Here is a 208,109-nt window from a genome sequence, read left to right as displayed (position 1 = left end):
CCAACAATGAATAGTTTGGAATCCAGACTACAAAAGTAATCTCATCCTCAAAGGAACCTCAAACGAGGTTCAAAAATAAGCTCTACTGGCTTAGTTCACTAGCACACTGTTGAGTTCTCAAGCAACAAATTAATTGTTGTTCTAAGTTTTGTTTAGCAATTCCTCTGAGCGAAGCGTCAAACTCTGAAGATTTAATCTTCGGAGTTGGCTACCCACTCGGAGGGCCGTCGCAGTACATTACCTGGTCCGTTTCGCGGTGTCAAACCCCGCTCGACCCTGGCCTGTAAGGAACTTCGGAGAGCTTAGCTCACCTGGTTCTCAGCAGTTCACCCGGGTCGTTGGGGCTTTGGTCTTTCTCCCCGCCGGCCCGGTCTCCCTGGCGACAAAGAGAAGATTACACGCCTGGAAACATGCCGAAACAGGGGGGTACCTTAACTGCGTTTTCGCAGCTCAAACCCCCTGTTTGCGCTACGGGCCGCCGATCGAGGGCAGGTAGCCCGGCACGCGACGCGCACCAGCGGCCTGTTCGAACCCGGCCGCGAGCGCCAGGACGTCGGCGTCCGCCCATCGCGTGCCGATGAACGACAGACCGATGGGCAGCGGACCGGACGCGCCGGCGGGCACCACGACGTTCGGATACCCGGCGACAGCGGCCGAGGAGGAGGAACCGACCTCGAAGGCGTCGCCCTCCCCGTACGTCGTCCGCCAGGCCGGGCCGTTCGCCGGACTGACGATCGCGTCGAGGTCCGACCCGGCCAGCACCTCGTCGATCGAACGCTTCGCGAGGTCCGTCGCGGTGGAGCGCTGACGCTGGTACTCCGGGTCCTCGGGCCCGGGCGCGACGACGGCCTGCTCGAAGAGTTCCTGGCCGAACCGGCTCAGCTCGATCGGGTCCTTCCGGTTGAACTCGATGAGCTCGTCCAGCGAACCCGGCGCCCCCGGCCGCTCGGCAAGGTAGGTGTCCAGGTCCCGGCGGAACTCGGTGATCAGCGCGGGCAGCGAGTTCTCACCGATCTCGTCCTGGTACGGCAGTTCGACGTCGACGACGGTGGCCCCCGCCTCCCGGAGTGTCCGTACCGACTCCTCCACCACCCGGTCGACCTCGGCGTTCGTTCCCGCCTGCCGCCAGACACCGATCCTGGCGCCCTTCAGCGCGTCCGCGTCGAGCAGCGCGGCGTAGTCGGCCGGCTGGTCCTGCGGGTAGGTGCCGGTGGCCGGGTCGGCGGGGTCGCGACCCTGCAGCGCGGACAGCGTGATGGCCGAATCGACGACGTGCCGGGACAACGGGCCCGCGGTGTCCTGCTCGGCCGAGATCGGGACGACCCCGGTCCTGCTCACCAGCCCGAGACTCGGCTTGAGGCCGACGACCCCGTTCGCGCCCGCCGGGCAGACGATCGACCCGTTCGTCTCGGTGCCGATCGCCACCTGGGCCAGCGAAGCCGCCACCGCGGCGCCCGAACCGGCCGAGGATCCGCAGGGGTTGCGGTCCAGTACGTGCGGATTGTTCGTCTGCAGGCCGGCGCCCGACCAGCCGGAGGTCGCCGAATCGGACCGGAAGTTCGCCCACTCACTCAGGTTCGCCTTGCCGAGGACCACCGCACCCGCGTCCCGCAGCCTGCGCACCAGCTCGGCGTCCGCCTCCGGCCTGCCGGTCAGCGCCCGGGAGCCCGCCGTCGTCGGCATGCGCTTCGTGTCGATGTTGTCCTTGAGCAGGACCGGGATCCCGTCCAGATCGCCGCGGGTGCGCCCGGTCAGCCGGCGCAGATCGCTACCGGCCGCCTCCGCCAGCGCCACCGGGTTCAGCGCGAGCACGCTGTGCAGCTTCGGATCGATCCGGCGGATGCGGTCCAGGTACGCGCTGGTGAGGCGGACCGAGGACAGCGCACGGTCGTCCATCCGCTCCTGCAACTGCGGGATCGTCGCCGCGTCCAGGTCCAGGCCGAGACCACGCTCGGCCGGGGACTCCGGCACCGCCGCGGTCGCGGGCGTGACCAGGGTGACCGTGGCCAGCATCGCGGCGACGGCGGCGGTCAGCCGCCTCGGACGTCGGATCCGAACCGGCATGACTTTCCGCCTCTCTGACTTCCTCCGCCGCGCCTAGAGCACCGGCAACAGCGTGCGCAGCTCGTACGGGGTCACCGCGCTGCGGTAGTTGTCCCACTCGACGCGCTTGTTGCGCAAGAAGAAGTCGTAGACGTGTTCGCCGAGCGCCTCGGGCAGGAGTTCGGACCTCTCCATCTCGGACAGCGCCTCGCCCAGGTTCTGCGGCAGGTTGGCGTAACCGGCGGCCCGCCGTTCGGAGTCCGACAGCGACCAGATGTTGTCCTCGGCGGGCGGCGGCAGTTCGTAGCCCTGCTCGATCCCCTTCAGCCCGGCGGCGAGAATCACCGAGTACGCCAGGTACGGATTGCAGGCGGAGTCCAGCGTCCGGATCTCCACTCGCCGCGAGGACGCCTTGCCCGGCGAGTACATCGGCACGCGGACCAGCGCGGACCGGTTCGAACGGCCCCAGGACACCGTTGTCGGCGCCTCGCCGCCGCTGATCAGGCGCTTGTACGAGTTCACCCACTGGTTCGTCACGGCGGAGATCTCCCGGGCGTGGTGCAGCAGGCCGGCGACGAACGCCTTGCCCGTCTCCGACAGCTCGTACGGGTCCTCGGGGTCGTAGAAGGCGTTCTGGTCGCCCTCGAACAGCGAGACGTGGGTGTGCATGCCCGAGCCCGGCTGCGCGGTGAACGGCTTGGGCATGAACGTCGCCCGGACGCCGTCGGTGAGCGCGACCTCCTTGACCACGTAGCGGAAGGTCATCACGTTGTCGGCCATCGTCAGCGCGTCGGCGTAGCGCAGGTCGATCTCCTGCTGCCCCGGCGCGCCCTCGTGGTGGCTGAACTCCACCGAGATGCCCATCGCCTCGAGCGTCTCGATGGCGTGCCTGCGGAAGTGCGTGGCGGTGGCGTGGCTAGCCTGGTCGAAGTAGCCGCCGTTATCGGCGGGTTCCGGCTCGGTGCCGTCGTGGGTCATGTTCGCGAGCAGGAAGAACTCGATCTCCGGGTGGACGTAGCAGGTGAACCCCGCCTCGCCGGCCTTCGAGAGCTGACGGCGCAGCACGTGCCGGGGGTCCGCCCAGGACGGGGAGCCGTCGGGCATCGCGATGTCGCAGAACATCCGCGCCGAGTAGTGCCCGCCCTCCGGCGTCTCCCAGGGCAGTACCTGGAAGGTCGCCGGGTCGGGCTTGGCGACCATGTCCGACTCGTAGACGCGGGCGAACCCCTCGATGGCGGACCCGTCGAACCCGATTCCCTCGCTGAACGCGCCCTCCAGTTCGGCCGGGGCGACGGCGACGGACTTCAGGAAACCGAGCACGTCGGTGAACCAGAGCCGCACGAACCGGATGTCACGTTCTTCCAGCGTGCGCAGCACGAACTCCTGCTGGCGATCCATGGGCGCACCCTACGCAGAACTTGTTAACGGCATGTTTCACGAGCGACCGGGTACCCGGAAGTGCGACCCGCCGGACGTACGGAAGTGCCGTTCGTTCTGCCCCGGCGGAAACTCGACGGGTCCGCCACACGTTCTCGTGTGCAGAAGACCGACGTGAGGAGACCGAGATGGCCATGCTGCGGAAACTGGCCGCGCTGGCGGGGGCCGCCGAGGCCGCCCGCCGCTACGCGCGCAAGAACCCGGAGAAGACGGCGCAGTACGCCGACAAGGCGGCCCGCTTCGTGGACAAGCAGACGAAGGGCAAGTACCACCAGCAGATCGACTCGGTGGCCCGCAAGGTGCGCGACGCGGGCGGGCCGCCGGGACGTTCCGACGGCAGGCCCGGCGGCTACTGACCGAGGTTCGCCGGCGACTACCGGACGGAGACGTCCGCTCTGCCGTCGGTGAGCCGGACGGACCCGGTGGTACGCACGGCGTCGCGCATCCGGCGGTCGTGCGTCACCAGCAGCAGGGTGCCCGGGTACGAGGCGAGCGCCGATTCGAGCTGCTCGATGGCGGGCAGGTCGAGGTGGTTGGTCGGTTCGTCGAGCACGAGCAGGTTCACCTCGCGGGCCTGCAGCAGCGCGAGTGCCGCGCGGGTGCGCTCTCCCGGTGACAGCGTCGCCGCGGGGCGGGTGACGTGCTCGGCGCGCAGGCCGAACTTGGCCAGCAGGGTGCGAACCTCGGCGTCCGCCCAGTCCGGTATCTCCCGGCCGAACGCCTCCAGCAGCGGTTCCCCGCCGAAGAAGGCGGCGCGGGCCTGGTCCACCTCGCCCACCCGGACACCGGGGCCGAGGTAGGCCTCGCCCGCGTCCGGCGTGATCCGTCCGAGCAGAACGGCCAGCAGCGTCGACTTGCCCGCCCCGTTGGCGCCGGTGATCGCGATCCGGTCGGCCCAGCCGACCTCCAAGTCCACCGGGCCGAGCGCGAAGCCACCACGGCGCACCACCACGCCGCGCAGCGCGGCGACCACCGCACCCGCCCGCGGGGCCGTGGCGATCTCCATCCGCAGGTCCCATTCCTTGCGCGGTTCCTCGACGGTGTCCAGCCGCTCGATCATCCGTTCCGTCTGCCGAGCCTTCGACGCCTGCTTCTCGCTGGCCTCGGACCGGAACTTGCGGCCGAGCTTGTCGTTGTCGCCCGCCTTGCGCCGGGCGTTGCGCACGCCCTTGTCCATCCAGCCGCGCTGCATCCGCGCCCTGGCCTCCAGCGAAGCCCTCGTCGAGGCGTACTCCTCGTAGTTCTCCCACGCGCGGCGCCTACCCACCTCGCGTTCGTCCAGGTACGCCTCATAGCCGCCGCCGTAGTACCGCACCCGCTGCTGTGGGAGGTCGAGTTCGAGCACCCCGGTGACGGTCCGGGTGAGGAACTCCCGGTCGTGGCTGACCACCACGACACCGGCCCGGAGTTCGCCGACGAAACGCTCCAGCCGATCCAGGCCATCCAGGTCGAGATCGTTGGTGGGCTCGTCGAGCAGGAAGACGTCGTACCGGCTGAGCAACAGGGAGGCCAGCCCGGCCCGCGCGGCCTGCCCACCGGAGAGCGAGGTCATCTCCTGCGCGAGGTCGACGTCCAGGCCGAGGTCCGCGACGGCGGCCGAGGCGCGCTCGTCGAGGTCGGCGCCGCCGAGTGCCAGCCAGCGGTCCAGCGCACCGGCGTAGGCGTCGTCGGCACCGGCACCGCCCGCCGCGAGTTCCGTCGCGGCCGCGTCCATCTCCTGCTGGGCGGCGGCGACCCCGGTGCGACGGGCCAGGAAACCACCGACCGATTCGCCCGGCCTGCGTTCCGGTTCCTGCGGCAGGTAGCCGACGACGGCACCGGGCGGGTTCAGCCGGACGGCACCATCCTCGGCCGGGATCAGCCCGCCGAGGGTGCGCAGGAGCGTGGACTTTCCCGCGCCGTTGACGCCGACGAGACCGACCACGTCGCCGGGGGCGACCACAAGGTCCAGGTCGGAGAACAGGACTCGGTCACCATGGCCCGCGGCCAGGCCCTTGGCCACCAGGCTCGTACTCATCCGGCTCGCATTCATCAGGACTGCAGATCGTAGGCGCGCCCGTCAGCCGGCCCGCGACTCGGCGCCTCCGGCTCGCCGAACCGGGGTGGGGCGCCGGATCCGCACCGACATCAGGGCCGCCACGAAGCACAGTCCGCCCGCCGCGAACCAGGCGAGGGTGTACGTGCCGAGCTCGTCCCGGACCAGGCCCGCCGCGAACGCCGCGAAGGCGGCGCCCACCTGGTGCGCGGCGAACACCCAGCCGAACACGATGGGACCGCTGAGGCCGAATCGGTCCCGGCACAGCGCCACCGTCGGCGGGACGGTCGCCACCCAGTCCAGTCCGTAGAAGACGATGAACGCCCACATCGGCGGTTCGGTGGTGGGCGCGAACAGTTGCGGCAGCAGCAGCAACGAGGCCCCGCGCAGCAGGTAGTAGCCGCCGAGCAGCCAGCGCGGGTCGACGCGGTCGGTGAGCCAGCCGGAGGCGATGGTGCCCGCGACGTCGAAGAGGCCGACCAGCGCGAGCAGTCCGGCCGCCGTGGTGCTCGGCATGCCGTGGTCGTGGGCGGCGGGCACGAAGTGGGTGCCGATGAGCCCGTTCGTCGACGCGCCGCAGATCGCGAAACCGCCCGCCAGCAACCAGAACGTGCGGGTCCGGGCCGCCTCGCGCAACGCCCCGACGGCCCGCCGGGCGGCACCGGTGTTGCCCGTGGCGGGTACCGGTTCGGTACCGGGCGGGGCGCCGTAGGCGGTGGTGCCGACGTCGGCGGGATCGTCGCGCAGGAACGCCAGCACGATCGGCACGACGACGACCGCCGCGCCGGCGACGACGAGCGAGGCCGTCCGCCAGCCCTGGTGCTCGGCGAGCATCGCGACCACCGGCAGGAACACGAGCTGACCCGCCGCGCCCGCCGCCGTGAGCACCCCGCTGACCAGGCCACGGTGCCGGACGAACCACCGGCTGGTGACGGTCGCGACGAAGGCCAGCGCCATCGAGCCGGTGCCGGTCCCCACCAGCACGCCCCACAGCAGCAGCAACTGCCAGCTCGCGTTCATGAACACCGTCAGCCCGCTGCCCGCCGCGACGAGCAGCAGTGCGCCGCAGACCACGCGGCGCATGCCGAGCCGTTCCATCAGCGCGGCGGCGAACGGCGAGATCAGGCCGTAGAGCACGAGGTTGACGGACACGGCGGCCGAGATGGTGCCGCGGGACCAGCCGAACTCCTGGTGCAGCGGATCGATGAGCACGCCGGGGGCCGCGCGGAATCCGGCCGCTCCGACCAGCGCGACGAAGGCGGCGAAGGCGACCGGCCAGGCCCAGTGCGGCCGCCACCGGCCTGCCCGGGCCGGGTGCGGGGTGTCGAGTCGGGTCACGGCCGTCAGCTTTCCGGGCGCTCCACTCGGGAACCAGTGGCAAGAATGCCAATATGTGCAAGAATCCGGCCATGCCTGTCGCGCGCTCACCCGGTTCCCGGCCGCACCGTGTCGCCGTGCTGGCCATCGACGAGACCGTCGGCTACGACCTGAACATCGCCTCGCAGATCCTCGGCACGGCGACGGACCGGGACGGCAGGAAGCTCTACGACGTGCGGGTGTGCGGCGTCGACGATCGGCCGGTGCGCTTCTCCGCCGGCTACACGGCAACGCTGGACCACGGGCCCGAGGCGCTCGCCGAGGCGGACACGGTGATCATCCCGGGAACCCGCGTCGAGGGGCCCCGGCTACGCGGCGAACTGCCGGACGACATCGCCTCGGCGCTCGCCCTGGTCCCCCGGCAGGCCAGGATGATGTCGATCTGCACCGGTGCCTTCGTGCTCGCCGCGACCGGCCTGCTCGACGGCCGCCGGGCCACCACGCACTGGGCCTACGCCGCGGAGTTCCGCGCGCTGTACCCGCGGGTCCTGCTCGACGAGAACGTGCTCTACGTCGACGAGGGCGATGTGCTCACCTCCGCCGGACTCGCCGCCGGGGTCGACCTGTGCCTGCACGTCATCCGGTCCGACCACGGCAGCGAGGCGGCCAACCGCGCCGCCCGGTACTGCGTCGTCCCACCGTGGCGCGACGGCGGCCAGTCGCAGTTCATCGACGTGCCACTGCCCGCGGACGGGGACGGCAGCACCGCCACCACCCGCGCCTGGGCGCTGGAACGGCTGGGCGAACCGCTCGACCTGGCCACGCTCGCCGCCCACGCGCGGATGAGCGTGCGCACGTTCTCCAGGCGTTTCCGCGCGGAGACGGGCCTGCCGCCGCGCACCTGGCTCACCCAGCAGCGCGTCCAGCACGCTCGCGGGCTGCTGGAGACCACCGACCTGCCGGTGGAACGGATCGCCGCGGACTCGGGCCTGGGTACCGCCGCATCACTGCGCCAGCACCTCAACTCGGCGATCGGCGTGGCTCCGCTCGCCTACCGCCGGACCTTCTCCACCCGGGCCGTGGCGGGCACCGCCGGAGTCGGGACGCGCCACCGTCCCGCTACCGTGGGCGCATGCCCGCCCGCCGCCGACTGACGCCGGTCCTGCTGCTCGTGATCAGCCTGCTCGGCGCGTGCGGGATGCCCGACACGAGCGGCCCGCTGCCGGATTCGCGGACGTTGCTCGACGCCTCCGCCGAAGGCCTGCGGGACCTGCGCGACGTCCGGTTCGACTACGGACTGACCGGGGAGATCCCGGGCGTGCTGCTGCGTTCCGCGCACGGCAGGGCCAGTGCGAACGGCGCGGCCGAGGGCGAGGCGGAGATCGAGACACCGGACGGGCGGGTGGCGCGCGGTTTCGTCGTCGAGTCCGGGACGCTGACGCTGCGCGATCCCGCCGGGCCGAGCACCCGCGAACCCGTTCCCGCACCGGCCCCGGCGACCCTGCTCGACGCCGATCGCGGCCTGCGCTCCCTGTTGACGGCCGCGCGATCGACCCGGACGGAGAACCGCGAGGAGGTCGACGGGGTGTCCGCCTACCGCGTCGGCGGGACGGTCGGCCGCGAGGTGCTCGCCCGGCTGCTGCCCGGTGTGTGGGCGGACGCCGACCTCAAGTTCTGGATCGCCGAGGACGACGGCCGGGAACTGCGCAGGCTCTGGCTGCAGTTGCCCGCCCGGCAGGACAACCGGGGCGTCGTCGCGATCGAACTGGCGCTGGCCGACCACAACGCACAGGACGCCCCGGCGGCCCGGTACTGATCCGCACGCGGACGAACGCGCGGCGCAGACGGCACGCACGGATAGGCGCCGGCGAACGAGACGGACGCGCCTAGCCGGAGCAGCGGGTTCCCTCGGCGGGCAGCGTGCCGTCGAGCAGGTAGGCGATGCCCGCGTCGTCCACGCAGGGGTTGCCCTGCAGGAAGATCGTGTGCTGGGTGCCCTCGTAGGTGAGCAGCGAGCCCTTCATCGCCTTCGCCAGGTTGACGCCCGCCTGATACGGCGTCGCCGGGTCGTTCGTGGTGGACACGACCAGCGCGGGCGGTACGCCCTGCACGCTCGGCAGGTGCGGCTCGGAGGTGTTCGGCACCGGCCAGAACGCGCAGGAGTCGAGCGCGTCACCGTCCGGGCGGCCGTCGTCGAGGAACGGGGCGACCTCGGCGTAGCGGCGCTGCGCCTCGCGGATCTTGGCCTTGTCGGTGACCCGGGGATCGTCGACGCAGCGGATCGCGGCGAAGGCGTCCTGCGTGGTCGCGTAGCCGCCGTCCGCGCCGCGCTCGTTGTAGGTGTCGGCGAGCAGCATCAGCGTGTCGCCCTTGCCGGTCTTGAGTTCGTTCAAACCGGTGTTCAGCGGTTCCCACAGTTGCTGGGAGTACAACGCCTGCACGGCGGCGATGGTGGCGTCCTCGAAGGAGAGCGACCGCCCGTCGCCCACCCGGGCGGGGTTGTCGATCAACGGCTGGGCGAGCCGCTGGAACGCCTGAGTGGCCCCGGCCGCGTCGCCGCCGAGCGCGCAGTCCTGCTGTTCCGCGCACCAGGACGCGAATTCTCCGAAGGCGACGCCGAAGCCCTCGCCCTGCCCGACCAGCGACTCCACCGAGTCCTGCTCGGGGTCGAGCGCGCCGTCGAGCACCAGGGAGCGGACGTTGCCGGGAAACGCCTCGGCGTAGGCGTAGCCGATCCGGGTTCCGTAGGAGTAGCCGAGGTAGGACAGCTTCTCGTCGCCGAGCGCGGAGCGGAGCACGTCCATGTCCTTGACGACGTCGCGGGTGCCGAGGTTGGCGAGCATCTTCGCGCCGTACTCGGTGCGCTCGGCGCACTTCTCGCCGAACTCACGTTCGCTGGCCTCCTGCCTGGCCACGCCCTCGGGGGTGCCGTCGACCTCGGAGTCGTCGGCCCGGTCGGCGTCGCGTTCGGCCGGGGTCAGGCAGGTGACGGCGGGCTGGCTGGCCCCGACCCCGCGCGGGTCGAAGCCGACGACGTCGAAACGCTGCCCGATCGGGTTGTTCCGTACCTGGATGCCGGTGCTGGCGGCGGAGACCATGCCGGACGCGCCCGGTCCGCCGGGGTTGGTCACCAGCGAACCGATCCTTTCGTCGGGATCTCGCGCCTTGTGCCGCAGCACCCCGAGGTTGATCGTCTCGGCGTCCGGCCGGGCGTAGTCCAGCGGAACCCGCAACCGTGCGCACTCGGCGCCCTGGACGTCGAACGACTGGCGCATCTCGTCGCTGGTGCCGAACGGACCGCAGTCGCCCCAGGTCAGGCTCTGCCCGTAGAAGGTGTCCAAACCCCCGGGCACCTGGCCGACCGGGCCCTTCGACTCGGTCACCGGCCCGGCGGGCGAGGCGGTGTCCTCGGTGGTGGTGCAGGCCGTCAGTCCGGCGGCGAGCAGGCTCACGGCGAGGAGACAGGCGGCACGGTAGCTGTAGCGTTCCAGGACAGGCACCCCGCGATCGTGCCATCCGGGTACGGAACTCGGACGGGCCGCCTTCGCGTTGGGTGGCAGTAGGGCCTGCGCCGGGCGAGCAGCCGGCGCCGAACGTGAGACGAAGGAGTTCGCGGGTGGCAGCGTTGATGAACCGGGTCGGCAAGCGGTTGCGCAGGATCATCCAGCGCCCCGGGACCGTGGATCTCAGCAGGTACGAAGCGCTGTTGCCGGCGATCGAGAAGCGCGAGCCCGAGCTGAAGGAGCTCTCCGACGCCGAGCTGACCGAGGCCGCCGGGAAGCTGCGCCTCGGCAGGCCCGCGCCGTGGCCCGCGTCCGAGACCACGCCGGACACGGAGGAGGAGACGCAGGCTCCCGCTCCGGCGGCGATCAGCAACGAGCAGCTCGTCGAACTCTGCGCGCTCGGCCGGGAGGCCGCCCGCCGCGCACTCGACGAGCGCGCCTTCGACGTGCAGCTCGTCGGCACCATGGGGCTGCTCACCGGCCACGTCGTGCAGATGGCCACCGGTGAGGGCAAGACGCTGGCCGGGGCGCTGGCCGCCGCCGGGTACGCGTTGCAGGGCAGGCGTGTGCACGTCATCTCCGTCAACGACTACCTGGCCCGCCGCGACGCCGAATGGATGCGGCCGGTGTACGAGCTGCTGGGCGTGCGGGTCGGCTGGGTCGAGCCCGCGCTGGATCCCGGCGAGCGGCAGCGGGCCTACGGGGCCGAGGTCTGTTACGGCGCGGTCAGCGAGATCGGTTTCGACGTGCTGCGCGACCGGCTGATCACCTCCCCGGACGCGCTGGCGCAGCCGGAACCCGAGGTGGCGATCGTCGACGAGGCCGACTCCGTGCTCGTCGACGAGGCGCGGGTACCGCTGGTGATGGCCGGTTCGGTGGACGCGGGCGTGGCCGACGAGGAGGCCGCCGACATCGTCCGCAGGCTGCGGCTGGGTCTGCACTACGAGACCGACTCCGACGGCCGCAACGCCTGGCTGACCCCGGCCGGGGCGTCGGTGGTGGAGAAGTCGCTCGGCGGGGTCGATCTGTACGACTCGGAGTCCAACCGGCTCGCCTCGGTCAACATCGCCCTGCACGCTCACGCCCTGCTCACCCGCGACGTCGACTACCTGGTGCGGGACGGGAAGGTGCAGCTCATCAACGCCTCCCGTGGCCGGGTGGCGGAACTCCAGCGCTGGCCGGACGGGCTGCAGGCGGCCGTCGAGGCGAAGGAGAAGCTGCCGCCGTCGGACCGCGGCGAGATCCTGGACTCGATCACCGTGCAGGCGCTGATCGCCCGCTACCCGAGGGTGGCGGGGATGACCGGCACGGCCTCGGCGGTGGCCGAGCAGCTCCGCGAGTTCTACGAGCTCGAGGTGGCCGTCATCCCGCCGAACACGGAGAACATCCGGACCGACGCGAAGGACCGCATCTTCGCCTCCCCCTCGCACAAGCTGCGCGCGATCGTCGAGGACATCCGCACGGTGCACGGCACCGGGCGGCCGATCCTGGTCGGCACCCAGGACGTCGCCGAGTCGGAGGAGCTGGCCGACAAGCTGGCGAAGGCGAACCTGCCGTGCGTCGTGCTCAACGCGCGCAACGACGCCGAGGAAGCGGAGATCATCGCCGATGCGGGCAAGTTCGAGGCGGTCACCGTGTCCACCCAGATGGCGGGCCGGGGTACCGACATCCGGCTGGGCGGTTCGGACGGCGCGGACCGGGAGCGGGTGGCCGAGCTGGGCGGCCTGCACGTCATCGGCACCGCGCGCTACCCGAGCAGCAGGCTGGACGACCAGCTCCGTGGCCGGGCCGGGCGGCAGGGCGACCCCGGTGGCTCGGTGTACTTCGCCAGCCTGAACGACGAGCTGGTGCTCGGGTGCGCACCGGACGTCCCGGAGGGCATCTCCGCCGAGGACGAGACCGGCGAGATCATCGACGAGGCCGCGCACCGCCACATCCGGCACGCCCAGCGCGTTGCCGAGGGCGTGGACCTGGAGATCCACCGCAACACCTGGCGCTACACCCGGCTGATCGAGCACCAGCGGACCAGCCTGCTCGCCCACCGGGACGAGTTGTTGCGCACCGATCTGGCGGCCGAGATCCTGAAGAAGGCCGAGTCGGAGCGGTACGAGGAGCTGAGCGAGAAGCTCGGTGCGCAGCGGCTGGCCGAGGTGTGCCGGGAGGTCATGCTCTTCCACCTCGACCAGCTCTGGTCGGACCACCTGGCGTTCCTGAACGAGGTGCGGGAGACGATCCACCTCCGCGCGCTGGCGCGGGAGACTCCGCTGGACGAGTTCCACCGGACGGCGATCCCGGAGTTCCGCAAGATCTCCGGCGAGGTCGAGGCGCGGTCGGCGAAGACGCTGGTGGACGCCGAGACCGGCGAGGACGGGATCGACCTGCACGGCTCGGGTGTGCGGCGGCCGACGTCGACGTGGACGTACCTGGTGCACGACAACCCGTTCGACTCCGACGCCGAGCAGGCGCTGAAGAAGGTGCGCGGGATGCTGCGCAAGAAGAAGGACTGACCCCACCCCGAGCGCAATACGTCGACATATTGCGATCCATCGTGCGCAAGGCATCGCAATACGTCGACATATTGCGGTGGCCGCGGGCGCAATACGTCGACATATTGCGGTGGCCGTGACCGTCACCACACGGTGTTGCGCGCTCGGCGCGGCAGCGAAAGCCCGGGGTGCGCAACAATGGCGTCATGCCGCAACTGCGCATCGCCCTGGCCCAGATCAACCCCACGGTCGGGGATCTGGCCGGCAACGCCGAACTGGCCGTGACCTGGACGCGAAAGGCCGCCGAGGCCGGCGCCCACGTGCTCGTCTTCCCGGAGATGTCGCTGACCGGATACCCGGTGGAGGACCTCGCGCTGCGCGGCACCTTCGCGGCGGCGTCCCGCGACTCCGTCGACGAGCTGGCGGCCGCGCTGGCCGAGGCGGGCTGTGGGGAAGTGCTGACCTACGTCGGTTACCTCGACACCGACGACGCCGGGCCGCGCAACGCCGCCGCCGCGCTGTACCGCGGTGAGGTGGTGGCCCGCCAGTACAAGCACCACCTGCCCAACTACGGCGTCTTCGACGAGCGCCGCAACTTCGTCCCGGGCACCACGCTGGACGTGCTGCGCCTGCACGGCCTGGACATCGGCATGGTGATCTGCGAGGACCTGTGGCAGGACGGCGGGCCGGTGGCCGCGCTCGGCGCGGCGGGGGTCGACCTGGTCGTCTCGCCGAACGCCTCGCCGTTCGAGCGGTCGAAGGACGATGTCCGGCTGCCGCTGGTGGCGCGCCGGGCGGCCGAGGCGGGCGCGCCGATCGCCTACACGAACCAGGTGGGCGGCCAGGACGATCTGGTCTTCGACGGCGACTCGATCGTCGTCGACGCCTCCGGCGAACTGCTCGCCAGGGCGCCGCAGTTCGTCGAGCACCTGTTGCTGACCGATCTGGACCTGAACGCGGGCGGGCACGTCGGGCAGGGCGAGCTGGCCGGGCTGCGGGTGCGCCGCCGGGTGCTGTCGGCGGAGCCGCTGCCCGCGTACCGGCCCACGGCGCGGCCGACGATCGGTGAACCGCTCTCGGACGAGGCGGAGGTGTGGTCGGCACTGGTCACCGGGCTGCGCGACTACGTGCGCAAGAACGGGTTCACCTCGGTCACCTTCGGCTTCTCCGGCGGGATCGACTCGGCGGTGGTCGCCGCGCTCGCGGCGGACGCGCTGGGTGGCGGCGCGGTGCACGGTGTCGCGATGCCGTCGAAGTACTCCTCGGACCACTCGCGCACCGACGCCGCCGATCTCGCCGACCGCATCGGAGCGCACTTCCGCGAGGAGCCGGTGGCCGACATGGTCGCCGCCTACGTCGGCCAGCTCGGCCTCACCGGCCTGGCGGAGGAGAACATCCAGGCACGGACGCGCGGCATGCTGCTGATGGCACTGTCCAACGCGGAGGGTCACCTGGTGCTGGCGACGGGCAACAAGACCGAGCTGGCCGTCGGCTACTCGACGATCTACGGCGACGCGGTCGGCGGGTTCGCCCCGATCAAGGACGTCTTCAAGACGCACGTCTGGGAGCTGGCGCGCTGGCGCAACGCCGAGGCCGAGAAGAACGGGCAGACGCCGCCGATCCCGGAGAACTCCATCTCCAAGCCCCCGTCGGCCGAGTTGCGCCCCGACCAGCTCGACTCGGACTCGCTGCCCGACTACGCGCTCCTGGACGACATCCTGGACGACTACGTCGAGGGCGATCGCGGTTTCTCCGACCTGCTCGCCGCGGGCTTCGAGGCGGAGACCGTCGACCGGGTGGTCCGGATGGTGGACAGGGCGGAGTACAAGCGCCGTCAGTACCCGCCGGGCACGAAGATCACCTTCAAGGCGTTCGGCCGGGACCGCCGGCTGCCGATGACCAACGCCTGGCGCGAGGGCCGCTGAGCCGCCGGCCGCCGCGCATCCGAAGTTCTTTCGCGTGGTAACCCACGATCACGCAGCGAAGTTACGCCTACAGGCTGATGTCCAGATCGTCCCGCACGCGGGAAAATGATCACGGTGAGCGGCGGACGAGGGGTGCGCCGCTCACCGCCGGGCTGACTGGGGCCCGTCCCCCTCTCCACCGAACAGAGAGGGCCCGCCCGCGGCGGAACTGTCGGCGGCACGGCGGAGAATGCGGGCGTGACCGAGGATTCCGCGAACAACTCCCGCCCGGACGAGCACGCTCCGGCAGACCTCCTGCCGGAAGGACTCGTCCTGTTCGGCACCGCCTTCGGACGGTGCGGTCTCGCGTGGAGCGCCGCGGGTGTCACGGCGCTGGCGTGGCCGGAACGCGAGGAGCGGGTGGTCGCGGCGCGATTGCGCGCACTGCGCCCCGGCGCCGTCGCCGCCTCGCCACCGCCGCGGATCCGCGCCGTCACCGAAGCGGTGGCGGCCCTGCTGGGTGAGGGCACGGCCGAGCTGGCAGGGGCTCCGCTCGACCTGGACGGTGTTCCGGCGTTCCACCGGCGGGTGTACGAGGTCGCGCTCACCATTCCGCCGGGCCGCACGCTGGCGTACGGCGAGATCGCCACCCGGCTGGGCTCGCCGGGCGCCGCCCGCGCGGTCGGGCAGGCACTCGGCCGCAATCCGTTCCCGATCATCGTTCCGTGCCACCGGATCCTGACCGCGGACGGCAGGATCGGCGGATTCTCGGCACCGGGCGGGACACTGAGCAAGCACCGGCTGCTCGACATCGAACGGTCTCGCTCCGGCGCGGCCCCGGCGCTGTTCGAGCTGTGACGCCGCGCGGTGCCGGCGCGTCCGGCCGCTCCGGCACCGTGGTGTGAAGCTGGTCGCACGGCCTTGGGTGCCGCCACTCGCGGTGTCAGGCTTCTTCCACCCAGTTCCACGACCCGGGGACCCGCCAGGCGGGCCTCGAGGGAAGGACGGTCGACAACGGTGTCTGCCCCCAGCGAACCCACTCCAGGCGAGTCCGGTACCCACCCGTCCGGCCCGGAACTCGCGGCCCCCTACGGCAACGGCCCCGCGCCGGACGCGAAACCGGGCCGCAGGGTCCGCATCCACCATCTGCGCGAACTGAAGGAGCGCGGCGAGGCATGGCCGATGCTCACCGCGTACGACATGTACACCGCCGCCATCTTCGACGAGGCCGGTATCCCGGTGCTGCTGGTCGGCGATTCGGCCGCCAACAACGTCTTCGGCTACGACACCTCGATCCCGGTGACGGTGGACGAACTGCTGCCCCTCGTCCGCGGGGTGACCCGCTCGGTCACCAGGGCGCTGGTGGTGGCGGATCTGCCGTTCGGCTCGTACCAGCTCTCGGTGGAGCAGGCACTGGGTACCGCCGTCCGGTTCATGAAGGAGGGCCGCGCGCACGCGGTGAAGCTGGAGGGCGGACGGCGGTTCGCCCCGCACATCGAGGCGATCACCGCGGCGGGCATCCCGGTGATGGCGCACATCGGGTTCACCCCGCAGAGCGAGCACAATCTCGGCGGGTACCGGGTGCAGGGCCGGGGCGCGGGCGGTGACGAGCTGGTGGCCGACGCGCACGCGGTGCAGCAGGCCGGTGCGTTCGCCGTGGTGATGGAGATGGTGCCCGGCGAGGTCGCCAAGCGGGTCACGCACGAGCTGCACATCCCGACGGTCGGGATCGGAGCCGGGCCGGACTGCGACGCCCAGGTCCTCGTCTGGCAGGACATGGCGGGCCTGCGAACCGGCAAAGCCCCCCGATTCGTCAAGCGATACGCCAATGTCGCCGACGTTCTTACGGGAGCGGCCCACGCATTCGCCGATGATGTCCGGAACGGCGAGTTTCCCGCCGCACAACACACTTTTCAGTGAACGACCGTCCGCGCGGGACGATCTACGGAAACGGGTAACCGACTAACGTTCCATTTTCGTTGCCAGTTTTCGGGTTTCATACTTTCGGTCCTTCCTGCCCCGTTGTGACAACTGGTGTGCTCCACGTACCTGACCTACAGGTCTCGAAGGGAGACTTCAATGAAGGCAACCAGGCGCACTGTGGGCCGCAAGGCCGCTCTGGCGATCACCGCCGTCGCCGCGGCGGGATCGATCGCGGCCGTGATGGCCCCCGGCGCTTCCGCCGACGTCAACCCGCTCATCGTCGGCGGTACCCCGACCACGATCGAGGAGCACCCGGCGACGGTGATCTTCAACGTGGGCGGCAGCCAGCACTGTGCGGGCACCCTGGTGGCAGCCAACAAGGTGGTCACCGCGGCGCACTGTACGGACGGCGTGACTGCAGGCGAGATGGAGATCATCTCCGGTCAGACCAACTTCAGCGACACCACCGGCGAGAAGGCCGGCGTCAGCGACTTCTGGCAGCACCCCGAGTTCGACATGAACAGCATGGTGCACGACGTTTCCGTGCTGACGCTGGACAAGGAGCTCGCCGCGACGCCGGCGGCGCTGGTCGAGGCGGCTGACGACCCGGCCTACGCCGACGGCACCGACGTCACCATCGTCGGCTGGGGCTCGACCTCCTCCGGCGGTCCCGTCTCCGACGAGCTGCTGAAGGTCAACGTCCCGGTCGCCAACGTCGACGAGTGCGCCTCCGCGTACGACGGCGCGGGCATGCCGTTCGACAAGGCGTCGATGTTCTGCGCCGGCATCCCCGAGGGTGGCAAGGACGCCTGCCAGGGCGACTCCGGTGGCCCGGCCTACGTCGACGGCCGCCTGGCGGGCGTCGTCTCCTGGGGCAAGGGCTGCGCCGAGGCCGGCTTCCCCGGCGTCTACACCAACGTGGGCAACGACTTCGCCGCGATCAGCGAGCAGGTCGGCAAGTAACACCGCACCACAGCGAAGGGCGGGGTAGGACTGGGGCAGTCCTACCCCGCCCTTCGTCGTGCGCGGCCCTCCCGGCAGAGTGCTGTGCATGGACGAGCTGTACCCGCCGATCCAGGCCACCGCCTCCGGCAGGCTGGACGTCGGCGACGGGAACTCCGTGTTCTGGGAGGAATCCGGGAATCCCGGAGGAAAACCCGTGGTCGTCGTACACGGCGGGCCCGGCAGCGGGCTGGCCCCGATGTCACGCAGGCACTTCGATCCGGCGCGGTACCGGATCGTCCAGTTCGACCAGCGCGGTTGCGGCCGCAGCACCCCGCGGATCGGCACGCCGGAGTCGGACCTTTCGGTGAACACCACCTGGCACCTGGTCGCCGACATGGAACGGCTGCGCGAGCATCTGGGGATCGACCGCTGGCAACTGCTCGGTGGTTCCTGGGGCGCGACGCTCGCACTGGCCTACGCGCAGGCCCATCCCGGGCGGGTCACCGAGATCGTGCTGCGCGGTGTGTTCACCGCCCGGCGCGCGGAACTGCACTGGATCTACGAGGGCGGTGCCGCGCACCTGTACCCCGAGGAATGGCAGGACTACCTGGCGCCGGTGCCGGCGGACGAACGCGGCGACCTGCTCGGGGCGTACCAGAAGCTGTTGCGGCACAACGATCCCGCCGTCCGGGAACGCGCGGCGATCGCGTGGAGTGCCTGGGAGGGCGCGATCGTGTCGGTGGTACCGCAGGACGCCTTCCGCGCCGGATACGCCAGCGCCGCGTACGCGATCCCGTTCGCGGGCATCGCCCTGCACTACTTCGCGCACGACTGCTGGCTCGACGAGGGGCAGCTCATCCGCGACGCGGGCAGGCTCGGCGGAATCCCGGGCGTGATCGTGCAGGGCCGTTTCGACGCCGTCTGCCCACCGGTCACCGCCTACGAGCTGCACCTCGCCTGGCCGGGCTCACGGCTGGAACTACTCGACGGCGCGGGCCACGCCGTCGATGATCCCGGTGTGCTGCACGAGATCCGGACGGCGACCGACACGTTCGCCCGTTGAGCGGGTCACCCGAGCACGGCGTCCAGCGCCGCCGTCAGCTCCCGGTGCGCCTCGACCAGTGAGGGGCCGTACCAGGTCAGGTACCGGCCGGAGACCAGGACGTACCGCGCGCCGGGAAAGTGGCCGGGGCCGTCGTCGGCGGTGAACTCGTACGGCTCGTCCGGCAGCACCAGCAGGTCCGCCTCGCCACTGTCGAAGGCCGCGCGCAGTTCGTCCAGACTCGGGCGCGGATAGCGGTCGGCGTGCTCGGAGTACACAGTGGACACTCCCAGCCGGTGCAGCACGTCGCCGCCGAAGGTCTCCCGGCCGAGCACCACCCACGGCTTGCGCCAGACCGGGACCACGGCGCGTGCCCGCGGCGCCGCGGTCTCCCGCCAGACATCCTCCGCCTCCACCAGCCAGCCGGGTTCCGGTACCTCGAACGCCTGCGTGAACAGTCTGCGCAGCGAACCCAGCGCGGCCGGGACCGTCGCCGGAGCCGCCATCACCCACACCGGGAAACCGCTGGCGCGCAGGCGTTCCACGTCCTCCGGCCGGTTCTCCTCCGAGTTCGCGAGCACCAGGTCGGGGCGCAGGTCGAGCACCTCGTCGACCCTGGGGTACTTCGACCCGCCGACCCGCGGCCGGTCCAGTCCCGGCGGATGCGTGCAGTAGTCGGTGATCCCGGCGAGCCTGCCGGGCACGGTCACCTCGACGGCCTCGGTCAGCGAGGGGACCAGCGACACCACCCGCGCCGGGGACCCGTGCAGTGGCACGTCCTCGCCGAGGTCGTCGGTCATTCGCATCGTGCACAGCCTCCAGCCGGTGTCATGCTCGTTCGAACGTGACCTTGCGGGCCGCTACGTCCACAGCCGTCAGGCGCACGGTCACCCGCTCCCCCTCGGGCAGGTTGCCACCCGCGGTCCGCGCGATCACAGCAGGCTCGTCCAGCAGCACCTCGGCGCGGTTCTCCTCGGAGCGCAGCACCACCGCCCCGAACTCCTCGCCGATCCGTTCGGCCAGCATCCACGCCTCCACCTGGTCCACGTACGCCCGCTCGACCTTGGCCGCCAGCGCGTCCGAGGCACTCATCAGCTCGGGCAGGGTCGGCAGGGCCTTGCGGACCCAGTCCGGCACCGGGCGTCCCGCCGTCACCGCCAGGCAGACCTCGGTGCCGAAACGGTCCACCAGCCTGCGGATCGGCGCGGTGACGTGCGCGTACGGGCCGCCGATGCCCGCGTGCGAACGGAGTTCGGGCGGGCCTCCGTCGAAGGCGGTGTACCCGGCGCCGCGCAGCAACCGGGTCGTGTCCGAGTAGAGCGCGAGCGCCTCGGGGCGGGACGGGTCGAGACCGGCCAGCAGCCGGGACAGCGTCGTGCCCGGCGGCCAGTCGATGCCCAGCGCCCGCGCCGACCTGCGCAGCCATTCCACCGCATCGGCATCGGCCTCGGGCAGCGTGCGCAGTACGCCGACACCGGCTTCGAGCATGATCGCGGCCGCGGACATCCCGGTGAGCAGCGAGATCTCGGCGTTCCAGGCGTCGATGTCGTTGCGTGGCCGCCGGGTCAGTGCCCAGCCGCCGTCCGGGGTCGCGCTGACCTCCTGTTCCGGCAGCGCGAGTTCGACGGCGCCGCGGGCGATGGCCAGTTCCCGGCGTGCGCGGCCCAGTTCCGGCAGCGCGGCCACCGAGGGATGCGGGGTACCCGCGTCGAACGCCGCCTGCACCGTGTCGTAGTCGAACTGCTCGCGGGAACGCACCAGCGCCCGCCGGACCCGGACCGCGGCGGGCTCGCCGCCGGCGGCGGTGTCGATCGTCCACAGCACCGCGGGACGGACCTGCCCGGGCAGCAGACTGGCCGCGCCCTCGGACAATTCGGGCGGATGCAGGGCGACGTTCCCGTCCGGCAGGTACAGCGTCTGCCCCCGTCCGCGGGCCACCCGGTCGAGCACGCCGCCAGGGGCGACAAAGGCCGCGACGTCGGCGATGGCGTAGTGCACCCGGAACCCGTGGCCGGTGCGCTCCACCAGCAGCGCCTGGTCGAGGTCCTTCGCGCCCGGCGGATCGATGGTGACCAGCGGCAGTCCGGTGGCGTCCTCCCGTCCGCCGAACTCGGCCGGGTCACCTGCCACGGCCCCGGCCTCGGCGAGCGCGTCCGGGCCGAAGCCGCCGGGCAGGTCGAACTCCGCTCGCAGCGGGCCGAAGTCACCGCTCGGCCCCTTCGCCCGGATCACGACAGCAGACACCTGCCAACCCTAACCCGGTTCCACAGCCGGGATCGCTCGTTCGGGCGCGGGCCGGCCGGGTGTAGCTTGTCCCGTCTCGACATTGATGAAAATCGATCCCGTTTTCATCCAGTGCGCGCACCAGTGGAACGACGATCTTGGAGACCCCGTGAAGGTAGCGTTCGTCGGCAAGGGCGGTAGCGGAAAGACCACCCTCGCCTCGCTGTTCACCGGATACCTCGCCGCCGCCGAGCACCCGGTGCTCGCCATCGACGCCGACATCAACCAGCATCTGGCGGTGGCACTCGGCGCGTCCGAGGAACAGGCCGCCGCACTGCCGACGCTGGGCGAGCACCTCACCCTGATCAAGGACCACCTGCGCGGCGACAATCCGCGTATCGCCGGCGCCGAGGCGATGATCAAGACCACGCCGCCCGGTGGCGGTTCCCGCCTGCTGACACCGTTCGAGGACAACCCGATCGCCCGTGCCTGCGTGCGAGAGGTGGGCGGGGTACGGCTGGCCGTCACCGGGCGGTTCGCCGAGGACGATCTCGGTGTCGCCTGCTACCACTCGAAGGTCGGCGCCGCCGAGCTGCTGCTCAACCATCTCGTCGACGACGCGGGCGAGTACGTGGTGATGGACATGACCGCCGGTGCGGACGCCTTCGCCTCCGGGCTGTTCACCCGCTTCGACGTGACCTTCCTGGTGTGCGAGCCGACCGTGCGCAGCGTCGGGGTCTACCGTCAGTACACCGGCTACGCCCGCGACTTCGGCATCCGGCTCGCGGTCGTCGGCAACAAGGTGACCGACGCCGAGGACCTCGCCTTCCTGCGCGAGGAGGTCGGCGAGGACCTGCACGGCTGGATCGAGACCTCCGCGCACGTCCGGGCCGCCGAACGCGGGCGGGCGCGGCCGATCACCGACCTCGAACCGCACAACCTGGAGACCCTGCGCACCATGCAGTCCACTGTGGACGCGAGCGTGCGCGACTGGGATCGCTACCAGCGTCAGGCGGTCGAATTCCACCTTCGCAACGCCGCCGCCTGGGGCAGCGCGCGAGCGGGCACGGACCTGGCGGCGCAGGTGGACCCGGACTTCGTACTCGGGCCGCCGCTGCTGGCGGGCCAGGACTGACCCGCACGGTTGGCCGCCTGCCCGGCCGTCGCGTTCACAGCGCGTTCCGCATGGCGCGGGTGGCCGAGGTGAGCGCCGTGGTGGCGGTCGGCCAGTCGACGTCCTCGGCCCAGGTGCTCATGATGGCGACCGCGTAGGTATGCGTGGTGGTGACCAGCCCGGTGGTGTTGAGGACCCGGCGGCCGTCGGCGCTGCCCCATCCCTGCTTCACCGCCCAGGTCGAGTCCGGCAGGCCGCTCGGGATGCCGAAGTACTGGTCGAAACCGTCCGCCGCCCTGTTGCCCGCGTCCGCGAGCGCCTCGGTCACGAACTCGCGCTCCTCGGCGGGCAGCGCGCCGGTGATGTGGCGGTAGACGGCGGTGATGTCGCCGGGGGACATCCGGGTGGCGCCCCATTCGCCGTCGTCACCGGGCGGGTGGGTGTGCTCGAGGCCGAGCGCGGCCGCCTGCCGATCGATGATCGCGCTGCCACCGTTGCGCTGCCACAGTCGACTGGCGATCGTGTCGTCGCTCGCGGACAGCATCCGGCGAACGGAATCCTCGTCGGAACCGGACGGCACACCGGAACGGTCCAGCAGATCCAGCACGATCAGCAACTTCACCACCGATGCCGCGGGCTGTTCCTTTTCGTCCTTCCAGGAAACCGTCCGGGTGCAGTCATCCAGATCGACGATCTGGATACCGAGCACCGGTTCGTGCCCACTGCGCAGCAGCGACTGCCGCGCCTCGTCGATGGCGGCGGACCGGTCCGCCGAGGCCGGAACGGGAGCGGATACGCATTCGGCGGCCCAGTCGTCCTCGCCAACGGAATCGATCGCGAAGAACACGGTGGTGACGAGCAGAATGGATGCGGTCACCAGAACTGCCACGAACCCGACCGGGGACAACCGATTCTTCGCCGACGTCAGCATGTCTCACTCCAGGTCGCACGGAAATGCCGACCGGCGAGCGCGCTGTTCGATTTCTTTTTGTTCCTGCCCGGCACCGGTTTCGGACCACGTTATCGCCGGCGACGACGTGCGCCATCACCCGGAAAGTCCGCGAAAACGGCCGTAAGAACGACAACCGATCCGATTCGTCGGACGGCGATCAGCCGTTCGGCCGATGTGCGGGCGCCGGACCACCCCGGCCCCGCCACACCGACCTCCCCCGGACGAGCCCGGCCCCCTTGCACCCCAGCCCCGCGACCACGCCACGGCAGGTCCCGCGACCGCAATACGTCGACGTATTGCGGTCGCACGGGCCGCAATACGTCGACATATTGCGGACATGGACGGTGAAGGCGGCGTTCGCACGGCGGGCCGGCGGTGACGGCGGTGGGAACGCCTCGGCTCTGGTCACCGTTGCGCGCCAGTCCCCGCCCGGACGCCCGGGCGGCCTGGCCGGGGTGTCAGTCCTGGTCCCGGTTCCACTTCGCGTCGGCGGCATCGGCCTGGCGGGTGCGTTCCCTGGCTATGTCCAGCGCACGGCGCGCGGTGGCCTCGTCCGGGTAGGGGCCGAGCAGATCGACCGAACGGGCCCGCTCGTGGTGTTCCACCTCGTTCGTACGGGTGTTGTAGTACCAGCCCTCGTCCGGGTGGGGATCGTTCTGCTGAGCTGCCATCCCCCGAGCCTCGCACCTCGCCGCGCTCCTGTCACGACGAGCGTGCCGCTACTGCCGGTACCGGTACGGGACGTCCGTCGGCTCGCCGGTCGGACCGAACACGCCGTTGTCGGACAGTTCCAGCTCGTCCTCGGTGACCGGGACCCGGATGCCGCGCGGTGGGGTGTCCTCGTCCGCGGACGCGGCCCGCTCCGCGAGCGGCGAGCCGGGTGGCGTGGCGGGCGGACGCACCCCGGCGCGGCCGTCGGCGGGACCGGTGGCCGCACGCTCGGCGGGAGGTTCCGCGGGTCGCCCGGCCGGCCGCCCGGCGGAACGATGGGCAGGCGGCTCGGCGGGACGTCCGGCCGGACGCTCGACGGGCGGGAACACGGTGCGCTCCACCGGCGGAAAAGACGGCGGTGGCGAGACCTTCTCCGGCATCCCGGCCGGAGCGGACGGAGCGGACGGAGCGGACGGAGCCGACTGGGCGGCCGGTGCGGACGGAGCCGCCGGCTCCGCGGCGCGGCGCGGTGCCTCCCTCGCCGTGTCCGCGGCGGGTGGCCGCGCACCGGGGGTGGTGTTCCAGACCGGTTGCGGGCCGATGTTCATCGGGGCGGCCGGGCGGGTGCGCTGCGGTCCTGCCGGAGCGGACCGTGCCGGCTGCGCTCCCCCGGGCTGTACGGGCGGAACGGCCTCCGGCTCGGCGGCCGGGTCGATCCGCCGTGGCCGCGCGGTGTCCTCGGCGGACGGCCTGCGCACGATCGGATCCAGGCAGGGCACCAGAACGCGCGTCTCGTCCGGGCTCTCGACCTTGCGGCCACTGCGCTCGCGATAGACCATCTCGCCGTCGCTGTCGATCTCCACCAGGTACCCGGCCTCGGCGAGCTGTTCCTCGTCCAGATCGACCAGGAACTCGTACCGGGACGGCACGACCCGGTAGATCGGCCAGTTCAGCCGGCTGTGCGACTCGTGGAACTGACCGAGCAGGCTGACGAGCTGCTGCTGCCATGGCAGCGACATCGCCTCCGCGATCGACCGGGGAACCACCACGTAGCCCGGATCGACGCCAGGGTGGCCGCGGTCGAGGTACTCGGCCAGCGGGGTGCTGGACGCGGGACGGTAGGCCTGTCGCGGCACCGAGGGCGCACCGAACATGGTGCGCGGGTCGGCGTCGAGTCCGGGCACCTCCTGGTTGCCGTTCTTGGCCCGCCTGCCGAATTTCTTGGCCACTGCACACACTCCTAAACGCCGGGTCGAACGGCCTGCGCGACGAGTTCGCCCTCGTCCCACGAGACTTTCCTGGTATGCACGGGGACGCCGGACTGCTGCGCCTCCACCATCTGGCCGTCACCCAGGTACATGGCGACGTGGTGGATGGTCGTCGGGTTGGCCGGGTCGGTCGCCCAGAACAACAGGTCCCCCGGCTGCGCTTCCTCGACGGGCAGCATGGCGCCCGCCTTGTACTGGTCCCGCGACACCCGCGGGAGGTTGATGCCCGCCGACTCGTACGCCCGCAACATCAGCCCCGAGCAGTCGTAGGAGTTCGGGCCGGTCGCTCCCCAGATGTAGGGCTTCCCCTGTTCCCGCAGGGCGAACTGGATCGAGGCGGCGGCCGCCTCGTTCGGCGGGAGTGCCGGGCCGACGCCCTCGCCGCAGCCGGAGGCGTTCTGCACCTGGCCGAGGTTCTCCACCAGGTGCACCGCCATCGGCTCCCACTTGTGGTACCGATCGGGGAAGCCGGACCGCTCGACGGCCTGCGCGGCCTCACCTGGCCTGCGCTCCTCCCACTTGGGCACGGCCTCCAGCACGTCGTAGAACTTGTTCACCTGATACGGCGGGTCGGTCACCTGTGCCACCGTGCCCCACCCCATCGACGGGCGCATCTGGAAGATCCCGAGCGAGTCCCGGTCGCCGTAGGTCAGGTTGCGCAGCTTGGACTCCGTCATCCCCGCCTGGATCGCCACCTGCCACGCTCGCGGCGACATGTTGCGCTGCTTGCCGATCGCGATGATCAGGGCGACGATCCCCTGCTGCTCCTCGTCGAGTTCCTGCGCGTCGGCGACCCCTGCGCCCGGGCTGCCCGGCTGGGTCGGCCCGACCGCGGCCTCGCAGCTCAGGTTCTGCACCCCGCCCTGGGCCAGCCGTTCCTGCTCGTTGCCGACGACCGCGACGACGGTCCCGGTGGCGAGCACGACCGCGAACACCGCGGCGAGGATGAGGCCGACCACCATCCCGGTGCGCACGGCGTCAGTCCGCCTGCTCGTACTGCGCGACCCGCCAGCCTGCGTTCGTGGTGATGACGGTGATGCTCAGCCGGGGTCCGTCGGTGGGAATCAGGACCTCCACCGAACTCGTGTACGAGGTCGCCGCCGTGGGCTCGCCGGTCAGCTTGGTCGCGGGCACGTTCGCCGGATCCACCGAGGACATCACCGGCAGGTACTCCTCGGTGGTGAACGGCTTCATCCCGGCCAGCCATTGCTCCACGGTGACCCCGGCCGGATGGTTGACCCAGGCGGTGGCCCACTTCTTGGCCACGTCGAGCGCCTGGGGGTTCGGCGCGGCGGGCGTCGGCGACTCACGGGGGCTGGTGAGCCGGGTCGGCATCGGCGTGGACGGCGGCGCCTGGCTGCTCTGCCGCTGGCTCTCCTCGCGGTCCTGCCCGACGGCGGCGATGCCCTGCGGCTCCCGGTCCGGGAACAGCTTCGGCACCGCGATGCCGAGTCCGGTGACGAGCACCGCGACCACGATCACCGTGCCGACGAGGTGCTTGGGCGAGCGGACCGGCCAGCCCCACAGTCTGCGATACACCGCGGCACGGCCGCGATTCGTCCGGATCGGCACGGTCTCAGCCCCTCATCACGGTGTCGGTGTCGCGATCGCGCAGATCCTCGCGGACCTCAAGACCGCGGGACGGGCGGTAGACGACGTGCACGGGCTTGCCCGCGACGACCTCGGAATCGGCCCTGCGCGGCGCGCGAACCTGCTGCGGCACCGCGGGGGGCGCCTGGTAGCCGTTCGCGGGCAGGGGCTGCGCCGAGATCCCGGAGTGCATCCGCGAGGGCACCACCACCGGCTCCGGTTCGTCACTCCAGCGGCGATCGGCCACCGGCGCCGTGTCCACCGGCCTGCTGCGCGGCACGGCGGGCAGCCCGTCGGCGCGCACCACGGTCGCCCCACCGGGCAACGCCTGGTCACCGGGCGAGCCGCCGGCCGGGTTGCGGGCGCCGAACGCCATCGCGCCCGCCGCCGCGCCGCCGCCTGCGGGCAGGCCGGGACGTTCGATGGGCCAGGCGTTCGCCGGGCGGACCGTCCTGGCCGTGCCGTCCATCCGCTGTGCGTTGGCGAAGATCGTGTGACTCGCCTCGGGGCGGATCCGCCGTCCACCGGTCGCCGCGCCGACCGCGCCGCGGGTGGCGGGTCCGCCCTCGGCGTCGTCCCCGTCGCGCACGCCCTTCCAGAACTCGTCCTGTGGACTGGGTTCGTCGGAACGCTTGCGCAGCTTGGACAGCAGTCCGCCGCGGGGCGTGGGCACGGCCGAGCCGACCATGCTCACCGACATCTCGACCATCTGCCAGAGCCTGCGCATCGGCTTGCCGACCAGGAACAGCAGGATCGTGACCAGGCCCGCCATCACCATCTGCGTCAGCATCGACAGGGCGCCGCTCGCGTCGAAGATGGCCTGCAGCAGCAGCGCGTGCACCCCGGCCAGCACCGACAGGATGATCAGGTTGAAACCGACCGCGCCGGCCACCTTCGCCACCCTGCGCAGGATGTCGTGGTGCAGCAGGGCGACCAGGCCGATCAGCGGGGCGGTGAGGGTGAACAGCCGGACCAGCACCTGTGCCAGCAGCACCGAGGCCTTCGCGAAGAGCTGGAACAGCGAGTAGACCAGGCTCTGCGCGAACGAGAGGAAGCCGGCGCCGACCCGGCTGCCGTCCTCCCCGGTGAAGTAGCCGGTGGCCGGGCCGAGCTGGGTGGAGATGTTCTTGAACTCGGCCTTCTTCGCGTCCACCACGGCGGCGTTGGCATCGTCGCCGTTGCGGAGCTGGCCCCAGGTGAACGCCTGCGCGTCGAGCAGCGGCCTGCCGAACTGCTGCGCCTGCGGGGCGTCCGGGGAGCCGAACTCGCCGCGCAGCCAGTTGTTGTAGACCACCTGGTTGTGCAGGTTCGTCGGCAGCACGTGCCGGACGACCCGGTCCTCCGTCTCGTCGACGAAACCGGCCTGGATGTTCGTCGTGGTCTGCACGATGACGCGGTCGATGTCGTCGTAGTAGCGCAGCATCGCGAAGGACGAGGCCGCCAGCCACACCCCACCGAGCGCGTACAGCGCCCGTTTGCTCACCGCGGACAGGTCGCCCCGCCAGATGTTGCGGAACAGCAGCAACGCCAGCAGCAACGCGGCCAGCCCGAAGAGCTGCCCGTAGATGTTGTTGTAGACCTTCTCCGCGCCGTCCTTGACCGCGTCGTACAGCGGGCTGAGCAGCCCGCCCTCCAGCACGGTGTAGTGCAGCGAGTTGGTGGCGCCGACGATCGTCTTGCCGACGTTGAAGAGCTGGTTGCCGCCCCAGGTGTCGATGGTGGAGTTCGGATCGGTGATACCCGACATCGGACCGCAGTCGGTCTCGAAGACGTTCCACACCATGCCCGCGTAGCTGTAGTCGACGTAGGCGCTGCCCGCCTCGCCGTGACCGTCGGCCGGGTCGAGCGCGCCGACCATGCCGGAACCGGGACGCTCGGGGTTCGGCGCCTCGCCGCAGGCCGCCGCCGACGCCGGGGGTGCCAGGATCACCGCCTGCATGCCGAGCACCGCGATCGCCATCAGCATCGCGCCGAAACGCTTGCGCCGCAACGTCTTCGGGCCGCCCCGCCAGCGGCGGCGCACGGCACGGCAGACGAGGACGGCGACGAGCACCACGAGCAGGGCGGCGACGGTCATGCCGCGTCCCGCCCCGGTCCACCCTTGCCGCCGGTGCCCGCCGAGGCGTGCCGGTCCTCGTCCCGCGGGTCGCCGGTACCGCTGCCCGCGCCGTTCTCCCGGCCCGCGGCCGACTCGTCCGCGAGTTCGGCCGCCGGGTCCTCGCGCAGGCCGACCTCCAGTTCGGCTTCGAGTTCGTAGTCCTCGAGCTGCTCCTCCGGCGGGGCGGCCACGTAGGGCAGGGCCTCTTCCTCGACCGGCGCACGGCTCGCCGACCCGGTGCGCGCGTCGGGCGAGCCCGGTGTGGTGTCCATGGCGTTGCGCAGGTGTTCGAGGTGCGGCCCGGAGAAGTCGACGCGGATGCGCTCCACGCCACCCGCGCCGTCACCGAAGATGAACTGGCGCGGCTCGCGGTCGCGCTCCAGCCCGCCGCGAGCGGCACCCGGCCTGCGGCCCAGCGCCGCGACGACCTGCTCGTAGCCGACGCCGACGGGCACCTTCAGCAGGCGCAGCGCGTCCGCCTGGGCCTCCTCGTCGTCGAGGCGGCCGATGAAGACCGAGTCGAGCAGTGAGACGAAACCCTGGATCTTCAGGAAGTCCGCCGGGATCTGCGAGGACAGCAGCACGCGCACGTTCCACTTACGGGAGTCACGCGCGAACCGGTTCATCAGCACGCGCCCGGTCGGCACCTCGGAGAGGAAGAACGCCTCGTCGATCCAGACGCCCTTGCGCAGTTCCTTCGGCCGCTCGTACACCGAACGCTGGGTCAGCCAGGCGGCGAGGTTGAGCATCTCCACGCCGAGCGCCTCGGCGTCGGTCCAGTGCTCGCGGCCGACGCCGTCCTTCGGCAGGGTCAGGCCGGCCATGGTCAGCACGGTCATCCGGTCGTCGCGGGTCTCCGCGTACGGGTCCTCGTTCGCCTCCGGGATGAGCAGCGACATCCGTTCGCGCATCTCGTCCAGGAAGTCGGCGACGACGACGGCATGCTCGTGGTGCTCGCTGGAGTCGCGGCGCAGGGCGTCGATGACCTGGCCGGGATCGGCGTCGAACCGCCCGCCGACAGCGCGGACCGCCCGCAGCAGCACGATCCGCGTCTGCGCCATGCGGGCCACCTCGTAGGGCAGCACGCCGGTCAGCACGTCCAGCACCAGACGGCGGCGGGTGGCTCCGGCCAGCGCGCGTTCCCGCCGCCAGGAGCGTTCCGGATCGTCCTCGTCCATGAAGTGCTCGAGCAGCGGCTCGGCGACCACGCGGTACGGGTTGAGGATGCCCGGTTCGGCGTTGAGCAGGTTGATCGGCCGCGCGTACGGCCGCACCTCGGGCAGGTCGCAGAGGCGGGACAGCGGGCCGGAGGGGTCGAGGATCGTCCAGTGCGCCCCGGCGCGCAGCGTCTTGTAGACGATGCCGCCACCGAGGAAGGACTTGCCGCCGCCCAGCCCGGCGACCATCGCCGTCAGGCCGGAGCCGTCGCGGATCTCCTGCGCCATCCACGGGTCCCAGGCGACCGGGCGGCGGGTGGCCGTGCACGTCTCGCCGAGCAGGATCCCGCGCCGGTCGCCGACCTCGGCGGTGGCGGTGGGCACGGACGCGGCCGCCCAGACCACCGATCCGCGGCGCATGTAGGCGCCAGAGGCCAGCGGCTCACCGGGGATGAACTCCCTGGCCATCGCGTACTGCGCTTCGGGATGCTCGATGGCGATCTTCGGCTTGTACAGCTCCAGCAACTGCTGCGCCAGGCGCAGCGCGTCCCGCTCGGTGGGGCCGGAGACGGCGAGGCGCCACCAGGACCGGACACGGGTGGCCAGCGCGGTGAAGCCCGAGGTCATCTCGTCGTCGATCTCCAGCACGCGGGACGCCTGCCGGGCCAGCGACTGGGGAGGTTCGAGTTCGTGCTCGTCGGTGTAGTGCTTGACCTGCGAGCGGACCTTGTTCATCTGCCGCTGCAGCTCCCCGGCGACCTCCTCGGGGCGCCGGACGTAGATGCGGGCGGACCATTCCACCGAGGCGGGCAGCCGGTCGGCGTGCTGCACCCACGGATCGTCGATCTCCGGGATCTGCAGGCCGTGCATCTGGCCAACGGTGAGCACGGCCAGGTGCCGGGACACACCGGCGTTGGAGCCGGTACGGCCGCGCACGGTGACCGTCGGCGCGTAGGGGTCGGCGTGGAAGTCGGCGGCGTCGGTGAAGCTGGCCAGGTCCTCCGGTTCCCAGGCGGCGCCGGGCACGGCGGGCATGCTGCGCGGCGCGGGCAGGCCCAGCGAGCACGAGCGATGCATCAGCCAGGACATCTCCTCCGCCTCGGCGGGGCGTCCCTCCAGCCCGGCGGACCCGAGCACCTGGTCCAGGTGCTCGACCTCGGAGTCAAGCGCGCTCAGTTCGGCGTCGACGGCCTCCGGCAGGATCTTGCGCAGCAGTGGGGCGGCACGTTCGACGGCCCGGTCCATCATTCGCCGCGTCTGCACCTGGACGCCGATGTAGACCTCCTTCTCCGCCATCGACCGGCCCATGAGCTGCTGCTGCTCGCCGATCAGGTAGTCGTCGAAGGAAAGGGCGCCCGGAGTGTCGGCGGGGCGGCCCACGGCGTTGTAGACGTGCGCCTCGGCCCACATCCGGATCGGGTAGGGGCGGGTGGTGACACGCAGGTGCATCCAGCGGCCCTGCAGTTCGGCGTACTGACCGGCGATGGCGGCGATCAGGTCCCGGCGCTGCGAGTCCGAACGGAACGACCAGCGCTGCGGGGCGAGCCGGTACCAGGCGTAGACCTCCTGCCCGGTACGCAGCAGGTGACCGTCGATGCTCCGTGCCGCGATCGACGGCGTGTACACGGGCACCGACTGCTCGCCCGGCAGCCTGCGGCTGCCGGACTGGCCCTGTTCGCGCTTCTGTCGGCTTTCACCGCGACCCAACAACGACTACCTCCCGGCCGGGGCCGCAGTACGGCCACGGCGCTTTCGTGCGGTGTACTGCTCTGTCCGGAGGGACTGCTCTGTCCGGGGCGGCCGGGTCCGCTGTTGCCGCGCCTGGCCCTCCCGGGCCGGGCGGGTCTTGGGGCGGGGCCGGTCGCGGCGCACCCGCACCTTGCCGGCGCCCGCGGCGCCACCGGTCCCGGTGGCGCGTTCACGAGGCGTTCTCAGCTCCTGCACCCACATTCCGAAGACCGCGCCGAGCGGCCGCTCGTGGCTGATCTTCGCGGTGATCAGCCTGGTGACCAGGATCGTGATGATGAACGCCCACGCGGTCGAGAAGAACCCGAAACTCAGCCCGAGCTGCCGCTCGACGCCGAGCACCACCAGGAAGACGGGAATGCCCACGGCCCACGCCACGTAACGGGCGCGCCAGGGGAACGTGGCCTTCGGTGGGCCGAGCCATACGGCGTCGACCCGGTAGACCTCGTCATCGGTTCTGATTCGCAAGCCGAGTCACCCAGCTCAGCCGGTGAACAGGCCGGCGATCCATTCGCCGACGTTCACACCCAGACCGCTGACGGCCAGGCCGATGATCGCCAGCGCGATCACCACACCCGCGAGGCGCCGCATGACACCGGCGTTGTCGCCCTTTCCGCCACCCAGCCAGAGCAGCAGCAGGGCTACGGCGAGCAGTACCAGCGGGACGATGTTGTCCAGCAGCCAGGTACGGACCCCGCCCGTGCCGAGCTGTCCGTCCTGCGCCAGTACCGCCAGGGTCATCGTGGTCATCGCTACTCCAGGGTGCGCGGAGCGTTGGGATGCGGGGCCGTCTGCAGCCCGCCCCGCGGTGGTTCCAGGGACATCATGGCTTACTTCATGTAATCGTCAAAGTGCACTCTGCTAATGAGACCTGCCTGTTCGAGGCCATACTGCGGCCATCTTCACCGATTCAACGCGTCATCCATCATGAAGGCACAAGGCTCCAGTAATAACCCCGGACACCCGGATTTCGTAGCGTGGGAAGCACCTCACCCGCTGGCGACCGTGGTTCTCACTCTCGGTGCAGGCTCCTCGGCCCAATCCGGGCGCGAACAGTGAATCATGCCCCGAACGGCCGCAGGAAAGAAGGCCACCGGTCACCGCTTTCCACACCTGCGGTCCACCTCGGCGAGAGCGTGAATTCCGCTCGCGGTCACTCGCCGCCACCTGAAGCGGTGTCGCACTCGCACTCAGTGTGACGATTTACCCGATCCGGCGATTTTGCCTCCGGTACGGGGCCCGGGCGGTCAGCGGTCGGCGAAGACGCCCGCCGGGAAGGCCCCGGCGGCGACCGCGGTCCGGCTCAGCTCGCGGCCGAGCTCGTGCAGGCGTGCGCAGCGCTGTTCGCCGAGCAGCAGCCACGGCGCCAGCGCCGAGCGTCCGGTGTCCAACTCGATCTCCTCGCGCTGCGCGGTGCCGTGCGCGGTGAGGCCGCCGTCGGCGTCCAGCACGTCCTCGTCCCGGAGCTTCGCGACCGCCGCGTCCCACTCCTCGTCCGACCAGCCGCGCGTCTTCTTGGCCGCCTCCGGCAGGAAACCTCGTCCGGTGGCGGTGTGTGTCACCAGCGCTTCCAGGCCGGAGAGGCCACTGCGGACGAGGGCGGCGATGTGCCCGTCGCCGCGGTACTCGCGCAGCAGCGAGATCGCGTGCCACAGCACCAGGATCGGTTCGGCGGGCCAGTCGAGTTCGGCGTGGCCCGCGTAGAGCGGCCTGCCGTCGCCGGTGCAGGCCGCGGTGGCGGCCCTGGCGAGTTCGGCCGCCTCGGCGACCGTGGCGGAGTCGGCGAGCTCGTCACCGAGCAGCCTGCGCAGCGCGGCCTCGGCGGCCTCGAAGCGGGCGGCGACCAGCGTCGCCGGATCGGCCAGCGTCCAGGCTCTGGGGATGTGCCGGGCGACGAGCTCGGGGTTGAAGTTGTAGAAGGTGGCTGCCACGACGCCCGGCCCGACCGGGCCCATCGGCGCGGAGCGTCCGGCGAAGTAGGACATCCGGCCCGGCCGCAGGCCCGCCGCGGTGAGCCGTTCCTCCGTCTCGGGGGCGAAGTAGATCAGCGAGTGCAGCGGGTCGAGCACGCGATGGCAGCGGTGGGCGACCTTGACCGCGTCGTCATGATCCATGACACCGGACCCTACCCGAGGGTAGGAACCGGTGCGGGCGGACGAGCCGGCATGTAAGCCGGATCCTGTCCCCACGCCGCCTCGACGACGCGATGGGCGGCCATCCATCTCGGCCTGCCGTCGCCGGCAGGCTCCAGCGGCCTACCCGCAGGCTCGGACGGGCCGTCCTCGAACGCCTGCGCAGGAGCGTGCGCTCCCTCTTGGCCTTGCTCCGGGTGGGGTTTACCAAGCCATCCCGGTCACCCGGGATGCTGGTGGTCTCTTACACCACCGTTTCACCCTTACCTGGCGCGAACGCCAGGCGGTCTGTTCTCTGTGGCACTGTCCCGCGGGTCGCCCCGGGTTGCCGTTAGCAACCACCCTGCCCTGTGGAGTCCGGACTTTCCTCGACGCCACCAGGTGACGCCGCGACCGCCCTGCCGACTCGTCCGCCCCGCCAGCCTAACCGCGCCCCACCCGTGCGCCCACGCCGGACGCACACAGCCGGCCCGACCCGGTCCTGGCGTACCGGCCCCGGTCTCGCCGGTGGGGTCCGCGAAGGCGGCTACGGTGGGCGCCGTGTTCTCCGGGGCGGTGGCCGCCTGCCTGAGCGCCGGGCTGCTGCTGGTCGTGCTCGGCTTCGCCGTCGTACGCCCACGCGGGTTGCCGGAGGCGCTGGTCGCGGTGCCCGCGGCGGCGGTGACGCTGGCGCTGGGCCTGGTCGCTCCCGCCGCGGCCTGGGCGCAGGTGCTGGACCTGTTGCCCACGCTGGGCTTCCTCGCCGCCATCCTGTTGCTGGCGTACCTGTCCGGTGTCGAGGGCGTCTTCGACTGGCTGGGCGCCCGTCTCGCCACGGCCTGCCGCGGACGTCCGCGCAGGCTGCTGACGCTCACCTTCGCCGCGGCGGCCGGGACCACGGCCGTGCTCAGCCTCGACGCCACGGTGGTGCTGCTGACGCCGGTGGTGTTCGCGACGACGGCGGGCTTGCGCCTGCGGGCCCGTCCGCACGTGTACGCCTGCACGCACCTGGCCAACTCCGCGTCGACGCTGCTGCCCGTGTCGAACCTGACGAACCTGCTGGCGTTCTCGGCCTCGGGGCTGACCTTCGCCGGATTCACCGCGCTGATGGTGCTGCCGTGGCTGGTGACCGTGGCGATCGAACTGGCCGTGTTCCTCCGTTTCTTCGCCGCAGATCTGGCCGGGGTGTCCGACACGGGACCCGCGGCCGCGCCGGCCGCGCCGATGTTCGCGCTGACCGTGCTGGCGCTGACGCTGGCGGGGTTCGCCGTCTCCCCGCTGACCGGGCTCGCGCCGGGCTGGGTGGCGGCCGCCGCTGCCACACTGCTGGCGGTCCGCGCCCTGCTGCGCCGCACGGTGCGGCCGGTGCGGCTGGTCCTGGAGACGGGCTCGCTGCTGTGCCTGTTCGTGCTGGCGCTCGCGGTGGTGGTGGAGGCGGTGTCCGAACATCTGCTGGGCGGGGTGCTGCGCGCCGTGCTGCCCTCCGCATCGGGTCTGCCGCACCTGCTGCTCGCGGCCGCGGTGGCCGCGGTGCTGGCGAACCTGATCAACAATCTGCCCGCGACGCTGGTGCTGCTGGCGGTACTGGGTCCGGCGCCGCCGGTCGGCGTGCTGCTGGCCGTGCTGCTGGGGGTGAACATCGGCCCGAACCTGACCTACGTCGGTTCGCTGGCCACCCTGCTGTGGCGGCGGGTGCTCGTCGGGGCTGGGGTGACGCCGGCGTTGCGCGAGTTCCTCCGGCTGGGGTTGTGCACGGTGCCGCTGTGCCTGGCCGGCTCGGTCACCGCGCTGTGGCTCGGCCTGTCGGTGGCCGGGCTGGCCTGACTCCGCCGCTGCCGCCACAATCGGCTGCCATGAGCCGGGTGCTGGTGTGGCTGGTGGAGGGTACGTGGACGGCGTGCGTGGACGCGGCCCGCGGGCTGACGCCAGACGCGGAGTTCGTTCTGCTGCATGCCGTCGACCCCGAGGTGACGGAGGCCGTGCACGGCGCCTACGAGGGCCTGCTCTCGCGGCACGGGCACGATCCGGCGGAACTCGTCGAGGCGGCCTCCGGGCCCGCGGAACGCGAGCTGCTCGAGGCGGCGGTGGCCCGGCTGGGCCGTCCGGCCCGCACGGCGGCTCTGCGCGGACGGGTGGAGCACGCCGTGGTGGCCGCGTGCGCTCCCGGCGACGTTCTGGTGTGCGCCCGCGACGGCGAGCCCGGCCACTGCGGACCGGCGAGCCTCGGGCACCACACGCGCTACGTGGTGGATCACGCGCCGTGCGCGGTGTTCCTCGTCAGGTGAGCGAGTGGCCCGCTCGTTCACTCCAGGTGGGAGATGTCGTTGACCAGGCGGACGGAGGCGTTGCCGTCCGGGTAGAACTCCACAATGGACAGTGAGGCGAGGTCGAGGTGGAGCCGGTACAGCAGGGCGGGGCCCGCGTCGAGTCCCATGCGCAGCAAGGACTTGATCGGCGTGACATGGCTGACCACGATGACCGTGCCGCCGCCGTGCTCGGCGATGATCTCGTCGCGTGCCTGCCGTACCCGGTCGTGCACCTGGTCGAAGCTCTCGCCGCCGGGCGCGGGCACCGAGGCGTCGCGCAGCCAGGTGCCGTGGGGCGAGGGGTCGCGTTCGGCGGCCTCGGCGAAGGTCAGCCCCTCCCACTCGCCGAAGTCGGTCTCGATCAGCCCTTGGCGGGTCTCGACCCTGCCGCCGATCGCGTCGGCGACGGCCTGCGCGGTCTGCCGGGTACGGCGTAGCGGCGAGGCGATCACCGGCACCGGCTCGCCCTCGGTGACGACGCCCGGCATCGCGGCCAGTCGCTTCGCCGCGGCGGCCGCCTGCGCGGTGCCGCGCTCGGTGAGCGTGACGTCGCCGCGGCCGGAGTAGCGTCGGTCGATCGACATCTCGGTCTGCCCGTGCCGGAGCAGCAGCAGTTTCGTCGGCGTGCCGGTGGCGCCGGTCCAGCCCGAGGGCGAACTCCGGTCGGTCGCCCGCGCCGGCACGACCGTGTCCCGCTCCTTCGGCGGCAGTCCGGCAGCCTCGTCCATCGCCTCGTTGGCGAGCCCGTCGGCGTGCGAGTTCCGGGCTCTGGGGATCCACTCGTAGCGCACCCGGGAGAAGCGGGAGGCCACTTCTCTCGCCTCGGCCGCCAACACCTGGAGCCCGGCGTGCTTGATCTTCCAGCGTCCGGACATCTGCTCCACCACGAGCTTCGAGTCCAGCCGTGCGTCCACTGTGGACGCTCCGAGTTCGGCGGCGGCGGTCAGCCCGGCGATCAGGCCCCGGTACTCGGCGACGTTGTTGGTGGCGACGCCCAGCCCATCCTTGCGTTCGGCGAGGACGACCCCGTCCGGGCTCTTGACGACCGCGCCGTACCCGGCGGGGCCGGGGTTGCCGCGGGAACCACCGTCGGCCTCGACGACGACGTGCGAGGTCACAGACCGGACTCCGCCGTGCGGACCAGGATCGCCCCGCAGTTGTCGCAGGTGAGCACCTCGTTGACGGGCGCGGCCTTGATCTCGGCGACGGTGTTGCGGTCCATCTCCAGCCGGCACGCGCCGCAGCGCCGGGACTGCAGCAGCGCGGCGCCGATGTTCTTCTGCGCCCGCACCCGCTCGTACAGCTTCACCAGGTCCTCGGGGAACTGCGGCAGCAGCGCGGCCCGGTCGCCCTCGCGACGCGCCTGGGTGGTGTCGAGATCGGCAAGCGCCTCGTCCCGGCGGCTCGCGGCCTCGGCGAGGACCTGCTCGGCTTTGTCCACCTCGGCGCCGGTGCGCTGGGCGTCGAGCTCCAGTGCCTCACGCTGCTCCATCAGTTCCAGCAGGTCGTCCTCGAGCGCGCTCTGCCTGCGGCCGATGGTGGCCAGTTCGTGTTCGAGTTCGGTGAGTTGCTTGGCGGCGACCGAACCCGACTCCATCAGCTTGCGGTCCTTGTCCGCGCGGGCCCGCACCGACTCGATCTCGCGCTCCTGCCTGGCCACCTCGCGGTCCAGGTCCGAGTGCTGCATCTGGACGCTGACCAGTGCGTCCTTGCGCTCGCGCAGCGTCTTCTCCGCGGCGTCGATCTCGGCCAGCTCCGGCAGGGTCCGGCGCTTGTGGTCGACCCTGCTCAGCTCCGCGTCGACCTCGGCGAGTTCGAGAAGCCGGCGCTGTACGACCGATTCTGCCTTCACTGTGCGCTCTCCTTCTGTGCCCGGATGTTCCACGGATCGGTACACCGCGTGGAGACCAGCACGTCGACCGTACCGGGAAACGCGGACCGGACGACGTCCGCCGCCTGCGCGCACCACGGCCACTCGCTGGCCCAGTGCGTGAGCCCGACGAGCGCGGGCACGGTCCCCGGCGATTCCAGGTGCTCCCCCGCCGGGTGGTGCCGCAGGTCGGCGGTGACGTAGGCGTCGACACCGGCAGCGGTGGCGGTGTCGAGCAGGCTGTCGCCCGCGCCGCCGGAGACCGCGACCGTCCTGATCGGACGGTCCGGGTCGCCCGCGCCGAGGACGCCGGGCTCGGTGCGCGGCAGCGCCTCGGCGACCCGGCGGACGAAGTCGCGCAGCGGCTCGGCCGAGGGCAGCTCACCGATCCGGCCGAGGCCGGTGGCGGCGCTCCCGGTGTCCCCGGCGTGCGGGGCCAGCGGCCGCAGGACGCGCAGCCCGATCGCGCCGGCGAGTGCGTCGGAGACGCCGGGGTCGGCGGAGTCGGCGTTGGTGTGCGCGCAGTAGAGGGCGACGCCCGCGCGGATCAGGCGGTGCACGAGGGCGCCCTTCGCGGTGTCGGCTGGCACGCCGTGCACGCCGCGCAGCAGCAGCGGATGGTGGGCGACGATCAGCCCGGCACCGCCCTCGATCGCCTCGGTGATCGTCTCCTCGACCGGATCGACGCAGAACAGGACCCGGTCGACGGGCTCGGTGCGGTCGCCGCAGACAAGTCCCACCGCGTCCCAGGATTCGGCGAGCCGTGGCGGGTAGGCGGTCTCCAGCGCGTCGACGACGGCGGACAGTGGCGCGGGCATGCCGGGGATCCTCCCATGCGGCCACCGCCGGTCCGCCGTACGTCCCGCGGTCCGCCCCCGGCGGCCGGGACGCGGCGCTGCGGCCCCCTGCCAGGCGAAGAGTCCGGCCGGGGTAGCGAGTCGCCGCGCCGGAAGTCCTTGCCGCAGAAGCGATTGGGCGATGTCGCGCGGTGATGTACCCGTCTCCTCCGGCGTATCCGAGCACTCCCGGTGCCGCCACGGCCGTCCGCCCGGGCACACTGGCCGGGTGACCGCTTCCGTACCGCCGCACGTCTGTTTCGTCTGCACCGGCAACATCTGCCGGTCACCGATGGCGGCGCGTGTGTTCGCCGAGCACGTCCGCCGGGCCGGGCTCGCCGGCTCCGTCCGGATCACCAGCGCGGGCATGGGGCACTGGCACGTCGGCGATCCGGCCGACCCGAGGGCGGTGGCATCGCTGACCGCGCACGGGTATCCGGTCGAGCACGTGGCCGCACAGGTGGGCGACGATCACCTCGGTGCCGATCTGCTCCTCGCCGCCGACCGCGGGCACCTGCGCGACCTGCGGCGGATGGCCGCCGATCCCGCCCGGGTGCGGCTGCTGCGCGACTTCGACCCCTCGGCCCCCGACGGCGCCGAGATTCCGGACCCCTACTACGGCGACGGCGACGGGTTCGCCGAGGTGCTCGGCATGATCGAACGGTCCGTGCCCGGCCTGCTCGACTGGGTCCGCGAACCGCGCTGACCCCGGGCCCACCGCGATCGCGCACCGTCCTCGAACCGATCCGAAGGGAGGCGTCTCACGTGTGGTTCATCCGTACCCGGCCGGACCGGGGGCCGCGTCCGGAGCGAGTCCGGTGAACGGGCAGGCGGCCGTCGAACGGCACACCGGCGAACGGGTCACCGCCGTGTCCCCGCTGGGCGGCACGGCCGTGGCGTTCACCCTCGGCGACGGCAGGGAGGTGGTGGCCAAGCGGGGAGCCGGTCCCGGTGCCGCCCCGGCGGAGGCGACCGGACTGCGCTGGCTGGGCGCCCCCGGTGACGTGGCCGTTCCCCTGGTGCACGGGTATGACGAGGACTGGCTGGTCACCGATCTGGTGCGCCCAGGGTCGCCCGGAATCCCCGCCGCGGAGGCGTTCGGCCGCGGACTCGCTGCCCTGCACCTGCGGGGCGCACCGGCGTTCGGCTGCCCGCCGCCGGGCGGGCCCGCCGGGGCGTGGATCGGCCTGGCCCCGATGCGCAACGAGCCGCACGGCGACTGGCCCTCGTTCTACGCCGCCCGGCGGGTGCGCCCGTACGTGCGCACGGCCGTCGGCATGGGCCTGTTCGACGGTGGGCAGGCCGCCGAGTTCGACCGGCTGTGCGAACGGCTGCCGGACGCGGCCGGCGCGGACGAGCCGCCCGCCCGGCTGCACGGCGACGCCTGGAACGGCAACGTGCTGTGGGGTGCGGGCGAGCGCGTCTGGCTGATCGACCCGGCCGCGCACGGCGGGCACCGGGAGGCGGACCTGGCGATGCTGCGGCTGTTCGGCCTGCCGCTGCTGGACGTGGTGCTCGACGCCTACGCGGGCGCGGCCGCCGACGCCGGTTCACCGCTGGCGGACGGCTGGCGGGAGCGCGCCGGCCTGCATCAGCTCTACCCGCTGCTGGTGCACACCGTGCTATTCGGCGGGAGCTACCCGGAGCGGGCGCTGGCCGCCGCACGCGGGGCCGTGCGCTGAGCACACCCGGGCACCGCTTACCGTTGAGGGGTGCGGTGGAGGTTCCTGCTGAGGCCAGGCTGGCTGGCGTTGACGCTGGTGGTGTTCACGTTCGCCATCGCGTGCTTCACGCTGCTCGCCCCCTGGCAGTTCAGCCGGGACGAGGAGCGGCAGACGCAGAACGCCGCGCTGCAGGCCTCGTTCACCGGTGAGCCGCGGCCGCTGGCCGAGGTGCTCGCGCCCGCGGTGGCCCCGGACGAGCGCACCCAGTGGCAGCGGGTCGCCATCACCGGGACGTATCTGCCGGAGGCCGAGGTGATCGCCCGGCTGCGGACCGTGCAGGGCGAGGCGGCGTTCGAGATCCTCACCCCGATGCGCACCACCGACGGCCAGACCGTGCTGATCGATCGCGGTTTCGTGCAGCCGGACGACCGGTCCCGGGTCCCCGCGTACGCCCCGGCGCCGTCCGGTCCGACGCAGGTCGTGGCCCGCGTGCGGGTGGACGAGAAGGACTCGAGGGGCCGGGATGCCTTCGCCGACGGGTCGACCGACGGCAGGCTGCACTCGTACTCGGTGGATTCCCAGGTGGTGGCCCGCTCGACCGGCAACGACCTGCGTCCCGGCTACTTCCAGCTCGACGAGGGTCAGCCCGGCGTTCTGGCGGCGCTGCCGCTGCCGAAGCTGGAGGCGGGACCGTTCTTCTCCTACGCCCTGCAGTGGATGGCGTTCGGCGCGATGAGCGTCCTGGCGTGGCTGTACTTCACCGTGCGGGAGCTCAAGCCCGGCGGAACGCTGGCCACCGAGACGCCGAAGCCGGGCCGTCGCAAGTCCGTGGCGGAGATGGTGGCCGAGGACGAGCGCGCCGACGCGCGGGCGGCCGAACCCACCCACCCGGTCGCCTGACCGTTTCCGGGGACCTCAGCGGCCGCGGCGGCCCGCGAGCACGGCCAGCACCGCCGCGGTGACGCCGGCCAGCCAGCCGACCACGCGGGAGAGTTCCACGGCACGGGTGACGTGACCGGCGTCGGGGTTGCGGCCGTCGCCGAGCACCGGGATCTCCTCGACGCCGTGCGGGTAGACGGTCCGCCCGCCGAGCCGGATCTCCAGCGCACCCGCGAACGCCGCCTCGACGCGACCGGCGTTGGGGCTGGGGTGCACGGCGGTGTCCCGGCGCCAGGTACGCCAGGCCGCGCCCGCGTCCCCGCCGACGACGGGCGCGCCGGCCACGGTCAGCGCCGCCGCGACGCGGGTGGGCAGCAGGTGCACGGCTTCGTCCAGGCGCAGCGCGACCCAGCCGAACCGGCGGTGCCCGGCGGACTGCTTGGCGAGCATGCCGCGCAGCAGCGACAGCGCCCGCGAGCCGAACAGCCCCGGCACGCCCGCTACCGCGCCCCAGACGAGTGGGGAGACGACGACGTCGGAGGTGTTCTCGGCGAGCGTCTCGACCGAGGCGCGGGAGATGGCGATCGCGGTGAGGTCGCCGGTGCAGCGCGGGTCCAGCGTGCCGAGTGCCCGCCGGGCCGAGTCGAGGTCGCCGGTCTCCAGGTTCCTGGCCAGGCCGGTGCCCTCGACGGCGAGGCCCGCCCCGCCGAGTACGGCCCAGGTGGCGAACGCGGTGGTGGCGGCCTGTAGCACGGGACCGCGCCTGCCGAACCGTTCGGCCGCGACGCCGAGCAGCACGACCCCGCCCGCGAGCGCCGCGGTGTGCACGGCCCCGGCCAGTGGATGCGGGGAGTAGACGCGGTTCTCTAGCACCCGTGCGGCCTGGACGAACCGGTACACCGGCCGTCCCCGCTTCGGGTGACCGAGGGCGCCGTCCGCGGCAACCCCCAACAACAGTCCGATCGCGCGCCCCGCGCCCACCCCTGGCTCCCCTGCGCCTGTGCGGCCGGCCCGCGCCCGCCTGGTAGGGCGACGGTATCGAACGCCGTCAGTTCCCGCCGGGCGCCCCCGGGGCGGAGTCGAGCAGGACGTTCATCTCGGTGCCTGCCTGCACGACGATGTCGCGCATGGCCCGTTCGGCGCGTGGCGCGTCCCCGGCGTGCACGGCCTCGGCCACCTCCAGGTGCAGCGCGACGGCCTCGGGTTCCGGTTCGGGGGGCATCAGGCCGTGACCGGTGCGTCCGGCGAGCACCTCGCGGACGACCTCGGAGAGCTGGCCGAACATCGGGTTCCCGGACGCGGTGAGCAGCAGGTGGTGGAAGGCGACGTCGTGGCGGAGAAAGGTGTCCAGGTCGCGGGCCTTCGCGGTGGTGGCCAGCAGGGTACCGAGTTCGCGCAGCCGGGTGCGCTGGGCGGCGGTGGCGCGGTGGGCGGCGAGCCCGGCGGCGGTGGGCTCGACCGCGCGGCGCAGTTCGGTGAGCACGCGCAGCGCCTCGGTGCGGGTGCGGCCGTCGAGCTGCCAGCGGATCAGCCGGGGGTCGTAGTGGTTCCAGTGGCCGGGGGCGCGCACGGTGACGCCGACCCGGCGCCTGCTCTCGGTCAGGCCCATCGTCTCCAGCGCCCGGACCACCTCACGGGCAACGGTGCGGGACGCGCCGAAGCGTTCCTGCAGTTCCTCGAGGCGCAGCACCGAGCCCGGCGGCAGCGTGCCCTCGACGATGGACGTGCCCAGGCGGGCGAGCATCCGCGCGTGTACGCCCTCGGCCACGGCGACCCCCTTCGTACCGTCGGCGCCGGGAGCGCCACGGACCACTACCGTCGAATAAATACTACGTATCCCTTGTTTACGTAGTATCTTTTAGGTTAACTCTCGGGCCAGACGTTCACACCGGCGTCGCGGTCAGCGCGGAGGTAGGCATGCCAGTCATCGTCGTCATGGGGGTGTCGGGGTCGGGCAAGACCACGGTCGGCACCGCGCTGGCGGAGGCGCTCGGCGTCGAGTACGCCGAGTCGGATTCCTTTCACCCCAAGGAGAACATCGACAAGATGACGGCGGGCACGCCGTTGACCGACGAGGACCGGCTGCCCTGGCTGCGGTCGATCGCCGAATGGATCGGCGAGCGGCCGGGCGGCGTCGTCTCCTCCTCGGCGCTGAAACGCGGGTACCGCGACATCCTGCGCTCCGGCGGTGACGTCCTGTTCCTGCACCTGCACGGCGACCGGTCACTACTGGCGAGCCGGATGGGCTCCCGTTCCGGGCACTTCATGCCCGTCTCCCTGCTCGACTCGCAGCTCGCCGACCTCGAACCGCTGGACGACGACGAGCAGGGACTCACCGTCGACATCGCGGACCCGCCGGACGTGCTCGTCGGCCAGGCACTGGCGGCACTCGGCGTCCCGGCGCGGGCCCCGGAGGACCGGTCATGACGACGACGCTCGCCGCCACCTGGAGCGGCACCGACACCCGGCTGATCGGCGCGACCCTGCTGGCGATCGCGTTGATCGTCGTGCTGATCACCAAGTTCAAGCTGCACCCGTTCCTGGCCCTGATCCTCAGCTCCGGCGTGCTCGGCCTGGTCGCGGGCATGCCGGTGGACACGCTGATCGAGACCTTCACCAAGGGGGTCGGCTCGACGGTCGCCTCGGTCGGCGTGCTCATCGCGCTCGGCGCGATGCTGGGCAAGCTGCTCGCCGATTCCGGTGGCGCGGAACAGATCGTGGACACCATCCTGTCCCGCTCGGGACGCCGCACGCTGCCCTGGGCGATGGCGCTGGTGGCCGCGCTGATCGGTCTGCCGATGTTCTTCGAGATCGGCCTGGTCATGCTGATCCCGGTGGTGCTGCTGGTCTCCCGGCGCAGCGGTCAGCCGCTGATGATGCTGGGGATTCCGGCGCTGGCAGGCCTTTCCGTGCTGCACGGCCTCGTCCCGCCGCATCCCGGCCCGCTCGCCGCGGCCGGGGCGCTGAACGCCAACGTCGGCATCACGCTGGCGCTCGGGGTACTGGTGGCGATCCCGACGGTGATCATCGCCGGGCCGCTGTTCGCCAGGGTGGCGACCCGGCTGGTCCCGGACGCCGTCCCGCCCGCGCACCTGGTCCCCGAGTCCGCCGGGACCGGCGACGCCGAGGACTCCGGCGCGGCGGACGCGCGCAGGCCCAGTTTCCTCGCGACGATCTCCACCGTGCTGCTGCCCGTGGTGCTGATGATGGGCAAGGCGCTGGCCGACATCCTGCTGGCGGAGGACGACGCCACCCGGCGCGTGCTCGACTTCCTCGGTGCTCCGCTGGTCGCCCTGCTCGCCGCGGTACTGCTCGGCATGTTCACCCTCGGCCGGGCCGCCGGGTTCACCCGCGACAAGCTCTCCGGCACCCTCTCGGAGTCGCTGCCGCCGATCGCCGGGATCCTGCTGATCGTCGGCGCGGGTGGCGGCTTCAAGGAGACGCTGGTGGAGGCCGGGGTCGGTGACGTGATCACCCGCCTGGCGACGGGGGCGAACTTCTCGCCACTGCTGCTGGGCTGGCTGGTCGCGGTGGCGATCCGGCTGGCCACCGGCTCGGCGACGGTCGCCACCGTCTCCGCGGCCGGGATCGTGGCCCCGCTCGCCGCCACGCTCGACCCGACGCAGGGTGCGCTGCTGGTGCTGGCCATCGGTGCGGGGTCGCTGTTCTTCTCGCACGTCAACGATGCCGGTTTCTGGCTGGTGAAGGAGTACTTCGGGCTGACCGTCGGGCAGACGATCAAGAGCTGGTCGCTGATGGAGACGGTGATCTCGGTGGTGGCGATCGCGTTGATCCTGCCGCTCGGCGCGCTGCTGTCCTGACCGTGCCCCATCGGGCAGCCGGAGCCTGTCGCTCGCGCGGCTGCGGCGTCGTGTCGTCCCGCCCGGTCCGGTCGTTTCGGGTCCGCGGAGTCACCGGTTCGGGCGCTTCAGCTCCGGGATTCGTTGACATCCGGCCGATCCGGCAGGAGGTTTCCGTCAGTGGGAGATCGCGGTCCCCTGCCGCGGCCGTCAGCGGTCGCGCCGCGATCCCCGTCAGAGGGAGAACCGTCGATGCCTCCTGCCCGCGTTTCCCCGACCATGCCGAGATTCCGCGGATCCGCCCGTCGGACGGCCGCCGTGCTCGCGAGCGCCGCGCTCGGCCTCGGCGTGTGCACGGCATCCGGTTCCGCCGCCGCGCCCGCCGGCCGATCCGGTCCCGCTCCGCTGGTGTGGTCGGCCACCGCCGCGGGCGCGCCGCCGGGAGGCAACACCGTCACCGATGCCGGGGGCACCCGGTTGGCCGGCGGGCCACCCTCGGCGAGCGCCCGCACCGGTGAGCGGACCGGAATCCAGGACCTGCCCGCCGAGACGCTGGCCGCCCCGGTCGGCAGTGTCGGCGCCGAACTCGACGCCGACATCCCGGCCGGTGCACGGGCGGCCGCCGACGTACGGACCCTCCGGGCGGACGGAACCTGGTCGGAGTGGACGGAGATCCCGCCGGACGCCCCGGCGACGCTGCCCGAGCCCTCGGCCACCGTGCAGGCACGGCTGGTGCTGATCGCCCCCGAAGGAGCCGAGAGCCCACGGGTGCGCGGGGCGCGGTTCGCCGCGGGCCCGGCCGTGGCCGCCACCGCGGCACGGGAGAGCAGGGCCGCCACCTACCGGCTGTTCGCCACCAGGGAGGGTCTGGTCGGCGGTACCACCGCGAACGGCCACGTGATCGTGCCGCGCGACCACTTCGTCGCGCTTCCGTCCCGGAAAGGCTTGGCGGGCAAGGGAACCGGCAACTACACGGTGCGGGTGTGCACCGAGAACCTCGCCCGCTGCGAGTGGGCACCGGTGTGGGACGTCGGCCCGTGGAACACCAAGGACGACCACTGGAACCAACCCCGGCAGACCTGGCAGGACCTGCCGCTGGGCCTGCCACAGGCACAGGCCGCCTACTCCGACGGTCACAACGGCGGCAAGGACGGTTTCGGCCGCAGGGTCGCGAATCCGGCCGGGATCGACCTCGCCGACGGCACCTTCTGGGACGGCCTGAAGCTCACCGGCAACGCCTGGGTCCAGGTGACCTACGAGTGGACCGGTGGCGGCCCGGTCGGCACGGTGACCACCTCCGGTATTCCGCTGAAGGTCCGCACCGGTCCGTCCACCGCCACCGCCGAGGCGGGGTTCGCCGCGAGCACCGCGCAGGTGCGGCTCGGCTGCCGGGCCACCGGGCAGTCGGTGTCCGGCACCGAGGGCACCACCGACGCCTGGTACCTGCTGGAGTCCGGCAAGTACGTGTCCGGCGCCTATCTGCGCGTCGCCGCGGCCCCGCCCGCCTGCTGAGCGTGGCACCGGATCACGGCTCGGCGCGGGCCCAGGCGTCGAGCATGACGCGCGCGATCGAGGAGTTGCCGGGCAGCACCAGTCCGGCCGCACCACCGGCGATGGGGGTCGGCACGGCGCCGGGCTCACGGAGCCTGCTGTTCGCGAAGGCTGCGCGGACCTCCGCGCGGGACACCCAGAACGCCTCCTCGATCTCGTCGTCGGCGGGCGTGAGCGGGGCGCAGCGGTCGGCGCGGGCGGTGAAGCCGAGCATGATCGAGCGCGGGAACGGCCACGGCTGGCTGCCCAGGTAGCGGATGTCGCGCACCTCGGCGCCGACCTCCTCGCGGATCTCCCGCTCGACGCAGCCCTCCAGCGATTCGCCGGCCTCGACGAAACCGGCCAGCACCGAGTACCGGCCGACGGGCCAGATCGGTTGCCGCGCAAGGAGAACGTGCTCGCCGTTCACCCCGGCCTCGTCGTGCACCAGGCAGATCACGGCCGGGTCGGTGCGCGGGTACTCCTCGCGTCCGCACTGCTCGCAGTGCGAGGCCCAGCCGAACTGGCGGCGCGCCGTGTGCCCGCCGCAGACCGCGCAGAACCTCGCGCGGCGGTGCCAGTTCGCCAGTGCCTGCGCGGTGGTGAACAGTCCGGCGGAGGTGTCGTCGAGCAGGTCGCCGAAGCCGCGCAGGTCGACCCACAGCTCACCGCCGACCTCCGGTACCTCCTCCAGCACGCCCCAGCTACCGGCGATCCGGGCGGCGCCGCGTTCGACGTCCTCGGCGGGATCGCCCGGCATCGTCCAGTAGTCGGTGTCGCTCCACTGCCCGAGGAACATCGCCTCGTCCGGGATCGTGTCGCCGTAGTCGAGCGCCTTGCGGGTGGCCAGCGCCGACCCGCCGGGCCGGAGACCGGAGGTGCCCGCTGCACGCACGGGCGTCCGCCCGGAGCGGTCCAGTTCGACCACGCGGGCGTCCGGCCAGCGGCGTGCCAGCCGGTCCGGTTCGGTTCGCAGCGTCTCCTCACGGTCCACAGTGGACCGTGAAAGGGTCGGCAGCGCGTCGAGCTGGAACGGTGCGGTCACGACGCCGTGTCGTAGCCGGGCACGGTGACGCCGCCGAGCGCGGTGAGGTGCTTGCCGAGCAGCGCGGCGTCTCCCACCACGACGCCGGTGAAGGCGGCCGGAGCGAAGAACTCCAGTGCCACCTCGGCGACCTGCTCGGTGGTCACCGCGGCGAGCCGCGCCGGATGACCGAGCAGCCAGTCCATGCCCAGTCCGACCGAGGTCAGCGCGGAGAGCTGCCCGGCGAGTCCGCTCTGCGAGGACATCGCGATCTGCAGGGTCCCGATCGCGTACTGGCGGACGCTCTCCACATCGGCGTCCGAGGGCGGGACCACGCCGAACTTCGCCAGCTCGTAGCGGATCTCCAGCAGTGCCGCGGCGGTGACGTCGCTGGCGGTGTCGGCCTCGACCTGCACGGTCGCGGAGTCGCCGGTGAACTCGAACCCGGAGTGCGCGCCGTAGGTGTATCCCTTGTCCTCCCGGATGTTCTCCACCAGCCGCGAGGAGAAGTAGCCGCCGAAGGCCAGGTTGGCGAGCTGCAGCGCGGCGTACCGGGGGTCGGTGCGCGGCAGCGAGCGGGCCGACAGCCGGATCTGCGACTGCACCGCACCGGCCCTGGGCACCAGCAGCACGTCCCCGCCCGCCAGTTCCGGCAGCGCGGGCAGCACCGAGGCGGCCCCGTCGGCGGACCAGCCGCCGAGCGCGGATTCCAGCGTGGCCGGGATGGTCTCCGGGTCGAGGTCGCCGACGATGACCAGCGTCGCCCCGCGCGGCAGTACCGCGGCGGCGTGCAGCGCGCGCACCTGCTCCGCGGTCACCTGCGCGACGTCCTCGGCTTTCGGTACCTCGCGGGTGTACTGGTGGGTGCCGTAACGCCTGGTCTGCAGGGCTTCCCTGGCGATGATCCGGGGCTGCGTGCGGGCCACGGCCAGCCGCTCCACCAGACGCTCGGACTCACGGGCGACCTCGGCGTCGGCGTAGGCCGCGGAGGTGAGCACGTCGGCGAGCACGTCGAGCAGGGTGGGCAGGCCGGAGGCGAGCGCACCGCCGACGATCGTCAGCCGCTCGGGGTCGACCCCGGAACCCAGCTCGGCGCCGATCAGCGCCAGCTCGGTGTCGATCGCGACCCGGTCGCGGCGGGCGGTTCCGGTGAGCACGGTCTCGGCGAGCACCTCGGCGATCGCCGGGTGCGCGGGATCGGCCCCCGCGAACGGGATCGCCAGCCGGAACTCCACCAGCGGCACGTTGTCCTTGCGCACGGCCACGACGCGCAGCCCGTTGCCGAGCATGGTGTCGGAGTGCGCCAGATTGGCCGCGCCCCGCTGGTCACCCAGCGGCGGCAGCGGGCGCGGGCCCGCGGGGGTGCGGCCGATCTCCTCGGCGGTGCGGTGGGCGGCGGGGGTCGACGTCACTGGGAACCTTCCTGGCTGGGCTGGATCACCAGCACGGCGCGTGAATCCGGACGGAGCGCCTTCGCGGCGGCGGCGACATCGGTGGCTGCGACCCCGGCGATGCGGTCGGCCAGGCCGTAGACGAGGGAGGCGTCGCCGTAGAGCAGTTCGAAGGAGCCGAGGGCGAGGGTGCGCGAGACCAGGCGGTCGTGCTCGGAGTGCAGCCCGGAGGTCCACCGTGCGGTGACCTTGGCCAGTTCCTGTTCCCCCGGCGGGTTGGCGGCCAGCTCGTCGAGTTCGGCGTCGACGGCGGCGAGGATCCGCTCCGGCGTGACCTCCGGCGAGTGGATCGCGGTGATCACGAAGGTGTCCGGGTCGCGGGCCTCGAAGGGACCGAAAAGCCCGGCGCCGGCGTTGATGTCGTTGACGATCGGCTCCCGGTGCACGAGGCGCTGCTGCAGGCGCGCCCCGTCGCCGTCGGTGAGCAGCGCGGCCAGCACCAGGTGGGCCAGGTAGCCGTCCAGCTCGTTGATCGGGTCCGGCATCCGGTAGCCGATGGCCAGTGCGGGCAGCGGCGCGTGCGGGTCGGTCTCGGTGCCGCGCACCTCCCCGGACGGCGGCGGCTCGGCGAACGAGGGACGCTGCGGTTTCGGCCGCGCGGGCACGTCGCCGAAGTGCTTCTCGATCAGCTCGCGGGCCTGCTCGACGGTGAAGTCACCGGCGATGGTGAGCACCGCGTTGGCCGGGGCGTAGTAGGTGTCGAAGAAGGCCGCGCAGTCCTCGAGGGACGCCTGTTCCAGGTCGGTGAAGTCACCGTAACCGTTGTGCGCGTTGGGGAACGTGGAGTACAGCACCGGCGGGAGGAGGATCCACGGGAACCCGCCGTACGGCCGGTTCAGCACGTTGAGGCGAATCTCCTCCTTCACCACGTCGATCTGGTTGGCCAGGTTCTCCTCGGTGAGCTTCGGCGCCCGCATCCGGTCGGCCTCGAGGAACAGCGCCCGCTCCAGCGCGGCGGAGGGCAGCACCTCGAAGTAGTCGGTGTAGTCCGGGTGGGTGGAGCCGTTGAAGGTGCCGCCCGCTCCCTGCACATGGCGGAAGTGCGCGAGCTTCTCCAGACTCTCGCTGCCCTGGAACATCAGATGCTCGAACAGGTGCGCGAATCCGGTGCGCCCTTCCGGCTCGGAGCGGAACCCGACGTCGTAGTGCACGCTGACGCCCACGACCGGTGCGCTCGCGTCGGGTGCCAGCACCACGCGCAAACCGTTGTCGAGGGTGTAACGGTGCAATTCCGGAACGGCCATGCGCCCACCCTACGGGTTCCGGCGACTTCGCCGCGCCCAGGCGGGGACCCTCCCCGGCGAACCTCTGCCCGGCCTACCCGCGGATGCCACCCGGCCGGGCGCCGTGGCCCAGCCACCACCGCAATACGTCGCCATATTGCGCGCACCGGGACCGCAATTCGTCGACATATTGCGGGCCGCGACTGTCGTCCGGCGCGCCCTCCGACGCGCGCGAACGTCCGTGGTTCTCCGCTTTGGAAAGGTGCGCTGCGAGACTGGACGCCGCTGAGGGTGGGTCGACGAGGGAGGGATGTCATGCGTCAACTGGCCAGTTTTCTGCAGGAGCTGACGAACCTCGCCGCTGTCGGGTTTCCGATAGCGGCACTGGTGGTGTGGGGGCTTGCCGTTCGCCGGCGGAAGCGGATGCCGGAACGGCTGGCGTGGCGTCGTTCGCTGCTCGACATCGGAGTCGTGCTGGCGGTGTTGCCGGTGCTGATGGTGACGATGTGGCCGAGTTCCCGCTCGGGCGGCGCTTCGATCGACCTGATACCCGGCGCCGACCTCGGCCCGGTCCTCGCCGGAGAAACGAGCATGTGGCCGCTGCTGGGCAACTTCCTGATCCTGATACCGCTGGGCGCGCTGATACCGCTGCGTTCGGCACCGCTACGCCGACCACGGCTGCTGTTCGGTGCCGCCGCCGCGATCGCCCTGCTCACGGAGGCCACGCAGGCGGTGTTCGCACTGACCGTGACCCTGGACTCGGCGGCGGCCAAAACGGCAGGCATGTTGCTGGGGGCGGGCATGACCTACTACTGGTGGGGCACCCGGAATCGGGACACGACCGCCACCAGCCGCGCAGCGGCGACGGAGCCGACCACCGCCTGACGCCCATGAACGGCAGCGGCTGAACGGTCGCAAGCAGGGGCCACCAGGCGTGCCGCTCCGATGCGGGCCCGCGGGGCCGGAGCGTTCGTCCGGCCGGTCCCACACCACCGTTCCCGAAGCCAGGATTCGCCGCGTCCGCCCGCGGGCCACATCAGACAGCTCGGCCCGCAGCACCGAACTTCTCACCATCGTCGACAGGGGCCGCGAGGTACCAGGTGTGCTCACTGTCAGGTTGGTCGAACCAGACGGTGTGCGTGCCGGGTGTGACGGTGAGTCCGAAGGAGTCCCAGCCGGGCCGGCCGAGGTCGGTCCAGGTGTCGTAGGCGTTCTCGATGAGCCGCCAGAGGCGGCGGGGCCCGCCTTCAGCGACCTCGTGCTGTCCGTTCTGGGCGGCGAGGGTGATCTCGGCCCAAGAGCCGTCCGGGGTGGCGATCCACGACGCGGTCGGCACGGTGTCGCTGTGGGCGGGGATCTTGCCGCCTTCGGGGAGTGTGTAGCCGTAGGCGATCTCGGGGCCGAGGTCGAAGGAGGCGAGGAACCAGACCAGCAGCGATGCCCAGGGGGTGTTCGGGTCCAGGCTGGTGGTGCGGTACTCGGCCCGGTCGTGGTCGCGCTCGACGCGGAACCCGGCAGGGTTGTTGCCCGCGGTGTGGCGCAGGTCCATGAACGCGGCGTAGGTCGCGTCGAAGCGGCCTTCCGCGCGATCGTCGTCGCGGCGGGTGAGGCGGACGAGGCTGCCGGCGCCGGGCGCGGGTTTGAGGTCGCTCAGGATCACGCCGCCGGGCCGGACCTGCTCGACCCAGGCCCATGGGATAGCGGGGACGGCGCAGGTAGCGATGATCGCGTGGAACGGCGCGTGCTCGGGCAGGCCGGCCGCGCCGTCGCCGGCGACGAGCGTCGGGTGGTAGCCGAGTCCGGCCAGCCGTTGGCGGGCCAGCTCGACGAGGTCGGCTTCGACGTCGACCGAGTAGACCTGCCCGTCGCCGAGCCGGTGCGCCAGGAGGCCGGCGTTGTAGCCGGTGCCGGTGCCGACTTCCAGCACCCGCGCCCCGTCGATGAGGTGCAGAGCTTCGATCATGCGGGTCATCAACCCTGGCTGGGTCGACGAGGACAGCACCGTCGTCCCGCCGGTCGCGGCCGGAGCCAGCGCGGTGATCAGCGCGGTGTTCGCGTAGACGGAGGCGAGGTCGTCGACGCTGACGCACCGCGCCCAGCTGCCATCCGCGGTCTGCTGGTGGTAGGTGGGGACGAAGGCGTGTCGGGGAACCGCTCGGACCGCCTCGGCCAGGCGCGGTTCGGTGAGCTTGCCCGCCGCGGCCAACTCGTCGGCGAGCCGCCCGGCGTGCGGCTCCCAGTCGCCCCTGATGGTGTTGGGCTTGGTCACGAGCGTCCCCTTGAGTGGGTGAGCAGGTCGGCCAGGGCCGCGGTGATCGGTGCCCCGGTCTGAGCTTCCAACCAGCCGTACTGGCCGGACGAGTTGCTTTCGAGGAACCAGTAACGGTCCTGCTCGATCGCGAAATCCACCGCGGCATAGGCCAAACCCAGGGTATCCATGTAGCGGCGCAGTCCCTTCTCAACATCCGACGGCGTGTCGACAAGCTGGTAGCGCAGCGCGGTGAAATCGGCCCGCCAGTCCACATGTGCTGCCGGGGAGTCCGCGGTGATCGTGATGGTGAACATGCGCTCGCCGAGCACGATCACCCGTGCTTCGTGGGTTTTGTCCACCCAGCGTTGCAGCTGGGTGGCGGTCGAGGCGACCCCGTCCAACTCGCCGAGGTCGGTCTCGGCGAGGCGGCGGGTGTAGGCGATCTTGAGCCGGCCGCCTTCGGTGATGGTGTTCGGCCCGAACGACTTGCAGATCGTGTCGCCGACGCCGTGTTCGCGGGCAAACCGGGACGCGGTCGCCGGCGAGTTGGTGACCAGAGTCGGTGCGACGTTCAATCCGCAGGCCGCGGCGGTGGCGAGCTGGAGGGGTTTGAACATCGCATCCGCGGCCCGGTTGGGATGGTTGACCCAGCCCACCGGCAGCGCGGCGAGAACACCGCCGAAGCCGAGCCGAGCCTCGCGGTGGGCGTAGGCGCGCTCGACCTCAGTCAGCGTCGCCGGGAACGCGAAGGCCGACGGGTCGCGATACCAAATCGAGGCGATGTCGGTCAGCTCGACGGCGCGGCGCTCGGTGAACAACACGCCGTGCCACTGGCCGTCGCCCTGGATGCGGGCGTCCAGCGACAGGTGCTGGGGAAACCAGGCGGTGTCGGCCCTGAACACCTCCACTCCGTGCCGGTCGAGTTCACGGACGACGGCGTCGACCGGAGCGTCGGCCTCCTGGGCGAAGATCACCACCGTTCCCGGCGTGCTGGTCATGATTCTTCCCAGCCCCAGTTCTCCTCCGGGCCCTCGTCACCGTCGGTGGAGGACTTGGTCTTCCAGTCCTTGCCCATCGTCTCGATCAGCGGCCGGCCGTGCTCATCGACGGCGACCTGCTTCTCGGGGCAATACTGGAACTCCCGCCGCACCGGCGTGTCGACCGGCGTGGCACCGCGCAACCCGAACGGACGGTTCGTGTCCGGCCCAGGCCGGTCAGCCGTGGTCGGCTGATGCACCAGGTAACGCAGGCTCGCCGAGGACAGCGGACTCGCGCCCGGCAGTGGCTCGGCGGCGTCGAGGATGGTGGTCATCTTCGGGCTCCTTCCCGCCGGACGGTGGCCGGCGTTTCGCGGGGTGGTTCCGGCCGGCAGGACCGCCGTGTTCGGGAAGGCCGCGATGCGGCGTTCCTGCCGGCCGGCCGAGCGGCGGGAGGTCGAGGCCTGCTCCCGCCGAACCGGATGCCTTCGACGCTAGGAACAAGCCGACCAACCGAGAAGCCTCGCGTGCCGGGTGTGCACGAGGTGTGCCAATCATGCAAATCTTCTTGCATCCGTGATGGAGCGACTACGGTAGGTGCGACAACACGTGCACGAGGTTCGGAGGTGCGCTGTGCCGGACTGGTGGTCACCCGCACTGTGGGACGCCGCCCGCCGAGGCGATCACGCCACCGTGCTGCGCCTGGCCCGTGAGGAACAGGGCTGGTCCCAGGGCCAACTCGGAGACCGGTTCGGCTGCTCAGCCTCCACGATCTCCCGGTTCGAGAACAGCCGCCGTGGGCTGCGCGACGTCGCGGTGCTGCGCCGCTTCGCGGCCATCCTTGAGCTGCCCGCCGAAGCGTTCGGCCTCACCGGTGCCCAGCAACAACGGCCTGCCTCCCCCGCCTGGACCGCACCGGCTTCTAAGGTGAGCATCGACCTGAGTCAGGAAGGGGATGATCCGGTGCGACGACGCGCGTTCCTGCTCGCCGCGGGCGGCATTGTCGCTGCCGGCACCGCGGTCGCCTCCCCGAACGCACTCGCCGCCGACCGCTTGGAAGTCGATCCGGCCGCGTTCCTCGCCCAGCGTCTTGACGGCGTCCTGCTAGGCACCACCGCCGGATCGGCGCGCCCCGCGCCAATCAGCACGCTCCAGTCGGTGCTGACCACCGCGCGGGCCGACTTCCGCGCGTGCCGGTATGTCGATCTGGCCGCGCGGCTGCCGGAACTGATCACCACCGCCGAAGCTACCCACCAACAGACCGGTGATCCCGCCGCGGCGGGCATGGTGGCGCAGGCATACAACCTCGCCACCCGCGCTCTGGTCAAGCTGGAGGCCAGTGGCCTGGAATGGGTCTCCGCCGACCGGGCTCTGCGCGCCGTTACCGGCGCCGACGATCCCCTCGCTCTCGCGGAGGCGCAGCGGCTGCTCGGCTCCGCCTGCCGCCGGGCGGGACAGCACGATCGCGCCCAAACCCTGACCCTGACCGCGGCCGACCAGCTTGACCTCGGCGGGAATACCCCCGATCCCCGGCACCTGGCCCTGCATGGGGTGCTGATGTGTTCGGCCGGATATGCCGCCGCCCGCGCCGGCGACCACGACCGCGCCACCGACCTCCTCGACGACGCCAACGCCACCGCAGGCCGGCTCGCCGATCATCCGGCCCAGCAGCAGGCGCTCACCGCGAACGTGGTCAGCCACCGGGTGTCCTCCGACTACGTGCTCGGCAACGCCGGCGCCGGCCTGTATCACGCCCAAGCCGCGCAACTCGGCCAGTTCCCCGACACCGAACGCCGCGCCCGGTTCCTCGTCGACGTCGCCCTGTGCTTCTCCCAATGGAACAAACCCGGCCGGGCGTACCGGACGCTGCTGACCGCCGAACGCACCGCGCCCGGCGAAGTCCGCACCCGCGCCACCGTCCGCCGCCTCGTCACCGACCTGCTCCACCACCCCCAGCAGGCCAGCCTCCCCGGCCTGCGCCAGCTCGCCGCCCGGACCCACGCCCTGGTGTGAACCAAACCCGTCCAGCTCTGCCGCCGTTCGGTGATGATCATCCGGCAGGATCGGGCCCATGGACGACAACTACCGCCTGATCAAGCTGATCTCCCTGCTCGGATGGAAACACCTGAGCGAGCGCAAGCACGGCCCGCGGTATTCCGCCGACGCCGACGGGGCTGTGTTCGCGCGACCGGTGTGATGTTTCCGGCGGGACAGCTGTACCCGCCACTCGACCGAACGAGGGCCCCGTCAAGTCGTTGCCGGTCGGGTTCGGGGGTTGACACGGCAGCACGATGACTTCCGCCGTGCCGGGTGAAGGCGACCCCCACCCGGCACAGCGGGTGACCTAATCGAACTCGCCTGCCTTCACGCCGCGCACGAAGGCGCGCCACTCGGCATCGGTGAAGAAATGCGCGGCACGGGACCGGTCCTTGGTGTCCCGCAGATACCGGCCACCCTCCGGGGCGTCCGCCACCTCCACACACTGACCGTTGCCGCCACTGAAACTGGACTTGCGCCATACCAAATCGGACAGCTCGGGCTGCATCGCCAGAACTCCTTCCGTCGCTCTCGCAGGGGCTAGTCCAGGCTAGCCAGCAGAGCGACGGACTTCCGCTGCGACAGCGCGAGATTCTGCAGGCGCTCGTGTACGTCGGTGTAGTGCGCGATGTCGGCCGGGCGTTCCTGCCAGACACTGCCGTTCGCGTTCTCCAGGTAGACACAGTCCAGATCGGCGAAGCCCTCCGGGAAGCCCAGCAGGGTGAACGGCGTCTTCATCCCAGGATGAGCGCCCGCCTCGAACGGCAGCACGCGCACCGTGATGTTCGGCCGCTTCGCGAGCTGGACCAGACGTTCGCACTGGGCGCGCATCACCTCGGGACCACCGACCGGACGACGGAGTACCGCCTCGTTGAGCACAACGGAGAGCTGCGGAGGATTCGACCGGTCGAGCTGCGCCTGCCGGGCCTGCCGCAACTCGACCGCGCTGCGCAGTTCCTCGGCACTGACGCCGGGAAAGGTCGCCCGGGTAATCGCCTCGGCGTACTCGGGTGTCTGCAACAGACCGTCGACGAGTTCCGAGGTGTAGGTCCAGATGGTGCGCGCGTCGGATTCCAGGTCGACGTAGGTGCCGAACCAGTCCGGCATGGTGTCGGAGAAGGTCAGCCACCAGCCGCTGTCGTCGCTCTCGGCGGCGAAACGCAGCAGGGTGTCCATGTCGGGAGCGCCGACGTCGCAGGCTTGCAGGATCAGCTTCGCCGTGCGAGGCAGGATGGTCTGCCTGCCGTTCTCGATCTTGCTGATCGTGCCCTGCTGGAAACCGGCGAGCCGCGCCACCTCGCGCACGGTGAGCCCGGCCGCGTCGCGGTGACGTTTCAGTTCCTTGCCCAGCTTGCGGCGGCGGAGCGTCTGCCCGACCGGTTCGAAGACGGGTTCGTTCGCGGGGGTGTTCTCGGTTCGCACCCGGCCAGCATCCCGCATCCGATCGTGGTCTCGCATGAATGTCACTCTAACGGAACTGGCGTCAGGAATGTTTCCTCGATACGTTTCGTTAGTCGGCGGCGCGCCCGTCGATGCTCGTCCCGCGTCGCTCTCGCAGGGGCAACGCGGGACGAGCCCAACTCTCACGGGGAGGGAAACCCATGCGGAACAAGCGAATCCTCCGCGGCATCCACGCGGGGATCGGCGTGCCGTGCCGGGATGGCGATGGTCATCGCACCGAACTGGTGGTGACGCTGGACCGGGAACGCGTCGTACTCGGCAGGCCGTCCGGCGAGGTCGTGGTGCTGACCCCGTTGCAGGCGGGCAGGCTGCGCGCCGCGATCCGCGACCTCGTCGTCGGCCCCGGCGTCGTCGGCCCCGGCGTCGTCGGCCCCGAGCGGGCGGAGGGACACCGGTGATCACCAACCACGGCATCGCCACCGACGCATGGGCGGCGATCGACGGCGACTGCCCGATCAGCGGCGAACTGGTGGGCGAGGAGGGACAACTCGAACTCGGCGTGCGCACGGCGTCGCTGCACCTGGTGTGCAGCGAGTCCGGCCTGCGCAACCTGGTCGCCGTCGCCACCGAGGTGCTGGACGAGATGGACCACGCCCGGACGTGACCATCGCGCACCGTGACCGCAATACGTCGACATATTGCGGTCGCCGTCGCCGCAATACGTCGACATATTGCGGTGGTGGGCGAGTGGTGGGAGGGGTCAGCTCTCGGCGATGCGGGTGAGCTGGTGGTGCATGTTCTCCTTGCGCATCCGCTGGTCCAGGTAGACGAGCGCGGTGACAAGAGCGGCGAACGGCTGGGTGATCGCACCGGCCACGGTTCCGCCGACGGTGGACAGCACGGCACCGCCGAACCCGTTGCCCGCCAGCAGGTCGAACGGCCACTGGATCACCATGCCCGCGACGGTGGCCAGCACCAGTGCCACGGCGAGAACGGCGAACACCCGCCACCACATGCCGGCGACCAGCAGCCGGGAGCGGGTGACGGCCGCGCCGATCGTGCCGCGCTCCAGCACCAGCGCCGGGGTCGCCAGCGCGAGCAGCACCCCGATCCAGATACCGGGCACCAGGAACAGGATCACGCCGACGCCGACCAGCACGGTGTAGACGACCGTCAGCCCGAACAGCGGCAGCAGCCGGGCCCGCGTCTCCGACCAGACCTCGTCGAGCTTCACCGGCTTGCCGAGGACGGCCTTGCCGACGACCACGGTCAGGAAGCCGGACAGCAGCGTCTGCGAGGGAATGGTGACGATCATGGTCAGCGACAGCAGCCGCACCGAGGCCCCGAGCTGCGCCAGCGCCTCGTCCGGCGTGGGCTGCGCGCTCAGCGGCGGCAGGGTGCGCGCGTCCTCGAAGACGGTGCCGAGCAGCAACAGTCCGAGGAGCTGAGTCAGCGCGACGATCACGAAGGACACGCCGAACACCAGGCCGGGATGCCTGCGCATGGTGCCGATCGCGCCTTCGAGGATCTCGCCGATGGCGAGGGGACGCAGCGGGATCACACCGGGTCCGCCGGAGCCGGTCATGTCGTAAGCCCTGCCTCTCGTCGTCACCGGACGCATCGCCGGTGCTGGATCCACCCGGACGTCGAATCCGTCAGCGACCACTCTATGCAGGCACTCTAGGCACCGGCCCCGGTGCCCGGGTGCGCACCTGTCGCCGGGATCACCACGGGACGATCCGCGCACAGTTCACCATCGCCGCACCGGCCGCTGGTTATGCTGGACGTGCCCGTGACGCCGGGAGGCCTGCCCGCAGCGTCCCCGGCCAGCAGTGACGACCCCGGGACAGGACTGATGACGCAACCGCCGCAGGATCCGTGGCAGCACGGCCACCGGCAGGCGCCCGGCCCCGGCGGCCCGTACCAGCGGCAGCACCCGCCCCAGCCCCACCCGCACCAGCCCCACCCGCACCAGTTCCCGCCGCCCCAGGCGTACCCCCCACAGGCCCAGTGGGCTCCGCCGAAGAAGAGCAACGGTCCGCTGATCGCGGCCTGCGTGAGCGCGGTCGCCCTGCTGGTCGTCGGGGTGATCGTGGTGGTGTCGCTGACCGGCGGCGAATCCGAGGTCGCCGACGCCGGGTACCGGGCAGGACCGGGGGCCACCGCCGCACCCGGTACCTCGGAGACCACCTCCGAGCGTCCGCCGCCGGGTTCGCGCACCCCCAGCAGCACCCCGTCCCGGGAGCGCTCCAGCACCGCGAACGCACCCCGATCGCAACAGAAGGTACTCAAGCTCGCCGACCACCCGATCCTCGCCGACGCCGAGGCCGGGCTGCAGAACCTCGCCTGCTCGCTGCCCGCGTGGCGCAGCGACCAGGGCTCCGCCGAGGCGTTCTTCACCGCGGCGGGCACCTGCCTGGACGCCGCCTGGGGCCCGTTCCTGGAGGCCTACGACCTGCCGTTCAGCCCGCCCGCACTGCACTTCCCGACCGGGTCGAACTTCCAGACCGACTGCGGCACCATCGAGGTCGGCATCGCCACCGCCGCCTACTACTGCGAGAACAACCTGTACGTGCCGTTCGCCGGCCTGCAGACCGAGCAGTACGGCAACAATCCCGGCGTCTATCTCTCGCTGTTCGCCCACGAGTACGGCCACCACGTGCAGGAGGTCGCCGGGCTGATGGACGCCGCCTGGGAGGCGATCTACCAGGTCGGCCAGGACACCGAGGCCGGGATGGAAATGGCCCGCCGCAAGGAACTGCAGGCCCAGTGCTTCTCCGGCATGTTCCTCGGCGCGCACGTGGACCGGGGCGGAACGATCGACCGGGACATGTACAACAAGGCGTGGGACGACCAGGAGACCAGGGGAGACAACACCTCCGGCAGCCGCGACCACGGTACGAACGCGCACTACGCGCAGTGGTGGCGAGCGGGCGCCAAGGACAACCGGATCGTCGACTGCAACACCTTCGCCGCACCGGCCGCCGAAGTCGCCTGACCCGGTCCTCGACCCTCAGGCACGCAGGCGGCGCCCGCGCACCATCAGGAAGGCGTACGCCCCGCCCGCCGCGCAGCTCACGGCCACCAGGAACATGCCGACGGGCCTGCGCGCGTCCTGATTCCCCCGTTCGGTGTCGGACAGCCGCACGTCCAGCTCACCCTCGCCGGGGGCGGAAGGCACGACCACGTCCACCTGCTCGCCCTGCGTGTGCCCGCAGGCGCTGAGCTCGGCCATCCGTTCGGAACCGTCGACCGTCACCCGGACGGTCTCCCTGACCCCGGCGTCGGTGCAGGACACGGGTGCGTCCACGGTCGCCCTGGCGACCTGCTCGTCCTGCGCCGCGCTCGCCGTGAACAGGCCCGGCCCGACCAGCCAGACCAGCAGCACCACCAGGACGCCGGTGGCGGCCGGAATCCCGAGCGCACCCCAGCCGAGCGTCAGTGGACGCCCGCGTCCTTCCGAATTCCGCCGCACAGAAGCGATCGTCGCAGATCGGAGCGCCGATGCCCACCGAGGACCGGCAGCCGTGACCGGTTACTTGCCGACCTTGTCCACCGGCGTGACCTTCTTGACGTAGAGCAGCCGGTCGCCGGGCTCGATCGCGTCGGCCTGCGGAGCGTCGATGCGGTACAGCGTTCCGTCGCGGACCAGGCCGAGCACGGTGTCGGCGAGGTGCCGGGGCGAGCCGCCCTCCTCGGACGGTTCGACCGGACGCTCGGCGATCGCCAGGCCGGACTCGGGGGTGAGCAGGTCCTCCACCATGTCCACGACCGCGGGTGCGGAGGTCGCCATGCCGAGCAGCCTGCCCGCCGTCTCGCTGGAGATGACCACCTGGTTCGCCCCGGACTGCTTGAGCAGGTGCACGTTCTCCGCCTCCCGCACGGACGCCACGAGGTGTGCCTTCGGGGCCAGCTCGCGCGCGGTGAGGGTGACCAGGACGGCCGAGTCGTCGCGGTTCGGCGCGACCACCACCGCCCGCGCCCGCTGCACCCCGGCCACCCGCAGCACCTCGGCGCGGGTCGCCGAGCCGTGCACGGTGACCAGCCCCAGCGCGCCCGCCGCGTCCAGCGCCGCCTGGTCGGTGTCGACCACGACGATGTGATTGGGCTGCACGGCGTCGTCGCCGAGCAGGGTCTTCACCGCCGCCCTGCCCTTCGTGCCGAAACCGACGACCACCACGTGGTCACGCACCTTGTGCCTCCATTTCTGGATCCGGAACGCCTGCCGGGAGCGCTCGGTGAGCACTTCCAGCGTGGTACCGACCAGCACGATCAGGAACAGCACCCGCAGCGGGGTGATGACGACGACGTTGACGAAGCGGGCCGAGTCCGTCATCGGGGCGATGTCGCCGTAGCCGGTGGTCGAGAGCGAGACCGTGGCGTAGTAGACGGCGTCGAGGAAACTGAGGCCGTCACCGTTGACGTCGCGGTAGCCGTCCCGGTCGAAGTAGACGATCAGCACGGTCGCGAACAGGGCCAGCAGCGCACCGATGACCCGTCGCCCGATGGCCTGCATCGGGCTGAGCGAGGTCTCCGGCATCTTGATGACGCCGGCGAGCGTGTAGTCGGGCTGATCGGCCATGCGATCGTTCAGCACCGCCCGCTTGAGACCCCTCACCATCGCCGGGTGCCGGTCTCCGCCGGGGCCGTCCGGCACCGGCCGTGCTCCACTTCGCTCACGGTCGCGGATGGTAGCCGACCCGGGCCGCCACCGTGCGTTCGTGCGCCCTCCGGCGGCGATCCGCCCGCGCGGCAGTGCGACCAAGACCACCGCCGCCGGGGGCGTCCGGTGTGCGAAGGTGCGGTGATGGCCCAGACATCCGACGTACGTTCCCGTCGCCGCGCGCACCTGCTGGCCGGGCTGCTCGCCGGGGCGGGCATCCTGCACTTCGCCAGCCCCCGCTCGTTCGACCACATGGTGCCCAAGCAGCTCCCCGGCAGCAGGCGGCAGTGGACGCAGGCCTCCGGCGCCGCCGAGGCGGGGATCGCCGCCGCCATCGCGATCCCGCGCACGCGGCGACTGGGCGGGCTGGCCGCCGCGCTGCTGTTCGTGGCCGTCGTCCCCGGCAACGTGAAGATGGCCCTCGACTACGACCGCAAGGGCAAGCCCGTGCCGCACCGGGTGATCGCCTGGGCGCGGGTGCCCTTGCAGTGGCCGCTGATCGCCTGGGCGCTGCGGGTGCGCGACTCGGCCTGAGCCGGAACCGCCGGGGACAACGGCCGGAACACCGCCAGGCGCTCAGCCCTCGGGCACCGAGCGGAGCAGATCACGCAGGCCGTCGGCGTCGAGCAGGTCCACCGGCCGTTCGGTGTGATCGGCGCGGACGTAGTGGAACGCCGCCCGCACCTTCTCCAGCGGCGTCCCGGACAGCGCCGCCCAGGCCAGCCGGTAGGCGGCGAGCTGCACGGCCAGCGCCGGGGCGCGATCGGCGTCCGGAATGGCACCGGTCTTCCAGTCGACGACGGTCCAGCCGCCGTCGGAGTCGGCGAACACCGCGTCCATCCGGCCGCGCACGGTGACACCGTCGACGTCGGTGGAGAACGGCACCTCCACCTCGCGCGGGGTGCGCCGCGCCCAGTCGCTGCGCTCGAACGCGCGCTGGAGCGCTTCCAGCTCGACGTCCGGGGCGGCGCCGGGATCGGCGGCGCCGGGCAGGTCGTCGAGGTCGAAGAGCCGTTCGCCACCGAACCGCCGTTCCAGCCAGCCGTGGAAGGCGGTGCCGCGGCGGGCGAAGGTGTTCGGCGGCGCGGGCAGCGGGCGCCGCAGCCTGCGGGCGAGGCTCGCCGGGTCGGCGGCGAGCTCGACGAGCTGGCTCACCGAGAGATGCCCGGGCAGCGTGACCTCCTGCACCTGGGCGGCGGCGCGGGCCCGCTCCGCGAGCAGCACGTCGGTGTCGGCGATCCAGCCGTCCGGATCGGCCTCGCCGTCCTCCTCGCTCGACTCCCCCTGTTCGTCCACTGTGGACGGTGACGCGATCTCGGCGCGGACCAGTTCGGCTCCTTCCAGCACGCCGGAACGCCTGCGCCCCAGCGGATCCACCGGCCACCGGGCGGTACGGGAGTCGGCGACGAGCGGATTCTCGGCGTCCTCCTCGGGTTCCGGTTCCCAGTGCGCGACCACGCCCCCGTTGCCGGACTCGGCGATCGCCTCGCTGACCTCGACGAGGAACGGTGACGGCCCCTTCGGCTTGGCGCTGCTCTCGTTCCACCAGTGTCCTGAGGTCAGCAGGGTGCGCTCGGCGCGGGTCAGCGCGACGTAGCAGAGCCTGCGTTCCTCGTCGGCCTGCCGTTCGGCGAACGCCTTCTCGTGGGCGGACAGCGCGTCGGTGACCTCTTTGCGGTCCTCGCCGCCGGTCAGTTCGAGCGGGGGCAGGTCCTCCGCGTCCCCGCGCAGTTCCGCGGGCAGCGCGGTGACCGTCTTGAGCCACGAGGACGAACGGCGCTTGCCCGGGAAGACGTCGTTGACCAGGTGCGGCACGGCGACGACCTGCCACTCCAGGCCCTTCGCCGAGTGCACGGTCAGCACCTGCACCCGGTCCGGCACCACCTCGACCTCGCCGGGCGGCAGGCCGTCCTCGGCGTGGGTGGCGGTGGTCAGGTAGTCCAGGAAGGAGGCGAGCGTGGCCGTCGGGGCACTCTCGGCGTACTCGGTGACCACGTCGGCGAAGGCGTCCAGATGCGCCCGGCCCGCGGGCTGGGGCCGGGCCAGCGTCTCCACGTCGAGCAGCAGGGTGCGCTCCACGTCGGCGACGAGTTCCGGCAGCGACTGGTCGAGCCGCCTGCGCAGCGCCAGCAGTTCGGTGCCGAGCGTGCGGACGCGCTGGTACCCGGCGGCGGAGTAGTGGGCCGGATCGCCCGGGTCGTCGAGCGCGTCGACCAGGCCGGTCTGCTCGGCACGTTCGGCAAACAGCACCGATTCGTCCATTGTGGACTCCGTACCGGGCGGCGGTCCGGCGAGCACGGCCGCGCGGCGCCACAACGCGGCCAGGTCGGCCGCGGTGATGCGCCACCGTGCGCCGGTGAGCAGCCGGGCGGCCGCGGTGCCCGCGAGCGGATCGGCCAGCACGCGCAGGGTGCTCACCAGATCGGCGACCTCGGGCTCGTCGAGCAGCCCACCGAGGCCCACCACCTCGACGGGCAGGCCGCGCTCCCGCAGCTCCGCCGCGATCGGCGCCATGTCGGCGCGCCTGCGCACCAGCACCGCCGCCGTCGGCGGGACGCCGGTCGCGTCCACCTCGGCCAGCCACACCCCGGCGAGGGCGTCGGCGACCCAGTCCCGTTCGGCGCGGATGTCGGCCAGCAGCGCACAGCGGATGTCGCCCTCACCCGCGCCCTCGCGGGCGCGCAGGCGTTCGACGCCGAGTCCTGCCTCGCGCAGCGGTTCGGACATCGCGTTGGCCAGTGACAGCACCTCGGGCGGGTTGCGGAAACTGGTGAGCAGCCCGAAACGCCGGGCCGGGTCGCGGCGTTCGCCGGCCACGCGCGGGAAGTCGGTGGTGAACCGCGGCAGGTTGGCCGCGCTCGCCCCGCGCCAGCCGTAGATCGCCTGTGCCGGGTCGCCCACCGCGGTGACCGGCATCGACCGCCGCTCGACACCACCGAACAGGCCGCGCAGCAGGACGCGCTGCGCGTGCCCGGTGTCCTGGTACTCGTCGAGCAGTACCGCGCCGAAACGTTCCCGTTCGCCGTCGACGACCTCGGGGTGCCCCTCGGCGAGCCGGGCTGCCAGCGACATCTGGTCGGCGAAGTCGAGCGCACCCTCGCCGCGTTTACGGTCGGCGTAGGCGGCCACCAGTGGCAGCATCGCGAGCCGGAACCGTTGTGCGGCAACGACATCGGTGATAGCGGCCGGCACGGCGGTCCGCTGCCCCTTGGCCCGGGGCGCCGATTCGAGCACCCCGCACAGCCACTCCGTGTAGGAGTGCAGCCGGGCCGGGTCCAGCAGATGCTCGCCGAGTTCGCCGGCCAGTGCGAGCAGGTGGGCGGTGATCGTCGCCGGGACGAGATTGGTGTCCAGGTCGTCGTCCCATGTGGACACCACCCGGTGACCGAGCTGCCAGGCGGCGGTCTCCGACAGCAGCCGCGCGCCGGGCTGTACCGGCAGCCGCAGGCCGTGTTCGGCGAGCAACCTGCCCGCATAGGCGTGGTAGGTGAGCACCGTGGGCTCCCCGGCCAGCACGGCGGCGCGCCGGGTGCCGCCCGGGTCGATCCGGTCGAGCAGACCGGACCCGGCGAGCCTGCGCAGCCGCGCCCGCACCCGCTCGCCGAGCTGGCGGGACGCCTTGCGGGTGAAGGTCAGGCCCAATACCCGTTCGGGGGTGACGATGCCGTTGGCCACCAGCCAGACGACGCGCGCGGCCATCGTCTCGGTCTTGCCCGCCCCGGCACCGGCGACGACCAGCGTCGGCTCCACCGGCGCGGCGATCACCTCGGCCTGTTCCGGCGTCGGCGAGTGCAGGCCGAGGGCGTGCGCGATCTCGGCCGGGCCGACCATCGCCCGCCCGCAGTCCGCCGGGTCGCCCGCGCTCACGGTCCGGTCACCTGCCTGCCCTCCGGGCGCAGCGGGCACGATCCGCGTGCCGGGCAGCGGTCGCAGTCGGGTGTCTCGCTGGCCTGGTAGCCCGGCCCGGCGGTGGCGCCCGCCGCCTCGCGCACCAGTTCCAGCCAGCGGGGCCCGCTCTCCTCGTCGAGCGCGGGCTGGGTGCGCTGGGTGGCGCCGTCCTTGTTGTGCGACTTGGCGACGTAGACCAGTTTCGCCCCGCCGGGCGTGGCGCCCTCCGCGCCGAAGGCACCGAACGCGAGCGCGAGCTGGTAGGCGGCGAGCTGCGGGTGGACCTCGGCGTCCCCGGCACTGACCGGGGTCTTGCTGGTCTTGATGTCGATGATCACCAGGCGGCCCTGGCCGTCCTTCTCCAGCCGGTCGACCCGGCCGCGCAGACGGACGGTCGGCCTGCCCTCCTCGGCGGGCAACTCGATCTCCAGCCCCTCCTCGACGCCGAGCTGGGTCAGCTCCGCCCGACTGGCCCGCAGCCAGTCCAGGAAGTTCTGCAGCATCTGCTCGACCCGGGTGCGTTCCCTGCGGGAGAACCAGGGCGCCCCGGCGTCCACCTTCGTCCACGCGCTGTCCAGTGCCTCGCGCAGTTCAGCGGCGTCGGCCCCGGTCGCGGCGGCCTGCGCGAGCGCGTGCACCAGCGTCCCGGTGACCGCGGCGAGCTGGGCCGGATCGCTGCCCCCGTGGCGTTCGATCAGCCAGCGCAGCGGGCAACGGGTCAGAGTATCCACAGTGGACGGTGAAACGCTGACGGTGTCGCCCTCGCCGAACAGCGGCTCGGTACTGCTCGCCTCGGCCAGGCCGTACCAGGTGTCGGGGTGCGCGCCCGGCACGCCGGCCGTGGCGAGCCGGGCGAGCTGCCGGGCGGCGAGCCGCCGCCTGCCGGGTTCCGCCGCCGGGTCGCACACCACCGTCCGCATCTCGCCGACCAGTTCGGCCAGGACCAGCGACCGGCCCTCGCCGCGTACCCGCACCTCGGTGAGCGCGGCGTCCTCCCCGTCGTCGACCTCCTCGACGAAACGGGAGGGCTGCTCGTCCTCGCCGCGCACGGTGCTCACCAGCAGCAGCCGCCGGGCCCGGCCCGCGGCAAGGTAGAACAGCCGCCGCTCCTCGGCCAGCACCGGCGCCGTGGCTGAGATCCCAGCACCGTCCACACCGGACAGCAGGTCGACCAGCTTCTCCACGCCCAGCAGTGATCCGCGCAGCCGCAGGTCCGGCCAGCTCCCCTCCTGCGCGCCGGCGACGGCCACCACCGTCCACTCCCGGCCGACCGAGCCGTGCGCGGTGGCCAGCGTGACGCCCTCGCCGCGCATGGCCACCGGGGCGAGGGTGCTGCCGGCGAAATGCTGGGAAGCCAGGTAACCGGCGAACCCGCCGACACTGGCGCCGGGCAACATGTCGACGTACTGGCCGGCCGCGTGGAACAGGCCGACCACGGCGTCCAGGTCGCGATCGGCCTGCGCGGCAAGGGAACCGCCCCGCGAGGCGCGCCGCAGCAGCAGCCGCTCCAGCCCGCTCGCCTGCCACAACTCCCACAGCACCTGCTCCACGCCCGCGCCGCGACCCACGGCGGCGCGAGCTGCCGCCAGCAGACCGCCGACCCGGCGTACCGGCTGTGCCTCGGCGTCGGCCAGCCCGGCCAGCACGTCGTTGCCGTTCAGCGCCTCCACCAGCAGGTGATCGCTGGAGCGTTCCCCGCCCGCGGCGAGTTCCAGCCTGCGCAACCCGCGGCGGAGCCTGCGCAGGGCCAGCGGATCCGCCCCGCCCAGCGGGGAGGCGAGCAGCGCCTCGGCGACGTCGGCGTCGAGCAGGTGCGGCTCGGCCGCCACCCGCAGGGCCGTGAGCAGCGGCCGCACCCCGGGCTGGCGGGCCAGCGGCAGCTCGTCGGTGGCGGCGGCGATCGGCACCCCGGCGGCCCGGAGCGCGCGCTGCAGCACCGGGAACGACCGGGTCGGCGAGCGGACCAGCACCGCCATCTCCGACCACGGCACCTCGTCGACCAGGTGCGCGCGGCGGAGCTGGTCGGCCAGCCAGCTCGCCTCGGCGGCGGGCGTCGGCCAGGAGCGCACCCGGACCGCTCCCTGGTCACCGTCCGGCCCCGGATCGGCCGGCCGGAGAACGCGATGGCGTACCGAGCCGGACAGGTGCGCGGCCACCCGCGTCACCGCCTCGTGCACCGCGGGGGCGAGCCGGTGGCCACGGGTCAGCATCACCGTCCGGTCGCCGTCCGGGTCGCAGTCGGCGAGCAGCGAGGGATCGGCGCCACGGAAGGAGAACACCGCCTGGTCCGGGTCTCCGGCGAGGACGAACTCCTCGGCCGCCGTGCCCAGTCGCCGCAGCAGCGCGAACTGCAGTGGGTCGAGGTGTTGCGCGTCGTCGACGAACAGGTGCCGGACGCGGGTGTGCTCCCGGGCGAGCAGGTCCGGGTCGGAGTCGAGCGCGAGCAGCGCCGCGGCGACGAGTTCGGCCGCGTCGAGCGCCGGGGCGCCAGGCATCGCCATCGCGTTGCCGCCCGCGCCCTGCAGCACGGTCACCTCCTCGTACTGCTTCCAGAAGGTGCCCGCCGCGACCCACTCCACGCGTGAGCGCCGCCGGCCCAGCTCGATCAGGTCCTCCGGCCCCAGCCCGCGTTCGGCGGCGCGCAGCAGCAGGTCGCGCAACTCCTCGGCGAACCCGGACACCGACAGCGCCGGGCGCAGCCGTTCCGGCCAGTCCGCCGCCCCGTCCGCCAGGTCACCCGCCAGCAGTTCGCGCACCAGCACGTCCTGCTCGGCCCCGGCCAGCAGCCGCGGTGGCGGCGCGCCGTTGGCTGCGGCCTGCAACCGGAGCACGGCGAAGGCGTACGAGTGGACGGTGCGCACCACCGGCTCGCGGATGGTGTGCCCGCGGTGACCTGGTTCGGCGGTGAGCCTGCGGGTGACGTCGGCGCGCAGCGCGTCGGCCGCGCGGCGGGAACCGGTGAGCACCAGCAGCCGTTCCGGGTCGGCCCGGTCGTGCCCGATCCGGCGAGCCGCCGCCTCGGCAAGCAGGGTGGTCTTGCCGGTGCCCGGCCCGCCGAGCACGCGGAGGAAACCGCCGTGCCCGTCCAGCACCCGGCGCGCGTCCTCGCCCCACTCGCCGGGTACGACCGGCCCGGCGGTGTGGCGCACGAGACGCGCGGCAAGCTGCCCCGTCGTCCTGCGCCCGCTCATGACAGCGATGGAATCATGCGTCACCGACACGGTGCCGGGCAGGCACGCGCGCCCGTCCGGGGGAGCGGATCATCCCGGCAGGTCGTTGGCCGTGGGATGCAGCGGCTGGTACAGCCCGATGGTGCCCGCGCCCGGTACCCGCAGAGCCGTCATCCGGCCGAAACCCTGGTCGGTCACCGGCTCGACGAACTCGACGCCCTTGGCCGAGAGTTCGTCGACGGTCGCGGCGAGGTCGTCGCACATCAGGTACAGCTCGTGCCCGCCGCTGATCGGCACGTCCGGGAGCTGCGGGTTGCGGCTCGGATGCACACCGAGTTCGGCGGGCGGCAGCTTGAAGATCAGCCAGCCGTCGTGAGCGTCCACATGAGACAGACCGAGGACGTCGCGGAAGAACGCGCGGGTCCGCTCCGGCTGCTCCGCGTAGAGGATCGCGTGCGTTCCGGTGATCATGCGGCACCTCCCTTTCCTTGCGCTCACAGTAACCCGGCCGGTACGGCACACTGAGACGGTGGACGAGGAACTGCACGAGCGGGTACGCGAAGTGGTGGCCGCGGTCCCCCCGGGGAAGGTCGCCACCTACGGCGACATCGCCGCGCTGGCGGGCGCGCCCTCGCCGCGGATGATCGGCCGGATCCTCAACGAGGACGGTGCCGACATCCCGTGGCACCGGGTCCTGCGGGCGAACGGCACCCCGGCCCCGCACATCGCCCGCGAGCAGCTCGCCCGGCTACGCGCCGAGGGGGTGCTCGCCGAGGGCGAGCGCGTCCGGCTGCGCGAGCACCGCTGGCGGCCGTGACTGACCGGGGCTCGCTCAGGACGTGCCCAGTTCGGTGACCAGCAGTTTCACCAGTGCACCGAGTCGTTGCCGGTCGGGCAGCAGCGTCGGCACGCCCAGTTCGGCCAGCGGCGCCGCGGTGACCGGGCCGACGCAGGCGCAGGCGACGTCCGAGCACAGCGCCCGCAGCAGCGCGTCCAGCCGCCCGCCCTCGCGAGCGAGGCTGAGCAGGTTGGCGCAGGCGGGCGCGCTGGTGAACGCCAGCGCCCGCACCCGGCCGTCCAGCGTGGCCTCGATCAGCCGGTGGGCGGGCGCGAGGTCGTCCGGCCACTGCCAGCGGTAGGGCAGCACCTCGATCAGCTCCGCCCCGGCGGCACGCAGCGGCGTGGTGTGTTCGGGCAGCGGGCCGCCGTGGAGCTGCACCGCCACCCGCCGTCCGGCGAGTTCGTACTCGGCGAGCTGGGCGAAGAGTTCCGCGTTCGACTCCCCCGGCGCCGACCACCGCTCGGTCAGGCCACGACCGCGCACGGCACCGACCGCCTTGGGGCCGCGGGTCAGGATCCGGGCGCGGCCGAGCGTGTCCAGCAGGTCGCCCTCCAAACCCCACCCCTGCGCCGCGTCCAGCCAGCCGCGGAACCCGGCGCCGGTGGTGACCGCCAGGTCGTCGACGCCATCGGCCAGCACCCGTTCGGTGGCGGCGCGGAGTTCGGCGTCGCCGGGCAGCGGGACGATCCGGATGGTCGGGGCGTGGTGGACGGTCGCACCGTGCCGTTCCAGCGCCGCGATGAACTCCTCCGCACGCCGCTGGGCGGTGACGCCGATGCCGACACCGTCGAGTGCGCCCATGCCGCCCTCCCCTCCCGTGATCGCCTCGGGTGAACCCCCGCGTCGGTGAACATACGTCGTGCCGGGCGTCAGCCGTAGCGCGCGGCCAGCCGCCTGCCCTCGTCGGCGACCTGCTCGCGCAGCTCGGCCGGGGCGAGCACCTCCAGTTCCGCGCCGAAGCGCAGCAGGTCGCCGATCGCGCCGGAGTGCGCCTCCACCGGCAGCTCGACGCGCAGCCACCCGTCGGAGTCCGGCACGCTACCGGCGGCCGCGTCGAGCGCCCGCTCCCCGGCAACACCGAGCCGCAGCGGCAGCACCGCCCTGGCGTGCGGTGACATCCGGACGATCGCGGTGCGGGTGTACATGCGCTCGGCGAACCGTTCGGCCCACGCGTTCCAGAAGGCGGCCAGGTCGAAGCCGGACGGACGCTCGAACCGCTCGCCGGTGCGTTCGTGCCGGACGATCCGCGACACCCGGTAGGTGCGCACGGCGTCCTCGCAACGGGCGGCGAGATACCAGGTGCCCGCCTTCAGCACCAGGCCCAGCGGATCGAGCTCCCGGTGTACCTCGTCCCCGCCCCAGCGGACGTAGTCCACCGCCACCACCCGGTTCGCCCAGACGGCCTCGGCCAGCTCGGCCAGGTGCGGCAGGCTCTCCACGTCGCGATGCCAGCCGGGTACGTCGAGCAGGAACCGTTCGGCGACCTGGCCTGCCCGGTCCCGCAGCTCCCCCGGCAGCGCCGCGTACAGCTTGAGCTGCGCGGCCGCCAGCACCGTGCCCAACCCCAGTTCCGCGGCCGCCACCGGCAGCCCGGCCAGCGGCAGCGAGCGCGCCTCCTGCTCGGTCAGCCCGGTCAGCCTGGTGCGGTAGCCGTCGACGAGCCGGTAGCCCCCGGTGCGCCCGCGCTCGGCGTAGACCGGCACGCCCGCGGCGGAGAGGGCGTCGATGTCGCGGTAGACCGTGCGGACCGAGATCTCCAGCTCCGCCGCCAGCTCGTCCGCCGTCATCCGGCCGCGGTTCTGCAGCAGCAACAGCACCGTCAGCAGCCTGCTCGCACGCATTCGCCGAGTATCGCCGAAAAACCTGACACTCGCTGTCAGGTAGCCGCGAGAGGCTGACCGGGCGACCGAGCGAACGCGGACGGCGGCACGGAGACGAGGAGTGAGCGGATGAGCGGGAACACCTTCACGATGCGGAGCTGGGAAGAAGAGGTCGTCGACGGCCCCGATGGCGGACCACGGATCGCCCACGTGCACGCCACGCTTGCCTACTCCGGCGTGATCGAGGGAACCTCGCGGTGCGACTACCTGCTCTATTACGGCGGTGACGGGCACGACGGCGGCGGCACCACCTCACCCGGGCTGGAGCGGATCGAGGGCACGGTCGACGGCAGGCGGGGCTCCTTCGTGATCCGGCACGAGGTCGGGTTCGACCTGGCCGGCGTCGCCGGTACCTGGACCGTGGTCGCCGGTTCCGGTACCGGCCGGCTGGCCGGGCTCTCCGGCAGCGGGACGCTGGGCGGTGCGTTCGGCGAGGAGTCCGTCGGCTACACCTTCGACCACCGGTTCGGCTCGTGAGGGCACGACGAGCGACGGCGGAGAGGGAGGCACCGTGCTGACGGTCGATCGCGCGCAGGTACTCGCCCACCGGATCGCCGCGCAGGGACTGCACCGGACCGAGACCGATCCGCACCGGCTGGCCGTGCTCGACCTCGGCGTCCAGGACAACCAGCGGGACTCGGCCGCGCTGGCGCTCGCGGCCCGGTGCTCGGGCGAGGTGACCGGGGCCGCGCTCGACGCCGATCCACGGTTCACCCTGTCCTGGACCCATCGCGGCGCGCCGCACGTCCACCGCACCGCGGACATGCCCGGACTGCCCGCCGCCCTGCTGCCGCTGTCCGAGGCCGACGCGCAGGCCCGGATGGGCTGGCAGCGCGGACGGGTCGCCGAGGCGGGGATGCCCGCGGCGCGGGCCCTGCTGGAGGCGGCGCGGGCGTTGCGCACGGTGGTCACCGCACCGATGACGAAGGGCGCCGTCAGCACCGAGATGACCCGGTCGGTACCGGCCGGACTCGCGGCCTGGTGCCGCCCCTGCGGGGCGATCCACGTGCACGAGCAGCTCATGCGGCTGGCGGGGATCCACGCCGGGGTCCGGCTCGAACCCGGCGTCACCCCGGCGGTCCTGGCACCGCTGGCCGGCCGGGGCCGGGTGCGCTCCACCCCGGCCCCGGCGGCGGCCACCGCCGTGGTGCGGGCCTACCTGGCGCTGCACGGCCCGGCGGCACGCGGCGACGCGGCCGGCTTCGTCGGAACAGCGGCGGGTGCGGCGGCACCGATGTGGCCGGAGGGGCTGGTCGAGGTGCGGGCCGCCGGGCGGCGGACGTTCATCGCGCCGGAACACCTCGCGGCGCTGGAGAACCCGCCGGAACCCGGCCTGGTGCGGCTGCTCCCGCCGCTCGACCCGTTCCTGCAGGCCCGCGACCGGGAGACGCTGCTCCCGGAGAAGGCGCACCGGGCGGAGGTGTGGCGCATCCTCGGCAATCCCGGTGCCCTGCTCGTCGACGGGGAGATCGCCGGAACCTGGCGGGCCAAGGCGTCGGGTACCCGGCTGGACATCACGATCAGTCCACTGTGGACGCTGGCGCGCACCGTCCGGTCCCGCGTCGAGGAGGAGGCCGGGCGGGTGTCCGCAGCCCGGGGCTACGCCCGGCACACGGTCACCGGCTGACCCCGGCGGACGGCGACGCGGTCGCGAACGGAACAGCGGCGTCATCACCAGGGGTGGCGGCCCTGCCGGTCCGGCCCGGTCGCGACGCTCAGGCGAGGCCGCGCGGGCCCTCCAGGCTGTCGTCCAGGTCGGTGGGGGCGCGCCGTTCCCTGGCCCGCACGGCGGCGATCACCTCGTCGTCCCAGCGATGGGTCCGGATCAGCCGGTACCGCTCGCCCGCGACCCACAGGTACGCCTCGCCCTCGGTGCGCGCACCGATCAGCTCCGCCTGCCGCAGCATCCGCACCACCGGCTCGTACTCGTCGGAGTACCAGCGCGCCGCGATGGTCGCCCGGTCGGAGAACACGCCCTCGTCCTGCATCAGCCGGAAACCCCAGGCCTCGACGTGCTCGCCCAGCGCCGCGTACGACTCGGCGTCGCTCAGCACGATCGACGCCCGCGCCTGTCCGGTCAGCGGCACGCGGTCGAGGAACAGCCTGCGGTAGTCCTTGACGATCAGGTCGCCGCGGTAGCGGATCCCGCCCGGGTCGAGCTTGGTCCGCACCTCGGTGACGTAGGCGTCTATTGTGGACAGTCCCTGGGCGTGTGCCACGGAGACGCGGTGGTGGCCGTCGGCGATGAAGTGCAGGCCACCGATCCGGTAGACCTCGATCGGCGGGATGTTCTCGCCCCGGCGCGAGGCCAGCGCCAGTCGTTCCCAGCGCTCGCGCACCCGGCCCGAGGTCGGACGGAACCGGCGGTCGAAATCCCGGCCCCGGTCCACACTGCCCACAATGGAATCGAGCTTGATCACTCGCAGCCCGATTCGCCGTTCCCCCTGCCTCCCAAGGGCTTCCACGACCTCGTCGTAGGGCAGCATGATGTTGACGTCGTCGGGTTCGCCGCGCAGCCAGTTCGCCAGCCTGGACAGCACCTGACGCCGGCGGGCACGCAGGAAGTCGTGCTCGGCGTCCGCTCGGGGGAAACCGGTCTCACGTGCCATCGTGCGCCTCCGCCGGGGTGTGCTCGCCCAGTTCCATGATCTGCCGCCCGACCACGTTGCGCACCCGGGTCCGCCCCAGCCGGAGTTCGGGCAACTGCTCGCCGTAGGGGTGGATGTGCCCGTGCAGCAACCATTCCGGACGCAGCCGCCGCACCGTCGCGTGCAGGCAGTCGAAACCCTGGTGCGGTGGATCGTCCCGGTCGCCGACACCGCGCGGCGGCGAGTGCGTGAGCAGAACGTCCACTCCCCTGCCGTCCCGCCGGTGCCTGCGCAGCACCGAACGGGCCAGCCTGCGTGCCCGGCGCGCCTGCTGCGCCTGCGTCCACTGGTTCGGCCCCTCGTTGTAGCGGATCGACCCGCCGAGTCCCGCGATCCGCAGACCGGCGACGTCCACCACCCGGCCGTCGGCGTTGATCCCGCCGTCCGGTCCCGGCCAGCGGGCCGGGAAACCACCGCGCATGAACAGCCCGCCGTGCCGGGTGAAACCGGTCAGGTCGGCGTCGTGGTTGCCCGGCACGAACACCAGCGGCCGGTCCAGCGTCCCGGCGATGAACGCCAGGTAGTCGAAGGGCAGGTCACCGGCGGCGAGCACGAGGTCGACCTCGTGGCAGCGGACGGCGTCGGTCCACAGCCGCTCGTCCACCTCGTCGGCGACCACCAGAGCCCGGGGCATCGGCCCAGGGTACGTCGAAGGTCCCGCCCCCGGCCGGTCAACGGAGGGCGGGACGCGGGGTCAGTTCCCGGCGGCGAAGCCGGGGTTCCCGGCGATCAGCGCGGTGACGGTGACGATCCAGACCAGTGCGATCGCGAGGCCCCAGAACTTGAGGTTGGTCAGCAGACGCGGCATGGCGGGTACTCCTGTCGGTATCGAACGCGGAAGACGTGGTCAGAGCCAGTGGTTCTTCCGGAATATTCGGTACAGCAGCAGGCAGATGCCGAGGATCACCGTGACCACGGCCGGGTAGCCGAACCGCCAGTGCAGCTCCGGCATGTAGTCGAAGTTCATGCCGTAGATCCCGGCCAGCGCGGTCGGCACGGCGATGATCGCCGCCCAGGCGGTGATCTTGCGCATGTCGGTGTTCTGCTGCAGCGTGATCTTCGCCAGCGTCGCGTCCACCAGGGTGGTCAGCAGTTCGTCGAAGTTCACCACCCGCTCGGACACCGTGGTGAGGTGGTCGTCGACGTCGCGGAAGTAGGAGCGCACCTCGTCCGGGACCAGCCGGGTGTAGCCCTCGGCCAGCCGCTTCAACGGCGTCGCCAGCGGCATCACCGCACGGCGCAGCTCCAGCACCTCGCGCTTCATGAAGTAGATCTGCTCGGCGCTGACCCGCGAGTGCGGGGCGAACACCTCGGTCTCCATCTCGTCGATGTCGCCCTCGATGGAGTCGGTGACGTCGAGGTAGTGGTCGACCACGTGGTCGGTGATCGCGTGCAGCACGGCCGCGGGCCCGTTCCTCAGCCGTTCCGGATCCTCGTCCAGCTCGCGGCGCAGCCGGGCCAGACCGGAGTGGTTGCCGTGCCGGACGGTGACGATGAAGTCGGTGCCCAGGAAGGACATCAGCTCACCGGTCTCGACGATCTCGTTCGCCGTGGTCGGTGATTCGTGCTCCACGTACCGCACGGTCTTGAGCACCATGAACAGCGTGTCGTCGTAGCGCTCCAGCTTCGGCCGCTGGTGCGCGTGCACCGCGTCCTCCACGGCCAGCTCGTGCAGGCCGAAGGTGTCCGAGACGCCCTGGATCTGCTCGGAGTCCGGCTCGTGCAGGCCGATCCAGACGAAGCCCTCGCCACGGCGGCGCACCTCGTCGATCGCCTCCGCGTGCGTCCACCGGCCGGACAGGCGTTCACCCTGGACGTACACGGCGCAGTCGACGACGTAGGCGGGAGGGGACACGGGAGCGCGCACCGCGAGGGTCTGCCTGGCGGCACGGTTGCCGCCTGCGCGGCCGCGGAAGCCGCCGAGCGAGGGGATTGCGGGCATCGGGTTCTCCTGGCGTACGTCACGGACGATGACGACGGGCCGGGCGGTGCGGGCACCGCGCGGCGCTGCACCAGCGTTCCCGGTACGGGACGCGCGGGGCTACCAGGAAGAGGCGGTGCCTGCCGACGCGGTGGGAACGCTGGCCCACGTACTGAGCGGACTGTCTCCGTTACTCATGGACGTTCCTCACCTCCTTCGGCCGTTCGATCCGCCTGGCCGGCCGGGCGGATCCGCCTGGCCGGGGGGAGTGTCGATGCTCGCGTTGACGCGCCGACGCCCGGCCGCGATGGTACTCCTCGACACCACAGACGTCCGTCGCAGGTTCGCCCTGCGTCACGCGAGGAGGGCCGATCGTGCAGTTCGGGCGGTACTACGAGGAGTTCGAGGTCGGCGCGGTCTACAAGCACTGGCCGGGCAAGACGGTCACCGAGTACGACGACCACCTGTTCTGCCTGCTGACGATGAACCACCACCCGCTGCACCTGGACGCGCACTACGCGGGCGAGACCACGGACTTCGGCAAGAACGTCGTCGTCGGCAACTACGTCTACTCGCTGCTGCTGGGCATGTCCGTCCCGGACGTCTCCGGCAAGGCGATCGCGAACCTGGAGGTCGAGTCCCTGCGGCACGTCAAGCCGACGTTCCACGGCGACACGATCTACGGCGAGACCGAGGTGCTGGACAAGACGCCGTCGAAGTCGAAGGACGACCGGGGCGTGGTGTACGTCGAGACGCGCGGCTACAAACAGGACGGGCTGATCGTGTGCACCTTCCGCAGGAAGGTGATGGTGCCGAAGCGTTCGTACGGCGACGTCCGCGGCGGGGAGCAGCCCGGCCGTCCGGAACCGCACGAGTGAACAGTGGCGGAGGCCTCCCCGCCGGGCCGCCCACCCGGTGGCACGCTGGGGCACGGTGCCGCCGGCGGGGAACTCCCCGACGAGTTCCCCTTGCCGGACCGAACGGGTGATCGGAGTACAGGTGACGCTTTCGCTGGACGAGGTCAAGAGCCGACTGGCGGTGTTCGCCGAGCGGGAGGCCCACGGTGTATCGCCGCTGTACGAGCACCTGGCCACCGAGGCGGCCCAGGACGACGAGGTCGCCGGACTGCTCGTGGCGGCCGCTCCGGACGATGCCCGCCCCACGCTGCTGCTCGCCGCGGCGCACCGGCTCATCGCCGCCGACCCGATCCACCCGCTGTCGCGCTACTACCCCTCGCTCGGCGGCTTCGACGGCGCCGACGGTGACACCTGGCCGCTGTTCCGCGAGTTCCTGCTCGACCGCGCCGACCGCGCCAGGGAACTGATCGCGAGCCGGTACACGCAGACGAACGAGGTGCGCCGCGCCGCGCTGCTCTACCCCGGCGTCTCACTGGCCGCCAAGGAGGCGAAGGGCAAGATCGCGCTGCTCGAAGTCGGCTGCAGCGCAGGCCTGCTGCTCGGCATCGACCGCTTCTCCTACCGCTACCAGTGCGACGGCGGGGAGCAGCTCAGCGCCGGACCGGCGAAGGCGGCCGTCGGCCTGCACTGCCCGATGGGCCTCGAACCCGGTGCGGTGGCACCGAAACTGCCGAAGAAGCTGAACGTCGGCGCCAAGATCGGCCTCGACCGCAACCCGATCGACGCCGGCGACGAGGAAGAGCTGGCCTGGCTGGAGGCGTGCGTGTGGGCGGACCAGCCGGACCGGATCCGGCTGCTCCGCGCGGCGGCGGCCGACCAGCGCAAGGCCCCGCCCGAACTGGTCACCGGCGACGCCGTGGACGATCTCGCCTCGACCGCCGCCCGCCTGCCCGGCGACCTGCCGCTGGTGGTGATGACCAGCCACACGCTCGCCTACCTCTCCGACGACCGGCGGGCCGAGTTCGTCGACCGGCTGACGGCGCTCTCCGCCGACCGTCCACTGTGGTGGGTGACCATCGGCTCCTACGCCGCCGGGCTGCGCTACGTGCTGCCCGACCGCACGGACCTGGCCACCCCGGACGGCGAGCAGATCGGGCTGCTCGGCGTGATCCGCTTCGACGGCGGCACCCACCGGGCGACCCCGCTCGCCCGTACCGCCCCGCACGGACAGCGGATGACCTGGCTGGCCTGACCGGCCAGGTCGACAGGCCACGGCGACCACGGCGGGTGTCAGCCTCGCGGGAGCACGTCCCACCCGGCCAGGGTCTCGGTCAGCAGCGGCACCAGTTCGCCCGCCTCGTCGAGTGCGGCGAAACCGGCGGCGTCCACCCAGCGGGCGTCCGCCGCGTCGTCGCCGGGCGTGAGCGTGCCTCCGGTGAGTGCACAGGCGTAGTCGAATATCTCGTACTTCCCGCGCAGCACCGTGCCGACGAACGCACCGGCGCGCACGGTCAGCCCGGTCTCCTCGGCCACCTCCCGGACGACGGCCGCGGCGTCGCTCTCACCGTCCTCCACCCGTCCGCCGGGCACCGACCACAGACCGGCGGACGGGGCGTGCCCGCGCCGGATCAGCAGCAGCCTGCCCCCGGTGTCGTGCACGAGGCCGCCGACACAGCGGACGGTGCTCACACCGAGACGGGCAGCGTCGACGGGCCGCGCAGGTTCATCCGCCCGTTCCACACCACTTCACCGTCGAGCGCCATGCCCGGGAACCGGTGCACCAGCCTGCCGAACGCGACCCTGCCCTCCAGCCGGGCGAGCGCGGCCCCGAGGCAGTGGTGCGGCCCGCCGCCGAAGGACAGGTGCTGACGTGCGTTCGGCCGTTCCAGCCGCAACTCGCCCGCGTCCTCGCCCCAGAACTCCGGATCGCGGTTGGCACTGGCCAGACCCGCCATCACGTAGGCGCCGCGCGGGATCGTGGTGCCCGCGACCTCGTACGGCTCCAGCGTGACGCGCCGGGTGTGCTGTACCGGGCTGTCGAAGCGCAGCAGTTCCTCGACGGCGTTGCCGGTCAGATCCGGCTGCTCCCGCAGCAGCGCGTGCTGCTCCGGGTTGCGCATCAGGGCGAGCGAGCCGTTGGCGATCAGGTTCACCGTCGTCTCGTGCCCGGCGACGTAGAGCAGGACGACCTGGGAGACCAGTTCGGTGTCGGTGAGCGTGTCGCCGTCCTCCTCGGCGGCGATCAGGCCGGTGAGCAAATCGTCGCCGGGATTGCCGCGTTTCCAGGCGACGATGTCCTCGATGAACCCGGCCAGCTCCACGTCCGCCTCGACGACCTGCTTGAGCAGCACCGGGTCGTCGATCGGTTCGAGGGCCTTGACCACCAGGCCGGCCAGCTCGCGGACGTAGGCGTGGTCGTGCGGCGGCATGCCGAGCATCCGGGAGATCACCGTGAACGGCAGCGGCAGCGCCAGCGCCTCCACCAGGTCCACGCTGCCCGCCTCGGCCATCGCGTCCAGTGCCTCGTCGACCAGCTCGTCGACCTGTGGCTCCAGCGCCTCGATCGAGCGGGGGGTGAAGGCCTTCGACACCAGCTTGCGCAGCCGGGTGTGGTCCGGCGGGTCCTTGTCCAGCATCGACTGGCCGCCGTTGCGCCGATCGTCCATGCCCGCCTCGGTGGCCATCCGCCGCATGTCGCCGCCGTCGATGTTGCGCGCCTCCACGGACTGCTGCGACCGCAGGAAGGCGAACACGTCCTCGCGCCGGCTCAGCATCCAGAAGCCAAGTGGATGCTCGTAGACAGGGGCTCTGACCTGCAGTTCCCGGTAGACCGGGTAGGGGTTCTCGGCGAACTCGGGGGCGAAGGGATCGAACACGAACGTCTCGTCCGCTGCCGTGCCGGTCATGGCCACCTCCTGCTGCGTCGGGCACCTCGCGCGTCCGGTGCCACCCACGTCTGGCACCCAACTGTGCACCAAAAACACCGAACTCGCAGTCACCGACAGTGACCACTGTCTGCTGTTCGTGCTGATTACTGCCCCAAGCGCGGGACTTTCCTCCCGTAACGCTGCGCGATGCGGTACAACTTTATTGGCTATCCTTGCCGTAGCGACCGACTGCGGCCGACCAGAGGACGGGATTGATCGTTGTGAACGCCAAGAAGCTCCTCACGTTTGCGGGGATCGCGTTGGTGCTTTTCTTCGTGATCTCGCAGCCGCAGAATTCCGCGGGCATGGTCGGGACCATCGTGGACTTCCTGCGCGACGCCGCCGAGTCCGTGATCACGTTCGTCAGCGGCGTGTTCAACTAGCCGGGGCTACGCTTCGTTCATGTTCGCGCCTCGGGATCCCGACGAATACCTGCTGGATACCGAGCGGCGGGTCATCCGCGTCCGGCGGCACTGGGCCTCACTGCTGTGGGACAGCTTCGAGGCCGTCGCGCTGATCGTCGTCTGCGTACTGGTGTCCTACCTGCTGCCGCCGTCGATGTACGTGGTGCAGAACATCCTCTGGTACGTCGCCCTGCTGGTGGTGCTGCGCTTCTCCTACCACGTCATGGAGTGGTGGGTGGAACGCCTGGTGGTCACCGACAAGCGGTTCATCATGACCACCGGCGTGTGGACGACCAAGGTGCTGATGATGCCGATCAGCAAGGTCACCGACCTCACCTACCAGCGCACCTTCTGGGGCCGGATGCTCGGCTACGGCACGATGGTCGTCGAGTCCGCGGGCCAGATCCAGGCGCTGAACAACATCGACTACCTGCCTCGGCCGGAGGACTTCTACGACACGATCTCCGAACTGGTGTTCGGCGACAAGCAGAAGCAGGCCGAGCGTTTCTCGATGATCAAGGCGCAACGCGCCGCCCGCGGCAAGCGGATGGTCGGCTGAGCTCACACTCGCCACCCCGCGAGCACACCCCGGCATCCGGCCCGATGGACAATGACCGGCGTGCGCATCGACCTGCATACCCATTCGGCCGTCTCGGACGGCACGGACAGCCCAGCCGAGCTGGTCGCGACGGCCGCGCGGGCGGGTCTGGACGTCGTCGCCCTCACCGACCACGACACCACCGCGGGCTGGGACGAGGCCGCCGCCGCTCTGCCGCCGGGACTGACGCTGGTCTCCGGCGCGGAACTGTCCTGCGTGTCCTCCACGGGAACCGGTTTCGGCATCAGCGTGCACCTGCTGGCGTACCTGTTCGACCCGGAGTCACCCGCGATCGTCGCCGAGCAGACCCGCCTGCGGGCCGAGCGGCGCGCCAGACTGCACGCCATGGCCGGGCGGATGGCCGCCGACGGGCTCCCGGTCGACGCCGACGAACTGCTCGCCTCGCTGCCCGCCGACTCTCCCGCGGGACGGCCGCACCTGGCCCAGGCGCTGATGCGGGCCGGGCTGGTGAACAGCGTCGACGAGGCGTTCGCGCGCTTCCTCGGCAACGGCAGCGGCTACTACGTCGGCCGCGCCGACACGCCCGTGGAGACCGCGATCGAGATGATCGCCGAGGCCGGTGGCGTCACCGTGCTGGCGCATCCGTTCGCCAGGTCGCGGGGGCGCACCGTCACCCCGGAGGTGATCGGCTCGCTCGCCGGGCACGGCCTCGGCGGGCTGGAGGTGGACCATCCCGACCACGACGCGACGACCAGGGAGACGGTGGCCGGGCTGGCGCGGGAACTCGGCCTGCTGCGTACCGGGTCCAGCGACTACCACGGCACCAACAAGACGATCGGCATCGGAGCGGAGACCACGGACCCGGAACAGTTCGAGGCGCTCGTGGCCCGCGCCCGCGGCACCGCGCTCGTGCGGGGCTGAGCGATGGCCCAGTACTTCGACGTCACGCTGTTCATGGAGGCCACGATCACGCTCATCGTGATCATGGATCCGCCCGGCACCGTGCCGGTGTTCCTGAGTCTCACCGGTCGCAAGGCACCCGCCGCGAGGGCACGGGCCGCGCGGCAGGCGGTGCTGGTGTCGCTGCTGGTGATCTCGCTGTTCGCGATCGCGGGCCAGGCGATCCTGTCGTATCTGGGCATCGGCATCCCGGCGTTGCAGGGTGCGGGCGGGCTGCTGCTCCTGCTGATCGCGCTCGACCTGCTGACCGGGAAGGGCACGTCCAGCCCGGAGGCCGCCGAGGACGTCAACGTCGCGCTGGTACCGCTCGGCACCCCGCTGCTCGCCGGTCCCGGTGCCATCGCGGCGACCATCGTGTTCGTCCGGGGCGCGGAGGGGCACGTCGGCGCGTACGTGGCGCTGGGCGCGTCGATCGTCACCGTGCACCTGGTGCTGTGGGCCTGCATGCGGTTCTCCGGGCTGCTGATCAAGGTGATCCGGGAAAGCGGGATCACCCTGCTTGCGAAGGTCGCGGGTCTGCTGCTGGCGGCGATCGCGGTGCAGCTCGTCGCCGACTCGGTGAAGGGTTTCATCGGTGGGGCGTGACGCTGTGTGTCCGACTGGCACCCGTCGGGTGAGCGGGGGCGGCTGCGTAGTCTCCGTGGTGTGGGTGTGAACGCATGTCGCAGCTAGGTTTCGATTTCGGCGTCGAGCCGCGGAGGCTGACGAAGGTGACGCCGGCGCGGCTGGCCACCTTCGCGGACTGTCCGCGCCGCTACCGGATGGCCTATGTGGACCGGCCGACTCCGCAGCGCACCGGTGCCTGGGCGCACAGCACGCTCGGTGCCGTCGTGCACAACGCGCTGCGTGCACTGTTCGAACTGCCCGCCGAGCGCCGTACCTCGGAACGGGGCGCCGCGCTGGTCACCGAGCAGTGGAACGACGCCGGTTTCCTGGACGGGCTGCAGGCGATCCGGTACCGCGCGCTGGCCCGCGAATGGGTGGCGAACTACGTCGACCGTGCCGATGTGTCCGCGCGGGCGGTGGGCCTGGAACGCTGGGTGTCCGCCAGCGTCAGCGGCAGTACCGGTGGGCGGGAGAACCCGACGATGATCGTCGAGGGGCGAGCCGACCGGATCGACGAGCGCGACGGCGAACTGGTGATCGTCGACTACAAGACCGGGCGCAGGACGCCGGACGCGGACGAGGCCCGGGATGCGCGCGCGCTCGCCATGTACGCCGTCGCGGCGGAACGCACCTTGCGCGCGCCGTGCCGCCGGGTCGAGTTGCACCATGTGCCCAGCGGGACGGTGGCCGTCGCCGAGCACACGACGGAGAGCCTGCGCGACCATCTGTCCAGGGCGGAGACGATCGCCGAGTGTGCCCGCGAGGCGACCGAGACGGTCGAGTCCGGCGGTGACGCGGACGAGGCGTTCCCCGCGCGGCCCGCGGCGCGGTGCGCGTCCTGCGACTTCCGGCCTAGCTGTGTGGACGGCCAGGCGGCGTCGGCCTCGTTGCGTTCGTGGGATCTGCTCACCCCGCTCGGCGAAGACGGTGCGGGGTGAGGGCAGGCGACGACGGGCCACTAGGGTCTGGGCCGCGAATCCGGGCCGGCGCGGCCGAGGGCGAGCGCAGGCCCCGACACCATGGAGAGCGAGTGCACGGACCGAGGATGATGGAGCGCGAACCGGTACGAGGGCAGGACCGCCCGGCCGAGGAGTACGCCACGGTCGCGTCCCGCCCGCCTGCCCGCTGGTGGCGAGGGCTGACCGGCACTCTCGCCGCCGGCCTGGCGGTGCTCGCGCTGATCGTCGTCGGGGTGCAGATTTTCGCGTTCGCCAACGATGCTCCCGGCGCGGAGGTGCTGTTCATCGGTGGCCACGTGGTCGCCGGTGTGGCGGCGCTCGTCGCGCAGCGTCTGGCGGACCGCAGGCGCGGCCTGGTGGCCGGTCTGGCGGGAACGTTCGTCGGACTGCTCACCGCCGCCGTGCTCTGGTTCTTCTGGTTCGCCTGACGCGGTGGACCCGGCCGGGTCAGCCGCGGGATTCCGCCGCCACCACCACTTCGATGTCGCCCGGCAGGTCGTTGTCACCGAGGCCGCGTGCCACCTGCAGGAGCAGTTGCAGCAGCGCTTCTTGCCGCATGTCGGCCGGCATCTCCCGCAGCGGCCCGTCGAGGATCAGCATCACCAGGCCGTGGATCGCCGACCAGACGGTCACGTCGGCGAAAGCGCGGTTGCGCGCGGGGATGTAGCCCGCCTCGGCGAGCTCGTCGAGCTGTGCGGTCAGCCTGGTGAACGGGTCCGGCTGGTCTTTCGGCCGGTCGCCGGGCGTGAAACCGCCGCGGGCGCACGCGGTTCGGAAGAGGCCGGGCTTGGCGAGCGCGAAGTCGACGTAGCCGCAGCCGAGCGCGGCCAGGTTGCCGAGTGCGCGTTCCACCCGGTCGCCGCTCTCCCCGCGCGCTCGCAGCCGGTCGGTCATGCTCGCGCCGAGCTGCACCATCGCCCGGTCCTTGACGGCCTCCAGTAGCTGATCGAGTCCGGCGAAATGCCGGTACGCCGCGGTCGGGGTGACGCCGACGTCGCGGGCCGCCGCACGCACGCTGACGGCCTGGGGGCCGCCCGTGACGGCCTGCTCCTCGGCGGCGTCCAGCAGCGCGTTGCGCAGGTCGCCGTGGTGATAGGAGCCGCGTGGCGACGCTGAGGAAGTCATGGGGCAGATGTTGACACCCGCAAACATCGGTGACAAGTTAACGCCCGACAAGTTAACGCCTGCCCACATTTCCTTGGAGGGGAGCATGTTCGGTCGCATCGGTCTCTTCGCCGTACGGCACGCCCGGGTGGTTCTGGCCGGGACCCTGCTCGCGCTGATCGTCGCGGGGGTGCTCGGTGTCAGCGTGTTCGGGCAGCTCCGGCCGGAGGGGTTCACCGATCCCGCAGCGGAATCCAGCCGTGCCACGGAACTCCTCGACGCGGAGTTCGGCGGGCAGAGCGACCTGGTCGTGCTGGTCGACGCGGGTGGCGGAACGGTCGACGATCTCGCCGTCAGTGCCGCGGGCGCCCGGCTCGGCGAGGAGCTGGCCACCGACCCGGCGTTGTCCAGGGTCACGTCGTACTTCGCGACCGCGGCTCCACCGCTGCGCTCGGACGACGGGCGGTACGCGCTCATCGTCGCGCACGTGAAGGGTGACGAGTCGGCGCAGGGGCAGGCGGTGGAGGCACTCGCCGAACGGCATACGGGCGACCGCGGGCCGATCCGGGTGACGCTCGGCGGGACGGCGGCGGTCGTCCCCGACGTGGGTTCGCAGATCGCGGAGGACCTGGTCGTCGCCGAGGCGATCGCCGTACCGATCACGGCGATCCTGCTGGTGGTCGCGTTCGGCAGCCTCGTCGCCGCACTGATGCCGCTGGCGATCGGTGCGATCGCGATCCTCGGCACGTTTGCGGAACTGTCCGTTCTCGGGTCGGTCACCGACGTGTCGGTGTACGCGATAAACCTGACGACCGCGCTCGGGCTGGCGCTGGCGATCGACTACGCGCTGCTGATGGTGAGCCGGTTCCGGGAGGAACTGTCGCGGGACCCGGACACCGGCGCGGCCGTGGTGCGCACGGTGGAGACGGCGGGGCGGACCATCGTGTTCAGCGCGGCGACGGTCGCGGTTGCGCTCGCCGTGCTGTTGTTGTTCCCGCTGTACTTCCTGCGTTCGTTCGCCTACGCCGGAATCGGCGTGATCGCGATCGCCATGGTCAGCGCGTTACTGGTGCTGCCCGCGCTGCTGACGGTGCTGGGGCCGCGTATCAACGCGGGCCGGATGCCGTGGGCGACGAGCGATCCGGCGACGGTCTCGGCGTTCTGGGGCAGGCTCGCGCGGGTCACCATGCGGAGGCCGCTGCGCATGGCGGCACCGGTGATCGCGTTGCTGGTACTGGCCGCGACGCCGCTGCTGAACGTGGAGTTCGGCAGTCCGGACGATCGCGTGCTGCCCGGCACAGCCGGCACCCGTGTGGTCGGTGAAGCGCTGCGCGGTCACTTTCCCGCGAACACCACGAATGCGATCCAGGTGGTGAACACGGGCGATGCCGCACCGGACGAGGTGGCGGACTACGCCAGGAGGCTGTCGGCGCTGCCCGGGGTGGCCGGTGTCAGTTCGAGCGCGGGCGGATTCGCGGCCGGCCGGTCGGCCGGTACCACCCCGGCGGACGCCGCGCTCGCCCGTCCGGGCGCCCAGCAGTTCACCGTGGTCACCGCCGCGGAGGCGCGATCCGGCGAGGCGCAGGACGTGGTGCCGGCGGTCCGTGACACCGCCGCGCCGGCGGGCACGACGTCGATGGTCGGTGGCCCGGCCGCGGAACTGGTGGACAGCAAGGAAACCGTCGGCAGCAGGCTGCCGCTGGCGATCGCGTTGATCATGCTGACGACATTCGCGCTCCTGTTCCTGTTCACCGGAAGCGTGCTGCAACCCCTGCGAGCCTTGGTGTTCAACGTTCTCGGCCTGTCGGCCACACTCGGCATGATGGTGCCGATGTTCCAGCAGGGATGGCTTTCCGAGATTCTCGGTTTCACACCGCTGCCACTCGACATGAACATGCTGGTGCTGCTGTTCTGTATCGCGTTCGGGTTATCGATGGACTACGAGGTCTTCGTCATCAGCCGGATCAAGGAATACCACGAACTCGGGGCGCCGCTGGACAGTTCGGTTACGGACGGTCTTTCGCACACCGGTCGCATCGTGAGCACGGCGGCCGCACTGCTGGCCGTCAGCTTCTTCGCGTTCGCTACAAGTGGGGTCAGCATGGTCCAGCTCTTCGGTATCGGCACCGGGTTGGCGATCCTCATCGACGCGACGTTGATCCGCGGGATCCTCGTACCCGCCGGCATGCGGCTGATGGGGAGGTTCGCCTGGTGGGCTCCCGGTCCGCTGCGCAGGCTGCACGATCGGATCGGTGTGCGCGAAGCGTCGCCGCCACGGACGCGGGACGACCGCGTTTCGGTGTGATCGCGTCACCGCACCGGCCATCGCGGCCGGCGTTCGTGGGCTTGTTCCGTGCGGGCGGCGGCGAAATGTACGCGTGGCTGGCGATGCGCCTCGAGGTCACGCCTCGCCTTGACGCGACTCCGCACCATTGACCGAGAACCACATCGAGGCTGGGCCCTTTCCTGCCACACAAAGAAACATGGCTTGAGCGAGGCCCCGCGAACACCCTCGGGCCGACCGCCTCGATTGCTTGAGCAGCCGCTCCTCTGGCGGCGGGACTCGGTCGCGGTCGGCGACGATCATCTGTCCGTGTACGCCCCTGGTCCCGTTGCGGCGTACCGGGCGGTGGTGGTGCGGACGGCCTCGTCGACCACCTGAGCGACACGTTCGGTGCTCACCTCCCAGCCCGGCACGAGGAGGGTCGGCCAGAAGACGTAGTTGGAGATCATGCCCAGGAACTGGGTGGCGGCGAGGTCCACGTCTTCGACCCGCACTGTTCCCGCCTCGTGCTCCGCCAGGAGGTAGCCGCGTACGGACTCGAAGTACGGCATCTTCCCGTGCGAGAACTGCGCATGGGCCAACTCTGGGAACCTCGGCAGTTCGGCGATGACGATCCGGAACAGGTCGGTCATCTGGGGCCGGCTCAACAGCTCGCCGTAACGGCGACCGATCGCGCTGAGCCCGTCGACGACGTTGCCTGCCGGCGGAGGATCCTCCTCGTCACCGGTTGACCAGGACTCGGTGACGATCGCGTCGAACAGGGCAGCCTTGCTCGGGAACTGCTTGAACAAGGTGGCCCGCGAGACGCCCGAGTTCTCCGCGATCCGCGCCAGCGACGTCCCGTCGTAACCCAACTCGAGGAAAAGTGCGGTCGCGGCCGTCACGATCATCGCGCGCTTCTCCTGGGCGACGCGCTGGTGGTACGTCGGTACGACCTTGCTCATGGACCCAGCATACGAGGTGAGTGGCTTGACTCACCACTGTCGTCGACCTAGCATGCGAGGTGAGCCACTCGGCTCACCACTGGCCGGCCGCTCACTGCCGACGAATCCGGTCGGTCACCCCTCGTACCGAAGGACCATCCGATGAACCGCTTCGACAACCAGACCGTGCTCGTGACCGGTGGGACCGGCGGCCAGGGCTCGAGCCACGTGCGCGCCTTTCACGCGGAGGGAGCGAACGTGGTGATCGGCGGAATCGACGCCGAACGCGGCGCCGCTCTCGCCGACGAGCTCGGGCCCCGTGCTCACTTCACCCGCCTCGACGTCACCGACGAGAGCTCATGGTCCGCCGCTGTGCTGGCCGCCGAGAGCGCCTTCGGCGCCCTGCACGTGCTCGTCAACAACGCGGGCGTCCAGAACCCGCCGGCAACAATCGAAAACACGGACCAGGCCACGTGGTCACGCATCCTCGACGTCAACCTCACGGGGACCTTCCTCGGCATCAAGGTCGCCGCCCCGGCTCTGCGCCGCGCGGCAGGGGGAGCCATCGTCAACATCGCCTCGACAATGGCCCTGGGCGGCACGGCTCACTACGCGCCTTACGTCGCCGGCAAGTGGGCCGTGCGAGGCCTTACCCGAACGGCAGCGCTCGAACTCGGCCGCGACCACATCCGGGTGAACACCATCCACCCCGGCGTGATCGCGACCCCCTTCATCCACGAACCAGCGGCCGGCGCCACCGCGGCAATCGCCGACTTCTACTCACCCGAGCCGTTCGCCATCCCCCGGCTCGGGGAGCCTGCCGACGTCACCCGGCTACTTCTGTTTCTCACCTCATCAGACGCGTCGTTCATCACGGGTTCGGAGTACGTCATCGACGGTGGACTCCTCCTCGGCCCCGCCCTTCAGGCCGAGACCGCATGAGCACTCCGGACACGACCGGATCAAACGACTCCGCACGGGACGCGTCTTTGTCCCACCTGCCCGATCACAACCGCCGAGCCATCGAGATCACACCCGCCGCGGGCACCGGAGAACGAATCATCGACATCACGACACTGGGGCGCCGCACCGGCCGACGACGCCGCATCGAAATCTTCTTCTACCGAGCCGCGGGCGCAACGTACCTGTGTAGCGGCGCCGGCGGGTCCGCGACCGACTGGCATGCGAACCTTCTCGCCAATCCCGACTTCACCTTCCACCTCAAGAACGGGATTCGTGCCGATCTGCCCGCACGGGCCACACCGGTCACCGACCCTGCCGAACGTCAGGCCGTGCTGGCGGAGATCGTCGCGGATCTCAATCAGCCCCACGACCCCGGCACCATCCGGCCGACACGGCTCGAAGACTGGGCCGGCAGCCGGCTGATGCGCATCAACTTCCGTCGCCGGCCGTAATCGCGGGACCCTCGACAGGCCCGGCGCGACGGAGCAGAGGTGGTCGCGATGGACGGCTCGAGCACCTCCGAGGCTCGGCGCTGGGGTTCCGCAACTTCACCGACTACGTCGCCGGATCGGGATGAGGCGGTAACTGCCGCTGGTGACCATCAAGGGCGAAGGCCCCGTGCAGCGACGGTTACCCACGGCGCGCCGAAGGCGTGATCGAAATCCGAGACGCCACCCCGAGACGCCCCGGACCCGATACGCCCAACCCCACGAAACCCAGCCCCCAGCCAGACCCCGCCGGAACGCGACTACGACGTCAGCCAGGAACCCCACGCCGGCAGCAACTCGCCGAGCAGCACATCCGGCGTCTCGATGTTGGGCGAGTGCCCGGCCCCGGGAATGAGCACGAACGGAGCGCCGAGCCGATCCGCCATGTCGCGCTGTTCGGCAACACTCCACGCATCGTCGTTCTCCCCGGTGACGACCAGCGAGGGCGTTCCCTCCCGTTCGAGCAGGGTGCGCAGTTCCGCCACGCGATCGGGCTCGGTCTGCAACCCGCGCGCCATGCCGAGCAGCGCGGACGGATGGGAACCGACGAACCGCGCGCGCAGGAACGCTTTCAGCTCGTCGGGCGCGGCCGTCCACGCGGGATTGCCGACGTTGAGCTGTTCCCGCAGTGTGTAGGTCTGTTCGAGGCCGTGCGCCCGCAACACCGGCTCGGCGAAGTCCAGCACCAGCAACCGGTTCCGGTCGGTCAGCCGGTGCGGCCCGCTGTCGAGCAGCGTCAACCCCGCCACCGGGGCACCCGCCAGCACGGCCGCCCGCGAGACCAGCCCACCGTAGGAGTGGCCGAGCAGCAGCACCGGACGTTCCTCGGCCGCGAGTGTGCGGACGAGGTCCGCGACGACCTTGCCGAGCGCCTCGGGCAGGTACTGCGCCTCGTCCTTCGGGCCGGGCGACTCGTACTGCCCTGGCTGATCGATGGCGACGACGGCGAGACCGGCGTCCGCGATGCCGTCGAGCAGCGGCGCGAAATCCTCTTTCGAACCCGTGTAGCCGGGGACGAGCAGCACCGTGCCGGCCGTCGGAGCACCCACCGGCGGGTCGGCACGCAGCGCGGCGATCCGCCCGTACGGTCCCTCCAGGTCGACGCGACGGGCACCGTGCGCGCTCACCTGCGAGGACCGCCCGGTCACCGGAGCGCCGCCACGGTCTCGCCGCGCTGTTCCAGCAGCACCGAACCGAGTGTGCCGAGCCGGACCTCGCCGGGGTAACCGCGGCGGTCGACGCCGATGGTGCGGACGGTGCGGCCGTCGGCTTCCTCCACGACGGCGAGCCCGCCGTCGATCGGCAGCACGAACTGGTTGCCGAAAAGGGTTCCCGTGCCGGTGGCTCCGTCCAGCGTCCAGCGCGGCGCGAGGTTCTCCTTCGCCAGGGCGACGGTGCGCGAGCCGGTGAACCAGTAGATGCCCGCCGCGCCCTTCGCGGTGGGCACGACGCCCCCGGGCGGGTCCTGTGCCAGCTCGCCGGGCGCCAGGTCCAAGGGGTACGCCGCGGTCTGGTTGCCGTCCTTGCCGTAGACGACGAGCAGCTTCTGCTCGGGCAGCGCGACGGCGGTGACCTCGCCGGACATGGCGATCACCTTCGCCGACCGCCCGGCGAGCACGGAACTGTAGAGCGGTTTCGGCTCGTCGCTCTCGCCGCCGCTGGACTTGTAGACGGTCAGCCGGTCCGCCTGGTCTCCCGGGCAGCGTTCGATCACGCCGACCTTGCCGCCCGTGGCGGCGACCGATCCGTAGGTGCAGCCCGTCCTCGGTTGCTTGTCCGGGTTGACCAGCGCCGAGACCCGGCCGTACTCCATGCTTTTCACCAGGTCGTCACGCCAGGTGTTGAGCAGCGTGGTGCCGGTCGCGGTGAGATGCGAGCCGTCGTTCACCAGCCGGGTGCCGAGCTCCGCGTCCCCGTTGCGCTGCGCGGTCCTTGCCCCGGTGCGCGGGTCGAGCGCGGTCACCTCGCTGCATCCGCTGTCCTTGCGGTACACGGCGACGGCCCTGTTCCACGCCCCGCCGATCGTGCACAGGTCGAGGTCCCTGCCATAACGCCAGCGGACCTCTCCGGTCATCGGATCGCGCCCGGCCACCTCGCCGTCCGCTCCGGTGACGACGGCGTCGGCCTCGCCGACCGGGGTCGGCGTGGCCGGGCTCGGCGCCTGCCACATCTCCGTGAGCGTGCCGGGAACCTGCGGCTGCGCCGGTGGCACGGCGGCGGGCGGGGCGGCTCGCTGTGAGGTGGTGGCCCGGACGTCGCTGAACGTCCACACCAGCAAGCCCGCCACCAGGCAGGCCACGGCGATGACCGCCGCGGCCACCCGGTCGCGGCGGCGGTTCCACGGCGAAGGGCGGGAACGCGCGGGACGCCGGGCTCCGTCGCCGGTGCCCGGCGGCCCGGGGTCCACAGCATCGGGCTCCGCGGCACCGGGCTCGGCGGCGTCCGACGGTTCGGCACCGGGCGATGCCGAGCCGGACGGCGCCAGTACGTCCTCGGTGCCCAGTCCGGCACCCTCCCGCGCGTCGACCACGCGGTCAGTCTGCCGAAGCCGGCGTTTCACTGTTGTTGGGTGTCGCCGTGGCGGCACCCGCACCGGCACCGGAGCGACGACGGCGGCGGCGACGCGCGGGACGCTCACCGTTCTCGCCGGTGCCGTTCTCGCGCTCCTTGGCGGCGGGGGCCTCGCCGTTGGGCTTGGTTCCGCCACCGCCGCGGGAACGGCGCCTGCCGCGGGAACGGCCGCCCTCACCCTCGGCGGCGCTCTCACCCTCACCGGACGTACCGACGGCGGACGTACCGGCCGCGGCGTCGTCCGCTTCGATCCGGGCGGCGTTGTCGGCTCCGCCCCTGGTGCGCTTGCGCGGGGTGCGAGCGCGCCTGCGCTGCGGCTCCTCCGCCTCGACGGGACGGCCACGGCCCCGGCGCTGCTTGCCGCCCAGATCTTCCTCGTTCTCCGCGGACAGCCCGGCGCGGGTGCGCTTGGACAGCGGGAGCCTGCCGGACGCGCCCTCCGGGATACCGAGGTCGCTGAACAGGTGCTTCGACGTCGAGTAGGTCTCGACCGGGTCGGGCCGGTCGAGACCGAGCGTGTCGGAGATCAGCTTCCACCGGGGCATGTCGTCCCAGTCGACGAGGGTGATCGCCACGCCCGTCTTGCCCGCACGACCGGTGCGGCCGATGCGGTGGACGTAGGTCTTCTCGTCGTCCGGGGTCTGGTAGTTGAACACGTGCGTGACGTCGTCGACGTCGATGCCGCGGGCGGCGACGTCGGTGGCCACCAGCACGTCCACCTTGCCGGAGCGGAACGCGCGCAGCGCCTGCTCACGCGCGCCCTGGCCCAGGTCGCCGTGCACGGCGGCGGCGGCGAAACCGCGCTCGGCGAGCTCGTCGGCGACCTTCTGGGCGGTGCGCTTCGTGCGGGTGAAGATCATCGTCAGGCCGCGGTCGGTGGCCTGCAGCGCCTTCGCGATCAGTTCGGGCTTGTCCATCGAGTGCGCCCGGTAGACGAACTGGGTGGTGCGCTCGTGGATCGCTCCGGCGTCGTTCTCCTCGGCCCGGATGTGCGTGGGCTGGGTGAGGAAGGTCCGGGCCAGGGTGATGATCGGGCCGGGCATCGTCGCGGAGAAAAGCATCGTCTGGCGCTTGTCCGGGACCATGCGCAGGACGCGCTCGATGTCCGGGAGGAAGCCGAGGTCGAGCATCTCGTCGGCCTCGTCCAGCACCAGGCTCTGTACCTTGCCCAGCACCAGGTGCTGCTGCTCGGCCAGATCCAGCAGCCGCCCCGGCGTGCCGATGACCAGGTCGACGCCCTTGCGCAGCGCGTCGATCTGCGGCTCGTACGGCCGTCCGCCGTAGATGGCGAGCGTGCGCACGCCGAGGTGCTTGCCCGCGTCGGTGAGGTCGTGGGCGACCTGCAGGCACAGCTCGCGGGTGGGCACGACGACGAGCGCCTGCGGGGTGCCGTCGCCGGGAATGGTCAGCCGCTGCAGCATCGGCACGCCGAAGCCGAGCGTCTTGCCCATGCCGGTACGGGCCTGGCCGATCAGGTCGTCGCCCGCCATGGCCAGCGGCAGCGTCAGCGACTGGATGGCGAAGGTGCGCTCGATGCCCGCCTCGTTGAGCGCGCGGACGATCTCCGGCCGGACGCCGAACTCGGCGAAGGTCGGGGCCTCCGGCGGCACGGGCGCGTCGGCCAGCAGCGGGTGGGAGGTGTCCGTCGCGGGCACGCCGGATTCGACGTGCTCGAGGACTACCGGGTCGAGGGTGGCCGGGTTGTCCGGGTCGGTGCCGGCGGCCGGGTCGGGAACGATGTCGGACTGGTTCGCGGTCAGGGTGATCGCCTCTCTCATACCAGCGCGCACGGCCTGGTACTTCTCGACACTCGACCACGTGGGAATTCGATCGCATTTCGCGACAAGCGCGGCGATCGTTCGCGGGAATGCCGCTCGAGGCGTGCACGCACACTGTCTCCGCGCCGCCGGGCGGCATCCCTGCGCCGTGCCGGAACGGTTCTCCGGCGGGTCCGGCACCGGGTGCTAATCCGGTGCTCATGAACGGCGGGCACGCAGCCGCGACGCGGCAGATCCTGTCAATACCAGTAGCAGTGTAGCGCGACCTCACCGTTACGGGTGGTTCCGGGCGCGCGAGCCGGGTGTGAATCCTCGCACCGCGAATGCGGCTACGGTGGCCTGGTGACTGAGCGCGGTGTGGATGAGCCCGGCAGCGGGCACGGTTCCGGGTCCGCTGCGACCCGGATGAACGACGGCGTGGTGGACCTGCTGGGGGTTCTCGCGTACGGCGAGCTCTCGGCGTTCGACCGGCTGGCCGAGGATTCCCGGACCGCCCCGACGCTGGGCGGGCGTGCCGCGCTGGCGTCGATGGCGGCGGCGGAGATCGGCCACTACGACCTGATCGAGCGGCATCTCGCGGCGGGCGGCGTTGCGGTGTCCGAGGCGATGGCACCGTTCGTCGCCTCGATCGACGCCTTCCACGCGGGCACCCGGCCGAAATCCTGGCTGGAGTCGCTGGTCAAGGCGCACGTGGGCGACGGCCTCGCTGCCGACCTCTATCGCGAGCTCGCCGAATGGCTCGAACCCGAACCGCGGGAACTGGTGCTGGCCGTACTCGCCGACACCGGGCATTCGGCCTTCGCCGAGCGCGAGGTCGCCGCGGCCATCGAGGCGGACGGCAAGCAGCGCGACCGGCTGGCGCTGTGGGGCCGCAGGCTGCTCGGCGAGGCGTTGACGCAGGGGCAGTACGTGGTGGCCGAGCGGGATGGGCTGGCCGAGCTGATCGTGGCGGGATCGGGCGATCTGTCCGGCATCGCGGGCCTGTTCCGGCGGCTGCAGCAGGGTCACGCCAAGCGGATGCAGGCCCTCGGTCTCGGCTAGCCTTGAGCGGTGACCCATCCGGTGCCCGCGGGCGCCGGGCGGGCGAGTCGGAACGAGTCGAGTACGAGCACCAGCGGAGGTCGCACGTGGAGGTCAAGATCGGCATCGAGGACACCCCTCGAGAGCTCGTGGTGACGAGCGACCAGTCGGCCGAGGAGGTCGAGAAGCTCGTCTCCGAGGCGCTGAACTCCGACGACGGCCTGCTTCGCCTGTCCGACGACAAGGGCCGCAAGTTCCTGGTCCCGTCGGACCGCATCGCCTACGTGGAGATCGCGCCCGCGGACGTGCGGAAGGTCGGCTTCGGCGTCGGCAACTGACGCGGACGGCGACTGACGCGCGAGAGACGACGACCGGCGGGGCCCGCGCGAGCGGCCCCGCCGGTGCCGCGTTCCCGGCACGGGCGGGGACGCGGGTGGGCTGGGGGGACGGCAGCCTGGCAGCGAGATGAGGTGAGCGGCGTCGCGGTCGGTCAGGAACGCCCCGTGCTGACGGGGGACGTGACGACGAAGCCGACACGGCTCTCCGGCGTGGATGTCGCCAGGGGCGTCGCCGTGCTCGGCATGTACGCCTCGCATCTCGGCCCCAACCCGCTCGAAGGCTGGCTGGGCACCGCGTTCCTCCCGTTCGAGGGTCGCTCGGCGGCCCTGTTCGCGGTGCTGGCGGGGGTGTCGATCGCGCTGATGTCCGGTGGGCGGGAACCGCGCTCCGGTATCGACCGGACCCGGGTCTCGATGCGACTGGCGTTGCGCGCGCCGTTCCTGCTGGCGTTCGGCCTGGCGTTGACCTGGCTCGACACCAGTTATCTGGTGATCCTCGCCTACTACGGCGCGTGTTTCGTGTTGGTGATCCCGTTCCTGCGGCTGGGTGTGCGCGGGCTGGCCGGGCTGGCCGTGGGCACCGCGATCGCGTTCCCGCTGACGTCGTTCTGGATCCGGGCCGAGATCGCGCCGCGGGACCTGCTGCTGCTCTGGCCGGACATCCGGCCGGAGATGTTCGCCGACGGCACCGGCCTCGACGGGTTCCTGCTCGCCCTGCTGGTCACCGGGACCTTCCCGGCCCTGAACCTGATGACCTACATCTTCGCCGGCATGGCGATCGGCAGGCTTGACCTCACGTCCTCGCCGGTCTGCAGGCGGTTGCTCGCCGGGGGCGCGGCACTCGCGGCGCTGGCGTACACGGCGTCCTGGGCGGCCACCGACCTGCTCGGCGGACGGGAGGCGATCGAGGCGACCCTTGCCGGGCAGGCCGCGGCGGCGGGCATGTCACCGGCCGAGTACTTCACCACGCACGCGATGAGCATCCACGGCACACCGCCGACCACGACCCTGGCTTACGAACTGGTGGCGACGCCGCACTCGTACACGCCGTTCGACTTCCTCGGCTGCATCGGGGTGGCGGCGGCCGTGATCGGCGGCTGTCAGTTGCTCGCCGCCAGGCTGCCGAGGGCGACCCGGCCCCTGGCCGACCTCGGTTCGGTCATCCTCAGCGCCTACGTGCTGCACTTCGTCGCGATCTGGATCATCTGGCGCGACGATCCGTCGTTCGGCGTCGGCAACTTCCTCTGGTTCGCCGTGGCCGCGCTGGTCGCCGCGGTGCTGTGGAAGCGCTGGGCGAGCCGTGGTCCGTTCGAGGGGTTCCTGCACGTCGTCTCGACGTGGCCGACGCGGGCGCTGCTCGGATCGCGCCGCTGACGCCGGTCAGCGACGGTCAGTGCCGGTTCAGGCCTCGGCTTCGGCCAGCGTGGTCGGCACGTGGAACGGCGGCGTGCTGGTACCCATGATCCGGTAGCGGTCCCACGGGTCCGGGTCGGAGATCTCGCCGGTGGCCGAGCCCTCGGGCAGGCGGATCTCGGCCGGCTTCTTGCGGCCCTGGGCGATCTCGGCGAGCCGCTCGTTGACGGCGATGCGGCCGTACCAGTGGTAGTAACCGTCGATCGGCTGGAAGTGCCCGCGCAGGGTCACCTCGACCGGGATCTCGGTGTCCTCGACGATCAGCGTCGCCGGGCCGGTGTAGCCGTCCTCGTCGTGGTCGTGCTCGCTCATGCGTCCGTCCTTCGATGTTCGGCGGTCGTGCCCGGTCACGAGCCGGTGTTCGGCGTGCCGGCCCGCTCCTGCGGGATGCGGATGACCTTGTTGGCTTCGAGCGGGATGTTCGGGTCGATGGTGACGCCCTGCTGGCGGGTGAGTCCGTCGATCGCGGCCCAGATGATCTGCGTCAGGTATTCGACGACGCTGTCGCGACCCATCGACTGGCGCTCCAACCACCATTCGCCGGTGTTGTGCACCATGCCGACGATGCCGTGCGCCCACGGTTCGGCGGCACCGGAGTCCATGCCGAACATCCGCATGTAGTCGCCGAGCAGCGCGGTGAGCGTGGTGGCGATGAGTTCCTTGTCCTCGGCGACGACGTCGGAGTCGACGGGCTTGCCGGAGAAGGAGCGGCGGGCGAGCAACCGGTACAGGTTCGGGTGGTCCTCGATCACGCTGAAGAAGGCGTCGAGCGCCATCCGGATGCGCGGGACCGGTGCGAGTTCGGCGTTGATGGCCGGGATCAGCCGTTCCAGCAGGATGTCCGTGCCGCGCTGGCCCAGCGCGAGAAACAGGTCGGCCTTGTCCTCGAAGTGGCGGTACAGCACCGGCTTGGTCACCCCGGCCTCGGCGGCCACGTCGTCCATGCCGAGGTCGGGCCCGTGCGCGTCCAGCGCACGCAGCGCGGCCTCGACGAACTCGGCTCTGCGCGCGATCCGATGCTTGCGCCAGCGGTCGCGCCGGGCGTCGCCGGAGCTCTGTTCCACCGTCGCCCCCTGCTGCTCGGAGTGCTTGCCGGACTGCTTGCTGTTGCGCTTGACACGGTCGATCACGGGCCTCATGCTACCAGAAGTAACTGTTACCAGAAGTTACATGATGGGTATCACGGGGATCAGGAAGGCGGTTCCGGCAATGACGCGGACCCTCGGCACGCCCGCCGATCGTGAGAAGACCGCCCAGCGGCTGCTCAAGTCGTCGGCGAACAAGTTCTACGATCCCGACGTCGACATCGACTGGGACGCGCCACTGGTCGACGGGAAGCGCTTCATCCCGGAGATCCGCTCCTCCCTCTACGGCACCGAGCTGTGGGACGGACTCAGCCCCGAACAGCGCATCGAACTCGGCAAGCACGAGATCGCCAGCGTCGCCAGCAATGGGCTCTGGTTCGAGGTGCTGCTGATGCAGATGCTGCTCAAGGAGGTCTACCGGATCGATCCGACGACCGCCCACGCGCAGTACGCGCTCACCGAGGTCGCCGACGAGTGCAGGCACTCCACGATGTTCGCCCGCATGTGCTCGCGTCTCGAGGTTCCCGCCTACGGTCCGGTCAAGTCCCGCAGGCAGCTCGGCAAGATCCTGCCGACGATCGGCTACGGCCCCGCGCTCTACGGTTCGATCCTCGTCGCCGAGGAGGTACTCGACCGGCTGCAGCGCGAGCAGATGAACGACCCGGAGATCCAGCCGCTGGTGCGCATGGTCAACCGGATCCACGTGCTGGAGGAGGCCCGCCACGTCACCTTCGCGCGGGAGAGCGTCACCGAGGGCATGAAGCGGCTGAGCAGGCCGGAGCTGGCGTACCAGCAGTTCCTGATCGCGCTCGTGTCGTTCCACGTGGTCCGCAGCCTGATCAACCCGGCCGTCTACAAGGCGGTCGGCATCCGGCCACGGGACGGCTACCGGGCCGCGCTCGCCAACCCGCACTGGCAGGAGACGGTGCGGTACGCGGGCGAGCGCATCATGGCGTTCCTGGACGAGGCCGGCCTGATCGGCGCTCCGGGAATGTACTGGTGGCGCAAGTCCGGCCTGCTTCCGGCGAAGTGAGGCCGCGCGCATGACGGCCACCAGTCGCCCGGCGGTGGCGCGCGCGAGGGGGGTGCGCCACCGTCCGGTGGCCCCGTGGGATCCCTCGGCCGCACACCGCTTCCACACCACCGACGGAACCCCGCTGCACGTCCGGATCAACGGACCGGCCGACGCGGACACCACGCTGGTCCTCACGCACGGCTGGACCCAGGACCACACCGAATGGGACCCGGTCGTCGATGCGCTGCCCAGTTCGCTGCGGGTGATCAGCTACGACCACCGGGGGCACGGCGGCAGCGGGCCCGCCACCGAGGGCACGGCGACCGTCGCCCAGCTCGCCGACGACCTCGCCGAGCTGATCGGCGCCCGCGCCCCGCACGGCGACCTGGTGCTGGCAGGCCATTCGATGGGCGGCATGACGCTGATGGCCCTCGCCGAACGGCATCCCGAACTGGTCGCCGACCGGGTGGCGGGAGTGGCGTTCGTGGCCACCTCCTGCGACAACATGGACAAACTGAGCCTCGGCCTGCCACCGTCGACCGCCCGCTTCGTGTCCACAGTGGACAGGGCGCTCGGCCGGGGGCTGGCCGGGCTCGGCCGGGACACGATCCCGCTGCGGCCGGGAATCGCGCGTCCGTTCGTGAAGTGGCTGGCCTTCGGGCGCAGGCCTGCCCGCGCCGACGTGCGGGCGATGACCGGACAGTTCCTGCGCGCGCACCCGACCAGCGTCGCCGGATTCCGCGACTCGATGAGCGCCCACGACCGCCGCGTCGCGCTGGCCCGGTTGCGCCGGATCCCGGTGGTGGTGCTGGTCGGCGAGCGGGACCGGATCACCCCGGTCCAGCACGCCCGCGTCATCGCCACGGAGCTGCCGGACGCCGAGTTCGTGCTACTGCCCGACGCCGGACACGAACTCACCTACGAGCGGACCTCCACCGTCGTCACGCGGCTGTGCAGGCTCGCCGGGGAGCCCGTCCCGCCGCGCTGAGCGGGCAGGCCGGATTTTCGGCGAAACCACCGGTCCCGCCGTCCGGTAAGCGATACCGTGCAGACCCGTCGCCGGGTGAACGGCGCCGCTTCCCAGGAGAGAGCCATGTTCCAGCTCAGTGCGACAACGGTGCTCGCGGACGCGGCGAGGGCGTCCGGAGTCCTCGTCGGCCGTCTGGCCGTCCTCGCCGCCATCGTCGCGGGGATCGTCTTCCTCGTCCGCCGGATGTCCCGGCGCAAACGGGCGAGGCTGGCCGAGCAGTCCGGACCCCAGCAGGCCTACCAGCAGGGCCAGTACCCGCCCGGTCAGTACTCCCCCGGCCAATACCAGCAGGGCCAATACCGGCAGGGCCAGCACCAGCAGGGCCAGCACCAGCGGGACCAGCACCAGCAGGGCCAGCACCAGCAGGGCCAGCACCAGCGGGACCAGCACCAGCAGGGCCAGCACCAGCAGGGCCAGCACCAGCAGGGCCAGCACCAGCGGGACCAGCACCAGCAGGGCCAGTACCAGCAGGGTCAGTACCCGCCGCCGCCCGGGTACTGAGCCCTGCGCTCCTGCCGTCCCGTCGCGCTGAGCGGGCCGGCACCTGATCAGTGCTGCTGGAGCGGGAACCCGGCGCCGATGCCGCGCCAGGCCAGCGTCGAGGTCAGCGCCACGGCCTCCTCGCGGCTCATCGAACTGTGGTGTGCCAGCCAGAACCGGGCACTGACCTGACTCAGCCCGACCAGGCCGACGGCGAGCAGGCGCGCCTTGTCCTCGGCCAGCCCGGCGTCCGCGGTGATCGTCTCGGTGATCGCGTCGACACTGGCGGAAGTGGCCCGGTCGACGGCGTCCTGGACGGCGGGCTCGCCGCGAAGATCCGACTCGAACACCATCCGGAACGCCCCGGCGTCGCTGCTGACGAAGTCGAAGAACGCGCCGACGGCGGCCTGCACGCGCAGTTTGTTGTCGGTGGTCGAGGCGAGCGCCTCCTGGACCCGGCCGACCAGATGGTCGACGTGGCTTTCCAGCAGGGCGATGTAGAGATCCAGTTTGCCGGGGAAGTGCTGGTACAGAACGGGTTTGCTGACCCCGGCCTGCTCGGCGATCTCGTCCATGGCGGCCGCGTGGTAGCCGTTCGCCGCGAACACCTTCTGCGCCGCCGCCAGCAACTGGGCGCGGCGTTCGTTACGTGGCAAGCGCACCCCCCGGCCGACCTGCGCGGGCTGCCCACCGCCGTCGCCGCGGGAGTCGAGTCGCGCCGCTTCTGTCATGCTGCCTCCACTGTCGATCTACGCCCGATCAGGTAACGAACTCCGGGCGCCCGCACGGTGGGGTTACCACCGGACGAGACTGCCGAGACATTACTCGCCGGTAGACGGGTTACGCCAAAAGCGCGTGTCATCAGGCATGCTGAGCTGGTGACTGATTCACGTTCGGCCGTACCGGAAGCGTCCGGCCACCGGTCCCCGCTGACCCACGTCCCGATGAGCGCGACCCCGTTGCCCGCGCTGGACATGACCATCCCCCCGTTCGATGGGGAACGGGCGGAAGTGGAGGGACTGTCGCTGCACATCCGCCGGACCCCGGGCGCGGACGGCGCGCAGGCCGTCTACGTGCACGGTCTCGGCGGCTCCTCGACGAACTGGACCGACCTCGCCGCGCAGCTCGCCCCCTTCGCCTCCGGCGTCGCGCCCGACCTGCCCGGTTTCGGCTTCTCCGAGCCTGCCAGCGACTTCGCGTTCAGCCTCGACGCGCATGCGGAGGTATTGGCCACCTTCGTCGAGGGCCTCGGCGCCGGCCCGGTCCATCTGCTCGGGAACTCGATGGGTGGCGCGATCTCCCTGCTGCTCGCCGCCCGCAGGCCCGAGCTGGTGCGCACGCTGACACTGATCTCGCCCGCCATGCCGGACCTGCGGCCGGACCCGCGCAGGCTGTCCGACCCGCTGATGGCGCTGGCCTACCTGCCGGTGGTCGGCAGGGGCGTCCGGCGCAGGCTCGCCGCGCAGGGCCCGCGCGAGCGCGCCCGGCAGGTGATCGACCTGTGTTATGCCGACCCCGAGGCGTTCCCGGAGCACCGGCTCGACGAACTCGCCGCCGAACACGCCGAACGCGCGGCGTTCCGCTGGGCGGCGCCGGCGCTGTCCCGCAGCACGTTCGGCATCCTGCGGACGTGGCTGGTGCGCGGCGAGCGTTCGCTGTGGGCAGCCGCGCCGAAGGTGCGCGCGCCCACGCTGGTCGTCTGGGGAACGCAGGACCGGATCATCACCGTCCGGCGCGCGATGCGGACCGCGCGGTTGCTGCCGAGGGGCAGGCTGCTGGTGTTGCCACGGACCGGGCACACCGCCCAGATGGAACGTCCGGTCACCGTGGCGAAGGCGGTCCTGGGCATGTGGGAGGCCGTCGAGCGGGACCGCTGGTGACCCGTCAGGGTGGTCTTCGGCAACTCCACCTGGGCGAGTGAACCCGGTCAGGTGGCGCCGGTCGACCAGGGACGCCGGGCCCGGATGTGGCACCCTGGTCCTGTGGACCGCGTGACGCACGGAGCACGTGGCAACACGACGCGAGACTCTGACTCGCCGTTGCCACGCAGGTCGGCGCAATCGCAGCCGGCCGAGTCCGGCGTACCCGGATCCCCTGGCCGAACATCCCGCGTACCGCGTGGTTCCGTCCGCCGCGCGGGTGAACCGAGACCGTCCGACGAGCGTTACTCCCCCGGACGCAGGCGCACCGGCGGCGAGCCGTTGCGAGCGTCCTGGCGTCCCGAGGCCGCCGGGTCCCCGCCGCCGCCGCTCCCCCCGGACGACGAGGACGAGGACGAGACGCCGGCGAACCCGTCGAAGGCCTCCCGGCTGATCAGCAAGTACGGCTGGCGGGTGTACGCCCTTCCGGTGCTGATGGTGCTGACCGTGCTGGTCGTCGTCGACAACGGCATGGGTTCCGGCGCGCAGCCCGAGGAGAAGACCACCGGGACCTCCGAGGAGGCTCCCGCCGCGATCGCCACCGAGAACCCGGCCGCTCCGGTCGCGGTGAACATCCCCACCGCCGAGCTGCCCGAGGGCGGCGAATACACCCAGGCGGGCGCCGGGAGCTGGCACGTCGTCGACGGGGGCGGCGAGCAGGCGGGCACGGTGGGCGAGGTGCTGACGTACACCGTCGAGGTCGAGGACGGCCTGGACGCCGCGAGCTACACCGGCGACGACTCGTTCGCCACCGCCGTCGAGGGCACCCTGTCCGACCCGCGGAGCTGGACCGGCTCCGGCGAGGTGTCGCTGCGGCGCGTCGGCGCGGGCGAGGAACCCGACTTCAAGGTCAGCCTCACCTCCCCGGACACCACGCACCGGCCGGACATGTGCGGGTTCTCGATCCCCTACGAGTCGTCCTGCTACAAGCGCAATCCGGACAAGCGGGTCGTCATCAACCTGGCCCGCTGGGTGCGCGGGGCGAAGGCGTTCTCCTCGGACATGACGAGCTACCGGCAGTACGCGATCAACCACGAGGTGGGCCACGCCCTCGGCAACCAGCACAAGGGTTGCGACGCGCCGGACGGACTGGCGCCGGTGATGATGCAGCAGACGTTCGGGGTGTCCAACGACTACGTCGCGCAACTCAACCAGGTCGACGAGTACAACAAGGACGCGGTCCCGACCGACGGCGTCATCTGCAAACCGAACGCCTGGCCCAACCCGTCGAGCTAGAACGGCCGGCGCCGGAGTTCGGGTTCCACCATGTGGGCACGGGCGCGCGAGCCGCCCGCTCGGAAGAGACTGGGGCCCGGCCGCGTTGTACCCGGACGAGACGATGTCACGGTCGTGAGATGCATGGTCGCGAGATGGAGGACCTCTGATGTCAGACACGCGGGAGACGGCTCTGCCGCCGCTGGTGGAACCGGCCGCCGAACTCACCAAGGACGAGGTCGCCCGCTACAGCAGGCACCTGATCATCCCGGATGTCGGGATGATCGGGCAGAAGCGACTGAAGAACGCCAAGGTCCTGGTCATCGGCGCGGGCGGGCTGGGCAGCCCGGCGCTGCTCTACCTGGCCGCCGCCGGCGTGGGCACGCTCGGCATCGTGGACTTCGACGAGGTCGACGAGTCGAACCTGCACCGCCAGGTCATTCACGGCCAATCGGACGTCGGCAAGCTCAAGGCGGCCTCCGCGCAGGAGTCGATCGCCGAGGTGAACCCCTTCGTCAAGGTGCACCTGCACACCGAGCGGCTGGAGAGCTCGAACGCGCTGGGCATCTTCGAGGGCTACGACCTGATCCTGGACGGTACGGACAACTTCGCCACCCGCTACCTCGTCAACGACGCGGCGGTGCTGCTGGGCAAGCCGTACGTGTGGGGTTCGATCTTCCGCTTCGAGGGGCAGGCCAGCGTCTTCTGGGAGGACGCGCCGAACGGCAAGGGCCTGAACTACCGCGACCTCTACCCCGAGCCGCCACCGCCCGGGATGGTGCCCTCGTGCGCCGAGGGTGGCGTGCTGGGCGTGTTGTGCGCGTCCATCGGCTCGATCATGGTGAACGAGGCGATCAAGCTGATCACCGGTATCGGTGAGCCGCTGCTCGGCAGGCTGATCAGCTACGACGCGCTGGAGATGCGCTACCGCGAGGTGAAGGTCCGCAAGGACCCGGAGACGCCGAAGATCACCGAGCTGATCGACTACGAGGCGTTCTGCGGCGTGGTGTCCGACGAGGCGCAGCAGGCGGCCTCGGGGCACACGATCACCGCCGCCGAGTTGAAGGCCAAGTTCGACAACGGCGACAACTTCGAGCTGATCGACGTCCGCGAGCCGCACGAGTACGAGATCGTCAACATCAAGGGCGCCAAGCTGATCCCGAAGGACCGCATCCTCTCCGGTGAGGCGCTGGCCGAGCTGCCGCAGGACAAGCCGATCGTGCTGCACTGCAAGTCCGGTGCCCGTTCCGCGGACGCGCTCGCCGCCCTGCACAAGGCCGGCTTCGCCGACGCGACCCATCTCGGCGGTGGCGTGCTCGCCTGGGCGAACCAGGTCGACACGAGCCTGCCGACGTACTGAGCCAGACGTTCCACCGCCGGTGCGGCGTCCGTCCGGGTGACGGGCGCCGCACTGCTTGCCCGCCAAAAGCAGCAATGACACTGCCGTGACCGGCCGGGCGGACCCCGGACACGGACCGTGGCGCGATACGGTCACGCGCGTGACCGCAGACCGGCAGCCGCCCCCAGCGCACGTGTGCGCCGCGTTCGGTGCCCGGGCCGCCGACGCCGAGCCCCTGCCCGACGGATCGGGCTGGCTCGCCGGCGGCACCGTGCTCCGCCCGGTCACCGACCGCACGTACACCATGTGGCTCTCCCGCACCCTCCAGCACATCGACGTCCCGGATCTGCGCATCGGCAAGCCGCTGCGCTCCACCGACGGCCGGTACGTGCTGGCGGGCTGGTCGGCGTACCGGCACGTCAGCGGCCGGCCGGAGTACCGGGTGGACTCCGTGATGCTGGCCGCGATCAAGCTGCATCAGGCCACCGTGGACCTCCCGCGCCCGGACTTCCTGGGCGCCCGCACCGACATCTACGCCCGCGCCGACCGGATGGCCTGGGAGGAACAGGACGCCGATCTGACCGAGGCCGGTGGTGGCCGGCTGTTCGAGGTGCTGGCAGGCGCCCGCCGGGAGCTGACGCTGCCCGACCAGCTCGTGCACGGCGACCTGCTCGGCCGGGTGCTCTTCGACGGCGATGCCGCACCGGGGATCGTCGACTTCAGCCCGTACTTCCGGCCCGCCGAATGGGGCGCGGCGATCGTCGCCGTGGACGCTGTCGCCTGGGGCGATGCCGATCCGGAACTGCTGCGGCGCTGGGCGCACCTGCCGGAGTGGCCGCAGTTGCTCTTGCGCGCGCTGTTGTTCCGGATCGCCGTGCACGCACAGCACCCGCAGTCGACGGACGCCGCGTTCGAGGGCCTTCGCCTGGCCGCCCGCGAGGTCTCCGAACTCCTCTGAGCTGGCCGTCGACCATGGCGTCCGGCCGGAAGCCGGTCAACGAGGCTCCTGTGCTCGGCCGCCTGCGCCGGGCCGGTCATCGGCGCGCGCCACGACGGGTGCTCGAATTCGACATCCGGCCCGAGCGCGCCCCGAAGTTGGCCGGGCCGGGTCCAGCGCGAAGCTGACCGAACAGAATGGGCCGGGGACGACCAGATATGCGCCTGGGCATGCCGAGGTAGTCAACAGGAACTCCGCGAGCCGGCAGCGACAGCGGGTGCCGCGGGCATCGGCACACCCTGCGGGCCGTACCTCTCCCGACGCGAGCTGCCGGGCGTGCTCCTGGCCGCGTGGGGAAGGCACCGTGGAGCCCACCCTCGACGGTCCGCGGACGACGCCGGGCGGGCCCGCGTCCGTTCAGGCGATCATCGACACAGACTCTAGAAATGGTGGCGTGACCGTGCCGGCCTCGCCCGCATCGGCGGTCGTCCTGTTGGCCATTCGCGCCCGGGCTACCACGTGTGCACCGAGGTGCGTCGAGTTTCCGGGCCAATGAGCGCACCCAGGAGGTCGAGCTTTGTCGGTAACGTGGACAATGTCCGATTCAAGAGAACACGCCGGCGCGCCCGAGGACGTACGCGATCACGTGGGACCCCTGGGTCCGGAATTGATCTTCGTGAAAGCACACAGCCAACTATTTCACGCCCAGTTGAGCAGAGCCCATCGCGTGAGCAAATGATCAACGCGGAAAGATTTCCCTGTACCAGTCCCCGGAAACGCCTACTCTACGATGCCAGATCTGGCAAATCGCGCAAATCGGACCGTCCGGCCCGAGGGCTTCCAGCGCGGTGAAATTCAGACGACTTAACGATGAATGGCCAGGACCTGAGCAATTGCCAGAGGGCGACAATGCGGACTACAGTCAGGTAATCATCACACCGACATCACGACACAGTCGTTGATCATTAACGATCCGGGATGCCGATGACACGGTTTTTTCGAGTGATGAGCTGGGGTGAGAGGCATTCCCAATCGACAGAAGTGTCGATCCATCGAGCGCGCGCCTACTGTCACTCGGCTGACAAACTCAACGGCACGATACGTTCAACTATCCTCTTGAGCGGCGGTACTTCCTGTGAGTGATAACGGAAACCCGTTTCAATCGGGACTCCATGCGGACCATGACCACGACCACGAGAATCAACTGCGCAATACCGTGAACATGGCATTGGACAAACATGCCGAGCACGAGGTCTGGTCGGTCACACCGGAGGATTTCTGGTGCTTTCTTCATCCACCTGGGTACCTCAATCGCAACCAGGGATGGAAGCTGCACGTCTCAGCGACCCCGGTATCGGCACCTGACGTGCTTGAACGAGCGGCCAGGGTGCTGATTCGCCACCGATGCGCGTTCAAGTACGCCAAGGGAATCAAACAGATCGAAGATCTGGTCTCCTCACGGGCTGATCGCGGCTCCGGCGGCAAGTTCATCACCGCGTACCCGAACCACGATGATCATTTCCGGGAAGTAATCGACGACCTGCATGAGGCAACGTGCGGATTGGCTGGCCCCGGCATCCTTTCGGACAAGCCATACCGTGCCGGCAGTTTGGTACATTACCGTTACGGCGGTTTTTCATCCATCGAGGTACTCAACACCGAAGGCAGCTACCAGCGAATGTTGGTCGCACCCGACGGCACGTTCATCACGGACGAACGAAACGCGTGGTTCAGCCCTCCGACATGGGCGCCGTCACCGCTAAAGGATACACCGAAAAGGAAAGACGAATCCACACAGAGTAAGCAAGTCAAACTTGCCGATCGCTTCGTGGTACGAGAGGCAATTCGTCACTCCTACCGGGGTGGCGTCTATCGTGCGCTGGACACCGAGACCGGCGAGAATGTAATCATCAAGCAAGCTCGCCCGCATACGGGTGCCGACATCACCGGAAACGACTCGCGAGAGTGGATGCGGCACGAGGCAAAAATGCTCGATGAGCTGTACCCCCTCGGCTTCACGCCGCGCAAGGTCATGCTGTTCGACTACCAGGGCGACCAATTCCTGGCCGAAGAGGAGTTCACCGGGAACACGCTGCGACACTGGTGTGAGGCGAGGCTCAAGGAGACCGGAGGCGAGATCTCCGCGGCGGCGGCAGAACCCATGGCACGATCTCTGATCGATCTTCTCGCCGCCACCCACGAGCAGGGGTTCGTGCTTCGCGATTTCAATCCCGGCAACATCGTCGTCCCAGAGGACGACCAACCGCGACTGATCGATCTCGAGTTTCTGGCGCGAGCCGGCGATCAGGTACGCAACGTCGCCACGATCGGCTACGTGGCACCGGAACAGATGACAAAGGAACGGCACAGCCCGGCACCCGATCAGGCCGTGGATCTGTACAGCCTGGGCGCGACCCTGCTGTACCTGACCACGCGAATCGATCCGGTTCTGGCTGAAGAAGACTCACCGGGGCGCACTTATAGCGAGCGGCTGGCCCACATCGTTCGCGCCACGTCGAGCACGAACGAAGCGGTCCGCCATTTCGCACCCATGATCATCGGACTCACCGCACACGAACCCGATGAGCGATGGACGCTGCGACAGGCTAGGGAATACCTGGACGCTCCCCGGGGCCGGTGGACCACTGAGGAGCCTCAACCTGTGGCTGCCGGGCTGGGAGTCGCAGAGCAGGACCGCATGCTGCACGACGGCCTGGCCCATGTGGTCGAGATGATGAAGCCGGACGAGCCGCATCTTTGGCCTCCGATCGTCGCCGAGGGCATGGTCTCCGACCCGTGCAATGTGCAGGGTGGCGCGGGAGGTGTACTCGCGGTACTCAATCAGGCGACCCAGGTGTTGGACGATGCGCCACTACGGCGTGCGCTGGGTACGGCAACCACGTGGCTCGATCGCACGCTGCCCCGCGAGCCGCGCGTCCTGCCCGGGCTCTACTTTGGACGTTCCGGTGCGGCCTGGGCTCTGTACGACGCGGCGAAAGCCATTGACGACGAGGAGATCGCCGAACGCGCACTGGCGTTCGCCAAGAGAATTCCGAACCGTTGGTTCAACCCGGACATCACGCATGGGATGTCCGGTGCGGGTACCACCATGTTGCACCTCTGGAAAGCAACCGGCGATCCCGAGTTCGCCGAACGCGTACACGCGTGTGCCCGCGCGGTGATCAAGGCCGCGGATCAGCAGCAGAACGAGTTGTCCTGGCCTGTTCCTGCCGAGTTCAACTCCATGATGGCCGGTGTCAGTCACCACGGCTTCGCACACGGTGTAGCCGGCATCAGCAATTTTCTCCTCACCGCAGGGCAGGCGCTCGACTGTCCCGAATACATCGACCTCGCAATAGCCGGAGGGAGATCGCTGAGTAAGTCGGTGATGTGGCAGAAGGAGGCTGCGCTCTGGCCGACCGGAGAGAAGGGCGAGGACGACGAAGTCGGGTTGACCTGGTGGTGCAGCGGATCGGCCGGAGTCGGCACCTTCCTGATCCGGCTCTGGCAAGCCACCGGTGACCACACGTACCGTGAACTGGCCGAAGCGAGCGCCGTCGCGGTTCACAACGAACGTTGGCTGCTGTCGCCGACCGCGTGCCACGGTGTCACGGGCGGCGCGGAATTTCTTCTCGATCTCGCCGCAATCCTCGATGAACCGGGGTACCGCGACTGGGCCGAACAGCTTGCCGCCAGCATCTACGCCAGGAGCATGATTCGAGACGGTCGGTTACTTGCTCCCAACGACACCTTGAACGACGTCAGCCTCGGTTACAACACCGGCCTCGCCGGAGTGCTCAGTTTCCTGCTCCGGCTACGCCATGGCGGAACCCGCCTCTGGATGGCTGAGGACTTGACCTTGCCCGCGTCGGACAGCAGCGGCGACAGGTAGATCGTGGACCTCCATCGCGGTCACGTGCCCGAGCGAATCAACTTCTCGTTCGCGCCGGACGGCTCGGCGGCGGCGTGCCTGTGCATGCCTGGTCCTCACCGAGTCGAGGTCGAATCGTTCTCGTTCGCCGGGCCGGACCGGACGTGCATCCGGATCCCGGTCGACACGACCGATGGTTCGCCCAGTTTCGTCGTTCCGACAGCCACGGGAGGAGTGCTGCTGGCCAAGGCGACCCCGGACGAGAGCATCGAAATGGTGCTGTTGGGACCGGGCGGCAGCGGTGAACGGCCGTTGGGCAGGATCGGCTGTCGCAGCCTGCGGGTGTGGCCTTCGCCGGATCCGGACACGCTGGCGGTGATCACGTCCCGTCATCAGGATGACGATGGCGCGCTCTGGCACGTGACCACCTCAGGCGTGCGCCACGTGGCAGATCTGCCGGGCCTGGTCTTGGTCGGGGGCGGCTGGCTCGACGGTGTGGGCGGTCGGTTCGGCGTGAATCTGCGCGACAAGCACGGGTACGTCACCCCTGCTGTCGCCGACCTGTCCGGACAGGTCGTGCCCCTTCTCGCTCCCTTCCCGCGAGCGAACCGACTGCTACAACTGGGGCATCCACGGACGATCCTCGTCGCGAGCGACGAAACGGGCGAGTTCCGCCTGGGACTGGGCACGACGGGGACAGGCGAGCTGACCTTCCCTCCAGGCCTCAACAGGATCGACGGGACTGTCCTACCACTGGCGGCGGATTCCAGGAGCGATCACATCGCCGTGCACGTGTCGCATGGAGTGCGCTCGAAGGTCCTGCTCTACAACGCGACCGATGACTGTTGCACCGAACTGGAACTACCTCTCGGCACGCTCGCCGGGCCGGCGCAATTCGGCCTGAACGGTGGGTCCGCGGTACTACGACTCGCGCTCTGCACGCCGGCGCGACCGGCACACCTGATGACGCTGACACTCGACAGTTCCCGACCGGCCGCCAGCCCCTCGCGTGCATCCAGTGCGGGACCACGGGTGCGTGCCGAGACTTTCCGTGGTCCCTCCGGAAACATCGAGGCGCTCGTGTACGGCGGTGCCAGCTTGAATGACGCCACTCGGGTCCTGATCGCGTTGCACGGCGGTCCGGAGGATGCGTGGCGCCCACAGTTCGACCCGCTCCTTTCACGCTTGGCCGACGCGGGGCTGACGGTTGTTGCGCCGAACCAGCGCGGCAGCACCGGCTACGGCGCCAAACACCGTGACGCGATCCACGGCGCCTGGGGTGGTCCCGATCTAGCTGACGTGCAACACCTTGGCCGGACGATCGCCACAACCGCACCGGCCGCGGAGATGCTGCTCTACGGAATCAGCTATGGGGCGTATCTGGCTCTACTTGCCGTCGGCACTGACCCCGATCAATGGAAGCGCTGCGTGGCGGTCGCTCCGTTCCTTTCCGGCAGACATCTGTATCTGGACGCGTCACCATCGGTGCGCCAGTTACTCGACCGTCTGGGTGGTTGCACCGAGTTGGACGACGAGATCGGGCCACGCGACGTGCTCCGGTTCGCGCCGCGAATCGCTGCCAACCTGCTGCTGATCCACGGTGACCAGGACGAGACGGTCCCGGTCGAGCAGTCGCGGGCACTGCGTGACGAGTTGATCCGCACAGGACGGCGGACAGGGTCAGGCTTCACTTACCTGGAGATACCCGGCGCGGGCCACAACCCGAAGCACGATGAGCATGGCGGATCCGTAAACCAACTGATCACCGACTTTCTCGCGTGTGGCGTGTCGCCCGCTCGCCCACTCGTACCACTCGCGACCAAAGCCTGAAGACTCGAATCGTACGAGAGGAGGTGAATACTCGATGGAGATCGATATCAGCGCGTTGCAGGAGCTTCCCCCGCAGGAGGAGCCGAAGCTGGGTGGGATACGTCCCGCGGATTGCTGCCCCGTAGCACCCGTTCCGACAACACTGATGACTTGCTTCGGTTGCACCTTCAGCCACAACTGATGGAAAGCAAAGACAGCTACCAGCGCGGAGGAGGTGAAGATCTATGGAGTTCGACATTTCCGCCTTGCAGGAATTACCGGCAACAGAGTTTCTTGGCGCGGCAAGCCCCGCGGGGTGTTGCGCCGCGATGTCGGTAGTCACATGCCCGAAATGCACATTTCTGTGCTCCGCCGGGTGTCCTCCGTAAACCGACAACCTGACAATGTGCTCACCGAAGAATTCAACGAGGTACCCACCGATTGAGAGAAGGTGTTCGATATGAGTGTCGACGTGGAGGCCTTGCAATTACTACCCGCGTCTGAGTCGGCCACACCAAGAGCGGCCGGGTGTTGCCTGGTCGGCACTTGCGACATTCTCACGACTTACCAGGTCTTCACCTGCAAGACCTGCACCAATACCGGTGCGTGAGTAAGACGGCGCACAGGTCGGTCATTTGTCGGATCGATACGTATCACCACCTTTCGCGAATCATCCCCTATTTGCGCCGACCTGTGCGCCTTCGCGTCCGATTCAACGAAACCGAATCGCAGTATTTCAGTTATTGACAATCAATAGCCGGACCGGCCGGACACCTTGAGTGACCATGTCCGATGAAGGCAACTTTTCCGGTAGCAATACGACCGACCGTGATTTTCTCATTTCGAGAAAGACCTCGCGACCAGTGATCCGCGACGCGACTGTGGGGCCATTCGCATGACAATTCCGAGTGACGACATCACGCCACCCAAATTCGACCGTGGGGCACTGCGCACACTGCTCGGTTACGCCCGGCCGCATCGGACGGTGCTGCTGGTGAGCCTCGTACTGACCCTGCTCGCCAGCGGCGCCGGCCTCGCGCAGCCGCTGGTCGCGGAGTCCGTGCTGGGCACGCTCGGCACGGACCAGAACCTGACCGGCCCGTTGCTGCTGCTGTCCGCACTACTGCTCGGTGCCGCCCTGCTGACCGGTATCAACTCCTGGCTTCAGCAAAGAACTTCCGAGCGTGTCGTGCGGCAGGTACGCAGGCGGTTGTCGTTCGCGCTCATCCGGCTACGGGTATCGGAGTTCGACCACCGCTCGCCCGGTGACCTCATCGCACGGGTCACCTCGGACAGCACCGTCCTGCAGAGCGCCGCCACCGAGGGCGTGATCATGCTCGTCAACGGCTCGCTGACCCTGGCGGGATCGTTCGTGCTGATGTCGACGCTCCACTTCGGACTGTTCGCGGCGACCGCCGTGGTGATGATCGCGGTGGCCGTCGTGATGCGCGTCGTGCTGCCGCGGATCCGGCTGGCGTCGACCCGCGCCCAGGTCGCGGTCGGTGAGATCGGCTCGGTGCTGGAACGCACCCTCGGAGCGATCCGCACGGTGAAGGCGAACGGTGCCGAAGCACGGGAGACCGAAGCCGCCGACACCGCCGTGGAGAACGCCTACCAGGCCGGCCTGACGGGAGCCCGTTACGGTGCCGCGGTCAGTGTCGTGTCCGGGCTCAGCGTCCAGCTCACCTTCCTCGTCGTGCTCGGATTCGGCGGCTTCCTGGTCGCCAGCGGCGCGCTGTCCATCGCCTCGTTGATCGCGTTCCTGCTCTACGTCTTCTACCTGTCCAGCCCGATCTCCTCACTCACCACGGGACTGACGCTGCTACAGCAGGGACTCGGCGCCTCCGTGCGCGTCAACGAGGTGGACGAGATGCCGCGTGAGGAGGACGTGGACCTCCCGGTCGCCGCGCCCCCGGTCGCCGCACCGCGCATCGAACTGCGCGAGGTCCGATTCACCTACCCCGGCCGTGCTCCCGCCCTGGGCGGGGTGTCCTTCGAGGTGCCCGCGGGCAGGCAGACCGCGGTGGTGGGTCTGTCCGGGGCGGGGAAGAGCACACTGTTCGCGCTGCTGCAACGGTTCTACGAACCGGAGTCCGGGACGATCCTCGTCGACGGCACCGACATCGCCACCTACAGCAGGGCGGAGGTCCGGCGGCGCATCGCCTACGTCGAGCAGGACGCTCCCGCGCTGGACGGCACCATCGGCGACAATCTCCGTTACGCCGAACCGGCCGCGGCGCCCGACGACATCGAGCAGGTTCTGCGCACGACAAGGCTGGACGGGCTGGTCGGCAGGTTGGAACTCGGGCTGGACACCCAGGTCGGCCCACGCGGGGTCACCCTCTCCGGCGGGGAGCGGCAACGGCTCGCCATCGCCCGGGCCCTGCTGCGCAAGCCCACAGTGCTGTTGCTCGACGAGGCGACCGCGCAACTCGACGCACGCAACGAGCAGGCCCTGCGCGAGGCGATCGACCGGGCGTCCGAGCACTGCACGGTCCTGGTGATCGCGCACCGGTTGTCCACCGTCACCGAGGCCGAGCAGATCGTGCTGCTGGAGAACGGCCGCGTTCGCGCGGCGGGTACGCACGCCACGCTGGTGGAGACCGACGACCTGTACCGCGAACTGGCCATCACCCAGCTCTTGGCGCAGGAGGAACCGGCCGGGGACGTGCCGGCCGCTGTTTCCTGATGCTCCGTCGCCGGGACGCTGGCCCGGCGAAAAACCTTGGCCCGACGCGGGATTCGCCATAGTCTTGCCGGATGGCCGCTTCCGGCAGACCCGACCGTCCCGCCCAGTCACCCGGCTTCGGGATCACCTTCCGTGGTTACGACCAGTCCCAGGTCGACGCGCAGCACCGCCGGCTCACCGCCGAGATCGCCGCTCTCACCCGGAACCGCGACGAGTCCGCCTCCTCGGTCGCGGAACTGTCTAAGGCACTGGGTTACACGCAGCGGGAACTGTCCGACGCCAAGGCCGCGCTCACCCGGATGGCGGCCGGGCCGGCGAGCAGTGCCGGGATGACCGAACGCGTCCGCACCATGATGCAGCTCGCCGAGGAGGAGATCGCGGAGCTGCGGGAGAAGACGGTCGCGGACGCGGAAGCCACCAGGGCGGCCGCGGAACAGTACGCCGTGGACGTCCGTGCGGACGCGGACGAGCACGCCGCCGAACGCGCCGCCGAACACGAGCGGCTCGGCGCGGAACTCCGCGCGGAGTACGACGAACTGCGCGCGACGCTGTCCGGTGAGCACGCCGAGCTGATGGCGACGGCGCGAGCCGAGATCGAACGGCTCGACCGCGAGGCGAGCGAACGCAGGGCCGCGCTCGACGCCGACGCCGAGCGCGTCATCACCGAGCGGGAGGCCGCGGCACAGGAACTGGCCGCCGGCCTGGTCGCCGACGCACGTCGCGGGCTCGCCGATGCAGAACAGGCGCGCACGCTCGCGGCCCGGCACCGGGGCATCGTCGCCGAGCAACTGGAGGCGGCCGGCGCCGCCGTGCAGGAGGCGGTCGCACGACTCGGGGCGTCCGCGGACGACGTGCGGATCCCGGGCCAGAGCGAGGCGGCCACGGCGGACGGCGACCGCGAGGCCGCGGCGCCACCCGGCCCCGGCGGGAGCGCCCGAGCACACCCTGCACCGCAGGCGGGCACGGCAGCGCGACCGAACTGACCAAACTGACCACGGTCCCCGGATCCGGCAACTCGTCGACGGATCGAACCGGCACAGCCCCACACGGCGCCGCCCCACGGCCCGACACGAGGTGCCAGAGCGCACGACACGAGGTGCCAGAGCGCACGACACGAGGTGCCAGAGCGCGCGACACGGGGTGCCCAGCCGCACGACACGAGGTGCCAGAGCGCGCGACACGGGGTGCCGGAGCGCGCGACACGGGAGTCGGGGTGGGGGTGGACACGGTGAAGGCCACCTCCCCCGCCCCGGGGAGGTGGCCTTCACACGCCTGTGACTACCTCAGCCGTTGTAGGTGAGGTTCCGGCCGGAGGCCGGGTCGAACAACGAGATCTTGTCCGCGTCGAACCAGATGTCGACCTGTCCTCCCTCGCGCGCCTGCGAGGCGGCGGAGAGCCGGGTGACGATCTGCGAACCCGCGGCGGGCATGTCCGCCGAACCGCTGTCCGCGGCGAGCTCGTCGAGTTCCGAGGAGGTTACCTGCTCGCCTTCGATGGAGAAGTGGGCGTACTTCTCCGACCCCATCGACTCGAGGACGTCGACGTGCGCGGCGAAGGTGGTGCCACCACGCTTCTGGCCCTCGTCGAGCAGCGCGGCGTCCTCGAAGTGCTCCGGCCGCACCCCCGCGATGACCTCGCGGGAGGCGCCCAAGGCCTCGACCAGCCTGCGGACCCGGTCGGACAGCGTGACCGCGCCGAACGGACTCTTGAGCTGCCCCTCTTCCAGCGTGGCGGGCACGAAGTTCATCGACGGCGAGCCGATGAACCCCGCCACGAACAGGTTCGCCGGGTTCTCGTAGAGGAACTGCGGCGAACCGATCTGCTGGACGTACCCCGCCCGCAGCACGACGACCCGGTCGCCGAGCGTCATCGCCTCGGTCTGGTCGTGCGTGACGTACAGGGTGGTGGTGCCGAGCTGCTTCTGCAGTTTCGACACCGAGGTACGCATCTGCCCACGCAGCTTGGCGTCCAGATTGGACAGTGGCTCGTCCATCAGGAACGCCTTGGGGCTGCGCACGATCGCCCGGCCCATCGCCACCCGCTGCCGCTGGCCACCGGAGAGGTTGGCCGGCTTGCGGTCGAGATGCTGGGTCAGGTCGAGGATCTTCGCCGCTTCATCCACTTTGGACTTCACGGTCGCGTCGGCGACCTTGGCCAGCCGCAACGGGAACGCCATGTTCTCGCGGACGCTCATGTGCGGGTACAGCGCGTAGGACTGGAACACCATTGCGATGTCCCGGTCCTTCGGTGCCTTCTCGTTGACCCGCTTGCCGTCGATGCGCAGCTCGCCGGAGGAGATGTCCTCCAGGCCCGCCACCATGTTCAGCGTCGTGGACTTTCCGCACCCCGAAGGGCCCACCAGGATGATGAACTCGCCGTCGGCGATCTCGATGTTCACTTCGGACACCGCGAGCGCACCATCGGGGTACTGCTTGCTCACCTTGTCGAGAACGATCTCAGCCATTGCCTTACCCCTTAACCGCACCGGACGTCAGCCCGGCGACGATGCGACGCTGGAAGAACAACACGAACAGAATGATCGGGATGGTGATCACCACGGCCGCCGCGGAGATCGTCCCGGTCGGGTCCTCGAACTGCGAGGCGCCGGTGAAGAACGACAGCGCCGCCGGCACCGTGCGCGAGGCATCGGTGGACGTCAGCGAGATCGCGAACAGGAAGTCGTTCCAGCAGAAGATGAACACCAGGATCGCGGTGGTGAACACACCGGGGGCGGCCAGCGGGGCGATGACCCGCCGGAACGCCTGTGCCGGGGTGGCACCGTCCATCTTCGCCGCCTTCTCCAGTTCCCACGGGATCTCCCGGAAGAACGCGGACAGCGTGTAGATCGCCAGCGGCAGTGCGAACGTGATGTACGGCAGGATCAGACCCGGCCACGTATCGAACAGTCCGAGCTCACGCTCGATGTTGAACAGCGGCGAGATCAGCGACACCTGCGGGAACATCGCGATCAGCAACGACACCCCGACCAGCAACTGCTTGCCGGGGAAGTCGAGCCTGGCGATCGCGTAGGCCGCCATCGTCCCGAGCACCACGGCGATCACCGTCGCGATGACCGCGATGCCGATCGAGTTGACCAGTGCCCGGATGAACTCCGTGGTCGCGAAGATGTCGACGTAGTTCTGCAGGGTCCACTCGGACGGGATGAAATTGCCGTCCGAGAGGGTGTCCTTCGTCTTGAACGACAGCGACACCGTCCACAGCACCGGGACCAGGGCATAGATCACCACGACGACGTCGATGAACGCCCACTTGGCTTTGCGGCCGGTCGTGACCGCACCTCCCATGGCCATCAGCGTTTCCCTCCCGGATCGCTACCGGGCGCGGCGGTACCGAAGATCTTGATGAAGATGAACGCGATGATCGCCACCGTGATGAAGATCAGCACGGACATCGTCGATCCGATACCGAGGTTGAGGCCCTTGATCAGGTTGTTGTATGTCTGCATCGACACCGACGACGTGTCCTGCGCGCCACTGGTGAGCACGAAGATGTTGTCGAAGACGCGGAAGGCGTCGAGCGTGCGGAACAGCAGCGCCACCAGGATGGCCGGCTTCATCACCGGGATCATCACCTTGGTGAACCGCTGCCAGCCGTTCGCCCCGTCCATCGACGCCGCCTTGAGCAGGTCGTCGGGAACGAGCGCGAGACCGGCCATCAGCAGCAGCGCCATGAACGGGGTCGTCTTCCACACCTCGGCGAGGATGATGATCGCCATGGAAGAGGCGTACTCCGTCAGCGGCGCTCCGCCGGGGGCGACCAGGTTGGCCAGATAACCCGTGTCCGGCGTCCAGGCGTAGTACCAGGAGAACGCCGCCACCACCGTGACGATGCCGTACGGGATCAGCGACACCGTGCGGACGAGACCACGTCCGACGAGGGTGCGGTGCATGATCAGCGCCAGCCCCATACCGAGCACCAGCTCGATCGCGACCGACACCACCGTCAGCAGCACCGTGGTACCGAACGCCGTCCACCAGTAGGAATCCGAGAGCACGGCCACGTAGTTGGCCAGCCCGACGAACTCCTGCTCCGCGGGGAACCGGAGGTCGTAGCGCTGCAACGACAGCCACACCGAGTAGATGATCGGCCAGCCGGTGACCGCGATCATCACCAGCGCGGCGGGCGCGCACAGCAGCAATCCCAGGCGCCGTTCCGCCCTCTTGCCCTCGCTGAGCACCGGCTTGTGCTTGGCTGGGCCGGCTTTGCGCGTCGCGGACGCGACTTGCTCGGTCGTCTCGGTCACGGGATCACCCCCTTCGAGTCAAGCGCATCGGTGAGCTTCTGCCGCAGTTCCTCGGCCGTGGTCTGCGGATCGATCTGCCCCGGCGGGGAGAGCACCTTCGACATGACGGTCGACAGGTTCTGGTACGCCGGGGTCAGCGGCCGCACGGCCGCGTCCTTCAGCGCCTCCAGGATCGTCTCCTTCATCGGATACTCGGTCGCCATGCTCGGGTTGTTCTCCGGATCCGCGGGCTTGGCCGGATCCAGCGGCACCTCGTCGGTGTAGACCGACTCGATCGTCGGCGGGACACCGTCGTTGAGCGCGGAGAACTTCTGGCTGTCCGGGCTGCGCAGGCACAGCGCGGCCTCGAAAGCCTGCGGCTTCTTCGTCGAGGCCGAGCTGACCGACAGGTCGTAGCCACCGATCGTGCTCTTGCTCGGCACGCCGGGCTCCACCGAGGGGTAGCGCGCCCACTTGAAGTGCGGCAGTCGCTCGGGGTCCTCCTCGGCCATCGACGGGTACACGAACGGCCAGATCAGTTCGTACGCGGCCTCACCGCGCTGGAACGACTGCCGGACGTCGTCCTCCTTCTGGTTCGTCAGCGACGGGTTGGTGATGCCGCTGGCCGAGACCTCCTTGAGGATCTCCAGCGCCTTGACCGCGCCCTCGTCCATGACGACGGACTTGCCGTCCTCGGAGAGGATCCGGCCACCCGCCGATTCGACGATCGAGTTGTAGACCGCCACCAGGCCCTCGAACTGCGCACCGGTGTAGAGCACCTGGTACGGCTTGCCCTCGGCCTTGAGGCGCTTGGCCTCCTCGATCATCTCGGTCCAGGTCGCGGCCGGCTTCGGCGTGACCCGGTCGTCGTACCAGAGCAACTGGATGTTGGTGTTCTTGGTGGCGCCGTACAACTTTCCGTTCCACTGCGCGGTTTCCAGCGGCCCCGGGAGCACGCCCTGTTCGGCCTGCGCCTTGTTCTCGCCGGTCCATTCCTCGATCCACCCGGCTTCGGCGAACTCGGGAACCCACGTGACGTCCAGCCCCAGAATGTCCAGCCCGGCGTCGCCCGCGGCCAGGCGCCGCACCATCTGCTCCCGCTGGCCGTCCGCATCACGCGGCAGCTTGTTGTAGACGATCTCGTACCGTCCACCAGCCTTGGCGTTGCAGTTGTCGACGACCTTCTGGAAATTGTCCTCCGGCGCGTAGTAAATATTGATCTTGTCGCCGGAGTCCGTTCCACACGCGGTGATCAGGGTGGCGGCGAGCATCGATACGCCGACCGCGGCGGTGGCTCGACCGGGCGAGCGACCTCGCCGGATCGCACCGTTCGCCTTACCCATCGGTCCTCCTTCCAAGCGCGCACGCGAAGGCGCACGTGCCCGGACGGACACGGGACACGGCGGAAGAACCGTGTCAGCACCCCGACGTGCAAAGCGGTGTTCGGCGTGACATGTCGCACGCCGATGGATCAGGTGCCGAGCAACCTATTCCCGGCGATCACTCCGCGCAAGCACGAGCGGTAACGATTCAGCCCAGCGCCGCAAGCGGGTCGCGCAAATGGCGCAGTCCCGCGGGCGATCAGATGTCGGAGCGTGTCGATCCCATGGCCAGCCTTGCCAGCAGGTCGCGTCCGCGCTCGGCGTTGCGGGGTTGGCAGAGCACGTCGTACCGGCCGGCGACGAGCTGACTGGCGGAGGAGAAGTCGCGGCGGCCCTTGGTGGAGGCGTAACTGATGGCGGCGAAGATGACACCGAAGGCGATACCGGCGATCAGGCCGACGAGGATCGGGGCGTAGTTCATTCCCTGCCCGCCGAACATCCCCAGCAGCAGGCCGACGAACAGGCCGAACCAGGCGCCGGAGACCGCGCCGGTGCCGAGCACCCGCCCCCAGGACAACCTGCCGATGACCCGCTCGACGAGCATCAGGTCCACGCCGACGATGGTCACGTCGGCGACGGCGAACTCGTTGTCGGCCAGATGGTCGACCGCGCGCTGGGCGCCCTCGTAGGTGTCGTACGAGCCGATCGGCCAGCCGGAGGGCGGCGTCGGCAGGCGCGGCTGCCCCGGCGCCGGACGTCCTCCGGAGGAAAAAGCACTCGTCACGATCATCACCCATGCCTTGCTGGTGCGGACAATCCCATCCTGCCAACATCGATGTAATCATGCGAGGCCGTGCGCACGCCGGACGGCCGTTCCAGCCCGGACGGACCGCGGCCGGTGCGCGGCCGCGGTCCGCTCGGTGCCGTCCTGCTCGGCCGTCCTACTTTGGCCGTCCTACTTGGCGGTGATGTCCACCGTGACGGCGGCGGTGTCGTCCATGACGCCCTCGTTGCCCGCGGCGACCGCCTCGACGCGGTCCTCGGCCACTCCGCCCGAGGTCAGTTCCTTGGACACCGCGTCGGCACGCTGCTGGGAGAGTGCCTTCGCCTGCTCGGCGTCCTGGTAGCCGGCGGTCGCACGGACCTCGAGCTTGGCGTCGGGCACTTCGGCCGCCGCCTCGGCCACGCTCTTCAACGTGGAACGGCTCTCCTCGGTGAGCTCGGGGCTCTCCGCCGCGAAGGTGATCGGCGCGGCCGAGAGCACCTCGTCGAGCTTGGCCTGCAGGCCGGAGACGCTGCCCGCATCGGCGTTCGCCGCGGACTCGCCCGCGCCCGCGGAGGCCGAACTGCTGGGCGCCGAGGACGAGGCGGGTGCGCCGGACGGGTCGCCCCCGGAGTCACCGGTGCCGCCGCTGTCCCCCTCGGAACCGCAGGCGGTGAGCGCGAGGGCCATCGCGGCGATGGCGGCGGTGGCGAAGCCGTGCAGGGTCGTACGTCGAAGCATTGAATTCTCCTGTACCGAAATAGTGCTCGTGAAGGGCACTCCGAATCCCGCCGGACGGAACTCGGACCCTCTTCTTCCGCGGAATGGCCTCGACGGCGGAGTCCGATGTGGACACCGACGGCGGCCTTCACATTCGAGGTGCTGTCACGCCCGTTGTCGCACCTCGTGGCGCTGCCCGACTTCGTCGCGCAGCGGTCGGAAACTAACCCGCATTCGCGTACACGGAAACTCGACGCATTCGCCCTGGCCGCGAAGAATGCGGAAAAGATCACCACAGGTCACCACTGGCGGAGAAACCCGCGCGGCCGATCTCGGCGAGGCCGCACGGTGGTGTGAGCGGGCGATACCCACGGCAGCGTCCACCGCGCCCGGGTGACCCGGATCGGGTGGGATCGAGATATTCCGGAGGCGTGCCGGAACCGCCCGGCTCCGCCGCCACCCGGCTCGGCTGCCGCACCGGCCACGGCCCGCGTCACGCGCGCGAGCGGTACGCCCGGAGCGAGGCCCCACCGATCGGCCGGCAACGGCGGCTCCCGCGTCAGCCGCGCGAGCGGTACTCCCGGAGCAGACCACGGCTGATGATCGTCTTCTGGATCTCGCTCGTACCCTCACCGATCAACAGGAACGGCGCCTCGCGCATCAGCCGCTCGATCTCGTACTCCTTGGAGTAGCCGTAGCCACCGTGGATGCGGAAGGCGTCCTGGGTGACCTCGGCGCAGTACTCGCTGGCGATCAGCTTCGCCATGCCCGCCTCGACGTCGTTGCGCGCGCCCTGGTCCTTCAACCGGGCGGCGTTGACCATCATCAGGTGCGCGGCCTCGACCTTGGTCGCCATCTCGGCGAGCTTGAACGCGATCGCCTGGTGCTCGGCGATCGCCTTGCCGAAGCTGGTGCGCTGCTGGGCGTACTCGACGGCCAGCTCGAACGCGCGGATCGCGATGCCGCAGGCGCGGGCGGCGACGTTGACCCGGCCGACCTCGATGCCGTCCATCATGTGCGAGAAGCCCTTGCCCGCCTCGCCACCGAGCACCTTGTCCGCACCGATCGGGAATCCGTCGAACACGGCCTCGGTGGTGTCGACGCCCTTGTAGCCCATCTTGTCGATCTTGCCGGGAATGGTGAGCCCCGGGGTCACCTCGCCGAAACCCTCCGGCTTCTCCACCAGGAACGCGGTCAGGTTCCGGTGGGCCTTCTCCTCGCCCTCGTCGGTCTTGACGAGCAGTGCGATCAGGTTCGAACTGCCGCCGTTGGTCAGCCACATCTTGGCGCCGTCGACAACGTAGCCGTCGCCGTCCCCGGTCCGCACGGCCTTGGTCTTGATCGCCGCCACATCGGAGCCCAGGTCCGGTTCGGACATGGAGAAGGAACCGCGTACCTCTCCGGTCGCCATCTTCGGCAGGAAGTGCTTCTTCTGCTCCTCGGTCCCGTGCCGGGCGATCATGTGCGCGACGATGAAGTGGGTGTTGATCACGCCGGAGACGCTCATCCAGCCGCGGGCGATCTCCTCGACCACGAGCGCGTACGTCAGCAGCGATTCGCCGAGCCCGCCGTACTCCTCGGGGATGGTGATGCCGAACAGCCCCATCTCCTTCATCCCCTCGACGATGTCGGTGGGATAGGTGTCCGAGTGCTCCAGCTCCTGGGCCTTCGGGATGACCTCTTTGTCCACGAACGAACGCACCGTGGCGAGGATCTCCGACTGGACGTCGGTGAGTCCGGCGGTCTGGGCGAGGCGAGCCATGCGTGCTCCGTTTCGTGGCGCTGGAGTTGCCTGACGTGCGCCGGTCCACTGCACCGGCGCAGGACTATCCGGGAGTATGACCCGGATTCCGCCCTCGTGCCTGTGACACCGTTCACTCCCGGTTCTGCCCGCGGAGCGGGCACGGACAGCGTTCGGCGCCTGATCCGGCCCACTGGGATGCTGCCGTCATGACCGAACCGTCCGTCCCCGCGTCCTTCGCCCGCCCGTTCGCGCTGCGCGAGGGCGCCGCCGGACGGGCCTGGCTGGACTCGGTGCCCGGACTCGCTCGCCACTACCTGACGCGGTGGGAGCTCGAACTCGACGGCGAGCCGATGCACGGCTTCGCAGGCCTCGTCTTCCCCGTCACCGGCCAGGACGGCACGCCCGCCGTGCTCAAGCTCTCCTGGCCCGACGAGGAGACCCACGACGAGCCGGTCGCGCTCGCGGCGTGGGACGGCGACGGGGCGGTGGCGCTGCTGCGCTGCGCGCCCGAGGACGGGGTGCTGCTGCTGGAGCGGCTGGACTCCGGCCGGATGCTGGAGCACGAACCGATCGGCCCGGCGGTGGACGTCATCGCCGGGCTGTTGCGCAGGCACGCGATCCCGGCGCCGCCGTTGCGGCGGACGCTGGCCGGCGAGGCCACGCGCTGGGCGGCGACGCTGGTGGGCGAGTGGGAGCGGCTCGGCAGGCCGTTGGACCGCGCACTGGTCGACGCCGCGGTGGAGATCTGCTTGCGGCGCGGGCCGGAATCGGCGTCCCTGCTGGTGAACGAGGACCTGCACTTCTCCAACGTGCTGGCGGGCGAGCGGGAACCGTGGCTGGTGATCGACCCGAAACCGCTCGCCGGGGACCTGGAGTTCGCGGTGATCCCGTTGCTCTGGAACCGGATGCCGGAGTCCACACTGGACGAACGCTTCGCCGCGGTGACCGCGGGCGCGGGACTCGACCCGGCGCTGGCCCTGGAATGGACGCTGGTGCGGGCCGTCGTCAACCTGCTGTGGGCCGTCGAGGACGAGCAGGCGGGCGCGGTGGACACCGGATCGGCCGCCGACCCCGCCCTGGCCGGCTGTCCGCGGATCGCCGAATGGGCACACCGGCGGATCCTGCCCGCGGCCGCCAACCGGCGACGGGACACCGCTCGGGGATAACCTTGCCCCCATGGCCGCCGTCAACAGGGTTTTCGCCGCTCAACTGGCAGGCCTGCCGGTGTTCGGGCCGGATGGGGAGTCCATCGGCAAGGCCCGTGACCTGGTGGCCGGGCTCCGGCTGGACCACCTGCCGCCCCGGGTGCTCGGGCTGGTCGTCGAGCTGGCGACGCGCAGGCGGGTGTTCGTGCCGATGCTGCGGGTGACCTCGATCGATCCCAACGCCGTCACGCTCGCCACCGGGTCGGTGAACATGCGGCAGTTCCACCAGCGCCCCAACGAGGTGCTGGTGCTCGGCCAGCTCGCCGACGCCCACGCCACCCTGTCCGGCACCGACACCCGGATCGCCGTCTCGGACGCGGCGATGGAGCCGACCCGCACCCGCGACTGGGTGCTGGCGAAGCTGGCGATCCGCGAGCGCACCGGCAGGCTCGGCATCGGCAGGCGCCGCTCCACCCTGCGGGTGGTGCCCTGGTCGGACGTCTCCGGACTGGGCCTTGCCGACCTCAGCGCCCAGCCGCAGGGGGCAGGGCAACTGCTGATCCTGTTCGACACGATGCGCGCCGTGGACGTCGCCGCAACCCTGCGTGACCTGCCGTTGAAGCGCAGGCACGAGGTGGCCGACGCGATGGACGACGAACGTCTCGCCGACGTGATCGAGGAACTGCCCGAGGACGACCAGAAGGACCTGCTCGCGTACCTGCCGGACGAGCGCGCCGCCGACATCCTGGAGGCGATGAACCCGGACGACGCCGCCGACCTGCTCGGTGAGCTGAACCCCGCGGAGCAGAGCCGGCTGCTGGAGCTGATGGAACCGGAGGAGTCGGAGCCGGTGCGGCGGCTGCTGGCGTACTCCTCGGACACCGCAGGCGGGCTGATGACGCCGGAGCCGGTGGTGCTGCCGCCGGACGCGACCGTCGCGGAGGCGCTGGCCCGGATCCGCAACGCCGAACTGCCCGCGGCACTGGCCACCATGGTGTTCGTCTGCCGCCCGCCCACCGAGACGCCCACCGGCCGCTACGTCGGCTGCGTGCACTTCCAGCGGCTGCTGCGCGAACCGCCCGCCGAACTGGTGGCCAGCGCCGTGGACTCCGACCTGGCGGCGTTGCGCCCGACCGCGCAACTCGCCGAGGTCACCCGTTACTTCGCCGCGTACAACCTGGCCTGCGGGCCGGTCGTGGACGCCGAGGACCACCTGCTCGGCGCCGTGACCGTCGACGACGTCCTCGACCACCTGCTGCCCGAGGACTGGCGGGAGACCGGACTGCACGACCTGCCCGGCGACACCGCCGAGGGCCCCGTGGAGGTGGACCGTGCCTGAACCCAGCTCACGGCGCAGGCTGGACCAGCCGCGCACCCAGCGCAGACTGACGCTCAACATCGAACCGGACACCTTCGGCAAGCTCACCGAGCGGGTCGCCCGGTTCCTGGGCACCGGTACCTACCTGTTCTGGCAGACGCTCATCGTCATCATCTGGATCGTGCTGAACCTCACGGCGGTGACGCTGCGCTGGGACCCGTACCCGTTCATCCTGCTCAACCTGGCGTTCTCCACCCAGGCGGCGTACGCGGCACCGCTGATCCTGCTTGCCCAGAACCGGCAGGACGACCGCGACCGGGTGTCGCTGGACGAGGATCGCGCGCGGGCCACCCAGACGAAGGCCGACACCGAGTACCTGGCCAGGGAGCTGGCGGCCCTGCGGCTGGCCATCGGCGAGGTGGCGACGCGGGACTACCTGCGCAGTGAGCTCGACAAGCTGCGTGAGGACCTGAACACCAAGCCGCGCAAGGGAAAGGGCAAACGCGGTGAACCACGTCGGCCCGAGCAGGAGGCGGTGGAGGAACCGGACGACACCCGCGTGCACCGGACGCCCTCCCACGGCGGGCATCCCGGCTGACGGCGGCGGAACGCACGCGCCCCGAGTGCCCGGCGCCGGGTTCGAGCCGCTCGGACCCACGGCGAGGGGCGCACTGCTACCGATACGTAACATGGACGGTGAGGATCGCCCGCCGGCAGCCGAGCCCGGCAGGCTTCCCCGACAGCGCACACCGAACAGCGCTTACCGACAGCGCTACCGACGGCCCCCACAGAAAGCCGGAGCAGTGACGAGCACGCAGCAGCTTCCCAGCGTCGACGACGTCCGTACCGCGCTCGCCGACGTACACGACCCGGAGATCAAGAAGCCGATCACCGATCTCGGGATGGTCAAGGACGTCACCGTCGCCGAGGACGGCGTGGTGACCGTCGAGATCTACCTCACGGTGGCCGGTTGCCCGCTCAAGGCGACCATCACCAAGGAGACCACCGAGGCGGTCGAGAAGGTGGCCGGTGTCCGCGGGGTCAAGGTCGAACTCGACGTGATGAGCGACGAGCAGCGCACCGAACTGCGCAAGTCGCTGCGCGGCGACGCGAGCGAACCGGTGATCCCCTTCGCCCAGCCGGGCTCCATGACCAGGGTGTACTGCGTCGCGTCCGGCAAGGGCGGTGTCGGCAAGTCCAGCGTGACGGTGAACCTGGCCGCCGCGATGGCCGAGCGCGGCCTGTCCGTCGGCGTCGTCGACGCCGACATCTACGGCCACTCGATCCCGCGCATGCTGGGTGCCAGGGAGAAGCCGACCAAGGTCGAGACCATGATCATGCCGCCGCAGGCGCACGGCGTGAAGGTCATCTCGATCGGCATGTTCACCCCGGGCAACGCCCCGGTGATGTGGCGCGGGCCGATGCTGCACCGTGCCCTGCAGCAGTTCCTCGCCGACGTGTTCTGGGGCGATCTCGACATCCTGCTGCTGGACCTGCCGCCGGGCACCGGTGACATCGCGATCTCGGTGGCGCAGCTCATCCCGAACGCGGAGATCCTGGTCGTCACCACACCACAACAGGCCGCCGCCGAGGTGGCCGAGCGGGCGGGCGCGATCGCCCTGCAGACCCGGCAGCGGGTCGCCGGCGTCATCGAGAACATGTCGTACCTCGAGACCCCGGACGGTGCGCGAATGGAGGTCTTCGGCTCCGGCGGCGGGCAGCAGGTCGCCGACTCGCTGACCAAGTCCGTCGGCGCGCCCGTGCCGCTGATCGGTCAGGTCCCGCTGGATCCGAAGCTGCGCGAGCAGGGCGACGAGGGGACACCGATCGTGCTGTCCGATCCGGACGCGCCCGCGTCGAAGGTGCTGCGCGAGGCGGCCTCGACGCTGTCGGTCCGCGCCCGCGGACTGGCGGGCAAGATGCTGAACATGACCCCCGCCGGACGCTGACGAACCGCCGTCCTCACCGGCGTCCGGTGAGGACGGCGCTACCCGCGCCGAGTGGTGCCGCGGTGCTCTTCGTGCCCGTACCGCTTCGCGTTGGTGTACTGGAGCAGCGCTCCTCGCAGGATCGCCAGCGTGCTCCGCTCGCGAGCCGGATCGATGCCGGCCAGCCGGTTGTGGTGCATGTGCAGCAGGGACAACAGGGCGGTGCGAGGTGGGACACCGGGCCGGCCGCCGAGGTCCCGCAGACGGGCGCCGTAGCCCGCGACGGCCGTGGAGCGGCGTTTCCAGACGTCGAGCAGCTCCGCGCCCGCGGGCACGGCCAAACGCCACGCCGAGCCGCCGTCGCGCGGATCGAGAAGCGCGAGCACCGTCGAGCGGGATTCCGGCAGGTCCTGATGCCACCGCCCGCGGGGCAGGACATCCAGCAGCGAAGACGCCCAGCCGGGCTCGCCCGCCCCGGACGCGAAGAAGGCAGCGCAGAGGTCGAGACAGTTCGCCGCCGTCAGCAGTCGAAGGTCCACGTCCAGGCGCCCCTCCCGGCGAAGGGCGAGTTGCGCGATCACCGCCTCGCTGTCGGCGGCGAACGCCACTTCGGCGGCACCGATCGCCTCGGGCCCGCCGTACCGTTCCAGTTCCGGCTCGTAGGTGTCCAGCAGGAGCCTGCCGAGCAGGCCATCGGCGCGCAGCCGCACGGCCATCTCGTGCAGGGCTCGCAGCGTCGTGACCGCCGCGGCGGGCGAGGACGGGCGCAACCTCAGCCGCAGGTGTGGCTCGGGGTCTCGGTAGCGGAGGAAGAACCAGCGGTCGACGGTGCCGGTCAGGGTTTCCGCGAAGTTCGCGAGATGGACGCCCAGCAGCTCGTCGTGCTCGGGTTCGGCGGCATACAGCTTCGCGGAGATCCAGTCGCCACCGGGAAGATGCAGGCTCGGTTCGGGACGGATCCGGCCGGTCACCGAAGCCCTGTCGCGAACCCCGGTTCCGGCCGCCCCGTCCTCCGCGAGGGCTCCGTTTCGCAGCAGCGGCATCACGAGTTCGCTGTGGTGGTCGCCCGCCGGGCCGGGCAACCAGCCGATCCCGGCGTCCGGATGGGCGAAGGACTCGAGCAGCGTCGCGGGCGCCTGCTTCGGGCAGTCCGTGTGCAACAGCCTGAGGTGGAGCACGCGATCGAGGTCGAGCGGCAGGGGCTGCCGTCCGGCCAGCAGTACGTGCCGCGGCACGGCCCAGCGGGTGCGCCACTGATCGAAAAGCTCGCGCCAGCGGGAGAAGTCCGGTTCGGCATCGGGCAGCCACCCGGGCATTCGCCAGCGGGCCGGGCACAACACCGTGCGCCGGTACCGCACCCCTGGCAGGTACGGCAGCCGGTCCAGCGCACCCCACCTCCACCGGGACCACCCTCGGTGGCAGCCGTGCGCACCGACGTCGTGCAGGAACCGGACCTCGGCGGGCGCCCATTTCGGGTTGAGCATGTGGAAACCGAAGGGAACGATCTCCCGGTCGAGTGAGACGGACATCAGGTAGAGCCGACGACGGTCCGCACCGACCACGACATCGCCCATCGTGACCACGTCCGGGCCTTCCCCGAGAACATCGACGGCGAGCCGTCGCGGTAGCCAGTGCGGCACCCTGGTCAGGTTCGCGGTCTCCGGATGGAACGGTGCGACGGCCAGTTGCAGGGGCAACGCGGTGCCCGTGGTCGCCGCGTGTGTGCGGGCCGTCTCGGCGAGCACGGCCTGCTCGTCCGGGCCGAACATGTGGGCCAGTCGGGCGGAGGCCGCCCCGGCCACCGGCGAGTCAAGCCCACTGAGCACCAGGTCGAACTCGCCGCGATCCACCGCGGCCGCGGAATCGGCCAGCAGGTGCGCGCCCAGTTCCAGACTGGGCGGGAGTGGCAGGTCGTTACCCGCGAGCCGGGCCACATCCCGCTCGCCGAGCCGGATCTCCCGGTCACCGCGCAGTGCCGCCTCCTGGACCAGCTCGCCCAGAACGTGTTCACGGTCCACATCGCCCACCGGCTCCGGTTCGTCCGGCCTGGTGCTGAGCGGATAACCGGCGGGCGGTCCGAGGCCGATCGTCGGATCGAGCAGTTCACCGAGCGGTACCAGCCGGTCGACGCCGTACCGTTCGAGGAAGTCCTGGTGGTAGTCGTGCAGCCGGGCCGGGTGCCGGTGGCCCGGTGCCAGGCGCCACAGGACCTCGGCGGCGCGGGCGGCCTCGTCGGTCACCTCCCGAGGAAGCCGTATCTCGGCGTCCAGGCGCAGGTCCAGGTGCACCGGCCGGTCGCATGGGTACAGTCCGCGCATCCGCGAGGCCAGGTCGATCACGTCCGCCTGGTCCGCCGAGGCTCCTTCGGCACGTCGCAGCGACGCGTCGACGCCGCTCAGCTCGGTCCGCACCCGGTCCGGCCCCGTCCCGAGCCGGGCCAGCACGTGCTCCAGTGGACGTTCGGCATCCGGTGGGGGCGACAGGTCGGTCAGCAGGAAGCGATGCTCGACCAGGTGGGCGAGCATCCCCTCGACGGCCTCGGCGGGCGCCGCCGGGAAGGTCGAGCGCAAGTGCTTCTCGAGGTCGGCTCCCCGCACCGGCCGCCGCGCGAAACGCACCAGCTCCCGGACCGGGGCGGTCAGCCGAACCGACACCTGCGGGGTGGAGAAGCCGCTGTGGCTCAGCACCAGGCGTCCGCCGCCGTACCGGCATCGATCGTTCAGCACGACCCGCAGAACCCGCAGCAACTCGATCTGCCGGGCGTGTTCCGCAACGATCCGGGAGAGCCAGCGCATGTCCGGCCGGGGATACCGATGGTGCTCGCCGCCGAGACGTGCAGTCGCCCGTCGGCCGGGGGCGTCGTCGATCGGTACGAAGGCCGCGCCCGCGAGCGTCCCGGCCGGGGTCGCCCTCGCCGACAGCCGCAGCCGGTAGCGCGTCAGGGCCAGTGCCAGGCGGCGCAGCCTGGGGAGACCGAGCGAGTCGCCGGAGAGGATCCGCTCCCACTGCCGGGAAAGGGCCGGGCTGGACAGCGTCACGGCGTCCCACAGGGTCCGGTCCTTGGCGAGCACCTCCAGGTACGACACGGTTCGGCCGGTTTCGTCCGGCCGGCCGGGGAGCACCGTCAGCGACGGCTCCGGTGGACGATCCGGTGCCGGGCGGAGCGGGAGAACGGGGGCGCGCAACACGACGAATCCGGCACCGCGCAGTTCACCCATCACCCCCACCACTTCCCGGCTCGGGACGTTCCCCTCCGGCACGGAGATCCGTGCCGGAGGGGAACGGCAAGGCGTTGCCGCAAACGACCTCAGCCGCAGATGGGGTCATCGGGGTTGCCGGAGCTGTCGCGCGAGTCCATCGCGGACCTGGCCGCGGTCACCGGCCGGGTCCGCAGGTCGAGATCGAACTCGTTCATCGCGTTCACATCGACGTTGTCCATGGCCTGCCACTTCCTCTACCTATCGGATTTCCTGAAAGCGCGTTCTTCACTCGATCCCGTTTCAGTCGGCCGGACCGCCCACCTCCTTTCCTGCTCGGTTGCCGGAGCCGGCAGGGCGCACGAGTTCGTCGGCCCGCCAGCCCGCGATTCGCGTTCGCGCGAACGTGTCGGCCTCGTCGTGCGTCAATCCCCGATCCCGTTCCAGCGACCGGACGAGCTCGGAGAACGGTCTGCCGTCCAGCAGGGCCCACAGTTCCGCTTCCGATTCCGATATCACTTTCCCGCGTGTCGTCCCGGACAGCGCGATGGTGTCGTGCCAGCGTCCGAGCATGGCTTCCGGCCTGCGCGCCGGCCCACGATTGTCCGGGGCGGGCAACACCGGCAGCGTGTCGACCGCTTGGTACCAGCCCCGCAACACGGCGTGCATGCTGATGTGCGTCGCGGCCCGCAGCCGCAGTTCCACCAGTCGGCGTACCTCGTCCTCGTTCAGTTCGGCGGAGGCCAAGCCGAACAACTGGGAGCCGTGCTCGTCGAGCAGTTCGGCGAAACAGTCGTGTCGCGCCAGGCGGCGGAAGAGGAACTTGGTACTGACGTACAGATCGTCGACACCACAGAGCGCTATCTCGCCCGCGCAGCGCATCGCGTCCCCGGAAGCGCCGAGCGCGGTGGCGAGGTCACCACTGTCGAGGGTGCCCGAGACATCGTCCAGATAGGACTGCAGGCGGGCCGCCCAGACCACCATGAGCACGCGACGCAGTGCGTTCCGGTCCAGTGAAGCGAGCGCTCGCGCGCCGCGCTCGTCGCTGTGCAGCACCGAGCCGATCACCAGCCTGACCGGGAGCGCCCAGCGGTTGAGTTCGTCGATACCGAACCGCTGGCGATCGATCGGGCTGGTGTCCAGGTCGGCGACCTCGGCGGCCACCGCCTCGACACCGAAGGTCGTCAGCGGCGTCGCGTCGATCTTGAACTTCCCCCACGGCCGGGAACCACCGGCGAACGCATCGGCGTCCCGCTGGTCGTGGAAGAGAAGGTAGAGGTCGAGGTCGGAGGTGGCGTGACCGAGCCCGGCTCCCCGGCTGCCGGACAGCACCGCGGCACCGATCTTGTCCGGTTCGGTCCGCTCGGCGAGGAAACGCCGTACCTCCGCCAGGTGCGCGGGGCCGAACCCCTGGTCGGGAAAGCGCCACCGGCTGCCCGTGCGCATCGTGGTCATGCCGGTTCGCTCCGGCCGGCCCCACTCGGCACCGGTGTGGCCATCATGGCGAGCACGACGTCGACAGTGGCCGACACCGACTCGTCCTTCGTCCCTCCGCGAACCGTCACCTCGGTCCACCCAGCTCCGCCGGCCAGAACTCGCAACTCGTCCTGGAGACGTTCCTGGAACGACACGAAGCTCGACTCGCCACCTGCCCCGGTCAGTCCGAAATGCTCGGTGAAGGTGAGATCCCGTGCGGCCGTCTTGCGCTGGAGAGCGGTCCGCGGGTCACCGGTGAGCAACACCCCCATCGACGGCGCGGCCCAGGTTCGGAGGCAGCTCCACAGGAACGATCGGAACTCCCGGACCGGCTCGGCGTCGGAGTTCCGGGGTAGCGATCGATCGGCGAGCACGATCGACTTCACTACGGCTTTGATTCCATGGCTGTCCTGGATGACGGTGCACCCCTCGGCCAACGCGGGACGGACAACCAGTTCGTGCATCAGCAACTGTGCCGCGAGCATGGACAGGCCCGCCGCCAGCAGGCTTTCCGGGCGATTCGACGCGATGTCGAGGCGGCCCAGATCTCGTTCGGTGACGAGAGGTTCACCCGCGTCCGAGACCAGGTTCTTGCCGCGCGAGGCCAATGTGTCCAGCACGGCAATGCCCTCGCTGTCCCGCGCTCCTGCGTAGAGAGCTCCCACCGTTGAGGTCAGCAAGGGCCGCAACAGGCTCGCCCGCAGGTCGGATCCGGGACGTAGGTATTCGTTCCAGGACGGCGTGACCACGGTGTGGCCGGTGGCCCGCAGTTCCGCGGCCACCGCGGCGGCCACAGTCGTCTTGCCTATTCCGTCAATTCCCGTAAAAGCCAAATAGTTCGCCGAAGAGTCTTTTTGCAAGTAATAGACACCTCATCCGCAAATCAGCGAGGCCGCCCCAGACCATCCGTTGCCGACGGACGCTACATGACCACTTCGTTGACAGCAAGGATTCGCGAACTCGCATCATCCGTTGATCGGGTCGCCTTCTCGGCCGACAAAAACGATCAAAATCCGCGGCCAACGTACTAGGCCGTTTAGGCCATAACTCCTACGGAAGTAGGATAACCAGAACTAATCCGTGGATAATTCCATATCACGGCGTCCCACTGCCGCTCTTCCCGCCGATTACGGCCGAACATGGGCGGCGAACCACGGAACAGCATCGTGCGCGACCACCATTCAGACGCCACCGAATGTATTCGCCGTCAAAAATACGAAAAAAATCTCGTCGACGACGAGCACCCCCTTGCTGGGTGAACCCATCGCACAATTACACAAAGCGAGAGTGTCGATCACATGGCGTGAAGTACGCCGTCTGTTTCGACACTCGGCCCGAACGGCCCCGCGGAAGAGACAGACGCGAACCGGTTCGGCCAGCTCATGGTGCTGTACACCGCCCCCGTCGTCCCGGACGTGATCCTAGGTGGCGTCCGGGTCCACGGGGGCCTTCTCCCCGGGCTTGAGCGATTCGGCCTCGGGCTTCGTCTGCGGTGCCGAGGCGTTCGGGTAGCCGTTCTGCTTGGCGCCCCCGTTACCGCCGTTACCGCCGTTGCCCTGGAACGACTTGAGGCCGGTGGGATCCTCGTCGCCGTCGAAGATGTGCTGGGTGACCGCGCGCTTCGGGTCGAAGTTGCGCAGCCCGCGCAGGTCCTCCAGCGGCTTGCGGAACTCCTCGAAGTCGGAGCCCACCTCGTCCTTGAGCTGCTGGCGCGCGCCGGTGGCGAACTCCCGCACCTTGCGCATGCTCTTGCCCATCCAGGCGGCCGCCTCGGGCAGCCGCTCGGGGCCGAGGATGAACAGGCCCGCGACGATCAGGACGAGGATCTCTCCCCATCCAACGCTCTCGAACACCTGGGAACCTCCGCCTTCCTTCTCGTTCCGCATCGACCTCGGTCCGGCGGCCGACGACGAACGAGCCCGGCCGTCGGCCGGGTACCTGCCGCCCCAGCCTACCGCCCGGGCGGGTCCCGGCGTCAGTCCGAACCGAGGGTGACGTCCACGGTGAGCTGTCGTCCCTGGCGGACGAGCTGTACCGGCACGACCTCACCGATCTCGTGCTCACGCACGGCGACGGTCAGCTCGGCGGCGTTACGGACGGTGCGGTCGCCGAGCTTGGTGATCACGTCGCCCTCCGCCACGCCCGCGCCGGCCGCGGGACCGCCGGGGTTGACGTTCTGCACCTGCGCGCCCTCGGAGGTGTTGGCGGCCACGGAGTTCGCGTTGACGCCGAGGTCCGCGTGCTTGACCTGGCCGTCACGGATGAGCGACTCGCTGATCCGTACCGCCTGGTCGATGGGGATGGAGAAGCCGAGACCGATACTGCCGCCCTCGCCCTCCCCCGCGCTGACGGTGCGGATCAGCGCGTTGATCCCGACCAGCGCGCCCCGCGAGTCGACCAGCGCGCCACCGGAGTTGCCGGGGTTGATCGCGGCGTCGGTCTGGATGGCGTCGAAGGTGACCGGTGGCTCGCCGTTCTCGCCGGGTGCGGTGACCGGGCGGTTCAGTGCGCTGACGATGCCCTCGGTGACGGTGTTCTCCAGGCCGAACGGCGAACCGACGGCGACCACCGTGTCTCCGGGGGAGAGCTCCGCGGACTTGCCCACCTCGATGACGACCGGGTTGGCGATCGGCACCTTGATGACGGCGAGGTCGGTCTTGGGGTCGACCCCGACGATCTGCGCCTCGGCGCGGGTGCCGTCGGTGAAGACGGTGGTGATCTTCGCCTGCTTGTCCTTCACCGCCGTCGCGACCACGTGGTTGTTGGTGAGCACGTACCCCGCCGGGTCGATGACGACGCCGGAGCCGACCCCACCGGACTGGCCGGACTTGACCTCGATGGAGACGACCGAGGGCGACACCCGGTTGGCGATGTCCGAGATCGAGCCCGCGGGACGTTCCTTGCCGGCCGTGGCCTCGGCGATGTTCAGCTCCCCGGTCAGCTCCTCACCGCGGTCGGCGAGCCACCAGCCGGCGACGCCGCCGCCCGCGCCGACGACGAGCGCGATCACCGCGAGCAGACCCAGCGCGAGTGGTTTGACCCGCCTGCCGAACAGCAGCTCCGGCAGGCTCAGCAACGCCCCGGCCGGCCGTTCCTTCTCGTCCTCGGGGGTCTCCTCGGTGGCGACGGCCGGTCCGGCCAGTACCGCTCCCGCCGCCGGGTCGCGCCAGGGGTCGGCCCGCTCGGACCACAGCGGGGCGTCGGCACCGTCCCGGCCGCGGGCCCTGCCGTCATCGTCGTGCGGGCGTTGGAGCACCACGTCCTCCGCGCCGGGCGGGCGGCTGAACGCCTCGGTGAGTGATTCGGGGGGCGGTGGGGCGAGCGGCAGCGCACCGGTTCCGTTCCCCCGGCCGTTCGCCGCGCCGTTCGCGTTGCCGCGCCTGCCACCGGTCGAGTCGGGGGCGTGCAGCACGTCGAACGCACCGTGGACGCCCTGCGGCCTGCCGAAGGTGGCGGCCTGTCCAGGATCCACCGGGGGGCGGCGCACCGGGCGGGGCGCGAGACGTTCCGGGTCGGGACGTTCCGGGTCGGGTTCGGGCGGCCTGGTCATCGGCACGGTCCTGCCGCACGAGCCGCGGCACGCCGCCGGGAGCGATTCATCGCCACGCTCGTCAACGCTCCTTGCTCTCCGGGTCCGGTGTCCGGCCCACTCGCCCTCGTCGCCACTGCGGCGCCGCCGGTGACCATACGCCAAGCCGTTACTGCGGAAAGTGTGCCGTGGAGCCGGTGAAGTCGGCGTCGGGTCGCGGCCGGGACGCCGTGCGGCGACGCGGATGCGAGCGGATCAGCGGGCCTGCCATGGCGCGGCCGTGGCTGTGCTGAGCGGGGAGCTGCCCGTGGCCGGAACCTGCTTCGACGGCGGAGCCGTCGACGAGGGTGGAGCGGGCGGGGCGGTGGTACCGAACTGCGCGCGCAGCACCCCTGCCGTGGGGGCGCCGGGCACCGGGGCCCGCTCGCCCTCCTCGTCGGGGGCGACGACGACGAGCGCGAGTGCACTCAGCACCAGGCCGGACACGACGACACCCGCACCCTGTGCGGCGCGGCGCCTGCCGCCGAGCACCTTCTCGGAGTTGCCCAGCGGCGCGGACGTACCCAGGGGTGCACCCGACCCCAGTGGGGCGCCGCCGAGGCCGCCGAGTGCGGCGAACCGGTCCGGGCGCTGGATGGCGACGAGCTGACCGTCCTCGGTGATCGCCAGGTTGTCCGGCGCGGTGGGAAGTTCGGTGTCCTGTGGGATGGAGCGCAGGCTGGCGAGGAAACCATCGGACATCGATGGCGCTCCCGCGTCCTGTACCGCGGACCGGACCTGGCGCTGGGCGGCGATGTCGGCGGCGCAGCCCGGGCAGCGCGCGGCGTGCGCGGCGGCCCGCTCACGTGCTCCGAGCGTCAGCTCGCCGTCCACGAACGCCACCACCGCGTCGGGCAGCAGGTGGGATTCGGGCAGGCTCCAGCCCCGGGCTTCGGTCATACCGCCATCTCCGCGATCTCGGTGCGCTGCGCGCGCCGGCGCTCCATCGAGGCGCGCAGCGCCTGACGGCCGCGGTGGATCCGGCTGCGGACGGTGCCCAGCTTCACGTCGAGCGTCGCGCCGATCTCCTCGTAGGAGAGGCCTTCGACGTCGCAGAGCACGACGGCGGCGCGGAACTCGGGCGGCAACTCGTCGAGCGCGGCCTGCAGATCGGGGTCGAGGTGCGTGTCGGACCACACCTGTTCGGGGCTCGGGTCGTCACCGACGATGCGGTCGGTGTCCTCCGGCAGCCCCTCCATGCGCACCCGGGAACGGCGGCGCGCCATGTCCAGGAACAGGTTGGTGGTGATGCGGTGCAGCCAGCCCTCGAAGGTGCCGGGCTTGTAGGACGCCAGCGAGCGGAACACCCTGATGAAGGTCTCCTGCGTCAGGTCCTCCGCGTCGTGGGTGTTGCCGGACAGGCGGTACGCGAGCCGGTAGACGCGGTCGGCATGCTCGCGCACGACCTCGTCCCACGACGGGGGCGTCCAGGCGGCGTCGCCCTGGTCGCCTGCCGTGCTCACCACGGCGGGCTGGGCGGCCGTCGGCCGCTGCGCGATCATCTGGCTGTTCTGCATCGGCAGTGAAGGCACCTCCATCAGGCTGATCTCCCTACTTTCCCCCCAACGCGCGAAGCGCACCGGGTGTTCCCGCGTCGCCTGGTTCTCCAGGACGCTTCCCAGTCTCGCGTCCTTGCTTATGGTTCTGGTGAGACCGGGCTGAGAGGAGCCTGAGACTTCGGCTCGAACGGCTGAGCACTTCGCCGCGTCGGGAGAGCCTGCACGGATATATCGACACTGAGCGCTAACCTCCTCCGGTGACCCCCGAGATCCGCCTGCCCGCGTCGGCCGACGCGAACGCCTATGTCGAGGGCTATCTGGCCGACGACGAGACAGTGGCCGGTGCGCGCGGACGTGCGGACGACCTCGGCTGTGTGCCGGTGAGCGCCGCGACGGGCGCCGCGCTCAGCTTTCTGACGGCGACGCTGCGGGCGCGTGCCGTGGTCGAGATCGGCACGGGCGTCGGAGTCAGCGGGCTGTACCTGCTGCGCGGCATGGTCCCGGACGGCGTGCTGACCTCGATCGACATCGAGCCGGAGTACCACCGGGCCGCGCGTCAGACGTTCGCCCAGACCGGGATCCCCTCCGGCCGGGCGCGGCTGATCATGGGGCGCGCGCTCGACGTGCTGCCCCGGCTCACCTCGGGCAACTACGACCTGGTCTTCATCGACGCCGCGCACGTGGAGTATCCGCACTACTACGAGCACGGCGTGCAGTTGCTGCGACCGGGCGGCGTCATCGTCTTTCACAACGTGCTGGCGGGCGGCCGGGTGGGCGATCCGGCGAGGCGGGACCCGGAGACGCTGGCGTTGCGGGAGGTCACCAGGGCCGTCCGGGACGACGAGCGGCTCGCCCCGGCGCTGCTGCCGGTCGGTTCGGGTCTGCTGGTGGCGGCCTGCTCCGGGGACGCCACGGCCTGACTGCGCGCCACGAGCACGGCCAGCGCGGCCAGCGCGAGCCAGCCGGAGGTGGCGCCGACCAGCGCCGTCCAGCCGCCGTGGGTGTAGACGATGCCGCCCGTCGTCCCGCCGATACTGCTGCCCAGGTAGTAGGCGAGGGTGTACAGCCCCGAGGCCTGCCCCCTGGCGTGCGCGGGTGCCTCGGCGGCCACCCAGCCGTTGGCCACGGCGTGCGCGGCGAAGAACCCGCCGGTGAGCACGACGAATCCGGTGGCGACGAGGGGCAGCGAGTCGGGCAGGGTCAGCAGCGCGCCCGCCGCGGTGAGGCCGAGCGCGCCGAGGCTGGTCCGCACCCGGCCGAAGCGTCCGACGAGACGTCCGGCGGCCAGCGAGGACACCGAACCCATCGCATAGGCGAGGAACACCAGTGAGGCGATCGCGGGTGACAGGTCGAGCGGTTCGCCGGTGAGCCGGAACCCGGCGACGTTGTATAGGCCGACGAACGCGCCCATCGCCAGCAGCGCCACGGCGTACTGGGCGAGCAGCACCCGGCTGCGCAAGGCGACGCCGAGTCCATTGAGGACGGTACGGGTGGGCACCGGGCGGCGGGAGCGTCGCGGCGGTCCGGCGGGAAGCGCGCGCACGGCGACGGCCGCGCACACCAGCGACACCCCGCCGACGACGGCGAGTGCGCCGTGCCAGCCGATGGCGTCCGCGGCGAAACCGGCGGCCAGCCTGCCCGTCATGCCGCCGACGGTGTTGCCCGCGATCATCGCGCCGACGGCCGCCGCGACCCCGGTGGCGCCGAGCCGTTCGACCAGGTAGGCGGAGGCGACCCCGGGGAAGCCGGCGATGGCGACGCCCTGCAGCGCCCGGAGCACCAGCAGCACCTCGTAGGAGGGCGCGAACGGCAGCAGCAGGCCGAGCAGCACGGACGCGAGCAGCGAGGTGATGATCACCGCGCGCCTGCCGACGATCTCGGACAGTGCGGCGATCGGCACCACCGCGATCGCCAGCGCCGCCGTCGCGACGCTGACCGCCAGCGAGGCACCGCCGGGGTCGAGGCCGAAGTCGGCGGCGAGTTGCGGCAGCACCGGCTGTGGCGCGTAGAGCAACGCGAAGGAGGAGATGCCCGCCGCGGCGACGGCGATGGTCACCCGCCTGGTGTCCGGAGATCGTCTCTGCACACGGGCGACGCTAGGCCGGGAGGAATTGATACGTCTAATACGTAGATCGGCAATAATCCATACGATGACGGATGAGACAGACGCTCTGTCCTCGGATCACCAGCTTGCCGCCGACATCGCCCCCGACCTGGCACTCCTGGTCGCCCTCGGGCGGATGGGCAACGTCACACGCGCGGCCGAACTGCTCGGCGTCCCGCAACCGACGGTGAGCAGGCGCCTGGCCGCGCTGGCCGAGCGGGTCGGCGCGCCGCTGACACTGCCCGCCGGTCGCGGAATCCAGCTCACCAGCGTGGCGAAGCTGCTGGTGGCCGGGGCCGAGCGGGCGCTCGCCGAACTCGCCGCCGGGGCGCGCCAGGCCAGGGAGGAGCTGGAACCGGGTCGCGGCCACGTCGTCCTCGGCTTCCTGCACCTGCTCGGCCGTTCGCTGGTGCCCGAGCTGCTGCGCGAGTTCCGCAGGAACCACCCGCACGTACGGTTCCGGCTCGTCCAGGGGTCCCGGGACGACGTGCTCGCGCACCTGCGCGCGGGCGAGGTGGATCTCGCGTTCGTCGCGCCGCTGCCCACCGGCGACGACACACTCGCCGGGCACGTTATGTCCGAGCAGGAGCTGTTGCTGTCGGTGCCGGAGTCGCACCGGCTCGCCGGACGCAGGCAGGTGCGCGTCGCCGAACTCGCCGAGGAGGACTTCGTGATGCTGGAACGGGGCTACGGCGTCCGGCAGATCACCGACGAACTCTGCGCGGCGGCGGGTTTCCGGCCGCGGATCACGTTCGAGGGCCAGGAGTCGGACACCGTGCGCGGGCTCGTCGCGGCGGGCCTGGGCGTCGCGCTGCTGCCGCAGTTTGAACCCGCGCTGCCGGCGGGCGTGGTCGAACTGCCGCTGCGGCCCAGGGCGACCCGGTCGATCGGCCTGGTCTGGCGGGACGGCCTCTACCTCACCCCGGCCGTACGCACCTTCCGCGAGTTCGTCCTGACCCGCTGACCCGCCTGCCGACCCCCGAACCCCCCAAGAAACGCAATACGTCGACGTATTGCGATCCATCGTGCACAAGGTATCGCAATATGTCGACGTATTGCGAGGGCCGGTCAGGCGTAGGAGGCCGCGAACTCGACAAGGGTGCGCGCGGCGAACCCGGTGCCGCCGGGCACCACCTCGGCGTAGTTGCGCTCCGACCGGCCGGGGCCCGCGATGTCCAGGTGTGCCCACGGCAGGCCCCCGGTGAACTCCCGCAGGAACAGCGCCGCGACGATGCCGCCCGGCCCCTGCGGCGCCTGGCGCAGGTCGGCGATCTCACCGCGGACGTCCCCGGCGAGGTCCTCCAGCAACGGCATCCGCCACCAGGCCTCGCCCGCCCGCTCGCCGGCCGCCGCGACACGCTCGGCGAGCGCGTCCTCGGTGGCGAACAGACCGCCGGTGCGCACGCCAAGGCTGAGCTTCATCGCACCGGTCAGCGTGGCGACGTCCACCACGACGTCCGGGGAGAACTTACGGATGCCGTAGGCGAGCGCGTCGGCGAGCACCATGCGCCCCTCGGCGTCGGTGTTGCCGACCTCGGTCGTGGTGCCGCCGTAGTGCCGGACGACGTCACCGGGACGGTACGAGGAGCCGGACACGTGGTTCTCCGCTGAGGGCACGAGCGCCGTCACCCGTACCGGCAGCCGCAGGTTGGCGATCGCCCTGGCCGCCGCGATCACCGCGCCGCCGCCCGCCATGTCGGTGCGCATCAGGTGCATCCCGTCGGCGGGCTTGATGGAAATACCGCCGGTGTCGAAGGTGATGCCCTTGCCGACCAGGAGAATGTGCGTGGTGGCCCCTCGGGGCCGGTAGCTCAGCTCGATCAGCCGGGGCGGCGAGGCTGAGCCACCGCCGACGGCGAGGACTCCGCCGAAGCCCTGCTCGGCGAGCCAGCGCTCGTCCCGCACGGTGACGCTCAACCCGGACGCGGCGGCCGCGACGCGCTCCGCGGTACCGGCGAGCCAGACGGGATCCTTGACGTTCGACGGGGTGTTGGCGAGGTCGCGGGCCAGTGCGGAGGCGGCGGCCAGTTCCAGCGCGCGGCCGACAGCCGCGGTCACCGGCGCCACCGCTGTCTCCTGGCCGACGACGAGGCGCAGGGTACGGACGCGCGGCTTCGGATCGTCGGCGGTGAGGGTGAAGGTGTAGCCGCCCAGGGCCGCGCCGAGGGCGAACTCGGCCGCCTCGGCCGGACCCGCGCCGTCCGGCAGTTCGGCCTGCGCGGTGCGCGAAGGCCGGGCGTCCGCCTCGGTCTCGGTCACGACGTGGGCGTCGGCTGCGCGGATCAGTGCGGCACCCGCGGTGCGGTAGTCCTTCGCGGTGCCGCCGCCCACGCCTACCAGCCACAGCGCCCTGGACGCCGGATCGCCGACCGTCCGCACCTCACCCGGTTTGCCGGTCGCCCGCTGCCCGGTGAACAGTGCTGCGTCGGCGGTCTCCCAGCCGGTGTCCCCGTCGGGTGCGGGCACCAGCACGGCGAGCGGGGAACGGCGTCGCGCTGCGGCCACCACCTCGACGTCGATCAGCGGGGTGGGTACGGGCGGCAGCACCTTGCGCGCCATGGACGGCCTCCAGGCAGGTCCGGGAGTGAGCCGCCGCGAGGAGGCTCACATGGGTAGGACGAACATGTGTGTACGACGAAGAGGCCCCGGTCCGTCGACGCGGGACCGGGGCGCGAGAAGAAGAGCCGGATACGGCTACGACGCCGGGGAGAGCCCGGATCAGCCGGTGACCTCCTGCAGGGCGACACCGAGATCTTTTGCTTCCTCGGCCGACAGCTCGACGACGAGTCGCCCACCACCCTCGAGCGGTACGCGCATCACGAGGCCCCGTCCCTCCTTCGTCACTTCGAGGGGACCATCTCCGGTCCGGGGCTTCATGGCCGCCATAGCGTGCTCCCTCCGTATCACCGACGCGCCCGGGTCGCGCTCACCAAAGCCAACCGGGTATGGACCATTGTCCCTCATCAGCGCGCGGGCGTGTCGCCGGACCGATCTTAACGCCTGGGCATCGGTGCTGGTATGCCGCTTCCCGGACTGTCAGACTGCTGCCGACGAGGACCGACTCGGAGGAGATTCGTGACCACGGAAGAAGTTCTGCAGATCGCCGACGCCGACGGCGTGCGCACCCTGACGCTCAACCGCCCGGCCGCCTACAACTCGTTCACGCGACTGCTCAAGGAGCGGCTCCTCGACGCGCTCACCGACGCGGCCACCGACACCGCCGTGCGTGCGGTGGTGCTCACCGGGGCGGGCAAGGCGTTCTGCGCCGGACAGGACCTCAAGGAGCACATCGGGCTCCTGCAGGCCAAGGACCCGTCCCCGCTGCGGACGGTCACCGAGCACTACAACCCGATCGTGCGGGCCGTGGTGGAGCTGCCGAAGCCGGTGATCGCGGCGGTCAACGGCTCGGCCGCGGGCGCCGGAGCGGCCCTGGCCTACGCCAGTGACCTGCGGATCGCCGCCGACTCGGCGAGTTTCCTGATGGCGTTCGCGAACGTCGGGCTCGGCCCGGACACCGGCGCCTCGTGGACCCTGCAGCGACTGATCGGCTACGGCAGGGCGGCCGAGCTGATGCTGCTGGCCCGCTCGGTCGACGCCGAGGAGGCGCTGCGCATCGGACTGGTCGGCGAGGTCGTGCCCGCCGCCGAGCTGGCGGCGAGGGCCCAGGCCGTGGCGGCGAAGCTGGCCGCCGGGCCGACCGCGGCGTACGCCCGGATCAAGGACGCGCTCACCACGGCCTCGGAGAGCACGCTCGGTCAGGCGCTCGACAAGGAGAACGAGGTGCAGACCACGCTGGGCGTGACGGCCGACCACCGGGAGGCCGTCGAGGCGTTCGTCGCCAAGCGCAAGCCGGAGTTCACCGGCAAGTGACCCTTCCGGCGGGAACCCGATCGCCGGGTTCCCGCCGGAACACGCGCGGTCGGCCTCGCCGGGCCACCGGTGGCGTCCACTGTGGACCGCTCGGGTCGCCAGGTGTCCCGCTCGCCCGCCGGACGGGTCCGGCGCGCCGGTCGGCATGCCTTCCGCCACAAGGTTTCCGCTGACACCGGCGCTTCTGGGATGCCCCTGCGGCGCGTGTGGGAACCGGGCGGCTCAGACGGCGGCACGGAAACAGCCGGCCAGGTGGTCGTCGACCATGCCGGTGGCCTGCATGAGTGCGTAGCAGGTGGTGGGGCCGACGAAGGCGAAGCCACGCTTCTTCAGGTCCTTGGCCATCGCCGTCGACTCCGGGGTCACCGCGGGGACGTCGGACAGCTCCACCGGTCGCTTCCGGCCGGTGTGGTCCGGGGCGAAGGACCAGAGCAGTTCGTCCAGCGGACGGTCGAGCCGGGCGATCGCACGGGCGTTGCCGATCGTGGCCACGATCTTCGCCCGGTTGCGGACGATGCCGGCGTCGGCGAGCAGCCGGGCGACGTCCTCGTCGCCGAAGGCGGCGACCTGCTCCGGGTCGAAACCCTCGAACGCCGTCCGGAAGCCCTCCCGTTTGCGCAGGATGATGATCCAGGACAGGCCGGACTGGAACGACTCCAGGCTGATCCGCTCGAACAGCGCGGTCTGGCCGTGCAGCGGGAAACCCCATTCGGTGTCGTGGTACTCGGCGTAGTCCGGCGCGGTGTTGCCCCAGGGGCAGCGGGGGACGGCGTCGGTGCCGAGCAGTCCGGTCACTCGGCACCCACGACGTAGGACTCGGCGTAGCGAGCGAACCTGTCCAGCGAGTGGCGCAGGCCGAGGGTGAACACCGGGCGGACGAGAGGCCAGCCGAGCCTGCCGACGATGCCCAGCGGAAGCTGGAGCTGCTCCGACCAGACGAACACCGACCGCTGCGGCCCCTTCTCCTGAACGTGGAACGCCCCCGTCCCACGGACGATCTTGCCCAGGTGCCGCACGGTGCAGCGCAGCGGCGGTTCCCAGCTGACGATCTCCATGGTGTCGGTGAATCCGATGCCGCCGATGCCGGTGAACGCGGAGAGGGTGGAGCCGACGCTGCGGCCGTTGCCCTCGGCCACGCGCACCTCCGTGCCCAGCATCCACTCGCCCTGCCGTTCCCAGTCGGTGAGCGCGAGCCAGGTGGTGCCCGCGGGGGCGGCGACCGCGACCGAGAGGGTCACGTCGGCGGTCACTGCGCGGACTCCCGCTCATCGCGCCGATGCTGGCCGTGGCCCTGCCTGCGGCTGTGCTGGCCGGGCTGGGTGTCCTGGCTGTCCTGGTCGGGCTGGCTGTGCTGGCCGGGGGCCTGGGTTTCCTGGCTCTGGGTGTCCTGGTCGGGCTGGTTGTGCTGGCTGGGGGCCTGGCTCTGGCCGGGCGGGCTGTGCTGGCCGGGGGCCTGGATCTGTGCCGGCCGGCGGTCTGCGGATTCGAGTTCGGCGACGCGGGCGCGCAGGGTGTCCACCTCGGTACCGAGTTTGCGCAGCACCCAGTCGACCTCGGTCATCTTGTATCCACGCAGCACCGTCTGGAAACGGACGCCGGTGACATCCTCGCCGGTGACATCGTCCGCGGGCAGCCGCGTCGGGGAGCTGCCGGGTGCCAGTGGGGCGAGTTCCTCGCCGCGGCCGAACACCAGGGCCGCGAGCAGGAACACCACGGCCGCCACGAGGAGCATGACGACGAGATAGATCAGCGCGGTGGTCACGCGACGATCGTGACACAGGGGACCGTCTGACGTCGCGCCAGTACAGGTACTCGGACGGCAGGCTGGGGCCCGGTGAGGCAGGTACGGATCGGGGCCGACGCAGGCGTCGTCGTGGTGTCCCCGGGTTTCAGGCACGCCTTCGGCGCGCCGTGAGAAACCGCCGCTCCCCGGGTCGTTCGCCGTCGACGGTCACCAGCGGCAGTTCCCCACGGACCGGTCAGCACGGTCCAGTTGCGTGTCGGGTCACCTGGCCACTGCGGTGGGGCGCTGCGTGTCGCGGGCCTCCCGTACCCCCGTCGGTCCGGCTCGGCACCGGCCGCCCCGGTGATCGGCGAGCGTGGGGCGTCCGGTCCCTTGCCGCAGGATGGCGCCTTCGTGTGCGCTGGCGGTTCGGTAGGCACCGGTTCGGTAGGCACTGGTTCGGTAGGCACTGGTTCGGTAGGCACCTCTGACAACCAGCTCCGGTCACCACCTCCGGCAACCGTTACTCCGGTATCCAATGCCCCGGCAGGCACGGCTCTGGTACCACTAGTCCGGTGCCCAGCTCCGGCAACCGTTACCTCGGTAGCCACCTCTGGCGTCCAGCTCAGGCGACAACACAGAACGGCACAGCCGGTCAGCGCACGGTCAGCCGTGTAAGCAATCGAGACGAGTCTTCACCTGGGCCATCGGGCCGAATGCAGCGCTTTCCCACTGGTCCGGCCTGTCGGTGGGAACTCGTCGGCGTGCGCCGGGCGTGGGCCGCGGTTGTCGGCTGGGCAGGTCAGAAAGGGGCCGGCGGGGATGTTCGTGGGTGGAGGGGTTCGGGTCGGCTGGTGTGGACGTTGCCGGTGGGGGTGGTGATGTGCAGGGCGCCGGTGTTGTCGGTGGCGAAGTGCCAGCCGGGGAGGTCTTTGAGGCGGTGGTGTCGTCGGCACAGCCCGGTCAGATTGTCGGCGCTGGTTTTGCCCCCTCGTGCCCAGTCCTGGGTGTGGTCGATGTCGGATACGTGTGAGGGTCGGTGGCAGCCGGGCATCCGGCATTCCCGGTCACGCACCTTCGTCAACTCGGCCAACGCCGCGGGTGGCCGGTAGCGGGCCCGCCCAACGTCACGCACCGTCCCGGTGACCGGGTCGGTGACGACCTTGCGTAGCACCGAGTCCGGGCGGGTGGCGAGGTGGCGGGCCAGCCAGGCCGGTACCGGCCCGTGACCGGACAGCTCGGCGGGATGGTCGTCGGCCCCGGCCAGGGTGGTCGCGGCGACGTGCACGAAAACTTCTGTACGTGTCTCGGCGGTGCGGTGGCCGAGGCAGAGTTCGGCGAACACGTCGGCACGGAGTTGTTCCAGGGTGCGGGTTTCGCCACCACCGCGCAGGGTCTTCGCGATCCGATCCACGCGTGCGTAGATCGCCGTGGCGGTCTCGGTGGGCAGATCGGCGATCAGGGTGCTCATGGCGTCGTCCTGGTGCACCAACTGCACGCTGCGTTCCAGACGTCGTTTCCGGGCCCGCTCAGCATGCCCGTCCGGATCGACGGCCACGACTTGCCGCACGGCGGCGCGGCGAATGCTGGACGGATTCCGCCCGTCGAGCCGACCCACCATCGCCGCGTCCACGGCAGTGGCGTGCTCGTCCGATAGCGGGTTGGTGGCATCGACGATCTTGGATGCCTTGTAGCTGTCGACGACGCCGGTGTCCAGAGCGGCCAACGTTTCCGGTAGTCGAGAAGTCAACGCCTGGGCGTGCGCCACCATCCGCTGTGCACGGTGCTCGGTGGTGGCCAGGGTCAACGCGACCTCCGCCGCCACCCCACGCGGCTCCTCCGACAACGCCGCGAACCGAGCCACCGCCCGCACCTGCACAGCTTCCGCACGCGATCGGGCGACCTCGGCATCGCGCATCACCCGAAGAAGCCCCCGCGCCGACAACGAAGACAGTCGAACACCAGCCAGACCCCCGTGATCAACCCGCACCGTTTCCCGCGAATCCAAATCAAGAATCGCAGCCAACCGAACCTCAACAGATCCCCCATCGATCATGAACCCATTCTACCGACACCCCCGAACAATTCCAATCACACCATCGAGCACCCCTAACAACGAACGGTCCATTCATGCGTAGACCCGTCGACCGAAACGAGGAGAACCAGAGAAACGCTTCCGGTATTGACGTCGTATCCACGAGGAGTCGACGGATCGAGCCACTACGCGCGCGACGCAATATCGACACGTCGACGAATCCCCCAGCGCCAGGCCTTCGCCGACCTCACAACACCCGAACGCGACCAGCGCCGCTGTGCAGTCAGAAACCCGGACGGCCAATGCCGCCCAAGCCGCCCACGCCACCAATGCACTCACCGAAGGACAACCGAACGCAACAGCAGGGGAACAAGCCCGAACGCCGCGCACTAAACAAACGCGACAACCAACCCGCACCGAGAAAAAACCGACACCGAGAAACCCGTCCCGTGGGGAACTGTCGCTGGCGACCAACAACGGCAAACGCCCCGAGAAGCGACAGTTTCACACGGCCCGCCGAAGGCGTGCCGCAAACCCGAGAAACCCACCCGGAACCGTACAGCCCCAAGAACCGAACCCGCCACCCCAAAAGCGACCAGAGCAGCCAAAAGCAAGCCCCAGACCAAACCAATCCCCCAGCCCCCAGCCAAACGCCAGCGAATCAGAACCGCCCCGGGAAACGGAACGAAGACGAGTTCACCCCCGCGCCGCGGACACTTCCCGCATCGGCGGCCGGTCCGCGACGAGCACCTCCGTGGCATCGGGCACCCATTCACCACCCACCTGAACGAACTGCGTCAACGCCTCGACGTTCTGGTCGATCCCGCACCGACCCAGCGTCGTACCGAGGATCTGCCGCGACATGACACCGAGTTGCAGCAGCGAGCGGTTCCGGTGCTTGCGCACGCCGAGGTTGACCTGTGCCAGCGTATCGACGCCGTGGCGCGCTTCGACGTCGAGCAGCAAACCGATCTCGACGCCATACCCGGCAGCGAACGGCAGCGCTTCGAGCGTCTCCCGGGTGGCGGCGTACTCGCCCCCCAACGGCTGCACCAAACCCGACAGCGCGGGACGTAAGGCGGCGAGCAGTGGACGCGCCAGCAGCTCGGTGACCCGCCCGCCCCCGGTGCCGTTCTCGGCGGACTCCAGCCGCAGCGGCCGCCGGTAGAAACCCTTGACCAGCCGCACCCCCTCCTCGGCAAGCAACGGCCCGAGCAGCGCGGGAACGAAGTCCGGATCGGGGTCGACGAGGTCGGAGTCCAGGAACACCACCAGGTCGCCGGAAGTCGCGGCCAGCGAACGCCACAACACCTCACCCTTGCCCGGCCTCGGCTCCCAGTCCGGCAGCACCTCCGCACGGCCGACGACCCGCGCCCCCGCGGCGGCGGCGACCGCGGCCGTGCGATCGGACGAACCGGAGTCCATCACCACGATCTCGTCCACAATGGACCCGAGCAGTGGCCGGACCGAGGCGACCACCCGGGCGACGGTGGCCTCCTCGTCCAGCGCGGGCAGCACGACCGACACGGTGCGTGACCCCTTGAGCCGCAGCAGTTCCCCGGCGGTCCACGGCGCGGCCTGCCAGGTCCGCCGCGCGAACCAGGCACTCGTCTCGGCAAGCATGCGCCCGATCGTGCCATGCTTGAGGTTCACACCCCGTTGGAGGAGACGTGTTACACCTGCTGATCCGCTGGTTGCTGGCGCCCCTGGTGCGGCTGATCTGGCGGCCGGAGGTGCGGGACGCGGACAAGGTCCCCCTCACCGGGCCGGTGATTCTCGCCGCCAACCACAACGCCGCGCTCGACACGGCGATCATCCCGATCGTCACTCCGCGTCCGGTCAAGTTCCTCGGCAAGGCCGAGTACTTCACCGGCAAGGGCGTCCGGGGCCGCGTCATGGCGAACTTCCTGACCGCACTCGGCTACGTCCCGGTGGAGCGCGGCAACGCGATGGCCGGGCTCGCCGCCCTGGAGTCCGCCCGGCGCGTGCTCGACGACGGTGGCGCCTTCGGCATCTACCCCGAGGGCACCCGTTCACTCGACGGCAACCTGCACCGCGGCCACACCGGCGTCGCCGCGCTGGCCCTGGCCACCGGGGCCACGGTGGTTCCGGTGGCACTGAGCGGAACGGAGAAGCTCCAGCCGAAAGGCAGGCGCGTCCCGAGGGTCACGCCGATCAGCGTCCGGTTCGGCGACCCGCTGGAGTTCTCCCGCTACGACGGCATGGACAACTCGCCCGCGATCCGGCGTTCGGTCACCGACGAGATCATGTACGCGATCCTCGAACTGTCCGAGCAGCAGTACGTCGACCGGTACCACAAGCGCCCCGACGACTCCGCCTGACGCGAGCGGCTGCCGGGTCAGGGCCGGATCAGGGCGTCAGGTCCACTTGTCGACGGACGACGGTTTCCAGGTGGCGAAGGCGTCGACCAGGGCAGCCGGTTCGGTGTCGACGAACAGCAGGTCGCGATGCTCCGCCCGGAGGAAGCCCTCGGACACCATGTGCTCGACGAACGAGCGCAGCGGGGCGTAGTAGCCGCCGACGTCCACCAGCCCGATCGGCTTCGCGTGGATGCCGAGCTGCGCCCAGGTCCACACCTCGAACAGTTCCTCCAGCGTGCCGGCGCCACCGGGCAGGGCGATGAACCCGTCGCACAGCTCGGCCATCTTCGCCTTGCGCTCGTGCATGTCGGCGACGACGTGCAGCTCGGTCAGCGCGTCGTGGCCGACCTCCACCGTCATCAGCTTTTCCGGGATCACGCCGATCACCTCGCCGCCCGCGGCGAGCGCGGCGTCGGCGAGGATGCCCATGGTGCCGACCTTGGCGCCGCCGTAGACGAGGCCGATGCCGCGACCGGCCAGCAGCTCGCCGAGGGCCGCGGCGGCCTCGGCGTACCGCGTGCCGTTGCCGGTCGCGGAACCACAGAAGACGCAGATCCGCATGACTAGTGGGTCTCCTCCCACGCCTGGTACGCCTTGAGGACGACATTGACGGCATCGTCGATGTCGTCGGTGAGGTGCAGCAGCTGCAGGTCCTGCTCGCCGATCTTGCCCTCGGCGTAGAGCGAGTCCTTGATCCACTCGTACAGCCCGCCCCAGTACTTCGTGCCGAACAGCACCACCGGGAACTTGGTCACCTTCTTGGTCTGAACCAGCGTGAGCGCCTCGAACAGCTCGTCGAGCGTGCCGAACCCGCCGGGCAGGCAGATGAACGCCTGCGAGTACTTGACGAACATCGTCTTGCGGGCGAAGAAGTAGCGGAAGTTCACGCCGAGGTCGACCCACGGGTTGAAGCCCTGCTCGAACGGCAGCTCGATACCCAGGCCGATGGACATGCCGCCGGCGTCGCGGGCGCCGCGGTTGACCGCCTCCATCGCGCCGGGGCCGCCGCCGGTGATCGTCGCGAACCCGGCACCGGCCAGCGCCGCACCGATGTCCCGGCCGAGCTGGTATTCGGGGTGGTCGCGTTTGGTGCGGGCCGAGCCGAACACGGTGACCGCGCGGGGTACCTCGGCGAGCGCGCCGAAGCCCTCGACGAACTCGGCCTGGATCCGCAGGACACGCCAGGGGTCGGTGTGCACCCAGTCGCTCGGCCCCCGCGAGTCGAGCAGCCGCTGGTCGGTGGTGGAGGCGTCCGCGTCACCGCTGCCCCGGAGCACCACGGGGCCGCGGTGTCGTTCCGGTGGGTGCTCGGAGAAGCCGTTCGTCTGTTCCGTCACCCCCGCGATCCTAGTGACCGCACCCGCCGCCCGCGTGGACCGCGTCGTTCTTCTCGGTGACGAACCGGTTGCCAGGCGCCACCGGCCGGGCGAACACGGTGTCAGCGCAGGAAAGTCCGCAGCGTCTCGGCGACCGCCCGGATCTCGTCGGCGCGGACGTGTTCCTGCCGGGTGTGCGCCAGTGTCGGGTCGCCGGGGCCGAGGTTGACGGCGGGCATGCCCAGGGCGGCGAACCGGGACACATCGGTCCAGCCGAGTTTCGCGGCGGCCTTACCGCCCGCCGCGGCCACCAGTTCCGCCGCCGCCGGGGCGCCCAGGCCGGGCAGCGCACCGGGTGAGGAGTCCACAACGGACAGTTCGTAGCCGTCGAACACCTCGCGCAGGTGCGCCTCCGCATCGGCGGCCGAGCGGTCCGGGGCGAAACGGTGGTTCACCGACAGCACCGCCTCGTCCGGTACGACGTTGCCCGCGACCCCGCCGCCGATGCCCACCGCCTGAAGCCCTTCGCGGTAGGTCAGCCCGTCGATGTCCACCACCCGCGCCTGGTAGGAAGCCAGGCGTGCCAAGGGTTCGCCGAGAGCGTGGATCGCGTTGACACCCATCCACCCGCGGGCCGTGTGCGCGCGGGTGCCGGTGCAGCGCAGCTCGACGCGCATCGTGCCCTGACAGCCGGCCTCGATGGCGGCGTTGGACGGTTCGCCGACGATCGCCAGCTCCCCGCGCAGCCACTCGGGCAGGGTGCGCTCGATCCGGCCCAGCCCGTTGCGTGCCGCCTCCACCTCCTCGCAGTCGTAGAAGACGAAGGTGACGTCGTGCCGCGGTCGCGGCAGTGTCGCCGCCAGGTGCAGGAAGACGGCGACGCCGCCCTTCATGTCCACCGTGCCGAGCCCGTGCAGCACCTCGCCGTCGGCGGAGTCCGCGGAACCGGTGCGGCGCAGCGGAAGGTTCTCGTTCACCGGCACGGTGTCCAGATGCCCGGCGAGCACGGCGCGGGAGTCCCGGCCGAGGTTCGTCCGCGCCAGCACGGCGTCCCCGTCGCGGATCACCTCCAGGTGCGGGGCCTGCGCCCACAGCGCGGCCTGCACCGCGTCCGCGATGGCCGCCTCGTCGCCGGAGACGCTCTCGATGTCGACGAGCGCGGCGGTCAGTTCGGCGGGGTCGGCGGTCAGGTCGAGCGGGGCGGGAGACGAGGTCATGGCACGTCACGGTACCGACGACGGTGCCCGCGCCGGTCGCGGCGGCACCATCTCCCCGACCGCCCCGGCGCGGGTAGCGTGGTGACCGTGCGACGGAACCCGGCAGCCATCGGCGGCACCCTCCTTCTCCTCTCCCTCACGTTCCTCTCGCTGACCGGGTGCGGCTCGGAGGCCGGCCCGAAGACGGCACAGCCGATGCAGGACCCGGGGCCGGCGTCGATGGCCGAACGGATCGACCTGCAGATGAACGATCCGTGTTTCCTGCGTCCCGAGGAGCAGCACGCGCCGGGATGCGCGAAGTACGTCACCCAGCTCGGCAGCGTCCCCGGTGGCGCGCAGAAGTACGCCGGGACCACGCAACCGGAACTGGTCGAGGCCGGACGGCGCCTCGACGCCGCGATCGCCGCCTACCGGAACCGGGGCTGCGCCGAAACGGACGCGCCGGACTGCGGCAGCGCACTGACCGACGTCGCCGCGACGCTGACCGAGGTGGACGCGAAGCTGGTGAGCGTCCTGCCCGCGGGCGGCTGACCTGCGGGGCACGCGCTACCGTGTGGTCGTGAGCGAGCAGAACCGGAACACCGCGAGTCCCGCACCCGAGACCACCGGCGCCCAGGGCGTCGGGCTGGCGACCATCACCGGCAACGGCACCGTGCTGGACACCTGGTACCCCCAGCCGAAACTGACCGAGGGCGGAACGCCCGGCAGCGGCGGGGTGGAACGGCTGTCCGAGGCGCAGGCCGTGGAGGCGCTGGGCGAGTCGGTGGCCGCCCTGCTCGGCCCGGACACCGACCGCGGCGTCGAGGTGGCCGCGGTACGCACCACGATCGGTGCGCTCTCCGACGCACCCGTCGACGCGCACGACATCTACCTCCGCCTGCACCTGCTCTCGCACCGCCTCGTCCAGCCGCACGGGCAGAGCCTGGACGGCATGTTCGGCCTGCTGGCGAACGTCGTCTGGACCAATCACGGCCCGTGCCCCGTCGAGGGATTCGAGGCCACCCGGATGCGCCTGCGCTCCCGCGGCAACGTGACCGTCTACGGCATCGACAAGTTCCCGCGCATGGTCGACTACGTGTCCCCCTCGGGTGTCCGGATCGCCGACGCCGACCGGGCCCGGCTCGGCGCGCACCTGGCCTCGGGCACGACGGTGATGCACGAGGGCTTCGTCAACTTCAACGCGGGCACGCTCGGCGCGTCGATGATCGAGGGCCGGATCTCGGCCGGTGTCGTCGTCGGTGACGGCAGCGACGTGGGCGGTGGCGCGTCGATCATGGGCACGCTTTCCGGCGGTGGCAAGCAGGTCATCTCCATCGGCGAGCGCTGCCTGGTCGGCGCCAACGGCGGCGTCGGCATCTCCCTCGGCGACGATTCGGTGGTGGAGGCCGGTCTGTACCTCACCGCGGGCACCAAGGTCTCGGTGGACGGGCGCACCGTCAAGGCCGCCGAACTGTCCGGCATCTCGGGAGTGGTGTTCCGGCGCAACTCGGCCTCCGGTGCGGTCGAGGCGGTGGCCCGCGACGGTGCCGGTGTGGAACTGAACGCCGCGCTGCACGCCAACGACTGAGCCGTACGACTCCGCCGGTCACACTCCGGCGTCGCGATTCCCGCCGGTTCGACGAATCGCCGGGTGGCGGATCTCACCTATCATTGATCGATGAGCACCGCTTCGTCGCCGCCCGTGCCCCCGGTGCGTCCCGCCCCCGCGGCACGGCGGGTCACCCCCGTGCCCGAGGACCTCGGCCTGCCCGCCACACCGCCGGTGGCGGCGCCCGAGGATCCGCCCACCACGCACGTCCGGGCCAGGATCGACGCGCTGCTGCGCACGATCCTGGCGCACGAACCGGGTACCAGAGCGGGCACCGATCCGGAGGAACTGCACCAGTTCCGGGTGGCGACCCGGCGGCTGCGCAGCGTGCTCAAGCAGAGCGGCGCGCAGCTCGGTCCCACCGCCGTGACCGTCCGTTCCGAACTCTCCTGGCTGGGGGGTGCCCTCGGCGAGGTCCGCGATCACGACGTGCTGATCGAAGCGCTCCGGGCGACGGTGGCGGACTTCGAGGACGAGGACCAGCAGGCGGCCAGGGCGCTGGTGGCCGTGTTCATCGCCGAGCGGGGCAAGGCGAAACGGCGGCTGAACCGTTCGCTGACCGGGCGGCGCTACGACTCGCTGCTCCAGTCGATCGCGCAACTCGCCCGCACCCCCGACATCGAACCGGACGCGGGCACGGTGGCGGGTCGCGAGGAGCGGGCACCGCTCGTCGACTCGGTACGAAAGCCGTACCGCAAGCTCGGCAAGGCCGTCGCGAAGCTCGGGCCGAACCCGTCCGACGAGCAGTTGCACAAGGTGCGCATCCGCGGCAAGCGGCTTCGCTACGCCGCCGAACTCGCCCGCTCGGCGGCCCGGAAGAAGGACGCGAAGCGGCTGAAGGCGGTCGTCCGCTCGGCGAAGAGCCTGCAGAGCGTGCTCGGTGATCACCAGGACGCGGTGGTGGCCGCCGACCGGATGCGGGAGCTGTCCCGGACACAGGGCGACGCCGCGATCGGCTTCATCGCGGGACGGATCGCCGAACGGGAGCAGGTCCGCAGGAACCGCGCGCGTGCGGCCTGGCCCTCGGCGGCGAAGCGCGTCGACGGTGCGGTGAAGAAGCTGCTCTGAGAAGACCGGGCGCCTCAGACCGCGAGGCGTTCGGCCGCGGCGGCGACGCGCTCGTCGGTGGCGGTGAGCGCCACCCGCACGTGCCGGGATCCGGACGGGCCGTAGAAGGTGCCGGGCGCGACCAGGATGCCGCGGTCGGCGAACCAGCGCACCGTGGCGAGCGCGTCGGAGTCCCCGGTGACCCAGAGGTACAGCCCGGCCTCGGAGTGGTCGATTCGGAAGCCGTTGTCCTGCAACGCTTTCCGCAGTATCGCGCGGCGGGCGGCGTAACGCTCCCGCTGTGCGTCGAGCGCCTCGTCGTCGGTGAGCGCGGCGACCATCGCCTCCTGCACCGGCCGGGGGACGATCATCCCGGCGTGCTTGCGCACGGCCAGCAGTCCGGCGACCAGCGCCGGGTCACCCGCGACGAACCCGGCCCGGTAGCTGGCCAGGTTCGCCGACTTCGACAGGGAATGCACGGCGAGGACACCGTCGAGCCGTCCACCGTGGACGGACGGGTGCAGCACCGACACCGGCGGCTCGCCCTCCCAGCCGAGCGCCAGGTAGCACTCGTCGGAGACGACGACCGTGCCGCGTTCGCGGGCCCACTCGACGACCTTGCGCAGGTGTTCCACGCCCAGCACCTGCCCCGTCGGATTCGACGGCGAGTTCAGCCAGATCATCGACGGCCGGGCCGGGCCGAGCGCCGTCAGCCCGTCCACCCGGACGGCGGTGGCCCCGGCGAGCAGCGCACCCACCTCGTAGGTCGGGTAGGACACCTCTGGGATCGCGACCACGTCGCCCGGACCGGCGCCGAGCAGCCGGGGCAGCCAGGCGACCAGTTCCTTGGAGCCGATGGTGGGCAGCACGGCGTCCGGGTCGAGCCCGTCGACGCCGTGCCTGCGCCCGAGCGCCTCGACGACGGCGGCCCGCAGTGCGGGCGTGCCGTGCGTGGTCGGGTACCCGGGGATCTCGGCCACCGAGGCCAGTGCGTCCCGGATACTCGCCGGAACCGGGTCGACGGGCGTGCCGACGGAGAGGTCGACGATCCCGCCCGCGTGTTCACGAGCCCGGGCGGCGTGCTCGGCGAGCGAGTCCCAGGGAAAGTCGGGAAGGACGGCCGGGTTCATTCGGCCTGCGGCGGCAGGTCCTTGATCCACTGCGGGTCGTGCGCCGTGGTGCCGACCTTCGAGGCGCCGCCGGGCGAGCCGAGCTCGTCGAAGAAGTCCACATTGGCCTTCGTGTAGGCGTTCCACTGGTCGGGAACGTCGTCCTCGTAGTAGATGGCCTCGACCGGGCAGACCGGCTCGCAGGCGCCGCAGTCGACGCACTCGTCGGGATGGATGTAGAGCATCCGCTCGCCGACGTAGATGCAGTCGACGGGACACTCGTCGATGCAGGCCTTGTCGAGCACGTCGACACAAGGCTCGGCGATCACATAGGTCACTGCGCACTCCAGCTGTTCATCTGTCGAGCTAGTTCATGCCTGGCGCGGACGCCTCGCCGACGATCGCGCTGAGGGCGACATTACGCGCCGACAACGGGCTCCGGGAGGTGAGGCCCCCCTTATCAGGGGGCGCTTAATACCTCGACCGGCGCTGGAGGTATACGGCGTTTATCGGCCTTGTGCGCGGCCGGATCCGATCATCGTCCGCGCCGGTTCCTGGCCGGCGCGGTCCGGCTGTCGCCGGTCACCACGAACTTCGGCTGCTCCTTCTTCTCCCCGTCCTGATCTGCGTCTTTCGCTGTCAGGGCACGGTTGAAGCCGTCCGAGATCTCGCTGACCAGGTCGTCGTTGTGCCGGTCGTCCTTGCGCGCGACGCTCACTGTTCCTCCTGGCGGTATCGGATTGCACCTGGCACGCACAATGTAACCGTGAATGCCACCGAACGGCTCGAGCACGCCTGCGCGGACGTCTGGCCCGCCGTGACCGAGAACACTATCGGGGAATGGCGGTTGCGCGCGGCGGGCGGATTCACCGGGCGCGCCAACAGCGCCCTCGCCGCCGGCGATCCGGGCAGGCCGATCGGGCAGGCGCTGACCGAGGTGCGCCGGTTCGCCGCGGAGCACGGCATCCCGCCGAAGCTGCAGGTCGTGCTGGACTCCCCCGTCGAGGCCGGGCTGCGCGCGTGGGGCTGGGTGCCCGACACCGGCCACCCGCACGGTCACGACGTCGCCGTGCTGACCGGTCCGGTCGGCGGACGGGCCGGCGGGCAGGACGTCGGGGCGGACGTACGGGTGCCGGACGAGCCCACTGCCGGCTGGTGGACGCTCAGCGTGGGCAGTGCCACGCCGGACGCGGCGCAGCGGCACGTACTCACCCACGGCGGCCGGATCGGCTACGGCGTCGCGGAACGCGCGGGAAACGCGGCGGGTGCGGTTCGCGGCGCGCTGGCCGGCGACCTGCTGCACGTGTCCCGGCTGGCCGTGGCGCCCGCCCACCGCCGGCAAGGGCTCGCCGCCGCGCTGATGGCCGGTCTCGGCACCTGGGCGGCCCGGCACGGCGCCACCCGCTGCGTCCTCCAGGTCGCCAGGGGAAACCACCCGGCGCTCGCCCTCTACCAGCGGCTCGGCTTCGCCGAGCATCACGGCTACCGCTACTGGGTTCCCGGGCCCGCAGCGTGCTCCGGTTCCCGGCAGCCTGCGGGTTCCCGCGCGCCGGGTGCGCTTCGCGGCGCCGCGGGTACGTGCAAGGATCCGTTCCCGTGAAGGTTGTCGTACTGGTCGGCGGTGTGGGCGGAGCCCGCTTCCTGCTCGGCGTGAAGGCCGCACTCGGACTGCCCGCGATCGGCGCCGCGCCGCCCGGCGCCGCGCACGAGGTGACCGCGCTGGTCAACACCGGGGACGACGTCTGGATGCACGGGTTGCGCATCTGCCCGGACCTGGACACCTGCATGTACACCCTCGGCGGCGGTATCGACACCGATCGCGGCTGGGGCCATGCCGGTGAGACGTGGACGGTGAAGGACGAGCTGGCGGCCTACGGTGCCGAGCCGAGCTGGTTCGGACTCGGCGACAAGGACATCGCCACGCATCTGATCCGGACCAGGATGCTGCGCGCCGGTTACCCGCTCTCCGACGTCACGGCCGCCCTGTGCGACCGCTGGCAACCGGGCGTGCGGCTGCTGCCGATGTCCGACGACCGGGTCGAATCGCACGTCGTCGTCGACGATCCGGAGACCTCCGGGGAGGACACCGAGCCCGGCAGCCGCGACCGCAAGGCGTTGCACTTCCAGGAATGGTGGGTGCGGTACCGGGCGGAACCGCGTGCGCACGCGATCGTGCCGGTGGGCGCGGAAGAGGCGACGCCCGGCCCCGGCGTGGTCGAGGCCATCGCCGAAGCGGACGCCGTGCTGATCGCCCCGTCCAACCCGGTGGTGTCGGTGGGCACGATCCTGTCTGTGCCGGGAGTGCGCGAAGCCTTGCGCAAGACCGATGCCGGGGTGGTCGGCGTCTCCCCGATCATCGGCGGGAAACCGGTGCGCGGCATGGCCGACGCCTGCCTGCGGGCGATCGGGGTGCAGACCACGGCGGAGGGTGTCGGCAGGCACTACGGCTCCCGGCAGACCTCCGAGGACGGCCTGCTCGACGGCTGGCTGGTGCAGACCGGCGAGTCCGCCGAGGTGCCGGGCGTCGCCGTACGGGCGGTGCCGCTACTGATGTCCGATGTGGACGCCACGGCGAAGATGGCACACGCGGCCCTCGAACTGTCCGGAGTGGACTTTGACTGACCACGCCGCTCCCTCACTGGAGATCCTGCCCGTCGAGGGCCTGCCCGAGTTCCGCCCCGGCGACGACCTGACCGGCGCCATCGCCGGCGCCGCCCGCTGGCTGCGCTCCGGCGACGTGCTGGTGGTGACCAGCAAGATCGTGTCCAAGTCGGAGGGAAGACTGATCCGCGTCCCCCGCGACCCGCTGGAGCGGGACGCGATCCGGCGGCGACACGTCGACGAGGAGGCCGTCCGGGTGATCGCCCGTATCGGGCGGACCGTCATCACGCAGAACCGGATCGGTGTCGTACAGGCGGCTTCTGGCGTGGACGCGTCCAATGTGGCCGGTGACGAGATCGCCCTGCTGCCCGCAGACCCGGACGCCTCCGCACTCGCACTGCGCAACGGCCTTCGCGAGCGGCTCGGCGTCGAGGTGGCGGTGATCGTCACCGACACGATGGGCAGGGCGTGGCGCATCGGGCAGACCGACACGGCAATCGGCTCGTCCGGCATTCGCGTGCTGCACGCCTACGAGGGCACCGTCGACGGCCAGGGCAACGAGCTGGTGGTCACCGAGATCGCGGTGGCCGACGAGCTGGCCGCCGCCGCGGATCTGGTAAAGGGCAAGCTCGGCGCGACTCCGGTCGCGGTCGTCCGTGGAATGTCCATAGTGGACGACGGTTCCACGGCGGCGGACCTGGTGCGTCCCGTCGAGGAGGACCTGTTCCGGCTCGGTACCAACGAGTCCCTGGCGCAGGGCCGCCGTGAGGCGGTGCCCGCGCGTCGTTCGGTACGCCGGTTCTCCGACGAGACCGTCGATCCCGAGGTACTGCGGACGGCGATCGGTGCCGCGCTGACCGCACCCGCTCCGCACCACACCCGGCCGGTGCGCTTCGTCCGGCTGCGCTCGGCGGGGTCGCGGCAGCAGTTGCTGCGGGCGATGCGCGAGGCGTGGCGGGCGGACCTGGCAGGCGACGGGTTCACCGAGGAGCAGATCGCGCGCCGTCTCGGCCGGGGCGACATCCTGTTCGACGCCCCGGAGGTCGTGCTGCCGTTCCTGGTACCGGACGGAGCGCACACCTATCCCGACGAGCGACGTAACGCCTGCGAGCGCACGATGTTCACCGTCGCGGGGGGCGCGGCGGTGCAGGGACTGCTCGTGGCGCTGGCCGCCGAGGGTCTCGGTTCCTGCTGGATCGGCTCGACGATCTTCGCCGCGGACGTCGTCCGGGACGTACTCGGCCTCGACGCGCACTGGGAACCCCTCGGCGCCGTGGCGATCGGCCACCCCGCCGAGGGCCCCGCACCCCGGCCACCGCGCGCCTCGGACGAAGGGCTGCTGGAACTGTGACGACGGCCGGATCGGACCTGTACGCCGACACCGTGTCCACTGTGGATCGCTGGCGACCGCGGGACGCCGCGCAGGAATCCTTGCGACAGGGCTTTCTGGGCTTCCTGGCCGCCCGTACGGACGCCTGCGCCCGCGCCTGCGAACCCGGCCACATCACCGCGTCCGCGGTCCTGCTCGACGCGAGCGCGGAGAACGTGCTGCTGACCCTGCACCCCCGCGTCGGGCGCTGGCTGCAACTCGGTGGCCACTGCGAGCCCGAGGACACGACTCTGGCCGGCGCCGCCCTGCGCGAGGCACGGGAAGAGTCCGGAATGGACGGTCTGACGATCGCCCCGGAGCCGGTGCACCTGGACGTCCACCCGATCACCTGCTCGCTCGGCCTGCCCACCCGTCACTTCGACGTCCGGTTCGCCGTGCGCGCGCCCGAGGGCGCGACCCCCTCCCGCAGCGAGGAGTCCGAGGATCTGCGCTGGTGGCCGGTGCACGCCCTGCCACCCGGCAGTGAGGACCTTGCCGGACCGCTCGCCGCCGCACTGGAGCGGGCCTGACCGGCGGACGATTGACTTTGTATTGACCTTCGTGTCAGCGTTGAGGTACAAACGTTGACACGAAGGGGGCCGGGCATGCCGAAGCGGGGAGATCCGACGCACGTCGACGGGAGCGACCGTGCCCGAGCCCGGAGATGGCTGACACGGCACCGGGCGGGCACCGTCGAGCCGTCCGACCTGCTCGCCGCCCGGCTCGCCATCCGCGCCCGCGGTAGCGAGACGGAGATGTTCTGCATCCTCGCGTTCGGCGGCCTGGTCTTCGTCTGGGCGATCCTGCGCGAGGTCTTCGACCTCGGCCTGCTCGTCGGACCGGAGCGGGCACCGGTCGACGGCCCGCTGGTGGTCGGTGCCCTCTACCTCGGCATGGCCGTCACCGCCTGGATCGCCGGCAGGCGGATGCGGGCCGAGGAACGCCGGCTCGCCACCGCACTGCCCCGGCGCAGCGCGCACAGTTCGCCGCCGTCCTGGCGCCACGTGGTCGGCACCCCGTTCCTGTACGCGACGGCCCTGACCTACGGCGGTGGCACCGCGATCGGCGCGGTCGTCGCGAGCACGGGAAGCGACCCGGCGGTCAGCGTCGTCGGCGGCCTCTTCGCCGCGGGCACGTTCGCCCTCGGCATCGTCGTGACCGTGGCCGCGGTGGACTCGGTGCGCAGGCCAGGCCTCGCCGAGGACGACTCCTCCCTGGTCGTCGACGATCAGCTCCGCACCGAGGACGCACACCGGGTCGCACCGATGCCGCTGGCGCTCGCGGCGATCATGCTCGTACAGGAGGGCCTGCCCGCCGCGGCCGGATGGACGTTCACCGTCTACCTGGTGCTCGGCGCCGCGCTGTGGACGTCGGTCCACCTGCGCGACCGCCGTCGTCCGCTGGCCGTCGGCCGTGCGATGGTGACGCCGTGATCGTGAGCGTCGACGGCGAATCCCGCGTGCCCCCGTACGAGCAGGTGCGCTCCCAGCTCGCCCGGCAGATCAACGAGCGCACGCTTCCCGTCGGGGCGAAGCTGCCGACCGTGCGGAAACTGGCCGCCGATCTGGGCATCGCACCGAACACGATCGCCCGCGCCTACCGTGAGCTGGAGGAGGCCGGGCTGATCGAGACCCGCGGCAGGGCGGGCAGCTTCGTCGGAGCCTCGGGGGACGCGAGCAGGCAGCGGGCCCAGCAGGCGGCGGCCGACTACGCGAGCGCGGTCCGCGGGCTGGGGCTCAGCGCGTCGGAGGCGCTGGACATCGTCACGGCCGCCGTCCAGCGCGGGTAGCCGGCAGCCGACGGACAGGTCACGATCCGGGTCCGGACCTCGTGCCCGCTCCGTGCACTCCCGGCAGGCCGTACTCTGGCGGTAGGACGACAGGGAGGGGATGACAATGTTCGGCTTCCTCGAGATCGTGCTCCTGGTACTCGGAATCCTGGCACTGGTGACCATCGTGGTGATGGTGGCGCGGTACAGCGGACACAAGCCGATGGACTACCCGGCGAACCAGGACCTGCCGAAACCGCCCCCCGCGCGCGGCGGCTGGTAACCGGAACAGCACGACACGGCATGCCGTACCGCCCGACACGGCATACCCCACCGCACGACACGGGGTGCGGGTCAGAGGGTTCGGTAGTCGCGGATGGGGTGCCGGGGGCCGAAACGGGGGCGGGAGAAACCGGACGCCTCGAGGTAACGGACGGCGCGCTGCCGGTGCGGGGCGTAGGGAGCCAGCACCTCGGCGAGCCCGGCGTCGTCGAGCGGGTGACCGAGCAGCGCGTGACCGACGACGGCCGGGATGTGGAAGTCACCGAAGCTCACCGCGTCCGGGTCGCCCCACGCCCGCTGCGCGATCTCCGCGGCCGTCCACACACCGATGCCGGGAACGTGCCGTAGCAGCCGCCGCCCTTCCGCACCCCGCAGTTCCACCGCCCGTTCGAGCCGGGGCGCCACCCGGGCGGCGGCGATCAGCGTGCGCCTGCGTGTCAGGTCGACGCCGGCCGCGTGCCAATCCCAGTCCACAATGGACCGAATGGCGAGCGGGGTGGGCGGCACCCGCATCCCCTCCGGTGCCGGTCCGGGCGCGGGCTCACCGAACCGCCGGCACAGCTCCCGCCAGGAGCGGTGCGCCTCGTAGCCGGTGACCTTCTGTTCCAGCACCGAGGGCACCAGCACGTCCCACACCCGCCCGGTCGCGCCGATCCGCAGACCGGGCCTGCCGTGCCGCGCCCGCGCCACGGCCTCGTGGTGGGCGACGAAGCCCGTGTCGTCGTCGTGCGCGCCGAGCAGCGCGGGCACCCCGCTGCGCAGGAGGTCCGCGCCGGGGCCCCAGGCGCGGGCGTCGACATCGCCGTCGGCGAGCGCGCACAGCATCAGCGTCGCGTTGCCGGCGGGAGTGTTGGCCGTCAGCCAGGTACGGCCCGCCTCGTCACGACGCAGGCACGGATCGCCCCTGCCGCGCCGCAGCGGCGCGAGCACCGCCGCGAGATCCAGGGTGAACCCGGGGGTCCAGCGCAGGGACTCAGGCATCACTCGAGAATCGCACGGCGCCGTCCGCCAGCGCGACGCCTGGCCAGACCCGCGCACCGTCCAGCAGCTCGCAGCCGGCGCCGATGGCCGCGCCGTCACCGACCACGACGCCCCGCAGCACCGTGCCCGCGCCCACCCTGGCACCGGCGCCCAGCACGCAACGCTCCACGACGGCGCCCGCCCCGACCACGGCCCCCTCGAACAGTACCGACTCGGACACCGTGGCCCTGGCACCGACCTCCGCGCCCGCGGCGACCGTGGCCCCGCCGTCGACCCGGGCGTCCGGGGCGAGCACGGCACCGTCGAGCACGAGCGCGTCACCGACCGGGCCCGGCAGCGCGGACGTCGGCGCGACACCGCGTACCAGATCGGCCGAACCGCGGACGAACGCCTCCGGGGTGCCCACGTCGAGCCAGTACGAGGCGTCGACGAACCCGTGCAGGTGCGCCCCGGACGCCAGCAGCCCGGGGAAGGTCTCCCGCTCCACCGACACCGGCCGTCCCGCCGGGATCGACTCCAGCACCTCCCGGCGGAAGACGTAGCAACCGGCGTTGATCTGGTCGGTGGGCGGATCGGGGGTCTTCTCCAGGAAGGCGGTGACCCGCCCGCCGGAGTCGGTGGGCACCGAACCGAACCGGCTGGGATCGGCGACGCGCTGCAGGTGCAGCGTGACGTCCGCGGCGGCGGCGCGGTGGGCGCCGACGAGCGAACCCAGATCGGCGCCGGAGAGGATGTCGCCGTTGAACACCACGGCGTCCCGCGCGCGCAGCCGGTGCGCGACGTTGCGGATCGCGCCGCCGGTGTCCAGCGGCTCCGACTCCACGACGTACTCCAGTTCCAGCCCGAGCGCGGACCCGTCGCCGAAGTGCTCCTCGAACACCTCCGCCCGGTACGAGGTACCCAGCACGACGTGGGTGATCCCGGCGGCGCGAATGCGGGAGAGCAGATGCGACAGGAACGGCACGCCCGCGGTGGGGAGCATCGGCTTGGGCGCGGACAGGGTCAGCGGGCGCAGCCGGGTCCCCCTGCCGCCGACGAGCACCACCGCGTCCACACCGAGCTCGGACGTCATCTCCGTACAACCTCCCCATTAGCACGCACCGCCGGGCGACAAACCGCGGGAAACAATGACGGTTGCCACCCGGAGGGCCTACCCTAGACACGACTGAAGTGGTCGCTCCTCGAGAGGGCCCCGGCTGACATTACGGGAGGGCGAGGGCATGGACCCCCGCGATCGGGCGGACGCTCTGCTGTCACGGGCTCGTGCCCGCGGCGGATTCGTTGTCACGCCGGACAACATGACCTCACCGTTCGACGCGTCGAACACCCAGCAGATCCCGCGGTCGGTGATGAACGACCTCGACGACGGCGAGACCACCGCGGTCGTCTCCTCCGCCGTCGTCGCCTCCGCGGTGCTGGAGTCCGACGGGCACCACCTCGCCGAGGCGGAATCGACATCGCGGCTGGACACGCCCGCGCAGGGCATCCGGCGCCCGGCCCCCGGCCCCCGCATGCCGGATCCGCGCGACACGCCCGCCGAGGTGAACGAGATCGAGGAGCTGGACGGGCTCATCCCGACGACCACCCAGCGCAGCCGCTCCACGCTCTCCCAGCGCCTCGACGGCATCTGAAGGTCCCGGCCGGACCCACCGAGACCCGAACCGGGCGGCTCAGCCGCTCGCCGGGCCGGGCGGCTCAGCCGCCGCGGGTCTCCAGCTTCAGCCGTACGGCCAGGCCGAGCCTGATCGCGGCCAGAACCGGCTTCCAGGCGAGACCGCGGTGCCGGTCGGCCAGGTAGCGGTAGGCGCTCTCGTGGTGCGCGGCCAGCATCTTCGCCGGGGCCCGCGAGGTGGCGTGCCCGCCGAGATGCATCACCGACGCCGACGGGGCGTAGACGTTCTGCCAGCCCGCCCTGGTGATCCGGTCGCCGAGATCGACGTCCTCGAAGTACATGAAGTAGCGGGGATCGAAACCGCCGGTCGAGTCCCAGGCCTGGCGGCGGAAGAGCTGCACCGAACCGGACAGCCAGCCGGACACCCGTTCGGCCGGTTCGCCCTTCTCCTGCCGGTACGCCCGCGTCCACGGATTCCCGGGCCACACCTTGCCGAACACGGCGTGCCCGATGCCGCGCCCCAGCGAGGGCAGCAGCCGTGCCGAGGGGTAGACAGTCCCGTCGAGTTCGCGGATCAGCGGGCCGAACGCCCCGCCGCGCGGATACCGGGCGGCCACCGCCAGCAGCTCGTCAAGGCAGCCCGCGTCCCACTCCAGGTCGGCGTTGGCGACCACCACCCAGCCGACGTCCTCGCCGAGTTCGGCGACCCCGCGGTTGGCGGCCGCGCCGTAACCGACGTTCTCCCCCATCGGCACCAGCGTCACCCCGGGCCGTTCGGCGGCGCGCTCCGGGGCGCCGTCGCCGGAGACGTTGTCGGCGAGCACCACCCGGACCTCGCGCGTGGTGGCCTTCTCCAGGGTGTCGAGACAGCGTTCCAGCGTCTCACCGGGGAAGTAGGTCACGATCACGACGGCGATCCCGTCGCCGTAGGTCTTCGGCTCCGTCACGCGGACATTGTGCCCCGGCTACCCGCCGCACACACCGACAGGTACCGGCGGGGGAGAATCTCAGCCGCTCGTGCCGGAGCGCCGGTCGCGGTGCGCGATCCAGGCCCGCTCGTACGCCTCGCGGTGGCGTTCGGCGCTGGTGGCCCAGGAGAACTCCTTCGCCCGCCGCTGGGCCGCCTCGGCCAGCGAGGCGCGCCGGGACGGATCGTCGAGCAGGTCGCCGAGCGCGGCCGCCACGTCCCCCGCTCCGACGCCGCAGTAGGCAACCGCGTCGCCACCGACCTCGGGCAGCGCCAGCCTGCGGGTGGTGAGCACGGCGGCACCGCAGGCCATCGCCTCCAGCACCGGCAGCCCGAAGCCCTCGCCGAGACTCGGGTAGGCGACCAGTTCGGCCCCGCCGAGGAAACCGGCGAGGCTGTCGAAGGGCACGTAGCCGGCGCGGATGACGCGCAGCCGGTGCGGAACGGCGTCGAGCGCCTTCTCCACCTGGTGGTCCCAGCCGGGCTGCCCGGCGAGCACCAGCGCGGGCGGATCGGGCCGGTGCGCGACGGCGCGGGCGAAGCCACGGATCAATGCGGGCACGTTCTTGCGCGGCTCCAGCGCGCCGAGGAACGCGACGTACCCGGTGCTGCCGAGCCCGACGTCGGCGCGCGCGGTGGCGACCTCGGCGGGCGTCGGCGGATGGAAGCGGTCGACGTCCACGCCGTGCTGGATGACCGCGAGGTCCTCGACGCGGGCGCTGGTGACGGTGGCCAGTTCCTCGGCGGTGGCCACACTGGGCACCACGCAGAGCGAGGCGCGGCGCAGCGCGGCGAGCGTCCACGCGCGGAAGAAACGCGCCTTGACCGAGGAATGCAGCATCGCGTCGGTGAAGAAGGTCGCGTCGTGCAAGGTCACCACGGACGCGGTCTGGTTCGCCAGCGGAAGCGTGTAGTGCGGCGAGTGCACCACGTCGATGCCGAGCCTGCGCACCAGCATCGGCAGCGTGGTCTGCTCCCAGGTCAGCCGCGCGGTCCTGGTCGCGGTGGAGGCCGCGGTGGGGACGACGCGGGCACGCGGGGCGAGGCGGCCGTAGAGGGTGCCGTCGCGCGGCTGGCAGACCACGGTGAGCCGGGCCCCGTCGGTGTCCAGCGCGGCGGCCAGCGAGTCGACGTACCGGCCGACGCCGCCGCGATCGGCGGGCACGGCTGTCGCATCGATCAGCACGCGGAGTTCGGCGGGCACCCGTGCAGCGTACGACCCGGGCCGCCGGGACCGGTCGGAAACCAACAAACTCACACCCGCCGAAGGCCCAGGTGCACCGACCACACCCGTTCGGCGGCGGCCCGCCAGGTGAACGCCTCCGCCCGCTGCCTGCCCAGCGTGCTCATCCGAGCGGCCAGTCCCGGATCGGTGAGCACCGCGCGCAGGGCGGCGGCCAGTGCGGGGGCCTGCCCTCTCGGCACCACCCGGCCCGCGCCACCCGCCACCTCGACCAGCGCGGGCGCGTCCGAGTGGACCACCGGCACGCCGAGGGCCATGCCCTCCAGCAGCGGCAGGCCGAAGCCCTCGGCGAGGCTGGGCACCGCGAGCACGCTCGCCCCGCGCAGCACGGCGGCGAGCCCGGCGTCGGGCACCCGGCCGAGCACGCGCACCCGGCCGGGGTCGACGCCGTGCTCGCGGGCCAGCGCCGCCGGGTCGAGCCCGCCCCAGCCCGGTTGCCCGGCCAGCAGCAGCGGCACGTCCGGCACCTCCCGCATCGCCGCGATCAGCACGTCCAGCCCCTTGCGGGGTTCCAGCGTGCCGAGCGCGAGCACGTACCGGGAGGGCAGGTCCGGTGGCCGCGCGGCCGGATCGTCCGGCAGGTCCGTGACGCCGTGCCCGGCGACGTGCATCGGGGCCACCGTCCGCACCCTGGCCGCCAGGTCCGCGGCGACCGCCTCGGTGGGCACGAGCAGCGCGCCCGCACGCTCGGCGGCGCGGGCGATCATCGCCCGGTGCCACCGCACCCCGCGGGGGGTGAGGGTGCCGGGATGGGTCCACGGGACGGTGTCGTGCACGGTCACGGCGAGGCCGCGCCCCCTCGGCGCCCGGGGCGGGGCGAGCGGGGTGGGCGCGTGCACGGCGTCGCCGCCCGGCCACAGCGGCACGCCCGCCTGCCAGGCCGCGACCAGCGCCCTGGGCGGCAGCGGCAGCGCGCGGGGCCCGGTCACCCCCTCGACGCGGGCGGCCTCGACATCGGCACGGCGGGCCACGGCGCTGGCCACCCGCCAGCCCTCCGGCACGGTCGCCGCGAGGGCGCGCAGCAGTTCGGCCGTGTAGCGCCCGGTGCCACCGGGCACCGGCGCGAGGAGCTGCTCGGCGATCACCACGAGTTCGGGCACGGGCACTATTCTGCTCGGCGTGCCGCCGTCCCCCGTCAACGCCACCGTGAGTACCACCGTCGTGGTCGTCACCTGGCGTGGCGCGGCGCACGTCGGACGCTGCCTGGACGCGCTGGCCGCACAGGACCGTCCACATCGGACGCTGGTGGTGGACAACGCCTCCGACGACGGCACCGCGGCGATCCTGGCGGCCCACCCCTGCGCGCCCGAGGTGCTGCGGTTACCCCGCAACACCGGCTACGCGGGCGGAACGGCCGCCGCACTGTCCTTTGTGGACACACCGCTGCTGGCCTGGCTGAACGACGATGCCGCCCCCGATCCGGGCTGGCTGGCCGCGCTGGAGGACGCGCTCGCCGCCGCCCCCCGCGCCGCGGCGGCGGGCTCCCGGCTGGAGCGTCCGGACGGCGGCGTCCAGTCGCTCGGCGTGCGGCTGACCGCGGACGGCCACGGCGCCGACGTCATCGAGGAGGGCACCGAGCCGTTCGGCTTCTGCGGGGGTGCCGCCCTGCTGCGCACCGGGGTGCTGCGCCGCGTCGGCGGCGTACCCGCCACCTTCTTCTGCTATTACGAGGACACCGACACGGCCTGGCGGCTGCGGCTGGCCGGCTGGGACATCGTGCGGGTACCGGAGGCCAGGGTCACCCACCTGCACGGCGCAAGCACCCGCCCCGGCTCGGCACCGTTTCACCTGTGGAACGAGCGCAACCGGCTGCTCACGCTGCTGCGCTGCGCCCCGGCGGCAGTGGCCTGCCGCGAACTGGCCGGGTTCGCGGCGCTGACGGTGCTGCTGCCGCTGCGGCGGGACCGGCCGGACGCGCCGAACTTCCGCCCCGGACTGCGCACGCGGGCGCTGGCGGGCGTGCTCGTCCGGCTGCCCGCCGCGCTGGCCGCACGCCGCGCGGTGGGAACCAGGGCGAGCGCGGGCCGAGGCGCGGTCTGGCGGCGCTGGGCAGGCGGATAGGCTCGTCGGCACTACCGGAAGGAGACCGGCGTTGGCCGAGGGGGCAGAGGTCCGAGCGCAGGCGGCGCACACCGGACCGGAGCGGGCGCGGGTACAGCAGGGCGAGCTGACGCCGTCCGGACTGCTGCCACTGGTCTCGGTGATCGTGGTGAACTTCCGCGGCGCGGAGGACACCATCCGGTGCCTGAACGCGGTGGCGGCCGGGGTGGACTACCCGCGTCTCGAGGTCATCTGCGTGGACAACACCGCGGGCGGTGACGACGCGGCCCGGATCCGGGCGGCCGTTCCCGGCGCGACGGTGCTGGAGCCGGGCCGGAACCTGGGTTTCGCGGGCGGCTGCAACCTCGGTGCCGAGCGGGCGACCGGGACCGTGCTGGCCTTCCTGAACAACGACGCCACTCCGGACGCGGACTGGGTGCGCGCGGCGGTGTCGGTGCTGCGCGAGGAGCCGGGCATCGCGGCGGTCGCCAGCAAGGTCGTCGACGCCGAGGGCACCGGGGTCGACTTCGTCGACGGCGGGCTGACCTGGTTCGGCATGGGCTACAAGCGGCACGCGGGCGGGAAGCTGGCCGAGGTGCCCGCCGCCGAGCACGCGATCGCGAAGGACGTGCTGTTCGCGACCGGCTCGGCGATGTTCGTCCGGGCGGGCGTGTTCGCCGAGCTCGGCGGCTTCGACGAGCGCTTCTTCATGTTCTACGAGGACGTGGACCTGGGCTGGCGGCTGAACCTGCGCGGCTGGCGGGTGCGGTACGTGCCGGAGTCGCTGGCCTACCACCGCCACCACGGCACCATGTCGGCCATCGACGCGCCGGAGACCGGCCGGGAGACGTTCCTGCTGGAACGCAACGCACTGGCCGCGCTCTACAAGAACCTCTCCGACGAGACGCTGGCGAAGGCGCTGCCCGCGGCGCTGGCGCTCACCGTGCGCAGGGCCACCGCCCGAGGTGAACTCGATCCGACCCAGCTCGACCTGGCCCACGGCGTCGGACCGGTGGTCACCTCCGCGGTTCCGGTGCCGCGCACGACACTGGCCGGGATGCTGGCGGTGGACCAGTTCGTCGAACTGCTGCCCTCGCTGGCGGAGTCGCGCGCCGTCGAGCAGGCCGCCCGGGTACGCACCGACGCGGACCTGATCCCCCTGCTGCGCAAGGCGCTCGAACCCGCCTACCCGCTGCCCCGGTACCTGGACGCGCACGAGATCCTGGTCGAGGCGTTCGGCATCGAGAACGCGTTCGGGCACCGCCGCAAGGTGCTGGTCATCACCGGCGACGCGATCACCGAGCGGATGGCGGGCCCGGCGATCCGGGCGTGGAACATCGCCTCGGTGCTGTCGGTGGAACACGACGTCCGGCTGGTCACGGTGAACCCGCTCGCGGCGCCGCCGCCCGCGCCGTTCCAGATCTCCGCCGCCCGCAAGCGCGACCTGCGCGAGCCGGTGGAGTGGGCCGACCTGATCATCCTGCAGGGTCACGTGCTGGAGATGGCGCCGGCGCTGAAAGACCAGCACAGCAACAAGATCGTCGTCTGCGATCTGTACGACCCGATGCACCTGGAGCTGCTGGAGCAGGGCAAGGAGGCGGCCGACGACCGGCGGGCGGCCGACCTGCTCGGCGTCACCCACGTGCTCGACGAGCAACTGCTGCGCGGCGACTTCTTCCTCTGCGCGTCCGAGCGGCAGCGGCTGTTCTGGCTCGGCCACCTCGCCGCGCTGGGCAGGCTCTCGCCCCGGCTCTACGACGCCGACCCGACCACGCAGTCGCTGCTGTCGGTGGTGCCGTTCGGACTCCCGCCCGAGCCGCCGGTCCGCTCCGGTCCCGGCCTGCGGTCCACAGTGGACGGCATCGAGGACGGTGACCGCGTCGTGCTGTGGGCGGGCGGCATCTACAGCTGGTTCGATCCGCTGACGCTGGTGCGCGCGATCGACGGCCTGCGGGAGCGCCGCTCCGACGTACGGCTGGTGTTCCTCGGGATGCGGCACCCGAACCCCGAGGTCGCCGAGATGGACATCGGCACCAGGACCGTGCAGCTCGCCGACCGGCTCGGCCTCACCGGCAAGCACGTGTTCTTCAACGAGCACTGGGTTCCCTACGGCGAGCGGCAGAACTGGCTGCTCGACGCCGACTGCGGGGTCACCACGCACTTCGAGCACGTGGAGACGACGTTCGCCTTCCGCACCCGGGTGCTGGACTACCTGTGGTCGGGACTGCCGATCGTCACCACCGACGGGGACGCCTTCGCCGACCTGGTGCGCGCCGAACGACTCGGTGTCGTGGTGCCCGCCGAGGACCCGGTCGCTCTCGCCGAGGCGCTGGAGCGCTGCCTGTACGACGCCGAGTTCGTGGCGGGCTGCCGGGACCGCATCGCGGTGGTCGCCGAGCGGTTCGCCTGGCCGACCGCGCTGCGGCCGCTGGTGGAGTTCTGCCGCAACCCGCGTCCGGCCGCCGACCGGCTGGCCGGGGGCACCGAGCTGGCACCGGCGGAACCCCTGCGCGGCAAGGAACTTGTCCGGCGGGATCTGGCGCTGGTCCGCGAGTACCTGAGCGACGGCGGCCCGGTGGAGCTGGCCCGCAGGGTCGGCGGACGGCTGCGCAAGGTGGCGCGGTCCCGGGGCTCCGATGGCTGAGCGGCCGTTGCGGGTGCTGCTGGACGGCACTCCCTTGCTGGGTGATCGGACCGGGATCGGCCGCTACACCGCCCTGCTGTGCGAGGAACTCGCCGCAAGGTCCGATGTGGACACACGCGCGGTGGCGTTCACGCTGCGCGGCTGGCGCAAGCTGCGCGGCGTCCTGCCGCACGGCGCGCGGGCGCGGGGGATGCCCGTCCCGGCGCGGCTACTGCGCAGGGCGTGGCTGCACGGCAACTTCCCGCCCGTCGAGCTGTTCGCCGGAACCACCGATGTCGTACACGCCACCAACTTCGTGCTTCCCGGCATCAGCAGGGCCGCCGGGGTGCTCACCATTCACGACCTGGCGTTCCTCGACGCACCCGGCGAACTCCCGCCCAGCGACGCCGAGCTGCCGGAATTGGTGCGCAGGGGGGCCCGCCGAGCCGACGTCATCTGCACGCCCACCGACGCGGTCGCCGACGCGGTCGCCGAGCGGCTGGACGTGGACCGCGGCAAGATCGTCACCACCCCGCTCGGCGTGGACCCGACCTGGTTCGCCGCCCGTCCGCCCGGCGACGCGCTGCGCGCCCGGCTGGGGTTGCCGAAGGAGTACCTGCTGTTCGTCGGCGCGCCGGGGCCACGCAAGGGGCTGGACTGGCTGGCCCGTGCGCACGCGGCCGCGCCGGAACTGCCGCCACTGGTCTACAGCGGGCCGGGCCGGTTCGCGCTGACCGAACGTTCGCAGCACACCGGCTACCTCACCGACGTTGACCTCTGCAACGTCGTCGCCGGGGCGGCCGCGCTGGTGCTGCCCTCCCGCGACGAGGGTTTCGGTTTGCCGGTGCTGGAGGCGATGGCCTGCGACGTGCCGGTGGTCTGCACCGACATCCCGGCCCTGCGCGAGGTGGCGGGCGGGCTGGCCTCGCTGGTCGGCTACGAGGACACCGAGGCACTGGTGGAGGCGCTGCGCCGGGCGGTCGCCGATCCGCACGTCGCCTCGACCTCGGCCAGCCGCCGGGCCCACGCGGCCACCTACACCTGGCACCGGTGCGCCGACGCGACCGTCGAGGCGTACCTGCGGGCCGCGGGCCGCTGAGCCCCGGCTCGCACGCACCCGCACGGTCCGGCCCAGTCTGGTCGAACGGTCCTGGCCAGGCGCTCTTGGTCAGCCGGTCCTGGTCAAGCCGTCCTGGCGAAGTACTCGCCGAGCGCCTTCTGCCACGGCGGCAGCGGGGTGAGACCCGCGGCGCGCCAGGAAGCGTCGGAGAGCACCGAGTACGCCGGGCGCGGGGCCGGGCGGGGGAACTCCCCGGTGGTGCACGGCCGCACCCGTTCCGGGTCGGCGCCGAGCCCGGCGAAGACCGCCCGCGCGAAACCGAACCAGGTGGTGTCCCCGGCCCCGGCGCAGTGCAGTACCCGTTCGGCGGGCGGATCGTCCCCGGTGACCCGGCGGGCGAGTTCGAGCAGCCCGGCGGCCAGATCACCCGTCCACGTGGGACAGCCGCGCTGATCGTCCACAACGGACACCGTGTCGCGCTCGGATTCCAGTCGTGCCATGGTCTTCACGAAGTTGCCGCCGTGTTCGCCGTACACCCAGGAGGTGCGCACGATCCACGCGCGGGCACCCGATCCGAGCACGGCGTCCTCACCGGCGGCCTTGGTGCGCCCGTAGGCGGTCCGCGGGGCGAGCGGGTCGCCGGGCTCGTAGGGCCGGTCCGCGTCGCCGGCGAACACGTAGTCGGTGGAGACGTGCACGAGCGGCACCCGGCGCGAGGAGCAGGCGGCGGCGAGCACCCGGGGCCCGTCCGCGTTGATCGCGAAGGCGCGTTCCTCGTCGGTCTCGGCGGCGTCCACGGCCGTGTAGGCGGCGGCGTTGACCACGACCGGCCGGGCACCGGCGGCCTCCGCCCGTGCCCGCAGCTCGGTGACGGCCTCGATCACCGCGCCCGGCCGGGTGATGTCCAGGTCCGCGGAGCCGGGGGCGTGCACCTGGACCCCGGGTCCGGCGAGTGCCGCCAGGTCGCCGCCGAGCTGACCGGTCCCGCCGGGGACGAGCAGTGCGATCGCGGGTTCGGCCACGGCGATCACTTCCCCGCCAGCGCGGCGCGGGACTTCAGCGGCTCCCACCACGCGCGGTTGCCCGCGTACCACTCGACGGTCTCCGCCAGCCCCTCGTCGAACGGCTTCTCCGGCCGGTAGCCGAGTTCGGAGGCGATCTTGGTGATGTCGACGGAGTAGCGCCGGTCGTGCCCCTTGCGATCGGTGACCCGCTCGACCCGGTCCCAGTCCGCGCCGAGCGCGTCCAGCAGCCGTCCGGTCAGGTCCAGGTTGGTCAGCTCGGTGCCGCCGCCGATGTTGTAGATCTCGCCGGGGCGGCCACCGTCCGCGACGAGCTGGATCCCCCGGCAGTGGTCGTCGACGTGCAGCCAGTCGCGCACGTTGCGCCCGTCGCCGTAGAGCGGCACCGTCCCGCTGTCGAGCAGGTTGGTGACGAACAGCGGGATGACCTTCTCCGGGAACTGGTACGGGCCGTAGTTGTTCGAGCACCGCGTGACGCACACCGGCAGCCCGTGCGTACGGAAGTAGGAACGCGCCAGCAGATCCGAGGACGCCTTGGAGGCCGAGTACGGCGAATTCGGCTCCAATACGTGCTCCTCGGACCACGAACCGCTCTCGATCGAGCCGTAGACCTCGTCGGTGGACACGTGCACGAACCGTCCGACGCCCGCGTCGTGCGCGGCCTGCAGCAGGGTCTGGGTACCGACGACGTTGGTCAGCACGAAGTCGGCGCCGCCGCTGATCGAACGGTCCACATGGGTCTCGGCGGCGAAGTGCACGACCAGGTCGGTGCCGACCATGAGCTGCCGCACCAGGTCGGTGTCGCAGATGTCGCCGCGGACGAACCTCAGCCGCGGGTCCCCTTCCACCCGCGCCAGGTTCGCCTCGCTGGCCGCGTAGGTGAGCTTGTCGAGAACCACCAGTTCCGCGTCGGCTACCGATGGGTAGGCCCCGGCCAGTGCCTGCCGCACGTAATGCGATCCGATGAACCCGGCACCACCGGTGACCAATACCCGCATCGTTTCCCCTATCGGTGTTCCTCGCGTGGACCTGCGCAGTCTGCCACGCGCGAGCGTCCCGGCAAGAACACAACGGCCCGGCAACGTTTCCGGAACCAACCGGCAGCTGACATGGAGCCCAGTAATGTGAACAGCACACACTCAGTGTTTTTTTCGGATCGGGGATTCCGGCCAGTGCCAGCGGGGGCGTCGCTGGAGTGCACGGCCGGTCGGGAGGAGTTCGCGTGACCGACTGGTCACCGGTACCGGTCGACGGAAAGGCGCCGCGCCGCTTCCGGCCGCCACGGCTCGCCCGCCCCGTCGTCCTGCTGCGCCGAGCAGGCAAGGTGGTGTTGTCACTCGTCTCGGTCATCGTGGTCACGCTGACGTGGTACGGGTGGCAGTTCATCGGGGGGATCAACGAGGGCGTCGCCACCACCGATGTCTTCGCCCAGGGACTGCCCGCCAAACCACTCGACGGGGCGATCGACATCCTGCTCGTCGGACAGGACAGCCGCACCGACGCGCAGGGCAACCCGCTGCCGCGCGAGGTCCTCGACATGCTCTCGGCCGGCGAGGCGGACGGGGAGCGCCAGACCGACACGATGATCCTCGTGCACATCCCGCAGAACGGTAAGCAGGCCGTCGCCATCTCCTTCCCGCGTGACTCCTGGGTGGAGTTCGCCGGCGACTACGGCGGCAAGCACAAACTCAACGGCGCCTTCGTCTACGCCTACAACGACATGTCAAAAACCTTGCAGGAGCAGGGAAACACCGACATGGCCGATGTGGACGAGCAGTCGAAGATCGCCGGCCGCAAGGAACTGATCGCCACCGTCGAGAAGTTCATCGGCAAGCCGGGAATGATCGACCGCTACGCCGAGGTGAACCTGTCGAGCTTCTACGAGGTCACCAAGTCCATCGGCGGCATCGAGATCTGCCTGAACAACGCGGTGCGGGAGAAGCGGTCCGGGGTCGACCTGCCCGCCGGGAACCAGACCGTGGAAGGCGTGCAGGCACTGGGTTTCGTCCGGCAGCGCTACGACCTGCCGAACGGTGACCTCGACCGGATCGCGCGGCAGCAGGCGTTCCTCTCCGGTCTCGCCCGCAAGGTCCTCTCGCCGGACGTGCTGACGAGCCCGTCGAACATCAGCGACCTGATCGGCGCCGTGAAGAAGTCCGTGGTGCTGTCGAAGGACTGGGACCTGATCGAGTTCGTCGACCAGATGCGCGGGCTCACCGGCGGCAACATCCAGTTCCGCACCATCCCGACGCTGGGCAACGCCTCCATCGGCGGGGCCGACGTGATGGAGGTGGACCCCGAGGCGGTGCAGGGTTTCGTCGACGAACTCACCGCCGACGCCGACGCGCAGAAACCGCCGCCCGCGCCGGCGACCACCACCTCCGGCCCGCCCGCCATCCCCGGTGCCGACCAGGTGACCGTCGACGTCTTCGACGGTTCGGGCACGGACTCGACCGGTACCAGTACGCAGAACACGTTGACGGACAAGGGTTTCCGGCCGGGCGAACAGGTCACATTGGACGCCAGGGACAGCACCGTCGTGCGCTACGCCCCCGGCGGGGAAGCCGCTCTGGAACTGCTCCAGCAGGCGCTCGGCCGCACGTTCACGGCGGAACCGGACAGCGACGTCGAACCCGGCAGGCTCCGGGTGCTGCTCGGCCAGGACCTCGCGGACCCCGCGGCCGGCTCCTCCCCCGGTGGCGGCCCCGCCGAACCGGGGTCGGCCGAGCCGGAGGCAGGCGAGCAGGATTCGTCGGAGCCGGGTGGCGGTGCCGCGGCCGAACCGGAGGAACCTCCCATCACCGCGGCGGGCGTGCCCTGCGTCAACTGAGCACCGGCGTAGGCGCACCGGCCACCACCACCGGAGGTTCCGGCCGTGACATAGCCTTGTCCGCGGGAGTTTCGCCGTGCCGGGTACGGGTGCGGCGGGGGAGGTGACGGGGGATGAGCGAGCACGACGAGCAGGAATCGCAGGCCGGCGAGGAAGCGGACGCCGCCGGGGCCGGGAACGTCCCCGAGCGAGTGTCCGGCACGCTCGACGATGCGAGCGGCGAACCGGGTGCGGACACCGGCCCCGAGGCGCCCGGCAGCGACGAACCCGGCCCCGATGTGCCCGGTGGCGATGTGCCCGGTGGCGATGTGCCCGGTGGCGATGTGCCCGGTGGCGACGAGGGTGCCGACGACGGTCCGGACGAGGTCACCGAGCGCGATCGCGACGCCGGGAGCGGTCCCGTCGCCGAGGACCACCTCCCGCTGTTCACCCACGGCGGTGCCACCCTGGTCCCCAGCCCCTTCCCCCGCACCCCGGAACCCGAGCCCGCCCCGGCGATCGCGGTCCCCCGCCGAGGGGGAGCCAGGCGTGCGGGCCGGGTCGCCGGTCGTACCGTGCTGGCGTTGCTGTCGGTCATCGCACTGGCCGGCACCGGCTACGCCTACGCGACGCTGGACGACATCCAGGACAACGTGAACACCACCGATGCCCTGATCCAGGAGGGCCCGGCCCCGGCGAAGGACGACGGCGCCACCGACATCCTGCTGGTCGGCACCGACGCCCGCACCGACATGCAGGGCAACCCGCTGCCGCTGGAAGTGCTCAAGGCGCTGCGCACCGAGGAGACCGCGGGAATCCACACCGACACGCTGATCATCCTGCGTATCCCGAAGGACGGCGGTAAGCCCTCCGGGGTGTCGATCCCCCGCGACGCCTGGGTGGACGTTCCCTCCGGCGGCAAGAACAAGGTCAACTCCGCGTTCGGCACGGCGAAGGCGGCCGCGGCGAGGGAACTGCGGGCGCAGGGCAACACCGACGAGGCCGAGGTGGAACGCGAGTCCGACCAGGCGGGCCGTGGCGCGCTGGTGAAGACCGTCCAGGATTTCACCCAGATCCGCGTCGACCACTACGCCGAGGTGAATCTGCTCGGCTTCTACCTGCTCACCGAGGCACTCGGCGGCGTCGAGGTGTGCCTGAACAACGCCACCGAGGACAAGGACTCCGGTGCCGACTTCCGGGCCGGTCCACAGGTGGTGTCCGGGGGTGAGGCGCTGTCGTTCGTGCGCCAGCGCAAGAACCTGCCGCGCGGCGACCTCGACCGGATCGTCCGTCAGCAGTCCTTCCTCGCCTCGGCCCTGCACCAGGTGCTCTCGGCGGGCACGCTGACCAGCCCAGCGATGCTCGGTCAGCTCACCGACGCCGTCCAGCGCTCCATCGTGCTCGACCCGGACCTGCACCTGCTGGAGTTCGCCGAGCAGGTCAAGGGCGTGGCCTCCGGTGACATCGGTTTCGTCACCGTCCCGGTGCTCTCGGTCGGCGGGCGTTCGCCGGACGGGCAGAGCATCGTCGAGGTGGACCCGGCAGCGGTGCAGCAGTACGTCGCGAGCCTGGCCGGCCGTGGCGAGGCTCCCGTCCAGCCCGCCCCGCCCGCGGGCGGGGGTGGCGCGCCCGGCTCCGGACCGGTGGCCCCACGGCAGATCACCGCGGAGAACGTCTCCTGCGTGAACTGAGTCCACGCGGTGGTGCGCCGCGGATGTGCGGTCGGCGATCATCGGGTTAGCCTGGGCCGGTGAGCATCACCGAACAGCTTCTGCGCCCGCTACTGAAGACGGCCGCCGCGCGCCCGTTGATCACCCACTACGACGATTCCGCCGGTACCCGGGTGGAGCTTTCCGTTGCCACGCTGGCGAACTGGGCGGCCAAGACGGCGAACTGGCTGGTCGAGGAGGTCGACGTCGAGCCGGGCGACGAGGTGGCGGTGGAGCTGCCGGCGCACTGGCAGACGGCGGGGGTGCTGCTCGGCGCGTGGTGGTGCGGGGCGCACGTGGTGACCGACGCGGCGCAGGCCCGGGTGGCGTTCACCGGGCCCGGTGTCACCACGAGCGCGGCGCAGGCCACGGCCGTCCTCGCACTGGACCCGCTCGGCCGGGGTTTCGGCGATCCACTGCCGGACGGGGCCCTGGACTACCTTTCCGAGGCCCGTCTCGCGGGCGACGACTTCACGTCGCTGTTCCCGATCGAGGGCGACACACCGGCGCTCGCCGGGTCCACTGTAGACGAAGTACTTGCCGAGGCGCGTTCCCTGGCCGGGGAATCTGGGATCACCGACGGTGCGCGCGTACTGTCCACTATGGAATGGAACGTGCCGGGGGGCGTTCTCGCCGGCCTGCTCGCTCCACTGTCCGCCGGGGCCTCCCTGGTACAGGTGACCGGACCCGATCCGGCGAAACTCGACTACCGGCGCGGCACCGAGCGCACGACGGTCGACCTGCTGGGCTGAGGCGGAGCGCGGGAGATGTACGTCGGACTGGTGCCGGTGCCGGCCGGGCAGAAATCGGTACTGGGCAACCTGCTGCAGTTGTACCTGCACGACAGCACCGAGTTCCGCGACCTGGACCTGTCCGATGACGGCACGTACCACTACGAGTGGCTGGACGCCTATTTCACCGAAACCGACCGCGAGGCGTACTTCATCACCATCGACGATGTGCTCGCCGGATTCGCCATGGCCCGGGACAACACCGGGACGGGCGGCGCGTGGAACATCAGCGAGTTCTTCGTGCTGCGTTCGCATCGGCGTCAGGGCGTCGGCGGGATCGCCGCGCGGGCGCTGGTGGTGCGTCATCCGGGAATCTGGACCCTGTCGTTCGACCATGCGAACGGAGCGGCCGTCCGCTTCTGGCCCGCAGTGGCGGAGTCCGTGGCGAACGGCCGCGTCGAACGGTGGGAGCGCATGCCGCCCGAGGTCGAATACCCCGGCACGCGGCTGCGATTCCGCGTCGGCTGAGGATCAGGCGGGCTGCTTGGTCCGGTCCTGCCTGTGGCCGGAGAACCGGCCCCCGAACAGCACCCGGTCGAGGGAGAACGCTCCGCCGTTGAAGCCGAGGGCGAGACCGGCGGCGGCGAGCACCAGGACGAACTCGTAGCCGCCCTGCCCGGTCAGTCCCGCGTCGAGGTGCACGGCGAACACCGCGCCGAGACCGACCACCGCGTAGCCGATGCCGACCAGCGGCAACGCGAATCCGACGATGAACGCGACCGAGCCGATGATCTCCACGGCGATGGTGAACACCGCCGCGACCTCCGGCAGCGGCAGCCCGCTGCCGGCCATCATCGCGGCGGTGCCGTCGATGCCCTTGTCCCATTTCTGCAGGCCGTGTGCCAGGAACACGATCCCGATCACGATCCTGCCCAGTAACGCCGTGAGGTCCCCTACCCGAGCGAACATGTCGCGGCAACTCCCTTACCCGTCGGCATCTAGGTGAAGTTTCAACTAGGCGTCGACCGTACCGAGTCCGTTCTGAAGACGATGTGAAGTCCGGGTCGCGTCACCCGCACGGCGGCTCGCCGCGGACGGGCCGGTTCCTCAGTGCTTGTGCGCGCGGGCGGCCCCGAAGCAGTAGACGCCGAAAGCGGCGAATCCGGCCGCGACCGCGACCAGCGCGAACACGCCGAACGGCTGGGCGGCCAGCGTTCGCAGCGCGGCGTCCAGCCCGCCCGCCTGGCCCGCGTCGGCGGTGAAGGCCGCGAAGCCGATCAGCACGGCGATGATGCCGAACACGACACCCTTGGCGACGTAACCGGCGACCCCGAGGCGGGTCACCCACCGCTGCGTCCCCTTCGGCAGGTCGTGCATGTCCAGGTCCTCGGTGAAGGTCCGGCGCACGCCCTTCACGATCGACGCGATCGCCACCCCGGCCACCACCAGCGCCACGAGGCCAACGACGATCTTGCCCGCGGGCAGCGCCAGCAGCTTCGCGGTGAGCTCCTGCTGCTGTGCGTCCCCCGAACCACCGCCGCCTCCGCCCGCGGCGAGACTCGCCGCGTACCCGGCCAGCCCGAGCACCACGACGGCGCGCGCGGCCGAGCCGACCCGCTTGAGCGTGCGGTCACGGTCCTTGCCGATCCAGTGGTATCCCTTGGCGGCCATCAGGATCTGCCACAGGCCGTAGGCGAACAGGCCGACCACCAGTACCCACAGCACGACCTTGCCCGGCGCGGTCGAGCCGATCTCGGCGACCGCTCCCCGCTGGTCGGCCTCCTGCCCGCCGCTGCCCACCGCGATGCGCACCGCGAGGTATCCGACGATCAGGTGCACCAGCCCGAAGCAGGCCATGCCCGCCCGGCCCAGCCCCTGCGCCACCTTGCTGTTCTTCACCTGCCGCGTCCTGCCCGCCATCCACGTGCCTCCTCATCCACTACGCGGACGGAAGCATTACCCAGAAGAGTGAAGATCGCCGAGCGTGAGGGGCTGACCTGCCGGAACCATCGGTCACCGGGTTCCGCCGATCACTCTGGCGGCAGGCGTCTCGCGCCGTACCCACCCGAGCGCAGGCGTTCGGCGGCGGCGAGCACGGCCATCGGCACGTCGTCCGGCGTCGCGTCGACCAGGGCGTCGATCACCGCATCCGCTTCCCCGACGGCCGCCGTATGAGCGGCGAGCCCGGCCGGGCCGGCGCCCGGGCGGTGGAAGTCCCACAACACGCCGGTGTCCGCACGCAGCGCCACCGGGATCGTCGCCGTGTCCAGCGTCATCGGCCACCTCCGAAATCCCGTGACAGCAAGGAAAACAGCGTAAGCGCGACACGGACAGGGCGCTGCGGACAACGTTACCCGCGAGGAAGCGAGCACCTGCGGGGACGGGACGGCCGCACCCTTCGCGCTGCCCCCGCTCGCCCGCACTCTTTGACAAGAACTATCCACTCCGCATATGCTTTCCATATAGAAAGTTGATGCAGATCGGAGAAGAACATGTCTGACACGCCCGAACTGGACCAGGTCGTCGACGCACGACGCAAGCTGTCCACCTACGCCGAGCTCTCCCGCACCTACTGGGCGGTCCACGGGGTCGCGCTGGTGCTGATCGCCGGGATCCCGATCTGGCTGTCGTTCCTGCCCGGGCAGTCCACCAACCTCCAGTGGGTACTGCTCGCGGTCTGCTTGGTTTCGGCGGCCTACTCGGTGATCCAGCGTCAGCGGTCCGGGGTCGCGCTGCCGCGCCGGATCGGCGCGTATCCCAGCGCCCGGAAGGTGCGGTTCGCCGTGCTCGCGGTCACCCTCGCCAGCGTCGGCGGCATCTACGCGCTGGTCGAGAACGGTCATCGCGTCGCCGCCTCGGTGATCCTCGTCCCGGTGGCCGCGTTCATCCTGGTGGGCCAGATCTGGACCCGCGCGAGGATGCGCGACGACATCGCGGCCGGCCGGATCGCGCTGTGACGGAGTCCGACCGTTCCGGCACCGGAACCACTCCCGTGGACACGGTGGCCGAGCGTCACCCGATCTTCGAGACCGGGCCCCGATTGGCGCTGTGCGCACTACTGCAGGGCGCCGACTGGGTCGAGTTCGCCACCGTCCGAGACCTGATCGGCGCCAGCGACTCCGCCGTCTCCAAGCACAGCCGGACCCTCGAAGAGGCCGGCTACCTGGAGATCCGCAAGGGTTCGGTCGGTCGGCGACCCCGGACCTGGCTGCGTCTGTCCCCGTCCGGGCGCACCGCGCTACGCGGCCACCTGAGTTGGCTGACCGGCCTGCGCCACGCCATCGACAGCCCCGGCGACGCGGCAAGTCCGGTCACCGGCACGGCCGACCCGGGTTGAGGCGCACGCTCGGACATCCGTCAGGCATTGGGCCGGTGCCTTCACCGAAGCTGGCGAAGAAATACCGACGCCGAGGAGGAAATCTGTTGATCGGCGCTTTGTGGTCGATGGAATTCAAGGTTGGCGCTCGGCCGTGCCGACTCGGCAACCACCGTTGAAACATCTCGTTGAGGAGTGCTTCAGCCCCAGACCGGGAAACTGCTTCCGAACCAGCGAGAATGTCAGGACAAATGTTGACGTGGCTTGCAGTGAAGGCCTCGGCATTCCAGACGGGACCGGCAATGGTCTTCCATGTTTGAGAACCAACGTCATCCACAAGGATCACGACGCTGACCCAGGTGCACGACGGGCCGCTGAACATGTGCCAGGCGCCTACCGCGCCACTGGCGACCTGGCAGACGTTCCCCGGGACGCGGAAGATGATCTGTGATAACTTCGGTGCCGCTGTGCAACACCGCGAATTCGAGGAGGTGAGACCGATCAACTCTGTGACAGGTCGGGGCTCCCTTCTTTGCATGGCTTAGGGAGCGCCCGCACAAGGCATCCCGAAAGGCTTGAAACGCTGATGCGCTTCACCTCCCGGACGTCGTCGGACGGCGTCACCGAACAGTTCTTCACCCTCGATGAGATTCCCGGCGTGCTGTGGACGCCGCACGACGCCCGCGGTATTCGTCCGCTGATTCTGCTGGGCCATGGTGGCGGGCAGCACAAGATGGCCCCAGGCACCGTGTCCCACGCGCGCCGTTACGCTGCCGAGGGTTTCGCTGTCGTCGCGATCGACGCGCCCAATCACGGCGACCGGCCCAAGAGCGAGGAGTTCGGCCGGATCGCGGCCGAGATGCGGACCGGCATCGCCGCCGGTGAGAATCCGGGCGCACAGGTCGCCGGCATGCACCGCTATCTGGCCGGTCGGGCCGTCGCGGACTGGCAGGCGGTCCTGACCGCGGTCCAGTGCCTCGATCAGGTCGGTGCCGGCCCGGTGGGCTACGCGGGTACGTCGTTGGGTTGCGGGCTCGGCGTCCCGCTCATCGCCACGGAGCCCCGGATCCGCGCTGCGGTGCTGGGCCTTCTCGGCGCGCACGGACTGACCGAGGATGCCGCGCGGATCACCGTGCCAGTGCGGTTTCTGGTCCAGTGGGACGACCAGATGGTGTCGCGGGACCAGAGCCTGGCACTGTTCGACGCCCTGGCCTCGGCTGAGAAGACCTTGCATGCCAACCCCGGCAGGCACGGCGATGTGCCGTCGTTCGAAGTGGACAGCTCGCTGAGGTTCTTCACCAGGCATTTGAGCTGACACGACATCACCGTGCCCGCTGCGCCGGCCGGAACCCGCTTCCGGTCGGCGCGGCAGTATGATCCGTCGCTACGTCATTGGCGGAACAAGCACGCTGCCCGATGAACAGCTACGCAAGATGGTCGACGGGGCGAACGTTGCCACCCGGCACCGGTACGAGATCACCCCCGCCGACTGGCTCAGCCCTTCAACAGCGCCCGCGCCATCACCATGCGCTGGATCTGGTTGGTGCCCTCGTAGATCTGGGTGGTCTACGGCCAATGATTCCGGCACCAGCGGAAACACCTCGATACGACCCATCTACCAGCCAAAACAGCGTTGGCTATCGTTGGCCGCGATTGGCGGTAGGCGACCGTCAAACGGAACAGCACTGTCCTACCCGGACCGCAGTGATGGCTGTCGTCCTGATCGTCGTCGCTGTGGTGTCCGCGCCCGGTGATGACGGGGCGGTCGCCATGCTCGTGGCGGCGTCGGTCGTGGCCGGATACTTCTCGGCTCTCGCGGTTGTCGCGGGCTTCCGCAGCGTCTACCGCTGTCTCACTCGCCCGGCTGCGGAACCGGCGTTGCACGAAGCTGTCGCCGAGGAGCTGGCGACGGTATCCCGCACCGGCTGGCGCATCGGTGACGCTTTCGCCGAGGCGACGCGATGAGCGCGCTGGTGAAGCAGGTTCGGGCGGCCGTCGAGGAGATGTCCGCCGCGCTGAGCCTGTGGGAGATGCGCGACAACACGAGAGCGCAACCGGAAGTCCGCGGAGCTGCGAACTCCGCCATCCACTCGATCGACGCCGCTCTCCGACACCTCCACGAACTGCGTCACACGCTCGTCGGGCAGATCCGGGAGAGCGACGACGCGACCGCCGGGCGGGTGGATGCGCTGCTGGCCCGACACGCGGCCGAGCAAGCTGAAGAGGCCGTACGGTGACGGTCCACGTGGTGGACGGGGTCCGCTATCGGGTCCAGGTCGACGGATCGACCGTGCACGTGTGGCGCGAGGTGTCTACGGGCGGCATCGATCGGTTCGTGCGGCAGGACAGCGTCCCGGCCGCCGATTTCGATGTGTCGGTTCTCCCTGTTCTGCGGTAGCCCTGACCGACAACGTTCCCGCCGGTACTCTGGTGGGACCTCTTCGCGGAGGAACGCCCCCGGGTAGCTCCCGGGGGCACGCGGGGAGGTCAACCCGCGAAAAGGTGACGGCAATGAGCGATGAGCTGGCCGGCAGGCCGATCGGTGAACGCATCCAGGCCATCCGCGAACGCACCGGTAAGAGTCGCCCTGTGGTGGCTGGTCTGGTGGGCCGCTCGGCCGAATGGTTGAAAGCCGTGGAACGAGGCCGGCGACAGCCACCCCGAATCGACATGCTGATCCGCCTTGGCGAAGCTCTCGGCGTCGTCGATCTGTCCGAGCTGACCGGCGCCGAGTCGCTGAACATCAGCCTCCAGCGCCGCGCCGGGCACGAGATCGTGGCTCCGATCCGAGAAGCCATCGAGTCCGCCGACCTGACCGTCTCCCCCGACCCTCGGCCGAACGCGGAACACCTGGCGGTCCAGGCCGAGCGTGCGTGGCAGACCTGGCACGCCTCGGCCATCCCCCGGGCCGCTGCCGGCGCGCTGCTGCCCCGCTTGATCCGAGAGGGACGCCGCGCGACCCGCCTCCTGGACGGAAACGACCGGCGCAAGGCATTCGCCGCGCTGGCTTCGGCCTACGCGCTGTCCGAGCAGGTGTTGGCCTGGGTGGCCGATTCCGCCCTCCTGTGGCTGGCTGCGGACAGATGCATGGAGTGCGCCCAGCAGGCCGACGACCCGGAAACCCTCGCCGCTGCCGCCTGGGTGCTCGGCAACGTCTGGCGTTCCACTGGCCGGGAAGAGGACGCTTGGCGGCTCGTCAGCGACGCCTCGGCCGTGTTGGAACCGCATCTCGACAACGGCTCCGACGACACCCGCGCCCTCTGGGGATCGAACCAGCTCCACGCCTCAATCACCCTCGCCCGGCTCGGTCGTGAGGGCGACGCTATGCACGCCCTCGATCAGGCCGACGCCATGACGGCCCGGCTGCCCAAGGGCTACGCGCACCCCTGGACCCTCTTCGGCAGCCCGAACGCCACGATGACCGGCATCTCGGTGAGCGTGGACCTCCGCAAGTCCGGCCACGCCATCGACTACGCCAACGCCGGAGACCTGGACGCCATACCGTCCCTCGACCGCCGTGCACGCCTGTGGCTGGAACTCGCCCGTGGATACAACCAACGAGGCGACACCATCTCGACCTTGCACACCATGCAGCGTGCGACCTCGATCAGTGCCGAGTCGATGCGCGCGCACCCGATCGCGCGCAGTCTCGCGGGTGAGCTGGTGACCTCCGGCGGCAGGCTGGTGGAGACCGAAGCACGCGCCCTGGCCCGGCAGGTCGGCTTAGTCGGGGTGTGAACGGAGGGGTACAGAACGTACCCATTCGCGGGGTGAGTCCGCGCGTACCCCATGTCTTCGCTTGCCTGTTCGATGCTTCGCAGCATGACGGCTCAAGCACTGATTGTGATGGCGGTGATCGGCGCCGCTGGCCTGTTCGCTGTGGGCTGGTGTGTGTGGGATGCCGTGCGTGACTGGTCGCAGGACGGCGAGCGGTGACCCGGCTACGGGTGGCGCCACCGCCGCACATGGCCGCGCGCCGGGTATCGAAGGCCACGGCGCAGGCGTGGGACTGGCATGTGCGGGAGTTCCGGCGCTGCTACCACTGCCGGGCCGTGTATCGCACCCCGGCTGACGCGACGGTCTGCGAGGACCTGCACAACGGCGATCGTGGCCGTTCGTGCCCGGTGCCGATGGGAGGGGGCGCGACATGACGCCCACCAACAGGCTCGGCCCGCTGCCGGTTGATCCGGCGCTCACGGTCGTGTGGCGGCTGTACACCAGGTCGCAGTCCTACACCCCCATGATCCGCGGCGCCGTCACCGCCGCCGAGTACCGGAAGGTGGTCGGCGAGATCGCCGACGAGATCACCGCCGCCGGCGCCGAACTGGAAGAGATCGCCGAGAAGCGGCGCCGATGACTGCCCGGCCGGTGTGCTGGCCCCGAGACGGTGCACCGGCCGGGCCACCAAACGAGAGTGAGTGACTGCGGTGAGTGAGTGCCTGCCGGAGCTTCCCAAGGACGAGCAGCCAGAGCCGATCCCTGCAGCGAGGCGTCCACCTGCGATGCACACCTACCCGAGAGCCACCGACGACGACCGGCGATCATGGCCGGGCATCTTGGTCAAACTGCGCACCTGCGCGCACTGCCGTACTACCTACCGGAACATGGCCACCGCAACGAGGTGCGGAGAGTTCCACGACGCGAATCATGACATGTCCGAGGTCAACCGGCCTTGATCGTCTCCAGGTACGCCTCAGCGGTGTTCAGGGCGGCCTTGCACCCATCTGTACCCGGACGGCCGATCACGCCTGCGACGAATACCAGTTGATCCGTTATCGCCACTGCCAGGTCACAGTCGCCGGTTGGACGGGCGTCATCGATCGAGACGAACGCCGCAGGATACCCGCCAAGTTCCATGGGCTCGAAGTAGCCGTCCTTCCACTGGCCGGACGCGTCCAGGTCGTAGAGGCGTTGGAGACCGTCGCCGGTCGACTGGTCGAAGTTGATACCGATCGTCGCGTCTTCGTAGTCCCGCCCGGCTGTCCACTGACAACCCGGGTTGCCGGAACCACTCACACCCTTCGGCCGAGGTGGTTTCGTAATCACGAAGCGCTGCAACTGCTCCGGGGTGAGCACCGCGCACGGATCCGCCAGAAACTTGGCCGGGTCCAGTGGTGTCGCCACCTTTGGTGCCGGATCTCCGGTGATCTGACCTGGGGCAGGGCTGCTGCTCTCCGCGCCCGACGAAGAGGCCTCCTGTGGTGGCAACACGGCCTGCCCAGGGGTAGATCCGCACCCGGCGAGCACGAGCCCGCCGAGGATCGAACCCACCAACACGATCGCTGCTCTGCTCACCTTCACCCGCCGTAGATTCCTGTGCTGCCGCCGTCTTCCTCGACACCGGTCTTACCCATTGCGTCCGTATTCGTTTCCTCGCGCGCAACGTAGCCATCCCTGGCCATTCGTAGCGAATCGATGAACGCTTGCGCGTAATCGGCCATCGACTGGGCATGGTCTACCCCCACGAGCATCGATCTCCGCGTCGCCTCGGCCTGGCCGACAGCCGGTGGATCATGCGATGGCGGTTCACACAACCGTGCGGCCTCCCGCAATCGCGCCACATTCGTGTCGATGTCGCCCTTGATCTTCTCCCACTCGGCGAGCTTGGCCGTGATCTGCTCGGCATCGAAGACGAACTGGCCGCCCTTTGTGTCACCTGTGGTCAAGACCTTGTTGATTCCGGAACCCAGCCCGGAGTCAGTCGCACTTGTCGACCAAGGGCCGTGCTGGCCTTGCACCTCTTCCCGGGTCCGCTTGACCTCGGCCTCAACATCATGAGCAGCACCCGGAACAGCGCCTGGCCCCACCCCGCCACCGGTCACCTGCTGCGTATCCGATGGTGCAGGCAGATCGCCAAGCACGGATCGCAGGTACTCGTCCCCCTGGCCCGCCATAAGCCCCCTTCCCGACAATCTCGGATAGGCCATACCGTATCGCGACCGGTCGAGCACTCGCAGCCACATCGCGAAGGTGCTCGGACACGAGAGAAGCCCCCGCACTCAACCAATCCGGAGACAGGGAGCGCGGGGGCCAGGGTGACCGGCGGGAGTAGTCACCGGTCGATCAGTGGGCCAGCGGCGGAGCCTCGCCGTCACCGTCGGGGTGGAACTCGCTGTCGAGGACTTCCGTCTTCGGCTGAAGGTTCGCGGGTGCGCCCGCGAGTACCGTCGGCTCGCCGCGGCCGACTGCCGAATCGACTCGCCCGGGGTGACCGGTGACTGGCTCACCGAGGCGGCACCAGCCGCTCTAACCCATGTTGGGGAGGTCACGGCGAGTGTGTGCTTCGGGCAACCGGACACGCCAGCATATTGGGGCATGTGCGAACGTCGACCCCAAGATGTAGTCTCTGGACACCGGCGAGGGACTCTCCCGGCACCCATAAGTGAGCCCCCACGACGCGGGAACGTCTGGGGGCTTGATCGAGAACACTAGGAGAATCTCGATATGACCAACCCTAGCAAGCGGCCCCAAGTACGCCAAGGTGGGGACCAAAGATCACCCTTTGACACCATTCGCCACGTCGATAGCAACGGCGAATTCTGGTTGGCGCGAGAACTGATGCCGCTGCTCGGGTACGACAGTTGGAGGCGCTTCACCGACGCGATCGAGCGAGCAAAGGCCGCTGCGTTTCTCGCCGACGCAGACCTGAGCAGGCTTTTTGCCGACGCCGGCAAAAAGCCCGGCGGGGGTCGCCCTGCGTGCGACCTTCGACTGGAGCGCCACGCGTGTTACCTCATCGCCCTGAACGGGGATCCACGCAAGACGGAGATCGCAGCGGCACAGACATACTTCGCCGTCCGCACACGAGAGGCCGAGGTATCTGAGCACGAGCACAGCGAGCTGCCGGCGTGGGCTCAGCAGCAGATCGAGACGATCAAGCGCGTTGGCCAGATCGAAGTGGAGGTCGAGAGGCAGCGGGATCGCCTTGACGTTACGGAAGCACGCTTGGACAGCATCGAGGGCCAACACGACTGGTTCGCTGCGCTCGCATACGCGAAGTACGTCGGCCTCAACACCTCGCTGGAGTTCGTCAAGCGCCTGGGTCGTGAGGCCACGCGTGTATGTCGAGAGAACGGCGTCACCCCGAGTCAATCGCAGCATCAGTTGTATGGGCAGGTGGGGTGTTACCCGCGGTGGGCGTTGGATGAGGCCAGTGCGGCGATGGCAAGAGTGAAGTAGGTACTGACGTAGATGTCGGGCCCGCCCTCCAATTGGAGGGCGGGCCCGACATCTACATCGACGAGCTCTACCGATCAGTGGCCGTTTCGTGCGGGCCGAGGTTGGCGGGCGCACCCGCTACAGCGACCGGGGCGATGATGGCGGCGCCGATGCCGATCAGCCATGCCGCGAGCTCGGGGGTGATGTCGACGCCGACGAGGGCCAGGACGCCGACGAGGCCGGCCGGGGTGGCGGCGCCGATCAGGGCGGCGAACGCCTTGCGGTAGCGCTGCCAGACGCTCACCGGTGCGGGGTGCTGGGTGTGTGCTGCCATGGGAGAAACCCGACGGCGAGCTGCGCACGCACCGACTCCTGTTCCGATGGCGCGACGGCGGGCATCTCAAGGCGCGAGCGTACTCCGAGACCGTGTGGAAGCCGTCGCTCGTCGCAGCGAAGGTCATCCCGGAACCGGTCGCGGACTCCCGCGGCCGGCGCCGCTACGTGACGACGCGCAAGGAGGGCACACACCAGCTCCGGCACTTCTACGCGTCGGTGATGCTCGCCGATGGTGTGTCGGTCAAGGATCTGTCGGTCTTCCTCGGACACCAGGACGCCGCCTTCACGCTGAAGGTGTACTCGCACCTCATGCCCGACTCGTACGACCGTGCCCGTCACGCGATGGACGCCCGCTTGTTCCGGCCTCGCGCCGTCGGTTGACGGAACATGGACGGAACAGCGGCCGTAACGATCAACGCCAGCAAACCGAAGGAGTAAGCGTGAAGCGAACCTCAGAACGCGGTAACCTGCGGAAAGCTACCCCTTGAGCAGAGCGCGGGCCATCACCATGCGCTGGATCTGGTTGGTGCCCTCGTAGATCTGGGTGATCTTGGCGTCGCGCATCATCCGCTCGACCGGGAAGTCGCGGGTGTAGCCTGCGCCGCCGAAGAGCTGCACGGCGTCGGTGGTGACCTCCATGGCGATGTCGGAGGCGTACGACTTCGCCGCCGAGGCGATGAAGCCCGCGCGCTTGTCGCCGCGCTCCGAGGCCGCCGCCGAGGCGTACACCAGGTGCCGGGCCGCCTCGATCTTCGTGCCCATGTCGGCGAGCATGAACTGCACGCCCTGGAACTCGCCGATGGTCTTGCCGAACTGCTTGCGCTCCTTGACGTACCCGATCGACGCGTCCAGCGCGCCCTGCGCGATGCCGAGCGCCTGCGCGCCGATGGTGGGGCGGGTGTGGTCGAGCGTCTTCAGCGCCGTCTTCAGGCCGGTGCCGGGCTCACCGATGATGCGGTCGGCGGGAATGGTGCAGTTCTCGAAGTAGATCTCGCGCGTCGGCGAACCCTTGATGCCGAGCTTGCGTTCCTTGGGCCCGACGGAGAATCCGTCGTCGTCGGCGTGTACGGCGAACGCCGAGATGCCGTTGGCCTTCTTCTCCGCGTTCGGATCGCTGACGGCCATGACCGTGTACCAGGAGGACTCACCGGCGTTGGTGATCCAGCACTTGGTGCCGTTGAGCACCCAGTGGTCCCCGTCGAGCTTCGCCCGGGTGCGCATCGACGCGGTGTCGCTGCCCGCCTCGCGCTCGGACAGCGCGTAGGAGGCGGAGGCGTCCCCGGACGCGATCGAGGGCAGCACCAGCTTCTTCACCGCGTCGCCACCGGACAGGATGATCGGCTGGGTACCGAGCTTGTTCACGGCCGGGATGAGTGAGGCGGAGGCGTCGACCCTGGCGACCTCCTCGATCACCACGCACGCCGCGATGGCGTCGGCGCCCTGGCCTTCGTACTCCTCCGGGATGTGCACCGCGTGAAAACCGGCCTTGACCAGAGCCTTCAACGCCTCGGCCGGGTACCGCTCCTGCTCGTCGACCTCGGCGGCGAACGGTGCGATCTCCTTCTCCGCGAGCGCGCGCACGGCTGCCCGCAGCCCCTCGTGCTCCTCGGCAAGCTGGTACAGCCCGGCGTCACTCACGTGCATCACCTTTCTCGCGCCACGTCACGGTCGAACCGCCATGTTAGCGCCCGTTCACTCCGGTGTCGGTGTGTCCTTGCCCGCACCGGGTGCCCGCATCGGTGCCACGCCCGCCTCAGTGGCCGGTCCGCTCCCGCAGTGCGGCGTCCTTACCCAGCACGAGCTGCTCCAGTTCGGCCTGGAACCGCGACATCCGGTCCGCCAGCTCCGGATCCGAGGCGGCCAGCACGCGCACCGCGAGCAGGCCCGCGTTGCGCGCACCGCCGACGGACACCGTGGCCACCGGAACCCCGGCCGGCATCTGCACGATCGACAGCAGCGAGTCGAGCCCGTCCAGGTACTTCAACGGCACCGGCACGCCGATCACCGGCAGCACCGTCGCCGAGGCGACCATGCCCGGCAGGTGCGCGGCGCCACCCGCCCCGGCGATGATGACGCGGATGCCCCGGCCCGCCGCGGACGTCGCGTAGTCGAGCATCCGCTGCGGTGTGCGGTGCGCCGAGTAGACGCCCACCTCGTACGGCACCGCGAACTCGTCCAGCGCCGTGCCCGCGGCCTCCAGCACCGGCCAGTCCGAGTCGCTGCCCATGATCACGCCGACCCGCGGCCGATCCGTCATCGCGTTCCTTCCTCAGATTCCCGTTGACCAGTGGATCCGTCAGTGGATCGAGTAGCCGTCGAGCCAGACGGCGTGCGAGAGCCAGTGCGCCGCGAGCCGCCCCTGCTCGCGCAGCGTCGCCATGTCCTCGCCGAGCAGGTTGACGTGGCCGAGCTTGCGCCCCGGCCGTTCCCCCTTGCCGTAGAGGTGGACGCGCGCCGCGGGGTACCGGGCGAACAGGTGGTGCAGCCGCTCGTCCGGGCGCATGGCGGGCGGTTCGGGCGCGCCAAGCACGTTCGTCATCACGCAGGCGGGGGCCAGCGGGTCGATCGCGCCGAGCGGATAGTCGAGCACGGCCCGCAGGTGCTGCTCGAACTGCGAGGTGCGCGCGCCGTCCATGGTCCAGTGCCCGGAGTTGTGCGGGCGCATGGCCAGCTCGTTGACCAGCAGCCCGTCGCCGGTCTCGAACAGCTCCACGGCGAGCACCCCGACCACGCCCAGCTCCGCCGCGACCCGCAGCGCGATGTCCTGGGCCTGCCTGCGCAGGTCCTCGTCCAGGCCAGGCGCGGGGGCGAGCACCTCGGTGTTGATGCCGCCGGACTGCACCGTCTCCACCACCGGCCAGGCCGCGCCCTGCCCGAACGGGGAGCGCGCCACCAGTGCCGACAGCTCCCGCGACATCGCGACGCGCTGCTCGACGAGCAGCGGTGTGCCCGCGTCGAGAAGTGCCGGCACCTGGGCACGGGCGGCGTCCGCGTCGTCGAGCATCCAGACGCCCTTGCCGTCGTAACCGCCGCGAGCCGCCTTCAGCACCACCGGCCAGCCGTGCTCGGCGCCGAAGGTCACGACCTCGTCCACCGTGCCGGCGGCGGCGAACGGTGGCCCGGGAATCCCCATTCCGGCCAGTTTCTCCCGCATCACCAGCTTGTCCTGGGCGTGCAGCAGGGCGTGCGCGCCGGGCCGGACGTGGACACCGTCGGCCTCCAGCGCGCGCAGGTGCTCGCCCGGTACGTGCTCGTGGTCGAAGGTCAGTACGTCGACGCCGGTGGCGAAGGAGCGCAACGCGGCCAGGTCGGTGTGCCTGCCGTACACCACCTCGCCCGCGACCAGGCCCGCCGACTCGTTCTCACCCGCGGCCAGCACGCGCAACGACTGACCGAGGGAAATGGCCGCCTGGTGCGTCATCCTGGCGAGCTGGCCGCCACCGACCATGCCGACGACGGGGAGCCCGGTACGAGTATCCATAGTGGTCAGAGCGTAATCGGGGCCGGCGGCGACGCCGTCGAGGGTCGGCCCGGCGAGACCTGCACCACTCGCCCTCCTAGCGGGGAGCGCCGGCAGACAGGCGGAGGCGTTCCCGGACGGCGGCGGCGAGCAGCACGCCGGCCGCGGCGAGCACGTAGGCATTGCCGAGGGTGAACGCGATCGGCCCCCAGTCGAACTCGGCCTCCGCGCCGTTGGGCACGAACATGATCACCGCGATCAGGAAGAACGCCGTCACGGCCACGGCGAGCCGATAGCGGCCGAGCCCCAGCAGCCACACCGCCAGCGGCACCGCCCACACCCAGTGGTGCGACCAGGAGACCGGCGAGAGCAGCAGCCCGTACGCGGCGGTGACCAGCAGTGCGGGGAGCGCCTCGCCCCGCCGGTACAGCCGCACCACCAGCCACACCGCGGGCACGGCCAACGCGGCACCGATCCCGATCGCGGCCGGTCCCGCCCAGGAAGCGCCGCCGGAGAGCCTGGCGAGCAGGCCGTTGAGCGACTGGTTGAAGATCCAGTGCACCGAACCGACCCGCTCCGGGTCGGACACCGCCTGGGTCCAGTACTTCGCCACGTCGCCGGGGATGAGCGCGAACATCAGGCCCTGCAAGGCAACGAACGTCCCCAACCCCCGCAACGCATCCCGCCACCGGCCCGTGAACAACAGATGCGCCACGAAAATCAACGGCGTCAACTTCACCGCCGCCGCCACACCCACCAACACCCCACCCCACCGCGACGACCGCCCCGGCGCACACACCACCAGCACATCCACCACGACCAACGCCATCAGAATCAGATTGATCTGACCGAGGAACAGCGTTTTCCACACCGGTTCCAGGGCGAGCGCCGCGACCGTCAGCGCGGCCACCACGCCCCAGCGCGACCAGCGGCACGAGTCACGCGCGCAGACGCGGATCGTCACCGCGAGCGCCAGCACCGACACCGCACCGAGCACTCCCCAGGCCAGCCCCTCGGGCACCGCCGCCAGCGGCACGAACAGCAGAGCCGCGGCCGGCGGGTAGGTGAACGGCAGCCGCACCCAGTCGGGCAGCGTGGCCAGTGGCTCCAGGTCGTAGAGGGGTTCGCCGCGCAGCAGGGTCAGCGCGCCCGCGCGGTAGACGGCACTGTCCGCGCCGATCCGCCAGGCCGCGGCCCAGGCGATCGTGCCGAGCACCAGCAGCGCCACCACCGGTACGGCGACCGGCAGCGCGCGGTACCTAACGGGCAGCGGTGGCGTCGGCACGCGGCCCGGCCTCGGTGTCCGTCCGGCGACGGCGCAGCAGTGAACGCACGGCCAGCACGGCGATCAGCGTCACCGGGACCAGGATGTACGCGCTGCCGATCACGAACTCCCAGAACCGCCAGTGCAGTTCGATGTCGCGCCCGTTCGGCATGATCAGCAGGACGCCGCTGGCGAACACGGCCACCACGGCGACCGCGGCCGTCCAGCGACGCCAGGCCGCCCTCGGCGAGGTCCTCGGCAACCGCGACACCAGCAGCACGATCAGCGGTACCGCCCACACCCAGTGGTGCGACCAGGAGATCGGCGAGAGCAGCAGCATGTAGAACGCGCTCACCAGCAGCGCCGCCAGCTCCTGTCCCTTGCGGTGGAAGCGGATCACCGCCCACAGCGCGGGCAACCCGAGCAGCAGCCCGAGGCCGATGGCGGCGTTCGACGCCCACGGCGCCAGATCGGTGAGACGGTTCAGCAGGCCGGTGAGCGACTGGTTGCCCGCCCAGTGCACCGGCCCGATCCGGCCGGTGTCGGGCAGCGTGTGCGTCCAGTACCGCGCGGCGTCGCCGGGCACGATGACGAACATCAGGCCCTGCAAGGCAACGAACGTCCCCAACGCCCGCAACGCATCCCGCCACCGGCCCGTGAACAACAGATGCGCCACGAAAATCAACGGCGTCAACTTCACCGCCGCCGCCACACCCACCAACACCCCACCCCACCGCGACGACCGCCCCGGCGCACACACCACCAGCACATCCACCACGACCAACGCCATCAGAATCAGATTGATCTGACCGAGGAAGATCGTCCGCCAGACGGGTTCCAGCAGCAGGAACAGCAGGGTGAAGATCAGCGTGGCGCGGGCGGGCGAGGACCACCAGCGGGTGCCCCCGGCCGAGACGGCGGGCAGGGCGGCGGCGGGAAGGGCGCCGATCGTCACACGGACGACCAGCGCGAGCGAGAGGATCGACACGGCGACCAGCACGCCCCAGGCGACCTGGATGGGCAGCACGGCCAGCGGGGTGAACAGCAGCGCCGCCGTCGGCGGGTAGGTGAACGGCAGCAGTGCCCACCACGGTTCGGCGGCCAGCGTGTTCGCCGCGTACAGCGGCTCGCCCTGCAGCAGGGTCACCGCCCCGGCCCGGTAGACGGCGCTGTCGACGCCGAACCGCAGGTCGAGCAGCCAGCCGACGATGCCCGCCAGCACCGCCAGCACCGGCACGGCCAGCAGCAACGCCAGCGACCTCGGGCGCACGGCGAGCCTGCGCAGGGAAGTCCGCAACGCGAGGGACTGACCGCGTGGCGCGGCCGGGACGGGCGTGGTCACCCGACCAGGAAATCACGGGTCCCCGGTCGGCCCCGCGCACGCCCCCGCGTCACCCTCTCGGCGCACCCGGCTGCCTCGCCGGTGGTCGCCGGTTTCGGCACGGGCCTCAGCGGCGGCCCAGATCCGCGACGAGCGCGCAGGCACCCGCGTACGTTCCGGGAAGCCGGGCCAGCGAGATCGCCGGGATACCCAGCTCGTGGAGTTGCTCGTCCCGGGTGAGCCGTTCGGCGAGTTCCCGCCGCAGCGCCAGCGCCCGGCCCGCCAGCGACGAGTCCCGCGGCACCAGCACCGCCCCGGTGGACGGGCCGAGCGCCACCAGCGTCTCCCCGCCGTCGAAGATCCGCTGGAGCGTGTCGGCGACCAGGATCATTCCGGTCAGTCGCGCCCAGCCCGCGGCGTCGGCGAAGTCGACGGCCACCACGAGCAGGGTGTGGTTCTCCGCGGCCGTCCGCCCCTCCCGTTCGGCCGCGCGGTACAGCTCGGCCAGCCGGGTCCGCAGGTACGCGGGCGTCGGCAGGCCGGTCAGCGGCTCGGTGACCCCGGCGTGCCCGAGCTGCTCCAGCGCGACCTCCGCCCAGCCGATCGCGCTGATCCGCAGCAGCCGGGACGGGGTCGCGTCGACGTCCGGCGCGACGAACCCGTCGGACGCCCCCTCGTCGTCGAGCACGGCGTGCAGGGCGGCGAGGTCGCCGAGGGTCTCCGCCAGCCCGGCGCCCGCCGCGGCGCGGGCACCGGCGAGGGCGCCGATGGCGGCCTCGGCGCACCGTCCGGCGGCCACCGCCCCGCAGACCGCGTCCACCTCGGGCAGCGACCAGTCGCTCGGGAACCGCCAGCCGGAAGCCAGGCTGGCCGTGCGCCACCGGGCCCGCAGCGCCCGCGACACCCGATCGAGCCCGGCCTTCTCCGCCGCTCGCCCCAGTGCCCGGACGTCACCCGGCCCGGCCGGCGCACCGATAGCAGGTACCTCCACACCAACCGCCTCTCCGCCCGGATCACTTCTCATCGTGAAGACGCGGCGACCCGGTGTTCGTGACGCGATGGTGCACCGGCACCCGCCGTCAACACCTGCCCGCGGGCTCACCCGCCACGGGTGAACTAGTTGGGCTCTCCGGGTCATCCGGGACGCCGCGAGATGACGATGGTCACCCCGTCCGTCACACTGAGCGCTGCGCGAAGTCAGGGCAGATGACGGCGGGAGGGCCGTCGCTTCCCGATCCAGGAGGAAACCCGTGTCGACCGTTCCCGCGGAACAGGACGCCGTGAGCGATGCCGAGCTGATCGAGTCGGTGCGCAGCGGCCGTATCGCCTCCTACGGCACCCTGTACGAACGGCACGTCGGTTCGGCGTACAACCTGGCCCGCCAGCTCGCCCGCTCGGCGACCGAGGCGGACGACCTGGTGTCCGAGGCCTTCGCGAAGGTCCTCGACACGCTCCGCGCGGGCAAGGGACCGGACAGTGCCTTCCGCGCGTACCTGCTCACCGCCCTGCGGCACACCGCATACGACAAGACGCGCAAGGACCGCAGGGTCGACCTCAACGAGGACATGACCGAGGTGAACGGCCCTGCGCGGGACGCGCTGACCGTCCCGTTCTCGGACACGGCGGTGGCGGGCCTGGAACGGACGATGGCCGCGAAGGCGTTCGCCCGGCTGCCGGAACGCTGGCAGGCCGTGCTCTGGCACACCGAGATCGAGCAGCAGACGCCCGCGCAGGTCGCGCCGATCCTCGGGCTGACGGCCAACGGTGTCTCCGCCCTCGCCTACCGGGCGCGGGAGGGCCTGCGCCAGGCGTACCTGCAGGTGCACCTCGCGGAGACGTCGGCGGAACGGTGCCGTGCCACCGCCGAGAAGCTGGGCGCCTGGACCCGCGACGGACTGTCCAAACGGGAACGCGCCCAGGTGGAGACCCACCTCGACGAGTGCGGACACTGCCGGGCACTGGCACTGGAGCTGGCCGATGTGAACGGTGGCCTGCGTGCCGTCGTCGCCCCGATCGTGCTGGGCGGGGCGGTCTTCGCCTACCTCGCCGCCGCCGGTGCGACGAAGGCGTCCGCGGCGGGCGCGGGTGCCGCGGCCGTCGGCGCCGGAGCCGCCGCGACCGCCGGCGCCTCCTCGGGCGGCGGGGGTGCCGCCGCCGGCGCCGCGGCCGCCGGTCCACGCCAGTTCCTCGGTGTCGCCGCGTCCGGTGCCGCCATGGCGGCGGCCGTGGCCGTCGGTCTCGCCGCCGGTGGTGGTGGGCAGCAGATCCCGGCCGCGGTGCAGCCCGCCGCCGAGGCCCCCGCGCAGCCGGCCCCGGAGGCACCGGCTCCCGCGCCGCCGCCCGCGCAGCAACCGCCCGCGCCGCAGACCCCGGTGGTGCCGCCCGCGCCGCCGTCCCCGCCCCCACCCGCTCCGGAAGCTCCACCGGTGGTGCCTCCGGCGCCCGCTCCCGCGCCGCCTCCTGCGCCGCAGCCGCCACCGCCGCCCGCACCCCAGCCCGCACCGGCGAAGCTGTTCGCGCAGGGCCCGCAGTCCGGCGTCACGCTGACCCCCGGCGACACCGTCGACCTGCCTATCACCGTCCGCAACGACGGCGGCGCACCCTCCGAATCGGTCGCCGCGACGCTGAACCTGCCCCCCGGGGTGTCGGTGGCGGGCCCGGCCGGTGGCGGCGGCACGAGCGGCGGGTTCGCCAGGGCGGGCGTCCCGGTGCGCGCGCAGGCCGGGACCGCCGCGACGGTCCCCTGCCCGGCGAGTGAGGGCCCCACGGCCACCTGTTCCAGTCCGGCCGGGCTGGAACCCGGGCAGAGCGTCGTGCTGCTGTTCCGCTTGACGGCCGGCGAGGACGCGCAACCGGGAACGGTCACCGGCTCGATCTCGGCGGGAACCTCGGTCCAGGTCAATGTGAACGTCGACGTGCAGGTGTCCCCGCCCGAGCCGCAGGACGGGGTCGAGGTGGACGCCGACGTCCGCCCCGGCTGGCCGATCCCCTGGTACGGCTCGCGGTTGAAGGTCGACGTGACGAACACCGGCGGTTCGACGCTGCCGGTGACCGTGATCGTGAACGGGGTCGCGCGGCCTTCGGCGACCGGCGGGTTCTCCTGTGAGGTCGGCACGGACCGCACCACCTGCACCAGCGAGGAGGCGATGGAGCCCGAGGAGACCGACCAGCTCCAGTTCCGCCGGGGCGGTCTGCCGCAGGACGACTTCCCGGATGTCGCGGACCTGCCTGAGTTCCCGGGGTTCGGGGACGACCGGCCGCGGCAGGTCACCGTCACCGCGACCCTCGGGCAGGCGCGGGCCTCGGCGACGGCGTTCTGGCCGTTCTGGCCGTTCCCGGACTGGCCGGAGCTTCCCGAGGTGCCGGACCTGCCGGAGATACCCGATCTGCCGGGCGTCACCTCGATCCCCTCGCTGCCGAGCACGCCCGACACCCCCTCGGGGACGTCGGAGACTCCGTCCGAACCGGCCTCGGAACCGGCCGGGGAGCCCGGCGAGGAGCAGTCCACGGGGCTGGACCCGGAAGAATCGGATCCCGGGGAATCGAGCCCCGGAGAGTCGGGCCCGGAGCTTCCGGACGGCGTCCCGCCGAGCCCGGCGAGCCCCGCCGTCACCGGCGGACCGAAACGCTTCTAGCAACGGCGAGTGACCGGGTTCGCCGGGCGCTACGTAGACTGCGGCCGTGGCGATGGTCGACAACGTTCTCTCGCGCGTGCCCGAACCGATGCGCGGCGCGCTGATCAAGCACCGCGAGCTGCTGAAGTTCGCGATCGTCGGCGCGACCACCTTCGTCATCGACAACGGCGTCTGGTATCTGCTCAAGCTGACCGTCCTGGAGGACAAGCCGACAACGGCGAAGGCGATGGGCATCATCGTCGCGATGATCTGCAACTACGTGCTGAACCGCGAGTGGTCCTTCCGCACCCGGGGCGGCCGCGAGCGCTCGCACGAGGCGGCGCTGTTCTTCATCTTCAGCGGCCTGGCGCTGCTGATCAACCTGGCCACGTTCGCCTTCTCCCGCTACGTACTCGACCTGCGGGTACCCGACGTCAGCCGGCTCACCCAGGAGCTCGCCGACTTCGGCTTCGGTTCGGTGATCGGCATGTTGCTGGCGACCGCGTTCCGCTACTGGGCGTTCAAGAAGTGGGTCTTCCCGGACGAGCTCGACGGTCACCGCGCCGAGGAAGTCCGCGGCTGACTCGCCGGCGGCCTCAGCGCGGTCTGCGGTCGGACGGCCAGCTCACGCCCGCGACGTCCACCGGCCGGGGGACCCGCAGGAAGATGCTGAAGGTCGCCGGGCGCTTGCTCGACAGCTCCAGCCGCCCACCGTCCGCCTCCACCAGCGCACGGGCGAGTGCCAGGCCGACACCGGTCGATCCGCCGCCGGAGAAGCCGCGTTCGAACACGTGCGGGGCGAGTTCGTCGAGCACGCCGGTGCCGCCGTCGGTCACGTCCACGACCACCGTGCCGTCGGTGTCGCCGCGCCGGGCGGTCAGGTAGACGGTTCCCGCGCCGTGCCGGACGGCGTTGTCCAGCAGCACGCCGATCACCTCGCGGAACCGGCCGGGCGTCGCCCGCGCCATCATCCCCTCCGGTGCGCGCAGCCGGAGGTGGCGGTTCTGCGACCGCAGCAGTTGCCGCCACTCCTCGGTCGCCTGCGGCAACGTCTCCGCCAGATCCAGCGGTTCCGCCGAGACCTCGCTCGCGGCGCGGGCGGCGGCGAGTAGTTCGTCGAGCGCCTCGGCCAGCCGGTCGGCCTGCTCCTGCGCGGCCTTGGCCTCGTCGGCGACCTCGGTGTCCTGGTACGCGGTCAGCGACTCCAGTCGGAGTTGCAGCGCCGTCAGCCTGCTGCGGAGCTGGTGGGAGACGTCGCCGACGAGCTGGCGTTCCCGTTGCACGAGCTGGGCGAGCGCCATCCCGGAGGCGTCCAGGGCCTCGGCGACCATGTCGAGTTCGCCGACCCCGTAACGCTTGTCGTCCGGCCGGAAATCGCCGCCGCCGAGTTTCGCCGCCCGTTCGGCGACATGCCGCAGCGGTTTCGCCAGCCGCCGGGCGGTCACCGTCGCCACCACCGTGCCGATACCGACGGAGATCACCACGAGCAGCACCACGGCCAGCGTCGCCTGCGTCTGCCGGGTCCGCAGCGGGCCCGCCGGAATGGCCAGCTCCACCGTCCCCTGCCGGGCGATCGGCACGGTCTCGAAGACGATCTCGCCCGGTCCGACGGCGCCGTAACCCAGATCGGGCTGTTCCGGCTGGCGCACGGTCAGCCTGCCGTCCGCGGGCACCGCCACGCTGACCTCTCGCAGGTCGAGCGGGCGGGCGTTGGCGAGTTCGTTGTCCAGCGTCGCGGCGATCTGCTGGGCCCGGGAGGCCAGGTCCTCCCGGGTCAGGTTGTCGACGAGCTGCCAGGCGGTGATGCCCAGCGGGATGCCCAGTGCGGCACCGGTGACGGCGACGGCGAGCAGGATCGCGAGCAGGATGCGACGGCGCACGGCGCTACTCGGCGTTGAAGCGGAAGCCGACGCCGCGGACGGTCGCGATGCGGCGCTCGGCGTCCACGGCACGGCCCGGCTTCTCGCCGGACGCGATCGCCAGCTTCCGGCGCAGCCAGGACATGTGCATGTCGAGCGTCTTGGAGGTCTTCGACTCCAGGTCGTTCCACACCTCGGCGAGGATCTCGTCCCGGCTGACGACCTGGCCGGCCCGGCTCATCAGCACCCGCAGCAGCTCGAACTCCTTGTTCGCCAGGCCGACCTCGCCACCGTCGATCGTCACCAGGCGCGCGCCGAGATCCATCCGGACGCCACCGCAGTCGAGCACCTCGGGCGAGCGCCTGCGCAGCAGCGCGCGGATCCGGGCCAGGAGTTCGGCCAGCCGGAACGGTTTCGCCACGTAGTCGTCGGCACCGGCGTCCAGCCCGACGACGAAGTCGACCTCGTCGGTACGCGCGGTCAGCATCAGCACCGGCAGCTCGGTCCCGCTGGTGCGCAGCCTGCGGCACACCTCCAGCCCGTCCATGCCGGGCAGCCCCAGGTCGAGCACGAGGAGATCGACGCGACGGTCCCGGGTCACCTCCAGCACCGCGGGCCCGTCGGCCACGACGTCGACCTCGTACCCCTCCCGCTTCAGCGCGCGGGACAGCGGATCGGCGATCGCCGGGTCGTCCTCGGCCAGTAGAACCATGCTCACCTCGACAACTCTACGGCGAGGCCGCGTGAAACGATCGGGTTCGTGTCCCGGTACACCGATGACCTGACCCTGGCCGTCCGGCTGGCCGACGCCGCCGACGCCATCACCACCGCACGCGCGGGCGCCCGCGACCTCGTCGTCACGAGCAAACCCGACCGGACCCCGGTCACCGACGCCGACACCGCCGTCGAGGACGCCGTGCGCGCGATCCTCGCGCGGGAGCGTCCCGGTGACGCCGTCGCGGGCGAGGAACGTGGCGGGACGGCCGGTTCCTCGGGCCGGGCGTGGGTGCTCGATCCCATTGACGGCACCAAGAACTTCCTGCGCGGGCTGCCGGTATGGGCCACGTTGATCGCGCTGGTCGAAGACGGGGTGCCGGTGGCCGGGATGGTCAGCGCACCGGCACTCGGACGTCGCTGGTGGGCGAGCGCGGGGGCCGGCGCGTGGCTGCGGGACGCTTCCGGCGAACGTCGCATCGGCGTCTCCCGGGTGTCCGCGCTGGGCGATGCCTACCTGTCCACCACTCATCTCGGTACCTGGGTGGAGTACCACTCCCGCGAGGCGTACCTGCGCCTGGTCGACGCCTGCTGGGAGAACCGGGCGTTCGGCGACTTCTGGTCGCACTGCCTGGTGGCGGAGGGCGCGATCGACCTCGCCGCCGAGGCGATCGTCAACCCGTGGGATGTCGCCGCCGTGCAGATCCTGGTCACCGAGGCGGGCGGGCGGTTCACCGACCTCGGCGGGGTGGCCCGCTTCGACGGCGGGTCCGCCCTCTCGACGAACGGCCTGCTCCACGACGCCACCCTCGCCGCCCTCACCACCCCCTGACCCCAACCCCACCCGTGTCGCGCCCCTCGGCACCCCGTGTCGCGCCCCTCGGCACCCCGTGTCGCGCCCCTCGGCACCCCGTGTCGCGCCCCTCGGCACCCCGTGTCGCGCCCCTGGGCATGCCGTGTCGGGCGCCTGGGCATCTTTGACCGTGAACAGCGCGCCCTGTTGCCTGACACGGCATGTCGAAGCGCCTGACACGGCATGCGCAAAAGCCCGACACGGCATGCCGGAGCGCCCGACACGGCGGGCTCCGGGGTGGGTCAGGGCAGGACGCCCACGGCGCCGCGGGCGACCTGGGACCAGGCGAGCCTGCCGAACAGGTAGTGGCAGGCCACCTGCTCGTTGGTGAAGCGCGCCCAGTCGTAGCGGCTGCCCTGTTCCCGCCAGAAGACCTCCCACGTCGGCCCGCCGTCCTCGACGGGATCGTCGACGCGCAGCAGGCACCAGGTGTTGTCCGCCTCGACGCCCACGGACACCACTTCGCGCGGCACCCCCAGCGCCTCCAGCCAGCGCACGATCGACTCGGTGTTCATCCTGCGTCGGCCTCCTGCCGGTCGAGTTGCCGGAACGTCGTGTCGGCCAGGTAGCCGAGATTCACCAGCTCCGCCGCCGAATAGATCGCGCGATAACGGAGGCCACCGCCGGGCTGCGCGAACCAGCCCGCCGAGACGGATCGCCACATCGGCAGCTCCCGCAGCACGCGGTACCGGCGGTAGCCGGAGTCCAGGTGCGTGGACGGCAGGGCGCGCAGCGCGAACGGGGTGCCCGCGGCGGCGAACACCCGCCCGCCCGCGTCGCCGAACCGGTCCAGCGGAGTCCCTTCGGTGAGCAGCACCGGCTCACCCGCCTCCTGGCCGCCCTCCGGATACAGCTCGCCGGGCGGCCACGCGTACTCCTGCCGCCCGGCCGCCGACCGGACGAGGTAGCGGCGTTCCCAGTCGCGTTCGTGCATGCCGCCCAGCGGATCGTGTCCCTGCGCGAGTTCGGCGGGCGGCCGGGGCAGCACCGCCGCGGGCGGAGGCGGCGGCTGCCGTACCCCGGCGACGATGGCGGCGAGGGCGGCGCCAGGATCGATCGATGCCGAGGCGGGATGGTCGTGCGGCGGGAAGCGCAGTCCGGCGGCGAAGTCGATCTCCTCGGCCGGTGGCGGGAGCTGGCGCACCGGGCGGTCCGCGGCGACCGGCATGTGGCCGATCGGGAACATGTGCACCAGGAACAGCGCCACGGCCCCGGCCCGTTCCTGCCGTGCGGGCTGCGGCGGCGGCGCGGGGACGTTCGGTCCGGCGTCCAGGTAGGGCGACCAGCGCGGCGCGGCCCCGTGCTGCCGCGGCGGGGGTGGCCCACCGGGCCCGCCCCCGGCGCCTCCGCCGTGCCCGCCGCCGGGGGCGGGAACGGCCGGGCTGCCGGGAGGAGCGGGCGGGGCCGAGCCGAACGGTGCCTGACCGAACGGCGCCTGCGCCACCGGGGCCTGCGCGAAGGGCGCCTGCGCCACCGGGGAACCCGGCAACCCTTGCCCCGCAACAGGGTTCGCCGCGGGCGGGACGGCCGGTGCCGCGCCGGGCGCCGGAGCGTCGGAGAAACCGGCCGCCGTGGTCTGGCCGGGGTACGGACTGAGCGGGACGCCCGCGGCGGGGGTGGGCGCGTCGTCGAAACCGTTGCCCGCCAGCAGTCCCCGGTAACTCGTCGGCGCACCGGCCGGCCCGAGCGCGATCGGCCCGGTGCCCTGATCCGCGGCCGCGGGAACGGGGAACCCGAGCGGCGGCGTGCCGTCCGCCGGAAGCACCCGGTCCACAACGGAGGGCACCCCAGCAGACGGTGCCCCGCCCGGTGGGACGGCGGTTTCCGCTTCGTCCCCGAGGTCGCCGATCGGATGCTCGGGTGCCTGCCCCGGCAGCGACGGGACACCGGGCGCCTCGACGATCCCGGCGTCACCCTCCACAGTGGAACCAAGACCGGTGGAACCGAGAACAGTGGACGGCGCCCCGGCGGCCCCCTCGGCGATGGACAACCCGGCTTCGACGGTCGCCGCGGGCAGGCCGGTAACCGCGCCGATCAGCCCGGACTGGCCCGTGCTGCCGTGCGTGCCGGGATTGGCCTCGACGACGGGCAGCGCGGGCGGGCCGGACGCGCCACCGGGCCCGACCGCGGCGGCCAGCCCCTCGCTGACGGCACCCAGGTTCGCCGCGGTACCGGAGAGCGCGGTGTCCAGCCCCAGCAGCGCCGCCGGGTGCCCGGCATCGGCGACGGCCCGCGCGGCGTCCTGGTTCCTCGCGGCGTCGACGAGCCCGCGGACCAGTTCCACCTTCGCCGCGCCGATCTCCCCGGCCGCGTGTTCGAGCCGGTCGGCCGCCGTGCCCGCGTCGTGCGCGGCGACACTCAGGTCCCCCGAGGACGGGTCAACCAGGGCGGCCGCGCGGGTGCGCGCCGCCTCGGCGGCGGGGCCGTCCATCGCCGCGATAGCTTGCCCCGCAACAGCATCCGCCTCGCCGGCGAGCGCACTGAGCCCGCCGGACGCCTCGCGCCACGCGGTCGCCTGCGCGCGCATCGCGTCCTCGTCCGCCCGTGGCCAGGACACGCCGGTGCGCTCGGCGACCTCCGCCAGCTCGGCGGGCAGCTCGATGCCCATGTCAGCTCCCGGCGTCCGGACCGAGCCGCCGGGCGGCCGCGGAATCGCCGTCGGCATAGCGCGCCGCGGCGGCGGTGAGCGCGTCGCCGAGGCCGTCCAGACCTGCCCCGAGACCGGCGCACCGGCCGGCCGTCTCCGCTGCGGGACCCTCGTGGACGGCGGCGAAACTACGGCCGACGGTGTCGTCACCCCACGGCGCGCCCGAACCCGCCAGCGCGGTCCGCAGCGCGGCGGTGATCCGCTCGGCCCGCTCGGCGAGTCCGCCGAACTCCGACGCCTTGTCCCCCAGACGTTCCGCGTCGACCTCGAAGCCGCCGCTCACCGCGGGTCCGGTCCCTGCGTCCGGGTCACCCAGTTCTGGTCCTCGAAACTGTCCTCCTCCGCCCGGGCGGCGAAGTCGTCCGCGGAGACGTCCTCGTCACGCGGCCGAGGACCGGCGGCGGGGACATCGGCGGAGACCTCGGCGGCGGTGAGGTCCGCGGTCCCGAGCAGCAGGGCCTGCGGGTCGGTGCCCGCGGGCAACGCGGGAGCGAGCACCTCGCCCGCCCCGGCGAGCGCCTTCACCGTGGCCGCTCCGGCGATCCGGACGATCTCGGCCGCCAGTTCGGCAGGACGGAACCGCTGGTAGGCCTCGTCGGTGATGGTCAGTCCGGTGAGGGTGCCGCGCGCGCCGACCGTCGCGGTGACCGTGCCGTCCGCGTTGGCGACGGACGCGCTGATGGCGCCGAGTTCCCGGTGGACCTCGGCGAGCTGGTCACGGCTGCGCCGGTAGTCGGCGAGCAGCTCGTCCACCTGCGCTCGGTGGTCAGCCACGTGGTCGGCCACCACGGCCACCTCCGCTGCTAGTCGGCACGGGCATGATGCCAGGTCTCATGTTGGACGGTCCGGAAGCCGATCCGGTTCCATTCTCCCGGGTGACGACCCACCTTTCGTCGGAACCCGGACAGTGCGGGAACCGAACGGGCCCGGACCTCAGCCGGAGAGCGCCTGTACGACCCGCGACTGACTGGGCCTGCCCAGCTTGCCCGCCATCCAGACGCTGGTGGCCACCAGCGCGTCCAGATCGGCGCCGTGGGCGATGCCGAGCCCGTCGAGCATCCAGACCAGGTCCTCGGTGGCGAGGTTGCCGGTGGCCGACCCGGCGTACGGGCAGCCGCCGAGTCCACCGGCCGAGGAGTCCACAGTGGACACGCCACGGCGGAGTGCGGCGAGCGTGTTGGACAGGGCCTGCCCGTAGGTGTCGTGGAAGTGCACGGCCAGCGCGTCCACCCCGATGCCGGCGGCGGCGTAGGCGTCGATCAGCTCCTCCACCTGGCCGGGCGTGGCCACGCCGATGGTGTCGCCGAGGGAGAGCTGCTCACAGCCGAGCTCGAACAGCCGCCTGCCCACGGCGGCGACCTGCTCGACCGGGACCGGCCCCTCCCAGGTGTCGCCGAAACACATCGACAGGTAGCCGCGCACCCGCATCCCGGCGGCACGCGCCCGCGTCACCACCGGTTCGAACATGGCGAACTGCTCGTCGACGGTCGAGTTGAGATTGCGCCGGGCGAAGGATTCCGTGGCGCTGGCGAAGACGGCGATGTCCCCGACACCGGACTCCAGCGCCCGGTCGAGACCGCGCGCGTTCGGCACCAGGACCGGATAGCGGACGCCGTCGCGCGGTACGAGCCCGGCGAGGAGATCCGCGGCGTCGGCGAGCTGTGGCACCCATTTCGGGTGCACGAAGCTGGTCGCCTCCAGCGTGGTCAGTCCGGCCCCGGCCAGCCGGTCCAGGAACTCCAGCTTGACCTCGAGCGGCACGACGGCCTTCTCGTTCTGCAGGCCGTCGCGCGGGCCGACCTCCCAGATCGTCACCCGCTCCGGCAGCCCGGCCGAGGCCGCCCGCGCGGGCAGGCCGAGTTCTCGCACGCCCACCGGGTTCAGCGCCGCCGCCCGCGCGGCTGGCGGGCCGGCGGCGGGCCCTGCGGCGGGTACAGCTGGCCCTGCGGCGGCTGTCCGTACTGCTGTCCGTACTGCTGCCCGTGCGCCTGGTGCTGCTGGGCGGCGTAGTCGTCGTACGGGTTGTCGTTGACCTCGCGGTAGATGTGCGTGTGCACCTGCTCCACCTTGGGGATGTCGTCGAACTTGAGCGGTTCGTCGGAAGCCGACTCGATCAGCAGCGTGCCGCAGCCGAAGACCCGGTCGAGCAGCCCGTGCTCGAACTGGACGCTGTTGATGCGCGACATCGGGATGTCGATACCGGTGCGCTTGATGACGCCCTCACGGGCGATCACCCGGTCACTGGTGACGATGAAGTGCGTGGTGCGCCAGCGCATGAACGGCACGATGAACAGCCAGATGATCAGCACCAGGCCGACCACGCCGATCGCGATCAGCGACACCAGGTCCCACGGCGGCGCGACGTCCTGCGCCAGGATGCCCAGCCAGATGCCGAGTCCGAGGGTCACCAGGAGGATCACGATCGGTACGACCAGCATCTTGAAGTGCGGATGCTTGTGAACGACGACGTACTCACCCTCGCTGAGCAGGTCCTCCGGATACGCCACTGCTACCGCTCCCTCACTCGACCCCGCTGGTCCGCTCACCGTACCGGCGAACGGGGCCGGCGGGGACGCTGACACGGCAATCGGTACCGAGCCCGGCGTGCCGTCCGGTACGGCTGTCTCAGGTCGCCGGGCGCAGGTGCACGACGTCGCCCGCGAAGATCGTCCGCCTGCCGCCGTGTCCCTGGTCGAGCAGCAGGTGACCGCCCTCGTCGATGTCGGCGGCGACACCGCCCGCGGTCCGGCCGTCCGGCAGCAGCACCTTGACCGTCTGCCCGATCGTCGCGCAGTGCGCGCGGAAGTCGGCGAGTTGCCCCGACTCGGTGAGGTCACCGCCCGCGTCGCGCCAGTGGCTCTCCCGGTCGGCGAACGCGGCCAGCAGCAGCATCGCGATCTCGGTCCGGTCGGTGGTGCGGGCGCCGAGTTCGGCCAGCGAGGTCGCGGGCAGGCCGCCCGCGCCGGCGGGCACCGGTACGCGCGGGCGCGCCACGTTCAGCCCGATACCCAGCACCACGGCCGCCTCGTCCGAGGAGGCCGCCTCCGCCAGGATCCCCGCGCATTTCGCCCGATCGGGTCCCGCGAGCACGTCGTTGGGCCACTTGAGCGCGGCGTCCACGCCGATGGCCCCGGTGACGTCCATCAGGGCCAGCCCGGCGACGATGGCCAGCGAACCGAGCGCGGAGAAGGGCACGCCGTGCGGACGGAGCAGCACGCTGACGTAGATGCCCGCCCCCTTCGGCGAGTGCCAGTCGCGGGAACGCCTGCCCACCCCGGCCGTCTGCTCCTCGGCCAGCAGCACCGTCCGGTCGGCCGCGCCCTCGGCGACGGCGGCGCGCAGGTCGGCGTTGGTGGAACCGGTGCTGGCGACGACGTCGAGCGCGGCGTACGGCCCGACCGGGGCCAGCAGCTCACCGCGCAACGAGCCCGCGTCCAGCGGTTTCGGGGAAGTCACCCGGCCAGCTTAGGACGCCCCGCCGGACCCTCCGGCGGGTGGCGGTGACGTTGCCGACGCCACACGCGCACCGGGCCCGCGGTGGTTAAGCTGCCCAGCCAGGAGCGGTGGCGAACGGAGCCAGGCGCCGCCGGAACGAAACGAGCCGGAACGAAGCGAGGACGTGCATGAGTTCTGCGACGGAGCCGATCGGCGCGACGTCGGACGAGACGCCCGACATCCACACGACCGCCGGGAAGCTCGCCGATCTGTACCGGCGCAACGAGGAGGCCGTGCACGCCGGTTCCGAGCGGGCCGTGGAACGTCAGCACGCCAAGGGCAAGCAGACGGCGCGGGAACGCATCGACATGCTGCTCGACCCCGGCTCCTTCGTCGAGCTCGACGAGCTGGCCAGGCACCGTTCGACGAACTTCGGCCAGGAGAAGAACCGGCCCTACGGCGACGGCGTGGTCACCGGCTACGGCACGATCGACGGCCGCCCGGTGTGCGTGTTCAGCCAGGACGTCACCGTCTTCGGCGGATCACTCGGCGAGGTGTACGGCGAGAAGATCGTCAAGGTGATGGACCTGGCGATCAGGACCGGCCGCCCGATCGTCGGCATCAACGAGGGCGGCGGCGCGCGCATCCAGGAG

The 208,109-nt window shown here is 71.1% G+C and carries 201 protein-coding genes, 1 other RNA gene and 2 pseudogenes (1 of these 204 only partly in view); 95 read left to right on the top strand and 109 right to left on the bottom strand.

From position 1 onward, the window contains the following. Positions 1 to 468: 468 nt before the first annotated feature. Together CFN78_RS03480 and glnA are read right to left on the bottom strand one after the other, a co-directional pair. The gene (locus CFN78_RS03480) at positions 469 to 2,064 is read right to left on the bottom strand and encodes an amidase (protein ID WP_205660406.1); all 1,596 of its coding nucleotides are present in this window, start codon (positions 2,062 to 2,064) and stop codon (positions 469 to 471) included. 33 nt (positions 2,065 to 2,097) lie between these two features. Then, the gene (gene glnA / locus CFN78_RS03475) at positions 2,098 to 3,441 is read right to left on the bottom strand and encodes a type I glutamate--ammonia ligase (RefSeq protein ID WP_094861006.1); all 1,344 of its coding nucleotides are present in this window, start codon (positions 3,439 to 3,441) and stop codon (positions 2,098 to 2,100) included. 167 nt (positions 3,442 to 3,608) lie between these two features. On the opposite strand from glnA, the gene CFN78_RS03470 reads away from it, so the two are divergent. After that, positions 3,609 to 3,836, top strand: coding sequence for an antitoxin (locus CFN78_RS03470; RefSeq protein ID WP_094861005.1), 228 nt, complete (start codon positions 3,609 to 3,611; stop codon positions 3,834 to 3,836). A 17-nt stretch (positions 3,837 to 3,853) separates the two neighbouring features. Here the strand turns inward: CFN78_RS03470 and CFN78_RS03465 are convergent, their stop codons facing one another. Both CFN78_RS03465 and CFN78_RS03460 read right to left on the bottom strand, forming a co-directional pair. Then, positions 3,854 to 5,497, bottom strand: coding sequence for an ABC-F family ATP-binding cassette domain-containing protein (locus tag CFN78_RS03465; protein ID WP_094861004.1), 1,644 nt, complete (start codon positions 5,495 to 5,497; stop codon positions 3,854 to 3,856). 42 nt (positions 5,498 to 5,539) lie between these two features. Continuing rightward, the gene (locus CFN78_RS03460) at positions 5,540 to 6,853 is read right to left on the bottom strand and encodes an MFS transporter (RefSeq protein ID WP_094861003.1); all 1,314 of its coding nucleotides are present in this window, start codon (positions 6,851 to 6,853) and stop codon (positions 5,540 to 5,542) included. A gap of 71 nt (positions 6,854 to 6,924) precedes the next feature. Here CFN78_RS03460 and CFN78_RS03455 point away from each other — a divergent pair, with 71 nt between their 5' ends. Together CFN78_RS03455 and CFN78_RS03450 are read left to right on the top strand one after the other, a co-directional pair. Then, positions 6,925 to 7,986, top strand: coding sequence for a GlxA family transcriptional regulator (locus CFN78_RS03455; RefSeq protein WP_240519232.1), 1,062 nt, complete (start codon positions 6,925 to 6,927; stop codon positions 7,984 to 7,986). Continuing rightward, positions 7,965 to 8,648 (top strand): LppX_LprAFG lipoprotein, encoded by a 684-nt coding sequence (locus CFN78_RS03450; protein WP_094861001.1) that lies wholly within the window; start codon positions 7,965 to 7,967, stop codon positions 8,646 to 8,648. The genes CFN78_RS03455 and CFN78_RS03450 overlap by 22 nt, the downstream gene beginning before the upstream one ends. 70 nt (positions 8,649 to 8,718) lie before the next feature. On the opposite strand, the gene CFN78_RS03445 is transcribed toward CFN78_RS03450, so the two are convergent. Continuing rightward, the gene (locus CFN78_RS03445; RefSeq protein WP_420807840.1) at positions 8,719 to 10,332 is read right to left on the bottom strand and encodes an alpha/beta hydrolase; all 1,614 of its coding nucleotides are present in this window, start codon (positions 10,330 to 10,332) and stop codon (positions 8,719 to 8,721) included. A gap of 128 nt (positions 10,333 to 10,460) precedes the next feature. Here CFN78_RS03445 and secA2 point away from each other — a divergent pair, with 128 nt between their 5' ends. The 6 genes from secA2 to pip all read left to right on the top strand — a co-directional run bounded on the left by secA2 (position 10,461) and on the right by pip (position 18,656). Continuing rightward, on the top strand, positions 10,461 to 12,842 hold the full coding sequence (gene secA2, locus CFN78_RS03440) for an accessory Sec system translocase SecA2 (protein ID WP_094861000.1): 2,382 nt from the start codon (positions 10,461 to 10,463) through the stop codon (positions 12,840 to 12,842). 185 nt (positions 12,843 to 13,027) lie between these two features. After that, positions 13,028 to 14,746 carry an NAD+ synthase gene (locus CFN78_RS03435; RefSeq protein ID WP_094860999.1) on the top strand — a complete coding sequence of 573 codons (1,719 nt, stop codon included), beginning with the start codon at positions 13,028 to 13,030 and terminating at the stop codon, positions 14,744 to 14,746. Positions 14,747 to 15,040: 294 nt separating this feature from the next. Next, on the top strand, positions 15,041 to 15,583 hold the full coding sequence (locus tag CFN78_RS03430) for a methylated-DNA--[protein]-cysteine S-methyltransferase (protein WP_094861125.1): 543 nt from the start codon (positions 15,041 to 15,043) through the stop codon (positions 15,581 to 15,583). Between the two features lie 159 nt (positions 15,584 to 15,742). Further along, positions 15,743 to 16,645: a 3-methyl-2-oxobutanoate hydroxymethyltransferase gene (panB, locus tag CFN78_RS03425; protein WP_094860998.1), complete on the top strand. Its 903-nt coding sequence runs from the start codon at positions 15,743 to 15,745 to the stop codon at positions 16,643 to 16,645. A 159-nt stretch (positions 16,646 to 16,804) separates the two neighbouring features. Then, positions 16,805 to 17,611 (top strand): serine protease, encoded by an 807-nt coding sequence (locus CFN78_RS03420; RefSeq protein ID WP_094860997.1) that lies wholly within the window; start codon positions 16,805 to 16,807, stop codon positions 17,609 to 17,611. A gap of 88 nt (positions 17,612 to 17,699) precedes the next feature. After that, positions 17,700 to 18,656: a prolyl aminopeptidase gene (pip, locus tag CFN78_RS03415; RefSeq protein ID WP_094860996.1), complete on the top strand. Its 957-nt coding sequence runs from the start codon at positions 17,700 to 17,702 to the stop codon at positions 18,654 to 18,656. 5 nt (positions 18,657 to 18,661) lie between these two features. Here pip and CFN78_RS03410 read toward each other — a convergent pair whose 3' ends face one another. After that, a complete protein-coding gene (locus tag CFN78_RS03410; RefSeq protein ID WP_205660419.1) occupies positions 18,662 to 19,435 on the bottom strand; it encodes a helical backbone metal receptor in 774 nt (257 codons plus the stop codon). A gap of 28 nt (positions 19,436 to 19,463) precedes the next feature. Continuing rightward, entirely contained in the window at positions 19,464 to 20,879 is a 1,416-nt protein-coding gene (locus tag CFN78_RS03405) for an RNB domain-containing ribonuclease (protein WP_165777420.1), read from the bottom strand. Between the two features lie 148 nt (positions 20,880 to 21,027). Between CFN78_RS03405 and CFN78_RS03400 the strand changes: the two genes are divergently transcribed. Next, positions 21,028 to 21,993, top strand: a complete 966-nt coding sequence (locus tag CFN78_RS03400) for an ATP-binding protein (protein WP_094861123.1) — start codon at positions 21,028 to 21,030, stop codon at positions 21,991 to 21,993. 34 nt (positions 21,994 to 22,027) lie between these two features. On the opposite strand, the gene CFN78_RS03395 is transcribed toward CFN78_RS03400, so the two are convergent. The 11 genes from CFN78_RS03395 to rnpB form a co-directional block, all read right to left on the bottom strand. Beyond that, positions 22,028 to 22,903 carry a serine hydrolase gene (locus CFN78_RS03395; RefSeq protein WP_094860994.1) on the bottom strand — a complete coding sequence of 292 codons (876 nt, stop codon included), beginning with the start codon at positions 22,901 to 22,903 and terminating at the stop codon, positions 22,028 to 22,030. A gap of 479 nt (positions 22,904 to 23,382) precedes the next feature. Then, positions 23,383 to 23,595, bottom strand: a complete 213-nt coding sequence (locus CFN78_RS03390) for a hypothetical protein (protein ID WP_094860993.1) — start codon at positions 23,593 to 23,595, stop codon at positions 23,383 to 23,385. Between the two features lie 48 nt (positions 23,596 to 23,643). After that, positions 23,644 to 24,804, bottom strand: a complete 1,161-nt coding sequence (locus tag CFN78_RS03385) for a hypothetical protein (RefSeq protein WP_094860992.1) — start codon at positions 24,802 to 24,804, stop codon at positions 23,644 to 23,646. 11 nt (positions 24,805 to 24,815) lie between these two features. Next, positions 24,816 to 25,817 carry a C40 family peptidase gene (locus CFN78_RS03380; RefSeq protein ID WP_094860991.1) on the bottom strand — a complete coding sequence of 334 codons (1,002 nt, stop codon included), beginning with the start codon at positions 25,815 to 25,817 and terminating at the stop codon, positions 24,816 to 24,818. A gap of 4 nt (positions 25,818 to 25,821) precedes the next feature. Further along, positions 25,822 to 26,415, bottom strand: a complete 594-nt coding sequence (locus CFN78_RS03375) for a hypothetical protein (RefSeq protein ID WP_094860990.1) — start codon at positions 26,413 to 26,415, stop codon at positions 25,822 to 25,824. 4 nt (positions 26,416 to 26,419) lie between these two features. Further along, positions 26,420 to 28,510: a magnesium transporter gene (locus tag CFN78_RS03370; protein WP_094860989.1), complete on the bottom strand. Its 2,091-nt coding sequence runs from the start codon at positions 28,508 to 28,510 to the stop codon at positions 26,420 to 26,422. After that, positions 28,507 to 31,398, bottom strand: a complete 2,892-nt coding sequence (locus CFN78_RS03365) for an ATP-binding protein (protein ID WP_094860988.1) — start codon at positions 31,396 to 31,398, stop codon at positions 28,507 to 28,509. The genes CFN78_RS03370 and CFN78_RS03365 overlap by 4 nt, the downstream gene beginning before the upstream one ends. A gap of 3 nt (positions 31,399 to 31,401) precedes the next feature. Continuing rightward, complete coding sequence (locus CFN78_RS03360; protein WP_094860987.1) at positions 31,402 to 31,902, bottom strand: hypothetical protein; 501 nt, start codon at positions 31,900 to 31,902, stop codon at positions 31,402 to 31,404. A 15-nt stretch (positions 31,903 to 31,917) separates the two neighbouring features. Further along, positions 31,918 to 32,184, bottom strand: coding sequence for a hypothetical protein (locus CFN78_RS03355; protein ID WP_094860986.1), 267 nt, complete (start codon positions 32,182 to 32,184; stop codon positions 31,918 to 31,920). A 497-nt stretch (positions 32,185 to 32,681) separates the two neighbouring features. Next, positions 32,682 to 33,548: an SCO6745 family protein gene (locus CFN78_RS03350; RefSeq protein WP_094860985.1), complete on the bottom strand. Its 867-nt coding sequence runs from the start codon at positions 33,546 to 33,548 to the stop codon at positions 32,682 to 32,684. A 38-nt stretch (positions 33,549 to 33,586) separates the two neighbouring features. Then, positions 33,587 to 33,975, bottom strand: an RNA gene (rnpB, locus tag CFN78_RS03345) — RNase P RNA component class A. Between the two features lie 122 nt (positions 33,976 to 34,097). Here rnpB and CFN78_RS03340 point away from each other — a divergent pair. Together CFN78_RS03340 and CFN78_RS03335 are read left to right on the top strand one after the other, a co-directional pair. Then, positions 34,098 to 35,369 carry an ArsB/NhaD family transporter gene (locus CFN78_RS03340; protein ID WP_165777419.1) on the top strand — a complete coding sequence of 424 codons (1,272 nt, stop codon included), beginning with the start codon at positions 34,098 to 34,100 and terminating at the stop codon, positions 35,367 to 35,369. Between the two features lie 29 nt (positions 35,370 to 35,398). After that, complete coding sequence (locus CFN78_RS03335) at positions 35,399 to 35,830, top strand: universal stress protein (protein WP_094860983.1); 432 nt, start codon at positions 35,399 to 35,401, stop codon at positions 35,828 to 35,830. Between the two features lie 17 nt (positions 35,831 to 35,847). Here the strand turns inward: CFN78_RS03335 and CFN78_RS03330 are convergent, their stop codons facing one another. Genes CFN78_RS03330 through CFN78_RS03320 form a run of 3 tightly spaced genes read right to left on the bottom strand, consistent with a single transcriptional unit; the run spans position 35,848 to position 38,539 of the window. Continuing rightward, positions 35,848 to 36,969, bottom strand: coding sequence for a bifunctional RNase H/acid phosphatase (locus CFN78_RS03330; RefSeq protein ID WP_094860982.1), 1,122 nt, complete (start codon positions 36,967 to 36,969; stop codon positions 35,848 to 35,850). Then, entirely contained in the window at positions 36,966 to 37,703 is a 738-nt protein-coding gene (locus CFN78_RS03325; RefSeq protein ID WP_094860981.1) for a zinc ribbon domain-containing protein, read from the bottom strand. Before CFN78_RS03325 ends, CFN78_RS03330 begins: the two co-directional genes overlap by 4 nt. After that, the gene (locus CFN78_RS03320) at positions 37,700 to 38,539 is read right to left on the bottom strand and encodes a Nif3-like dinuclear metal center hexameric protein (RefSeq protein WP_094860980.1); all 840 of its coding nucleotides are present in this window, start codon (positions 38,537 to 38,539) and stop codon (positions 37,700 to 37,702) included. Before CFN78_RS03320 ends, CFN78_RS03325 begins: the two co-directional genes overlap by 4 nt. Before the next feature lie 247 nt (positions 38,540 to 38,786). Between CFN78_RS03320 and CFN78_RS03315 the strand changes: the two genes are divergently transcribed. The 3 genes from CFN78_RS03315 to CFN78_RS03305 all read left to right on the top strand — a co-directional run bounded on the left by CFN78_RS03315 (position 38,787) and on the right by CFN78_RS03305 (position 41,121). Further along, entirely contained in the window at positions 38,787 to 39,263 is a 477-nt protein-coding gene (locus tag CFN78_RS03315; protein WP_276307317.1) for a low molecular weight protein-tyrosine-phosphatase, read from the top strand. Positions 39,264 to 39,375: 112 nt separating this feature from the next. Next, positions 39,376 to 40,239: a fructosamine kinase family protein gene (locus CFN78_RS03310; protein ID WP_094860978.1), complete on the top strand. Its 864-nt coding sequence runs from the start codon at positions 39,376 to 39,378 to the stop codon at positions 40,237 to 40,239. Between the two features lie 30 nt (positions 40,240 to 40,269). Then, complete coding sequence (locus CFN78_RS03305; RefSeq protein ID WP_094860977.1) at positions 40,270 to 41,121, top strand: SURF1 family cytochrome oxidase biogenesis protein; 852 nt, start codon at positions 40,270 to 40,272, stop codon at positions 41,119 to 41,121. Between the two features lie 15 nt (positions 41,122 to 41,136). Here CFN78_RS03305 and CFN78_RS03300 read toward each other — a convergent pair whose 3' ends face one another. Next, a complete protein-coding gene (locus CFN78_RS03300) occupies positions 41,137 to 42,081 on the bottom strand; it encodes a cobalamin biosynthesis protein CobD/CbiB (RefSeq protein ID WP_094860976.1) in 945 nt (314 codons plus the stop codon). Between the two features lie 67 nt (positions 42,082 to 42,148). Then, entirely contained in the window at positions 42,149 to 42,844 is a 696-nt protein-coding gene (locus tag CFN78_RS03295; RefSeq protein WP_094861122.1) for a FadR/GntR family transcriptional regulator, read from the bottom strand. 173 nt (positions 42,845 to 43,017) lie between these two features. On the opposite strand from CFN78_RS03295, the gene CFN78_RS03290 reads away from it, so the two are divergent. The 3 genes from CFN78_RS03290 to CFN78_RS03280 all read left to right on the top strand — a co-directional run bounded on the left by CFN78_RS03290 (position 43,018) and on the right by CFN78_RS03280 (position 46,412). Next, on the top strand, positions 43,018 to 43,527 hold the full coding sequence (locus CFN78_RS03290) for a gluconokinase (RefSeq protein WP_094860975.1): 510 nt from the start codon (positions 43,018 to 43,020) through the stop codon (positions 43,525 to 43,527). Further along, positions 43,524 to 44,921, top strand: a complete 1,398-nt coding sequence (locus tag CFN78_RS03285) for a GntT/GntP/DsdX family permease (protein ID WP_094860974.1) — start codon at positions 43,524 to 43,526, stop codon at positions 44,919 to 44,921. Before CFN78_RS03290 ends, CFN78_RS03285 begins: the two co-directional genes overlap by 4 nt. A 231-nt stretch (positions 44,922 to 45,152) precedes the next feature. Then, positions 45,153 to 46,412 (top strand): hypothetical protein, encoded by a 1,260-nt coding sequence (locus tag CFN78_RS03280; protein WP_205660405.1) that lies wholly within the window; start codon positions 45,153 to 45,155, stop codon positions 46,410 to 46,412. 13 nt (positions 46,413 to 46,425) lie between these two features. On the opposite strand, the gene nudC is transcribed toward CFN78_RS03280, so the two are convergent. Genes nudC through CFN78_RS03265 form a run of 3 tightly spaced genes read right to left on the bottom strand, consistent with a single transcriptional unit; the run spans position 46,426 to position 50,149 of the window. Continuing rightward, complete coding sequence (nudC, locus tag CFN78_RS03275; RefSeq protein ID WP_094860972.1) at positions 46,426 to 47,475, bottom strand: NAD(+) diphosphatase; 1,050 nt, start codon at positions 47,473 to 47,475, stop codon at positions 46,426 to 46,428. Next, the gene (locus CFN78_RS03270) at positions 47,472 to 48,866 is read right to left on the bottom strand and encodes a M16 family metallopeptidase (RefSeq protein WP_094860971.1); all 1,395 of its coding nucleotides are present in this window, start codon (positions 48,864 to 48,866) and stop codon (positions 47,472 to 47,474) included. Before CFN78_RS03270 ends, nudC begins: the two co-directional genes overlap by 4 nt. Continuing rightward, positions 48,863 to 50,149 (bottom strand): M16 family metallopeptidase, encoded by a 1,287-nt coding sequence (locus CFN78_RS03265; RefSeq protein WP_094860970.1) that lies wholly within the window; start codon positions 50,147 to 50,149, stop codon positions 48,863 to 48,865. Before CFN78_RS03265 ends, CFN78_RS03270 begins: the two co-directional genes overlap by 4 nt. 294 nt (positions 50,150 to 50,443) lie before the next feature. Between CFN78_RS03265 and CFN78_RS03260 the strand changes: the two genes are divergently transcribed. Then, entirely contained in the window at positions 50,444 to 51,013 is a 570-nt protein-coding gene (locus tag CFN78_RS03260; protein ID WP_094860969.1) for a VanZ family protein, read from the top strand. Positions 51,014 to 51,164: 151 nt separating this feature from the next. Here the strand turns inward: CFN78_RS03260 and CFN78_RS03255 are convergent, their stop codons facing one another. The 3 genes from CFN78_RS03255 to tgmA are packed head-to-tail and all read right to left on the bottom strand — an operon-like array spanning position 51,165 to position 53,691. Then, the gene (locus CFN78_RS03255) at positions 51,165 to 52,397 is read right to left on the bottom strand and encodes a methyltransferase domain-containing protein (RefSeq protein WP_094860968.1); all 1,233 of its coding nucleotides are present in this window, start codon (positions 52,395 to 52,397) and stop codon (positions 51,165 to 51,167) included. Continuing rightward, positions 52,394 to 53,377, bottom strand: coding sequence for an ATP-grasp ribosomal peptide maturase (tgmB, locus tag CFN78_RS03250; RefSeq protein WP_094860967.1), 984 nt, complete (start codon positions 53,375 to 53,377; stop codon positions 52,394 to 52,396). The genes CFN78_RS03255 and tgmB overlap by 4 nt, the downstream gene beginning before the upstream one ends. Further along, positions 53,374 to 53,691: a putative ATP-grasp-modified RiPP gene (tgmA, locus tag CFN78_RS03245; protein ID WP_094860966.1), complete on the bottom strand. Its 318-nt coding sequence runs from the start codon at positions 53,689 to 53,691 to the stop codon at positions 53,374 to 53,376. The genes tgmB and tgmA overlap by 4 nt, the downstream gene beginning before the upstream one ends. Positions 53,692 to 53,989: 298 nt before the next feature. On the opposite strand from tgmA, the gene CFN78_RS03240 reads away from it, so the two are divergent. After that, positions 53,990 to 55,369 carry a helix-turn-helix domain-containing protein gene (locus CFN78_RS03240; protein WP_094860965.1) on the top strand — a complete coding sequence of 460 codons (1,380 nt, stop codon included), beginning with the start codon at positions 53,990 to 53,992 and terminating at the stop codon, positions 55,367 to 55,369. Between the two features lie 58 nt (positions 55,370 to 55,427). Further along, positions 55,428 to 55,553, top strand: a complete 126-nt coding sequence (locus CFN78_RS30045; RefSeq protein WP_276307316.1) for a hypothetical protein — start codon at positions 55,428 to 55,430, stop codon at positions 55,551 to 55,553. A gap of 147 nt (positions 55,554 to 55,700) precedes the next feature. Here the strand turns inward: CFN78_RS30045 and CFN78_RS03235 are convergent, their stop codons facing one another. Both CFN78_RS03235 and CFN78_RS03230 read right to left on the bottom strand, forming a co-directional pair. Next, the gene (locus CFN78_RS03235) at positions 55,701 to 55,901 is read right to left on the bottom strand and encodes a DUF397 domain-containing protein (RefSeq protein WP_094860964.1); all 201 of its coding nucleotides are present in this window, start codon (positions 55,899 to 55,901) and stop codon (positions 55,701 to 55,703) included. A 32-nt stretch (positions 55,902 to 55,933) separates the two neighbouring features. After that, entirely contained in the window at positions 55,934 to 56,851 is a 918-nt protein-coding gene (locus tag CFN78_RS03230) for a helix-turn-helix domain-containing protein (protein WP_240519230.1), read from the bottom strand. 143 nt (positions 56,852 to 56,994) lie between these two features. Between CFN78_RS03230 and CFN78_RS03225 the strand changes: the two genes are divergently transcribed. Beyond that, the gene (locus CFN78_RS03225) at positions 56,995 to 57,252 is read left to right on the top strand and encodes a hypothetical protein (protein ID WP_094860962.1); all 258 of its coding nucleotides are present in this window, start codon (positions 56,995 to 56,997) and stop codon (positions 57,250 to 57,252) included. Beyond that, the gene (locus CFN78_RS03220; RefSeq protein WP_094860961.1) at positions 57,249 to 57,458 is read left to right on the top strand and encodes a hypothetical protein; all 210 of its coding nucleotides are present in this window, start codon (positions 57,249 to 57,251) and stop codon (positions 57,456 to 57,458) included. Before CFN78_RS03225 ends, CFN78_RS03220 begins: the two co-directional genes overlap by 4 nt. 96 nt (positions 57,459 to 57,554) lie before the next feature. Here CFN78_RS03220 and CFN78_RS03215 read toward each other — a convergent pair whose 3' ends face one another. Then, positions 57,555 to 58,460 (bottom strand): YciC family protein, encoded by a 906-nt coding sequence (locus CFN78_RS03215; protein ID WP_240519229.1) that lies wholly within the window; start codon positions 58,458 to 58,460, stop codon positions 57,555 to 57,557. Between the two features lie 189 nt (positions 58,461 to 58,649). Between CFN78_RS03215 and CFN78_RS03210 the strand changes: the two genes are divergently transcribed. Continuing rightward, entirely contained in the window at positions 58,650 to 59,792 is a 1,143-nt protein-coding gene (locus tag CFN78_RS03210; RefSeq protein ID WP_094860959.1) for a neutral zinc metallopeptidase, read from the top strand. Between the two features lie 15 nt (positions 59,793 to 59,807). Here the strand turns inward: CFN78_RS03210 and CFN78_RS03205 are convergent, their stop codons facing one another. Both CFN78_RS03205 and CFN78_RS03200 read right to left on the bottom strand, forming a co-directional pair. Next, the gene (locus tag CFN78_RS03205) at positions 59,808 to 60,269 is read right to left on the bottom strand and encodes a hypothetical protein (RefSeq protein ID WP_240519228.1); all 462 of its coding nucleotides are present in this window, start codon (positions 60,267 to 60,269) and stop codon (positions 59,808 to 59,810) included. 60 nt (positions 60,270 to 60,329) lie between these two features. Further along, the gene (locus CFN78_RS03200; RefSeq protein ID WP_165777418.1) at positions 60,330 to 61,415 is read right to left on the bottom strand and encodes a potassium channel family protein; all 1,086 of its coding nucleotides are present in this window, start codon (positions 61,413 to 61,415) and stop codon (positions 60,330 to 60,332) included. Positions 61,416 to 61,601: 186 nt separating this feature from the next. On the opposite strand from CFN78_RS03200, the gene CFN78_RS03195 reads away from it, so the two are divergent. Next, positions 61,602 to 61,991 carry a DoxX family protein gene (locus CFN78_RS03195; RefSeq protein WP_094860958.1) on the top strand — a complete coding sequence of 130 codons (390 nt, stop codon included), beginning with the start codon at positions 61,602 to 61,604 and terminating at the stop codon, positions 61,989 to 61,991. A gap of 42 nt (positions 61,992 to 62,033) precedes the next feature. Here CFN78_RS03195 and CFN78_RS03190 read toward each other — a convergent pair whose 3' ends face one another. The 3 genes from CFN78_RS03190 to CFN78_RS03180 all read right to left on the bottom strand — a co-directional run bounded on the left by CFN78_RS03190 (position 62,034) and on the right by CFN78_RS03180 (position 68,986). Then, on the bottom strand, positions 62,034 to 65,288 hold the full coding sequence (locus tag CFN78_RS03190) for an ATP-dependent helicase (protein WP_094861119.1): 3,255 nt from the start codon (positions 65,286 to 65,288) through the stop codon (positions 62,034 to 62,036). Between the two features lie 32 nt (positions 65,289 to 65,320). Next, positions 65,321 to 68,536: an ATP-dependent helicase gene (locus CFN78_RS03185; RefSeq protein WP_094860957.1), complete on the bottom strand. Its 3,216-nt coding sequence runs from the start codon at positions 68,534 to 68,536 to the stop codon at positions 65,321 to 65,323. Positions 68,537 to 68,605: 69 nt separating this feature from the next. Then, positions 68,606 to 68,986 carry a VOC family protein gene (locus tag CFN78_RS03180; RefSeq protein ID WP_094860956.1) on the bottom strand — a complete coding sequence of 127 codons (381 nt, stop codon included), beginning with the start codon at positions 68,984 to 68,986 and terminating at the stop codon, positions 68,606 to 68,608. A 58-nt stretch (positions 68,987 to 69,044) separates the two neighbouring features. On the opposite strand from CFN78_RS03180, the gene CFN78_RS03175 reads away from it, so the two are divergent. Next, the gene (locus CFN78_RS03175; RefSeq protein WP_094860955.1) at positions 69,045 to 69,332 is read left to right on the top strand and encodes an MGMT family protein; all 288 of its coding nucleotides are present in this window, start codon (positions 69,045 to 69,047) and stop codon (positions 69,330 to 69,332) included. Positions 69,333 to 69,347: 15 nt separating this feature from the next. Here the strand turns inward: CFN78_RS03175 and CFN78_RS03170 are convergent, their stop codons facing one another. Both CFN78_RS03170 and CFN78_RS03165 read right to left on the bottom strand, forming a co-directional pair. Continuing rightward, positions 69,348 to 70,157 carry a uroporphyrinogen-III synthase gene (locus tag CFN78_RS03170; protein ID WP_094860954.1) on the bottom strand — a complete coding sequence of 270 codons (810 nt, stop codon included), beginning with the start codon at positions 70,155 to 70,157 and terminating at the stop codon, positions 69,348 to 69,350. Between the two features lie 68 nt (positions 70,158 to 70,225). Continuing rightward, positions 70,226 to 71,197: a helix-turn-helix transcriptional regulator gene (locus tag CFN78_RS03165; RefSeq protein WP_094860953.1), complete on the bottom strand. Its 972-nt coding sequence runs from the start codon at positions 71,195 to 71,197 to the stop codon at positions 70,226 to 70,228. A gap of 108 nt (positions 71,198 to 71,305) precedes the next feature. Here CFN78_RS03165 and CFN78_RS03160 point away from each other — a divergent pair, with 108 nt between their 5' ends. Both CFN78_RS03160 and CFN78_RS03155 read left to right on the top strand, forming a co-directional pair. Next, positions 71,306 to 71,713 (top strand): DUF3224 domain-containing protein, encoded by a 408-nt coding sequence (locus CFN78_RS03160; RefSeq protein WP_094860952.1) that lies wholly within the window; start codon positions 71,306 to 71,308, stop codon positions 71,711 to 71,713. Positions 71,714 to 71,747: 34 nt separating this feature from the next. Next, positions 71,748 to 72,863, top strand: a complete 1,116-nt coding sequence (locus CFN78_RS03155; RefSeq protein WP_094860951.1) for a DNA glycosylase AlkZ-like family protein — start codon at positions 71,748 to 71,750, stop codon at positions 72,861 to 72,863. A gap of 88 nt (positions 72,864 to 72,951) precedes the next feature. Here the strand turns inward: CFN78_RS03155 and CFN78_RS03150 are convergent, their stop codons facing one another. The 3 genes from CFN78_RS03150 to corA form a co-directional block, all read right to left on the bottom strand. Next, positions 72,952 to 73,845 carry a chromosome partitioning protein ParB gene (locus CFN78_RS03150; protein ID WP_094860950.1) on the bottom strand — a complete coding sequence of 298 codons (894 nt, stop codon included), beginning with the start codon at positions 73,843 to 73,845 and terminating at the stop codon, positions 72,952 to 72,954. Continuing rightward, positions 73,835 to 74,518 (bottom strand): metallophosphoesterase family protein, encoded by a 684-nt coding sequence (locus CFN78_RS03145; protein ID WP_094860949.1) that lies wholly within the window; start codon positions 74,516 to 74,518, stop codon positions 73,835 to 73,837. The genes CFN78_RS03150 and CFN78_RS03145 overlap by 11 nt, the downstream gene beginning before the upstream one ends. A gap of 213 nt (positions 74,519 to 74,731) precedes the next feature. Further along, positions 74,732 to 75,826 (bottom strand): magnesium/cobalt transporter CorA, encoded by a 1,095-nt coding sequence (gene corA, locus CFN78_RS03140; RefSeq protein WP_094860948.1) that lies wholly within the window; start codon positions 75,824 to 75,826, stop codon positions 74,732 to 74,734. Between the two features lie 353 nt (positions 75,827 to 76,179). On the opposite strand from corA, the gene CFN78_RS03135 reads away from it, so the two are divergent. Both CFN78_RS03135 and CFN78_RS03130 read left to right on the top strand, forming a co-directional pair. Further along, positions 76,180 to 76,683 carry a MaoC family dehydratase gene (locus CFN78_RS03135; protein WP_094860947.1) on the top strand — a complete coding sequence of 168 codons (504 nt, stop codon included), beginning with the start codon at positions 76,180 to 76,182 and terminating at the stop codon, positions 76,681 to 76,683. A 121-nt stretch (positions 76,684 to 76,804) separates the two neighbouring features. Further along, complete coding sequence (locus tag CFN78_RS03130) at positions 76,805 to 77,914, top strand: DUF2332 domain-containing protein (protein WP_094861118.1); 1,110 nt, start codon at positions 76,805 to 76,807, stop codon at positions 77,912 to 77,914. 38 nt (positions 77,915 to 77,952) lie between these two features. Here CFN78_RS03130 and CFN78_RS03125 read toward each other — a convergent pair whose 3' ends face one another. Beyond that, positions 77,953 to 78,351, bottom strand: a complete 399-nt coding sequence (locus CFN78_RS03125; protein WP_094860946.1) for an NUDIX hydrolase — start codon at positions 78,349 to 78,351, stop codon at positions 77,953 to 77,955. Further along, a complete protein-coding gene (locus tag CFN78_RS03120) occupies positions 78,348 to 79,568 on the bottom strand; it encodes a cytochrome P450 (RefSeq protein WP_094860945.1) in 1,221 nt (406 codons plus the stop codon). Before CFN78_RS03120 ends, CFN78_RS03125 begins: the two co-directional genes overlap by 4 nt. Before the next feature lie 242 nt (positions 79,569 to 79,810). Between CFN78_RS03120 and CFN78_RS29000 the strand changes: the two genes are divergently transcribed. The 6 genes from CFN78_RS29000 to CFN78_RS03090 all read left to right on the top strand — a co-directional run bounded on the left by CFN78_RS29000 (position 79,811) and on the right by CFN78_RS03090 (position 83,505). Continuing rightward, positions 79,811 to 79,972 carry a hypothetical protein gene (locus tag CFN78_RS29000; protein WP_094860944.1) on the top strand — a complete coding sequence of 54 codons (162 nt, stop codon included), beginning with the start codon at positions 79,811 to 79,813 and terminating at the stop codon, positions 79,970 to 79,972. Positions 79,973 to 79,991: 19 nt separating this feature from the next. Continuing rightward, positions 79,992 to 80,552, top strand: coding sequence for a PH domain-containing protein (locus CFN78_RS03110; RefSeq protein ID WP_094860943.1), 561 nt, complete (start codon positions 79,992 to 79,994; stop codon positions 80,550 to 80,552). A gap of 51 nt (positions 80,553 to 80,603) precedes the next feature. Further along, positions 80,604 to 81,473, top strand: coding sequence for a PHP domain-containing protein (locus CFN78_RS03105; protein WP_094860942.1), 870 nt, complete (start codon positions 80,604 to 80,606; stop codon positions 81,471 to 81,473). A 3-nt stretch (positions 81,474 to 81,476) separates the two neighbouring features. Then, a complete protein-coding gene (locus tag CFN78_RS03100; protein WP_094860941.1) occupies positions 81,477 to 82,097 on the top strand; it encodes a MarC family protein in 621 nt (206 codons plus the stop codon). A gap of 74 nt (positions 82,098 to 82,171) precedes the next feature. Then, positions 82,172 to 83,056, top strand: a complete 885-nt coding sequence (locus CFN78_RS03095) for a RecB family exonuclease (protein ID WP_094860940.1) — start codon at positions 82,172 to 82,174, stop codon at positions 83,054 to 83,056. 92 nt (positions 83,057 to 83,148) lie between these two features. After that, positions 83,149 to 83,505, top strand: coding sequence for a hypothetical protein (locus CFN78_RS03090; protein WP_240519227.1), 357 nt, complete (start codon positions 83,149 to 83,151; stop codon positions 83,503 to 83,505). Between the two features lie 19 nt (positions 83,506 to 83,524). Here CFN78_RS03090 and CFN78_RS03085 read toward each other — a convergent pair whose 3' ends face one another. Further along, complete coding sequence (locus CFN78_RS03085; RefSeq protein WP_094860938.1) at positions 83,525 to 84,202, bottom strand: TetR/AcrR family transcriptional regulator; 678 nt, start codon at positions 84,200 to 84,202, stop codon at positions 83,525 to 83,527. 85 nt (positions 84,203 to 84,287) lie between these two features. Here CFN78_RS03085 and CFN78_RS03080 point away from each other — a divergent pair, with 85 nt between their 5' ends. Continuing rightward, positions 84,288 to 86,486, top strand: a complete 2,199-nt coding sequence (locus CFN78_RS03080) for an MMPL family transporter (RefSeq protein ID WP_094860937.1) — start codon at positions 84,288 to 84,290, stop codon at positions 86,484 to 86,486. 278 nt (positions 86,487 to 86,764) lie between these two features. Here CFN78_RS03080 and CFN78_RS03075 read toward each other — a convergent pair whose 3' ends face one another. Then, the gene (locus CFN78_RS03075) at positions 86,765 to 87,409 is read right to left on the bottom strand and encodes a TetR/AcrR family transcriptional regulator (protein ID WP_094860936.1); all 645 of its coding nucleotides are present in this window, start codon (positions 87,407 to 87,409) and stop codon (positions 86,765 to 86,767) included. A gap of 141 nt (positions 87,410 to 87,550) precedes the next feature. Here CFN78_RS03075 and CFN78_RS03070 point away from each other — a divergent pair, with 141 nt between their 5' ends. Together CFN78_RS03070 and CFN78_RS03065 are read left to right on the top strand one after the other, a co-directional pair. Continuing rightward, complete coding sequence (locus CFN78_RS03070) at positions 87,551 to 88,330, top strand: SDR family oxidoreductase (protein ID WP_094860935.1); 780 nt, start codon at positions 87,551 to 87,553, stop codon at positions 88,328 to 88,330. Further along, positions 88,327 to 88,803 carry a nitroreductase/quinone reductase family protein gene (locus CFN78_RS03065; protein WP_094860934.1) on the top strand — a complete coding sequence of 159 codons (477 nt, stop codon included), beginning with the start codon at positions 88,327 to 88,329 and terminating at the stop codon, positions 88,801 to 88,803. The genes CFN78_RS03070 and CFN78_RS03065 overlap by 4 nt, the downstream gene beginning before the upstream one ends. A gap of 296 nt (positions 88,804 to 89,099) precedes the next feature. Here the strand turns inward: CFN78_RS03065 and CFN78_RS03060 are convergent, their stop codons facing one another. Genes CFN78_RS03060 through CFN78_RS03050 form a run of 3 tightly spaced genes read right to left on the bottom strand, consistent with a single transcriptional unit; the run spans position 89,100 to position 93,020 of the window. Next, complete coding sequence (locus tag CFN78_RS03060) at positions 89,100 to 89,987, bottom strand: alpha/beta fold hydrolase (protein WP_094860933.1); 888 nt, start codon at positions 89,985 to 89,987, stop codon at positions 89,100 to 89,102. Continuing rightward, complete coding sequence (locus CFN78_RS03055; RefSeq protein ID WP_094861117.1) at positions 89,984 to 91,369, bottom strand: Rv3212 family protein; 1,386 nt, start codon at positions 91,367 to 91,369, stop codon at positions 89,984 to 89,986. The genes CFN78_RS03060 and CFN78_RS03055 overlap by 4 nt, the downstream gene beginning before the upstream one ends. 4 nt (positions 91,370 to 91,373) lie before the next feature. Further along, positions 91,374 to 93,020: a DEAD/DEAH box helicase gene (locus tag CFN78_RS03050; protein ID WP_240519244.1), complete on the bottom strand. Its 1,647-nt coding sequence runs from the start codon at positions 93,018 to 93,020 to the stop codon at positions 91,374 to 91,376. Between the two features lie 573 nt (positions 93,021 to 93,593). On the opposite strand from CFN78_RS03050, the gene CFN78_RS03045 reads away from it, so the two are divergent. The 3 genes from CFN78_RS03045 to CFN78_RS03035 all read left to right on the top strand — a co-directional run bounded on the left by CFN78_RS03045 (position 93,594) and on the right by CFN78_RS03035 (position 95,920). Next, complete coding sequence (locus tag CFN78_RS03045) at positions 93,594 to 94,229, top strand: ferritin-like fold-containing protein (RefSeq protein WP_094861116.1); 636 nt, start codon at positions 93,594 to 93,596, stop codon at positions 94,227 to 94,229. 86 nt (positions 94,230 to 94,315) lie between these two features. Beyond that, a complete protein-coding gene (locus tag CFN78_RS03040) occupies positions 94,316 to 94,546 on the top strand; it encodes a DUF3107 domain-containing protein (RefSeq protein WP_094861115.1) in 231 nt (76 codons plus the stop codon). 132 nt (positions 94,547 to 94,678) lie between these two features. Further along, complete coding sequence (locus CFN78_RS03035) at positions 94,679 to 95,920, top strand: DUF418 domain-containing protein (RefSeq protein WP_094860931.1); 1,242 nt, start codon at positions 94,679 to 94,681, stop codon at positions 95,918 to 95,920. 27 nt (positions 95,921 to 95,947) lie between these two features. Here CFN78_RS03035 and CFN78_RS03030 read toward each other — a convergent pair whose 3' ends face one another. Together CFN78_RS03030 and CFN78_RS03025 are read right to left on the bottom strand one after the other, a co-directional pair. After that, entirely contained in the window at positions 95,948 to 96,271 is a 324-nt protein-coding gene (locus CFN78_RS03030; RefSeq protein ID WP_094860930.1) for a DUF4873 domain-containing protein, read from the bottom strand. Between the two features lie 35 nt (positions 96,272 to 96,306). Then, positions 96,307 to 97,098, bottom strand: a complete 792-nt coding sequence (locus tag CFN78_RS03025; protein WP_094860929.1) for a TetR/AcrR family transcriptional regulator — start codon at positions 97,096 to 97,098, stop codon at positions 96,307 to 96,309. Between the two features lie 70 nt (positions 97,099 to 97,168). On the opposite strand from CFN78_RS03025, the gene CFN78_RS03020 reads away from it, so the two are divergent. The 3 genes from CFN78_RS03020 to CFN78_RS03010 all read left to right on the top strand — a co-directional run bounded on the left by CFN78_RS03020 (position 97,169) and on the right by CFN78_RS03010 (position 99,590). Further along, a complete protein-coding gene (locus CFN78_RS03020) occupies positions 97,169 to 98,077 on the top strand; it encodes an AurF N-oxygenase family protein (protein WP_094860928.1) in 909 nt (302 codons plus the stop codon). A 10-nt stretch (positions 98,078 to 98,087) separates the two neighbouring features. Continuing rightward, on the top strand, positions 98,088 to 99,047 hold the full coding sequence (locus CFN78_RS03015) for an alpha/beta fold hydrolase (protein WP_094860927.1): 960 nt from the start codon (positions 98,088 to 98,090) through the stop codon (positions 99,045 to 99,047). Positions 99,048 to 99,152: 105 nt separating this feature from the next. After that, positions 99,153 to 99,590, top strand: a complete 438-nt coding sequence (locus CFN78_RS03010; RefSeq protein ID WP_094860926.1) for a hypothetical protein — start codon at positions 99,153 to 99,155, stop codon at positions 99,588 to 99,590. 47 nt (positions 99,591 to 99,637) lie between these two features. Here the strand turns inward: CFN78_RS03010 and CFN78_RS03005 are convergent, their stop codons facing one another. Beyond that, positions 99,638 to 100,300 (bottom strand): TetR/AcrR family transcriptional regulator, encoded by a 663-nt coding sequence (locus CFN78_RS03005; RefSeq protein WP_165777416.1) that lies wholly within the window; start codon positions 100,298 to 100,300, stop codon positions 99,638 to 99,640. A gap of 213 nt (positions 100,301 to 100,513) precedes the next feature. On the opposite strand from CFN78_RS03005, the gene CFN78_RS03000 reads away from it, so the two are divergent. The 11 genes from CFN78_RS03000 (at position 100,514) to CFN78_RS02965 (ending at position 114,331) form a co-directional block, all read left to right on the top strand. Next, positions 100,514 to 101,449, top strand: a complete 936-nt coding sequence (locus CFN78_RS03000) for an alpha/beta fold hydrolase (protein WP_094860925.1) — start codon at positions 100,514 to 100,516, stop codon at positions 101,447 to 101,449. Positions 101,450 to 101,770: 321 nt separating this feature from the next. Beyond that, entirely contained in the window at positions 101,771 to 102,724 is a 954-nt protein-coding gene (locus tag CFN78_RS02995) for a DUF3152 domain-containing protein (protein WP_240519226.1), read from the top strand. Positions 102,725 to 102,872: 148 nt separating this feature from the next. Next, the gene (gene moeZ / locus CFN78_RS02990) at positions 102,873 to 104,063 is read left to right on the top strand and encodes an adenylyltransferase/sulfurtransferase MoeZ (protein WP_094860924.1); all 1,191 of its coding nucleotides are present in this window, start codon (positions 102,873 to 102,875) and stop codon (positions 104,061 to 104,063) included. 139 nt (positions 104,064 to 104,202) lie between these two features. Then, positions 104,203 to 105,000 carry a TIGR02569 family protein gene (locus CFN78_RS02985; protein ID WP_094860923.1) on the top strand — a complete coding sequence of 266 codons (798 nt, stop codon included), beginning with the start codon at positions 104,203 to 104,205 and terminating at the stop codon, positions 104,998 to 105,000. 1,114 nt (positions 105,001 to 106,114) lie between these two features. Beyond that, a complete protein-coding gene (gene lanL / locus CFN78_RS02980) occupies positions 106,115 to 108,871 on the top strand; it encodes a class IV lanthionine synthetase LanL (protein ID WP_133116280.1) in 2,757 nt (918 codons plus the stop codon). A 24-nt stretch (positions 108,872 to 108,895) separates the two neighbouring features. Next, on the top strand, positions 108,896 to 110,680 hold the full coding sequence (locus CFN78_RS02975; protein WP_133116279.1) for an alpha/beta hydrolase family protein: 1,785 nt from the start codon (positions 108,896 to 108,898) through the stop codon (positions 110,678 to 110,680). 34 nt (positions 110,681 to 110,714) lie between these two features. Then, positions 110,715 to 110,861 (top strand): ALQxL family class IV lanthipeptide, encoded by a 147-nt coding sequence (locus tag CFN78_RS30275; RefSeq protein WP_205660404.1) that lies wholly within the window; start codon positions 110,715 to 110,717, stop codon positions 110,859 to 110,861. A gap of 43 nt (positions 110,862 to 110,904) precedes the next feature. Further along, positions 110,905 to 111,048 (top strand): ALQxL family class IV lanthipeptide, encoded by a 144-nt coding sequence (locus CFN78_RS30270; RefSeq protein ID WP_205660403.1) that lies wholly within the window; start codon positions 110,905 to 110,907, stop codon positions 111,046 to 111,048. Positions 111,049 to 111,119: 71 nt separating this feature from the next. Beyond that, entirely contained in the window at positions 111,120 to 111,269 is a 150-nt protein-coding gene (locus CFN78_RS30265; RefSeq protein WP_205660402.1) for an ALQxL family class IV lanthipeptide, read from the top strand. A gap of 285 nt (positions 111,270 to 111,554) precedes the next feature. Continuing rightward, positions 111,555 to 113,348 carry an ABC transporter ATP-binding protein gene (locus tag CFN78_RS02970; protein WP_094860920.1) on the top strand — a complete coding sequence of 598 codons (1,794 nt, stop codon included), beginning with the start codon at positions 111,555 to 111,557 and terminating at the stop codon, positions 113,346 to 113,348. Positions 113,349 to 113,419: 71 nt separating this feature from the next. After that, positions 113,420 to 114,331, top strand: a complete 912-nt coding sequence (locus CFN78_RS02965; protein ID WP_205660401.1) for a coiled-coil domain-containing protein — start codon at positions 113,420 to 113,422, stop codon at positions 114,329 to 114,331. A 300-nt stretch (positions 114,332 to 114,631) separates the two neighbouring features. Here the strand turns inward: CFN78_RS02965 and CFN78_RS02960 are convergent, their stop codons facing one another. The 7 genes from CFN78_RS02960 to CFN78_RS02930 form a co-directional block, all read right to left on the bottom strand. Further along, the gene (locus CFN78_RS02960) at positions 114,632 to 115,813 is read right to left on the bottom strand and encodes an ABC transporter ATP-binding protein (protein WP_094860919.1); all 1,182 of its coding nucleotides are present in this window, start codon (positions 115,811 to 115,813) and stop codon (positions 114,632 to 114,634) included. A gap of 4 nt (positions 115,814 to 115,817) precedes the next feature. Continuing rightward, positions 115,818 to 116,660 carry a carbohydrate ABC transporter permease gene (locus CFN78_RS02955; RefSeq protein ID WP_094860918.1) on the bottom strand — a complete coding sequence of 281 codons (843 nt, stop codon included), beginning with the start codon at positions 116,658 to 116,660 and terminating at the stop codon, positions 115,818 to 115,820. Further along, a complete protein-coding gene (locus CFN78_RS02950; RefSeq protein WP_094860917.1) occupies positions 116,660 to 117,613 on the bottom strand; it encodes a carbohydrate ABC transporter permease in 954 nt (317 codons plus the stop codon). The genes CFN78_RS02955 and CFN78_RS02950 overlap by 1 nt, the downstream gene beginning before the upstream one ends. After that, positions 117,610 to 118,935: an ABC transporter substrate-binding protein gene (locus tag CFN78_RS02945; RefSeq protein WP_094860916.1), complete on the bottom strand. Its 1,326-nt coding sequence runs from the start codon at positions 118,933 to 118,935 to the stop codon at positions 117,610 to 117,612. Before CFN78_RS02945 ends, CFN78_RS02950 begins: the two co-directional genes overlap by 4 nt. A gap of 238 nt (positions 118,936 to 119,173) precedes the next feature. Then, the gene (locus CFN78_RS02940; RefSeq protein ID WP_094860915.1) at positions 119,174 to 119,704 is read right to left on the bottom strand and encodes a general stress protein; all 531 of its coding nucleotides are present in this window, start codon (positions 119,702 to 119,704) and stop codon (positions 119,174 to 119,176) included. 165 nt (positions 119,705 to 119,869) lie between these two features. Continuing rightward, positions 119,870 to 120,418, bottom strand: a complete 549-nt coding sequence (locus CFN78_RS02935) for an OmpA family protein (protein WP_094860914.1) — start codon at positions 120,416 to 120,418, stop codon at positions 119,870 to 119,872. 538 nt (positions 120,419 to 120,956) lie between these two features. Next, positions 120,957 to 122,159, bottom strand: a complete 1,203-nt coding sequence (locus CFN78_RS02930; RefSeq protein WP_094860913.1) for an acyl-CoA dehydrogenase family protein — start codon at positions 122,157 to 122,159, stop codon at positions 120,957 to 120,959. Positions 122,160 to 122,347: 188 nt separating this feature from the next. Here CFN78_RS02930 and CFN78_RS02925 point away from each other — a divergent pair, with 188 nt between their 5' ends. The 4 genes from CFN78_RS02925 (at position 122,348) to CFN78_RS02910 (ending at position 126,553) form a co-directional block, all read left to right on the top strand. After that, the gene (locus CFN78_RS02925; RefSeq protein WP_094860912.1) at positions 122,348 to 123,307 is read left to right on the top strand and encodes an aminoglycoside phosphotransferase family protein; all 960 of its coding nucleotides are present in this window, start codon (positions 122,348 to 122,350) and stop codon (positions 123,305 to 123,307) included. A 10-nt stretch (positions 123,308 to 123,317) separates the two neighbouring features. After that, positions 123,318 to 124,625, top strand: a complete 1,308-nt coding sequence (locus tag CFN78_RS02920; protein ID WP_094860911.1) for a magnesium transporter MgtE N-terminal domain-containing protein — start codon at positions 123,318 to 123,320, stop codon at positions 124,623 to 124,625. Then, positions 124,618 to 125,202, top strand: coding sequence for a DUF1003 domain-containing protein (locus tag CFN78_RS02915; protein ID WP_094860910.1), 585 nt, complete (start codon positions 124,618 to 124,620; stop codon positions 125,200 to 125,202). The genes CFN78_RS02920 and CFN78_RS02915 overlap by 8 nt, the downstream gene beginning before the upstream one ends. 205 nt (positions 125,203 to 125,407) lie before the next feature. Then, the gene (locus tag CFN78_RS02910; protein ID WP_094860909.1) at positions 125,408 to 126,553 is read left to right on the top strand and encodes an Mrp/NBP35 family ATP-binding protein; all 1,146 of its coding nucleotides are present in this window, start codon (positions 125,408 to 125,410) and stop codon (positions 126,551 to 126,553) included. 38 nt (positions 126,554 to 126,591) lie between these two features. Here the strand turns inward: CFN78_RS02910 and CFN78_RS02905 are convergent, their stop codons facing one another. From CFN78_RS02905 to sigE, 8 genes are all read right to left on the bottom strand, one after another. Beyond that, on the bottom strand, positions 126,592 to 129,750 hold the full coding sequence (locus tag CFN78_RS02905; RefSeq protein WP_094860908.1) for a lantibiotic dehydratase: 3,159 nt from the start codon (positions 129,748 to 129,750) through the stop codon (positions 126,592 to 126,594). 89 nt (positions 129,751 to 129,839) lie between these two features. Continuing rightward, the gene (locus CFN78_RS30040; protein ID WP_276307315.1) at positions 129,840 to 129,971 is read right to left on the bottom strand and encodes a hypothetical protein; all 132 of its coding nucleotides are present in this window, start codon (positions 129,969 to 129,971) and stop codon (positions 129,840 to 129,842) included. Positions 129,972 to 130,032: 61 nt separating this feature from the next. After that, complete coding sequence (locus CFN78_RS02900) at positions 130,033 to 131,184, bottom strand: hypothetical protein (RefSeq protein ID WP_094860907.1); 1,152 nt, start codon at positions 131,182 to 131,184, stop codon at positions 130,033 to 130,035. Then, complete coding sequence (locus CFN78_RS02895) at positions 131,181 to 131,999, bottom strand: hypothetical protein (protein ID WP_094860906.1); 819 nt, start codon at positions 131,997 to 131,999, stop codon at positions 131,181 to 131,183. Before CFN78_RS02895 ends, CFN78_RS02900 begins: the two co-directional genes overlap by 4 nt. Positions 132,000 to 132,626: 627 nt before the next feature. After that, positions 132,627 to 133,058 carry a Sec-independent protein translocase protein TatB gene (gene tatB, locus CFN78_RS02890; protein WP_094861112.1) on the bottom strand — a complete coding sequence of 144 codons (432 nt, stop codon included), beginning with the start codon at positions 133,056 to 133,058 and terminating at the stop codon, positions 132,627 to 132,629. Positions 133,059 to 133,180: 122 nt separating this feature from the next. Beyond that, positions 133,181 to 134,755, bottom strand: a complete 1,575-nt coding sequence (locus CFN78_RS02885) for a S1C family serine protease (RefSeq protein ID WP_094860905.1) — start codon at positions 134,753 to 134,755, stop codon at positions 133,181 to 133,183. A 234-nt stretch (positions 134,756 to 134,989) separates the two neighbouring features. Continuing rightward, a complete protein-coding gene (locus tag CFN78_RS02880) occupies positions 134,990 to 135,673 on the bottom strand; it encodes a zf-HC2 domain-containing protein (RefSeq protein ID WP_094860904.1) in 684 nt (227 codons plus the stop codon). Then, positions 135,670 to 136,311: an RNA polymerase sigma factor SigE gene (sigE, locus tag CFN78_RS02875; RefSeq protein WP_094860903.1), complete on the bottom strand. Its 642-nt coding sequence runs from the start codon at positions 136,309 to 136,311 to the stop codon at positions 135,670 to 135,672. The genes CFN78_RS02880 and sigE overlap by 4 nt, the downstream gene beginning before the upstream one ends. A gap of 218 nt (positions 136,312 to 136,529) precedes the next feature. On the opposite strand from sigE, the gene CFN78_RS02870 reads away from it, so the two are divergent. Then, complete coding sequence (locus CFN78_RS02870) at positions 136,530 to 137,192, top strand: O-methyltransferase (protein WP_094860902.1); 663 nt, start codon at positions 136,530 to 136,532, stop codon at positions 137,190 to 137,192. An 11-nt stretch (positions 137,193 to 137,203) separates the two neighbouring features. Here the strand turns inward: CFN78_RS02870 and CFN78_RS02865 are convergent. Continuing rightward, a pseudogene (locus CFN78_RS02865) lies at positions 137,204 to 138,328 on the bottom strand (MFS transporter); the annotation flags it as partial. A gap of 94 nt (positions 138,329 to 138,422) precedes the next feature. On the opposite strand from CFN78_RS02865, the gene CFN78_RS02860 reads away from it, so the two are divergent. Continuing rightward, entirely contained in the window at positions 138,423 to 139,340 is a 918-nt protein-coding gene (locus CFN78_RS02860; protein WP_094860901.1) for a LysR family transcriptional regulator, read from the top strand. Between the two features lie 104 nt (positions 139,341 to 139,444). Here the strand turns inward: CFN78_RS02860 and CFN78_RS02855 are convergent, their stop codons facing one another. Next, positions 139,445 to 140,935 (bottom strand): leucyl aminopeptidase family protein, encoded by a 1,491-nt coding sequence (locus tag CFN78_RS02855; RefSeq protein ID WP_094860900.1) that lies wholly within the window; start codon positions 140,933 to 140,935, stop codon positions 139,445 to 139,447. 159 nt (positions 140,936 to 141,094) lie between these two features. Then, entirely contained in the window at positions 141,095 to 141,262 is a 168-nt protein-coding gene (locus tag CFN78_RS02850; protein WP_091294302.1) for a DUF3117 domain-containing protein, read from the bottom strand. A 189-nt stretch (positions 141,263 to 141,451) separates the two neighbouring features. Here CFN78_RS02850 and CFN78_RS02845 point away from each other — a divergent pair, with 189 nt between their 5' ends. Then, on the top strand, positions 141,452 to 142,246 hold the full coding sequence (locus CFN78_RS02845; RefSeq protein ID WP_094860899.1) for an enoyl-CoA hydratase-related protein: 795 nt from the start codon (positions 141,452 to 141,454) through the stop codon (positions 142,244 to 142,246). Positions 142,247 to 142,468: 222 nt separating this feature from the next. Here CFN78_RS02845 and CFN78_RS02840 read toward each other — a convergent pair whose 3' ends face one another. The 5 genes and pseudogenes from CFN78_RS02840 to CFN78_RS02820 form a co-directional block, all read right to left on the bottom strand. After that, entirely contained in the window at positions 142,469 to 143,041 is a 573-nt protein-coding gene (locus tag CFN78_RS02840) for a DNA-3-methyladenine glycosylase I (RefSeq protein ID WP_094860898.1), read from the bottom strand. Continuing rightward, positions 143,038 to 143,496 carry an SRPBCC family protein gene (locus CFN78_RS02835; RefSeq protein WP_094860897.1) on the bottom strand — a complete coding sequence of 153 codons (459 nt, stop codon included), beginning with the start codon at positions 143,494 to 143,496 and terminating at the stop codon, positions 143,038 to 143,040. The genes CFN78_RS02840 and CFN78_RS02835 overlap by 4 nt, the downstream gene beginning before the upstream one ends. A 221-nt stretch (positions 143,497 to 143,717) precedes the next feature. Next, a pseudogene (locus tag CFN78_RS29445) lies at positions 143,718 to 144,008 on the bottom strand (DivIVA domain-containing protein); the annotation flags it as partial. Positions 144,009 to 144,771: 763 nt separating this feature from the next. Next, positions 144,772 to 145,887, bottom strand: coding sequence for an HNH endonuclease signature motif containing protein (locus CFN78_RS02825; RefSeq protein ID WP_094860896.1), 1,116 nt, complete (start codon positions 145,885 to 145,887; stop codon positions 144,772 to 144,774). Between the two features lie 813 nt (positions 145,888 to 146,700). Continuing rightward, the gene (locus CFN78_RS02820; RefSeq protein ID WP_094861111.1) at positions 146,701 to 147,627 is read right to left on the bottom strand and encodes a glucosyl-3-phosphoglycerate synthase; all 927 of its coding nucleotides are present in this window, start codon (positions 147,625 to 147,627) and stop codon (positions 146,701 to 146,703) included. Between the two features lie 47 nt (positions 147,628 to 147,674). Between CFN78_RS02820 and CFN78_RS02815 the strand changes: the two genes are divergently transcribed. Then, positions 147,675 to 148,346, top strand: a complete 672-nt coding sequence (locus CFN78_RS02815; RefSeq protein ID WP_094860895.1) for a lysophospholipid acyltransferase family protein — start codon at positions 147,675 to 147,677, stop codon at positions 148,344 to 148,346. A gap of 36 nt (positions 148,347 to 148,382) precedes the next feature. On the opposite strand, the gene CFN78_RS02810 is transcribed toward CFN78_RS02815, so the two are convergent. The 3 genes from CFN78_RS02810 to dapE form a co-directional block, all read right to left on the bottom strand. Further along, complete coding sequence (locus CFN78_RS02810) at positions 148,383 to 148,946, bottom strand: LOG family protein (RefSeq protein ID WP_094860894.1); 564 nt, start codon at positions 148,944 to 148,946, stop codon at positions 148,383 to 148,385. 2 nt (positions 148,947 to 148,948) lie between these two features. Continuing rightward, complete coding sequence (locus CFN78_RS02805; RefSeq protein WP_240519224.1) at positions 148,949 to 149,722, bottom strand: LOG family protein; 774 nt, start codon at positions 149,720 to 149,722, stop codon at positions 148,949 to 148,951. Positions 149,723 to 149,823: 101 nt separating this feature from the next. Next, entirely contained in the window at positions 149,824 to 150,918 is a 1,095-nt protein-coding gene (gene dapE, locus CFN78_RS02800) for a succinyl-diaminopimelate desuccinylase (RefSeq protein WP_094860892.1), read from the bottom strand. 87 nt (positions 150,919 to 151,005) lie between these two features. Between dapE and CFN78_RS02795 the strand changes: the two genes are divergently transcribed. The 3 genes from CFN78_RS02795 (at position 151,006) to CFN78_RS02785 (ending at position 153,574) form a co-directional block, all read left to right on the top strand. Next, positions 151,006 to 151,449: a hypothetical protein gene (locus tag CFN78_RS02795; protein ID WP_133116278.1), complete on the top strand. Its 444-nt coding sequence runs from the start codon at positions 151,006 to 151,008 to the stop codon at positions 151,447 to 151,449. Positions 151,450 to 151,477: 28 nt separating this feature from the next. Beyond that, complete coding sequence (dapD, locus tag CFN78_RS02790; protein ID WP_094860890.1) at positions 151,478 to 152,485, top strand: 2,3,4,5-tetrahydropyridine-2,6-dicarboxylate N-succinyltransferase; 1,008 nt, start codon at positions 151,478 to 151,480, stop codon at positions 152,483 to 152,485. A 90-nt stretch (positions 152,486 to 152,575) separates the two neighbouring features. Further along, positions 152,576 to 153,574, top strand: coding sequence for a CHAD domain-containing protein (locus CFN78_RS02785; RefSeq protein WP_094860889.1), 999 nt, complete (start codon positions 152,576 to 152,578; stop codon positions 153,572 to 153,574). Positions 153,575 to 153,588: 14 nt separating this feature from the next. Here CFN78_RS02785 and dapC read toward each other — a convergent pair whose 3' ends face one another. The 3 genes from dapC to CFN78_RS02770 form a co-directional block, all read right to left on the bottom strand. Further along, the gene (gene dapC / locus CFN78_RS02780; protein WP_094860888.1) at positions 153,589 to 154,683 is read right to left on the bottom strand and encodes a succinyldiaminopimelate transaminase; all 1,095 of its coding nucleotides are present in this window, start codon (positions 154,681 to 154,683) and stop codon (positions 153,589 to 153,591) included. After that, positions 154,680 to 155,000 carry a ferredoxin gene (gene fdxA, locus CFN78_RS02775; protein ID WP_094860887.1) on the bottom strand — a complete coding sequence of 107 codons (321 nt, stop codon included), beginning with the start codon at positions 154,998 to 155,000 and terminating at the stop codon, positions 154,680 to 154,682. The genes dapC and fdxA overlap by 4 nt, the downstream gene beginning before the upstream one ends. 197 nt (positions 155,001 to 155,197) lie before the next feature. Further along, entirely contained in the window at positions 155,198 to 155,380 is a 183-nt protein-coding gene (locus tag CFN78_RS02770; RefSeq protein ID WP_094860886.1) for a hypothetical protein, read from the bottom strand. 48 nt (positions 155,381 to 155,428) lie between these two features. On the opposite strand from CFN78_RS02770, the gene CFN78_RS02765 reads away from it, so the two are divergent. From CFN78_RS02765 to CFN78_RS28990, 7 genes are all read left to right on the top strand, one after another. After that, positions 155,429 to 156,262, top strand: coding sequence for a GNAT family N-acetyltransferase (locus CFN78_RS02765; protein ID WP_094860885.1), 834 nt, complete (start codon positions 155,429 to 155,431; stop codon positions 156,260 to 156,262). Continuing rightward, positions 156,259 to 157,284, top strand: a complete 1,026-nt coding sequence (cofD, locus tag CFN78_RS02760; RefSeq protein WP_094860884.1) for a 2-phospho-L-lactate transferase — start codon at positions 156,259 to 156,261, stop codon at positions 157,282 to 157,284. Before CFN78_RS02765 ends, cofD begins: the two co-directional genes overlap by 4 nt. Beyond that, complete coding sequence (locus tag CFN78_RS02755) at positions 157,277 to 158,614, top strand: coenzyme F420-0:L-glutamate ligase (RefSeq protein ID WP_165777414.1); 1,338 nt, start codon at positions 157,277 to 157,279, stop codon at positions 158,612 to 158,614. The genes cofD and CFN78_RS02755 overlap by 8 nt, the downstream gene beginning before the upstream one ends. Continuing rightward, entirely contained in the window at positions 158,611 to 159,162 is a 552-nt protein-coding gene (locus tag CFN78_RS02750; RefSeq protein ID WP_165777413.1) for an NUDIX hydrolase, read from the top strand. The genes CFN78_RS02755 and CFN78_RS02750 overlap by 4 nt, the downstream gene beginning before the upstream one ends. 75 nt (positions 159,163 to 159,237) lie before the next feature. After that, complete coding sequence (locus CFN78_RS02745; RefSeq protein ID WP_094860882.1) at positions 159,238 to 160,065, top strand: hypothetical protein; 828 nt, start codon at positions 159,238 to 159,240, stop codon at positions 160,063 to 160,065. Beyond that, positions 160,062 to 160,421, top strand: a complete 360-nt coding sequence (locus tag CFN78_RS02740) for a GntR family transcriptional regulator (RefSeq protein WP_094860881.1) — start codon at positions 160,062 to 160,064, stop codon at positions 160,419 to 160,421. Before CFN78_RS02745 ends, CFN78_RS02740 begins: the two co-directional genes overlap by 4 nt. 100 nt (positions 160,422 to 160,521) lie before the next feature. Then, positions 160,522 to 160,683: a hypothetical protein gene (locus tag CFN78_RS28990; protein WP_165777412.1), complete on the top strand. Its 162-nt coding sequence runs from the start codon at positions 160,522 to 160,524 to the stop codon at positions 160,681 to 160,683. Between the two features lie 71 nt (positions 160,684 to 160,754). Here the strand turns inward: CFN78_RS28990 and CFN78_RS02735 are convergent, their stop codons facing one another. Both CFN78_RS02735 and manB read right to left on the bottom strand, forming a co-directional pair. Continuing rightward, complete coding sequence (locus tag CFN78_RS02735) at positions 160,755 to 161,663, bottom strand: DNA-3-methyladenine glycosylase family protein (RefSeq protein WP_205660400.1); 909 nt, start codon at positions 161,661 to 161,663, stop codon at positions 160,755 to 160,757. Continuing rightward, complete coding sequence (manB, locus tag CFN78_RS02730; protein ID WP_094860880.1) at positions 161,656 to 162,735, bottom strand: mannose-1-phosphate guanylyltransferase; 1,080 nt, start codon at positions 162,733 to 162,735, stop codon at positions 161,656 to 161,658. Before manB ends, CFN78_RS02735 begins: the two co-directional genes overlap by 8 nt. A gap of 226 nt (positions 162,736 to 162,961) precedes the next feature. Here manB and CFN78_RS02725 point away from each other — a divergent pair, with 226 nt between their 5' ends. Then, entirely contained in the window at positions 162,962 to 163,294 is a 333-nt protein-coding gene (locus tag CFN78_RS02725) for a hypothetical protein (RefSeq protein ID WP_338065509.1), read from the top strand. Positions 163,295 to 163,358: 64 nt separating this feature from the next. Here CFN78_RS02725 and CFN78_RS02720 read toward each other — a convergent pair whose 3' ends face one another. The 3 genes from CFN78_RS02720 to CFN78_RS02710 all read right to left on the bottom strand — a co-directional run bounded on the left by CFN78_RS02720 (position 163,359) and on the right by CFN78_RS02710 (position 166,585). Next, positions 163,359 to 164,222: a glycosyltransferase family 2 protein gene (locus CFN78_RS02720; protein WP_094860878.1), complete on the bottom strand. Its 864-nt coding sequence runs from the start codon at positions 164,220 to 164,222 to the stop codon at positions 163,359 to 163,361. Between the two features lie 60 nt (positions 164,223 to 164,282). After that, entirely contained in the window at positions 164,283 to 165,428 is a 1,146-nt protein-coding gene (locus tag CFN78_RS02715; protein ID WP_094861108.1) for a glycosyltransferase family 4 protein, read from the bottom strand. A gap of 68 nt (positions 165,429 to 165,496) precedes the next feature. Next, entirely contained in the window at positions 165,497 to 166,585 is a 1,089-nt protein-coding gene (locus tag CFN78_RS02710; protein ID WP_094861107.1) for a glycosyltransferase family 4 protein, read from the bottom strand. Positions 166,586 to 166,604: 19 nt separating this feature from the next. Here CFN78_RS02710 and CFN78_RS02705 point away from each other — a divergent pair, with 19 nt between their 5' ends. From CFN78_RS02705 to CFN78_RS02695, 3 genes are all read left to right on the top strand, one after another. After that, positions 166,605 to 167,546 (top strand): glycosyltransferase family 2 protein, encoded by a 942-nt coding sequence (locus CFN78_RS02705; protein ID WP_240519223.1) that lies wholly within the window; start codon positions 166,605 to 166,607, stop codon positions 167,544 to 167,546. Positions 167,547 to 167,652: 106 nt separating this feature from the next. After that, on the top strand, positions 167,653 to 170,169 hold the full coding sequence (locus CFN78_RS02700; protein WP_094861105.1) for a glycosyltransferase: 2,517 nt from the start codon (positions 167,653 to 167,655) through the stop codon (positions 170,167 to 170,169). Continuing rightward, a complete protein-coding gene (locus CFN78_RS02695) occupies positions 170,162 to 171,247 on the top strand; it encodes a glycosyltransferase family 4 protein (protein WP_094860877.1) in 1,086 nt (361 codons plus the stop codon). The genes CFN78_RS02700 and CFN78_RS02695 overlap by 8 nt, the downstream gene beginning before the upstream one ends. A gap of 83 nt (positions 171,248 to 171,330) precedes the next feature. On the opposite strand, the gene rfbD is transcribed toward CFN78_RS02695, so the two are convergent. Together rfbD and rfbB are read right to left on the bottom strand one after the other, a co-directional pair. Further along, positions 171,331 to 172,230 (bottom strand): dTDP-4-dehydrorhamnose reductase, encoded by a 900-nt coding sequence (gene rfbD / locus CFN78_RS02690; protein ID WP_420807839.1) that lies wholly within the window; start codon positions 172,228 to 172,230, stop codon positions 171,331 to 171,333. 5 nt (positions 172,231 to 172,235) lie between these two features. Beyond that, entirely contained in the window at positions 172,236 to 173,228 is a 993-nt protein-coding gene (gene rfbB, locus CFN78_RS02685) for a dTDP-glucose 4,6-dehydratase (RefSeq protein WP_094860876.1), read from the bottom strand. A 224-nt stretch (positions 173,229 to 173,452) separates the two neighbouring features. On the opposite strand from rfbB, the gene CFN78_RS02680 reads away from it, so the two are divergent. The 4 genes from CFN78_RS02680 (at position 173,453) to CFN78_RS02665 (ending at position 178,007) form a co-directional block, all read left to right on the top strand. Beyond that, a complete protein-coding gene (locus tag CFN78_RS02680) occupies positions 173,453 to 175,060 on the top strand; it encodes an LCP family protein (RefSeq protein WP_165777411.1) in 1,608 nt (535 codons plus the stop codon). Between the two features lie 113 nt (positions 175,061 to 175,173). After that, positions 175,174 to 176,730, top strand: coding sequence for an LCP family protein (locus CFN78_RS02675; protein ID WP_094860875.1), 1,557 nt, complete (start codon positions 175,174 to 175,176; stop codon positions 176,728 to 176,730). 59 nt (positions 176,731 to 176,789) lie between these two features. Next, positions 176,790 to 177,500 (top strand): TIGR03089 family protein, encoded by a 711-nt coding sequence (locus CFN78_RS02670; protein WP_094860874.1) that lies wholly within the window; start codon positions 176,790 to 176,792, stop codon positions 177,498 to 177,500. Positions 177,501 to 177,515: 15 nt separating this feature from the next. Continuing rightward, positions 177,516 to 178,007 (top strand): GNAT family N-acetyltransferase, encoded by a 492-nt coding sequence (locus CFN78_RS02665; protein WP_094860873.1) that lies wholly within the window; start codon positions 177,516 to 177,518, stop codon positions 178,005 to 178,007. A gap of 3 nt (positions 178,008 to 178,010) precedes the next feature. On the opposite strand, the gene CFN78_RS02660 is transcribed toward CFN78_RS02665, so the two are convergent. The 3 genes from CFN78_RS02660 to CFN78_RS02650 all read right to left on the bottom strand — a co-directional run bounded on the left by CFN78_RS02660 (position 178,011) and on the right by CFN78_RS02650 (position 179,755). After that, on the bottom strand, positions 178,011 to 178,448 hold the full coding sequence (locus tag CFN78_RS02660; protein ID WP_094860872.1) for a DoxX family protein: 438 nt from the start codon (positions 178,446 to 178,448) through the stop codon (positions 178,011 to 178,013). Between the two features lie 138 nt (positions 178,449 to 178,586). Next, positions 178,587 to 179,399, bottom strand: coding sequence for a DUF1206 domain-containing protein (locus tag CFN78_RS02655; protein ID WP_240519222.1), 813 nt, complete (start codon positions 179,397 to 179,399; stop codon positions 178,587 to 178,589). Positions 179,400 to 179,509: 110 nt separating this feature from the next. Beyond that, a complete protein-coding gene (locus CFN78_RS02650) occupies positions 179,510 to 179,755 on the bottom strand; it encodes a hypothetical protein (RefSeq protein ID WP_094860871.1) in 246 nt (81 codons plus the stop codon). 216 nt (positions 179,756 to 179,971) lie between these two features. Between CFN78_RS02650 and CFN78_RS02645 the strand changes: the two genes are divergently transcribed. The 7 genes from CFN78_RS02645 (at position 179,972) to CFN78_RS02615 (ending at position 185,152) form a co-directional block, all read left to right on the top strand. After that, complete coding sequence (locus CFN78_RS02645; protein ID WP_094860870.1) at positions 179,972 to 180,436, top strand: hypothetical protein; 465 nt, start codon at positions 179,972 to 179,974, stop codon at positions 180,434 to 180,436. Then, positions 180,433 to 180,816 (top strand): winged helix-turn-helix domain-containing protein, encoded by a 384-nt coding sequence (locus CFN78_RS02640; protein ID WP_240519221.1) that lies wholly within the window; start codon positions 180,433 to 180,435, stop codon positions 180,814 to 180,816. The genes CFN78_RS02645 and CFN78_RS02640 overlap by 4 nt, the downstream gene beginning before the upstream one ends. A 565-nt stretch (positions 180,817 to 181,381) precedes the next feature. Further along, entirely contained in the window at positions 181,382 to 182,110 is a 729-nt protein-coding gene (locus CFN78_RS02635; RefSeq protein ID WP_094860869.1) for a dienelactone hydrolase family protein, read from the top strand. Between the two features lie 392 nt (positions 182,111 to 182,502). Continuing rightward, the gene (locus CFN78_RS02630; protein WP_094860868.1) at positions 182,503 to 182,760 is read left to right on the top strand and encodes a hypothetical protein; all 258 of its coding nucleotides are present in this window, start codon (positions 182,503 to 182,505) and stop codon (positions 182,758 to 182,760) included. Next, the gene (locus tag CFN78_RS02625) at positions 182,757 to 183,032 is read left to right on the top strand and encodes a hypothetical protein (RefSeq protein ID WP_094860867.1); all 276 of its coding nucleotides are present in this window, start codon (positions 182,757 to 182,759) and stop codon (positions 183,030 to 183,032) included. Before CFN78_RS02630 ends, CFN78_RS02625 begins: the two co-directional genes overlap by 4 nt. Positions 183,033 to 183,306: 274 nt before the next feature. Beyond that, positions 183,307 to 184,533, top strand: coding sequence for a helix-turn-helix domain-containing protein (locus CFN78_RS02620; RefSeq protein ID WP_094860866.1), 1,227 nt, complete (start codon positions 183,307 to 183,309; stop codon positions 184,531 to 184,533). A 409-nt stretch (positions 184,534 to 184,942) separates the two neighbouring features. Then, on the top strand, positions 184,943 to 185,152 hold the full coding sequence (locus tag CFN78_RS02615; protein ID WP_094860865.1) for a hypothetical protein: 210 nt from the start codon (positions 184,943 to 184,945) through the stop codon (positions 185,150 to 185,152). Positions 185,153 to 185,457: 305 nt separating this feature from the next. Here the strand turns inward: CFN78_RS02615 and CFN78_RS02610 are convergent, their stop codons facing one another. After that, complete coding sequence (locus CFN78_RS02610; protein WP_094860864.1) at positions 185,458 to 186,096, bottom strand: DUF3558 domain-containing protein; 639 nt, start codon at positions 186,094 to 186,096, stop codon at positions 185,458 to 185,460. Then, positions 186,093 to 186,656, bottom strand: a complete 564-nt coding sequence (locus CFN78_RS02605) for a hypothetical protein (protein ID WP_133116277.1) — start codon at positions 186,654 to 186,656, stop codon at positions 186,093 to 186,095. The genes CFN78_RS02610 and CFN78_RS02605 overlap by 4 nt, the downstream gene beginning before the upstream one ends. A gap of 583 nt (positions 186,657 to 187,239) precedes the next feature. Here CFN78_RS02605 and CFN78_RS02600 point away from each other — a divergent pair. After that, the gene (locus tag CFN78_RS02600; protein WP_133116276.1) at positions 187,240 to 187,974 is read left to right on the top strand and encodes a BRO family protein; all 735 of its coding nucleotides are present in this window, start codon (positions 187,240 to 187,242) and stop codon (positions 187,972 to 187,974) included. 67 nt (positions 187,975 to 188,041) lie between these two features. Here CFN78_RS02600 and CFN78_RS02595 read toward each other — a convergent pair whose 3' ends face one another. Beyond that, positions 188,042 to 188,287: a hypothetical protein gene (locus CFN78_RS02595; RefSeq protein WP_133116275.1), complete on the bottom strand. Its 246-nt coding sequence runs from the start codon at positions 188,285 to 188,287 to the stop codon at positions 188,042 to 188,044. Here CFN78_RS02595 and CFN78_RS29440 point away from each other — a divergent pair. Continuing rightward, a complete protein-coding gene (locus CFN78_RS29440) occupies positions 188,278 to 188,670 on the top strand; it encodes a site-specific integrase (protein WP_094860860.1) in 393 nt (130 codons plus the stop codon). The two genes, CFN78_RS02595 and CFN78_RS29440, sit on opposite strands and share 10 nt — an antisense overlap. 96 nt (positions 188,671 to 188,766) lie before the next feature. Here the strand turns inward: CFN78_RS29440 and CFN78_RS02585 are convergent, their stop codons facing one another. From CFN78_RS02585 to CFN78_RS02560, 6 genes are all read right to left on the bottom strand, one after another. Continuing rightward, positions 188,767 to 189,933, bottom strand: a complete 1,167-nt coding sequence (locus CFN78_RS02585; RefSeq protein WP_205660399.1) for an acyl-CoA dehydrogenase family protein — start codon at positions 189,931 to 189,933, stop codon at positions 188,767 to 188,769. A 109-nt stretch (positions 189,934 to 190,042) separates the two neighbouring features. Then, positions 190,043 to 190,546 (bottom strand): 5-(carboxyamino)imidazole ribonucleotide mutase, encoded by a 504-nt coding sequence (gene purE, locus CFN78_RS02580; RefSeq protein WP_094860859.1) that lies wholly within the window; start codon positions 190,544 to 190,546, stop codon positions 190,043 to 190,045. A 39-nt stretch (positions 190,547 to 190,585) separates the two neighbouring features. After that, the gene (locus CFN78_RS02575; RefSeq protein WP_094860858.1) at positions 190,586 to 191,770 is read right to left on the bottom strand and encodes a 5-(carboxyamino)imidazole ribonucleotide synthase; all 1,185 of its coding nucleotides are present in this window, start codon (positions 191,768 to 191,770) and stop codon (positions 190,586 to 190,588) included. Between the two features lie 76 nt (positions 191,771 to 191,846). After that, the gene (locus CFN78_RS02570) at positions 191,847 to 193,034 is read right to left on the bottom strand and encodes a glycosyltransferase 87 family protein (protein ID WP_240519220.1); all 1,188 of its coding nucleotides are present in this window, start codon (positions 193,032 to 193,034) and stop codon (positions 191,847 to 191,849) included. Beyond that, positions 193,009 to 194,355, bottom strand: coding sequence for a glycosyltransferase 87 family protein (locus tag CFN78_RS02565; RefSeq protein ID WP_094860857.1), 1,347 nt, complete (start codon positions 194,353 to 194,355; stop codon positions 193,009 to 193,011). Before CFN78_RS02565 ends, CFN78_RS02570 begins: the two co-directional genes overlap by 26 nt. A 106-nt stretch (positions 194,356 to 194,461) precedes the next feature. Continuing rightward, positions 194,462 to 195,325: a GGDEF domain-containing protein gene (locus CFN78_RS02560; protein ID WP_094860856.1), complete on the bottom strand. Its 864-nt coding sequence runs from the start codon at positions 195,323 to 195,325 to the stop codon at positions 194,462 to 194,464. 259 nt (positions 195,326 to 195,584) lie between these two features. On the opposite strand from CFN78_RS02560, the gene CFN78_RS02555 reads away from it, so the two are divergent. Together CFN78_RS02555 and CFN78_RS02550 are read left to right on the top strand one after the other, a co-directional pair. Next, positions 195,585 to 197,969 (top strand): sigma-70 family RNA polymerase sigma factor, encoded by a 2,385-nt coding sequence (locus CFN78_RS02555; RefSeq protein WP_094860855.1) that lies wholly within the window; start codon positions 195,585 to 195,587, stop codon positions 197,967 to 197,969. A gap of 52 nt (positions 197,970 to 198,021) precedes the next feature. Then, entirely contained in the window at positions 198,022 to 198,531 is a 510-nt protein-coding gene (locus CFN78_RS02550; RefSeq protein ID WP_420807844.1) for a GtrA family protein, read from the top strand. 13 nt (positions 198,532 to 198,544) lie between these two features. Here CFN78_RS02550 and CFN78_RS02545 read toward each other — a convergent pair whose 3' ends face one another. Next, on the bottom strand, positions 198,545 to 199,828 hold the full coding sequence (locus CFN78_RS02545) for a sensor histidine kinase (protein ID WP_094860853.1): 1,284 nt from the start codon (positions 199,826 to 199,828) through the stop codon (positions 198,545 to 198,547). A 4-nt stretch (positions 199,829 to 199,832) separates the two neighbouring features. Then, entirely contained in the window at positions 199,833 to 200,519 is a 687-nt protein-coding gene (locus CFN78_RS02540; RefSeq protein ID WP_094860852.1) for a response regulator transcription factor, read from the bottom strand. A gap of 48 nt (positions 200,520 to 200,567) precedes the next feature. On the opposite strand from CFN78_RS02540, the gene hisN reads away from it, so the two are divergent. Then, entirely contained in the window at positions 200,568 to 201,353 is a 786-nt protein-coding gene (gene hisN, locus CFN78_RS02535) for a histidinol-phosphatase (protein WP_094860851.1), read from the top strand. A 263-nt stretch (positions 201,354 to 201,616) separates the two neighbouring features. Here hisN and CFN78_RS02530 read toward each other — a convergent pair whose 3' ends face one another. The 7 genes from CFN78_RS02530 to CFN78_RS02500 all read right to left on the bottom strand — a co-directional run bounded on the left by CFN78_RS02530 (position 201,617) and on the right by CFN78_RS02500 (position 207,477). After that, the gene (locus CFN78_RS02530; protein ID WP_094860850.1) at positions 201,617 to 201,889 is read right to left on the bottom strand and encodes a hypothetical protein; all 273 of its coding nucleotides are present in this window, start codon (positions 201,887 to 201,889) and stop codon (positions 201,617 to 201,619) included. After that, a complete protein-coding gene (locus CFN78_RS02525; RefSeq protein ID WP_094860849.1) occupies positions 201,886 to 203,982 on the bottom strand; it encodes a TNT domain-containing protein in 2,097 nt (698 codons plus the stop codon). The genes CFN78_RS02530 and CFN78_RS02525 overlap by 4 nt, the downstream gene beginning before the upstream one ends. Position 203,983: 1 nt before the next feature. Next, a complete protein-coding gene (locus CFN78_RS02520) occupies positions 203,984 to 204,304 on the bottom strand; it encodes a type VII secretion target (RefSeq protein ID WP_094860848.1) in 321 nt (106 codons plus the stop codon). Next, on the bottom strand, positions 204,301 to 204,795 hold the full coding sequence (locus CFN78_RS02515; RefSeq protein WP_094861098.1) for a YbaB/EbfC family nucleoid-associated protein: 495 nt from the start codon (positions 204,793 to 204,795) through the stop codon (positions 204,301 to 204,303). Before CFN78_RS02515 ends, CFN78_RS02520 begins: the two co-directional genes overlap by 4 nt. 159 nt (positions 204,796 to 204,954) lie before the next feature. After that, a complete protein-coding gene (locus CFN78_RS02510; RefSeq protein ID WP_094860847.1) occupies positions 204,955 to 205,896 on the bottom strand; it encodes a hydroxymethylglutaryl-CoA lyase in 942 nt (313 codons plus the stop codon). Between the two features lie 5 nt (positions 205,897 to 205,901). After that, complete coding sequence (locus CFN78_RS02505) at positions 205,902 to 206,528, bottom strand: PH domain-containing protein (RefSeq protein ID WP_094860846.1); 627 nt, start codon at positions 206,526 to 206,528, stop codon at positions 205,902 to 205,904. 118 nt (positions 206,529 to 206,646) lie between these two features. Continuing rightward, positions 206,647 to 207,477: a biotin--[acetyl-CoA-carboxylase] ligase gene (locus tag CFN78_RS02500; RefSeq protein ID WP_094860845.1), complete on the bottom strand. Its 831-nt coding sequence runs from the start codon at positions 207,475 to 207,477 to the stop codon at positions 206,647 to 206,649. Between the two features lie 167 nt (positions 207,478 to 207,644). Between CFN78_RS02500 and CFN78_RS02495 the strand changes: the two genes are divergently transcribed. After that, positions 207,645 to 208,109 carry the 5' portion of an acyl-CoA carboxylase subunit beta gene (locus CFN78_RS02495; RefSeq protein ID WP_094860844.1) on the top strand. Its footprint extends 1,179 nt past the window's final position, so the window shows 465 of its 1,644 coding nt (coding positions 1–465); the start codon lies at positions 207,645 to 207,647; its stop codon lies off the right edge, out of view.

The organism is Amycolatopsis antarctica, assembly GCF_002262875.1.
GTDB lineage: Bacteria > Actinomycetota > Actinomycetes > Mycobacteriales > Pseudonocardiaceae > Amycolatopsis > Amycolatopsis antarctica.
The sequence above is the reverse complement of the archived record's forward strand: the minus strand, read 5'-3'. Positions and strand labels throughout refer to the sequence as shown.

Coding starts and splice junctions, on each gene's coding strand:
- CFN78_RS02575 (WP_094860858.1), bottom strand. CDS start 191,770: ATGGATACTCGTACCGGGCTCCCCGTCGTCGGCATGGTCGGTGGCGGC.
- CFN78_RS03265 (WP_094860970.1), bottom strand. CDS start 50,149: ATGGCCGTTCCGGAATTGCACCGTTACACCCTCGACAACGGTTTGCGC.
- CFN78_RS03350 (WP_094860985.1), bottom strand. CDS start 33,548: ATGGATCATGACGACGCGGTCAAGGTCGCCCACCGCTGCCATCGCGTG.
- CFN78_RS02585 (WP_205660399.1), bottom strand. CDS start 189,933: ATGCACGTGAGTGACGCCGGGCTGTACCAGCTTGCCGAGGAGCACGAG.
- CFN78_RS02595 (WP_133116275.1), bottom strand. CDS start 188,287: ATGGCAGCACACACCCAGCACCCCGCACCGGTGAGCGTCTGGCAGCGC.
- pip (WP_094860996.1), top strand. CDS start 17,700: ATGGACGAGCTGTACCCGCCGATCCAGGCCACCGCCTCCGGCAGGCTG.
- tgmB (WP_094860967.1), bottom strand. CDS start 53,377: ATGACCAGCACGCCGGGAACGGTGGTGATCTTCGCCCAGGAGGCCGAC.
- CFN78_RS02960 (WP_094860919.1), bottom strand. CDS start 115,813: ATGGCTGAGATCGTTCTCGACAAGGTGAGCAAGCAGTACCCCGATGGT.
- CFN78_RS03165 (WP_094860953.1), bottom strand. CDS start 71,197: ATGCGTGCGAGCAGGCTGCTGACGGTGCTGTTGCTGCTGCAGAACCGC.
- CFN78_RS03285 (WP_094860974.1), top strand. CDS start 43,524: ATGACGACGACGCTCGCCGCCACCTGGAGCGGCACCGACACCCGGCTG.
- CFN78_RS30270 (WP_205660403.1), top strand. CDS start 110,905: ATGGAGTTCGACATTTCCGCCTTGCAGGAATTACCGGCAACAGAGTTT.
- CFN78_RS03200 (WP_165777418.1), bottom strand. CDS start 61,415: ATGGTGAGGGGTCTCAAGCGGGCGGTGCTGAACGATCGCATGGCCGAT.
- CFN78_RS03295 (WP_094861122.1), bottom strand. CDS start 42,844: ATGCTCGCCCGCCTGGGCACGTCCATCGTCGAGGGCACGCTGCCGCCG.
- CFN78_RS03070 (WP_094860935.1), top strand. CDS start 87,551: ATGAACCGCTTCGACAACCAGACCGTGCTCGTGACCGGTGGGACCGGC.
- CFN78_RS03180 (WP_094860956.1), bottom strand. CDS start 68,986: ATGATCACCGGAACGCACGCGATCCTCTACGCGGAGCAGCCGGAGCGG.
- CFN78_RS02650 (WP_094860871.1), bottom strand. CDS start 179,755: ATGACGCTGGACACGGCGACGATCCCGGTGGCGCTGCGTGCGGACACC.
- CFN78_RS03015 (WP_094860927.1), top strand. CDS start 98,088: ATGACGGCCACCAGTCGCCCGGCGGTGGCGCGCGCGAGGGGGGTGCGC.
- CFN78_RS03335 (WP_094860983.1), top strand. CDS start 35,399: ATGAGCCGGGTGCTGGTGTGGCTGGTGGAGGGTACGTGGACGGCGTGC.
- CFN78_RS03390 (WP_094860993.1), bottom strand. CDS start 23,595: ATGGCAGCTCAGCAGAACGATCCCCACCCGGACGAGGGCTGGTACTAC.
- CFN78_RS02825 (WP_094860896.1), bottom strand. CDS start 145,887: ATGCGCGATGCCGAGGTCGCCCGATCGCGTGCGGAAGCTGTGCAGGTG.
- CFN78_RS02695 (WP_094860877.1), top strand. CDS start 170,162: ATGGCTGAGCGGCCGTTGCGGGTGCTGCTGGACGGCACTCCCTTGCTG.
- CFN78_RS02945 (WP_094860916.1), bottom strand. CDS start 118,935: ATGGGTAAGGCGAACGGTGCGATCCGGCGAGGTCGCTCGCCCGGTCGA.
- CFN78_RS02880 (WP_094860904.1), bottom strand. CDS start 135,673: ATGACCGAAGCCCGGGGCTGGAGCCTGCCCGAATCCCACCTGCTGCCC.
- glnA (WP_094861006.1), bottom strand. CDS start 3,441: ATGGATCGCCAGCAGGAGTTCGTGCTGCGCACGCTGGAAGAACGTGAC.
- CFN78_RS02735 (WP_205660400.1), bottom strand. CDS start 161,663: ATGCCTGAGTCCCTGCGCTGGACCCCCGGGTTCACCCTGGATCTCGCG.
- CFN78_RS03370 (WP_094860989.1), bottom strand. CDS start 28,510: ATGACCGTCGCCGCCCTGCTCGTGGTGCTCGTCGCCGTCCTCGTCTGC.
- CFN78_RS02965 (WP_205660401.1), top strand. CDS start 113,420: ATGGCCGCTTCCGGCAGACCCGACCGTCCCGCCCAGTCACCCGGCTTC.
- CFN78_RS03470 (WP_094861005.1), top strand. CDS start 3,609: ATGGCCATGCTGCGGAAACTGGCCGCGCTGGCGGGGGCCGCCGAGGCC.
- CFN78_RS03420 (WP_094860997.1), top strand. CDS start 16,805: ATGAAGGCAACCAGGCGCACTGTGGGCCGCAAGGCCGCTCTGGCGATC.
- CFN78_RS03480 (WP_205660406.1), bottom strand. CDS start 2,064: ATGCCGGTTCGGATCCGACGTCCGAGGCGGCTGACCGCCGCCGTCGCC.
- moeZ (WP_094860924.1), top strand. CDS start 102,873: ATGTCAGACACGCGGGAGACGGCTCTGCCGCCGCTGGTGGAACCGGCC.
- CFN78_RS02660 (WP_094860872.1), bottom strand. CDS start 178,448: ATGTTCGCTCGGGTAGGGGACCTCACGGCGTTACTGGGCAGGATCGTG.
- CFN78_RS02860 (WP_094860901.1), top strand. CDS start 138,423: ATGACGGATGAGACAGACGCTCTGTCCTCGGATCACCAGCTTGCCGCC.
- CFN78_RS03105 (WP_094860942.1), top strand. CDS start 80,604: ATGACCGGCGTGCGCATCGACCTGCATACCCATTCGGCCGTCTCGGAC.
- CFN78_RS03465 (WP_094861004.1), bottom strand. CDS start 5,497: ATGAGTACGAGCCTGGTGGCCAAGGGCCTGGCCGCGGGCCATGGTGAC.
- CFN78_RS03355 (WP_094860986.1), bottom strand. CDS start 32,184: ATGACCACGATGACCCTGGCGGTACTGGCGCAGGACGGACAGCTCGGC.
- CFN78_RS03455 (WP_240519232.1), top strand. CDS start 6,925: ATGCCTGTCGCGCGCTCACCCGGTTCCCGGCCGCACCGTGTCGCCGTG.
- CFN78_RS03030 (WP_094860930.1), bottom strand. CDS start 96,271: ATGAGCGAGCACGACCACGACGAGGACGGCTACACCGGCCCGGCGACG.
- CFN78_RS03235 (WP_094860964.1), bottom strand. CDS start 55,901: ATGCAGCCCGAGCTGTCCGATTTGGTATGGCGCAAGTCCAGTTTCAGT.
- CFN78_RS02970 (WP_094860920.1), top strand. CDS start 111,555: ATGACAATTCCGAGTGACGACATCACGCCACCCAAATTCGACCGTGGG.
- CFN78_RS02785 (WP_094860889.1), top strand. CDS start 152,576: ATGAGCACCGCTTCGTCGCCGCCCGTGCCCCCGGTGCGTCCCGCCCCC.
- CFN78_RS30045 (WP_276307316.1), top strand. CDS start 55,428: ATGGACGACAACTACCGCCTGATCAAGCTGATCTCCCTGCTCGGATGG.
- CFN78_RS30265 (WP_205660402.1), top strand. CDS start 111,120: ATGAGTGTCGACGTGGAGGCCTTGCAATTACTACCCGCGTCTGAGTCG.
- manB (WP_094860880.1), bottom strand. CDS start 162,735: ATGACGTCCGAGCTCGGTGTGGACGCGGTGGTGCTCGTCGGCGGCAGG.
- dapE (WP_094860892.1), bottom strand. CDS start 150,918: ATGACCTCGTCTCCCGCCCCGCTCGACCTGACCGCCGACCCCGCCGAA.
- CFN78_RS03010 (WP_094860926.1), top strand. CDS start 99,153: ATGTTCCAGCTCAGTGCGACAACGGTGCTCGCGGACGCGGCGAGGGCG.
- CFN78_RS02600 (WP_133116276.1), top strand. CDS start 187,240: ATGACCAACCCTAGCAAGCGGCCCCAAGTACGCCAAGGTGGGGACCAA.
- CFN78_RS02935 (WP_094860914.1), bottom strand. CDS start 120,418: ATGCTTCGACGTACGACCCTGCACGGCTTCGCCACCGCCGCCATCGCC.
- CFN78_RS03190 (WP_094861119.1), bottom strand. CDS start 65,288: ATGGTCGGCCCGGCCGAGATCGCGCACGCCCTCGGCCTGCACTCGCCG.
- CFN78_RS02645 (WP_094860870.1), top strand. CDS start 179,972: ATGTCTGACACGCCCGAACTGGACCAGGTCGTCGACGCACGACGCAAG.
- CFN78_RS30275 (WP_205660404.1), top strand. CDS start 110,715: ATGGAGATCGATATCAGCGCGTTGCAGGAGCTTCCCCCGCAGGAGGAG.
- CFN78_RS03185 (WP_094860957.1), bottom strand. CDS start 68,536: ATGAGCGGGCGCAGGACGACGGGGCAGCTTGCCGCGCGTCTCGTGCGC.
- sigE (WP_094860903.1), bottom strand. CDS start 136,311: ATGGAGGTGCCTTCACTGCCGATGCAGAACAGCCAGATGATCGCGCAG.
- CFN78_RS03150 (WP_094860950.1), bottom strand. CDS start 73,845: ATGGCACGTGAGACCGGTTTCCCCCGAGCGGACGCCGAGCACGACTTC.
- CFN78_RS03000 (WP_094860925.1), top strand. CDS start 100,514: ATGAGCGCGACCCCGTTGCCCGCGCTGGACATGACCATCCCCCCGTTC.
- corA (WP_094860948.1), bottom strand. CDS start 75,826: ATGCCCGCAATCCCCTCGCTCGGCGGCTTCCGCGGCCGCGCAGGCGGC.
- CFN78_RS03085 (WP_094860938.1), bottom strand. CDS start 84,202: ATGACTTCCTCAGCGTCGCCACGCGGCTCCTATCACCACGGCGACCTG.
- CFN78_RS02900 (WP_094860907.1), bottom strand. CDS start 131,184: ATGACCACGATGCGCACGGGCAGCCGGTGGCGCTTTCCCGACCAGGGG.
- CFN78_RS02540 (WP_094860852.1), bottom strand. CDS start 200,519: ATGGTTCTACTGGCCGAGGACGACCCGGCGATCGCCGATCCGCTGTCC.
- CFN78_RS02675 (WP_094860875.1), top strand. CDS start 175,174: ATGAGCGAGCACGACGAGCAGGAATCGCAGGCCGGCGAGGAAGCGGAC.
- CFN78_RS03225 (WP_094860962.1), top strand. CDS start 56,995: ATGCGGAACAAGCGAATCCTCCGCGGCATCCACGCGGGGATCGGCGTG.
- CFN78_RS03195 (WP_094860958.1), top strand. CDS start 61,602: ATGGCCCAGACATCCGACGTACGTTCCCGTCGCCGCGCGCACCTGCTG.
- CFN78_RS03100 (WP_094860941.1), top strand. CDS start 81,477: ATGGCCCAGTACTTCGACGTCACGCTGTTCATGGAGGCCACGATCACG.
- CFN78_RS30040 (WP_276307315.1), bottom strand. CDS start 129,971: ATGGACAACGTCGATGTGAACGCGATGAACGAGTTCGATCTCGACCTG.
- CFN78_RS03280 (WP_205660405.1), top strand. CDS start 45,153: ATGCCTCCTGCCCGCGTTTCCCCGACCATGCCGAGATTCCGCGGATCC.
- CFN78_RS03290 (WP_094860975.1), top strand. CDS start 43,018: ATGCCAGTCATCGTCGTCATGGGGGTGTCGGGGTCGGGCAAGACCACG.
- CFN78_RS03320 (WP_094860980.1), bottom strand. CDS start 38,539: ATGCCCGCGCCACTGTCCGCCGTCGTCGACGCGCTGGAGACCGCCTAC.
- CFN78_RS03210 (WP_094860959.1), top strand. CDS start 58,650: ATGACGCAACCGCCGCAGGATCCGTGGCAGCACGGCCACCGGCAGGCG.
- CFN78_RS02655 (WP_240519222.1), bottom strand. CDS start 179,399: ATGGCGGGCAGGACGCGGCAGGTGAAGAACAGCAAGGTGGCGCAGGGG.
- CFN78_RS02620 (WP_094860866.1), top strand. CDS start 183,307: ATGAGCGATGAGCTGGCCGGCAGGCCGATCGGTGAACGCATCCAGGCC.
- secA2 (WP_094861000.1), top strand. CDS start 10,461: ATGAACCGGGTCGGCAAGCGGTTGCGCAGGATCATCCAGCGCCCCGGG.
- CFN78_RS02940 (WP_094860915.1), bottom strand. CDS start 119,704: ATGATCGTGACGAGTGCTTTTTCCTCCGGAGGACGTCCGGCGCCGGGG.
- CFN78_RS02920 (WP_094860911.1), top strand. CDS start 123,318: ATGGCCGCCGTCAACAGGGTTTTCGCCGCTCAACTGGCAGGCCTGCCG.
- CFN78_RS28990 (WP_165777412.1), top strand. CDS start 160,522: ATGACAATGTTCGGCTTCCTCGAGATCGTGCTCCTGGTACTCGGAATC.
- CFN78_RS02525 (WP_094860849.1), bottom strand. CDS start 203,982: ATGGGCATCGAGCTGCCCGCCGAGCTGGCGGAGGTCGCCGAGCGCACC.
- CFN78_RS02930 (WP_094860913.1), bottom strand. CDS start 122,159: ATGGCTCGCCTCGCCCAGACCGCCGGACTCACCGACGTCCAGTCGGAG.
- CFN78_RS02810 (WP_094860894.1), bottom strand. CDS start 148,946: ATGCGGATCTGCGTCTTCTGTGGTTCCGCGACCGGCAACGGCACGCGG.
- CFN78_RS03450 (WP_094861001.1), top strand. CDS start 7,965: ATGCCCGCCCGCCGCCGACTGACGCCGGTCCTGCTGCTCGTGATCAGC.
- CFN78_RS02625 (WP_094860867.1), top strand. CDS start 182,757: ATGAGCGCGCTGGTGAAGCAGGTTCGGGCGGCCGTCGAGGAGATGTCC.
- CFN78_RS03045 (WP_094861116.1), top strand. CDS start 93,594: ATGAACGACGGCGTGGTGGACCTGCTGGGGGTTCTCGCGTACGGCGAG.
- CFN78_RS03120 (WP_094860945.1), bottom strand. CDS start 79,568: ATGACCGGCACGGCAGCGGACGAGACGTTCGTGTTCGATCCCTTCGCC.
- purE (WP_094860859.1), bottom strand. CDS start 190,546: ATGACGGATCGGCCGCGGGTCGGCGTGATCATGGGCAGCGACTCGGAC.
- tgmA (WP_094860966.1), bottom strand. CDS start 53,691: ATGACCACCATCCTCGACGCCGCCGAGCCACTGCCGGGCGCGAGTCCG.
- CFN78_RS03160 (WP_094860952.1), top strand. CDS start 71,306: ATGAGCGGGAACACCTTCACGATGCGGAGCTGGGAAGAAGAGGTCGTC.
- CFN78_RS03005 (WP_165777416.1), bottom strand. CDS start 100,300: ATGACAGAAGCGGCGCGACTCGACTCCCGCGGCGACGGCGGTGGGCAG.
- CFN78_RS03260 (WP_094860969.1), top strand. CDS start 50,444: ATGCGTCAACTGGCCAGTTTTCTGCAGGAGCTGACGAACCTCGCCGCT.
- CFN78_RS02955 (WP_094860918.1), bottom strand. CDS start 116,660: ATGGCCATGGGAGGTGCGGTCACGACCGGCCGCAAAGCCAAGTGGGCG.
- CFN78_RS03145 (WP_094860949.1), bottom strand. CDS start 74,518: ATGCCCCGGGCTCTGGTGGTCGCCGACGAGGTGGACGAGCGGCTGTGG.
- CFN78_RS03395 (WP_094860994.1), bottom strand. CDS start 22,903: ATGCTGACGTCGGCGAAGAATCGGTTGTCCCCGGTCGGGTTCGTGGCA.
- CFN78_RS02850 (WP_091294302.1), bottom strand. CDS start 141,262: ATGGCGGCCATGAAGCCCCGGACCGGAGATGGTCCCCTCGAAGTGACG.
- CFN78_RS03020 (WP_094860928.1), top strand. CDS start 97,169: ATGACGCGGACCCTCGGCACGCCCGCCGATCGTGAGAAGACCGCCCAG.
- CFN78_RS02885 (WP_094860905.1), bottom strand. CDS start 134,755: ATGACCAGGCCGCCCGAACCCGACCCGGAACGTCCCGACCCGGAACGT.
- CFN78_RS03410 (WP_205660419.1), bottom strand. CDS start 19,435: ATGACCGACGACCTCGGCGAGGACGTGCCACTGCACGGGTCCCCGGCG.
- CFN78_RS03080 (WP_094860937.1), top strand. CDS start 84,288: ATGTTCGGTCGCATCGGTCTCTTCGCCGTACGGCACGCCCGGGTGGTT.
- CFN78_RS03075 (WP_094860936.1), bottom strand. CDS start 87,409: ATGAGCAAGGTCGTACCGACGTACCACCAGCGCGTCGCCCAGGAGAAG.
- CFN78_RS02820 (WP_094861111.1), bottom strand. CDS start 147,627: ATGCTTGCCGAGACGAGTGCCTGGTTCGCGCGGCGGACCTGGCAGGCC.
- CFN78_RS02905 (WP_094860908.1), bottom strand. CDS start 129,750: ATGGGTGAACTGCGCGGTGCCGGATTCGTCGTGTTGCGCGCCCCCGTT.
- CFN78_RS03110 (WP_094860943.1), top strand. CDS start 79,992: ATGTTCGCGCCTCGGGATCCCGACGAATACCTGCTGGATACCGAGCGG.
- CFN78_RS03435 (WP_094860999.1), top strand. CDS start 13,028: ATGCCGCAACTGCGCATCGCCCTGGCCCAGATCAACCCCACGGTCGGG.
- CFN78_RS02925 (WP_094860912.1), top strand. CDS start 122,348: ATGACCGAACCGTCCGTCCCCGCGTCCTTCGCCCGCCCGTTCGCGCTG.
- CFN78_RS02615 (WP_094860865.1), top strand. CDS start 184,943: ATGACGCCCACCAACAGGCTCGGCCCGCTGCCGGTTGATCCGGCGCTC.
- CFN78_RS03170 (WP_094860954.1), bottom strand. CDS start 70,157: ATGGGCGCACTCGACGGTGTCGGCATCGGCGTCACCGCCCAGCGGCGT.
- CFN78_RS03065 (WP_094860934.1), top strand. CDS start 88,327: ATGAGCACTCCGGACACGACCGGATCAAACGACTCCGCACGGGACGCG.
- CFN78_RS02725 (WP_338065509.1), top strand. CDS start 162,962: ATGACCTCACCGTTCGACGCGTCGAACACCCAGCAGATCCCGCGGTCG.
- CFN78_RS02630 (WP_094860868.1), top strand. CDS start 182,503: ATGGCTGTCGTCCTGATCGTCGTCGCTGTGGTGTCCGCGCCCGGTGAT.
- CFN78_RS02550 (WP_420807844.1), top strand. CDS start 198,022: ATGGTCGACAACGTTCTCTCGCGCGTGCCCGAACCGATGCGCGGCGCG.
- CFN78_RS03025 (WP_094860929.1), bottom strand. CDS start 97,098: ATGAGGCCCGTGATCGACCGTGTCAAGCGCAACAGCAAGCAGTCCGGC.
- rfbB (WP_094860876.1), bottom strand. CDS start 173,228: ATGCGGGTATTGGTCACCGGTGGTGCCGGGTTCATCGGATCGCATTAC.
- CFN78_RS02745 (WP_094860882.1), top strand. CDS start 159,238: ATGCCGAAGCGGGGAGATCCGACGCACGTCGACGGGAGCGACCGTGCC.
- CFN78_RS03095 (WP_094860940.1), top strand. CDS start 82,172: ATGTCGCAGCTAGGTTTCGATTTCGGCGTCGAGCCGCGGAGGCTGACG.
- CFN78_RS02530 (WP_094860850.1), bottom strand. CDS start 201,889: ATGAACACCGAGTCGATCGTGCGCTGGCTGGAGGCGCTGGGGGTGCCG.
- CFN78_RS02855 (WP_094860900.1), bottom strand. CDS start 140,935: ATGGCGCGCAAGGTGCTGCCGCCCGTACCCACCCCGCTGATCGACGTC.
- CFN78_RS02635 (WP_094860869.1), top strand. CDS start 181,382: ATGCGCTTCACCTCCCGGACGTCGTCGGACGGCGTCACCGAACAGTTC.
- CFN78_RS03230 (WP_240519230.1), bottom strand. CDS start 56,851: ATGCGAGACCACGATCGGATGCGGGATGCTGGCCGGGTGCGAACCGAG.
- dapC (WP_094860888.1), bottom strand. CDS start 154,683: ATGAACCCGGCCGTCCTTCCCGACTTTCCCTGGGACTCGCTCGCCGAG.
- CFN78_RS02665 (WP_094860873.1), top strand. CDS start 177,516: ATGTACGTCGGACTGGTGCCGGTGCCGGCCGGGCAGAAATCGGTACTG.